Origin of the sequence: Bradyrhizobium sp. 40 (assembly GCF_023100925.1) — a bacterium.
Taxonomy (GTDB): domain Bacteria; phylum Pseudomonadota; class Alphaproteobacteria; order Rhizobiales; family Xanthobacteraceae; genus Bradyrhizobium.
On record NZ_CP064688.1, the window covers coordinates 5,201,902 to 5,432,587 of the forward strand.

The following is a 230,686-nucleotide window of genomic DNA, read 5'->3' on the forward strand; positions in this document are numbered from 1 at the left end:
GAACGCGATGAGCACGTCGAGCGCGTGGCGCGGCGCCATGCCACGTTCGGCCAGTGCGTGCCGCAATCTGACGGCCTCGGCCTGGGTGTCGCCCGTGCCGAGCAATTCCGCCTCGAGCAGGTCGAGATAAGCGAGCTTCTTATCCGGCGGCAGCGTGGCGTGGTCGGCGATGTCGTCGGCGGTGCGGACGAAATTGTAATACGCCAGGATCAGCGCGCGATGACGCGGATGAATGATCCAGGACGCGACGGGAAAATTCTCGTCGCGCTCACCCTTGCCGGATCGCAATTCGCTCGCAGAGGTCATCGAGGGCTGGTCTACAATCGTTTGGACAGGAAGGGCTTTTTCGCTCGCGCTAGCCCGTGCCGGCGATGCCGCCGCGGCCCCCATATAGGGGAATACGGCCGCAAAACCAATCCTGTCTCTCGATGGCTGCCCTTCGCGGATCAGGTCCGAAAAGGCGGCCCAAAAGGCCGCCTTTTTGTGGGCCAGTGGCCGAGCTTACTGGTTATGGTTCTTCAGGACCTGGTCGCAGGCCTGCGAGATCTTGGCCCGGTTCTCCTTGAGGCAGGCCAGGATGGTGAAATCGCCCTGGTCGATGACCGGACGGCAGAGCTTCTGCACATCGCGCGAGCAGGCCTTCTGCTCGGCGTCGGTGCCGCGCCCTTGCTGGGCGAACGCTGCAGTCGAGAGGGAGGCCGACAGCAAGGTGAGAGCGACGAGAAGCTTACGCATTGTATTCCTTCATTCTGACGGCAGAATCGCACCTATCCCGGGCAGCACTGGGCGACGACCGGAACGGATTGTTCTGATGGCAAGTCGCCGCGGGAGTAGCGGCCTCGGAGAAGGCACAAGCACTGGCAAATGCGGCCAAATTGGCGCCACGTCCACCAAATCAGGTCTTCCCTGCGCCTTCTCTGGCAAATGTAAGAGACTGATACTACGTCATAATCCAGGTGTGCCGCGTTTTGCTGCGCACCTGTTGCAGAGCTGCATCTCTCCATCCCGCCTTGGGCGCCAGAAACATGCCGAAACGCAGAGAATACGGAGGCTACCCATGGCATACGCGCTTCGCGATGCCGACATGTGGGCGGCCGTCCATTGAACCTGACACAGGCTCGGAACACTAAACCTTCGATGTGGCGAGACGTCCTTCGTGACAAGCGGACGTCGTTCGAAAACGGGATATTTTGAGATGAAATTCTTTGGGCGATCTGAACTGGCAATCAAGGCGGCCGGCATCGGCGCTGTGCTGCTCTTCTCGGTTTCGACAAGTCAGGCTCAGTCGTCCGGACCGTTTGCAGGTTTCGAGGGCGCGTGGACCGGCACGGGTACGGTGTCGCTGTCCGACGGCTCCACCGAGCGCATCCGCTGCAAGGCCGACTACAAGGTTGCCGGCACCGGTCTCAGCCTCAAGCAGGCGCTGCACTGCGCGTCCGACAGCTACAAATTCGACCTCACCAGCGACGTGACCAGCCAGGGCGAGCGCATCTCCGGCAATTGGAGCGAGACCAACCGCAACATCTTCGGCAATCTCCAGGGCACTGCCGGTGGCGGCCAGATCGAGGTGTTCGTCGAGGCCAACGGCTTTGCCGCCAATCTGTCGCTGCGCACCAATGGCACCAAGCAAACGGTGCAGATCTCGTCCAAGGGCGAGATTCGCGGCGTCAACATCACGATGACAAAGGGCTGACAGGTCTTACCGCTTCGAAAGCAGCAAGCCCCGGTTCTCGCGAACCGGGGCTTTGTTGTTTTTCGGAGACGCGGCGCAATCGCCCGGACCGCACCGATTTCATGTCTGATGAATGAAACCGCTCAGATCGCCGGTTTGTCGGTGCCCTGAAGCTTGGCGTGCAGATTGATCAGCCACATCGCCGTCGGCCGCAGGATGAAGAGATCGGCGACGAGCGCCATGACCATCGAGAAAGCGCTGAGCCAGCCGAACAGCCGTAGCGACGGCAGGTCGGAGAACACCGTGACGACGAGACCGCAGGCGAGCACCAGCGTGGTCAGGATCAATGCCGGGCCCACCAGCACGGTCGCGCGCTCCACCGCGAGCGCCGAGCCGACGCCCGGCTTGCTCTCGAGCCTGAGGCGGTTGAGGAAGTGGATGGTGGCGCTTAAGCCGAGGCCGAACGAAACGGTCAGAGCCACGACACTGGCGAATTGCAGTCCCTCACCCATCGCCCACAGCACCGTTCCCGACATCACGACGGGGAAGATGCCCGGCAGGATGCAGGCGAACATCACCACCCAGGACCGGAAGGCCAGGCCGATGAAAATCGCGACCAGCGCGAATTCGACGGTGAGCCCGCGGTTGAGCTTCTCGATCATGCCGGCCGAGTTGCGCGCGGCAATCGCGGCAAGACCCGTGACCGCTACTTCATAGCCGGGATGCTTCTTGCGGACGGCGTCGAGCTCGGAATCGAGCTTGTCGACGATCGGCAGGAGCTGGCTGGAATCCTTGTCCGGCACGCGACCTGCGACCACGACGGCGTCCTGCTCGGCATCGATGAACCGGCGCACCAGATGCTCCGGAATGACACTGACATATTCCTTCAGGGTCGCGACGTCGGCGCTGCCGGCCTTGTCCGCGAGCCAGCGGCGCAGGGTCTCGACCGACCAGACATTGCCGACACCGGCTGCCTTCTCCACCGTCGCGTGCACGTCGGCGATGGTCTGCAGCGTCTCCGGCGAATAGAGCGATTCACCCTTGGGGAACTGGATCAGAACGTTGACCGGGTTGGCGCCGGTGAGCTTGGCGTCGAGCCGGTCGCTGGCGGCGACCGCCTGGCGCTTGTCCGGCACCTGGTCGGCGAGCCGGTAGCGCGGCTCCAGATTGGCGTAGATGACGCCGAGGCCCGCCACGAACACCACGGCGATCAGGCTGAACAGGCCGGGACGGCCCACCATGCGCACCGCGATCCAGTAGCAGAAATTACGCAGCGCCTGCACGCCGGCATCCGCAGTCTGGAACTTGGACGCAAAGACCTTCTCGTTGCGCACCAACAGCACGCCGAACACCGGCACCAGCGACAACACCGCGACCAGCGCGATGATGGTGGCGGCGAGACCCGCCTCGCCGAACTTGCGGATCAGATCGGAGTCGGAGAACTGGAGCGCGATAAAGGAAATGCCGGCGGTGCCGTGCGTCAGCACGCAGGCCGGTCCCACCACCAGCACCGCGTTCTTGAATGCGGTGAACTTGTCCTGGCCCGCGATCAGCCGGTCGCGCGCGGCGAAGGTGAGCTGCATCGAGTCCGAGAAGCTGATGACCATGATGAGCGGCGTCATCACGTTCAGGAACATGTTGAGATTGAAATTGGCCCAGCCGAGCGCGCCGAGCGCCAGCAGGATCGCGATCATCGGCGGGAACGCGGCCGCCACCATGAATGAGATCTTGCGGAAGAAGATGATGGCAATGACACAGCCGGCGAGAATGCCGAGGATGTTGTAGGTGAGCCCGTCGCGCTCGACCGCGTTGCGGATCTCGAGCTGCATCACCGGCACGCCGGACAGCTGCACGTTGAGCCCGGTGTCGCCGAGGTCTTCCTTCATCAGCGCGCGGATGTCGGCGACGGTCTTGGTCAGCTTATTGGAGGCGACCACCTCCGGATCGAGCGACAGCACGATCAGCGCCAGCGTACCGTCCTCAGACAACAGCTTGCCGCGGATGATCTCGTTGGCTTTGACGCCCTCGATAAACTTGTCATAGGCCGCGCCCTCGGGCAGCTCGGGCGGGAACAGCGCGGCGGGAAGCTTGCCCGGCGCCGGCGCCTGACGCGCGGAGAACAGCGAGACCAGTCCGCGCGTCCCCTCGACCAGCTGCATGTCGGTGACGAAGTCGCGCAGCTTCTCGAGGTTGTTCCGCGCCAGCAGGGTCTTGCCCTCGACTACGACGAGAACGTCGAATTCCTCGGCCGGGAACTTCTTGGTCACCGCTTCGTACTGGCGGAATTCCGGCGTGTTGGACCGGAACAGCTGCGACAGCGAATCGTCGATCTTGATCCGGTGGATGCCGAATACAGCGCCGACGATCAGGACGAGCAGGACGATGCAGGAGACGATGGGCGCCCGGACGGCGAACAGCCCGATGCGCTCCAGCCCGAAGGCGATCGAGGACGCAGGCCCCTGCTCGACCTTGTCGACATGAACCTCACTCTCGCTGTGCTTTTCGAGCATGCCTTGTCCAGTTCCTAAATCGGCTCGGGTCTGTGAGCTTGTCGCGCCCCGCGAACGGCTTGAAAATGCCATACCAATGGGAGGCTTGCCCTTTGAAAATGCGCAGAAAATCGCCGCGAGGGGTTTAGCAGGTCAATCACCCTTCTCGCAAGCAGGCGGAGTGTGGCCGAATCGATCAAGATGTGGCGATTTTGCCTTAATGCCCTTCATTCGGGCAAAGCCGTGCCAATTCGACGCGGCGCGCGGTCCGCGCTCTCGTCCTTCAGCGCCACACCGCTCACTCCCCGCGCGAGCCCCTCGCGGACCAGCCAGGCGATCTTGAAGGCCGCCTCGTCATAGCTCAACCCGGCCTTGTGGATGTTCGACACGCAGTTGCGCTCGGCATCGGTGCGGCCCGGCTTCGGGGCGAACGTCAGATAGGCGCCAAGACTGTCGGGCGCCGACAGGCCCGGCCGCTCGCCGATCAGCGTCACGACCATGCGCGCGCCGAGAATGGCGCCGATCTCGTCACCGAGCGCGACGCGCGCGCCTGAGGCGACGACGACATGGCCGATCGCGACACCATCGTCGGCTGCGAACAACGGCAGCAGACGCATCAGCAGCGCGGCCGCGTGGGCGTGGACCGCCGCCGCCGATAAGCCATCGCCAATCACGACCGCGAGTTGGCACGGCTCCGAGGCGCTCCGCGCCAGGGCCTCGATTGATCCGGCATCGAGCCGTCTGCCCAGGTCGGGCCGCCGCAGATAGTCCCTGCGATCGACCGCCCGGCTGTTCGCCTCGGTGACGACGAGGCCAAGCGCGCGGAGATCCGCAACCAGCCGCGGCGCATCGAAGACGGCATGCACGGCATCGCGGGCGCGGGCATGGTCCAGCGTGAAATCGAGCAGTGCCCGCGTCGGCAGGCTCGCGCCGCTGCGCCCGAGCGCGACGCGCGCAGGCGTGAGCGACCGCAGATCGAGGGTCGGGCGACGCGGGGTGGCCGGATCAGACATGTCGCATCATTCGGCGGGGACGGAAGCCTCGCGTAGCCGGATCGAATAGTTCGAGGCATTTTGCTGGCCGGTCGAGGCCGCCCGCGCAAAGGTGATGAGATGGTGCGCGATCAGGGTGCAGCCAATCAGGCCTTCGAGATCGCCGCGCTTGATGCGGCCCAGCGCGAACTTCCAGAACACGCGCTTGTAGTCGCCGAGCACGCCGACCTTCCAGAAGATGTTTCGCAGCATGACGAGGCCGCGCCTGATGTTGGGCCAAGTCTTCATCTCATCCGGCGTCGGCATCTTCAGGCGGTGCACGTAAACGTGGTCGCATTGATACTGGAAGCGCGCGTAGACCTTCTCGGGCTCGTAGGCGACGGCCATGGCGTGCTTCCAGGACGCGACGACGTCGTCGTAGGGCAGCAGGAAGTTGACATTGGAATCGCGGCCGTCGTCCTCGACCAGGCGTCCCTCGCGCTCAAGACGGTCCCACAGCGGCGTCTTCGGCAGGGCTTGAAGCAGGTTGATCGTGAGCAGCGGAATTCGGGAGTCCTCGACGAAGGCGAGCAGCGCCTCCGAAGTGTTCGGCTTGTCGGTGTCGAGCCCCATGATGATGCCGGACACGACCTCCATGCCGTAGGAGTTGATGGTTTGCACGCCCTCGAGGATCGGGACCATCATATTGTGGTCCTTGTGCATCGCCTTCAGCGCATCGGGGTCGGGCGTCTCGATGCCGCAGAAGATGGTGACGAAATAGGCCTCGCGCATCTTCTCGAGGATTTCCGGCCGCTTGGCGATGTTGAGCGTCGCCTCGCAGGCGAGCCGCACCATGTAGCCGGTCCTCTTCTGCCATTCGATCAGATGCGGCAGGAGGTCCAGCGCCGCCTTGCGGTTGCCGATGAAATTGTCGTCGACGAAATAGACCGTGTCGGTCATGCCGCATTCGCGCAGGCGGTCGAGCTCGGCGATGATCTGCTCCGGCGATTTGAGGCGCGGATTGCGGCCGTAGAGGCCGGGGATGTCGCAGAACTCGCACTGATAGGGACAGCCGCTGGAATACTGGATGCTGCCGAGGAAGTACTTCTTCACGTCGGCGAGCTCGTAGGCCGGGATCGGAAACTCCGTCATCGGCACGCGGTCTTTGGTGGTCAGCACCACCTGCGCTTCCGGACGCGAGGTATCGCGCGACAAGATTTCGAGCAGCTGATTGGTGGCGTCGCCGAGTTCGCCGACATGGAGATAATCGAAGGACGGATAGTAATCCGGGCAGGCGCTGACGGAGGGACCGCCGAGCGCGACGGGCAGATCGAACTCGTGGGCGCGGCGGCAGATATCGTTCATCTGCTGGCGCTGGATGTGCATGCCGCTGACGAAGACCGCCTCGGCCCACTCGAACTCTTCCCTTGTCGTGCGGCGAAGGTTCTCGTCGACGAATTTGACCTGCCACTCCTCGGGCAGATAGGCCGCGAGCAGCAAAAGTCCCTGCGGCGGCATGAAGGCGCGGACGCCATCGGTCAGGGGGTAAGAATGCTCGAACGTCCCGAACGACGATGTGTATCGCGGAAACACGCAGAGAATCCGCCGGGACGTCCCGTTACTTTCAGCTCGCATCAAAGCTCCCCCGCCACGCTCGACTTAGCCGCGGAAATTGCCAGACAAGCACATAGCGTAGTGCTGCCGCCGGAATTTCTCAATATTGTGGCATGAGCCTAATTCCCTAGGGCACCAATGGTTTCCTCCGGCCGCCGGGCGCCTCCGCCGCGTCACGCGATCAGCCGTGACGCAAAATCGGGCAGCAGGCCTGCATCGCCGGCGAGACGGAAATCTGGGCTCGCAATGCCGGACCCCACCAGCCAGTCGTCGAATTCCGGTGCGCGGCGCAGTCCGAAGACGTCGCGGACGTAGAGCGCGTCGTGAAAAGACGTGGACTGATAGTTCAGCATGACGTCATCGGCGCCGGGAACGCCCATGATGAAGGTGACGCCGGCGGCCGCCAGCAGCGTCAGCAGATTGTCCATGTCGTCCTGGTCCGCCTCGGCGTGATTGGTGTAGCAGATGTCGATGCCGAGCGGCAGGCCGAGCAGCTTGCCGCAAAAGTGATCCTCCAGCCCGGCCCGGATGATTTCCTTGCCGTCGTAGAGATATTCCGGGCCGATGAAGCCGACCACGCTGTTGACCAGGAGGGGCGCAAAGGCGCGGGCGACCGCATAGGCGCGCGCCTCGCAGGTCTGCTGGTCGACGCCGTGATGGGCGTTGGCCGACAGTGCCGAGCCCTGGCCGGTCTCGAAATACATCACGTTCTGGCCAACCGTACCGCGCTTCTGCGACAGCCCGGCCTCCTGCGCCTCCTTCAGAAGCGCAAGGTCGATGCCAAAACTGCGGTTGGCAGCCTCGGTGCCGGCGACCGACTGGAACACGAGGTCGACCGGCGCCCCCTGCCCGATCAGCGAAAGCGTCGTGGTGACATGGGTCAGCACGCAGCCCTGGGTCGGGATCTTCAGCCGCGCGATGACCTCGTCGAGCAGCCGCAGCAATTGGCCGATCACGGCCGGGTCGTCGCTCGCCGGGTTGATGCCGATGCAGGCATCGCCGGCGCCGAGCAGGATGCCGTCGAGGATGGATGCGGTGATGCCCCTGGCGTCGTCGAAGGGATGGTTGGGCTGGAGCCGGGTGCTCATCCGGCTCTTCAGGCCGATGGTGTTGCGGAAAGCGGTGGTGACCTGGCATTTCCGCGCCGCCAGGATCAGATCCTGGTTGCGCATCAGCTTCGAGACCGCGGCGGCCATCTCCGGGGTGATGCCGCCTCCTAGCTTCCGCAAGATTTCGGGTGTCGCTGCGTCCGACAGCAGCCAGTCGCGAAAGGCACCGACCGTCAGCGAAACCACCGGCGCGAAGGCCTTGGCGTCGTGGCTGTCGATGACGAGGCGGGTGACCTCGTCCGTCTCATAGGGGATGACGGCTTCCTGCAAGAACTGCCCGAGCGGGACGTCGGCCAGCGCCATCCGCGCCGCGATCATCTGTTCGGCGCTGGCGGCGACGATCCCGGCCAGTCGGTCGCCGGAGCGCGGCGGCGTCGCCTTGGCGAGCAGGTCGCGCAAATCCGGGAACGTGTAGGTCGTGGCGTCGATGGTGTGGCGGTAGACCAAAGGTCTCTCCGGGGTTCGTCGGCCAGAGGCCGACTCCAGGGCGATCCCAAGACTATACCTTCAGATCAAGACGCTGAAATATCTACCTTTCTTTCGGCCGAGGGCAAAGGGGGCCAAACCCGGCGTTAACGCCGCGTCCATCTTCATTCTGCATAGTTTTGCAATCATTTGCACGACCGCGCTCTCCGGCCGCTCCCGGCCATTCGGGCCCCTGAAAACCATGACAACTGACCGACCTGGGAATGCCACCGGCCTCGCCGGCCGCTTCACGCTTGCCAACAAGCTCTACGCCATCTTCGCGCTGTTCGCGCTGCTCACGGCGGCGATCGCGATGCTGTCCGACTACAACAGCCGCCGCGGTGCCGACCTGACGGGCGCGATCGAGACTGCGAACGCCGCCGCGCTGAACGTCGAGCGGGTCAACTCGCTGGTCTATGCGGTCGTGATGGAATCGCGCGGCGTCTACATGTCGACCGAGCCCGCCGTGGTGAAGAAATACGGCGACGGCCTGCTCAAGTTCAACGCCCAGATCCTTGACGTCGTGAAGCGCTGGGAGACCATCGTCAAGGCTGACGATGCCGAGCAGTTCGCCACCTTCAAGAAGCGCATCGAGCAGTTCGTCGAGTTTCGCAAGGAGCTGGTGCGCCGCGGCGTCGAGATCAATGCGGCCGCGGGCCGCGAATGGGGCGACAACGACGCCAACCGCACCGTGCGTTCGGCGCTGAACAAGGATCTCGAGGCGCTGTCCAAGGTCTATGCCGAGCGCGCGAGGCAAATCGCGCACGAGACCGAGACCAATCGCATCCTGTCCCTCGTCCTGACCTGCCTCGCCGGCGTGGCGCTCGCGCTCGTCGTGATCGGCATCGTCATCATCGCCCGCTCGATCGCACGCCCCCTCTCCGCCATCACCGCGACCATCAAGCAGGTCGCTGACGGCGCCGAGAACGTCGTGGTGCCCCACAGCCACCGCGCCGACGAGATCGGCGCACTGGCACGCGCGATCCAGATCTTCCAGGACGCGATGGCGCGTAACCGCAACCTCGCCTCACAGGTCTCGCAGGACTCCGCCGCGCGCGAAGAGCGCGCCCGCCACATCGAACAATCCGTCGACGCGTTTCGCGAGGCGATCGGCGCGATCATGCGCGGCCTCAGCGACAACGCCTCCGTGATGCGCGAGACGGCGCAGACCATCACCCGCGTCACCGCGGACGCGAGCAGCCGCGCCGGCACGGCGGCGAACGCCACCGAGCAGGCTTCGCACAACGTCACGGCGGTGGCAGGCGCGGCCGAGGAGCTGTCGGCGTCGGTGGTGGAGATCGGCCGGCAGGTGCGGCAATCCGCCAGCGCGGTCGAGCAGACCGGCCAGCGCACCGAGAAATCCATCGCCGAGATCGAGAGCCTGGCCGCTGCCACGCAACGTATCGACGGCGTGCTCAGCCTGATCCAGGCGATCGCCGAGCAGACCAATCTGCTCGCGCTCAATGCCACCATCGAGGCGGCGCGCGCCGGCGATGCCGGTCGCGGCTTCGCCGTCGTCGCACACGAAGTCAAGGCGCTCGCGGGACAGACCGCGAAGGCGACCGCCGACATCAGCGAGAACGTCTCGATGATCCAGTCCTCCACCCGCAACGCAGTTGATGCCGTCCGCGAGATCGGCGGCGCGGTGCGCGAGATCAACGACGTCACCTCGGCGATCGCCGGCGCCATCGGCCAGCAGGATGCCGCCACGCGCGAGATCTCGTCCAACGCGCAATCGGCGGCCCAAGGCAACGAGACCCTCGTCGCCAACATCAGCTCGCTCCGCGACGCCATTGGCGAGACCGATACGGCGGCCTCCTCGGTGCTGACGGCTGCGAGCAGCGTGACCGAGACGGCGGAGACGCTGTCGCGCGAAGTGGAGAAGTTCTTCCAGAACCTGCGCTCGGGCGCAGCGGACGGCCGCATCGCCAAGGCCGGATGACGGGACGTCCACCGGCGGCGCTGGGGTCGCTCTATCAATAAAACGCGAAAACAACCCCATGCACAGTAGCCGGGGACAGCGATTTCAATGGCTTGGCCATCCGCGTTATCTTTTGCGGATTTTGCGAATCCATTTGCTCCGTCGGGCAAAACAGGGGCATGATGTCAATGTTGGAGCTTTCCGCGCTGGGGGCCGGCAGATCGTGGAAAGCCGAAGGCCGGCTGAGGCCGCCTCTCGTCGCTTGATGCCCCATAGACAATGATCCAGAACTTTTAGCGAAACTATCCAGCCGCCTCTGCGTCGGTATGCGGAGGGAATTACAGCATGTCTGCAGACGGCCAATTCGACGAACAGGAGGTCCTGATCTTGCGCTACCGGGCGTTGGAGCGAGAGGTGACCGATCCGCTTGCCGCCGTTCTGCTCCACGACATCGTCCAGGATCTCGAAGCCGATCTTCATAGAGAGCGCGCGATGGCTCTCTCCGAAATCCCATCTTCCAAGTCATAATCGCCAATCATAGCGAGTTTATCTGTCTTTCGGGCACGGGATGCCTGCGAACAGAGTGGCGGCAGCTGACGATATCTGTTCAGCCATGGAACCATTGGGTTCCCAGTCTATTGCCTCACTGACACATCACATTTTGGAGAAACACCATGAAATTTTTAACAGCTGCTCTGACGGCCGCAGCAAGTGCCCTTCTTGTGACCGCTGCTTCTGCAGCCCCGCTGTCTCCCACCCTGTATGCCGCTCCGGACAGCAACGTTCAAAACGTGCGCATGGTCTGCAATGAAGACGGTCGTTGCTGGCGCGAGCGCAGCGAGCGCCGTGTTATCATCCGCGATGGGCGCGATTCCTACGGATATGCGCCTCGCGAGCGCTACATCGAGCGGCGCGGCTATGAAGAGCGCAGCGGCATCGGCTTCCGTGCTCCCGGCGTGAGCGTCGGGATCGGCACCGACCGCTACTGAGATACGAGCCGGTGAATGCAGAAGCCGCGGAGCAATCCGCGGCTTTTTTGAACTCACTGGACGTCAACAAACTCGCCGCTTTTCCCGGCCTAGCGAGGAGCTGTGATCAGGCAGCCATTCAAAGCACGAACACCGGAAGAACTGATTTCTCTATTGAGCGCCGTGGCGATGGCCATTCTCGCCGCGATCATTATCATGGTGCTGTATTATGGTCGCGAGATCATCATTCCGATAGCGCTGGCCGTCTTGCTCAGCTTCGTGCTGGCGCCTCTGGTTCGACTGGTTCAGCGACTGCGCATTCCACGCAGTTTGGCTGTGGTGAGCGTGGTCGTGATCGCCTTCGCGTTCATATTTGCGATGGGCAGTCTGCTCGCTACCCAACTCGCCCAGCTGGCCGGCGATTTGCCGCGATATCAGTCCACAATAAGCGAGAAGATCCAATCCTTCCGTGAGACCACGGCCAGTCGGGGCACGCTCGAGCGGGCTTCCAGCATGTTGAAGGACCTCAGCAAAGAACTCGACAAGCCCAAGGAGGCCGCGAATTCGTTGGGGACCATAGCAGCTCCGAAAGCGGCCCCGCCGAAGCCCGTTCCTGTGGAAGTGCTTCAGCCCGATCCCGGCGCGCTGGAGAGCTTGCAAACGCTGATTTCACCATTGCTTCATCCGCTCGCAACGACCGGGATCATCGTCATATTCGTGATCTTCATTTTGCTTCAGCGCGAGGATCTTCGTAATCGTCTGATCAGGCTGGCCGGTTCGGATGACCTGCAGCGCACCACGGCTGCCCTTGATGACGCGGCGAGCCGCCTCAGCCGGCTTTTCCTTATCCAGCTTCTCGTGAACGGGGGCTTCGGCATCATCATAGGAATCGGTCTCTGGCTGATCGGCGTTCCAAGCGCGATCCTGTGGGGTATTCTGGCGGCAGTGCTGCGCTTCGTGCCTTACATTGGGGCGGTCATCGCCGCCGCCTTCCCTCTCGCTCTCGCGGTTGCGGTCGATCCAACCTGGACGATGCTGCTGTGGACGATCGCGCTGTTCGTGGTGGTGGAGCCCGTCGTCGGCCATGTGCTCGAGCCGATGGTCTATGGACACAGCACGGGACTGTCGCCGGTGGCCGTTGTCGCTTCCGCGACGTTCTGGACGGCGCTCTGGGGTCCGATCGGCCTCGTTCTGGCAACACCCCTTACGGTGTGTCTGGTCGTCCTGGGCCGCCATGTCGAGCGCCTGGAGTTCCTGGACGTCATGTTTGGAGACCGACCAGCGCTCTCTCCGCCCGAGATATTCTATCAGCGGATGCTCGCCGGCGATCCGACCGAAGCATCTGCAAAAGCCGAGGAGTTCTTGAAGGAGCGATCTCTCAGCTCTTATTACGACGAAGTCGCCCTGCGAGGACTGCAGCTGGCTCAAGCGGATGCCGAGCGCGGCGCTCTGGATCCCGACCGGCTGGCTAAAATCAGGGATGCGGTCCAGGAATTTGCCAATAACATTTCGGAGCAGGATGAGCGTCCGCCGCCGAAGGTCGGCCCGACCACAGATGTCGAAGCTACATCTGCCATAGAAGGCGTGGCTGAGGATGCGCCTTATGAGGGTCTGCGGGTGCTGCGCAAGGAGGACTTGCCCACTGAATGGCAAGGCGAACATCCCGTGCTCTGCGTGGCCGGGCGAAATCCGATCGACGAAGCCGCTGCGATCATGCTGGCTCAACTGACCGGAGCGCATGGCTTGTCGGCCAGAGTCGAGGCAGCGGAAGCGTTGTCGACGGCGAATATCTTCCGCCTGGAGACCGATGGGGTCGCCATTGTCTGCCTCGTCTATATGGATGCAAGCAGCCCGGCCCATATGCGTTACTCGGTGCGACGGCTTCGCCGTAAATTGCCGAAGGCTACAATCATTCTGGGTTGCTGGATGAAGGACATCGACCCATCGGCGCTGGAAAATCTGCGGGAAGGCGCCAAGGCGGATCTGGCTGCTGCAACTCTGGGCGGGGCGCTTAAACTCTGCATAGAGGCGACGGGTGTGGACTCCCTTGGCACAGTCGCTGAAGGCCGGATTTCGAAGATCACGGCCGGCTAGCAGTTTATACGCGGAGACATGGCTGCTGCAGGCGCGCAGCAAACCCGAAAGGCCTTCGTTCCTGCCGACATCGGATCCGGCTCGAGGCCGGTGTGTCTTGGCACTCCCTCAGTCACATACAAAGGACCGTGCTGCGCGACCTTCTGGTGCGACGGTTCAGCCGACCGGCCCGGGGGTCCAATCGCCGCCGGCAAGCGGCCGCACCTTTACATCGGGAATGACCCCGCGCTGCAGGCCCGGATCAAAATGGCGCATCGTCCGCTCGTTGAGGTCGATGATGCGGCCAGGCCTTAGCGGTCCCACGTCATTTATCTTGACGATGACCTTCTTGCCGACGGCCTCTACGAGGGCGTATTTCGGCTTCGCGCCAAACTGGACTCCACCGAATTTCTTACGCAAACTCGTTTTGATGGCGGCCGACCAGACTGAGGGATCATAGCGCTCGCCGGAGGCTGTCTTCGGGCCGCCCTCCTCTTTGCCCGGCTTGAACGGATTGTACGTGGACGCCGCGCCGACGATCGCTTCCCCGGAAGCGACATTGACGACAGCGCTTGAGTGAACTCCAGCGGCTTCGCATCGAGCAACAGTAACGGAAACGGCAAGCGCAACCACGGCGCCGCAAATTGCGGCGCTGGATCGGAACACCATCATATCTCCTGTGATTTTCGATTGTGCGGTTCCGATGCCTCAAAACATCATCAAGCAAACGCGGAGGCGTTCGGGTTCGCGATGTTTACAGGTCGAGCCAACCCCGGCTGCGGAACCATTGCAGGAACCAGAATGGTTCCAAACGGTGTTTTTAGTTGTCGCCGTCTAAGACGGACATTGCGTCAACAGCGTGACAAGAAGAGGCCATGGCGAAATGGCGCGGCCACATGAGTCCCGCGGTGCTCACAATTAGATTGATTGTTCCACTCGCCTGTCCGACCTTCTCTTCTTTCCGATCGACCGTCCTTTCCGCAGAAGCGATCAACGCAGATACACTGCTGCACAGGCGTGCACCCTCTCGAACGAAGAAGAGATCGCCCCTACTCCATCACCCGCTCCGCTTGATCGTAATCCTTGCCTCGGCAAATCTGCTACGCGCTGTCGCGCGAATGCGGCAAGCGATCATCCGACCTATCTTGCAGGCCGGGAACGCAGCTATCAGGGAGTGGGATCGCGGCCTTGCCCCGCAACGGGCGCGGCTAGAGCGTCCGCGGTTTCTCGTCCGATTGATCGATCGAGAACAGTCCGCTGAGCGCCTTGATGTTAACCGGCTTTTCGACACGTGGCACGGCTGCATAAGCATCCGGAATCGCCCAAGCGTCATAACCGGTGGTGAACACGAACCGCACCCCGCGCGTCCGAAGTGCGTCGGCAACCGGATAGGAGCGTTCGCCGCGAAGATTGATGTCCAGGACGGCGCCATCTATCCGCTGTTCGGCCGCGACCAGATTCAGGGCGTCCTCGACCGACCCCGCCGGCCCAATGACCTCAGCGCCGCGATCTTCCAGCGCACGGGCCAGGTCGGCGGCGATCATGTACTCGTCTTCGACGACGAGGAGCCGCCGGCCTAGTAGTGATTGCGACTCAGTCATCACGCTTCTCCTCGCTCGCGAGCGGCACGGCGATTTCGCAGTGGACGCCGTCAGGTTCGAACCGAAGCTTCGTTTTGGCGCCGAGCTGATAAGGAAGTGCTCGCTCGATCAATTCGCTTCCGTAGCCTTTTCTCGCCGGCCCGCCCTCAGGCATGGCAACCCCGCTTTCGGACCATACCACGGTTGCTTGCCGCCTGGATTGATCGTTCTTGACCTCCCATCGCACCGTCAGCCGGCCTGAGGGTTGGCCGAGGGCGCCGTATTTTACCGCATTCGTGGCGAGCTCATGCAGCGCGAGAGCCATCGATTGCGCCGACATCGCCGGCAACGGTGCCGCCGGCCCCTCGGTCGTCACCTTCTCCACGTCGGCACTGGCGTGCGCCTCCAATTCGGCCCTGACCAGATCACCGAGTTCAATCGGCCGATTGTCGCTTTGCGCGAGCAAACCCTGAGCCCTGGAGAGGGCGCCCAACCTGCTTTCAAAGTCGTCTGCAAAGTCGTCCAGGGACGGGCTCGATCTGATCGTCTGCCGGGCAAGTGATTGGACGACCCCGAGCAGATTGCGCCTGCGGTGCTGCAGTTCGGCCAAGAGAACCTTCTGCCGATCTTGAAGCACGCGCAGTTCGTGGATGTCCGTCATCGTGCCTACCCAATCGACAGCGTCTGCATCCGAACTGACTTTCATCGGTACCGCGCGGGTCTGATGCCACCTGAACTCTCTGTCGGCGGAACGCCTGACGCGGTGCTCGACGTAATACTCGCCCTTGGCGCGCGCTTCGAGCCAGGCCGCCTGGGTCTCTTCGCGATCATCCGGATGGATCGCGTCAAGCCAACCGAAACCGATGCTATCAGCGAAGCTCAGACCGCTGAAGATGGTCCATTGCGGGCTGGCCCAAGTGCGCTCACCATCACTTTTTGAGCGGAAAACCAGCTGGGGTATATTGGTGGCGAGAACGCGGAACAGCTCCTCGCTTTGCGCGAGCTGCTCCGCAGCACGGTGCTGGCTGGTGCGATCGCGCAGCATCTTCACGAAACCCGCGTCGCGCTCCGCCAGCGGCATCAACAGGCCCGAAGCCCAGAGCCGGGTGCCGTCCTTGCGCATCTGCCAGCGTTCGTCCTCGGCGCGGCCCTGAGCTAACGCGCTGCGTCGTTCTTCGGCTGCCGCCTCAAAACCACCCTCCTCGGCGGGAAAGATCACGTCCGCCGATTTTCCGATGATTTCGTCGGTCTTGTACCCGAGTAACCGCTCGGCGCCGGGGTTCCAGCTGGTGGTGATGCCGTTCGGGTCTATCGTGAAGATAGCAAAGTCCGTCGCGCTCTCGAATACGAGACGCAGCAGCTCATTGTCCGCGGGGACGGCCGGACCGTTTGTCGGATGATTGCTCTCCTGCACGCGGACGATCTCCAGCGCTCGCGCTGGGCAGCGCGCCAACTGCCAGCGACAATCGCGACAGTCCAAGGACGTTCCTAAGCTGGTTCACGACCCAGGTTCCCGCAGCAACGGGTGACGTCCGGTAACGGTCCTACCCGGCCATCACCCCGCCGCGCTTGATCAGCTCCTTCCCTACCGCGGCCAGATGCACCTGATCCGGTCCGTCGCCGATGCGGATGAAGCGGGCGTAGACGTAGGCACGCGCGAGGAATGTGTCCTGCGAGACGCCGGCGGCGCCGTGGATCTGGATGGCGCGGTCGATCACGCGGGCGGCCATGCTTGGCACCACGATCTTGGCGGCCGCGATCAGGTCGCGCGCGGCCTTGTTGCCTTCGCGGTCCATCCTGTCGGCGGCTTGCAGCGTCAAGAGCCGCGCCTGCGCGATCTCGCAGAATGAGTGCGCGATGTCCTCGCGCACCGAGCCCTGCTCTGCGAGCGGCTTGCCAAAGGCTGTGCGGGAGACGGCGCGCTGGCACATCAATTCCAGCGCGCGCTGGGCACAGCCGATCAGCCGCATGCAATGATGGATGCGGCCGGGACCGAGCCTGCCTTGCGCGATCTCGAAACCGCGGCCCTCGCCGAGCAGGATGTTCTCGGCGGGCACGCGAACGTTCTCGTAGACGATCTCGGGATGGCCGACCGGCGCGTCGTCATAGCCGTAAGTGAGCATGTCGCGGACGATGCGCACGCCGGGCGTCGCTCTCGGCACCAGGATCATGGATTGCTGGCGGTGGCGGTCGGGATCGTCGGGCGCCGTCTTGCCCATCACGATCAGGATCTCGCAATCCTCGTTCATCGCGCCGGAGGTGAACCATTTGCGGCCGTTGATGACGTAGTCACCTCCGTCGCGCTTGATCTCGCATTGAATGTTGGTGGCATCGCTGGAGGCGACCTGCGGCTCCGTCATCGAGAAGCCGGAGCGGATGCGCCCCTCCAGTAGCGGCTTCAGCCAGCGCTCCTGCTGTGCCGGCGTGCCGTAATTGGCCAGCACCTCCATGTTGCCGACATCGGGCGCCGAGCAATTGAACACCTCCGGCGCCCAGAGGATGCGGCCCATGATTTCCTTCACCGGCGCGTATTCGAGATTGGTCAAGCCAGTGTTAGGGTCTTGGCCGTGCTCGCCGGAGAGGAACAGGTTCCAGAGCCCCTGCTCGCGCGCCAGCCGTTTCAGGTCCTGAAGGACCTGCGGCGTCTTGTAGCGTGTCGCTTCCGGCTTCACCTGCTCGTAGTAGAGCTCCTCGACCGGCTCGACATGCGTCCGCATGAACCGGCGGACACGCTCCTGCAGCTCGAGCGAACGTTCGGAGTGGTGAAAATCCATGGCGGTCTCCTCTTCCTTCTCCCCTTGTGGGAGAAGGTGGCATAGGCGGCCTTCGGCCGGCGGTCTTAAGAACGCCGAAGCAAAGCTTCGGCTATGGCGCCGGATGAGGGGTTGTATCCGCGAGTTCAAATGTAGAGACGACTCGCGGAGAGAGACCCCTCACCCGGCTCGCCGCTTCGCGGCGATCCACCCTCTCCCACAAGGGGAGAGGGTGCACCGTCTCTGCAGCCGCTCGCTTCGCAGTCCCTCACGTGCCGCGCAACAGCTCGCTTGCCACGATCCAGTCGTTGCCGTTGAACTGAAGCATATAGCCGTCCTTGATCGGGCGGAAATCCTGCGGCGTGGTGTTGAGCGTGATGCCAGGCATCAGCAGCGATAGCGGCACGTTCTTCAAATTGGCCGCCTGCGCCATGATGTTCTCACGCGTCAGATTGTCCTTGCACTGCTTCAGCAAGACCACCAATGCCTCGGCGACGGTGTAGCCGTAGAGACCCGCGACGTTGTTGACGTCGGCATTGGGCAGGCGCTTCTTCATGAAGTCGATATAGGCCGTCATCGCCGGATCGTCCTTTGGCGCCTCGACGAACGGCTTGAGCGAGCCGAGCGAGAGCACGCCCTTGCCGGCATCGAGGCCAGCCGGGACCATCACGGTTGCCTTGTTGGCGCAGCCCGAGGCGAGGAAGCGCGTTGCCTGCCAGCCGACCTCATGCGCTTTCCGGATCGCCTGGGCGCAGGCGCGCGGCGTCACCGAATAGATCATGAACACGTCGGCCTTGGTGTTCGCGAGAGTCAGCACCTGGGAATCGACGGTGGGGTCGGCGACCTCGAAGCTCGACGCCATCGCGATCGCCTTGTTGGCGTCGGCACCAAGCGCTTCCTTGACGCCGCGCAGATATTCCTTGCCGGCGTCGTCGTTCTGATAGAGCACCGCGAAGCGCGCATTCGGGTTCTTGGCGCGGGCATAGGCGACGTCGATGGCCGCCTCGCTGGTGTAGTTCGGCGCCCACGGCAGCGCCATCGACCAGGGCATGTTGGCCGGGTCGTTCCACTTCGAGGCCGAGCTGATCAGAAACAGCTGCGGCACCTTGTTGCTGTTGAGATATTTCGCAATCGCCGAGCTCGGCGCGGTGCCCATGGTCGCGAAGATGAAGGCGACGCCATCGCCCTCGACCAGCCGGCGCGCCGCTTCCATGGTCTTCGGCGGCGAGAAGGCGTCGTCGAGCGACAGGAGATTGAGCTTGCGGCCGTTGATCCCGTCCTTCTCGTTGACCTCGTCGAAATAGGCCGAGATCACCCTGCCGGTGATGCCGAGCGGCGATGCGGGGCCGCTATAGGGCATGGTGTTGCCGATCTTGATCTCGGTGTCGCTGACGCCCGGACCGTAGGATTTTTGCGCGGCTACAGGCGTGGACAGGCAGGCAGCCAGCGCTGCAGCCAGGACCAAAGCGGCTTTCATGGTTTCTCCCCGGTGATGATCGCCGCGCGACTCGGAAGGCGCGGCGTGCTGCTCTTGCCAGCACGTCAGATCAGCGGAGTTCCACAAGGCGGTCTTGCGTCGAGTTGCTGATCAGCCGGTGCACAGCCGCCGTCGCGGGCAGCAACATTGACGCCAATCAAGATCGGATGCGGCGCCTCAGCCGCGCGTCCGCTCCATCTCCAGCTCGGCCTTGAGGTTGTCGAGATCCCGATAAATTGAAGCAATCGCAAGGACACGGCCGCCCTTGCGATACTTCAGCAGGCAGTCCTTGCCGGAAATGCTGCCGTCGATTGCGATATCGTCAAAACTATCGGCGTGGCCGACATAGTTGATCGGCACGTCATAGTGCTGCGACCAGAAGAACGGCACGGCCTCGAAGCGCTCGCGCTTGCCGAGCATGTTGCGGGCCGCGGTCTGGCCCTGCCGCTCCGCCACCACCCAGTGCTCGACGCGGATAGTTTGCCGCGAATGCGGATCGGGCCAGCGCGCGATGTCCCCGGCCGCAAAGATACCGGCTATGCTGGTCTCCAGATATTCGCTCACGCTGACGCCCCGGTCGGCCGCAAGCCCTGCCTGCTCGGCGAGCGCGAGGCGCGGCTTGACGCCGATGCCGACCGCGACCAGGTCGGCCTCGATCACGCCGCCGCTTTTCAACGTGGCGCGCGTGCCGTCCAGCTTCTCCACCGTGTCCTCGAGGTGGAAGTTGACGCCATTCTCCTCATGCAGCGCGCGCACGAAGTCGCCCATCTGGGGACCGAGCACCCTCTGCATCGGCCGTTCGTCCGGTGCGACCACGTGCACCTCGATCTTGCGTGCCCGCAAGGAGGCCGCAACTTCCAGGCCGATGAAGCTGGCCCCGATCACCAGCGCACGCTTGGCGCTGCCGGCCGCCTTAATGATGGCGCGGCTGTCGGCGACGGAGCGCAGGGTGTGGACATGAGGCTGGTCGGCCCCCGGAATCTGCAATCTGACCGGCTCGGCGCCGGTCGCGAGCAGCAGCCGGTCGAACGGCAGCCTGTCGCCGTTGCCCAGCGTCACGCTGCGCGTCTTCGCCTCGATCGCGGCGACATTCGTGTTGAGCCTGAGATCGATGCCGGCGTCCCGATAATAGTCCTCGCCCCGCAGCGGCAGCCAATCCTCCGGCGCGTTGCCCGCGAGGTAATCCTTGGAAAGATTGGGCCGGTCGACCGGCACCGCGCTGTCATTGCTGAGCATGGTGATGGCGCCGGCGAAGCCCTCGCGACGGAGCGTCTGCGCCGCCGCGAAACCCGCCGCGCCGCCGCCGATGATGACGAATTTTTCCGGCGTTGGCGCCGTCCGGTGAGGCGCCGGAGGCTTCGGCATCTCGCGCTTGCGCGGAACGACGATCTTGTCTTGATCGCGCGAGACCTCCCACACCGCCAGCGCATTCAGCGCCGGCGGACGGGTCGCCTCGCCTGACCGCAAGGAGAAGCAGGCATGATGCCAGGGACAGCGGATGGTGTCGCCAACCACCAGTCCTTCTGCAAGCGGTCCGTGATAGTGGCTGCAGGTCGGCTCGATCGCAAAGATCTCGCTGCCGGCCTGCACCAGCAGGACGTCTTCCTCGCCGACATGGCCGAGCAATTTGCTGTCCTTGAACGCGGCGAGCGTCACGCCTCGGCTCAAGTCGGGTCCGCTTGGCTTCTTGTCCTCGGTCATGGCGTTGCCTCCTTGAGCCGTCGCGGATCAATCGTCCGAATTGGCCAGCCCCAGCAGCTCCTGGCGCGTCAACGCATTGTCGCGGAACACGCCGAGCATGCGGCTGGTGACGAGATCTGTCCCGGGCTTGTGCGCGCCGCGCGTGGTCATGCAGTGATGCGTTGCCTTGATGATGACCCCGACGCCTTCGGGCCTCAGCACATCGTTAATCGTGTTGGCGATCTGCGCGGTCATCTTCTCCTGGATCTGAAGCCGCTTGGCGTAGATGTCGACGAGACGCGCCAGCTTGGAAATGCCCACGACGCGTCCTTGCGGGATATAAGCGACCCAGGCGCGGCCGACGATCGGTGCCATGTGGTGCTCGCAATGGCTTTCGAAGCGAACGCCGCGCAGAACGATCATCTCGTCATAGCCTTCGATCTCCTCAAAGGTCTTTTGCAGGATTTCGGTCGGATCCTGCGCATAGCCGGAGAAATACTCCTCGAAGGCGCGCGCGACCCGGTCCGGCGTATCGCGCAGACCGTCGCGCGCGGGATCGTCGCCGGCCCAGCGGATCATGGTCCGGATCGCTTGCTCGACCTCCGCCCTCTCAGGCCGCTCGCTTGGCGCCTGCGCGACCGCGACACGTTCCAGCCTGCGCGTTTGCGTCTTCATCTAAAACTCCCCTGCAACGAACCGCATACAGAAGGCGGCCCACAGCTTGGACGGCTGCGATCGGAAAAGGTTCCCGGGATCAGGAAAAATTGGAAGCTGTGAGAGCGGCAAGACAGCGGGACGAGAAATCCGGCGCTATGAGGCCGCTTTCCGTACATCGAGCACGGCCTGGGCCCATTCGGCCGGCCGCTCCTGCGGCAAATTGTGGCCGGCCCCTGCAAAGACGCGCCGCTCGAAAAAGCCCGCGAATTTGCCTGCGTGGTGAGCGGTGCCGGAATTGACCCCGTCGCTGTCACCGTCGATCGCGATGGTCGGGACACGGACCGGCGGCTGGGCGGCGAGCTTCGCCTCGATCGCGGCATAGGCGGGATCGCCGGCGACCAGCGCGTAACGATGTCGATAGGAGTGGATCACAACATCGACGAAATCAGGATTGTCGAACGACATGGCGCTGGTCTCGAACGTCGCGTCGTCGAAGTCCCATGTCGGCGACCACATCGACCAGAGCTGGCGCGCAAAACCGCGCCGGTTGCGCTCCAGCGCGCGGCGGCCGCGTTCGTTGTGGAAGAGATATTGATACCAGAGCGCCGCCTCCTCGGTTGGCGAAGCCGGCTCCATCGAACGCGCGATGTTCTGGATGTTGTAGGAATTGCCCGAGACGAGGCCGATTACGCGCTCCGGATGCAGAACCGAGACCACGCAGGCCGCGCGCCCGCCCCAGTCGTAACCGCCGACCACCGCGTGCGAGATTCCAAGCGCATCCATGAAGGCCAGGAGATCGGCGCCAAGCGCCGCCTGCTCGCCGGAGCGCAACGTCGCAGCGGAGCGAAACCGCGTCGGCCCGTAGCCGCGCAGCCAGGGCACCAGCACCCGCGCGCCCGCTTGCGCAATGATCGGCGCGGTCTCGGCATAGGCGTTCACGTCGTAGGGAAAGCCGTGGCCCATGATGCAGGGCCAGCCGTCCGGCGCGCCGTATTCGCGATAGGCGATGTCGAGGATATCGGTGGCGACAGTTTTTTGTTGCATTACAAGGCGAAGCTATTTTTGCGGCCCGGACAACGTGATGTCACGCTCGGCGCGGAACACGTTGCTGTAGAGGTTGGCGATCCACTGCCGACCGATCTCGGTCTTGTTGAGATAGCCGATCTCTGTCTGGATGTGCGGTGCGACGCTATTCCAATAGAACTGCGGATAGCGGTTCACGATGTCGGCCGGCGAATCGTAGCCGAGCTGGCGGTTCATGCCGACTTCTTCGAATTCGTAATAGAGCGCGTTGGCCTTGCGCAGATAGTTGGGGTCGCCGAGCTGGCCGATGAAATCGGCGGCGCGCAGGATCGAGGCCTCGTCGTCATAGTCTTGCCCCTCGCGGGCCGGGAAGCGGGTTCCTTCGATGGCGCGGGCGACGCGCTCACTGTCCACGCCCCGGATCTGCGGCAGCCGCCGCCGCACAAACAGTTTCGAGCGATCGACGTGATACATCATCAGACTGGCATCCGAAGCGCCACGCGGCAGCGACACCTTGGTGCCGGAATCATCGATGATAAAGCCGTCGTCGTCGTCCTCCGGAAACAGACCGCGGACATAGCCGATGTCGTGCGCGAGGCAGGCAATCAGGACGTTGATGTAGTCCTCAGCCGCAAGATGCGTGTGGAGATTACGTCCCATCAGGATCGCCTGAGCGGCCAGCGTCACCAACATCGTATGTTCGATGTTGTGATAGAGTGCGTCGCTATTGCCGATGCATTCCATTGCCGTGCGGGTCGAGCCTTCCAGCACCCTGGCGTAGGACTCGTCGTACCGACGACGCATGAACGATCCCAGCAACTTCTCCAGGGTCTCCGCCGCCAGTTTCGGTAACGTGATCATGGATGCAGCCCCGCTTGTCGGTGGTGTTCCACGCCAACTCCCGACGTATCATTCATGTCCTCGACGCAAAGGCCAGCTTAGCCCATCTTGGGCCGACTGGCCAAACCCGGGAACGAAAATCCGGAAATATGTTGCGGTTTGTGCCCCGCGATATCGCGGTTGCGGTGCCGGCCCGACACACCTGGGGCCGGGCTCGCCAGCACGGCAAAAACGGCAATCATTCCACCAGCAGCACGTCGACGGCGACGTCGAGCTTCTGCTTCGGCGAGCCGACAATGATGCCGTCGAGCGGCGAAACGTCGGAAAAGTCGCGGCCGACCGCGAGCACGATATGGTCGCCAGCGACCATAAGGTCGTTGGTCGGATCGAAATCAACCCAGCCAAGCTCCTCCCCGCACCACAGCGACACCCAGGCATGGGTGGCGTCGGCGCCCTGCAGGCGCGGCTGGCCCGCCGGCGGAATGGTGCGCAGATATCCGCTGACATAGGCCGCGGGCAGGCCCAGCCCGCGCAGGCCCGCAATCATCACATGGGCAAAATCCTGACAGACGCCATGGCGCTTGACGAAGACCTCGTTGAGCGGCGTCGAGATCACCGTCGCCTTGGGGTCGTAGCGAAATTCGGTCCGGATGCGATGCATCAGATCGACCGCCCCGGCGAGGATGCCCGCGCCGACCGCAAAGCTTTCCGCCGCATAGGCGCTGACCGGTCCCAGCACCGGCACCAGCGGGCTCGCAAAGACATAGCCGACCGGCGAGGACGGCCCGAGGCTCGTCGCCTCGAAGGCGATGTCGCGAATGCTCTCCCAGCCCGGGCTGTCAGCGTCACGCGCCGGCGGCTGGCGCGACACCTTCACGCGAGAGCGGGAATCGATGCGCAGAGTGCGATGCGCGGCCTCGATCACCACACTCTCGGTCAGGGTGCCGAAGAAATCGTGCCGGACGCTACGCTCCGCGGGGCGCGGACGGATCTCGACCTTATGCGAGATCAGCTCCTGGCCATTGCCGCTCCTCGGCTCCAGCCGCAGCGTGCAGCGGGCGAAGCTGACCGGGCTCTCATATTCGTAGGTGGTGACGTGACGGATATCGTAGATCACGCCAGCCCCGTCAGCTTTTCCGGCCGGCTGGCATTGGGGCCGTGCGGGAAGTAGTGCTGCCCGACTGCCTCGGCGAGGCTGAGCAGATCCTGCTCCAATGCGAACAGCGTCTTGACCTCGATCCTCTCGGCCTCTGCGGTCGCGAGCATCGCTTGCAGCGCGACCGCAAGCCGCTGCGGCTTCTCGATCAGGCCGTGCTCCTTCAGGCTTGGCAGCGCGGCGATATGCTCGTTCAGCGCCGTCACCTGGAACGCCACCGAACGCGGATTGTAACTGTCGAGCACGGCGAGGTCGCGCACCGGCGCAAGGATCGGCGCCAGCAGATAGCGCGAGCGGTAGGTGATCTGGCAATCCACCAGCGTCAGCAGGATATCGAGATCCTCGTCGCCGGCTTCGTCATAGGCGAACTGCCGGGCAAAACGCGTGGTGTTGATGGCGCGCTCGGTGCGGCGGCCGATATCGAGGAAGCGCCAGCCGGCGGCGCGGTTCATGTTCTCATGCGCAAGGCCGGCAAAGCTCGCGAGCTCCTGCAAGGTCAGCTCGGCCGCGCTCAGCACGCTGTCGTCGTCCTCGACCTCGACGGCCAGCCGCTCGACCATCTCGGTGATGACTTGCCAGGCATCGGGCGACAGCCGCTCGCGCAAGGAGGTCGCCGTGCGCTGGGCCGCGCGGACAAGCGACAGAGCGGAGCCGAAACGCTCCGGGCTCTGCAGCGCCTCGGCGACGATGCGGCCGGGCGCCGCACGCGACGTCTGTGAGATCGCGCCCCAGGTCACCAGCAGGCGCTGGATACGCTCGGCCGATTGCAGCGAGGCAGCGGTGCCCTTGTTGGGCCCGCTCGGCGAGCCCAGCGCCCGCACCAGCCGCAGCGTCGCCTCGGCGCGTTCGAGATAGCGGCCGAGCCAGAACAGATTGTCGGCGGCGCGACTCGGCAGCACTCCGGCGATACGGCGGATGCGCACCTTGTCAACCGCAGGCAGCAGCGTCGCGGTCGAGACCTGCTTGTCCGAGACCACCCAGACGTCGGCGGAGCGCGCGCCGTCGCCCATCGACACCGCGCGCGCATCCGGCTGCTCGGCGATCCGGCAGAAGCCGCCGGGCATGATGGCCCAGCCGTCCGGCGTCGCGGCTGCGAACACGCGCAGCACGAAGGGACGGGACGTGATCTGCCCCTGCTCCCATACCGGCATGGTCGAGAGCCGAACCACCTCCTGGCCGACATAGTCCATGCCGCGCGCAGCGATCGCGTCGCTCAGGCGCCGGCGGCCGGCGGCATCGAGCTCGCTCGCGAGCACCGGACCGTTGCTGTCGAAACCGGGAACGCCGCGCCGATAGGCGCCTTCGATCGCGACCTCGTCGAGCCGCGACAGCACCTCGTCGCGCGCCGAGCGCTGGCCGCACCACCAGGTCGCGATGTGCGGCATCTTCAACTCTTCACCGAGCAGGCGGCGGCTCAGCGCCGGCAGGAAGCCGAGCATCGCGCGCGCCTCCAGCACGCCCGAGCCCGGCATGTTGGCGACGACGACGCCGTCCTTGCGCAGCACGTCGATCAGCCCGGGGACGCCAAGCCGCGAGGAGGCTTCGAGCTCGAGCGGGTCGAGCGAATTGGAATCGACACGGCGCAGCAGCACGTCGAGCCGCTTGAGGCCCGCAACCGTGCGGATGTGGATATGGTTGTCGCTGACGGCGAGATCGTCGCCTTCGACCAGCAGGAACCCGAGATAGCGCGCCAGCGTCGCGTGCTCGAAATAGGTCTCGCTGAAGCTGCCCGGCGTGAGCACGCCGATCCGCGGCTCGTCGCGGTCGGCGCGCGCCCGAAGACTGTCGCGAAACGCCTCGAAGAACGGCGCGACGCGCGGCACGTTCATCGACTTGTAGAGATCGGAGAAGGCGCGCGAGAGCACCAGGCGGTTCTCCAGCGCATAACCCGCGCCGGAAGGTGCCTGCGTGCGGTCGCCGAGCACCCACCAGCGGCCGTCGGGCCCGCGGCCGACATCGGCGGCATAGAGCGAGAGATAGCGCCCGCCCGGCGGCGGCACGCCGCAGACGGGGCGGAGATATTCGGGGCTGCCCGCGATCGCGGCCGCCGGCAGCGCGCCTTCGGCGACGAGGCGGCCCTCGCCATAGATGTCGCGCAGCACGAGCTCGAGCAGCTCGGCGCGCTGGGTGATGCCATCGGACAGCTGCTTCCAGTCGGCCTCGTCGATCAGCAGCGGCAGATGGCTGATCGACCAGGGGCGGTCCGCGCTCTCGCCGGGCGCGCGATAGGTGACGCCGGCCTCGCGGAGATGACGGTCGGCCATGCCGAACCGCCGCTCGACCTCGTCGGGCGCGAGCGCGCCGAAGGCATCGAAGAAGCGGCTCCAGACCGCGCGGGGTTTGCCGTCCGGGCCGAGAAACTCGTCGGGGATGCCGGGCAGGCGCCTGTAGTCGCGGACCCATTGCGCGAAACGGCGCTGGCCTTCGCGCTGGCCATTGCGTTGACCTTGCGCCTTACCCGCCTTGTCGTCCTCTTCGGCTGCGCCCTCGGCCATGCGCCTCTCCCTGCCCCCGCATCATACTCATTGCAGGAGCGGGGTCCGCAAGTCGAGGGTCAGCGGAAACTCATTTGTGCGTTCCTCGGGCGGCGGCTGCATCGGGCCCGGCGTATGGCCGTGGTCCTGGAAGCGCGCCAGCCGCCGCGCCTCGGCCTCGTAGGTGTTGACCGGCTTGGTGTCGTAGCTGCGGCCGCCGGGATGGGCGACATGATAGACGCAGCCGCCGAGCGAGCGGCCGTTCCAGGTGTCAATAAGATCGAAGGTCAGGGGCGCGTGAACGGGAATGGTCGGATGCAGACCGGAGGCCGGCTGCCAGGCCTTGAAGCGGACGCCGGCCACGGCTTCGCCGGAGCGGCCGGTGGCGGTCATCGGCAGGCGCCGGCCGTTGCAGGTGACGATATGGCGGCCCTCGACGAACCCCTCCGCCTTGACCTGGAGCCGCTCGACCGATGAGTCGACATAGCGCACGGTACCGCCGGCCGAGCCCTCCTCGCCGAGCACGTGCCAGGGCTCCAGCGCCTGCCGCAGCTCCAGCGTCACGCCGCCATGATGGATGCGGCCGAAAGCGGGGAAGCGGAATTCGAGCTGGGCCAGATACCATTCAGGCTCGAACGGATAGCCGGACTGCTTCAACTCGGTGAGCACTTCGAGGAAATCCTCCCAGATGAAGTGCGGCAGCATGAAGCGATCATGCAGCGCGGTGCCCCAGCGCACGAACTTGCCTTGTTGCGGCTCGCGCCAGAATTTTGCGATCAGCGCGCGGATCAGCAGCTGCTGCGCCAGCGACATGCGCGGATCCGGCGGCATTTCGAGCGCGCGGAATTCGACCAGGCCGAGGCGGCCGGTCGTGCCGTCCGGTGAATAGAGCTTGTCGATGCAGATCTCGGCGCGATGGGTGTTGCCGGTGATGTCGACGAGGAGATGCCGGAACAAGCGATCCACCAGCCACAGCGGCGCCTGAACGCGCGGCGGCGGCACGTGCGTGAGCGCAACCTCGAGCTCGTAAATGCTGTCGTGGCGGGCTTCGTCGATGCGCGGTGCCTGACTGGTCGGGCCGATGAACAGGCCGGAGAAGAAATAGGACAGCGCCGGATGGCGCTGCCAGTGCAGCACCAGGCTCTTCAACAGATCAGGCCGGCGCAGGAACGGCGAGTCCTGCGGACTCGAGCCGCCGACCACGACGTGATTGCCGCCGCCGGTGCCGGTGTGGCGGCCGTCGACCAGAAAGCGGTTGGCGCCGAGGCGTGTCTTGCCCGCATCTTCATAGAGCCCGACGGTGATATCGACCGCCTCGCGCCAGTTCTTTGCCGGCTGGACGTTGACCTCGATCACGCCGGGATCGGGCGTCACCTTGATGACGTCGACACGCGGATCGAACGGCGGCGGATAACCCTCGACATGGACCTGGAGCTGCATCTCCTCGGCCGTCGCTTCGAGCGCCGCGATCATCTCCAGATAATCCTCGATCTGCTCGACCGGCGGCATGAAGGCGCAGAGCACGCCGTCGCGGACCTCGACCGACATCGCGGTGCGGACCGGCACGGAGGTGTTGAGCTCTTCGGGCTCGAGCCGCTCCGGCGAGTCCGGACGCGCCGGAAGGCTGAACACGGGCAGCTTGCCGCGGGCCTCCATCGGATCCCGCTCGACGATGTAGGGGTATTGATCGGGCGGGACATAGCCGAGCGAGTCCAGCGGCAGGCGCAGGCCAAGCGGCGAGTCGCCCGGCATCAGGAACAGATGACTGCGCCGGAGCTGCCAGCGCTCGCTGCGCCAGCGTGGCGCCGCATTCCAGCGCTGCACGGGCAGCACGAAGCCGCGAGGGTTGTTGAGCCCCTGCCCGAACACCCGCGCCATCCGCGCGCGGGCCTCCGGATCGGATAATTTGGAATCGGAGGGATCGACGTTGACGGGAAGCTCGGATTCCTTCTGCAGCCAGTACGCGGTGTCCTCATAGGCCGGCATGATGTAGCCGGGATCGAGCCCAAGCCGCAGCGCCGTGCCCTCCACGAACGCCTTGACGTCCTTGGCCTGCGCCGGCCGCGGATTTTCGATGCTGGCGATGAGGTCGGCATTCTTCCAGATCGGCACGCCGTCCTTGCGCCAGTACAGGCCAAACGCCCAGCGCGGCAGGCTTTCGCCGGGATACCATTTGCCCTGACCGAAGTGCAGCAGGCCCCCGGGTCCGAAACGCGCGCGCATGCGGCGGATCAGATCGTCGGCGAGCCCGCGCTTGGTTGGGCCGACCGCGTCCGTGTTCCACTCGGCGCCTTCGAGATCATCGACGGAGACGAAGGTCGGCTCGCCGCCCATGGTCAGACGCACGTCCTGCGCCGCAAGATCGCCGTCGACCTGCTCGCCGAGATCGTTGAGCCGTATCCAGGATTCGTCCGAGAATGGTTTTGTGATGCGCGGCGCCTCGCGAATGCGCTTGACGCTCATGTCGAAGGCGAATTCGACCTCGGCAAAGCCCGCGCCGCCGGAGATCGGCGCGGCCGAGCGGTAGTGCGGTGTCGCGGCGACCGGGATGTGGCCCTCGCCCGCAAGCATGCCCGAGGTCGCGTCGAAGCCGATCCAGCCCGCGCCCGGCAGGTAGACCTCGGCCCAGGCGTGCAGATCGGTGAAATCGTTCTCGACCTCCGGCGGCCCCTCGATCGGATCGATGTCGGGACGGACCTGGATCAGATAGCCCGAGACGAAACGGGCGGCGAGACCGAGGTGCCGGAAGGTCTGGATCAGAAGCCAGGCGGAGTCGCGGCACGAGCCGGCCGCGGAGGAGAGCGTCTCCTCCGGCGTCTGCACGCCCGCCTCCATGCGGATGACGTAGCCGATCCTTTTCTGCAGCTCCCTGTTGAGATCGACCAGGAAGTTGACGGTGTTCGGGGCTTCGTGCGGGATCGTGTCGAGATATTTCGCGAACAGCCGATCGGGCTTGACGGTCTCGAGATAAGGCGCGAGTTCGGTCTTAAGATCCTGCGTATATTCGAACGGAAAGCTGTCGGCATAGGGTTCGACGAAGAAGTCGAACGGATTGACCGTGGTCATCTGCGCCGTGAAATCGACCTCGATCTTGAGCTCGGTCGTCTTCTCCGGGAAGACGTAACGCGCGATCCAATTGCCCAGCGGATCCTGCTGCCAGTTCACGAAATGATTGGCCGGACTGACCTTGAGCGAATAGCTCAGGATCGGCGTGCGGGTATGCGGCGCCGGCCGCAGACGGATGGTCTGCGGGCCGAGATCGATCGGGCGGTCGTATTTGTAGTGCGTGACGTGGTGTAATGCGACGTAGATCGACACGGGGTGCGGTACTCCAGCAGCTTTTTTGAGCAGAACACCGCTGGTGACCTCGATCAAGCACTAACAACGGGCAAAGGGTGCCTAGGAAGTATCCCCGCTCTCCCCGGGGCAATCGCAGCGTCATGGCCGGGCTTGTCCCGGCCATCAACGACCTTCTTTCACTGCCCCCAAGAACGTGGATGCCCGGGACGTCTAGCGCGAAGACGCGCTTCGCGCTTCTGCCCGGGCATGACGACCTCATGTGGGCAACGTTACGCCGCTGACGTCAGCCGCTGCAAAAACTGCGTCACCTCGCGCCGGAGCGTCTCGACCTCGCCATGGACGCGTTCGGAGGCGCTGTTGACGCGGCTCGCCACACGGCCGGTGTCGGCGGCGGCTTCGCTGATGCCGGTGACGTTGGAGGACATTTGCGAGGTGCCGGCCGAGGCTTCCTGGACGTTGCGGGCGATCTCCCGGGTGGCGAGCCCCTGCTGCTCGATCGAGGTCGCGATCGAGGCGGTGATGCCGTTGATCTCGGCAATGGTCTGCGCAATCGCCTCGACGGCGGCGACCGAATTGGTGGTCGATTGCTGCATCTCGCCGACCTTGGCGCTGATCTCCTCGGTCGCCTTCGCGGTCTGGTTGGCAAGGCTCTTGACCTCGGATGCGACCACGGCGAAGCCGCGGCCGGCCTCGCCTGCCCGCGCGGCCTCGATGGTGGCGTTTAGCGCCAGGAGGTTGGTCTGCTCGGCGATCGCGCTGATCAGCTTGACCACGTCGCCGATCCGCATCGCCGCGTCCGCAAGGGTGCGGATCTCGCTGCCGGCACGATTGGCTTCGTTCACCGCCCGCCCCGTGCTGGTGGTCGAGCCCGCCACCTGGCGGCCGATCTCGGCGATCGATGATGCGAGCTGCTCCGCGGCGCCGGCGACGGTGGCGACGTTGCGCGAGGCCTGGTCGGACGCACTGAGCACGCCGGAGGTCTGCCGGCTGGTCTTCTCGGCCGCCGCCGCCATCTGGCCGGCGTCGGATTCGAGATCGGTCGCCGCGCCCATCAGAGTGCCGGCGACCTGGTCGAGATGCGTGCCGAACTGCTTTGCCACGTCCGCGATCTCGACCACACGACGGCCGAGGCTGTCGGTGCCGGAATTGATGACGGTGGCTGAACGGCGGAACGAGCCGGGCAATCCGCGCGCGAGAATCTTGCGGAAATATTTGCCGCGGCTCGCATAGTCCATCGACGCCGAGGCTTCCCGCAAATAGGCATCGGTGATGTCGAGCATGTCGTTGGCCGACTTCTGAATGGCGCCGATCCGTCCGGGCTGGCGGATGCTGAGGATGCGCGCCTCAAGATCGCCACGTGCGGCCTTGCGGCATACGTCTGCCATCTCGTCGACGGCCACCCCCGTGCGATGCTGGCACCAGACGGCATAGCCGAGCAGCACGACCGTCGCGCCAAGCAACGCCGCACCGGAAATTCCGCTCGCACCGGCGAGCGAGAGCACGAACGCAACGACGGCGAGAACGGATGCGAGCGCGGTCGCTCCCTGCGCCTTAGAGAGAGAGCACAAATTCATCGTAGCCGACACCCTGTTGCTTGAGCAGCCCGACCATCGCCTCGAAGCTCGCATGCATGCCGTCCTTGGCATTGGCATGCCGCGCCTCTTCCGCGCACAGCGCCTTGTAGATTGGCTTGATGCGCTCGATCTGCGCCGGATCGGGTCTGCGACGGTTGGAGTGATAGCCGACGATATTGCCACGCTCGTCGAATGTCGGCGTGACGTGGGCGAACACCCAGTAGTGACTGCCGTCCTTCGCGAGGTTGACGACGTAGGCGAAGATCTCCTGCCTGGACTGAAGCGTGTCCCACAGCAGCTTGAAGACGGAGCGTGGCATCTCAGGGTGGCGGATCAGGCTATGGGGGGCGCCCATCAGCTCCTTCCAGGAGTACTTCGCCATGCGGATGAAGACATCGTTGGCGTAGGTGATGCGCCCCTTGAGATCGGTCTTCGACACGATCAGCTCCTCCTCACCGAGGAGATGTTCCACGCCTGTCGGCCGTATCACACGCGTCATCGTCGACGAATCCTCACGAAGGGCGAACGTTCCACATGAGTGGAGCTCGCATCGTCCCAAGGGATTACGGCAGAAGATGTTAATCAGGTGTGACCGCGGGAACCCCCGTGTTCACTTGACGGCTCCGTATCATTACTTAGGAGCGTCGCTTGCAGTGTGTTGTTACCGCCGACGCGCAACGAGGAATTACATCGTCGCGCCCAGCACCCAGGGCGCGAACTCGGCGCCGCCGAAATCAAAACTCTCGCTCTTGGTCGGCTGTCCGGACGCGGTCTTGAGGATGAGATCGAAAATGCGCTGGCCGCACTGCTGGACGCTCTCCTCGCCTTCGAGGATGGTGCCGCAATTGACGTCCATGTCCTCTTCCATGCGCTTGTACATGGGCGTGTTGGTGGCGAGCTTGATCGAGGGCGCCGGCTTGCAGCCGAACACGCTGCCGCGGCCCGTGGTGAAGCAGACCAGATTGGCGCCGCCGGCGACCTGCCCGGTCGCGGCAACGGGATCGTAGCCAGGCGTGTCCATGAAGACGAAACCCTTCTTGGTGATGGGTTCGGCGTAGCGCAGCACCTCGACGAGATTGGTGGTGCCGGCCTTCGCCATCGCGCCGAGCGACTTCTCCAAAATGGTGGTGAGACCGCCGGCCTTGTTGCCCGGGCTCGGATTGGCGTTCATCTCGGCGCCTTCGCGCGTCGTGTATTCGTCCCACCAGCGCATGAGATCGACCAGCTTCTCGCCGACTTCGCGGCTGACGGCGCGGCGCGTGAGCAGATGCTCGGCGCCATAAGTCTCCGGCGTCTCCGACAGGATCACGGTGCCGCCGTGACGTACGATGAGATCGCTGGCCGCACCCAGCGCCGGATTGGCGGAAACGCCGGAGTAGCCATCCGAGCCGCCGCATTGCAGCGCCACGGTCAATTCGCTGACCGGAACGGACTCGCGCCTGACCTTGTCGGACTCCGCGAGTGCCTCGCGCACGAAGGCGATGCCGGCTTCCACCGTCTTGCGGGTGCCGCCGACCTCCTGGATGTCCATCGCGCGCAGGCGGCCGGCGAGCTTCTGCTCCTCCATCAAGCCGCCGATCTGGTTCACCTCGCAGCCGAGGCCGAGCACGATGACGTGGGAGAAGTTCACGTGCCGCGCATAGCCACCGAGCGTGCGGCGGAGCAGCGCCAGCGGCTCGTTCTGCGTCATGCCGCAGCCGGTCTTGTGGGTCAGCGCAACCACGCCGTCGACATTGGGGAAGTCGGCCAGCGGATTATCGCCGGTGAACGGATTTTTCTTGAAGACGTCGGCGACGAGGCTTGCGACATGCGCGCTGCAATTCACCGAGGTCAGGATGCCGATGTAGTTGCGCGTCGCGACGCGGCCGTCCGGACGGCGGATGCCTTCGAAGCTCGCCGGCAGATCGAAATTCGGCGTCGGCTTGACGTCGGCGCAATAGGCGTAGTCCTTGGCGAAATCGCCCATGCCGCAGTTCTGCACGTGCACGTGCTGGCCCGGCGCGATCGGCACCGTGGCAAAGCCGATGATCTGGCCGTAACGGATCACCGGCTCGCCGACAGCGATCGGCTTGATCGCGACCTTGTGGCCGGAAGGAATGCGCTCGACCGTGGTCACGCCGTCGGCGACTACCGTTCCCGGCGGCAAACTCGCGCGCGCGATCAGCACGCCATCATCGGGATGCAGACGAATGACGGGGCTGATGGTCATGGGAGTCTCCTTAGGGCGGATAGTGAGTAGCGAGTGGCGAATGGAAAAAGGGAGCAGCTCATTCGCTACTCCCCATTCGCCATTCGCGAGTTCTCAGGCCTTGCCGCCGGAATCCTTCCGCGTGGCATTGACCTGCATCTTGGCGTAGGTCGTCATCAGGCCGACCTCGTTCGAGAGCGTCACCAGCTTGAAGCCCATGTTGATGGCGCGCGCGGCACCTTCGGCGCCGCTGCAATGGATACCCGGGTTGAGGCCGCGCTTGCCGCACTCCTTGATGATCTTCTCGTAGATCGCCAGGATTTCGGGCTCGGTGCGATCGAGCTTCGGTTCGAGGCCGTAGGAGAAGCCGAGGTCGGACGGGCCGATATAGACGCCGTCGATGCCTTCGACGTCGAAGATCGCTTCCATGTTCTCGACCGCGGTTTTGGTCTCCATCATCGGCAGCAGCACGATGTCGTCGTTGGCCGTCTTCTGGTAGGAGCCCGCGGTGCCGTACATGCCGGCGCGGATCGGGCCGTTGGAGCGGACGCCCTTTGGCGGGTACTTGGCATAGGAAACGAGGTTCCTGGCTTCCTGCGGGGTGTTGACCATCGGGCAGATCACGCCATAGGCACCGCCATCGAGCACCTTGCCGATGATGCCGGGCTCGTTCCAGGGCACGCGGACCATCGGCGTGATCGGATGCTTGTCCATCGCCTGGAAGCACTGCACCATCGACAGATAATCCTGCACGCCGTGCTGCATATCGACGGTGACGCTGTCGAAGCCGCACTGCGCGATCATCTCGGCCGAGAAGCCGGAGGGAATCGCGAGCCACGCGTTGACCACGGCCTTGCCCGACTTCCAGATTTCCTTGACCTTGTTCGCCACGTTGCCTTCCTTCTTGTTTTGGACCGTTATTGTTTAAGTCGTCGTTATTTGGACCTTCGTCACCATGACGAGCGTCGCGACAGCACAGCCCCGCTGTTACCGCGAACTGGCGCGCCGCGCTACGCTCGCAATGACGCAAGACCTATGCGGTCGCCCTCTGGATGCTCACTTCGCTGACGCCGACCTCGCGGGCCGTATTCACTATTGCCGCCCAGGTGTCATCCGGCAAGGGGACGCCGTTCTGGCTCCGCTCAGCCCCGGTTTTCCGCTCGGGATCGCCGGGAATCAGCACCTGATCGACCCCGGCCACCGGCTTGGTGGCACGGATGAAGTCCGCATAGCGCGACACCTCTGCGTCGAAGACATGGGAGGTATCGACCACTTTCGGATCGATGTAGAAGGCCAGCATGCCGTTGGCGAAGCGCCGACCGCCGGACGTGGCCCCGGTTCCGGTCAACGCCCCGCCGAGCAGCTCGCACATGAAGGCAAGGCCCGAGCCCTTGTGCTCGCCGAACGCTCGGATCGCGCCCGTTCCCTTGGTGTGGTCGCGCGGCCCGTCCGGCGTGTAGGGGCCGTAGAGCACGGCCGGCTCCTCGCTCAGTCTGCCGTCGGCATCGACCAGCGCGCCCTTCGGCAGCTTCTTGCCGCCGCGGCTCGCGACCAGCACCTTGCCCTCGGCCACGACCGAGGTTGCGAAGTCCAGCACGATCGGGTTTTGGCCCTCGCGCGGAATGCCGACGCAATAGGGCGCGGTGGAGAGCCGCTTCTCGACGCCGCCGAACGGCGCCACCAGCAGCGAGCCCGCGGCATTGACGAAATGCACCGAGATCAGCCCTTCTGCGGCGGCCATCTCGGCCCAATCGCCGACGCGGCCGATATGGCCCGCATTGCGTAGCGCGACTGCGGCAAGTCCCGCCTTCCTGCACTTCTCGATGCCGATCCGGACCGCTTGCGGCGTCACGGTCTGGCCGTAGCCGAACTTGCCGTCGATCACCGCGAGCGAAGGCGTGTCGAGCACCAATTCGGCGTTCTGGTTGGGCACGACCGCGCCGGACTTCTGCCAGCGAATATAGACGGGGACGCGGATCACGCCGTGGCTGTCATGGCCGGTCAGATTCGCCGTGGTCAGGTAGGTGGCGATGCGCCGGGCTTCGTCGGGCGACGACTGCGCATGCGCGAAGACCTCGGTGACGAAGTCGATCAGCTTCTGAACCTGGATGGTGACCATGAGGGTCTGTTTGCCTCTACCTCGGCGCCGATTTTGCAGTGATCGGCTTGAGCGGCACTTGAGCGAAAAACTGCGGCGATGTCCATGATTGTTGACGCGCGCTTGCGCATATCTGCTTTCACTCCTCGGCACTTGCCTCCTCGCCCGCGCCGAGCCCTGCGAGACTTTGTTCGAGCTCGCCGAGCATCTCCTGCAACTCGACGAGCTTGCGTGCGCCAAAGCGTCGCGTGATCTCCGCATAGATCGCTTCGGATGACGGCGCCACGGAGGCCATCAGCTTCACGCCCTTTTCCGAGATCGAGACCATGCTGCGGCGCTGGTCCGCCTTGGCGGTCTTGCGCTCGATCAAATTGCGCGCCTCCAGATCACGCAGGATGCGCGACAGGCTTGGTCCGAGCAGGAACGCGGTGCGCGCCAGTTCCGTGACCTCGACCGTATCGATCGCCGCGAGCGCGCGCAGAATGCGCCATTGCTGCTCTGTCAGGCCATGCTCACGCAGCGAGGGACGGAATTGCCGCATCACCGCTTCGCGCGCCCGCAGAAGCGACATCGGTAGCGAGCGCGAGAAGTCGCGCATCGGCACCTGCCGGACGGCGGGCTCGCTTCCGTTCGCAGGATCAGCCGGTCTCTTCACCATGACGCCCCTTCAAGCCGCGAAACGTTTGCAGTGCAGCAAGCCAATTTGCGATTGACGCATTCACTTAACATGTTAAGTATCTTCCCGCACCACGATTTGTAAGATCACAAATGGCGCTTTCCAACGACGATATCCGAGCTTGCGCGAACCGTCTGCACCAGGCGGAAAAGACCCGTACACAGATCCGGCAGCTCTCGCAGGACTTTCCCGACATCAGCATCGCTGACGCCTACGCGATTCAGAAGGCCTGGGTCGACATCAAGATTGCCGAGGGGCGCATCGTCAGGGGACACAAGATCGGCCTGACCTCGAAGGCGATGCAGAGCGCGCTCGGCATCAACGAGCCGGATTCCGGCGTGTTGCTCGACGACATGTTCTTCGCCGATGGTGGCCTCGTCCCGACGGAGCGCTTCATAGCCACGCGCGTGGAAGCCGAGCTCGCCTTCGTCATGAGCAAGCGCCTCGCGGGCCCCGACTGCACGCTATTCGACGTGCTCAACGCCACCGACTTCGTGGTGCCGGCGCTGGAGATTCTGGACACGCGGATCGAGCGCGTCGATCCCCAGACCAAGGCGACGCGAAAGATTTTCGATACCATCGCCGATAACGCGGCGAATGCCGGGATCGTGCTCGGCGGACGGCCGATCCGCCCGCTTGACGCCGATCTGCGATGGATCGGTGCGTTGTGTTTCAAGAACGGCCAGCTCGAAGAGACCGGCCTTGCCGCCGGCGTGCTCAATCATCCTGCCACGGCCGTTGCCTGGCTCGCCAACAAGATCGCACCGCTCGGCCTTGCGCTCGAGCCCGGACAAATCGTGCTCGCCGGCTCTTTCATCCGTCCGATCGAGACCCGCAAGGGCGACACAATCCAGGCCGATTATGGCGCCTACGGCTCGGTGAGCTGCTACTTCGCTTAGACGAACAAGAAAACAGGGAGTGAAACCGCGATGCCGCATTTCACGATCGAATATTCGGCCAATCTCGACGACCGCCTCGACATCGGCGCGGCGTGCGAGGTGGTGCGCAAGGCGGCGGTCGAGACCGGCATCTTCCCGCTCGGCGGCATCCGCGTCCGCGCCGTCAGATGCGAGCATTATGCGATTGCGGACGCGCGGCAAGACTACGGCTTTCTCGACATGGTGCTGCGCATCGGCGAAGGCCGCGATCTGCCAACCCGCAAGACGGCCGGCGAGCATGTCTTCCAGGCGCTCTCCCGGCATCTCGATCCCGTCTTCGCAAGCTCGAAATTCGCTCTCTCGTTCGACATGCAGATCAACGACAAGGACACGAGCTGGAAGCGCAACAACATCCACGACGCCCTGAAAGCGGAGGCCGCCCATGGATAAGCCCACGCCGAAAACCGATGTGTTCCAGGCCAATCGCGACCGCGTTGCACCGCTGCTGAAGACGCTACGTGCCGACGGTATCGGGCACATGATCGACGGCAAGATCGTGCCGTCGATCTCTGGCGAGACGTTCGAGACCAAGTCGCCGGTCGACGGCGCGACACTCGCAAGCGTCGCCCGCGGCAATGCCGAGGACGTCGATCGCGCCGCCACCGCTGCCGCCCTCGCCTTCAAGTCCTGGCGCGACATGGCGCCGGCGATGCGGAAGAAGCTGCTGCATCGGGTCGCCGACGCCATCGAGGACAATGCCGAGGACATCGCGGTGCTCGAATGCATCGACACCGGCCAGGCCTATCGCTTCATGGCCAAGGCCGCGATCCGCGCCGCCGAAAATTTCCGCTTCTTTGCCGATCGATGCGGCGAGGCGCGCGACGGCCAGAACACGCCGAGCGACGAGCATTGGAACGTCTCGACGCGCGTGCCGATCGGCCCGGTCGGCGTGATCACGCCGTGGAATACACCGTTCATGCTCTCGACCTGGAAGATCGCCCCTGCCCTCGCCGCCGGCTGCACCGTCGTGCACAAGCCGGCGGAGTGGTCGCCGGTCACGGCGGCTATTCTGGCAAAGCTCGTCAAGGAAGCCGGCGTGCCCGACGGCGTGCTCAACACCGTGCACGGTTTTGGCGAAGAGGCCGGCAAGGCATTGACCGAGCATCCCGCCATCAAGGCGATCGGCTTCGTCGGCGAAAGCTCGACGGGATCCGCGATCATGGTTCAGGGCGCGCCGACCTTGAAGCGTGTGCATTTCGAGCTCGGCGGCAAGAACCCGGTGATCGTGTTCGACGACGCCGATCTCGACCGCGCGCTCGATGCGGTCGTGTTCATGATCTACTCGCTCAATGGCGAGCGCTGCACGTCGTCGAGCCGCCTGCTGATCCAGGCCGGCATCGCCGAGAAATTCACCGAGAAACTCACGGCGCGCGTAAAAGCCCTGAAGGTCGGCCATCCCCTCGATCCCGTAACCGAGATCGGGCCACTGATCCACGAGCGTCATCTGGCAAAGGTGTGCTCCTATTTCGACGTCGCACGCCAGGACGGCGCGACGATTGCCGTCGGCGGCAAGGCCTATGACGGCCCGGGCGGCGGACATTATGTCGAGCCGACCCTGGTGACCGGCGCACACGGCAAGATGCGCGTGGCGCAGGAAGAGGTGTTCGGCCCCTTCCTGACCGTGCTGCCCTTCAAGGACGAAGCAGACGCGATCGAGATCGCCAACGACATCCGCTATGGCCTGACCGGCTATGTCTGGACCAACGATGTCGGCCGCGCATTGCGTGTCGCCGATGCACTCGAAGCCGGCATGATCTGGCTGAACTCGGAAAACGTCCGCCATCTGCCGACGCCGTTCGGCGGCATGAAGGCATCAGGCATCGGCCGCGACGGCGGCGATTACTCGTTCGATTTCTACATGGAAACCAAGCACGTCTCGCTGGCGCGGGGCACGCACAAGATTCAGAAGCTGGGAATCTAACGCCCGCGGTTCCTCGGCGCGCGGAGCGCGGACGGGGAATGGCAGGGTCTAGAGAGGGGAAACGCAATGCCCGTACCGCAACATATCTTCGAGCCGCCGTTCAACATCATCCGCTCCAGCCACGCCGTGCTGGACGTCACCGACCTGAAGCTCAGCCGCGAGTTCTATGAAAGCGTTGTCGGCCTGCATGTCGAGGACGCCGACGACAAGGTCGTCTACTTGCGCGCCGCCGAGGAGCATCAGCATCACTCGCTGGTGTTGCGCAAGGCGGCGGCGCCTGCCTGCAACCGCCTCGGCTTCAAGGTCGGCAACGACGGTGATCTGGACAAGGCTGCGAAGTTCCTGTCCGAGAACGGCCTTGGCTACGCCTTCGTCGATCAGCCCTTCCAGGGCCGCACGCTGCAATTCACCGACCCCTTCGGCTTCCAGATCGAGCTGTATGCGTCGATGGACCGGCGGCCGCACCTGCTGCGCCGCTACGATCTCTACAGGGGCTGCCATCCGCAGCGGCTCGACCATTTCAACGTGTTCGCCGCCGAAGTGCAGGACACCGTCGAATTCTATGCCCGGCTCGGCTTTCGCCTCACCGAATACGCCGAGGAGGACGGACCGAACGGGCGAATCGCCGCCGCCTGGATGCATCGCAAGGGCAATGTCCACGATTTTGCCATCACCAACGGCAAGGGCCCGCGGCTGCACCACTTCGCGTACTGGACGCCGACGGCGATGAACATCATCCATCTCTGCGACGTCATGGCCTCGCAAGGCTTCGTCAAGAACATCGAGCGTGGTCCCGGCCGCCACGGCATCTCGAATGCGTTCTTCCTCTACGTCCGCGACCCCGATGGACACCGGCTCGAGCTCTACACCAGCGACTATTTCACCGGCGATCACGACCACGAGCCGCTGCGCTGGTCATTGCGAGATCCGCGCCGCCAGACATTGTGGGGCGCGCCCGCCCCGCGCTCCTGGTTCGAGCAGGGCTCGCCGTTCGCTGGCCAAGCCGTGCGTGAGCCGAACTTCGTGGCCGACGTGCTGGTGGCGGACTAAGCAATGACCCTCCCTCGCCTCGCCACCTATTCCGTCAAAGGTGCAACGAAGTACGGCGCCGTCGTCGATGGCGGCATCGTCGATCTCTCCGCGCGCCACGCAAAAGACTATCCGACGCTGCGCGAGGTGATCGCGGCAGGAAAGCTCGCGAGCTTCGCGGAAGAGGCCGCCGGCCGCACGCCCGATCACGCGCTCGGTGACATCATCTGGCTGCCGCCGGTGCCCGCGCCGGAAAAGATCATCTGCATCGGCGTCAACTATCCCGACCGCAATGCCGAGTACAAGGACGGCCAGGACGCGCCGAAATATCCGAGCATGTTCATGCGCTCGCCGCGCTCCTTCGTCGGCCACGACACACCGCTGGTGCGCCCGCGCGCCTCCGCGCAGCTCGACTATGAGGGAGAGATCGTGCTGGTGATCGGCAAGGCCGGCCGGCACATTGTGGAAAGCTCGGCGCTCGGTCACATCGCCGCGCTGACGCTCTGCAATGAAGGCTCAGTGCGCGACTGGCTGCGCCATGCCAAGTTCAACGTCACGCAGGGCAAGAACTTCGATTCCAGCGGCAGCCTCGGCCCGTGGCTGGTGCCCTACACACAGGAATCGCAAGTCGCCGACATCCGCCTCACCACGCACGTCAACGGCGAGCTGCGGCAGGACGACCGCACCAGCCGGCTGATGTTTCCGTTCCGCTATCTCATCAGCTATATCTCGACCTTCGCAACGCTCGTTCCCGGCGATATCATCGTCACGGGCACGCCAACCGGCGCCGGTGCGCGGTTCGACCCGCCGCGTTATCTGAAGCCCGGCGATGTTATCGAAGTCGCGGCCGAGGGCATCGGATCTTTACGCAACGGCGTCGTCGACGAAGCCTAAACAATAATCGAAATGGAATAATGCCATGACCACCCTCACCGGCGGCGAAGCCATCGTAAGCGGCCTTGTCGCCCATGGCGTCGATACTGTATTCGGCCTGCCCGGCGCGCAGGTCTACGGGCTGTTCGACGCGTTCCACCAGGCCCAGCTCAAGGTGATCGGCGCGCGGCACGAGCAGGCTTGCGGCTACATGGCGTTCGGCTATGCGCGCTCCAGCGGCAGGCCCGGCGTGTTCAGCGTGGTGCCCGGCCCCGGCGTGCTCAACGCCAGCGCCGCGCTGCTCACCGCCTTCGGCTGCAACGAGCCGGTGCTGTGCGTCACCGGTCAGGTGCCGACGCAGTTTCTGGGCAAGGGCCGCGGCCATCTGCACGAGATGCCGGACCAGCTCGCTACCTTGCGCACCTATGTGAAATGGGCGGATCGGATCGAATATCCCGGCAACGCGCCGACCACCGTCGCGCGCGCCTTCCAGGAGATGACGTCCGGACGGCGTGGCCCCGCTTCGGTCGAGATGCCCTGGGACGTCTTCACCCAGCGCGCCGACACCGCGGCTGCGCAAGTGCTGGAGCCGCTGCCCGCACCGCAGCCCGACCCTGATATGATCAAGCAGGCGGCCGCGCTGATCAAGAACAGCAAGGCGCCGATGATCTTCGTCGGCAGCGGCGCGATCGAGGCGCGCGAGGAGATTCTCGAACTCGCCGAGATGATCGACGCGCCTGTCGTCGCCTTCCGCAGCGGCCGCGGCATCGTCTCCAACGCGCATGAGCTTGGGCTGACCATGGCGGCAGCTTACAAGCTGTGGCCGACAACCGATTTGATGATCGCAATCGGCACGCGCGCCGAACTGCCGGCGTCGGGCTTCCGCTGGCCGTATCAGCCGAAGGGGCTGAAATCCATTCGTGTCGATATCGATCCGGCCGAGATGCGCCGGCTCGCCTCCGATGTCGCTATCGTCGCCGACGCCAAGGCCGGCGCGGCCGATCTGGTCACCGCCGTGACGAAGGCCGGCTATGCCAGGACCAGCGGCCGGCGGGGCGACATCCGCGGGGCTGCTGCGACGGCGCAAGCCGAGATCCAGCGCATCCAGCCGCAGATGGCATATCTCAACATCCTGCGCGAGGTGCTGCCGGCGAACGCGATCGTGACAGATGAATTGTCGCAGTTCGGTTTCGCCTCCTGGTACGGTTTTCCGATCTACGAGCCGCGCACCTTCATCACATCAGGCTATCAGGGCACACTCGGCTCGGGCTTCCCGACCGCGCTCGGCGCCAAGGTCGCCAATCCCGACAAGCCGGTGGTGGCGATCACCGGCGACGGCGGCTTCATGTTCGGCGTGCAGGAGCTCGCCACCGCCGTGCAGTTCAACATCGGCGTGGTGACGCTGGTGTTCAACAACAACGCCTACGGCAATGTCCGCCGCGACCAGCGCGAGCGCTTCGACGGCCGCGTGGTGGCCTCGGATCTGGTCAACCCGGATTTCGTCAAGCTGGCGGAGTCCTTTGGCGTCGCATCAGCGCGCGTCACCGCGCCGGACCAGTTCAAGGCGGCGATGGAGAAGGCGCTCGCCCATGGCGGGCCGTGTCTGATCTCGATCGAAGTGACCAGGGATTCGGAAGTGAGCCCCTGGGCGTTCATCCACCCGCCGAAGCCTTGAGGTGAACGCCGCCCTGTAGCCGCGCCGCCGCGATCACCAGCAGGCCCGCGCCTGCGACCGCCCAGCAGGCGACCGGGGCCCAGTGCAGCAGCGGCGCGTAGTCAGGCACTTTCTGCAAGCCGCCGGCGACCGCCGCCATTCGTGCCAAGGTCCCGAGTGCCAGCGCCGAGAAGACGAGGCCGGTCACCTTTCCCTCCGCGCCGGTCGAGCCGATGGCCAACGCAGCCGAGATCGCGCTCATCAGCATGCAGCCCCACGCTGCTCCGGCGAGAAACTGCGCGACGATCAGCGTGTTGAGGCTGCCGGCGAATTCGGCTGCAGCAATCGCGACCGCTCCAAGCAGTCCGGCCGCGCCCATCACGATCACGCCGCCACGGTGCTTGGCGACGAGGCTTGCCGGAAACATGGCAATGTTGAAACCGATCCAGAACACCGGCATCAGCCATTGCAGCTCATCCGGCTTGGCAAAGCGCAGGTAGAACGGCGCGCTGTTCAGAGCGAAGTGCAACTGATAACCGAGCGCGAGCGCCACCATCGCGACGATGAAGGCGATCGGCACGAGGCCAAGCGGCTTTGCCGCTTCGGGCGGTGTCGGCGGCGCGGTGTCGCGGGCCACCTCGTGCTCGATCCGTGACAGTCCGAGCGCGGTCAACAGCAACACTGCGCTCGATATCACGAAGGGCAGCCGCGCATCGTGCTCGCGCAGCACCACGCCGAGATAGGGCGAGACTGCGCCGGCGACGCCATAGCCGAGCATCGCGAGCGCGGCGAGGAACGGCACCTGCGGCCGGGCGCGGTATTTGCCGAGCAGGGTCAGCGGCGGCGCGCGCAGCGCGGACGAGGTGATCGACCAGACAACGATCAGGGCAATGAACCACCCCTGCGCGGCCACCCCGCGTCCTGCGACGAAGGGCAGCGCGACGAACGCGCCGCAGGAGATCGCGGCCACGAGCCCGACGAACAGGCCTAGCCTGCCGAGATGGGGAGCGATCTTGTCGGCGGCGATCCCCATCGCGGTGTCGGCGATGGTGAAGATCGCCTGGTCCAGCATCAGGATGAGGATGACGGCTGATGGCGCGACGCCGACCTCAGCCGCGAGCTTTGGCAGATAGATGACGTAGGTGGTCCAGCCAAGCGTGAACGCCAGTTGCAGCACGGCCAGATACAAGCCGGTACGGTTGGCCGCGCCAGTGCCGGCCGAGAGCTGTGTGGTCGCCATATCGCCGTCTCCCCCGCCGGAAGCTTAGACGAGCGGCGGCTGCGAGGAAACGCGTCAGCGGACCTTTCGGAACGTCAAATTGATCCGCTTCCGCCCCAGCAACGCATGTTCACCGTCGGCCAGCGGCGCGACGCCGTGATAGGCGAGCCGTGACGGCCCGCCCCAGACCACGACATCGCCATGGACCAAGCGGAAGCGGCGCGGCTTGTCGCTGCGTGCCAGGCCGCCGAACAGGAACGTCGCAGGCAGCCCGAGCGAGACCGAGACGATCGGCGCTGAATAATCCAGCTCGTCCTTGTCCTGATGCAATGACAGCCGCGTGCCGGGCTCGTAGCGGTTGACGAGGCACGCGTCGGGCGCGAAGCCGGCAAAGCCGCCCTGCTCCGCGGCGCGCGACGCCAGATCGCGGAGCACCGGCGGCATCGCCGGCCACGGCGCCCCGGTCCGCGGGTCGATGGGATCATAGCGATAGCCGGTATGATCGGTGATCCAGCCGCGCTCGCCGCAATTGGTCATGGCGACCGACATCAGATGCCCGCCGGGCGTGGTCATGCGGCGGAACGGCGACTGCGCCACGATGGCGCGCACCGCTTCGATCAACTCGCTCTCGATCGGCTTGACGAAGCCGCGCAGCAGAACGGCGCCGTCGGCGATCTCCTCGCGCGACGGCTGGGCTTCGGCAACGCTATCGAACAAATCCGCCATCAGTGGCAGCGTTTATTTCGCATCGTGAAAGATCACACCTAGTGTGTGGCGCTGACCGGACCTGACTTGGCTGACGCCATGGCGGAGATTAACGCGGTAGGTGCCGCGTGTCCCCTGCACCGGGCGGTGATGCACAGCGAAGGCCACGGCGTCGCCCTGCGCGAGCGGAACCACTTCGGCGCGGGACTGCATGCGCGGGCGCTGCTCGGTCAGCACGAACTCGCCGCCGGTGAAATCGCGGCCGGGCTCCGACAAGAGGATCGCGACCTGCAACGGGAACACGTGCTCGCCATAGAGGTCCTGATGCAGACAGTTGAAATCGCCGGCCTCGTATTGCAGCAGCAGCGGCGTCGGTCGCGCTTGGCCTGCCTCGTGGCACCGCTTCAGGAACGCCGCGTGTTCGGCCGGGTAGCGGATGTCGATCCCCATAGCCTCGTTCCAGCGGTTGGCGACACCCTGGAGATGCGCGTAGAGCGTCGGGCGCAACTGCACGATCAGGTCAGGCAGCGGGTAGGAGAAATATTTGTACTCGCCGCGACCGAAGCCATGGCGGCCCATGACGATGCGGCTGCGGAAGTTGGCGTCGTGGGGATAGAGCGCGGCGACGGCGCGGCACTGGTCCGGCGTGAGCAGGCCTTTCAGGAGCGCGCAGCCCTGGGTGTCGAGTTCGCCGGTGATCTGGGGCCAGTCGAGGGCATCGACGCGGGCGGCGGGGTCCGTGGCTGACTTATGAGGCGATTTGCGTGCTGTTGCTGTCATGGCTCTGACCTTCGCAAGACCGCCCCGTCCTCTACCACCCGATTTCCGTCTCTCTCCCCGTCATTGCGAGCGGAGCGAAGCAATCCAGAATCCCCCCGCGGAACCAGCCTGGATTGCTTCGTCGCAAGGGCTCCTCGCAATGACGGCGGAGAGAGTTCCGCTCGCAATGACGGCGGAGAGACCTTAGCCCCTCACGGGCAGCGTCACCACGTCATAGCCGTGCTTGATCGTGCGCTTCAGCACCGGGTCTTCCAGCTCGAAATCGAAACGGTCGGCGGGGCGGATACCGCCCTTCGCCGCAAACGTGCCGCCGAACATGGCGCAGCCGTCGGGAAATTTCCCTCCCTCGAAGCCACGCGCGATCAGGTCGGCGACCGGCAGCATCGCATCGAGCGTGCCCTCCTGATAGAGCACGCGCTCGCCCTTGATCGTGGCCCAGGAGCGCAGGATCATCCTGTCCCAGTGGCCGATGACGTCCTCGAGCTCCCACAGCGTGGATGCGATCGGCTTGTCGCACATCTGCTTGGACACCGTGACGTTATAGGCCTCGACCTTGCGGTCGGTGTGGTCGGAACCGCAGCCGACGAAAATGCGACCCTGCCAGCCGATCAGCACGAACTCGACCTCGCCAGAGGAATCGCCGCCGGTGCATTCGATGCTGTCTTCCATCGTCAGCCGTCGTGCCGAGGCGCGATAGTAGATCGGCGTCGAGGCCGGCGGAGCGATACCCATCTCCTGCAGCTCGGCAATGTGCTTGTCGCGCGCGACCGGATCGCGGCCGGTCCAGCCGGCGATGACCATCTGGTCGATCGCCAGCGTCAGCGGCGTGGTGGTGTCCTGGGCGTCAACGGTGAAAGTCAGGTCAAACACGAATTACGGCCTCCATGCCGGCAGCAAGCTCGAAGATACGGCGGTCCGATCCGCCCGCGCCCGCCAGCATCAGGCCGACCGGAATCTCGCCCTCGCGATGCGCAGGCAGCGAGATGGCGCAGCCGTCGATCATGTTGATCAGGGTGCAGTTGCGGAGCGCCCGCAGGTTTTCCCTTGTGAACGCCTTGTCGTCGGCAAGGTCCGAAATTTTCGGCGGCGTGTTGGCGGTGGTCGGCAGCACCAGCGCGTCATAGGGCGCGATGCGCGCATTGACGCGGGCGATCAGCGAGCGGCGCTCATGGAGAAGATCGATGTAGTCCGCCGCGCTCTGCGCCTCGCCACGCATGATGCGCACGGAGACTCGGGGATCGTAGACGTCGCCCTTGGACGTGAGGAGGTAGCGATGCCAGGCATAGCTTTCGGAAGCCGCAAAGCCGCCCTTGGCGTTCATCGGCCCGATGTCGTGGAATTCAGCCATCTCGATGCGCTCGATGATCGCACCATGATCGGCAAGGCTCTTGAGTGCACGCTCGAATGTCGCGGCCACAGCCGCGTCGAGGTCGTCGAGCGCGATCGTGGTCGGGACCGCCAGCCGCATGCCCTTGACGGGCCGGGGCTTCAGGGGGGCGATCGGCTCGTTCGCAAGCACGGCATCGAGAATGGCACAGCAACTGACCGATCGTGCCAGCGGCCCGATGCTGTCGAGCGAGAACGACAGCGGCACAGCCCCGTCGAGCGGCACGCGCCGCTGCGTCGGCTTGTAGCCGACGATGCCGTTATAGGCCGCCGGAATCCGGCAGGAGCCGCCGGTGTCGGTGCCGAGCGCGCCATGCGCCATGCCGTCGAGCACGGAAACCGCGGCGCCCGAGGACGACCCGCCGGGCACGTGGCCCTCGGCCCGGTTCCAGACGCCCTTTGGCGTGCCGTAATGCGGATTGATGCCGATGCCGGAATAGGCGAACTCGGTCATGTTGGTGCGCCCGATCACGACGAAGCCGGCCTTGCGCAGCCGCGCTACCGTGGGGGCATCCTGTTCGGCCGGCGAGGAATCGTCGAGCGCGCGGGAGCCGGCGCGCGTCACCTGGCCCTTGATGTCGAAGAGATCCTTGATCGAGACCGGGATACCGGCGTAGCGCGACGGCGCCGCCTTCACCTTGCGCAAACCGTCCATCGCATCGGCCGCCACAAGCGCGGCGTCCTTGTCGACATGGATGAAGGCACGCTGCCCCTCGCCGGCTGGATCGGCGATTTTGGCGATGCAAGCCTCGACCAGCTTGCGGGAGGTGGTCCGGCCGCTTTCGAGGTCTTCGGCGAGCTTCGTCAGTGTCGAAAAATCGGGCATGTCTGTCTCACGGAATATTTGCGCGCAATGTATAGCGCTGCCTCAGTTCGACACAAGCATTGTGCGCATGATGGCATGCATGCGCATTGCTGGACCGTTGACGCGCCATGGTCGATTGTCGCATCAAGATCGCAACAGCCGGGCTAAGCCTTGGCCTTGGGAGGACCTGCCGAGATGGCCGAACCGCAGCGCGCGCGACCGAAACCGACGCCCGAGACCCAGCATTTCTGGGACGGCACCAAGGCGGGTGAGTTGCGCCTGCAGCGCTGCGACGCCTGCGCGCATGTCTATTTTCCGCCGCGCCCGTTCTGCCCGTCCTGCGCCTCGCGCAAGGTCAGCATCTTCAAGGCGAGTGGCAAGGGCTTCCTCTACAGCTACGTGATCAACCATCGTCCCGCCGCGCCCGGCTTCACGCCGCCTTACGCGATCGCCGTGGTTGAACTTGCCGAGGGACCGCGGATGATGAGCAACATCATCGACTGCCCGCAGACGCCGGAGGCGCTCGAGCTCGACATGAAGCTCGAGGTCTCCTTCGAGACGCTCGACGACAAGATCACCCTCCCCGTATTCCGTCCGGCGAAGGGGTAAGCCCATGCGCAGCAATCAGGTTGCCGTCGTCGGCGCGGCCGAGACCACCGAGCTCGGTGTCATTCCCAACGCCTCGCAGCTCCAGCTTCACGCGGATGCGGCGCTCAATGCCATTGCCGATGCCGGCCTGAAGCTGTCGGACATCGACGGCTTCGCCACCGCCGTCGAGACACCGCAGCAGGTCTGCCACTATCTCGGCATCAAACCGACCTGGGTGGACGGCACCTCGGTCGGCGGCTGCTCCTTCATGCTGCACGTCCGCCATGCCGCCGCGGCGATCGAGGCCGGCCTGTGCAAGACCGTGCTGATCACCCATGCCGAGAGCGGCAAGTCGATGATCGGCAAGGCGCCGCGCTCGATTCCCGCCGACAGCCTGCAAGGCCAGTTCGAGGCGCCGTTCGGCGTCTACGGCCCGCCCAGCATGTTCCCGATCCCCGTGCTGCGCTTCATGAAGACCTATGGCATCACGCACGAGCAGCTCGCCGCGGTCGCGGTGGTGCAGCGGGAATGGGCGGCGAAGAATCCGCGCGCGATGATGAAGGACCCGATCACGGTCGCAGACGTCCTCAACTCGCGCATGATCGCCTATCCGTTCCGCCTGCTGCAATGCTGCCTCGTCACCGACGGCGGCGGCGCGCTGATCCTGACCTCGGCGGACCGTGCCCGGGATTTTCCGCGCAAACCGGTCTACATCATGGGCACCGGCGAGAGCGTGGAGACGCCGATGGTCAGCCAGATGGAGACTTTTAATTCCTCGCGCGCGTTCAAGACCGCGGGACCGCTGGCGTTCAGGGAGGCCGGCATTGCACATAAGGACGTCGATCATCTCATGATCTACGACGCCTTCGCGCATCTGCCGCTGTTCGGCCTCGGCGATCTCGGCTTCATGCCGCACGAGGAGACCGGCAAGTTCATCGCCGACGGCAACACGCGCCCGGGCGGCAAGCTGCCGCTCAACACCAATGGCGGCGGATTGAGCTACATGCATTCCGGCATGTACGGCATGTACGCGCTCCAGGAGAGCGTCCGCCAGATGCGCGGCATTGCGCCGGCGCAGGTCGCCAACGCGAAGATTTCGGTGTGCCACGGCGTCGGCGGCATGTTCGCCGCGTCGGGCACGATCGTGTTTACGAACGAGAGGTAATCCACATGAGCAAATCACTGCAAGACAAGGTCATCATCGTCACCGGCGCAGGCCGCGGGATCGGACGGGAGATCGCGCTGCTTTGCGCTGGCGAGGGCGCCAAGGTCGTCGTCAACGATCCCGGCGTCGCCGCGGACGGCGCCGGCACCAGCGCCGCGCCCGCCGAGGAGGTGGTCGAGGAGATCAAGAAGCGCGGCGGCACCGCCGTCGCAAATTTCGAGTCGGTGGCCGAAGCCATCCCCGCCAGCAAGATCGTGAAGACCGCGACCGATCATTTCGGCCGGCTCGACGGCGTGGTCAACAATGCCGGCATCCTGCGCGACATGATCTTCCACAAGATGAGCGTGGAAGCGTTCGAGGCCGTCATCAAGGTGCATTTGATGGGCTCGTTCTACGTCAGCCACGCCGCGGCGCGGATCTTCCGCGAGCAGGAGAGCGGCTCCTTCGTCCACTTCACCTCGACCTCGGGCCTGATCGGCAACTTTGGACAAGCCAATTACGCCGCCGCCAAGCTCGGCATCGTCGGCTTGTCGAAGTCGATTGCGCTCGACATGGGCCGCTTCAACGTCCGTTCCAACTGCGTCTCGCCGTTCGCCTGGACGCGCATGATCGGCACCATCCCGACCGAGACCGAAGCGGAGAAGGCGCGGGTCGAGAAGATCAAGCAGATGGGGCCGGAGAAGATCGCGCCGGTCTGCGCCTATCTGCTCTCCGACGCCGCCAAGGACGTCTCCGGGCAGATCTTCGGCGCACGCATGAACGAGCTGTTCCTGTTCAGCCAGAACCGTCCGCTGCGCTCGGTACATCGCAGCGAAGGCTGGACGCCGCAATCGATCGCGGAACACGGCATGCCGGCGCTGAAAGGTTCGTTCTACAAGCTCGACCGCTCCGCCGACATCTTCCCTTGGGATCCCGTGTAAGCGAATTCCACCTTTGCTGCATTGCGATCTCCGGTTGTCCAGCCGGGGATCGCCCGCTTTACGCCCGATTGCAGGCGGACAGTTTTCTCCCAAACAAAAGAATGGGAGGCGACTATGACAAACCCACTGACCATCTCCACCGACGTCAATGAGCCTGTTCTCGCGCGCCGCACCCTGCTGAAGGGCGCGGCAGCAGTCGCGGCGACGGGCGTCACCATGACCGCAGCCCTGGGGGCGTCGGTAACGCCCTTGGGCCAGACGGGTGCACCGACAAGATCGACCGCGCCGCTGCCGTTGGGACCACTGCCGGGCAGCCGTTATCCGGACGCCCATTTGGAATCCGCCAAGAAGGGGCCGCCATCGTTTGGGCCCCCCGGCTTTCCCGCCTTTGCCGGCACCATGGCCGTCGAGCGCGTCGCAACGGGCTTCCGCTGGGCCGAGGGGCCAGTATATTTCGCGGCCGGGCGATACCTGCTGTTCAGCGACATTCCGAATAATCGCATCATGCGCTTCTCGGAGGACGACGGCCACGTCAGTGTCTATCGCCAGCCCTCGATGAACTCGAACGGCAACACGATTGATCGCGAAGGACGCCTGATCACGTGCGAGCACAGCGGTCGGCGCGTGACGCGCACCGAACTCGACGGCTCGATCACCATCATCGCCGACAAGTTCAATGGCAAGCGACTGAACTCGCCCAACGATGCGGTCGTGACGGCCGATGGCGCAATCTGGTTCACCGATCCCGCCTACGGCATCGGCGGTTTCTACGAAGGAATCAAGGCCGAGCCCGAGCAGGAGAAGAAGAACGTCTACCGGGTCGATCCGAAGTCCGGAGAGGTCAAGGTCGTCGTCGACGACTTTGTCGAGCCGAACGGGCTTGCCATCTCGCCCGACGAGAAGAAGCTCTACATCTGCGACACCGGCTTCACGGATGGGCCCGACAACCCGTCGCATATCCGCGTGTTCGATCTCGACGTCGCCGGGGCAAAGGTGTCGAACAGCAAGGTGTTCGCAGAGATGCCGAAACCGAGCATCACCGATGGCGTCCGCTGTGACGCCGAAGGACGCGTCTGGTGCTCGGTGGGCTGGGGGGACGCAAACGAAGACGGCGTACGCTGCTACACGCCCTCCGGCGAGTTGCTGGGCAAGATTCATATTCCGGAAACCGTCGCTAATTTGTGCTTCGGCGGTCAGCAGCGAAACAGGCTCTATATTTGTGGCTCGACATCGCTCTATGCCGTCTACACCAGTGTGCAGGGCGCGATGAAGCCGTGAGCGATTAATAGAGTGGCGAGTAGCGAACCGTACGGTTCGCTACTCGCCTCTCAACCCGTATTCCTCAGTCCCGCCGAGATCCCGTTGATCGTCAGCTGAATCCCGCGCAGCACCTGCTCGTCCGGGTTCTGCGCGCGATGTTCTTTCAGCAGCTCGACCTGCACGTGGTTGAGCGGGTCGAGATAGGGGAAGCGGTGACGCACCGAGCGCTCCAGCAGCGGATTGCCTTGCAGCAGCCGGTCCTGGCCCATGATGTCCAAGAGCGTCTCGATGCAGGAATGCCATTCGCGGCGGATGCGGCCGAAGATTTTTTCACGCAGAGCTTCGTCGGGCACGAGTTCGGCATAGCGCGAGGCGATCGCGATCGAGCTTTTCGCCAGCACCATGTCCATGTTCGACAGCAGCATGCGGAAGAACGGCCATTCCTTGTAGAGCTCCTTGAGGAACGGCATGCCCTTGTCGGGATGCTCCGCGATCCACTGCTCGACGGCGCTGCCAAAGCCGTACCAACCGGGCAGCATCAGGCGGCATTGCGCCCAGGAGAACACCCAGGGGATGGCGCGAAGGTCCTCGATCGCGCGAGTCTTTTTGCGCGAGGCCGGGCGGCTGCCGATGTTGAGCGTCGCGATCTCGTTGATGACGGTGGACGCCCAGAAATAATCGACGAAGCCGTCGGTCTCGTAGACGAGGCCCCGGTAGGCCTTGAAGGCGAGACTTGAAAGCTCGTCCATCGCGGTCAGATATTCGCGCCGCGGCGCGCTCTGGCGCGGATGCAACAGGCTCGCCTCCAGAGTCGCGGCGGCAAGTATCTCCAGATTGTTGCGGCCAACTTCGGCGTTGGAGTATTTCGACGAGATGATCTCGCCCTGCTCGGTGATGCGGATCTGGCCGTTCACCGCGCCGCCGGGCTGGGCGATGATGGCATCGTAGCTCGGGCCGCCGCCACGGCCGACCGAACCGCCGCGGCCATGGAACAGGCGCAGGCGCACGCCGTGGCGCTCGAACACGTCGACGAGGCCGATCTCGGCCTTGTAGAGCTCCCAGCCCGAAGTGACGAAGCCGCCGTCCTTGTTCGAGTCGGAATAGCCCAGCATGACCTCCTGCACGCTGCCGCGGCTGTCGACCAGCCGGCGGTAATCATGCAGCGACAGCATGCGGTCCATGATGGTGGAAGACGCCTGCAGATCCTCGATGGTTTCGAACAGCGGCACGATGTTGATGGCGCTGCGCCCGGAGGGATGAACGAGGCCGACCTCCTTGAGCAGCACCGCGACCTCGAGCATGTCGGACATGCTCTTGCACATCGAGATGATGCATTGGGGGATGGCATCCGAGCCGAACTTCGCATGCGCTTCTGCTGCGGCATGGAAGACGTTGAGCTCGCCCATGGTCTCGTCGCTGTACTTGACGAACGGCGACACCAGCGAACGCGTCGAGCGCAGCTCGTTGGTGAGCAGCGAGATGCGGGCGTCCTCGCCGAGCGCAAGATACGACATGCCGGGATTGGCGGCATCCATCAGCTCGGCAATGGTGCGCTCGTGCACCGCCGAGTTCTGGCGGATGTCGAGCCGGGCCAGGTGGAAGCCGAAGCAGTCCACCGCACGGCGCAGCAGCCGCAGCCGGCCGCGGGCGATCACGCCGGCGTTGTTGGAGATCAGCGAGCGGTGCAGCACGTCGAGATCGGCCTTGAACTCCCCGACGCTGTCATACGGCGCACCCTTGCCGACCGGCCGCCGCGTGATCTCGACCTGAAGCATTTCGGCCGTTGCGGTCAGGCGCGCATAGATGCCGGAGACCGCAAGACGATACGGCTCGCCGCTCCGATGCGGCGAGGTATCGGGCGAGCGCTCCGCCAGCGTGCGCAGCTCCTCGGAGACGTCGGCGAGATGCGCCGCGATCGACAATTCCGAGCCGAGCACGTGCAGTTCATTGAGATAGAACTGCATCACCCGGCTCGACTGCAGCCGCAGCGTGCCGCGCATCACGTCGGCGGTGACGAAGGGATTGCCGTCGCGGTCGCCGCCGATCCAGCTGCCCATGCGCAGGAACGAGGCGAGCTCGCCGGCCGCCTGCTCGCCGCCCTCCTCCAGCCGGTCCTCCAGCGTGTTGACCAGCCGCGGCACCTCGCGCAGAAACGTGTAATCGTAGAACGACAAGCCGTTGGCGACCTCGTCGAGCACGGTGAGCTTGGTCCGGCGCAGCAGATTGGTCTGCCACAGCGTCAATACCTCGCGGCGGAGCTGCTCGTCGCTTGCGGCGGCCTCCTCCGCCGTCAGCGCGACGCGCTCGCGACGATCGAGCAGGGCTGCGACTTCCATCTCGCGGTCCATCGTGCTCTTGCGGCGGACCTCGGTCGGATGCGCGGTCAGGACCGGGCTGACCAGCGCGCTCTTGAAGAAGTTGCGCAGGGCATCGGCACCGATGCCCGCAGCCCTCGCATGAGCAAGCGTCTCGGCCAGCACGCCGGAGCCGCCGCCTTTGTTGGCGCGCATCTGACGGATGTTGTTCTGGTCCTCGGCGATGTTGGCGAGGTGGGAGAAATAGCTGAAGGCGCGGACGATCCGCACCGTCTCCGAGGTCGACATGCTGTCGAGGATCTGCTCGAGCTCGCGGCGGGCGAGCCGGTCCTCATCGCGGTGGAAGCGGATCGAGGTCTGCCGGATGCGCTCGACCAGATCGAACAATTCGGCGCCCTCCTGGTCGCGCACGGTGTCACCGAGGATGCGCCCGAGCAGGCGGATATCGTCCCGCAGCCGCGCATCTGCCTCCAGCGCCAGGACATCCTCGGGGCGGTTGGGGCGTTGGTCGGCGGTGTCGGACGATATGGTCTGGAGGGACATGGCTCGCTCCCCTTGTCGAGCTCGCTTGACTGCCCGGCTCAGCCGAGTGTGCAAGTTTTTTGCCGCAGCGCAAGATGAAGTTGGGGGCGGCGCGGCAACATCACCGATCATGGGCGGGAATGCGCCTTGGTGACGGGCGCAGACATACATTCGCGGTCTCGCGGCGGGGGGCGCCCGAGTTTGCTGTCCGTTTCGCCCTCGTCGAGAAAAAAGGGCGCAGGGAAGGCCGGGCGCCGGCTGGCACCCAGGGTCCGCATGCGAAAAACGCACGCGGGGGTGACCACAGGTGATGCCGGAACATCCGGCCTTCCCTGCGCAATGGTTTTACGGCTTATGGCGCGCTCTCCCCGGGGAGCGATGCACTATTGCCCCCGTCGCCTTGCGGATGATCGATGCGCGCACCCGGTCGGGCCGCACATCACCGCAAGCCTTGACGCACAGACCCCGGGCGTCAGGACCACACGCTTTTGCCGTCCGCGGACGTCCCTCCCCGGACATCCGGAAGCTTGCGCGTGCTCGCTCCCGAAGCCGAAAAGAAACGCTGTGACCGCGCCGGGTCGTTCGCGCAGATCGCGATGGCTCACAGGCGTAGCCCGCCCTGCCACCTCGTCACGCGCCGGCGCTGCCGCGTCCATCGCATCCCGGCTCACGTATCGTGAAGATCGCGAAACGCCCTTTTAGCGGGCCGGGATGTCTTGCGGTTTACCCGAATCTGTGAATTCGGTCAGTCAGAATATTTGTCGGTGCCGCTCCTTGACCTGCATGTAGTGTGTTTTGGCGTCGGAAGACCGTGGGCGTAGTAGTCACCATGGGAGCCGAATGTTTCCTCAGCCGACCTCTGCAGGTTCGAATGCCAACCAGAGAGCTTCAACTTCGTGACTCTGTCGTGCAGCCGGGCGAAAGAGCCGTATCTCGATCGGGATTACGGACTTGGCATCGCCGGCCGCGACCAGCGAACCCGCCTTGATGTCGTCTTCGGCCAACGTTCGCGGAAGCCAGGCGACACCGTCTCCGGACCTGACCATCGATAGCAGCGTCGCGGCGAGATGCGACGTGAAGATCTTCTTCAGGTCTCTTTTCGCTAACTGACTTGCAACGATACGGCCCAGCCCTGACTGCGGGCTGTAGGCCAAGTAGGGGATGGTCTCGTCGCTCTGCAGCGACCACCGCGGCTTCCGGCCGGTGCCCGCTGCGCTGAGCGGAAGTAGCGTGTCGGTCCCTACGACAATGCTCTTGAATTGCCTGGTATCGAGCCGGCTGCCCATGCTGCGGTGGTAGTGGCATAACAAGAACGACACGTCGCCCCGGAGCATCATCCGCTCGCACGCCAGCATGCTGTCGGAAACCAGATTAAGATTGCCTAAGGCGAGGATCTTCTCGCTGCTCCGGACCCACTTCGGAAAGAACGTGAACGACAATACATGCGTCGCCGCGATCGACAGCGGTCCCACGCCCCGGCCGGCCACTTCGAGGGTCTGGCGGCGCAGTTGGTGAAGCGCTCTGGTCAGGATCTCTGCCTGGCCGTGGAAATGCTCCCCGGCGGGCGTGAGCGTCACGCTGTGCGTCGTGCGAACGAATAGCGGCGCCCCCACCCAGTCCTCCAATGCCCGGATACGCCGGCTGAAGGCCGGCTGGGTGACGTGACGGGCTTCGGCCGCCTTGGAGAAGCTCAAGGTCTCGGAGAGAGCCAGATAGTCCTCAAACCAGATCAGCTCCATCGGTAATGCCAAATCGGCATAACTATTCTCGGCAACAGCATTAGCCTTCTCCCCGCCTGAAGCCTACGGATCACTGCAGGCTATACAACACCGCAGCAGGACGGAAGTCGTTCCGGACATCGGAGCGGCCCTTTCCAGACAGCTATAGAGGCCGATCCACGGCCCGGCACAGCGCGGCCATCAGGGGAGAAAATATTGAGAAAAGCGTCATCATTCGGACTTTTGAGCGAACTGTATGTGCAGGTCCTCCTTGCCATCCTGCTCGGCGGTTTGGTGGGCTATCTCTGGCCTCAGGTCGGGACGAGCCTTCAGCCGCTCGCCGACGGCTTCATCAAACTGATCAAGATGCTGCTGTCGCCGATCATCTTCGGTACGGTCGTCGTCGGCATAGCCAAGATGAGCGACATCAGGGAAGTCGGCCGGATCGGTGTCAAGTCGCTGATCTACTTCGAGGTCGTCTCGACACTGGCCTTGGTGATCGGCCTGGTCGTCGTCAACGTGATCAAGCCAGGCGTTGGCATGAACATCGACGCCAGCCACATCGATGCGGGATCGATCTCGGCCTACGTAAAGGCCGCTGACGGCAACCACGGTTTCGTGCAGTTCCTACTCGACATCATCCCGACCACGATCGTGGAGGCCTTCGCCAAGGGAATGATGCTGCAGGTCATCCTGGTTTCGGTGCTGATCGGCATCGCCATGGTTCAACTCGGCGATTACGGCAAGCCGCTGGTGAACGTGATCGACATCCTGCTGCACGCCCTGTTCCGGATCGTGGCCATTGTGATGCGCCTCGCCCCGCTAGGAGCCGGGGCTGGGGTCGCGTTCACGATCGGGAAGTACGGGATCGCGACGCTCTGGTCGCTCGGCTATCTGATGCTCGGTGTCTACGTCACCACCATTCTCTTCGTCGTCGTGGTGCTCGGCGGCATCGCGACGTGGGCCGGTTTTTCGCTGCCGCAATTCTTCCGTTACTTCAAGGACGAGATCCTCATCGTCCTGGGCACCTGCTCGACCGAAGCGGTGATGCCGCAGATGCTGGTCAAACTCGAACGGCTCGGTTGCGACAAGACCGTCGTCGGCATGGTGCTGCCCACGGGCTACACGTTCAATGCCGACGGAACGTCGATCTACCTTTCCATGGCCGCCATCTTCGTAGCCCAGGCGACGAACACCGATCTTTCCTTCGGCGACCAGATTGTTCTGCTGGGCGTACTTCTCCTGACGTCGAAGGGATCCGCTGGCGTCGCTGGCGCGGGATTCGTGACGCTCGCCGCGACCCTCTCTTCGATCCACACCGTTCCCGTAGCCGGGCTCGTTCTACTGCTCGGCGTCGATCGCTTCATGAACGAAGCCCGCGCCGTGACCAACCTGATCGGCAACGGGATCGCGACGATCGCGATCGCCAAGTGGGACGGCGCCTTTGACCAGAAGCAGGCAGCGGAGGCCATGCGCCTTCATGGCAAGGAGCCCATCACAGGCGAATACGAACTTCCCGAGACAACCCACTAACCCGAGTCAGCAACTCAAAACGGAGAATGCCGATGCGTATCGTAGATGTCGTCGAGGCGACCAAGCCAATCTCGTCACCGATCCGGAATGCCTACATCGATTTCTCGAAGATGACGTCCAGCCTCGTAGCCGTCGTAACCGACGTCGTCCGCGACGGGCGGCGAGTGATCGGCTACGGCTTCAATTCGAACGGCCGCTACGGTCAGGGCGGACTGATCCGGGAGCGCTTTCGCGACCGCATTCTGGAAGCCCAACCCGTCAGCCTGCTGAACGACGACGGTACCAATCTCGATCCGCATCGCATCTGGGCGAAGATGATGTCGAACGAGAAGCCCGGCGGTCACGGCGAGCGTTCCGTGGCCGTCGGAACGCTCGATATGGCAATCTGGGATGCGACCGCAAAAATCGTCGGCAAGCCACTTTTCCGCCTGCTGGCCGAAATGAAGGGCAAGGAGGCCAACCCGCGGGTCTTCGTCTACGCTGCCGGCGGCTACTACTATCCCGGCAAGGACAACTCCGCATTGCAGGCAGAAATGCGCGGCTATCTAGACCGCGGCTACAACGTCGTGAAGATGAAGATCGGTGGCGCGTCGATCGACGAGGACCGCGGCCGCATCGAGGCCGTGCTCAAGGAAATCGGGTCGCAGGCCAAGCTCGCCGTCGATGCCAACGGCCGCTTCGATCTCGAGACCGGCATCGCCTATGCCAAAATGCTGCGCCAGTACCCGCTGTTCTGGTATGAGGAGATTGGCGATCCGCTCGACTACGCCCTCCAGGCCGCCGTCGCCGAATTCTATCCCGCTCCGATGGCCACGGGCGAGAATCTGTTTTCGCATCAAGACGCTCGCAACCTGCTCCGCTACGGCGGCATGCGCCCGGACCGCGACTGGCTGCAGTTCGACTGTGCCTTGTCATACGGTCTCGTCGAGTATCTCCGGACCCTGGACGTCCTAGCCCAACACGGTTGGTCGCCGTCGCGCTGCATCCCGCACGGTGGTCACCAGATGTCGTTGAACATCGCCGCCGGTCTAGGGCTCGGCGGCAACGAGAGCTACCCGGACCTCTTCCAGCCCTACGGTGGATTCCCGGATTCGGTCCGGGTTCAGGACGGTCACATCGTCATGCCGGACATTCCGGGCATCGGCTTCGAGGGCAAGTCGGATCTCATCAAGGTCATGCGCGAACTGGCGGAATAGGCCGGCTGCAAAGAGTTGCTCCGGATTGATTGCGGCGCCCTTACCGCCCATCGCGGTGACCCTGTTGCTGTAGAGTTTGTTCCTCGTCGTCTTCCCGTCAAATCATGCTCGCCATGCCGAGCGCGCGAAGGAGGTCGTTCTGAATCGGGGCGACGGCCTCGTTCAGCCGCTGGACACCGAAATCCATGCTTTCGGGCATCACGACCGTCCGCAGAGGCCGCCGTTCCGTGGCCTCGACCAGATGCACGATCGCATTCGCGACGCGCTGGGGCTGTGGCGGATTCTGCGGATCGTTTCCATCGTTGGAGTGCTGCTTGATCTGACCCGGGATCGCCGCGACATCGCCATAGGTTTTCAGCACGACGTGGTCGGAGGGTTCGGGGCTGGATGGAAGAAGGTTGCTCGGGAACGGGCCTGGCTCGACGATGACCGAATCCACGCCGAAGCTCGAAAGCTCATAGCGGTAGGCTTCCGCGAGGGCTTCGAGCGCGAACTTGCTGGCGGAATAGACACCGAAGAACGGGAAGACCACCCGACCCATGAGCGACGTGACATGGATGAGGACGCCGCTGCCGGCGGCCCGCATGTGCGGCAGAACGGCGCGATCGGTGCGAACGGCGCCGAAGAAGTTCACGGCGAACTGCGCTTCGATATCCTTGACCGTATAGGCTTCCGTGACGCCCACGGGCATCATTCCCGCGTTGTTGACCAGGGCATCGACCCTGCCGTGCTGCCGGACGACATCCGCGATCGCGGCGTTGACGGATTGCTCGTCGGCAACGTCCATCTCCAGGACCTGGAGCGCACGCCCTTCGGCCTTTGCCGCTTCGACAAGCTCGTCGCGAACACGGCTATTTCTTCCTGCGACGTCGCGCATGGCAGCAACCACCGTGTGACCCCGCCTTGCGAGCTCCGAGGCGGTGAGTTTCCCAAAACCACTGCTCGCACCCGTCACAACCACAACTTTTCCGCTCATCTCACGATCTTTCTCGCATCCAAGGCACGACGAAAGTATAGACAGACCTGTATGTCTTTGCAATCCTTAAATTGACAGAATAGTCTGTCCAGTGACGCAAACGGCTCGGTTAAGGACGATCGATGGGCACGCTGCTTGATTTCGTGGACGTGGATATTCAACCGCTCGATGCGCTCGCCCCGCGCGAGCGCATTTTGAAGACGGCGTCAGACCTGTTTTACCGGTTCAGCATCAACTCTGTCGGAATCGACCGGATCATCGCCGAAAGCGGCGTGGCCAAGATGACGTTCTACAAGCACTTTCCCTCGAAGGCCGACCTCATCGCCACCTACCTGCGCTACAAGAGCGCCGTCTGGTTTCAGATGCTTTCGACCTCCACCGAGCGAGCCGGTCTCACGCCAGTGGAGCGCGTTCTCGCTGTTTTCGACGCACTCGAACAACCGCTCCTTGCGCCCTCATTCCGCGGCTGTCCGTTCGCGAAAGGAATGGCCGAATTCGGCCCGGAGGCAAACTCCCCGGGCGTAGAGGCGACCATCGCAGCGTATTTTACAAAGTTGCACGACTTCGTAGCGTCACTCATTGAGCCCTTGGCACTGAGCAAACCCGAAAGGGCCGTGATCCAGATCCTGTCGCTGTTCGAAGGCTCGCTCGTGATCGCACAGTCAACGCGTGATTCCGCCATCGTCCAGGCTAACCGCGAGGCAGCCAGAGTGTTGCTGGAAAACGGGATCGCCTCGTCGTCCTGATCCGTAGCCCTTGCGAAACCCATCATGCTTCGTCATCGGCGGACGGCTTGATGGGTTTCGCTGGCGCTCTACTCATCCCACGCGCTCAAGCTAAGCGCCGTCTGAATGCGCTTGGTACAGCCAAAATTTGCCATCTTGGTACTGGTTTCATGACCAGGCGCGACGCATCTAGCTGCTAGTACCGCGACCGAAGCGAACCCGATCGGCAGTCTCAATACGAGCCGGTCAATGCAGACAGCGCAGATCGCGGACACTTCCACACCGCCCGGCAGTTTGTAGATAGCCTTTGTGCTTACGCTGCCAGCAACAGTTGCATCAAGAGACAATGACCGAGGAGGTAATCCCATGAAGGCGATCGTTGTAACGGAACGGGCCGCGGGAACGGCCGGGATGAAGCTGGTGGACCGGCCCGAGCCGCAGGCATCGATAAATGACGTCATTGTTCGGGTTCATGCGTCGGGATTTGTTCCGACCGAGTTGACGTGGCCCTCGACCTGGACAGATCGCCTCGAGCGTGACCGAACGCCGTCGATCCCTGGGCATGAGTTGGCTGGAGTGGTTACCGCTCTCGGATATGGCACTACGGGGTTGTCGGTAGGACAGCGGGTGTTTGGCCTCGCGGACTGGTATCGCGACGGCACGCTTGCCGAGTATGTGGCGATCGAGGCACGCAATCTCGCGCCGCTCCCGGGCGACGTCGACTTCACGGTGGGCGCAAGCCTGCCGGTCTCGGGCCTAACCGCGTGGCAAGGGCTGTTCCAGCATGGCCGTCTCCAGGCGGGGCAGAGCGTCCTCGCACACGGCGCGGCCGGCGCAGTCGGGTCGATGGTGACGCAACTCGCACGAGAGGCCGGCGCCTACGTCATCGGCTCTGGGCGCGCCGCCGACCGTCAGACAGTGCTCGACTTCGGCGCGAAGGAGTTCGTCGACCTCGACAACGATGCCCTGGAAGACATCGGCAAAGTCGACCTGGTGTTCGATGTCATCGGCGGTGACATCCAGAAGCGGTCCGCAGGATTGATTGGAGTCGGAGGAACACTGGTCACCATCGTCGGGCCCGCAGAGGCGCGACCCTCCGACGGCCTGGCGGTCGACTTTGTCGTCGAGGCCGATCGTGCCAACTGAGTGAGATCGTCCAGCGGGTGCGGGACGGACGATTGCGGACAAACATCGGCAACATCTCGATCTTCGACGATGCGGTCACCGCCTTAAACCCGACCAGGCGACGCAAGGGGAATACGATCATTCGCGTTCGTCCCTGAGGGAGCATGCCCATTAATGCACGCAGCGTGCAGGATGGGCTGAGCCCTTGCGAAACCCATCATGTTTCGTCATTGGCGGACGGTTTGATAGGTTTCGCTGACGCTCCACCCATCCTACTAGATTAGTTGGTCCTCAAGCTCCCGGATGTGCTTCGCGGTCCGCATTAAACGTGATCACCACTCCGATCTCGGGACAATAGTGACGCTTACCAGTGGTGATGGTGCCGCCAGCCATAGTGATGGCCTCGGCCTCTGCCCCAGCCGTAATGATGACCACGGCCGCCGCGATGACCCCAGCCGTGGCCACCGCCATGTCCGTGGCCGCCCTTGACCTCGATGGTGTCAGTCTGAGACGCGCCCAGTGCGTCCGGCTTGGCAACGGGCATCGCCGAAGCAGAGGGTGAGGGTATTAGAGCAACTGACCCCGCCACAAAGCCGATCAAACAAAGCCACTTCATGCAATCGCCTCCCGATAAGAATGAACCAAGGGCCAGCCGCGGCACATTGCGGCCGCGTTCGCGCCCGCTCGTCAACAATGAAGGCGGGAAAAAGTTGCAATGAAACGTGACGCATTGCGGTTTCGCTGGCGCTCTACCCATCCCACGACCCGAGCAAGCGCCTCGTCCTTCGAGACGACCGCTTCGCGGTCTCCTCAGGATAAGGCTGAGCTGCGTCGGGATTTGTTGCAGGTGCAGCCACGTGTTCCGCCCTCATCCTGAGGGCCCGCCAACGGCGGGCGTCTCGAAGGATGTGCCGCGGGGACGCTTACGACTCCCCTAGGCCGGCACGATCACCTTGCCGATCGGCCAGAGCGCGATGCCCGCGAGCTTGAGGTGGGCCCAAGCGAAGGGAATGCCGATGATGGTGATCGCGAGGGCCAGGGCGGTGAGGAGGTGGCCGAGCGCCAGCCACCAGCCGGCCAGCACGAACCAGATGATGTTGCCGATCACCCCGAGCGGGCCGGTGCCGATATCTTCGACACCGGTGACCTCATAGCGGTTGACCGCCCGCGAGCCGAACGGCATCAGCGTGTAGACCGCAATGTTGAACGCGGCCCGCGCCCAGGGCAGGCCGACGATGGTGATCGCCATGATGACCGCGGCGACCAGCCAGCCGAGCGCCATCCAGGCGCCGCCGATGAGAATCCAGAGCAGGTTGAGCAGGATGGAAACGGGAGCCATGGGATGATCCGCGAGACGATGATCCCGTCTATATAGGCTCGGAATCCGTCCCTGCCAGGATGGTATCGACGCACGCAAAGCGTAGATCGACCGCTAGATCTTCCGCCCCACCTGCTCCCAATAGGGATCGCGCAGGCGGCGCTTGAAGATCTTGCCGGAATCTTCGCGCGGCAGCCCGGTGCGGATCTCGATGTGTTTTGGCACCTTGTAGTCGGCGAGCGACGCCTTCAGCCCCGCGCGGATATCGCCGGCGTTGAGCGCGATGCCCGGCTGTGGCTCGACCACGGCCATCAGCGCTTCTCCGAACTCGGCATCGGGGATACCGAACACCGCGCAATCATGCACGCCGGGCACCGCGTGCAGCACCGACTCGATCTCGGCCGGGTAAATGTTGACGCCGCCCGAGATCACCATGTCGCGCTTGCGGTCGCAGATGAAGACGTAACCCTCTTCGTCGATATAGCCGACGTCACCCGAGGTGATGAAGCCGTCGCGATCGATCTCGGCGCGCTTCTCCGGCTTGTTGTGGTAGGTGAAATCGGCCATCCCGGCCATGCGCGAATAGATCTCGCCGATCTCGCCTACGCCCAGCACGCGTCCGTCATCGCCGATGAAGCGCAGCTCGGCGCCGGGCGATATTTTGCCGACGGTGCCGGGCTTCCTCAGCGCGTCGTCGGAGGTCGCGAAGGTGACGGCGCTGGATTCGGTCGAGCCGTAGAATTCATAGATCACCGGCCCCCACCATTCGATCATGGCGCGCTTGACGTCCGCCGGACAGGGTGCTGCGGCATGGATGATATGGCGGAGCGAGGAGGCGTCGTATTGCTTGCGCACCTCCTCCGGCAGCTTCATCAGGCGGATGAACATGGTCGGCACCATGAAGATGGTGTCGATCTTGTAGCGCTCGATCAGCTCGAGAAATTCCTCGGGCTCGAAGCGGGGCATCAGCACCAGTGCGCCGCCGAGTTTTCCCGCGCGAATGCCGAACGAGTTCGGCGCGGAGTGATAGAGCGGGCCCGGCAGGATCGTGCGGGCGCCGGGCTTGAGCCCGTAGATCATCGCGCGCATGCGCTCGCCGGCAGCCGCCTGCTCCGGCGTCGGCGCGTTGCGCCGTACGCCCTTGGGGTGGCCTGTCGTGCCCGAGGTGTAGATCATGTTCATGGGCTGCGGCACGACCGGGCCGTCATAGGGCTGGTGCTGCGCGAGCCAGGATTCGAAATCGATCGCGAAGTCCGGCGTCTTCAGATGATCGGGATCGATCTTGTAGCTGGACAGGATCTCCGGCGGCGTCGGCACGCTGAGCACGGTGACGCCTTTCGGGATCGCGTCGCGCAGACTATGCAGCATGTCGGCATGGCCAATCAGCACGGACGTGCCGGTGTCGTTCAGGATGTAATTGATCTCCTCCGGCTTGAAGTGCCAGTTGATCGGCACGCCATAGGCGCCCAGCCGCATCGCTGCATAGGCAGCTTCGATGAAGGCGATATCGTTACGCATCAGCATGCAGACGCAATCGCCCTGCCCGACGCCGATCTGGCTGAGGCCGGCGGCGATGCGGTCGGCACGATCAGCGACCTCGGCATGGGAGCGGCTGCGCCCGCCGGAGACGATGCCGAGGAAATTTGAGGTTTCGCTCATTGTTGTTTTTCTTTGTTGTTTAGCGACGATGTCCGTTACTCGTCATCACCGGGCTTGTCCCGGTGATCCACGTTCTTGCGTTGTCGCCTTGGGCCAAGAACGTGGATGGCCGGGACAAGCCCGGCCATGACGGAGAAAGTCGCTAATCCGCAAACTTGGGCGCGCGCTTCTCCAGATTGGCACGCACCGCCTCGGTCTGGTTCGCGCTGCCGATCAACTTCTGCTGCTCGACGGATTCGGCGAGTAGCGCGGGGCCCGGATCGACCGAGAGATTGTTGAGCATGCGTTTCGCGGCGCGGATCGCATCGGGGCTTTTTCCCGCGATCTCGCGCGCGACGTCGAGCGCGGCAGCGCGCGGGTCGTCGCAGATGCGCGTGGCGAGACCGTAAGCCATCGCCTCCTGCGCGGAGAAGATGCGGCCGGTGTAGGTGAGATCGCGCAAGATGTCATCGCGCACGAGCGAGGCCAGGATCGGCGTGCCCGCCATGTCGGGCACCAAGCCCCATTTTATTTCCATCACCGACATCCGCGCATCCGGGGTGAGGAAGCGCATGTCGGCGCCGAGCGCGAGCTGGAAGCCGCCGCCGAAGGCGACGCCCTGGATTGCCGCGATCACGGGGACCGGAAGCTGGCGCCAGCCCCACACCGCCTGTTGCGCGAAATTCGCCTGGCCGTGCGTGCGCTTGGTGAGGTCGCGATTTTCGCCACCCGGAATTCCGTTGCCGCCCTTCTCTTTCATGGCGGCAAAACGCCCCATGTCGAGACCGGCGCAGAACGCGCGGCCCTCGCCGGACAGCACGACGGCGCGCACACCTTTTTCCTTCGAAAGCCGATCGGTTGCAGCGACAAGGGCCTCGAACATGGCCTGATCCAGCGCATTCATCTTGTCCGCGCGCACCAGGCGCACGTCGGCGACGCCTTCCGAGATCGAGATCGAGACGCGCTCTTCCATGGATGATTCTCCCCTGGTTCCCGGCTGTTCTTGTTCGGTGCCGCTTTACAGGACGACGGCGGCCGGATTTAGTCAATCGATCAATTAACCGACAATCACTGTGGGGGAAACAGCCATGTTCAAGGAAAATCTTCTGGCGGGACGGCGCATCCTCGTGACCGGCGGCGGCACCGGGCTCGGCAAGTCGATGGCGGCGCGCTTTCTCCAACTCGGCGCCGAAGTGCACATCTGCGGCCGGCGCAAGATCGTCTGCGACGAGACCGCGACCGAGCTGATGGCCGAGTATGGCGGCCGCGTCACGAGCCACGGCGTCGATATCCGCAACGCGCTCGCGGTCGAGGAGATGATCGAAACCATCTTTCGCGACGGCCCCCTCACCGACCTCATCAACAACGCCGCCGGGAATTTCATCTCGCGCAGCGAGGAGCTGTCGCCTCGCGGCTTCGACGCGGTCGCCAACATTGTCATGCACGGTACGTTCTACGTGACGCATGCGGTCGGCAAGCGCTGGATCGCGTTGAAGCAGCCCGGCAACGTGTCTCGATCACAACGACCTGGGTGCGCAACGGCTCGCCTTACGTGGTGCCGTCGGCGATGAGCAAGTCCGCGATCCACGCCATGACGATGTCGCTCGCCACCGAATGGGGCCGCTACGGTATCCGGCTGAACACGATCGCGCCGGGTGAGATCCCGACCGAGGGCATGAGCAAGCGCATCAAACCCGGCGATGAAGCCGGCGCGCGCACCAAGGCGATGAACCCGATGGGCCGCGTCGGCACCATGGAGGAATTGCAGAACGTCGCCGTGTTCCTGATCTCCGGCGGCTGCGACTGGATCTCCGGCGAGACCATCGCCATGGACGGCGCGCAGGCGCTCGCGATGGGCGGCAATTTCTACCAGCTCCGCGACTGGAGCGACGACGACTGGAAAACCGCGCGCGAGAGCATCATGGCGCAGAACGAGAAGGATCGTGCGAAGCGGGGGTAATTGCTGTCGTCCCGGCGAAGGCCGGGACCCATACACACCAGATCTTGTCTGGCGAAGATTGGTCATGGCCAGTCTTCGCCAAATTGCGTTTTGCGGCTATGGGTCCTGGCTTTCGCCAGGACGACAATGTTGAGAGAGCGAACGACCCTCTCCCGCCTTGTCATCGCCCGCGGATGACGCCACACTCCGCACCATAAAAACAAGACGTCACGGGAGAGACATGTCCACCACACAGCCATTGGCTGACCTCGCCGACATGGTTCGCGAGCGCGCCAAGAGCCGCGGCAACGCGATCGCCTTTGAGTTCGAAGGCCGCGTCACCAGCTTCGCCGAGTTCGACATCAAGACCAATCGCGTCGCCAATGCGCTGATCGCGATGGGCGTGAGACGCGACGAGCGCATCGCCTATCTCGGCAAGAACAGCGACATCTATTTCGAGCTGCTGATGGGCGCCATGAAGGCCGGCGTGGTGATGGCGCCGGTGAACTGGCGGCTCGCGGGCCCCGAGGTCGCCTTCATCGTCGGCGACTGCAAAGCGCCGGTGCTGTTCGTGGGACCTGAGTTCATCACCCAGGTCCGCCAGATCAAGGATCAGTTGCCGGGCGTGCGCAGCGTCGTCACCACCGAAGGCGGCGCGCCGGAATGGCCTGATTATACAGCCTGGCGCGATGCACAGAGTGGCGATGATCCCAAGGTGGGGATCGACACAAAGGACATCGCGATCCAGCTCTATACGTCGGGCACGACGGGCAAGCCGAAGGGCGCGATGCTGTCGCATGCGAACTTCCTCAATCTCGTGCAAACCGGCAATGCCGAGGACAAACCCGAGTGGAATCGGTGGTCGACCGACGACGTGTCGCTGGTCGCGATGCCGATCTTCCATATCGGCGGTTCCGGCTGGGGCGTGATGGGGCTCTATCACGGCGCCCGCGGCGTGATCGCGCGCGAGTTCGATCCGACAAAAGTGCTGGATTTTTTCGAACAGTCCGGCATCACCAAGCTGTTCATGGTGCCCGCAGCGATGCAGTTCGTGGTGCGGCAGCCGCGCGCGAAAACGGTCGATTTCTCGCGGTTGAAATACATGCTCTATGGCGCCTCGCCGATCCCGGCGGCGTTGCTGAAGGAATGCATCGAGATCTTCAAATGCGGCTTCGTGCAGATGTACGGCATGACCGAGACCACCGGCACCATCGTCGCGCTGCCGCCGGAGGATCATATCGAGGGGCTGGAGCGGATGCGCTCGGCCGGCAAGGCGCTGCCGGGCGTCGAGATCGCGATCCTTGATGTGGACGGCAAGCCGCTGCCGCCGCGCGAGGTCGGCGAGATCGCGACGCGCTCGGGCTCAAACATGGCAGGCTACTGGAACCTGCCGGAAGCGACCACCGCGACGCTGCGCGGCGACGGCTGGCTGCGCACGGGTGATGCCGGCTACATGGACGAAGACGGCTATCTCTATATCCACGACCGCATCAAGGACATGATCATCTCCGGCGGCGAGAACATCTACCCGGCCGAGGTCGAGAGCGCGCTATGCGATCATCCCGACGTCGCGGAAGCTGCCGTGATCGGCATACCCGACGACAAATGGGGCGAGGCGGTGAAGGCCGTGGTGGTGATGAAGCCCGGCAAGCAGGCGACCGCCATTGACATCATCAACTTCACCCGCGAGCGCATCGCCGGGTTCAAGACGCCCAAGAGCGTGGAGTTCCTGCCGGCATTGCCGCGAAATCCGTCGGGCAAGATCTTGCGGCGGCAGTTGAGGGAGCCGTACTGGGCGGGGAAGAACCGGCGGGTCAATTAGGCTCGCTTTGAGAAGCGATCGTGCAATCGGGAGCTCCGCCCAAGGCGACATTTCTGGATTGCTTCGCTTCGCTCGCAATGACGGTGTGGAGGCAGATGCGCGCCTCTCTCCTCCGTCATTGCGAGGAGCCCTTGCGACGAAGCAATCCAGACCGTCTCTCTGGAAAGACTTTGGATCGCTCCGCTCGCGACAATCCTCTAATGCTTCCCGGGCCCCATATAACCGAACAAAAATCCCGCCACTTTGCGGATCTGGATCTCCTCGCTGCCCTCGGTGATGCGATAGCGGCGGTGGTGGCGGTAGATGTGCTCGAACGGCTTGTGGCGTGAATAGCCCATGCCGCCGTGAACCTGCATCGCGCGGTCGGCGGATTCGCAACAGAGGCGGTTTGCCCAGTAATTGCACATCGAGACGCGGTCGGACAGCGTGCGCTCGATCTGCTCCTCGGTGAGCTTGTCCATCTCCCAGGCGGTCTTGCGGATCAACAGGCGCAGCATCTCGGCCTGGGTCGCAAGCTCGACCAGCGGGAACTGGATCGCTTGGTTCTCGGCCAGCGCCTTGCCGAACGGTTTTCGCTCACGCGCATACTTCACGCTCTCGTTGATGCAATAAACAGCCGCGCCGAGCGAACTCGCCGCCTGCCGGATGCGGTTCTGGTGGACGAAGCACTGTGCCAGCGACAGGCCGCGGCCGACCTCGCCGAACAGCGCGTCCTCCGGTACGAACACGTCGGTGAAGCTGACGCGGGGATGATCGGTCGGCATGTTGAAGGTCCACATGTACTCTTCGATCTTCACGCCATGGCTCTTGGCCGGCACCAGGAAGCAGGTGATACCGCGCGCGTCGCCGTCATTGCCTGACGTCCGCGCGAACAGCGCGCAGTGGGTGGCGACGTGCATGCCGGTGGTCCACATCTTCTCGCCGTTGATGATCCAGCCCTTGACGTTGTCGTGGGTCGCCGGCACCGCGCGCGTTTCCATGTGGGTGGCGTCGGAGCCATGATTTGGCTCGGTCAGGCCGAAGGTGATGCGGTACTTGCCCTTGATGGAGCCATCGATCATCGCCTTCTGGTCGTCGCGCCCATAGCGATCCAGCATGGTCGCGACAGGGAAATTGCCAACGATGGAGTGCTCGTTCTGGAGATCGTTGTGCAGACCGAGCCCCTTGGCTGCAAAGTGCTCGCGGATGACGGCCATCCAGAGGTTGGAGCCATCCTTGCCGCCATATTGCTTCGGCACCGGAAAGCGCAGATGGCCGGCGGCGTCCGCGAGATCCTTGGCCTTGCGCAGCAGCGCTTCCCATTCGTGGCGTGGCAGCCCGCCATTCTCGAAATCGGTGCGCGCGCATTCGCGGCGATGATCGAAGAAGCGGATGTTGTCGTCGGCTTCCTCCAGCGGCTTGATCTCGCGTTCGATGAAACGGTCGAGCTCTGCGAGATAGGCGACGAGATCGGCAGGCAATGAGAAATCCACGGCTCTCTCTCCCGGGTGTCTTTTCGTTTTGTGTTAAGGCGCTGGGCGCAGCTTTACTTCGCACGATTAAGGTGAGAAGAGCGCCGCCAAGTCAAGCAATGCGAGGCGTGTGAGAGGCGCAAGGCGCGCCCGCGCAATTCGATGGTGTTGAAACGCGCCTGCGCGCTAGTATGGCCGCAATATTCCTTCACGAGAAAATGCGGAGCGACCATGGAGCTGAAGTTCTCAAAGGTGGAATGCAAGGGGCCGATCACGATCGTCACACTGTCGCGGCCCGAGGTCTACAACGCGCTGCACACCGACGCGCATTTCGAGCTGCAAAAGGTATTTGACGATTTCTCCGCCGATCCCGAGCAGTGGATCGCGGTCGTCACCGGTAGCGGCGACAAGGCGTTCTGCGCCGGCAACGATCTGAAGTGGCAGGCGGCCGGCGGCAAGCGCGGCTGGGACAAGGGTGGCTTTGCCGGCCTCACCGCGCGCTTCGACTGCGACAAGCCGATCATTGCCGCGGTCAACGGCGTCGCCATGGGCGGCGGTTTCGAGATCGCGTTGGCCTGCGACCTCATCATTGCCTCGGAGAACGCGACCTTCGCCCTGCCCGAGCCGCGCGTTGGGCTGGCCGCGCTTGCCGGAGGCCTGCACCGGCTGCCGCGCCAGATCGGGTTGAAGCGCGCCATGGGCATGATCCTCACCGCGCGCCATGTCAGCGCCAAGGAGGGCCACGAGCTCGGCTTCGTCAACGAGGTGGTGCCGCAGGGCGAGGCGCTCACGGCCGCGCTGCGCTGGGCCGAGATGATCACCAAGAATTCGCCGATGTCGATCCGCGCCTCGAAGCAGGCGATCCAGAAGGGCCTCGGCGTGTCGCTGGAGCAGGCGATCGAGGAGCAGCGGGAATATCCGGCGGTGAAGGCGATGGTGGCCTCGCAGGACTACATCGAGGGCCCGAAGGCGTTTGCGGAGAAGCGACCTCCGAAATGGGTGGGGAAGTAGGGCGGTCTCTCTCCGCCCGTCACGACTCAACACCACCGGCGTCATGCCCCGGCTTGACCGGGGCATCCAGTACGCCGCGGCTTCTCAGCCCAATCACTGCCGTCTCTGGAATACTGGATCGCCCGCCTTCGCGGGCGATGACCGCGGAGAATTAGGCGCCGCTTACCCGTCTCGCCCCAACTCGCGCTTGTACGATGCATAACTCGGCTGGTCGACGGCAAGTTTGTCCATCGTTGTCTGCCACAGATGCTCGGCGAGGCCCGGCGTTGCCAGATCGACCTCGCCTTTGGCGATGCGCTCGGCGAGCGCGCGGTTCAGGTCCGTGACCGAGCCGTCCATGCCGAGCAACTCGCGCAGCCGCGCCACCTCCGCAGCATCGCTCCCCTCCTTCCGCGTCAACTGCCGTGTCACGAGATCGAGGATGTTGATGGCGACGCGCAGCTTGAAAGCCTGGTGGCCGGAGATCAGCGGCGTGATGTCGTTGCGGAGGAAATCGGCGACTGACCTGGTCAGCTCGATCGGGGTCGGCTCGTCCTGCATGGTCAACTCCCCCGCGGCGCGAGCAGCCGCAACAGATCGATCTCGGTCTCGGAAGCGCGACGGCCGATCATGGCGCGTTCCATCGAATGGTCCGGACTTTCGCGAAAGCGCTGCATCATGCCGCCGCACATGATGCCCCAGCGCAGCGTGCCCATCACTTCCCAGAATTTGACACGCGATGGATCGACCTTCCGCCCAGCCGCCTCATAGCCGGCGAACAGCTCCTCACGCGAGCCAAAGCCGCCGACCGGCTTGTCGATCTCGCCAAAGCGCCAGGAGTTGACGCAGACCCAGCCGAGATCCTCCATGGGATCGCCGAGATGGGCGAGCTCCCAGTCCAGCACCGCACGCACGCCGTCGGCACCGATGATGAGATTGCCGTTGCGGAAATCGCCATGCACCAGCGTCGTCTCGCCGGCGGGACCCGGGTCCTGGTCGCGCAGCCAGCGCAGCGCCAATTCGAACACCGGCTTTGGCCAGTCCAGGCTGCGATAATCGCGTTCGAACTCGCCGATCTCCTGGGTCGCGGACCGGCTGCGCAGCTTGGGCAATTTGTCGCCTGGTAGCCTGTGCAGCTTCGCGAGCACGCCGCCGATCTGCCGTGCGAGACGCGGCCGCGCCGCGGCGAACTCGTCGTCGCGCAGGATCTTGCGCGCGATGGTTTCGCCCTCGACCCGCTGCATGATGAAGCCGGTGCCGAGATCGTCGTCGGGCACCAGCACATGCATCACGCGCGGCGACGGCACGCCGGCCTCATAGGCGAGCTTCATCAGTTGCGCTTCGGCGGCAAGACCCGCCGCGCGCGTCGGCGCCGCGCCATAGCCTTTCGGCGAGCGGCGCAAGATCGCACCGATCGGCCCGTCGGGATGCACGATGTCGAAGCGCCAGGTCTCCTGGCTGGCGCCGCCGGACAGCTTGGCCGCGCCGGTCGCGCCGGTCGCCCCCTTGCACCAGCGCGCAACGCTGCGGGAGAGCTCGGGCTCGATCATTTGCCCTTGAACTGCGCAGGGCGCTTCTCCAGGAACGCGCCGACGCCTTCGCGGAAATCATCCGTGTCGCCGGCGCGGAGCTGGCATTGGAATTCGAGATTGAGCTGATCCTCGAAGGAATTTTCCGGGCTGTCCCAATAGAGCTTGCGGATCAGCGACAGCGCGACCGTCGGGCCGCTGGCGAGGTCGCGCGCGAGCTTCATCGCCTCCTCCATCAGCACGCCGTCATCATAGACGCGGTTGACGAGGCCCCATTCCAGCGCCTTCTCGGCGGGAAGCCGCTCGCCCATCAGCGACAATTCGATCGAGCGTGCCTTGCCGATCAGCCGCGGCAAGAGCCAGGTCGAGCCGCAATCCGGCACGAGGCCGATACGGCGGAAGGCTTGCAGGAAATAGGACGAGCGCGCGCACAGGATCATGTCGCCGAGCAGCGCGAAGCTCATGCCGGCGCCGGCCGCCGGGCCGTTGACCGCAGTCACGATCGGGCAATGCAGATTGCGGATGCGGCGCAGGAAGGGATGAAAGCCGGTCTCGAGCGTCAGGCCGGCCTTGGTCTTCTTCGACTGGTTATTGCGGCCCTGCAGATTGGCGCCGGTGCAGAACGCCCGTCCCGCGCCGGTGAGCACGACGCAGCGCACCTCGCCCTTCTTTTCCTCGATCGCGTCGAGCGCTTCCGCAAGACCGCCCAGCATGTCGACGGAGACCGCGTTCATCACCTCCTGATGGTCGAGCTTGAGGATCGCGACCGAACCATCGAGATCGAGCGTGACGTGTTTGAACTGCATGGTTTCCTCGTGAGTTGCGGCCTGCACCAGTTTCGCAGACCGGAATTGCTTTTGCCGGGGCGCATATTTGATTTTTGGCGCGGTCTTGTCCATGGTGATCGGAGCATAGCAAGCAATCTTGCGCGCAGCGGCTGATGCGCGCCAAGCAAAAACAGGAAACGCGCCATGAACCTTTTCGACCTTTCAGGACGGGTCGCCGTGATCACCGGCGGCAATGGCGGGATCGGACTCGGCATCGCGCAGGCGCTCGCCGGCCAGGGCTGCAACGTCTCGATCTGGGGCCGCAATCCTGACAAGAACAGCAGCGCTGCCGCGAGCCTGGCGGGCTTGCCCGGCAAGGTCGACGCGCGGGTCTGCGACGTCACCGACCCGGCCTCGGTCAATGCCGCGATGAAGGCCACGCTGGACACATTCGGCCGCGTCGACGGCTGCTTCGCCAATGCCGGCATCGGCGGCGGCGGCCGGCGCTCCTTCATCGAACGCACCGAAGAGGAATGGCGCACAATGTTTGCGACCAATCTCGACGGCGTGTTCCACGCGTTCCAGACGGCCGCAAAACACATGACCCGGCGCGCCGAAGCGGGCGATCCCTTCGGCCGGCTGGTGGCGACCTCGAGCCTCGCCTCGATCTTCGGCACCGCCCGCAACGAGCACTACGCGGCGACCAAGGCCGCGATCAACGCGCTGGTCCGCGCGCTCGGCGTCGAGTTGGCGCGCCACGGCGTCACCGCGAATGCGATCCTACCCGGCTGGATCAAGAGCGAGATGACGTCGGGCCTGATGGCTAACGAAAAATTCGTGGCCAACGTGATGCCGCGAATTCCGGTGCGCCGCTTCGGCGAGGCCAGCGATTTCGGCGGCATCGCGGTGTATCTGATGAGCAAGGCGTCGTCGTACCACACGGCGGATACGTTCGTGATCGACGGCGGTTATACGGCGTTTTGATTTTCATAATGAGGGGAACGGGCACATGTTTTCACACGTCATGATCGGCACCAACGACCTCGACAAGGCCAAGGCCTTTTACGACAATTTGCTGTCCACGCTCGAGGTGCGGCCGGCGCGCGTCGACGGCCATCGCATCTTTTACATCACCAAGACCGGCGTGTTCTCGGTCACAAAGCCGATCAACGGCGAAGCGGCGACGCCTGCGAATGGCGGCACCATCGGCTTTGCCGCCAACTCGCCGGAGCAGGTCAATGCATGGCATACGGCCGGCATCGCTGCCGGCGGCATTCCCTGCGAAGATCCTCCCGGCATCCGCCAAGGCCCCGGCGTCAATCTCTATATCGCGTATTTGCGCGACCTCGATGGCAACAAGATCTGCGCGATGCATCGGATGGCGAACTGAGCCAGCCGCAACCACCTCTGTCATGCCCCGGCTCGACCGGGGCATCCAGTACGCCGCGGCTTCTCCATAAACTACAAACGCCTCGGAGTACTGGATCGTACGATCAAGTCGGGCGATGACAGCGAGAATACAGCCCCATTCAAACAACATTTCAAACGCCCGCGATATTCCATCGCATGGCATGGCTCGCGTTGAAAAATGGGCGCTCGCACTTTGGCGACGCTGCGACTATTCTCGCGTCCAACACGATCTCAGCGCCCCCGGGAGGAACAATGACAAAACACACCTATATTCCCCGCACCACCAACTACACCCTCAATCCCGGCGACGAGCTCAACGACCTCAGGATGTCGGACCAGGTCCGGCCGCTCTATGATCACGTCAGGAAGTTCATCCGCGACACCGTCGAGCCGATGTCGATCGAGTTCGCCAAGGCCGGCGAAGGCAAGCAAGACCGCTGGAGCTTCACGCCGAAGCAGCTCGAGGTGCTGGAGAAGGCCAAGAACAAGGCCAAGCAGGAAGGCCTCTGGAACTTCTTCCTGCCCGACGACGAGACCGGCCAGGGCCTGAAGAATCTCGACTACGCCTATATCGCCTCCGAGCTCGGCAAGAGCCCGCTGGCCTCGGAGAGCATGAACTGCTCGGCGCCTGATACCGGCAACATGGAGGTGCTGGAGCGCGTCGGCACCAAGGAGCAGAAGGAGAAGTGGCTGAAGCCGCTAATGAACGGCGAGATCCGCTCGGCCTATGTCATGACCGAGCCGAACGTCGCCTCCTCCGATGCCAAGAACATCTCGACGAGTGCAAAGCTCGTCGGCGACGAATGGGTCATCAACGGCGAGAAGTATTACATCTCCGGCGTCGGCGATCCCCGTTGCAAGATCCTCATCGTGATGGTGAAGACCAATCCGGATGCGGCGCCGAGCAAGCAGCAGTCGCAGATCCTGGTGCCGCGCGACACGCCCGGCGTCGAGGTGCTCGGCCCCATGTACGTGTTCGGCCAGGACCACGCGCCGCGCGGCCACATGCATATGCGCTTCAACAATGTGCGCGTGCCCAAGGAGAACATTCTGCTCGGCGAAGGCCGCGGCTTCGAGATCTCGCAGCTTCGGCTGGGCCCGGGCCGCATCCATCACTGCATGCGCACCATCGGCAAGGCGGAGAAGGCGCTCGATTTGATGGTGCAGCGTGGCCTCACCCGCGAAGCATTCGGCAAGAAGATCGCCCATCTCGGCGGCAACATGCAGATCATCGCGCAGGCGCGCTGCGAGATCGAGGCGATGCGGCTGATGGTGCTGAAGGCCGCCAAGGCCATGGACGTGCTCGGCAACAAGGAGGCCCGCGTCTGGGTCTCCATGGTCAAGGCCATGGTGCCGGAGCGAGCTTGCAAGATCATCGACCAGTCGATCCAGATGCACGGCGCCACCGGCATCTCGCACTGGACCCCGCTCGCCGAAATGTACCAGGATGTCCGCCATCTGCGCTTCGCGGATGGTCCGGACGAGGTGCACTGGATGGTGGTGGGACGCCACGAGCTGAGCATGGCGTGAGCGCTACCTCTTCCCGCTCGGGAAGAGCCGTAGGGTGGGCAAAGGTGCGCTCTTCGCGCGCCGTGCGCACCATCCTATCGCAAGAAGTGGTGGGCACGCTTCGCTTTGCCCACCCTACGACATCTGCGAATAGCTTCACGCAGGCTTCGCTGCCTCGATCTTGTCCTGCGTCTTGGTCTCGAAATCGCCGGCATCATGCCGCTCGTGGAGCTGGCTGGCGGGATCGCCGGAGACGCGGTTGACCATGCGGCCGCGCTTGACGGCCGGGCGCTTGGCGATCTGGTCGGTCCAGCGCTGCACGTGCTTGTAGTCCTGCACCGAGAGGAATTCGCCGGCGCCATAGACCAGCCCCTTGGCGAGCGCGCCGTACCAGGGCCATACCGCCATGTCGGCGATGGTGTATTCGTTCCCGGCGAGATATTCGTTGTCGGCGAGCCGGCGGTCGAGCACGTCGAGCTGGCGCTTGGTCTCCATTGCGAAACGGTCGATGGCGTATTCGATCTTGGTCGGCGCGTAGGCGTAGAAATGGCCGAAGCCACCGCCGAGATAGGGCGCGCTGCCCATCTGCCAGAACAGCCACGACATCGCCTCGGTGCGGCTCTTGATGTCCTTCGGCAGGAACGCGCCGAACTTTTCCGCGAGGTAGAAGAGGATCGAGCCGGACTCGAACACCCGGATCGGCTCCGGGCCGGAGCGGTCCATCAGCGCCGGGATCTTGGAATTCGGATTGATGTCGACAAAGCCGCTGCCGAACTGGTCGCCGTTGCTGATCTTGATGAGCCAGGCGTCGTACTCCGCGCCCATGTGGCCGAGCGCCAGAAGCTCCTCCAGCATGACCGTGACCTTCACCCCGTTCGGCGTCGCCAGCGAATAGAGCTGGAAGGGATGCTTGCCGACCGGCAGCTCCTTGTCATGGGTGGGACCGGCAATGGGACGGTTGATGCTGGCGAACTGTCCGCCGTTTTCCTTGTTCCAGGTCCAGACATTCGGCGGCACGTAGGCGGGGGCGTCGGTCATGAGAGGGCTCCGGCGAAAAAGATGCGCCTGCATTAATTAGCCCACGGACGGCCGATGGCAAGCCCTGCCGGCCCTGCGTCCGGCGCGGGCCTCGAGGCCGCGTCATGCATCCGACGTTGCCGAGGACGGGCATCACGAGAATCCGCATCTGTCGAGCCGGGCGTACCGCTTCGCGCAATACGGCGTGTGCACGCAAGATGCGCTGCCAAATCCGGATTGGCATTGCGCAAGACGATGGTCTAGCGTCGATGAGCCTTCGCTCAAGATTGCAATGACAGCAACGCGAGGCCGCCGGAGGGAACGATGAAATCGCCGATCTGCGACATGCTGGGCATCGATTTCCCCCTGCTCGCCTTCAGCCATTGCCGCGATGTCGTCGCCGCCGTCAGCCGCGCCGGCGGATTTGGCGTGTTAGGTGCGACCGTGCACACGCCGGATACGCTGGAGCGCGAGCTGAGATGGATCGACGATCACGTCGACGGCAAGCCCTACGGCATCGATGTGCTGATCCCCGAAAACATCTCGACTGCGGGCGAGAAGGACGTCACCTGGAAGAGCCTTGAAGCACGCGTGCCGCAGGCGCATCGCGACTACACACGCGATCTCCTGAAGGGATACGACATCGAACTCACGACCACCGAGGTCGCCGACAACCAGCCGCAGCCGTTCGATGGCAGGACCGCGTTGGAGCTGCTGGAGGTCTCGTTCAAGCACCCGATCCGCCTGATCGCCAATGCCTTGGGCGTGCCGCCGAAGGCCATGATCGAGATGGGCAGGAAGCACGGCGTGCCGGTCGCTGCGCTGGTCGGGGCCAAGGAGCACGCGCTGCGCCAGGTCGCGGCCGGCGTCGATATCCTCGTGGTCCAGGGCACCGAGGCCGGCGGCCATTGCGGCGAGGTCTCGACCATGGTGCTGGTGCCGGAGGTGATCAAGGCGATCAAGAATATCCGCGACGTGCCGGTGCTGGCGGCCGGCGGCATCATGACCGGACGGCAGATGGCGGCCTGCATGGCGATGGGCGCGGCCGGCGCCTGGACCGGCTCGGTGTGGCTTGCCACCGTCGAGGCCGAGACCACGGAGATCTTTCGCGAGAAGATGATCGCGGCATCGTCGCGCGATGCGGTGCGCTCGAAGGGCCGCACCGGAAAGCCGGCACGGCAGCTTCGCTCGGTCTGGACCGACGCCTGGGACCGCGCACCTGAGAGCCCCGGCGCATTGCCGATGCCGCTGCAAAGCATCGTCAGCCGCGACGCCTTCAACGCGATCGACCGCGCGGCGGCGGGCGGCAACGCGAAGGCCCGCGATCTCGTGAGTTACTTTGTCGGCCAGGGCGTCGGGCTGATCGACAGCGTGAAATCGGCCGGCGCGGTGGTGCAGGAGTTCAAGGAAGAGTTTGCCGAAGCCGTCGAGCACATGAATGCGCTGGTGGCGGAGTGATTGCCACATACCGTCATTGCGAGCGCAGCGAAGCAATCCAGACTACCATCGCGGAAAAACCCTGGATTGCTTCGCTGCGCTCGCAATGACGAAACAACTGACATCGTGAATTGAAGCATGACAGATAAGAAACATACCCCCGAAGACCGCATTCCCGTCATCGTCGGCGTCGGCGAGATCGCCGACCGCCCCAAGGAGATCACCGAAGGCCTCGAACCGCTCGACCTGCTCGAACAGGCGCTGCTGCGCGCGGAAGCAGATGCCGGCGCAAGGCTGCTCGGCGAGGTGCAGTCGCTCGACGTCGTCAACCTCCTGAGCTGGCGATATCGCGATCCGGAAAAGCTGCTGGCGCAACGGCTCGGCATCTCGCCTTCGCATTGCTATTACGGCCCGGTCGGCGGCGAGAGCCCGATCCGCTACATCCACGAGGCAGCAAAGCGCATCGCGCGGGGTGAATGCAGTGTTGCCGCAGTTTGCGGCGCGGAGGCACAGTCGACGGCGACCAAGGCGGAGCGCGCCGGCGCGAAGCTGCCATGGACGCCGTTCGCCCATGACGTCGAGGAGCCGAAACGCGGCGCGGCGTTCCAGAAACCCTTGGCCGTGAAGCTCGGCGTGTTCCGGCCCGTGACGGTCTATCCGTTCTATGAAGCGGCATCGTCCGCCCATTGGGGCCAGACACCGCGCGAGGCGATGGCAGAGTCGGGTACACTCTGGTCACGCTATTCCGAGGCCGCTGCGCAAAATCCCAACGCCTGGCTGAAGCGGCGCTTTACGCCCGACGAAATCACGACGCCGACGGCAGACAACCGCCTGATCGCCTGGCCCTACAACAAGCTGATGGTTGCCAACCCGAGCGTCAACATGGGCGGCGCGCTACTGCTCACCAGTCTCAGCAAGGCGCGTGCGGCAGGCATCGCCGAGGACAAGCTGGTCTATCCACTCGGCGGCGCCTCGGCGGAAGAACCGCGCGACTATCTCCTCCGCGACCAGTTTTACGAGAGCCATCCGCAGAACGCCGTCTTGAAGGCTGCGATGGATCTCGCCGGCGGCGACGGCAAGAAATTCGATGCGATAGAGCTCTATAGCTGCTTCCCGTGCGTGCCCAAGATGGCGCGGCGGACGCTGGGCCTGGGTGCGGACGTGAAGCCGACCGTAACAGGCGGCCTCACCTTCTTCGGTGCGCCGCTCAACACCTACATGACCCATGCCGCCTGCGCGATGGTGCGGCGTGTGCGCGACGGCGCAACGCTCGGCCTGCTCTACGGCCAGGGCGGCTTCGTCACCAAGCATCATGCGCTGGTGGTATCGAAGGCGGCGCCGCGTGAAGCATTGGCACAGGAGACGAGCGTGCAGGCGGCGGCCGATCGCAATAAGCGCGCGGTGCCGGAGTTCGTCACGGCGGCCTCAGGCAAGGCCAAGGTCGAGAGCTTTACGGTGCTCTACGGCCGGAGCGGCGATGTCGAGCATGGCGTGGTGATGCTGCGGACCGAAGATGACAGGCGCACACTGGCGCGAATTCCCGCGAGCGACGCGGCGACGCTGGGGCATCTGCTCGACTTGAACAGGACGCCGGTGGGTTCGCTGGGCGAGATCGCGATGGCTGCGGATGGCGTGCCGGAGTGGCGGGTGGCGTAGCTCTCGTAGGGTGGGCAAAGGCGCTCTTGAGCCGTGCCCACCAATCTTTTTAGGACCGCAGAGAGATGGTGGGCACGCTTCGCTTTGCCCACCCTACGAAATCGAAGCTACCCCTTCGGAGCCTGCTTCTCCGACGCGGTCGCCGGCTTGCCCTTGGCGCCGGCGCCGGTGACGCGGACCTGGTCGCCGTCGGAAAGGCCGTCCGGTGGTGCCGTGATGACGCGGTCGTCCGCTGCAATTCCCGAGGCGAGCTCGATTTCCTTGCCAAGATCGCGCGCGATGGTCACCGGCTTGAACAGCACCTTGTCGTCCGGACCGACGGTTGCGACGCGCAGGCCGCTGCCGTTGAAGATCAGCGCGCTGGCGGGAATGCTGAGCGGCGCGGTGTCGCGCTGCAGGCTGAGCTTCACGCTGGCGTAGCCGCCGGGCATCAGCTCGCCTGAGGAATTATCGAGACCGAGCTGCATGCGTGTCGTGCCGGAGGCGACGTCAACCGCCTGTGAGGAAGCCTCCACCGTCGCCTGGAAGGTCCGGTTCGGATACTCCGGCAGCACGATGGCGGCCTTGGCGCCGATCTTGATCGCGGGCACGTAGTTCTGGGGCACGTTGATATAGACGCGCAGCTTGGTGATGTCGGAGACCACGAACATCGCCGGGCCCGAGCCGCCGCCTGAATTGATCAGCGCACCGACGTCAGTGTCTCGCGCCGTGACAACACCGTCAAACGGAGCGGTGATCTTCTTGTAACCGGCCAGCGCTTCGAGGCGCTCGACATTGGCCTGGCCCGAGCGAACCGCCGCGTTCTTGTTGGAGAGATCGGCGGTACGCTCGTCGATCTCCTGCGCGGAGACGAAATTGGAGGCGACCAGCGTCTTGCGGCGGTTGAGGGTGGCTTCCGACAGCCTGGCGCTGGACTGCTGGCTGGCGAGGTCGGCGCGGGCCTGAAGCAGTTGCTGGTCGAGGTCGGGCGCCTCGATCTCTGCGATCACCTGACCGGCCTTCACCCGCGCACCGATATCGGCGCTCCAGCTTTTGAGATAGCCGGGAACGCGGGCAAAGATCGGCGCGCGATAATAGGCTTCGAGACGGCCCGGCAAGTCGATGGTCGAATTGGGAGCCTTGGCATTGGGCAGCGTCACCGCGACGCTGGGAACGGCCTGGTCATCGGTCCATGCCTTCAGCCTGGAGCCCTGCTCCTCGCGGGCACGGATGCCGGTGCCCACGACCAGCCCCGCCGCGATCAGCGCCACCACGCCGAAAAGGCCCAGTTTCCGGTGCGACACCGGCGAGCGGGGTTCAGTGGGCGACATGCGGGGTCTCCAGGGAGGCGGCGGATTTGGCGCCTTGCTTCTTGTGTACCATGCTGAACACCACGGGAACAAACATCAGCGTGGCGAAGGTTGCAAAGATCAGGCCGCCGATCACGGCGCGGCCGAGCGGCGCATTCTGCTCGCCGCCCTCGCCGAGCCCCAGGGCCATGGGCGCCATGCCGATGATCATGGCGAGCGCGGTCATCAGCACCGGGCGGAACCGGACGAAGCCGGCTTCCAGCGCCGCGGCGATGGGATCGCCGAGCTCCTCGTAGCGCTCGCGCGCGAACGAGATCACGAGCACGCTGTTGGCGGTGGCAACGCCCATGCACATGATGGCGCCGGTCAGCGCCGGTACCGACAGCGTCGTCTCCGTGGCGAACAGCATCCAGACGATGCCGGCGAGCGCTGCGGGCAGCGCCGTGATGATCACGAAGGGATCGGACCAGGACTGGAAGTTCACGACGATCAGGAAATAGATCAGGACGACCGCCCCGAGCAGGCCGAACAACAAGCCGGTGAAGGCGCTGTTCATGGTCTGCACCTGGCCGAGCAGCACCACGGAAGAGCCTTTCGGCACCTCCTTGGCGGTGTCGGCGATCACCTGCCGGATGTCGGTCGCGACCGCACCGAGATCGCGGCCCGAGGTCGTGGCGAAAATCTGCACCATCGACTGGATGTCGTATTGCGAGACCACCGCGCTCGAGGTCGAGCGCTTGATGTCGGCGATGCCGCCGAGGATCGGCGACTGGGAATTGCCGGCGGCCGTGATCGGCAACGTCTGAAGCGCGCTGAGCGAATCCATCTGATATTGCGGCGTCTGCATCACGATCGAATAGGACACGCCATTATCCGGATTGAGGTAGTAGGTCGGCGCCACCTGCGATGAGCCGGCAAGATTGACCACGAGACTGTTGGTGACGTCGCGCTCGGTCAGGCCGACATATTGCGCGCGGGTGCGGTCGACATCGATGTTGAAGGTCGGATTGTTCGGCGACTGCTGGATGCGCGCATCGGCGACGCCGGGAATCCTGCGGACCTTGGCCAGCAGATTGTTGGCATACGCGAAGTTGGCGCTGAGATTGGCGCCGCGGATCTGCAGGTCGATCGGCGCCGGCGCGCCGAAGTTCAGGATCTGGCTGACGATGTCGGCCGGCAGGAAGGCGAAGCTGACGCCGGGGAACAGCCGCGGCAGTTGCTCACGCAGTACGCGCACATGCTCCTCGGTCGGCTTGTGGCCTTCCTTTAGCTTGATCTGGATGTCGCCATCCTGCGGGCCGATCACGCCGGTGTTGTTGTAGGTCATGTTGATGCCGGAGATCGGCATGCCGATGTTGTCGGTCAGCGTTTCGATCTCGCCCGGGATCAGCTTGCGGATCGCCTTCTGCACGTCGGCGAGCTGGTTCGCGGTCTCCTCGACGCGGGTGCCGACCTGGGTGCGGACGTGCATCAGGATGTTGCCGGCATCGACAGCGGGGAAGAAGTTGCGCCCGAGGAACGGCACCAGCGCGAAGGACGCGCCGACCACGCAGAGGAAGCCGATCACGAACACCGGACGGTGCGCGAGCGCGAGCCCGAGGAAACTGTGGTAGCCGCCGCGAATACGCTCGAAGCGAGCCTCGAAACCGCGCTGGAACCACACCAGGGGATTGCGCGACTTCGGCGGACCGTCCTCGTGCTGGACATGTGCCTGCAACAGATAGTTCGCCATGGTCGGCACCAACGTACGCGACAGCAGGAACGACCAGATCATCGCGAACATCACCGCTTCCGCCATCGGCACGAACAGGAAGCGCGCCACGCCGGTGAGGAAGAACATCGGCACGAACACGATGCAGATGCAGAGCAGCGAGACGAAGGCCGGCGTCACGATCTGGTTGGCGCCGTCGAGGATCGACTGCTCGACCGGCTTGCCCTGCTCCAGATGATAATTGATGTTCTCGATCGTGACGGTGGCGTCGTCGACGAGGATGCCGACCGCGAGAGCCAGGCCGCCGAGCGTCATGATGTTCAGCGTCTCGCCGATCGCCGACAGCATGATGATGGCGCCGAGCACGGACAGCGGGATCGAGACCGCGATGATGACGGTCGAGCGCCAGCTGCCGAGGAACAGCAGGATCATGATGCTGGTGAGCAGCGCCGCGATCACGCCTTCGAACGCGACGCCTTCGATGGCGCCGCGGACGAACACCGACTGATCACCGATGAAGCCGATCTTGAGCGCGTCCGGCAGCTGATCCTTGACGTCGATCACCTTCTGCTTGATGCCCGCGATGATGTCGAGCGTCGAGGTCGCGCCCGCCTTCAGCACCATCATGAGCACCGAGCGGTTGCCGTCGACGTGGACGATGTTGGTCTGTGGCGGGTTGCCGTCGCGCACGGTCGCGACGTCGCGCACATAGACCATCGCGCCGTTGACCGTCTTGATCGGCAGATTGCCGAGCTCCTCGATCTTCAGCGGCGAGTTGTTGAGCTGAATGATGTATTCGAACTGCCCGATCTTCTGGGTACCGACCGGCGTGATCAGGTTCTGGGCCGCGAGCGCGTTGGCGACGTCCTGGCCGGACAGGCCCCTCGCCTGGAGCGCGGTCGGGTCGAGGTCGATCTGGACCTGGCGCTGCTTGCCGCCAAACGGGTACGGGATAGCTGCGCCAGGCACGGTGACCAGCGGCGTTCGCAGCTGGTTGATGCCGATATCGGCGAGGTTCTGCTCGGTCAGCCCGTCGCCCGACAGCGCCACCTGGACGATCGGCACGGTGGAGGCGGAGTAGTTCAGGATCAGAGGCGGCGTCGCGCCCGGCGGCATCTGCTTGATCAGCGTCTGCGAGATCGCGGTGACCTGCGCATTGGCGGTGCGGATATCGACGTTCGGCTGGAAGAATATCTTGATGATGCCAAAGCCGTTATAGGAATTGGCGGTGATGTGCTCGATGTCGTTGACCGTCGTCGTCAGTGCGCGCTGGAACGGCGTGGTGATGCGGCCCGACATCTGGTCGGGCGGCAGGCCGGTGTATTGCCAGACCACCCCGATCACGGGGATGCGGATGTCCGGAAAGATGTCGGTCGGCGTCCGCAGCGCCGCCAGCGGTCCGATGATCAGAAGCAGGAGCGCGAGCACGACAAACGTGTAGGGCCGGCTCAGGGCAATACGGACCAGAGCAATCATTCGTTCGGCAATTCCAGATCAGGGACAGGAAACACCGCCCCCGCGGGTTCCTCGGCTGATTTACCTGAAGACCGCACAAATGGCCAACGACGCTGCGTCACGTGCGGTAACTTCCCTGCTATCGCAGTGCGAAATCGCATTCCAGATATGCAGCTCATGCCCGAAAGATGACAGAAGCTGCTGTCCCCCGCGTAAAAAGCGGCGCCCGAGGACGCCGCTTTCAGGAATTTCGTGCCTGCCGGCCTAGGCCGCGCGGACGTTGGTCAGGAACTTGCTGACTTCGGTCTTGAGCCGGTTCGAGTCGTTCGACAGCATCTGCGCCGCCGACAGCACCTGCGAGGAGGCCGTGCCGGTCTCGGTCGCGCCGCGCTGCACGTCGGTGATGTTGGAGGAGACCTGCTGGGTGCCCTGCGCCGCCTGCTGGACGTTGCGGGCGATCTCCTGGGTCGCCGCGCCCTGCTCTTCCACGGCCGCCGCGATCGCCGACGAGATCTCCGACAGACGCTCGATGGTCGACGAGATCTCCTTGATGGCGCCGACCGAGTCGTTGGTCGCCGCCTGGATGCCGGAAATCTGCTGGCCGATCTCACCGGTCGCCTTCGCGGTCTGCTCGGCGAGCGCCTTCACCTCGGAGGCGACGACCGCAAAGCCGCGGCCCGCTTCGCCGGCGCGTGCGGCTTCGATGGTCGCGTTCAGCGCCAGAAGGTTGGTCTGGCCGGCGATGGTGTTGATGAGCTCGACGACGTCGCCGATGCGCGAGGCTGCCTTGGAGAGCTCGCTGACGCGTTCGGTGGTGGTGCGCGCCTGACCGACGGCATCGCCCGCCATCCGCGCAGATTCCTGCACCTGGCGGCTGATCTCGCCGACCGATGAGGCCATCTCCTCGGTGGCCGAGGCCACCGACTGCACGTTGGTCGAGGCCTCCTCCGACGCTCCGGCAACCGTGGTCGCCAGCCGCTGGGAGCGGTCGGCGGTGGAGGTCAGCGTCGAGGCGGAGGCCTCCAACTGGGTCGAGGCCGACGACACGGTCTGAACGATCTCGCCGATCATCGTTTCGAATTCGCGGGTGATGTTGTCGACGCGGCGGCCGCGCTCGATCTTGGCTTCGGCATCGGCGGCGGCAGCCTGGTCGGCGGCCTTCTTGGCGATCAGCGCTTCCTTGAAGATCTGGAGCACCTCGGCCATGGCACCGATCTCGGTCTTCTCACCGCGGTGCGGCACTTCGGCGGAAAGCTCGCCCTTACCGAGTGCCTGCATCGGCTCGATGATCGAGTTGATACCGCTGGAGACGTCCCGGACGAGGTAGAAGCCGACGGCGATCCCGATGATCACGGCGGCGCCAAGAATGATCGAGACCAGCATGAAGGCGTAATTGTAGCTATCTGCGGCGTCCTGAGCTGCCTGGTCTCCACCCTTGGTGTTAAGCTCGATGTCCTTCCTCAGGACCTCGTCGGCCTGAAGCCCGATCTTGTTGACCGTCTTGGTGTTCAGCTCATGCGCCTCGTGCGGGACCTTGCCGGCCTCCTTGCGCGACAGCGCCATAACCTCCTGGGTGCCCTTCTTGTACTCCTCCCAGAACTTCGACCATTCACCGTAGAGTGCCCGTTCTTCAGGCGAGGTGATCATGCCTTCATAAGTCTTGCGAAACTTGGCGTTGGCCTCGATCACGGTCGCGAGCGTCTTTTCCATCGCGAGCTTCTCGTCCAGCGTTTCCGACAGCATATGCTCCCGGATGACGTTGCGGTAAGTGATCACGCCGGCGCGCAAATCGCCGAGCACGCGCACGCTGGGCATCCAGCTCGTGGTGATGTCGACGGTGTTGGCATTCATCGACCGCATCTTCATGACGGCGAGCAGGCCCATGCCGGCCATCGCGACCAGCAGGAACGCCACGACACTGATGATCTTGGCGCGGATGGAAATAGTGGCGAGCATATGGAGTCTCTTTGTGCTGGCGCGGCGGCGCGTCCGGAAGCTTTACGAATCAACCTAAGGGAGTAGCACCGACATCCAACACCAGAGCACCTGAGCGGACGTTAACGACGACTCCGTACGAGTACGGAAGCCTGAAACAAGTGAACACGACGCTAAAAATGTCCTGCGCTCAGCGCATGAGCCCAAGCGCGTCGGAGAAAAACTCCGGCCCGCCGAAGTTTCCGGACTTCAAGGCGAGCAGCATGTCGCCTTTTTCAGCACCGACTGCACGCAGCACCGGGACGCCGGCTGCGATCTCCACCCCCACGAGAAATCCGGGAATCTTCAGCCGGTCGACCACGGCGCCGGATGTTTCCCCGCCGGCAACGACCAGGCGCTTGACGCCGGCCCGCACCAGACCCTCGGCAATGTCGGCCATCGCCTGTTCGATGGCGTGACCGGCCGCGTCGCGGCCATGGCGCGCCTGGAGCGCGGCGACCTGATCAGGCGTCGAGCTCGATGCGATCAGGACCGGACCGTCCGCCAGTCGCGGCTTCGCCCAGGCCAGTGCGCGCTGCGCCTCGTCCTCGCCCGTAGTAATACGGTCCGGATCGAGATGCAGCACCGGCATCATTCGTTCGGCATTCGCGATCTGCTGGAGCGTCGCCTGCGAGCAGCTTCCGGCCAGGCACGCCGCCGGTCCGCCGACCGCGGCGCCCGCCGCCTCGCTGCTCGCCGCGGTCGATGTGACCTTGCCTGTAGACACCAGCGCCCGCGCCAGCCCAAGGCCCATGCCGGAGGCGCCGACCGACAACCGATGCTGGGCAGCGACGAGGCCGATGGTTTCGAGGTCGCGATCGAACACGGCGTCGATGATCGCCGCGCCAATGCCCTTGCCGGCGAGTTCGGACAGCCGCGCCCGCACGGCATCCGCGCCGCGCGTGACGGTGGCGAGGTCGACGAGGCCGATTTGCGTCTTGCTCTGGCGCGCCAGCACGCGCACCAGGTTGGAATCGTGCATCGGGTTGAGCGGATGGTCCTTCAGTGGGCTCTCGTTCAGCGGCACGGCGCCCACGAACAGATTGCCCTGGTAGACGGTGCGGCCGGTCTCCGGGAAGGCCGGCGTCACCAGCACGGCCGCCTCGCCGCAATCGGCGCGCAGCACGTCCATCACCGGGCCGATATTGCCCGCATCGGTGGAATCGAAGGTCGAGCAGATCTTGAACAGCACGTGGCTTGCGCCGCGGCCGCGCAGCCACGTCTCGGCCGCGCGCGAGCGCGACACGGCAAGGCCGGCCTCGATCGAACGGCTCTTCAAGGACACCACGACGGCGTCGACCCCAGGCAGCGCGAGATCGTCCGCGGGCACGCCGATGGTCTGCACGGTGCGCAGGCCGGCGCGCGTCAGCGTGTTGGCGAGGTCGGAGGCGCCGGTGTAGTCGTCGGCAATGCAGCCAAGGGATATTTTCGCTGCAACTGTCACGGCTTCACTCCCGCATAAGGCTTGAACCAGGCAAGGCCGTCGGTGGTCTTGCCGCGCGGATTATATTCGCAGCCGACGAAGCCGGCATAACCGAGCCGGTCGAGTTCGTCGAACAGGAACGGATAGTTCAGCTCCTCGCCATCAGGCTCGTTGCGCGAGGGGATGCTGGCGATCTGGATGTGGCCGATGACCGGCATCATCTCACGCAGCCGCATCGTGACGTCGCCATGGATGATCTGGCAGTGATAGATGTCGAACTGGAGTTTCAGGTTCGGAAGCCGCAGCTCCTGGATCAGGTCGCGCGCGAATCCGAAATCGTTGAGGAAATAGCCGGGCACGTTGCGTGCATTGATCGGCTCGAGCACGATGTCGATGCCGTGCGGCGCAAAGAACTCGGCGGCCCACGCCACCGATTTGTAGAACGCCTCGATCGCGACGCGCTCGCCACGGTTGGCGATGCCCGCCATCAAATGCAGCCGCTTGACGCCGGTCGCCTTGGCGTAGGGCAGCGCGGTCTCCAGGCTCGCCTTGAGCTCGGGGAATCGCGACGGGAGTGCCGCAAAGCCCTTCTCGCCGGCATTCCAATCGCCCGGCGGCAGGTTGAACAGCGCCTGAGTCAAGCCGTTGCGCTTGAGCCGCTCGCCGACCGCCTCGGCCGGATGCTCATAGGGAAAGAGAAACTCGACGGCGGTGAAGCCGGCTGCCGCAGCGGCATCGAAGCGGTCGAGGAACGGCACCTCGGTGAACATCATCGAGAGATTGGCGGCAAAACGGGGCATCGGAATCCTCTTATCCTTACTTGTCGCCGGGCAGCTTGACGCCGGTGACCTGCGCATACATCCGCGCCACCGACGCATCGTCGTCGCGGCCCATGCCGGCGGCGGCCGTCATCAAGAACATCTGGAGCGCTGCGGCGGACACCGGAACCGGGAATCTGGCACTGCGTGCCATGTCCTGGATGATGCCGAGGTCCTTGACGAAAATCTCGACCGCACTGCGCGGGGTGTAATCGCCGTCGAGCACGTGCGGCATGCGGTTCTCGAACATCCAGGAGTTTCCGGCGGACGCCGTGATCACCTCATAGACCTTGCGGATATCGAGCCCCTGCTTGGCCGCGAACGCGATCGCCTCGCTGGCGGCGGCGATATGCACGCCGGCGAGCAACTGGTTGATCATCTTGAAGGCGGCGCCCTGGCCTGCGGCATCGCCAAGTTCGTAGAGCTTTGCGGCCATGGCATCGAGCGCGGGCCGCGCTTTCTCAAACGCAGCCGGACTGCCGGAGGCGAGGATCGTCAGCTCGCCCTGCGCTGCGCGCTGCGCCCCGCCGGAGATCGGTGCATCCAGATAGTGCCGGCCGGTCGCCTCCAACTGCTTGGCGAGACGCCGCGCCACGTCGGGATCCATGGTCGCCGACGACAGGAAGACGCTGTCCTTGGCCATGGTTTCCGCGACGCCATCCTTGCCGAACAGGATCGTCTCGGTCTGCGCGGCATTGACGACGACGCTGACGACGATGTCGGCGCCCTTGGCAGCCTCAGCCGGCGTCTTGGCGCCCGCGCCGCCCTCCGTCACGAAGCGCGCGACCGCCTCAGCCGAGACGTCGCAGCCGGTGACGACATGACCGGCGCGCTTCAGCGAGGTCGCCATGCCAAACCCCATCGAGCCGAGCCCGATGACGGCGATGCGCTGATTCTGTGACGTGGAGGCGGACATGCAACTGATCCTTGCGACGTTTCCCGGAGGGCCACCCTTTGCGGCAGCTTGCCAACCGAATAACACGGCTTGGCCGCGCTGCCAAAGCGTGAGACAAACGGACATGACGGCCATGAGCAACGAGACATTGCTGCGCGAAGACATTTGCCGCTTCGGACGGTCCCTGTTCGAGCGTGGGCTGACGCCCGGCTCCTCCGGCAATATCAGCGTCAGGCTGGACGGCGGCGGCTGGCTGGTGACGCCGACCAATGCCTCGCTCGGCTTCCTCGATCCCGCAAAACTGTCGCGGCTGGACGATCAGGGCCGACTGGTTTCGGGCGATGCGCCGACCAAGGAAGTTCCGCTGCACAATGCACTCTATGCCACGCGCGGGAGCGCAAGGGCGATCGTGCATCTGCACTCCACTCATTCGGTTGCGCTGTCGATGCTGCCGGAGATCGACCCGCGCGCCGCGCTGCCGCCGATGACGGCCTATTATCTGATGAAATGCGGCGCCACCGCGCTCGTGCCCTATTACCGCCCCGGCGATCCCGCGGTCGCGGATGCGATCAGGGGGCTGGCGGGAAAATACTCATCCGTGCTGCTCGCCAATCACGGCCCGGTCGTCGCCGGCGATACGCTGGAAGCAGCGGTGTTCGCGACCGAGGAGTTGGAGGAGACGGCGAAGCTGTATCTGCTGCTGCGCGGGATGAACCCGCGGTATTTGTCGCCCGAGCAGGTGACGGATCTGGTGAAGGTGTTTGGGGTGGCGCTGCCGGAGCATGGGCACGAGGAATGAGCCTCGTGCAGCCGTGGGTGAACTAACACCGTCCTGCTCACCGCTGTCATTCCCCGCGAAGGCGGGGAATCCAGTACGCCGCGGCTTCTCGGCTCAATCACAACGGCCTCTGGAATACTGGATCGCCCGCCTTCGCGGGCGATGACGCCGAGTGTGTTGCGTGAGCGTGCCCAACACTTCGCGGCTACAGCCCCAAATACGCCTTGCGCACGTCGGGATTGCCCTTGATCTCGCTTGCCGCGCCCTGCATCAGCACGCGGCCGGTTTGCAGGATGTAGGCGCGGTCAGCGATTTCCAGGCACTCCGCCATGCGCTGCTCCACGATCAGCACGGTCATGCCGGCGTCGCGGATGCGCTTGACGGCCTGGAAGATCTCGTCGACGAGCTTCGGCATGATGCCCTGCGAGGGCTCGTCCAGCATCAACAGCCGCGGGCGCGTCATCAGCGCGCGGCCGATCGCGAGCATCTGCTGCTCGCCGCCGGATAGCGTCTCGGCGCGCTGCTCGAGGCGCTCGGAGAGGCGCGGAAAGAGCTGGAACACGAGATCGAGCGGGCTCTCGCGATCGGCCTCGCCGCGATAGAGATAGCTGCCGAGGCGCAGATTGTCGCGCACGGAGAGGCGCGGAAACAGGCGGCGGTTCTCCGGCACATAGGCGATGCCGGTCGCCGTGATGTGGTGCTGCGCCATGCCGTCGAGGCGCTTGCCGTCGAACGTCACCGTGCCCGATCGCGGGCGCTCGGCGCCGGCGATGGATTTCAGCAGCGTCGACTTGCCCGCGCCGTTGGCGCCGGCGACGCAGACGATCTCGCCCTTGGCGACTTCGATGCTGACCCCGGAGATCGCGACCAGGCCCTGATAGGCGGTCGTGACTTCACGCACCGACAGCATGACGATCTCCCAGATATGCGCTGATCACCTTGGGATCGCGGACGATTTCAGTGGGCTTGCCCTCGACCAGCACCTTGCCGAGGTCGAGCACGATGGCGCGATCGACCAGCGGCATCACGATCTCCATGACGTGCTCGACCATCAGCACGGTGATGCCGGCGTCACGCACCTTGCGCACCAGGGCGACGCCGGTCTGCGCCTCGGTCGGCGTAAGACCAGTGAGGACTTCGTCGAGCAGCAGCAATTTCGGTTCTGTTGCAAGCGCGCGCGCGACTTCAAGGCGGCGCTTTTCGGCCGGCACGAGGTCGCTCGCGAGCACGTTGGCGCGCGCGGCAAGGCCGGTAAATTCGAGCACCTCATGAGCCTTGCGGCGTGCCTCGCGCATTACGGTGTTGCGCACGAGAGCGCCGACGATGACGTTGTCGATAACGGTCATGGTCTCGAAGCTCTTGACGACCTGGAAGGTGCGACCGACGCCGCGCTGGCAGCGCTCGGCGGCCGGCATGCTGGTGACATCCTCGCCGTCGAACCAGATCGAGCCTTGCGTCGGCGGCAGCACGCCGGCGATGAGATTGAACAGCGTCGACTTGCCGGCTCCATTCGGGCCGATCAGGCCGACGATCTCGCCGCGGCCGACCGAGATCGAGACGTCGCTGTTGGCGACGAGGCCGCCGAAGCGCTGCCAGACGCCGCGGGTTTCAAGCAGCGGGGTCATCGCGTGGCTCCCTTCCGCTTCGCACGAGAGAACAGGCTCACCAGACCCTGTGGCAGGGCGAGCGAAATCAGCACGATCAGCGTGCCGTAGACGATGAGATCGACGCCGCGGCCGGAGCCGCCGATATAGGAGCGCGTCAGCTCCGTCATCGGGATCAGGATGGCCGCTCCTAACACGGGCCCCCAGAGGGTGCCGATGCCGCCGAGCACGGCCGGCAACGCCATCAGCAGCGAGAACTGGAAGCCCATGACGCTTTCAGGATCGATATAGGCGAGAAACTGCGCGTAGAAGGCGCCGCCGATGGCAACGAGGAAAGCGGAGACGGCAGCCGCGCCCATCTTGGAGTTGAACACGACGACACCGAGGCTCTCGGCCGCTTCCGGATTGTCCTTTACCGCGCGCCACCAGAAGCCCCATTTGGAGTCCTCCAGCCACCAGGTGACGAACCAGGCGAGGCTGCACAGCACCAGTGCGAAATAGAAGTACGGCAGCTTGCTGCGCATGAACTGGAATTTCAGCCAGCTGTCGCCGCGCACCGGAATGGTGATTCCCATCGCGGCCCCCGCCCATTCCCAGTTCTGGAACAGCAGCAGCCCGATCTCAGCGATAACGATGGTCGCGATCACGAAGTAATGGCCGCGCAGGCGGAAGAAGGGATAGCCGAGCCCCATCGCGATCGCGGCCGCGACTGCGCCGCCGGCGAGCATGCCGAACCATGGCAGCACGCCGAATTTGGTGAACAGCAGCTCGGTGGTGTAGGCGCCGATGCCGAAATAGAGCGCGTGTCCCAGCGAGATCTGCCCGCAATAGCCGGAGAGAATATTCCAGCTCTGCGACAGCGCCGCATACATCAAGGTCAGGATCAGGATGTTCTGGACGTAGACGTCCTTGATGAACAGCGGCGCGAGCGCCGCCAGGGCGGTCAACACCGCGGCGATGATGAGGTCGCGGCGGCGCCGCGCGGCAAAATCCTTGTCCATCACATCGATCCGAACAGGCCGCGCGGCCGGATGAAGACGACCAGCAGGTAGACGGCGTAAATGCCGACCGATTTCAGCGACGGCGGCAGCACCAGCGCGGTGGTTGCCTCGACGAGGCCGACGATGATCCCGCCGGCGAAAGCGCCGAACACGCTGCCGAAGCCGCCGAGCGCGACCGTGACGTAGGCGATCAGCGCAAAGGACGCGCCGACGTCGGGATAAATATAGAAGAAGCTTGCCATGATCGCTCCGGCGAGGCCTACCAGCGCGGCACCAAGCCCCCAGCCGAGTGCGAACACGCGGTTCTTGTCGATGCCGACGAGGGCCACCGCGCCGGGATCTTCACGGGTGGCCTCCAGCGCGCGACCGAAATCGGTGCGATGGATGAAGAAGTAGAGGCCGGCAAAGGCCAGGATCGAAACCAGCGCACCCATGAGCTGCGGCTCCGGCAGGAAGACGCCGGCGATCGAGATCGTCTTGCCGCCGAGCCAGGACTGCGGAACGCTGCGATAGTCCGGCGTGAAGAAGAACTGCGCGAGGCCGCGCATCACGATGGCGAGGCCGAAGGTGGAGAAGATCTGCACCATGCCGGCATTGGCCTTGGCCCGCATGGCGAAGCGTACGATCAACAAATAGACGACCGCTCCGAATACGAACAACGCGGCGGCCACCAGCGGCGCCGACAGCAAGGGGTCGATGGCGAAGAACGTGAACAGGAAGAAGCTCACATACATGGCGATCATCAGGAACTCGCCATGGGCGAAGTTCACGACGTCCATCAGGCCGAAGATCAGCGCGAGGCCGACGGCGATCAGTCCGTAGAGCAGACCCATGAGAAGGCCGCTCGCGAGACTTTGGATAATGGTTTGGGCTGTCACCGGTGGTCCCCCGCTCGAAATAACATCGTTTGCTCCGTCATTGCGAGCGAAGCGAAGCAATCCAGAATCTCGTTGCGGAGACAGTCTGGATTGCTTCGTCGCTTCGCTCCTCGCAATGACGAGGCTCTTGCGACGATCTCGATTGCTCGCCTGCTTCCCCGCTTACTTCATCGGCCAGACCGCTTCGGCGATCGCGGCCTGCGGCGGGAAGATGGTGACGAACTTGCCGCCGACATATTGCAGCAGCACCGGGTCGGCGTCGTTGTTCTGGCCCATCTCGTCGAACTTGACGCGCTTCCAAGGCATGATGGTCTGCTCGCCCGGGATGTCGGTGGCGGCCAGCGCGTCGCGGATCTTCTCGCCGTCGGTCGACTTGGCGCGGCTGATGGCATCGGCGAGGATGATCAGGCCCATGAACTGACGCGAGGTGAGATCGTTGAAATCTTTGCCCGACCGTGTCTTGAACATATCGTTGATCTTGCCGACCATCGGGCGCTTCTGCGCGAGATCGAGCGAGAAGGTGCCGCGCGAGATTACGCCTTCGAGCTTGTCGCCGACGGCGTCATAGAGCGCCTTCTCGGAGAAGCCGGCGTCCTGCGCCACGATCGCGTTCGGCTTGTAACCGAGCTCGCCCATGGTCTTCACCAGCAGGATGCCATCGGTGGTGTAGCTCGAGGGCATCAGCACGTCGGCGTTCGCGCTCTTGAGCTGCTGCACCTCGGCCGAGAGCGAGGGCGAGTTGGCGCGATACTTGATGTCGGAAACGATCTTGTAACCGCGCTCGCCGGCGATCTTGGCCTGGGCATTACCGGAATCGGTGCCGAAGATGGTGTCCTCGTGGAACAGCGACAGCGTCTCGATCTTGGTGCCCTTCTTCTTCAACGCATCGAAGAAGTCGAACATCGCGGCCGAGTACATCTCGTCATGCGGCGCGGCGCGGAAGTAATATTTCAGGCCGCGACGGTGCAGGCTCGGCGAGGAGTTGTCGGCGGAGACGAACGGGATCTGATAGCGCTCGCAGATCTGGCTGACGGTGACGGCGACCGCGCTCTGATAGGTGCCGATGATGGCGGAGACCTTCTCCTGCGTGATCAGGCGCTCGGCCTCGGCGCGGCCCTTCTGCGGATCGGCCTGGTGGTCGGCGAACACGAGGCGGACCTTTGCGCCGCCGAGACCCGGCAAGCCCTCGCCCTTCGCCAGCGGCAGGTCGAAATCGGTGTCCTTGTTGATGACCTCGAGCGCGGTCTCATAGGCCTTCTGCGCGTCGACGCCCTGCTGCGCGCTGCCGCCGGAGAACGGATAGATCACGCCGATCACGACTTCCGAAGTCTGTGCGCGGGCGGCCAGCGGCACCAGCGCGGCCGTAGCGGTGGCTCCCAACAATACGTCGCGGCGAGTGATCGTCATGGCAAAGTCCCCTGTTACTGAATTTCGGCTGATCGAATGAAGCGATTGATGGATTCGGTAAAGCTCGAAGAAGCAGCAAACGCTGCCCACTAAATCACGGCCATGGTCCTGTTCTTGAGATCCGTCACCAGCATCAGGCCGGGCGAATGCGTGATCGCGAACGGCAGCTTGGCAGCGTTGATGACCGATTGCGGTGTCACGCCGCAGGCCCAGAACACCGGGATCTCGTCGTCGGCGACCGGCACCGGATCGCCGTAATCGGGCTTGGCGATGTCCTTGATACCGATCAGGTGCGGATGGCCGAGATGCACGGGCGCGCCGTGCACGGCCGGATAGCGCGAGGTGATCTGCACCGCGCGGATCGCATCCGCCGGCTTGAACGGACGCATCGACACCACCATGGGACCGGCGAAGGGACCGGACTCGCCGCAAGCGATGTTGGTGCGATACATCGGCACGCGCACATTGTGCTCGATGTGGCGGATCGGCATGCCCTCGTCGAGCAGCGCCTCTTCGAACGAGAACGAGCAGCCGAGCACGAAGGTCACTAGATCGTCGCGCCAATGCTTTGTCACATCGGTCGGCTCGTCCACGACCTCGCCGTCGCGCCAGACGCGGTAGCGCGGCACGTCGGTGCGGATGTCGAGATCGGCGCCCAGCGCCGGGATGTGCGGACTGCCCACATCGGACATGCCGATGATGGGGCACGGCTTGGGATTGAGCTGGCAGAAGCGGTGAAAGGCGCCGGCATATTCCGCCGGCAGGATCGCCAGATTGCCTTGGACGAAGCCGGGGGCAACGCCGGCGGTGGAGGCGACCAGCCCCTCGCGGTAGGCAAGCCGCGCCTTGCGGCTCGGGAGCGTGTCGGGCGTTTCAGTTTGCTGCACTGCCACCAAAACAGTCATCGGATCGACCTGCCTATAAACTCGACAAAGACAAGCCAACACCACGCGTGCTATAAAGTCTAATCTTCCTTTCTAATCAATATCGATAAATTTCATTTATCGGACGGGAAAATCCTTCCAATGCTGGACTTCAGATCGATCGAGACGTTCCTTTGGGTTGTGAAGCTCGGCAGCTTTCGCGGCGCCGCAGCACGCCTCAACACGACCCAGCCGGCGATCTCCCAGCGCATCGCCCAGCTCGAGCGCGAGATCGGGGTGAAGCTCCTGAATCGCGACCATCGCGTGGCCTCGCCGACGCCGAGCGGCCGGCAGATGATGGTCTACGCGGAGAAGCTGATCGGCTTACGGGCCGCGATGATCGCGGAGATCGGCGATCGCTCCGCGATGCGCGGCGTGATGCGGCTCGGCGTCGCCGAGACCATCGTGCACACCTGGCTGCCGCGGCTGGTGAAGAGCATGAACGAAGTCTACCCGAACCTGTCGCTGGAGATCGAGGTCGACATCACGCCTAACCTGACCGCGCGCCTGCTTGCACAGGAGATCGAGCTCGCTTTCGTCGTCGGTCCGCTCTCGGCCTCCGGGGTGCACAATCGCGTTCTCGCCGACTATCCGATCGGATTTCTCGCCAGCCCATCGCTCGGCCTCGGCCATGGGCCGGTCACGCGGGCCGAGCTCGCGCGGTTTCCGATCATTACATTTCCGCGGAAGACGCGGCCCTACGAGGTCGTGCGCGAAGTGTTCGACCGGCCGGAGCTGCCGCCGATCCGACTACACGCCTCCGCCTCGCTTGCGACCGTGATTCACATGGCGGTCGAGGGCCTCGGCATCGCCGTGATCCCCGACGCCATCGTCGAGAGCGAGCTCGCAGACGGGCGGCTGCAACTGCTCGATACCGATCTCAAAATCGCGCCGCTGACATTCACCGCCAGCTGGCTCGCCTCGCCCGACGTCGTGGCGGTGGAGCGGGTCGCAGAGCTTGCATGTCAGATTGCGCAGGGCAGCCTTACAGTTGACGCGCCCGCGCCGGCGCGTCATTGAAACAGGCGCCGGACAATTGAGAGACTGACCGCATGAGCCGAGCCGCCACCAATTTGCAAATCGATTCCGCCCGCCTCTGGGGCTCCATCCACGAGACCGCGCAGTTCGGCGCGACGGCCAAGGGCGGCGTGCGGCGGCTGACGCTGAGCGCGGAGGACAAGCTGGTGCGCGACTGGTTCCGCAAGGCCTGCGAGGACGCCGGCTTAGAGGTGCACACCGATGCGCTCGGTTCGCAGTTCGGCCTGCGCAAGGGACGCGACATGTCGAAGCCGCCTGTCGGCATCGGCTCGCATCTCGACACGCAACCCACCGGCGGCAAGTATGACGGCATTCTGGGAACGCTCGGAGCACTGGAAGTGATCCGCACGTTGAACGACGCCGGCATTGAGACCGAGGCGCCGATCTGCGTCGTCAACTGGACCAACGAAGAGGGTTCGCGCTTCGCTCCCGCGATGATGGCCTCCGCCGCCTATGTCGGCGACTTCACCACCGACGACATCCTGTCGCGCAAGGACGCCGACGGCACCACCGTCGGCCAGGCGCTCGACAGCATCGGTTATCGCGGCGACAAGCCGGTCCGTTTCCAGAAGCTCGGCTGCTTCGTCGAACTGCACATCGAGCAGGGCCCGATCCTGGAAGCCGAAGGCAAGACCATCGGCGTCGTCGATTCCGGCCAGGGCGTACTTTGGTACGACGGCAAGATTTCCGGCTTCGAGAGCCATGCCGGGTCGACGCCGATGCCGCTGCGGCGCGATGCGCTGGCGACGCTGTCCGAGATCGTGCTGGCGATGGAGGCCATTGCGAGCAAGCACGGGCCGAAGGCAGTCGGCACCATCGGCGAGGCCGTGATCGCAAACCCGTCGCGCAACGTCATTCCCGGCGAGATCGCCTTCACGATGGATTGCCGCAGTGCGGATGGCGCGATCATGGATGCGCTCGATCGCGATCTGCGCAGCGCGATTGCCGAGATCGCCGCACGCCGCAAGGTCGAGGTGAAGATCGACCTGGTCTGGCGCAAGCCGCCGACGCATTTCGATCCCAAGTTGATTGCGGCCGTCGAGAACGCGGCGAAGACGCTCGGCTACTCCTCTCGCCGCATCACCTCCGGCGCCGGCCACGACGCCTGCAATCTCAACACAATCATGCCGGCCGCAATGGTGTTCGTACCCTGCAAGGACGGCATCAGCCACAATGAGCTGGAAGACGCCACGCAGCCCGATTGCGCCGCGGGCACCAATGTCCTCATGCACACGGTGCTGGCGATCGCCGGCGTCGCATCCTGACCGGAGAGAGAGTCATGCGCGGAGTTTTCGTCGACGCCAACGAAGCCCTGGCCGTGATCATGGAGCAGCTGGAGCAGCCCGGCGATCCCAAGGTGCGGATCCACAGGGATCCCGACATCAAGCCCGAGCAATATCCTGAAATCCTCGACGGCGCCGAGATCGCGATCGTCGACCACACCGCGCTGCCGACCGAGGTCGCAAAGAAGTGCGCGGGGCTGAAACATGTCGTGTTCCTCGGCACCGGTGCACGCAGTTACATGAACCCGGAGGAGCTCGCTGAGCTCGGCATCTCCGTGCACCTGATCAAGGGCTATGGCGACACGGCGGTCGCGGAATGCGCGATCGCGCTGATGTGGGCTTCGGCCCGCGTCATCGCGATGATGGACCGGGAGATGCGCGGCGGAAACTGGCTGCGCGAAGACGGCATGCAGCTCACCGGCAAGACGCTCGGCCTGATCGGCTTCGGCGGCATTGCCGCGGAAGTCGCGCGCATCGCCTCAGGCAGCGGCATGAAGGTGATCGCCTGGAACCGCTCGCCGAAGAGCTATCCGGGCGTGGAATTCGCCGATCTCGACACGGTGTTGGCGAGAGCCGACGTCGTATCGCTGCATCTGCTGCTCAACGACGAAACGCGCGGCATGATCACCCGCGAGATGATCGCGAAGATGAAGCCGGGCGTCATCCTCATCAACACCGCCCGCGCCGCCGTCGTCGACGAGGCCGCCATGATCGATGCGCTGAAGTCGGGCCACATCCGCCATGCCGGCCTCGACGTCTTCAACATCGAGCCCCTGCCCGGCGATCATCCGCTGACAAAACTGCCGAACGTGACGTTGTCGGCGCATTCGGCGTTCCGCACCCCGGAGGCGAGCGAGAACCTGATTGGCGCGGCGTGGGAGCACTGCCGCCGGATCGTAAAGGGATAAGAGCACCAACAATGGCCGACTATCGCACCATCAAGGCACAGCCGCTCATCGAAGCCATCAGTGCCATCGTCAAGGCCGGCGGCTCCACGGACCGCGAGGCCGAGCTCGTATCCACCAATCTGGTCGAGGCCAATCTCAAGGGACATGACTCCCACGGCGTCGGCATGATCCCGCGCTATGTCCAGAGCGTCACCACAGGCGGCCTCGCCGTGAACCAGCACGTCAAGATCGTGCTCGACACCGGTCCGCTGCTCACCCTCGACGGCCTCACCGGCTACGGCCAGGTGATCGGCCATGAAGCGATGGAGCTGGCTGCCGAGCGGGCCAAGCGCAACGGCGTGTGCCTCGTCGGCCTCTCCAACTCGCACCATATCGGCCGGATCGGCCACTGGGCCGAGCAGTGCATCGGCCACGGACTGGTCTCGATTCACTTCGTCAACGTGATCTCGCGCCCGATCGTGGCGCCGTGGGGCGGCAGCGATGGGCGCCACGGCACCAACCCGTTCTGCGTCGGCATCCCGCGCGCGGGCAAGGACCCCATCGTGCTCGACTTCGCCACCAGCAGGATCGCGCAGGGCAAAACCCGCGTCGCCCACAACAAGGGCGTCGAGCTCGAGCCCGGCACCATCATCGACAATGAGGGCAAGCCGACCACCAACCCGCGCTACACCGTGATTCCGCCGCACGGCGCCATCCTGCCGTTTGGCGAGCACAAGGGGTCGGGGCTCGCGCTGGTGTGCGAAATCCTCGGCGGCGCGCTCTCCGGCGGACAGGTGGTCAAGGGCCCGTCCGATGGCAAGTACAACGTCCTCAACGGCATGCTCTCGATCATCATCGATCCGACCAAGCTCGGCACCGCGGAGAATCTCGCGCGCGAAGTCGAGAGCTTCGTCGCCTGGCACACCGGCTCACCGCCCGCCGTCGGCGTCGACAAGGTGAAGATCGCCGGCGAGCCGGAGCGCGAGACGAAGCAGAAGCGCCTGGCTGAAGGCATTCCGGTCGATCCGACCACCTGGCAGGAGATCTTGGAGGCCGGGAAGAAGTTCGGGCTGGATCAGGCGGCGATCGAGAAGATCGCGGGGTCGTGAGGCGGAGCACGGTGCTCTTACCTTCTCCCCTTGTGGGAGAAGGTGGCGCGAAGCGCCGGATGAGGGGTTCTGTCCGCGAAGGGAAATGCACAATTGAGAGGTCTGTCTCCGCGGAGACAACCCCTCACCCGTCTTCGATGCTTCGCATCGAAGCGACCCTCCCCCACAAGGGGGGAGGGAAAAGCAGCGCTCTAATCCACCATATCCGCAACCGCCTTGCCGCAAGCCGTGGTGTCGGCGTTGCCGCCGAGATCCTTGGTGCGGAGCGTGCGCTCTGCCAGCGTGCGCTCGATCGCTTCGACGATCGACTTGCCGGCTTGCTTTACGCCGAGATGCTCGAGCATCATCGCGCCTGACCAGATTGCGCCGATCGGATTGGCGATGCCCTGCCCCGCGATATCGGGCGCCGAGCCGTGCACCGGCTCGAACACCGACGGGAAATTGCCCTCGGGGTTGATGTTGCCTGACGGCGCGATGCCGATGGTGCCGGTGCAGGCCGGGCCGAGGTCGGACAGGATGTCGCCGAACAAATTGGAGCCGACGACGACGTCGAACCAATCCGGATGCAGCACGAAGTTCGCGGTCAGGATGTCGATGTGGTACTTGTCCCACTTCACACTTGGATACTTCTTCGCCATCGCCTCCACGCGCTCGTCCCAATAGGGCATGGTGATGGAGATGCCGTTCGACTTGGTCGCTGAGGTCAGGTGCTTCTTCGGCCGCGACTGCGCGAGCTCGAACGCGAACTTCAGGATGCGATCGACGCCGATGCGGGTCATCACCGTCTGCTGCGTCACGAACTCACGGTCGGTGTCCGGGAACATGCGGCCGCCGACGGAGGAATATTCGCCCTCGGTGTTCTCGCGCACCACCCAGAAATCGATGTCGCCGGGCTTGCGGTTTGCCAGCGGCGACGGCACGCCCGGCATCAGCCGTACCGGGCGCAGATTCACATACTGATCGAACTCGCGGCGGAACTTGATCAACGAGCCCCAGAGCGAGACGTGATCCGGAATCTTGGCCGGCCAGCCGACCGCGCCGAAATAGATGGCGTCGTGCTTGCCGATCTTATCCTTCCAATCGTCCGGCATCATCTGCCCGTGCTTCTCGTAATAGTCCCAGGACGAGAAGTCGAAATGATCGAAATGAAGGGACACCCCGTGCTTCTTCGCCGCGGTCTCCAGAACGCGCAGACCTTCGGGCATCACTTCCTTGCCGATGCCGTCGCCAGGAATGACCGCGATCCGGTATTGTTTCTTGCTCATCGAGAACGTCCTTGATTGCTCCGGCAGCCGCCGCCTTTTTGACCGCACTGCAATGGACCAAACGCGGCGGCAGTGCAACGCTGCACTGCAATGTTGACCATGGCGCGGCCGACCGCCTACTGATTTTATTCCCGTTCCTCTCCTGCGAGTAACTCCCATGGATCTGCATCTGCGTGGCAAGCGCGTCCTGATCACGGGCGCGTCCAAGGGCATCGGCGCAGCTGCCGCCGAGGCCTTTGCCGAGGAAGGCTGCCATCTCCTCCTCGCCGCCCGCAACGGCGATCAGCTCAAGGCTCTGGCCGAGCGCTTGCGCTCGGCGCACCAGATCGATGCCGCCACGAGCATCGTCGATTTGCGCAAGAGCGAGGATTTGACGCGGCTCGCCAAGGAAGCCGCCGACATCGACGTCCTCGTCAACAATGCCGGCGACATTCCCGGCGGCTCCATCGACAAGATCAACGAGGCGACCTGGCGCCACGCCTGGGAATTGAAAGTGTTCGGCTACATCAACCTCACGCGCATGATCTATGCGCAGATGAAGGCGAAGGGCGGCGGCGTGATCGTCAGCGACATCGGTGCCGCCGGCGAAAAATTCGACGCCAACTACATTTGCGGCAGCGCCGGCAATGCCGCGCTGATGGCCTTCACCCGCGCGCTCGGGGGCAAGAGCCTCGCCGACAACATCCGCGTGGTCGGAATCAATCCCGGTCCTGTGGGCACCGACCGTCACGTCACCTTGCTGAAGACCCGGGCAAAGCACCAGTTCGGCGACGAAAGCCGCTACAGGGAGTTCCAGAAGAGCTTGCCTTTAGGCAGGCCTGCGCATGCGCGCGAGATCGGAGATCTTATGGCGTTCCTGGCGTCGGATCGCGCGGGCTACACGTCCGGCGTGATTTACACGGTGGACGGCGGCATCAGCGCGGGATGGGGTTAACTCTATCCTCGCCATTGCGAGCGAAGCGACTTGTCCGCCGAAGCTTTAACGAAGGCGGATGCAATCCAGAAATGTATCTGCGGCAAAAGTCTGGATTGCTTCGTCGCTTCGTTCCTCGCAATGACGGAGCCTAGAACAAGCACAGGAGTAAAATAGTTGTCTCAGGACCTGATCCGCGAAACCGCGTGCACCGTCGTCGACAAGCTGCGGTCCGGCGACGTGTCGCCGCTGGAGCTCCTGGATGTGCTGGAGAAGCGCATCGGTGAAGTCGATGGCAAGGTCAACGCGCTGCCGACGCTGTGCTTCGATCGCGCGCGGGATAGCGCAAAGGCGCTGATGCGGAAGCCGGCCGGCGCGCGCGGACTGCTCGCAGCCCTGCCGGTGCCGATCAAGGACCTGACCGATGTTGCAGGCGTGTTGAACACCCAGGGCTCGCCGATCTTCAAGGACAACATCCCGGCGACGTCCGACATCCTGGTCGAAAATCTCGAGGCCAACGGCGCCGTCATCTATGCCAAGTCGAACACGCCGGAATTCGGCGCGGGCGCCAACACCTTCAACGAGGTGTTCGGCGCAACTCTCAATCCGTGGGATACGTCCAAGTCGGCAGCCGGCTCGTCAGGCGGCGCGGCCGTTGCGCTCGCCACCGGCATGGCCTGGGTTGCGCAAGGCTCCGACATGGGCGGCAGTCTGCGCAGCCCGGCAGCTTTCTGCGGCGTCGTGGGCATGCGGCCGAGCATCGGCCGGGTTGCACATACTCCAAAATCAGCCATCGATCGTAACCTTGGCGTCGTCGGTCCGATGGCACGCAACGTCGAGGATCTCGCGCTGCTGCTCGATGCCATGAGTGGCGACTATGCAGCCGATCCATTGTCGCTTCCCGCGCCTGCGACCTCATTCCTGTCAGCGGCACAATCAGGCAAGAAACCGAAGCGCATCGCCTACTCGCCCGATCTCGGCATTACGCCGGTCGATCCCGAAGTCAAAGCGATCACACGCAAGGCGGCTGAACGCTTTGCCGAAGCCGGCGCCATCGTCGAGGAGGCGCACCCGGACTGGCGCGAGGCGCACGAGTGCTTCCACACGTTGCGCGCCTTCGATTTTGCGATCAGCAAGGCCAATCTGTTGCGCACCAAGCGCGATCTGCTCAAGCCCGAAGTGATCTGGAACATCGAGGAAGGCCTCAAGCTCACGATCGAGCAGCTCGAACGCGCCGAGGCGCAGCGCGTCGGCATGACCGCGCGTGCGGTCGAGTTCTTCAAGAGCTACGATCTGCTGCTGGTACCGACCACGATCGTGCCGCCCTTCCCGATCGAGCATCGCTATGTCGCCGAATGCGCCGGCAAGAAGTTCGACAATTACGTCGAGTGGCTCGGCATCGTCTATGCGATAACGCTCGCCTGCTGTCCCGCGCTGTCGCTGCCGTGCGGCTTCACCGCATCGGGACTTCCGGTCGGTCTGCAGGTCGTCGGGGCTCCGCGCGCGGATGCGCATGTGATCGCCGGCGCCAAGGTGCTGGAGGATATTTTGGGCGTGCGCGGCACGACGCCGATTGATCCGCGCGTGAAGAACTAGCCTCTCGTGTCCCGGACGCGGCGCAGCGCTTCTTCAGCGGTGTGCTGCAGAGCCGGGACAAGAGAGATAGTCACCTTCCGCTCGTCGCCTCCAGGCTGCGGCTATACCGCGACATCGCGAAGCAGAAGACAAAATAGATCCCGGCGACGAAGATGTAGACCTCGACGGAGAATTGCTGCCACGCCGGATCGATGATCGCGGTCTTGGCCGTCGTCAGCAAGTCGAAGATACCGATGATCAAGACGAGGCTGGTGTCCTTGAAGAAGGCGATGAAGGTGTTGACCAGCGGCGGGATGACGTGGCGGATCGCCTGCGGCAGGACGATCAGCCGGTTCTTGCGCCAGTAGGACAGGCCGAGCGCGTCGGCGGCCTCGTATTGCCCGCGCGGCACGGCCTGGAGGCCGCCGCGAATGACTTCGGCAAGATAGGCACCCGCGAACAGGATGATCGCGACCTGCGCGCGCAGGAGCTTGTCGATGTTGAATCCGTTCGGCATGAACAGCGGAAACATCACGCTGGCCATAAACAGCAGACTGACCAGCGGCACGCCGCGGATCAGTTCGACATAGAGCACGCTGAGCGAGCGGATCGCCGGCAGCTTTGAGCGCCGGCCGAGTGCGACCAGGATGCCGAGCGGGAAGCCAAAAGCCAGACCAAAGGTCGCCAGGATCAGCGTCACGGGCAAACCGCCCCAGCGGTCCTGCGAGACGAACGACAGGCCGAGTATGCCGCCCCACATCAACATGCTGATCAGCGCGAGAGCGGCGATCCAGAGATAGGCCAGCTCGCGCCGCCATAGGGCGCGGCGGGTGGAGAGATAGAACAGGGCGATGAACAGCAATACTGCCAGCGCCGGCCGCCACTGCTCGTCGAACGGATAGGTGCCGAACAGGATGAAGCGGTATTTTTCGGGGATGATCGCCCAGCATGCACCGACGCCGCGTACCGCGCGGCAGGCGCTGGAATCGTTCGCCGGGGTGAGCCAGACCGCATTGGCGATGCCCCATTGCACGAAGCTGAAAAGGCCCTTTGCGAGCACTGCCAGCAACACGACCGAAAGGATGCCGTTGGAAATCGACGAGAACAAATTGGCGCGCAGCCAGCGCAGCACCGGATTGCCAATTTGCGGGCGGGCGGTGCGCGGTACTTCTGGAATGTCGGCGATCGCCGTCATGGTCAGCGCTCCACCAGCGCGATGCGCGAATTGTACCAGTTCATGAAAAAGCTGATGCCGAGGCTGATGGTCAGAAACACCGCCATGATCAAGGCAATGGCCTCGATCGCCTGCCCGGTCTGGTTCAACGTCGTGTTGGCAATCGAGACCACGTCCTGATATCCGATCGCCACCGCGAGCGAAGAGTTCTTGGTCAGGTTGAGGTATTGGCTCGTCATTGGCGGCACGATCACGCGTAGCGCCTGTGGCAGGATGATCTGCCGCAGCATGAAGCTGCGGCGCAGTCCGAGCGCATTGGCGGCATCCCACTGGCCGCGCGGCACCGACTGGATGCCGCTGCGCACGATCTCGGCGATGAAGGCCGAGGTGTAGGTGACGAGCGCGATCAGCAGCGCGAAATATTCCGGCGCGAGCGTCAGCCCGCCGACGAAGTTGAAGCCGCGCAACCCAGGCCATTCGATCGTCCAGGGCACGCCGAGCAGCACGGACACCGCCGCAGGCAGCCCAACGAGCAGCCCGAGTCCAAACGGCCAGGCCGGCCGCGGCTTGCCGTCGCGCATTTGCTGCGCGATGAGCCGTCGCTGGATGACATAGAACACCACAAGCCCGAGCACTGCCGTGCCGAGCACCCAAAGCTGCGGCGTCCCGATCGGAATCGCCGGCAGGATCAGCCCGCGATTAGACAGGAACACGCCCTCGATCGGCCGCCATGCCGCGCGCGCGGCCGGCAGCGCTTGCATCAGCACGTACCAGAACAGGAGCTGGAGCAGCAGCGGGATGTCGCGGAGCGTTTCGACATACACCGCGGCGAGCCGCGACAGCAGCCAGTTGGCCGACAGCCGCGAGATGCCGATCACCGTGCCCAGGATGGTTGCAAGCACGATTCCGATCACGGCGACGCGCAGGGTGTTGGCGATGCCGACGACGAACGCCCAGAGATATGAGTCTCTCGGATTATAGGCGAGCAGGCTGTCGGCGATGGGCATGCCGGCCTCTCGGCCCAGGAAGGCAAAACCGGTCGTGATGCGGCGCGCGGAGAGATTGGTGACCGTGTTGGACCAGAGGAAGGCGATGACCGCGACTGCGATCCCCACCACCAGGGCCTGCCAGAACAGGCCTTTCAGCTCGCGTTGTCCGAAAGCGGCGAAGAAGCGACGGCGCGGCGGCGGTCTCGGAGCGTCTGACGTCACAGCACAAAAATCCTTCTCAAGGCGGCGATTTCCGGCAGCGTACGTCAACTGTTGCACCGAACTCTACTTCGTGCAACAAATGTTTCATGGCCGAGCCCGCCAAATCCTCGCCTCTGAGCGAACTGCGCATTGCATTGCCATCGCTTCCGATGCGGTTGCAGGAGGTCGGGCGTTTCGTCGCGGCCAACGATTACGACGCCACCACGCGTTCGATGCGCGATCTCGCAGCGGTTGCCGGCGCCGATCCCGCCGCCTTCACGCGGCTTGCCAAGGCGATCGGCTATTCGGGCTGGGACGAATTGCGCGCGGCACTGACGGAGGCGCGACGGCCCTCGCAGACAGCGCCCTTCTCCGGCCGCGCCAGGAGCCGCCGCCACGGCCCGAATGCCGATGTCGCGCTCGTCACCGACAAGCTGGAAGCCGAGGCCGCCGGCCTTCCGCGCATCCCGGCCCAGCCGATTGCGGAGGCGGCACGCGCGCTCCACGATGCCAAGCGGGTCTGGATCACCGGCTACCGAAGCTGCCGCAGCGTCGCGGAACTGCTCAACTACGAGCTCCGGCTGTTTCGCCCCGAACAGGTGCAACTCGTCGGCACGTCCGGCCCCGACGATCTCGACCTCGGCGCGTTCCGGCCCGGCGAAGCCGTCATCGTCATCGGCTTCATGCCCTACACCCATGCGAGCGTCCGGGTGGCGCAGGCCGCCTATCGTGCCGGCGCCACCCTGATCGCAATCGCCGATAGCCCTTCGGCGCCAATGGCCGAAGGCGCCGACCACGTGCTGCTGTTCGAGGCGGCCTCCTCTCCCGGCTTTTTCCCCAGCCTCACCGGCGCCATTGCGATCGCGCAATCGCTCGCCGCCGTGACGTTTTCGCTCGGCGGCACGGCCGCGAAGAAGCGCCTGGAGAATACGGAGGCGCGGCTGGCCGCGGCCTCAACTTACGTTTCAGAGAAAGGTTGACCCATGGTCGCTCGCACCAGCCGCGTGCTGCATCGCTCGCTGCGCGAAACGCCGCCCAAGGCGATCGGCGGCGAAGGCGTCTACCTCTTCGCCGAGGACGGGCGGCGCATTATCGACGCCTCCGGCGGAGCTGCGGTCTCCTGTCTCGGCCACCAGCATCCGCGCGTGATCGCAGCGATCACGAAGCAGGCTTCGACCCTCGCTTATGCCCATACCGCGTTCTTCTCGTCCGAGCCGGCGGAGGCGCTGGCCGAGAGGCTGGTCGGCCATGAGCCCGGCGGCCTCGCCTACGCCTATTTCGTCAGCGGCGGATCGGAAGCGGTTGAAGCCAGCATCAAGCTCGCGCGGCAATTTTTCATCGAGCGCGGCGAGCCGGAGCGGCAACACTTCATCGCGCGGCGGCAGAGCTATCACGGCAATACGCTCGGCGCGCTCGCGGCGGGCGGCAATGCCTGGCGCCGCGCGCCCTACGCGCCGCTGCTCTCCGACGCCTTCAGCCATGTGACCCCGGCCTTCGCCTATCACGAGAAGCACGAGAGCGAACCCGACGCGCAATTCGTCGCCCGGCTCGCGGCCGAACTCGAAGCCGAGTTTCACCGCCTCGGTCCCAATACGGTCGCGGCGTTCCTCGCAGAGCCCGTCGTCGGCGCCACCGCAGGTGCCGTGACGGCGCCGGACGGCTACTTCAAGGCGGTGCGCGAGATCTGCGACCGCCACGGCGCGCTGCTCATTCTCGACGAGGTCATGAGCGGCATGGGCCGCACCGGCACCACGCACGCCTGGGAGCAGGAAGGCGTGGCGCCCGACATCCAGGCGATCGCCAAGGGTCTCGGCGGCGGCTACCAGCCGATCGGCGCGATGCTGGCCAGTGGCAGGATCATCGATACAGTCCGCTCAGGTTCGGGCGCCTTCCTGCACGGCCACACTTATCTCGCGCATCCCCTCGCCTGCGCTGCTGCGCTCGCGGTGCAGGACGTGATCCGCGAGGACGGCCTGCTCGACCGGGTCAAGGAGCGCGGCAAGCAGCTCGAGCAGCGGCTCATCGAGCGATTCGGCAATCACCGTCATGTCGGCGATATCAGGGGCCGCGGCCTGTTCTGGGCGATCGAACTCGTCGCCGATCGCGCCAGCCGGACCTCGTTCGATCCCGCGCTGAAGCTGAACCAGAAGATCAAGGCGGAGGCCTTCGCCAACGGTCTCGGCTGCTATCCCGGAGGCGGCACCGTGGACGGCGTCCGTGGCGACCACGTACTGCTGGCGCCGCCCTATATCGCTTCGCCGGAGGAGATCGACCTGATCGTCGACAAGCTCGGCACCGCCGTCGACAACGTATTGCGTCGTGTCAATCACTGAGGAGAGAATAGCATGATGAGGAAAGTGGTTATCGTAGCCGGCGTGCTCGCGGCATCGACGGTGGTCGCGTCGGCGGCAACGCTCGACACGGTGAAGAGCCGCGGCACGCTGATATGCGGCGTTAGCGCCGGTTTTGCCGGCTTCTCCGCGCCGGATTCGCAAGGCAACTACAAGGGTCTCGACGTCGATTATTGCCGCGCGCTCGCCGCCGGCGTGCTCGGCGATGCCAGCAAGGTGCGTTACGTCTCGCTGACCGCGCAGAACCGCTTCACCGCGCTCCAGTCCGGCGAGATCGACGTGCTCTACCGCAACTCGACGCAGACCTATCTGCGCGGTGTCACGCTGGGCCTGCGGCAGGGACCGGTCAACTTCTACGACGGCCAGGGCTTTGTCGTGAAGAAGGACCTCGGCGTGAAGGAGATTAAGGATCTCAAGGGCGCCACCGTCTGCGTCGCGCAGGGCACCACGCATGAGGTCACGCTCGGCGATTACGGCCGCGCCAACGGCATCGACTGGAAGCCGCTGGTGTTCGACCGCGTCGACACCATGTACCAGACCTTCTTCGGCGGCCGTTGCGACGCCATGACCCAGGACGCTTCCGCGCTCGCAGGCGCCGTGACGACCGCGGCGCCGAACGCGGCCGACTACGTCGTGCTGCCGCAGACCATCAGCAAGGAGCCGCTCGGCCCCTTCACCCGCAATGGCGACGAGGTCTGGAGCGACATCATCACCTGGCTGCATTACGGCTTGATCGAGGCCGAAGAGCTCGGCGTCACACAAGGCAATGTCGACGAGATGGCGAAGTCGCAGACGCCCGCGATCCAGCGCCTGCTCGGTGCCTCCGGCGATCTCGGCTCGCGGCTCGGGCTCGACAACAAATGGCTGGTCACAGCCATCAAGGCTACCGGCAATTACGGCGAGATCTATGAGCGCAATGTCGGCAAGGCGAGCCCGCTCAAGCTCGAGCGCGGCCTCAACGGCCTCTGGAGCAAGGGCGGCTTGATGTACGCGGTGCCGTTCAAGTAAACGTTTTGCGTGCCCCGGACGCGCTGCGTCCGGGGCTCGCGACCTTGCATCAGGTAACGTTCAATGCCGACGTCCCTTCGCATCGCCCTGATCCACGCCCTCAAGCATTCCATCGCCCCGATCGAAGCTGCGTTCGCGAACGCGTGGCCGGAAGCGCGGCTGATGAACCTGCTCGATGACAGCCTGTCGTCGGATCTGGCACATGATGGCAGGCTCAATGATGCCATGACCGAACGCTTTCTTGCGCTCGGCCACTACGCCGCGGTGACAGGCGCTGATGCGATCCTGTTCACCTGCTCGGCGTTCGGTCCCTGCATCGAGGCGGTTGCGCGCGCACATGCGCCGATGCCGGTGCTCAAGCCGAACGAGGCCATGATCGAACGGGCGGTGACCGTGGGCCGGCGTATCGGCCTGCTCTCGACTTTCGCGCCGACGCTGGCCTCGATGCCGCCGGAGTTTCCTTCCTCCGTCCAGGTCGTGCCGAAACTAGCCGAAGGCGCGCTGGCCGCACTCGACCGCGGCGACCGCGCTACGCATGACCGGCTGATCGTGGAAGCCTCACATGATTTGCGCGATTGCGACGTCATCGCGCTCGCGCAGTTCAGCATCGCGGCAACGGCGCCCCTCGTGGCAGAAGCTACCGGCCGCCCCGTCGTGACCACGCCTGACAGCGCCGTCGAGAAGCTGAGGAAGCTGTTGGCGGCAAAGGCTTAAGCGCCGGCCTTTTTCCGGCGCCGTGCGCCCTTGATCGCCACCGCAAGCGCTGCCTTGGTTTCGCTGACAAAGTCCTCGACCAGGTCTTCGCGCGTGGCATGAGCCGCCTCGCCGGTGAACAGTCCCTGCTCAGCCAGCATCACCACGCCGTGCACCGCCGCCCAGATCTTGAGCGCCTGCCGCTCGCGCAAGTAATCAACAGCCGGAGCTTCCAGTGCCTCGATCACGAGCGCAAACGTTTCGCGGGTCGCTTCGTGCAACTCGCTACCTTTCGCCGCACACGACACCGTGCGAGAGGCGAACATCAAGCGGTAGATGCCATTGCGGCGTAAGCCGAAATCCAGCGTCGCCTGCGCCAACAGCGACAGCTTCGACCGCTTCGACGGCTTTGCCATCGCCGCCCGCAAGATCCCGTTGAGCTGCCGGAACGCCTCCGCCGTCACCGCCGCAAGCAGCGCCTCGCGATCGGCGAAATGCCGGTAGGGCGCCGGCTGCGAGACACCCAGCTGCTTTGCCAGCGCCTTGATGCTGATCGCCTCCGTCCCGCCCTGCTCGGCTTCGCGCAGCGCGGCCTTGATCAAGGCGTCGCGGAGATCGCCATGGTGGTAGGTGTTCTCGGGCTTGCGGGAAAGTTGTGAACGCATGTTGCGCAGAGCCTATAAGTTTGCGCTTGACAGGGGAAGCCCGCCGCGAATGTAATATCCTATAACTTGAATAAGAACTCAGATGGGAGCGCGCGCCGCCTTCAGGCCGGAGCGCATACGACCGAGGAAGCCGCCATGACAGAGCGACTGAGGGTTCGCGTCGATCCGGACAAATGCCAGGGGCACGCGCGCTGCAAGGCGCTGGCGCCGGAGCTGTTCGAGCTGGACGAATACGGCAACGCCCACGAAGCCGGCGACGGCACCGTCCCATCCGGCCTCGAAGACAAGGCCTGGCTCGCCAAATCCAATTGTCCGGAAATCGCGATCGACGTGATCGAGGAGTAGCGCAGCCGCTGCCCCGCGAGCCTTCCGTGCACACGAGCCCCAAGGGATTTCGAGATGTCCGACGTCAGCCAGCCCGCCGCCCATCCGCCCGTGACCGACTGGGTCCATGATTTCGACCACACCGATCCGCAATGGACGGAAGATCCTTTCCCGATCTGGGACGAGCTGCGCGCCGCAAGCCCGGTCGTGCATACCGACCGCTTCCTCGGCTGCTACCTGCCGACGACCTATGAAGCGGTGCGCCAGATCGCCAACGACAGCGAGCATTTCTCCTCGCGCCGCATCATCGTCCGTGACGTTCGGCCGGAGATCACCAGCAGAAACTCCGCCCCGCCGATCACGTCCGATCCGCCGGTGCACAAGCCAGCCAAGCAATTGCTGCTGCCGCCGTTCACGCCGGACGCGATGAAGAAGCTGGAACCGCGGGTGCGCGCGATCTGCAACGAGTTGATCGACGGTTTCATCACTGAAGGCGGACTGGACGCGGCAGAGCGCTACACCAAGCACATTCCGGTTCGCGCGATCGCCCACATGCTCGGCATCCCCGAGACAGACAGCGATCTCTTCATCCGCTGGATCCACATGATCCTGGAACTTGGCATCAAGGACGAAAACACGCTGCTCCAGGCGGTGCAAGAGATGACCGTCTATTTCAGCGCCCATATCGAAGCGCGCAAGAACAAGCCGACCGACGACCTCATTTCCTACCTGATGAATGCCAGGGACAAGGAGGGCAATCCGCTCGAGGATTCGCACGTGCTGGGCTCGCTGCGACTGCTCCTGATCGCCGGCATCGACACCACCTGGAGCGCGATCGGCTCCTCGCTCTGGCACCTCGCCCGGACGCCGGCCGACCGCCAGCGCCTGGTCGCCGAGCCCGGACTGATCCCGACCGCGGTGGAGGAGCTGCTGCGCGCCTATTCGCCGGTGACGATGGCGCGCGAAGTGGTCAAGGAGACCACGATTTCCGGCTGCCCGGTCAAGGCAGGCAACATGGTGCTGCTGTCCTTCCCGGCCGCCAACCGTGACCCGAAAATGTTTCCGGATGCTGACAAGGTCGTGATTGACCGCCGTGAGAACCGCCACGCCGCCTTCGGCCTCGGTATCCACCGCTGCGTCGGCTCGAACCTTGCGCGCATGGAGATGCAGGTTGCGCTGGAGGAATGGCTGAAGCGAATTCCGGACTTCGCCCTCGATCCGGCGGGCACGGTGACCTGGTCACAGGGAACCGTCAGAGGTCCCCGCCAGTTGCCATTTTTGCTTGGAAAGGCGATGTAGACCTCTCCAAACAGCGATGCGGAGAGGCGGGCCGTGACTGAGCAACCAGCCAAACCGGCCTCTGAGCATTTTGATGTCGCCAGCGCCCAGCGCGGATCAACGCGACCTTCATCGGCTCGATCGGCAACCTCGGCGTAGGCCTGCCCTATGCGATCACCGTCTCGGTGTTCGGAGGCACGGCGCCGGCAATCGCGCTCTATTTCAAGAGCATCGGGCATGAGGAGTGGTTCTACTACTATCTCGCTGGTATCATCTGCCTGTCGCTGATCATCTATTCCACCATGCGCAGCACCAAGCATGCCTCCGCGATGCACCGGCACGAGTAGCTCATGACCGACGAGACGCCATCCGACAGCAAGCTGACGCGCACCAAGGAAAAATGGGCGCGCGAAGGCCGCTTTTTGACCGGCAAGATCACGCGCCCGGAAGATCAGCGCCTGCCGCCCGGCCAGCATCTGACAAAAGACTGGCCGGTGCTCGATCTCGGCGTCGTGCCGCCAGTTTCGCGCGAGCGCTGGCGGCTCGACGTCTACGGCGCAATCGAGACCCCCGTGTTCTGGACCTTTGCCGAGTTCGCCGCCCAGAAGCAGGCGCGGTTCACCTCCGACATCCACTGCGTCACGACCTGGTCGCGCTACGACAATGAGTGGGAGGGGCTCGCTACGCGCGAGCTGCTCGCGGCCTCCCAGCCGCGCGAGGACGCGCGCTTCGTCGTGCTGCATTCCCATGACGGCTACACCACCAACCTCGCGCTGGACGACTTTGCAGCCGAGGATGCATTGCTCGCCCATAGCTGGTCCGGTGAGCCATTGTCGGCCGAACATGGCGGTCCGGTGCGGCTGGTGGTGCCGCATCTGTATTTCTGGAAGAGCGCCAAATGGGTTCAGTCGATCGAATTCCTGACCGAGGACGCGCCGGGCTTCTGGGAAATCCGCGGCTATCATAATCGCGGCGATCCCTGGGCAGAGCAGCGCTATTCGGGCGATTAGATTCAAGCAAGAACGGGGGAAGCCCATGCCGACAGAGCGCTTTCAATTCACCGGCGAAGGCGGCCATCAACTTTCGGCCGCGCTGGAGCTACCCGACGGCGAGCCGGCGGCCATCGCGCTGTTCGCGCATTGCTTCACTTGCGGCAAGGACACGCTGGCCGCCAAGCGCATCTCGGTCGCGCTCGCCGCCAAGGGCATCGCGGTGCTGCGCTTCGACTTCACCGGGCTCGGCTCCAGTGAAGGAGATTTCGCCAATTCGACGTTTTCCTCCAATGTCGCCGATCTCGTGCGCGCCGCCGATCATCTGCGTAGCGTCCGCAAGGCGCCGTCGATCCTCATCGGTCACAGCCTCGGCGGCGCCGCGATCCTCGCGGCAGCCGGACGCATCCCGGAGGCCAAGGCGGTTGTGACCATCGCGGCACCATCCGATCCCGCCCACGTCACCGGCCTGTTCAAAGAGCATCTCGACGACATTCGCACCCAAGGTGAGGTCGAAGTCTCGCTTGCGGGACGCCCGTTCCGGATCAAGCGCGAATTCCTCGACGACATCGCCGAGCACGAGCTGATGAAGGACGTCACCGGCCTGCACAAGGCGCTGTTGGTCATGCATTCTCCCGCCGACGATACCGTCGGCATCGACAATGCGACGAAGCTCTTCGTCTCCGCCCGGCATCCCAAGAGCTTCGTCTCGCTCGATCATGCGGATCATCTGCTGACCAAGCCGGCCGATGCGCTCTACGCGGCCGACATGATCGCGGCCTGGGCAAGCCGGTACATCGACCCGGCGAAACCTGCGAAGGCAATGGATCTCCCGGAGGCGCCGCGCCGGGTCGTGGTGCAGGAGACCCGCAAGAGCAAGTTCAACCAGGTCATCTCTGTCGGTCCGCATCGCCTGATCGCGGATGAACCGGTCGCCGCCGGCGGCGAGGATGCCGGCCCTGGTCCTTATGATCTTCTGCTCGCTGGCCTCGGGGCCTGCACCTCCATGACCATGCGCCTCTATGCCGACCGCAAGTCGCTGCCGCTCGATCGTGTCACCGTCTCACTGAAGCATTCTAAGATCTATGCAAAAGACTGCGCGGAATGCGAGACGCGCGACGGCATGCTCGACCAGATCGAGCGCGACATCGCGATGGACGGCGCGCTCGATCCCGAGCAGCGCAAGAAATTGATGGAGATCGCCGACAAGTGCCCGGTGCACCGGACGCTGACCTCGGAAATCCGCATCGTCACAAAGGCGGTGGACTAGCGCGATTGCGCTAGAAGCACGACGCCATCGTCCGCAATGCCTCGGTGATCTCGCTTTCGCGCCAGGCCGCGAAGCCGAGCAATAGACCGTGATCGCGCGGCGTGCCCAGTGCCAAGCCGGACAGGGCACGCGTTTCAACGCCCGCTTCGACCAGCCGCTTTACCGCCTTCTGATCCGCGCGACCGCGCTTGAGGCGCGCGACGAGCTGAATGCCACCGGGGGGCACTTCGGCAGAGAGCACGTCGCCCAAATGGCGCTCTAGTCCCTCCACGAGGTGATCGCGGCGGGCATGATAGATCCGGCGCACCCGGCGCAGATGCGCCAGGAAATGCCCGTCGGCAATGAACTCGGCCAGCGCTTCCTGGACGTGGCTCGGGGCGATCAGCCCGATGTGCCGCTGTGCGATCTCCAAGGTGTTGACCAGGGCCGGCGGAACGACGAGATAGCCGAGCCGGATGTCCGAGGTCATGGCCTTGGAGAACGTACCGACATAGAACACGCGGCCATGGGCATCGAGTCCCTGCAAGGCCGGCACCGGCCGGCTGTCATAGTGGAATTCACCGTCGTAATCGTCCTCCACGATCCAGGTCTTGCCGGGCCTGCTCAGGCCAAGAAACTCCGTGCGGCGCGAGAGCGACATCAGGCGGCCGGTCGGGTGCTGGTGCGACGGCGTCATGAAGATCAATGTCGGGGTCGCTATCCCCGGAATCCGCTGCATGCCCTGCTCGTCCAACCTCATCCCGGTCACGCGCGCACCGGACGCGCGGAAGGCGGCTGCGGCGCCGGGGTAGCCGGGATCCTCGACCCAGACGTCGTCGCCGGGCGTGATGAGGGCAGCCGCAATCAAGGTGAGCGCAGCCTGCGCGCTCGGCAAAATCAGGATGTGATCCGCCGTCGCGCGCACACCCCTGCTGGTCGCGAGATAATGCGCCAGCGCCTCGCGCAGGCGCGCCCGGTTGACCGGTCCGAGCTCGCGCCTGGCCGCGCGCACGGCGCTGCGGCGCAGGCAACGCGCCCAGACCTCGTTGGGAAACTCCCTGAAATCGCCATGCCCGGGACGCAAGGGTCTCAGTCGCGCCTGATAAGACATCGGCCAGTCGGTCTGCGTGAGGCTCGAAGCCCAAGGCGAAAGCCGCGGCTTGCCAAGGCGCATGCGGGATGCGACGGCGCCCGCCTCGGCAATGCGCTCGCCGCCCTCGACCGTGACCATCGGACGGCGGCCGTGCGAAGCCTCGAGATATCCCTCGGCGGCGAGCTGCTCGAACGCATAGGTGACGGTGTTGCGCGAGACGCCGAGATCGCTCGCAAGTCGGCGGCTCGACGGCAGCGTGCGGCCTTTGACGAGACGGCCGGTCGCGATCAAGCTTCGGAGCTGGCTCGTCAGTTGAGCCACCAGCCCCTCGTCGTCGGCCCGGTTCAGGTCGATCAGGGCGGAGATCATGCTTTCCGGAACTGGCACCTTGATCCTTTCTGATCTGGCACTTTTTTAGGTGCCAGGCGGAATGCTATCCGCCTGATAGAACTGCTTCAAGGATTTTCCGATGAACTTCCTCTCGCCCCGCGCGGCCGTCGGCCTATTCCTCATCGTCGTGCTGGCCTGGGGCGTAAACTGGTCGGTGACGAAGCAACTCGTGCAATTCCTTCCGCCGCTCTGGACCTCGGCGATCCGCAGCTGGATCGCTTTGGCAGCATTGTTCGTGATCCTGGGGCTCAGCAACAATCTGGTGATCCCGAAGCGGCGCGACATTCCGGTGGTCCTGAGTGTCGCGCTGCTGCACATGACGATATTCTCTGTCCTGGTGGCGGCCGGTGTGCGCTTCCTGCCCGCGAGCAAGGCCATTGTGCTCGGCTACACCACGCCGCTCTGGGTCGCGATCGCAGCGCCCCTGCTGGGGAAGGATACGCTGACTGCGCCAAAACTGGCCGGCGCCCTGCTCGGGCTGATTGGTCTTGCCGTGATCCTGAATCCCACCTCGATCGACTGGACGAATGCCAACGTCGTGCTTGGCGCCGGCATGGTGATCCTGGCCGCGATCTCATGGGCTGCGAACATCATCTATATTCGGGCCCATCGCTGGATCGCATCGCCACTTCAGCTCCTAATCTGGCAGGTGCTCGTTGCCACGATCGTGCTGTCAGCGGCTGCGATGATCGTGGAGGGGCTGCCGCACGCGGAATGGTCATGGAAACTCGTCCTGCTGTTCCTGTACTCCGGTCTGATCGGGACAGCGCTGGCTTATTGGGCCATGTCGATGGTCAACAAGAGCATCTCGGCTCTGACGACGGCGCTCGGGACCACCGGAACGCCGCTCGTCGGGATCGCCTGCGCTGCGATCCTGCTGGGCGAGCCTATTGATATTAGTCTTGCCGTCGCGGCCGGACTGATCATCGGTGGCATTGGCTTTGCCACGCTCGGCGATCGTATGCTGCGCCGTCAGGCTACCGCGAACGGCTGAACGCGCAGCATCCCGCGCAAGCCCGCCGTCGTGCCGAGCAGGATGCCGGCGATGGCGACGAAGGAGCCCAGCGCGAGCGTCGACACCCCGGTGAGCCCTTGCCCGATCGAGCAGCCGAACGCCATCACGCCGCCGATACCCATCAGCGCAGCGCCGCTGGTCGAACGCAGCATATGGCGTGGCGAGGAATAGCCTTCGAGATGGAAACGGCCCGTAGCTAGCGCGGTGGCCAGACTGCCAGCGAAGACGCCGGCAACTGTTGCAATGCCGAAATTCGGCGTCAGACCAGTCGAGAGCATGGCATATTGCAGACTGTCCGCAATCGGCGCGACGAAGGTGAGCGAGGTCACCGGCACCGGGTTGAAGTCATCCGCGCCGAGATAGCCAGTGACGAACCAGCCGCCGGCGACGAGGAGACCGACGATGACACCGGCTGCAATCTGGCCGGGCGAACGCCGAAACGCCGGGTGCGCGAAAGCGAACAGGATCAGCACGACGACGATGACAGCAGCAGCCATCGCGCGCGAAACCGCTTCTGCCGGACCGAGCATCGCCAACAGCGACGGCAGCGATTTCACGTTGACCGTGGTTTGCGAGGCCTGGACCAGCGCGATGCGCGCCGGCGCGATCAGGCCCTTGAGCGTCATCTGCGTGGCGATGGCGAGCACGACCACCACGACGAAGGAGCGGAGATTGCCGCGACCGAGCAGCACCAGCGCGCGCGAACCGCAGCCGTTCGACAGCACCATGCCGTATCCAAACAGAAGTCCGCCGAGAAACAGCACTGGCACCGAAAAGGACTGTTGCAGGTAGATCGACTTGCCGAGATCGATCATGCCGTTGCCGGCGAGGAATTGGCTCGCGGCGGTCGCAACCGCGATCGCCAACGCGTAGGTGCGTACCAGCCGCCCATCCCCCTTCGCCAGCCAGCCGCGCATGCTGCTCATCAGGCAGAAGCCGCTGAGCAGGCCGACGGCGCCGTAAACCAGGCCGATGCCGAGGCCGGCGAGGATGACGAGCTGGGTGGTCGATTCCATGATCAAGCCTTCAGGATCACACGGTCCCGCGACGAGCCGGCAACGGCGACATAGGCCTCCTTCGCGCGTTCGAGCGGATAGACGGCGTTCGCCTTGATCGGGAATGGTTTCAGGTGCCCGCTCGCGAAGCCCGGGCTGAGGTCACGCAGCACTGCGCCTGTCGCGATCGACGAGAGGCCGAGCGTGTCGATGCCGACATAGGTGTGTTGCCCGCGGTAGAATTCGAGGATGTTGAACTGCACGATGCGGTCGATCGCGGCGATCAGGATCTGGCGGCCGCGAAGCGCGAGCGACTTGTGCGCCGCCTGGAAATAGGGATCGCCGACCGTGTTGAAGACGATGTCGGCGCCTTTACCTCCGGTCAACTCGCGCACGCGTGTGGCGACGTCGGTCGCGGAAGCGTCGATCACCTCGATGGCCGCGTTGGTATGGCCCTCATAAGCTTCCGCTTTGCGCACCACGCCGATGACACGCGCGCCCTGCCAGGTCGCGATCTGCACCGCCGCCTGACCGACCTTGCCGTTGACGCCGAATACCAGCACCGCTTCCCCCGGCTTTGGAACGCCGGCGCGGCGAAAGCCCTCCATGGCGGTGACAAAGGGCACCCCGATGCCGGCGGCCTCCTCCCAGGACACGGTCTTGGGCTTCTCCACCACCGCGTCGGATTCAACGACGAGATGGCTGGCGTGGGTGCCGTCGCGACGGATGCCGAGATAGCCGGAGGAGCCGAACACCTCGCGGCCGATCATACCGGCCGGCCCGTCGATCACCACGCCGGCGTAATCGCGACCCGGCGTGCGCGGAAACACGGCGTAGGGCATCAGCCCGGTCGCGGCCTTGACGTCGGACGGATTGACGGCGGCGGCCCTCACCTCGATCAGGAGATCGCTAGGACCGCGAGCGAACGTCCGACGCTCAACCACCGGCGCAACCGCAGCCGCGTTCTCGGCCTTCGCGTTGAGGCGCACACAGCGCGCGTCGACGGCTTTGGGATCGGCTGTTGACATGGAAAGACCCGCGATTTCTCGCGGGCCTTGTCGCCCTTGGGGACGGTCGAGTCAATCCGTCAAGTCAATCCTTGGGCCGCTTGTCATAGAGGCGCTTGGCCTTGCCGAGCGAGCGTTCCAGCGTGGCCGGCGCAACCACGCTCACCCTGGAGCTGATGCCGATGGTGTTCTTGATGTGCGTCGAGATCCGGCTCGCATGGTCGAGGAGGCCCCGGCCGTCCCAGCTCTCCGGCCGCGCCTCGGCAATGATGGTCAACTCGTCCATGCGGCCTTCGCGGGTCAGTTCCAGAATGAAATGCCCTCCGCACCAGTCGGTGGCGAGCAGAACCTCCTCGATCTGGGTCGGGAACAGATTGACGCCGCGCAGGATGATCATGTCGTCGGAACGGCCCGTGACCTTCTCCATCCGCCGCATGCCCGGCCGCGCCGTCCCCGGCAACAGCCGCGTCAGGTCACGGGTGCGATAGCGGACCACCGGAAATGCTTCCTTGGTGAGCGAGGTAAAGACAAGTTCGCCCTTCTCACCGTCGGGCAGCACTGCACCGGTGTCGGGGTCGATGACTTCGGGATAGAAATGATCCTCCCAGATGTGCAGACCGTCCTTGGTCTCGATACATTCCTGCGCAACGCCGGGCCCGATCACCTCGGAAAGACCGTAGATGTCGGTCGCGTCCATGTCGAAGGCGTCTTCGATCTCGCCGCGCATGGCATTGGTCCAGGGCTCGGCACCGAAGATGCCGACCTTGAGCGAGCACTGGCGCGGATCGAGCTTCTGGCGCTTGAACTCGTCGAGGATCGCCAGCATGTAGCTCGGCGTCACCGTGATGATGTCGGGCCGGAAGTCGTTGATGAGCTGCACCTGCCGCTCGGTCATGCCCCCGGAGATCGGCACCACGGTGCAGCCGAGTTTTTCGGCGCCATAGTGCACCCCTAACCCGCCGGTGAAGAGACCGTAGCCATAGGCATTGTGGATGATCATGCCAGTGCGGCCGCCGGCGGCGCGGATCGAGCGCGCCATCACGTCCGACCATGTGTCGATGTCGCGTTGCGTATAGCCGACCACGATCGGCTTGCCCGTCGTGCCGGAGGACGCATGCACGCGCACCAGCTTTTCACGGGGCACGGCAAACATGTTGAAGGGATAATTGTCGCGCAGGTCCGTCTTCACCGTGAACGGAAATTTCGCAAGATCCGAGAGCTCTCGAAAGTCGGACGGATGCACGCCGGCCGCGTCGAAGGCCTTGCGATAATGCGGGACGTTGTCGTAGGCGTGCTTCAGCGACCAGGCCAGTCGCTCCGTCTGGAGTGCCATGATCTCGTCGCGCGATGCGCGCTCATGCGCATCCATTTCGGCGCGATAGGTGTTACCACCTTCCTTGAGCCTCGTCAGAGCCATCCTCGTTTCCCCGCATCATTGCTTTTCTTTATTGATCCTGCGCCGGCAGCCAATTGCCGGGAATGACCCGCGAATGCCCGCGAAATTCGGCGATGACTGTATCGCCGGCGGTGACGCGCACGTCATAGATGCCCGAGCGGCCGCCGCGCGTGACCTCGCGCGCTCTTGCGACCAGCCGATCGCCGAGCCTGCCCGGCTTGATGAAGGTGATCTGGCCCTGCGCCGCCACGACGCGGTCGTTGTGCGAGTTACACGCGAAAGCGAAGGCAGAATCGGCCAGCGTGAAAATGAAACCGCCATGGGCGATGCGCTGGCCGTTGACCATGTCCGGCCGTACAGTCATCGCCAGCGTCGCATAGCCCGGCCCGATCTCGACGATCTCCATGCCGAGTCCTTTGGAGGCATCGTCCTGCGCCCACATCGCATCGGCGCAGGCGCGGGCTACATCCTCGGGCGACAAGGCGGCCTTGACGTTCACGCGCTTCTCCCCTCCGAGTGTTTGGACACGATGTTCTGCTGCCTGGCTAAAACTGTCAAACGTGGTCGTAATCGACCACGATCCGCTCCGATGATGGCTTCGCCTGACAGGTCAGGACAAAGCCGGCCTTCAGCTCCCAGGGTTCCAGCGAGTAGTTGATATCCATCGGCGCCTCACCCTCCACCAGTTTTGCACGGCAGGTCGAGCACATGCCGCCCTTGCAGGCGAAGGGCAGATCGACACCGGCGCGTAGTGCGGCATCGAGGATCGCCTCGTCCTCGGCCACCGGCACGTCGCGGCGCTTGCCGTCGATGATCAGCGACGCGATCGCTTTCGGCGGCGCGTCCGGCGCAACGATCTTCTTCGGTCGCGGCTTGCCGCCGAATTCGGAGACGAAGCGCTCGACATGGATACGCTCGTCCGCGATGCCGAGCCCTCGGCAGGTCGCCTCGATGTCCTCGCTCATGCCGGACGGACCGCAGATGAAGACGTGATCGACGCTTTCCGCCGGCACCAGCGAACGCAGCAGCACTCGCACCTTGTCGCCGTCGAGCCGGCCATGCAGGATCGGGATGTCCTGCTCCTCGCCGGAGATGACGTGGAAGATCGAGAGCCGGTCGATGAAGCGATCCTTGAGCTCTTCGAGCGCCTCGAGGAACATGATGTTGTCGGTCGTGCGATTGCCGTAGAACAGGAAGAACTGACTGTTTGGCTCGCGCGCAAGCGTGCCCTTGACGATCGACAGGATCGGTGTGATGCCGGAGCCGGCGGCAAAGCCGACATGGATGCGGCCGGCGCCGGCCGGCGGGATCACGCCGAAGCGTCCCGTGGGCGTCATCACGTCCAGCGCGTCGCCACACTTCAAATCGTCCGCTGCCCAGCTCGAAAACGCGCCACCATCGATCTTCTTTACGGCGATGCGTATCTCGCCGTCGTCGGGGCCGGAGCAGATCGAATAGGAGCGGCGCACTTCCTCGCCATCCAGCATGGTGCGGAGCGTGAGGTATTGGCCGGGTGTGAAGGCGTAGTCGGTCGCAAGCTCCGCCGGGATGGCGAATGTCAGCGATACGGCGTCCGACGCCTCGCGGCGGAGGTCGTTGACGGCCAGGCGATGGAAGCGTGGTGCGGCTGCTGACATGGTCAATGACACTTGAAATAATCGAAGGGTTCGCGGCAGGCCCTGCAGCGCCAGAGCGCCTTGCAGGAGGTGGAGCCGAATTCGGATAGCAACTCGGTATTCGCCGAGCCGCATTGCGGGCACGTAACAGCTTGCTCGCCGAACAGCGCGCGGCGTGAATTCGAATCCTGCGGCGGCGCGATGCCGTAGGCGTGAAGCTTCCGGCGGCCCTCTTCGCTCATCCAGTCGGTGGTCCAGGCCGGCGAGAGCACAGTGCGGACTTTTGGACTGCAAAAACCGGCGCGCTCCAGCGCGACTTCGATTTCCAGCGCGATCATGTTCATGGCTGGGCAGCCCGAATAGGTCGGGGTGATCGCGACCTCGACGTGATCGCCGTCGAGGACGACATCACGGAGCACGCCAAGATCGGCGATGGTCAAGACCGGAATTTCGGGATCGACCACGCTCGCCGCGGCATCCCAGGCCCGTTGGCGCAGTTCGCTATGGGGCTCCAGCACCGTCACCATGTCTGCCCCGGGAAAGTGCGCTGCATCGACTGCAGCTCGGACAGAAGATGGCCAAGATGCTCGCTGTGCCGCCCGGAACGACCGCCTTGCTGCATCCAGTCGGTCTGCGGCAGCTCTAGCGTGGCTTCACTGACGACACCCGAGAGTGTCGTCATCCAGCGACCCCGCAAGCTTCCGGGATCGACGGCGATATCGGCATGGATCAGGGCGCGCTCGCCTTCATCGACGGCAAACATCTCACCGGTGAAAGCCCAGAGATGATTGATCGCGGCCTGCGCGCGGGCATGGCTTTCAGCCGTGCCGTCACCGAGCCGGATGATCCACTCCGAGGCATGGCGAAGGTGATAGGCGCTCTCCTTCTCCGACTTGGCGGCAATGGCCGCTAGCGCCGCATCGCGCGAAGTCATCATCGCACGCCAGTAGAGATCAGCAAAGGCGGAATAGTAGAACTGCCGCACCAGCGTCTGGGCAAAATCGCCATTGGGCTGCTCGACCAGCAGCAAATTGCGGTACTGCCTGACGTCGCGCAGGTATGCGAAGCTGTCCTCGTCGTTGTCCTTGCCCTCGACCTTGGCGGCGTAAGAGTAGAGTTCGCGGGCCTGGCCAAGGAGGTCGAGCGCGATGTTGGAGAGCGCCATGTCCTCTTCCAGCATCGGCGCATGTCCGCACCATTCCGACAGCCTGTGCCCAAGGATCAGCGCGTCGTCGGCCCGGCGCAGCGCGTAGAGCACCAGTGGTGTTTCTGAGACCTCGATGTTCGCGACGGGCATCACATGTGTCCCACTTCCTCGGGCACTTCGTAAAACGTCGGGTGCCGGTAGATCTTCGACTCCGCCGGCTCGAACATCATGCCCTTGTCGGCGGGATCGCTTGCGGTGATCGCCGTCGACGGCACGACCCAGATCGAAAGACCTTCGCCGCGACGGGTGTAGATATCGCGGGCGGCCTGCAAGGCCATCGTGGCGTCGCTCGCATGCAGCGAGCCGACATGCTTGTGCGCGAGCCCGTTGCGGCTGCGAATGAAGACTTCCCACAGCGGCGTGTTTGGCGTGGCCATTGCGATCTCCCTACTCTGCCGCTTGTGCAGTTCGACGCTGCGCGCGCTTTGCGGCATAGCTAGCTGCCGCCTCGCGCACCCAGGCGCCTTCGTCGTGCGCCTTGCGGCGCGCGGCCATTCGGTCACGATTGCACGGGCCGTTGCCGGCGAGCACCTGCTTGAATTCTGTCCAGTCGATCTCGCTGTAACGCCAGTGCCCGTCCGCATCCTGAATCATGCCGGGATCGGGAATGGTGAGGCCGAGATATTGCGCCTGCGGCACGGTGGCGTCGACGAACTTCTGTCGCAGCTCGTCATTGGAGAAGCGCTTGATCTTCCACTTCGTCGAGATGTCGCTGTGCTGGCTGGTGGCATCGGGCGGGCCGAACATCATCAGCACCGGCCACCACCAGCGGTTCAAGGCATCCTGCGCCATCGCCTTCTGCTCGTCGGAGCCACGGCACAGCGTCAGCATGATTTCATAGCCCTGACGCTGGTGGAACGACTCCTCCTTGCAGACGCGGATCATCGCGCGCGCGTAAGGACCATAGGAGCAGCGACACAGCGGGATCTGGTTCATGATCGCGGCGCCGTCGACCAGCCAGCCGATGGTGCCGATGTCGGCCCAGGTCAGCGTCGGATAGTTGAAGATCGATGAATATTTAGCCTTGCCCGCGAGCATGGCGTCGACCAGCTCTTCGCGCGAAGTGCCGAGCGTCTCGGCCGCGGCATAGAGATAAAGCCCGTGGCCGCACTCGTCCTGCACCTTGGCGAGCAGCGCCGCCTTGCGGCGCAAGGACGGCGCACGCGTGATCCAGTTGCCTTCGGGCAGCATGCCGACGATTTCGGAATGAGCGTGCTGGGAGATCTGGCGCGTCAGCGTCTTGCGATAGGCCGCTGGCATCCAGTCGTTTGGCTCGATGCGCTCCTCGGCATCGATGCGGGCCTGGAACTGCGCAGCCTTGGCCGCGTCCTCAAGACCGCGATCATCGGTCTCGGTCGTGTTCAGCGCCTGGGTATACATGCGCACCCTCCCATTTTATTGAGAGACAATATATAACAAGAATTATCTCATGCAAGATATTTCTGTAACATAACGATCAAGCCTCGAATCTCCGTTCCAAGAGTTTTCGCGCCGGCGGCAATGGGCCCTTTTCATTGGTTCCGTTGCCATCAAGCCATTGTTCTGATGGGACAAGCAGCGCGCGATAAATGTCGCCGCACAGCGCGCGGGCGGCCTTGCCCGGCCAGTTCGCCGGAAGCAGGCTTTCGGGCAGCAGCGGATCGCGCAGCACGACGCGACGGTAATGGTGGATCAGGAGGATGCGCGCCGTGAAGGCGTCGGCTTCGGACAAGCCCGTGCCGCGCGCGATCGCGGCGCGCAGCGGCTCGAACGTCTTCATGAACTTGAGATAGGCGTCTGCGGTGCGATCCAACGGCCAGCTCGCGCTGAGCAGCCGTCGGCCGCTGTCATCCTCGGCCGAGACTTCCAGACGGATGGCGCCCGCGGCTTCGTCCGGCACTGGCACGCCCGACGGCGCGACCCACACGCCCGGCAGCGGACTGCCGAAGCCGGCATTGCGGAGCGCCTCGCGCGAGGCGTCGCGATCCTCGCCATTGCCGATCAGCAGCAGCTCGAAGCGCCCGGTCCAGCCGGATGGCGGCGGATCGTAGATATGGCGTGTCGCGGCCTCGAAGATCTGGCGGCCCTTGTCGGCCAGGCGGTAAAAACTGTTACGGCCGACCTTTTCGCGCGTCAGCCAGCCATCGGCGGCAAGCCGCGACATCGCGGTACGCACCACGCCGCTGTCGATGTCCAGACTTTCGAAGAATTCCAGCAGCGTGCCGAGCCATACCGAGCCACCACGCGGCACGATGGCATCGCCGAACACCGTGATGACGATGGAGCCGGTGCGCGACGGTTCGCGTTTGAGCTGCTCGATGATGCGGGACAAGGGATGCGCCATGCGCGAGGCATAGCGCGTTTGGTGCGGGCGCGACAATGGACGGGTGCGACGGTCTTGTTTCTCCATCTCCCCGTTCTTACGGGGAGAGGCAAAGAACTACCGATGCGGATCGGGATAGACCACGCTGCGCCAGCCGCTGCGGTCGAAGGGCCGCCAGCTGCCTTCCTTCTGCGCAAGGCGATCAGCCACCGCGAAGACAGCAGCCGGATGATGGCCCATGCCGCAATGGCTGCTCTCGATCTCGATGCTCTCGGTCTGCGCGCCCGACTTCTCCATGCAGCCCTGCCAGGCGCAGACACCGTCGGTGCGGCTGAAGATCGCCGTGGTCGGCACCGGCGGCGGAACGGCGAGATCGCCGCCGAACTGCGGATCGACCTCGTCGGATTTCCGCCCGCTCGCCCATTCATAGACGCGCCAAGCATTGGTCGAATGCGGATCGCCGGCAAAGGGGCTGCCGAGCGTGATCACCTGGCGCACGCGGTCGGGCATCATTTTGGCGAGCTGGCGCGCATAGAGACCGCCGAGGCTCCAGCCGACCAGGCTGATCTTGCGGCCGTGCCTGTCGCTGAGCTCCTGAACCAGATCCACCATCGCGTGCTGCACGCCCTCGCGCAGGCCGTAATTGCGGCCCTGGCGCCAGCCGCTCACCGCATAGCCCTTGCCCGACAAAAATGTGCGCAACGCGCGCGTGGACCCGTCGGAGGCCACGAGGCCCGGCAGAACCAGCACCGGATGCCCATCGCCCCGCGGCGCAAGGCTGAGCAGCGGCAGCGCGCCGAGGAATGCGCCAAACTCGTGGATCGCTCGCCCTTCCAGGAACATCAGGGTGCGAGACGGCGGGCTCAGCGTCTGGGCAGAAGCGGTCATCAATGGATCCCTCGGAAGAAATGCTGAAAAGACCACCGGCTGCGAGGCCGGCAAACAGGTATGAATTCCAACACGCCAGCTTTTCGAACGTTCCGCAGCGCACCATGAATCAGCTAGGACGCCGGTTCCCTACATTCAAGCTGGTGAGACCCGAGGCCACAATAGGCCGGCGCGTGAATGCCAGCGTCCGTGACGCAAAAGTCACAACAATCGAAGCAGGAATTCTACGGAGTAAAGCGCCAGGCCCGCCAGCCCACCGATCAGCGAGCCGTTAAAGCGGATGTATTGCAGGTCGCGGCCAATGTTGATTTCGATCAGCGAAATCAGCTGCGCCATGTCCCACGATTTCACCTGGTCGGAGATGAAGGTCGAAACGCCGCTCTTCTGGTCCGCGACGAAACTGCGCAGCACCGCGACCAGACCCTTGTTGATCTCGCCGCGCAGCTCGCCATCGCCGGCAAGCGCTTCGCCCGCCGCGACACACATACCGGCGAGATGATGCTGCAGGACCTGGGTCTCGCCGCTTGCACTACGCTCGATGAAGGACCGCGTGTTGGCCCACACGGTGCGGGCGAGATCGGCGAGCTCGGGACGCGCGAGCAGATCGCGCTTCAAACCGTCGATGCGGTCGATATAGGCCTGGTCGGTGCCGAGCCGGTCGACGAAGCTCAGCACCATGCGATCGAACTCGCCGCGGAACGGATGTTTGGGATCGCTGCGCACTTCATTGAAGAAAGCGGTGGCGGAGGCCACGATCTTGTTCACCAAAAACTTGTCGGCGCGATAGAGCCTGAGCAGGGTCGGCAATTCCGCCCGCACCTTCTCACGGATCATCGCCATCGTCTCGGTCTGGTTCAGCGTCTCGTGCATCACGCGCAGGAGATCGTCGAACAGGATCTGGTGACGTCCCTCGGCAACGAAGCCCCGCAGCGTGCCGGCCGCGAGCGGCGCGAGGTCGATCGCCTGGAGCTGCGAGGACATGCGGCGGATGATGAAGGTCATCAGGCCCGAGGTTTCCGTCGCAGAGACAGCCTCCGGCAGCAGGCGCAGCGCAAAGCGCGCAAGGTCGTCACTACGCTTGCGATCACGCAGCCAGTCGGCGACGAACGAGCCGAAATCGATCTCGTTCAGCTTGGCCTCGACGGGAGCAGCCTCTAGGAAATGCACCTGAATGAACTCGCCGAGCTTATCGGCGATACGGGCCTGGTTGCTCTGGATGATCGCGGTGTGCGGAATCGGCAGGCCGAGTGGACGCTTGAACAGCGCGACCACCGCATACCAATCGGCGAGTCCGCCGATCGTCGCGGCTTCCGCGAAGGCCGCGATGAATCCGAACACGGGATGCACAGGCAGCAGCCATTTCGCAAAGACGAACAGGACAAGCGTCGAAACCAGCACCAGCGTCGCCAGCGCTTTCACGCGGCGTAATTCGGCCGCGCGTTCTGCGTCGCCGGGGGAGTCGAAAGAGAAGGTGCCTGATGTATTCATCACAGCATCACACTATCCGTCATTGCGAACGAAGCGAAGCAATCCAGAGCAAGGAGGCAGACTGGATTGCTTCGCTTCGCTCGCAATGACACCTACGGCGGAATAACAAAAGGCCCGCCGAAGCGGGCCTTAAATTCAGTTTTTACTCAGGGGCCGTATCAGGCGGTCTTGTTGTAGACCTTGGCAAAATTGTCCTGAGCGGACTTCGCACCGTTGGCGGCGAGCTTGCCGAAATAGTCGGTGGTCGCCTTGGCGCGCGAGACGAACGCTTCGCCGCGGGCGCGGAGCAGGCCGGACTGGATCTCGACAGCTTCGCTGAACGACTTGGCGGACGCGAGCTTGTCGATGCCCGCGAAGAATGCCTCGGCGTCCTCGTAGATCGCCTGCTGGATGTTGCGGCTGATCTTGCCGGCTTCGGTGACGGACTCGGTCACCGCGTTCTCGACGGCGGCGGTCACGCGCTCGGAGCCAGCGAACACTTCGGCAGCACGGTCCTTGGCGGTATTGGCGGACTTCTTGACGAACTCGCGGGCGGCCTCGGGAACTTCCAGGTTCTGGATGTTCTTGAACGCGTCCTTGAAGCCTTCGAAAGCGGTGTTGGTTTCGGTGGTCATTGGGGTCTCTCCATCCTCATTGGTTGAGCTATGGGCTCACCCCGTCCGGTTTTGGCCCGGGGCACGGCTTATATGGCAAAGTTAATTGTGCGATGCAATATCGATGTTGCAGTGCGATATCACGAAACCGTGAATAGCCTTAATAGGAGGCAATCTGGCGCCTCCCTGACCATCCGGGTTCCCGACCACCCGTCCACCGGTTCTCAATGCTGGACGGCGCCGGGCAGCCCATAGGCCTCCATCTGGGCCTGGACCTGCGCGATGTTGTGCCCGAGCACAACGATATCGTGGGTCTTGCCGTCAACGTCGCGGACATGATCGCGCAACAGTGCCTCGGCCTTGAAGCCGAGGCTCTCAAACAGCGTGATCGCGGCCTGCTGATCGACCGTCATCTGGACCGAGAGCTTTTCGAGGCCGGCGCCGAGCGCGAGTGCGAAGGTCTCCTGCGACAGCGTCCGACCCACCCCCTTTCCGCGCACATCGAGCGAAACCACCATCCGGATCTCGCCGACATGGGGCGACCAGGAGTGCGGATCGCGCACCAGCGTGCCGCAGCCGACGACCGTGCCGCCCCTGACCGCGAGCAGGCTCGTGATCGCGCCGCGCTCGATCTCCTTGACCCAGGCGGAGAGCACCTTCGGCTCACTGATGTTGCGCGGCAGGAACAACAGGTCGTGGGTCGGCAGGCCCTTGCCGAAGGCGAGCACCGCGGCCTCGTCCGCAGGCGACATCAGGCGGATCTCGATATCGCCCGCGTCCGTCTTCACATGACGCGGATAGGAACGCTGCTCACTCATGTCGATCTCTTCCCCAGCCAGGAATCCAATTTCGGCCATAGCCGCTTCACCGCATTGGCGCCGGCGACGAGCGAGACGTGACCGCCCTTCAGCATCACCTCCTCCTTGTCCTCCGATCCGATCTTGGCGATCAGGTGCTTTGCAGCCTCATACGGCACGATGTGGTCATGCTCCGCCACCGCATGCAGGAACGGCACCTTGATGTCCTCGAGCTTCGCAGCACGGCCGCCGACCGACATGGTATCGTTGAACAGCTTGTTGTCCCACATCAGGTCCTTGGTGATGGTGCGGAAATATTCGCCGGCCAGCGGCAGCGTGTCGGTCGCCCAGCGGTCGAACATCCGGTAGGATTTGACGAACTCGTCATTCCAGATGTTTTCCCAGAGCTGGATCTGGCTGACGGTGCGCGAGGCCGGGCGCAGCATCTCGAACGACGACAGGATCATCTCGGGCGGCACGTTGCCGACGCTGTCGACGAGGCGATCGACATCGAAATAGCGACGGTCGGAGAAGTTCGAAAACAATTTCATCTCGCGAAAGTCGATCGGCGTGGTGAAGCAGACCAAATTCTTCATCGGCCCGTCACTGTGGATCGAGCCGTAGAGCAGCGACAGCACGCCGCCGAAACAATAGCCGATGACGGAGACGTCCTGTTCGCCGGAATTCTGCTGCACGCGGCGGATGCAATCCGGGATGAAGTCGAGGACATAGTCCTCCATGCGGAGGCTCTTCTCCTCCGGTCGTGGCGCGCTCCAGTCGAGCATGTAGACGTCGTAGCCGCGCTTCAACAGGAACTCGATGAAACTCTGGCCGGGCACGAGGTCGAGAATGTAACCGCGGTTGGTGGTCGCCATCACGATCAAGATCGGAATTCGATAGATCTCGTCGGACATCGGACGATAGTGGTAGAGGCTCATCGTGCCGCGCGAATGCAGCACGTCCTTCGGGGTCGAGCCGAGCGTGGGACCGGACGTCGAGAAATATTCGACGCCCTTGATGCTGCGCTGGATGGCGCGCTGCACCTCGGACTGGATGCGCTCCGGGATCCCTGCGAAGTCTAGTCCGGCGGGTGCATTCATGTCTGCTCTCCGCCTTCAGATGGCGGGCGCTTGGTGCGCGGCGGGCGCAATGCAGTGTCGGAGCCCTGAGAAATGCCGGAACTCGCCGCCATCTGGCTCAGCATCGACTTGATCTCACCGATCTGTCCTTCGATGGACTGCAGCCGTTCCGCAAGGCCCGTGACCTGGTCCCGGCTCGGCAGATTCATGGAGACCAGATATTTTTCCATGAGGTCGCCGAGCTGCTTCTGAGCACCTGCAGCAACGCCGCCGGCCCGGTTCACGGCTTGCGAAAACTCGGGCGACGACATGGCCTGATTGGCGAAGGAGTTGAACCCCTTTTCCATCTCGCCAACCATCTTCTGCCACATGGCAATGGGGTCGTTGCTCTTGTCGGTCATCGGCGTCCTCCTGAACTCGAGAGCTTCGATGCCCTTCCTTTTTCGCCATACCACACCGTTGCGCGGTGCCGGTCAACCGGCAAGCAGCGGGTCTGATGTCGCGGACGCGGCTTCATTGCGAGACGAAACCATGCGATACAGCATTGATCAAAAGCCGAGGGAACGCGCCCGTGAACGCCTATCAGCCGCCGCAAACCGTCCACGCCAACGGCATCGACATCTGTTACGAGACTTTCGGCAACGACAGTGCCGAGCCGCTGCTGCTGATCATGGGGTTAGGCGCCCAGATGATCCACTGGGACGATGCGTTCTGCGAGCAGCTCGCCGCGCAGGGCTTTCGCGTCGTTCGGTTCGACAATCGCGACATCGGAAAGTCGAGCCATCTCACCGGCGGCAAGCGTCTGACGCCGCTTGAGTTGTTGAAGCTACGGTTTCTCAGGATTCCCGTGGCCGCAACCTACAAGCTGATCGACATGGCGAAAGACACGGTCGGGCTGATGGACGCACTCGGCATCAAGTCGGCGCATCTGGTCGGGGCGTCCATGGGCGGCATGATTGCGCAGGAAGTGACGTTGTCGTTTCCCGAGCGCGTGCGCTCACTCACCTCGATCATGTCGACGACCGGCAATCCGCGCGTGCCGCCGCCGACACGTGAGGCCGCCGCGATGCTGATGGCGGCGCCGCCACGCAGCAAGGAGGAGTTCATCGTCCGCTACGGCCAGACCTGGAACGTGTTGCGGGCCGGGTCCTTTCCGGAGGAAGAGGCGCTCGATCCCGGCCGTGCCGAGCGCGTGTTCGCGCGCGGGCTCAATCCGGCCGGCGTCGGCCGGCAGCTCCGGGCGGTGCTCGCCTCCGGCAGCCGTAAGGAGCGACTGTACGGCGTCAAGACACCGACGCTGGTCATCCATGGCACCGTCGATCCGCTGGTCCGCCCCGAGGGCGGCAAGGACACGGCAGAGTCAATTCCTGGCGCAAAGCTGCTGATGATCGAAGGCATGGGCCACGCGCTGCCGATGCGGTTCTGGCCGGAGATCATCGGCGCCATCGCCCAGCACGCACATGGCGCAGCGGCGCGTGCGGCGTAAACCGACGCAGAAGGTCTCCTCACGGTGACCATGTGAGCTGCCGGTTACTCTCTTAACGCAAGCCGGCACGAAAGCTATACAGCCTTTCCTCAATCGCCAAGAACCTCAATCCGCAAGAAAGAGGCTGCGGCCTCTCGGAGTTCACATGCATCTCATCGTCCGGTCAGCCGCAATCATCGCCGCTTCAGTCGTCACGCTGTCCCTCGCGAGCGGCGCCGCGATGGCGGGTAGCGCGCAAGAAGAAGCCAATCGCAAAACTGTGCTTGCGTTCTATGAGAAGGGGCTCAACCAAAAGGACGCCGATGCAGCCCTCGCCCATGTCGGCGACCGCTACGTCCAGCACAATCCAAACGCGGCCGATGGTCCGGACGGCTTCCGAAAATTCATCGGCTTCCTGCGCGAGAAATTCCCGAACTCGCACAGCGAGATCAAGCGCAGCTTCGTGGGTGGCGACTACGTCATCCTGCACGTTCACGCGGTTCGCGAGCCCGGCAGCAGGGGCAACGCGATCGTCGACATCTTCAAGCTGGAGAACGGCAAGGTGGTCGAACACTGGGACGTCGTGCAACCGATCCCGGAAAATCCGGCGAACAACAACACGATGTTCTGACGGATTGAACCGGTTGCTGCGCAGACGGCCTAACTCTTCCTGGCCAACCAGATCACGTGACGCGCGCCACCGCCTCTTCCGGTGGCGCGAATGTTGACTTCGTTGACGTCGAAGCCGGCACTCCCGAGCCGCTTGGTGAAGGCCGGGTTGGGTCCCGAGGACCAGACCGCGAGCACGCCTCCCGGCCGCAGCGCCGTCTTCGCCGCCTTCAACCCGCTCGCATTGTAGAGCGCATCGTTGCCCTTCCGGGTCAGCCCTTCCGGCCCGTTGTCGACATCCAGGAGAATGGCGTCGAAGGCCGACCGCTGTGCCCGGATGGTTTCGCCGACGTCGGTTTCCCGGATTCTCACCCTGACGTCATCGAGACTGTCACCGAACACCTGCGCCATCGGGCCTCGCGCCCAGGCGACGACCGCCGGCACGAGCTCGCAAACCACGATCTTGGCCTTGCCTCCCAGCACGGTAAGCGCCGCACGCAGCGTAAAACCCATGCCAAGGCCGCCGATGAGGACGACAGGTTTTGCCACCGTCTCGATCTGCTTCGCCGCGAGTGTGGCGAGCGCGGCCTCCGAGCCTGACAGGCGGTTGTTCATCAGCTCGTTGGTGCCGAGCTTGATGGAAAACTCCTTGCCTCGCCGCATCAGGCGAAGCTCTTCATCGGAGCCGGGGATTTTGGCGGTATCGATCTTTTCCCAGGGAATCATGCGAGAGCTTTAGCACGATCGGCCGCCGGATTATCCACCTGCCCACACGTCCAGCACATACCGGTTCTTCGTGCCCATCTCCTCGATCCAGCGGGCAGCCGTGGCGGCATCGCTGCCGCTCTTCTCGCGATGGATCGCGACCAGCGCCGCCTTCACGTCGGGCTCCATCTTGCTGCCGTCGCCACAGACATAGACGATCGCGCCCTGCTCGATCAGCGGCCAGACCTTGTCTTTCTGCGCGGCGAGGACGTGCTGCACATAGGTCTTCGGGCCTTCCGCTCGTGAGAACGCCGTGAACAGCTCGGTGATGCCGCTTGCCGCCAGCGCCTTCAGCTCGTCCGCGTAGAGAAAATCCTGATCGGGATGCCGGCAGCCGAAAAACAGCATGGCCGGACCGAGCGCGGCGCCCTTGACCTTGCGCTCGGCGCGTTCCTGGAGGAAGCCGCGGAACGGCGCCAATCCCGTGCCCGGGCCGATCATGACGATCGGCACGGATGGATCGTCCGGGAGCCGGAAGCCGGCCTTGGTCTCACGCACGGTGGCATGGATCACGTCGCCCGCGCGTCGATTGGCGAGATAGTTCGAGCAGATACCCTTGTAGGTGCCGCGGCCCGAGGCGGCCGGCCCTTCAACCACTCCGACCGTGACGCTGCAACGAACCGGATCGACCGACGGCGAAGACGAGATCGAATAATAACGCGGCGCCAGCAGCGAGAGCGTTTCCAGATAGACGTGGAACGGCAGTTCGCAGGCCGGATATTCGAGCAGCAGATCGAACACCGATTTCCGCCGGGCCAGAATCTCGCTGCGATAGCGCTCGAGCGGCTCGGGCTCCTCGCCGACGAAGGCCAGCAGTTTTGGTTTCGTGACCGGACAACGCGTGTGCTCGGCCATGATCTGGATCTGCTTCCGTGTCGCCAGTTGCTGGAGCTCGACGAACTCGCTGAGCAGGCGGCCGACCGACACGGCATCGCCGACCGGCAATTGCGCGCGGCGGCCTTCGGCGACCTGAAGCCTGATCTGGTCGGCCGGCAGGAAGCCAAAGCGACGGGCGACCGAATCCACCAGCGTCGGATCGTTGCGCGGGACCACGCTCAGATGATCGCCTACGCGGTAATTGATGTTGGACGGCAACTGCACCTCGATGTGGCGCGTCGAACGCTCTGACGGATTGGAACCGGCCTTGTTCTGAAGCTCGTCATTGACCAGCACCTTCATTGCCACCGCGCCGCCCTGGGCGACGATGGTGTTGACGGCGGTCACCGCGACCGGCTCGATCGCGTAGAGCGGATCATCCTCCGCGGTACGGGTGAAATTCCAGTCGATGCCGAATTCCTTGGTCGCGACCTGGGCGGCCGCCGGGAACCATTTCTGGAACTGGCCGTCAAGATCGCTGCGCGCATCGCCTTCGCCGCGCGGATAGACCGCGCGCGCGCCATGCTTCGACAACTGCTCATCGATGAAGCGCGGCACCGACTGGTAGGTCGCGGCCCAGTCGCTGTTGCCGCAGCCGAACACGGCGTAACGCACATTGGCAAACGCATCCTTCGGCAGCTCGTCACCGAGCCATTTGACGAATTGCGTCGCATTGTCCGGCGGCGCGCCGTTATAGGAAGCGCAGATGATCAGCACGCCACCCTCCCGTGGCAGCTTGCCGACGTAATCGTCGAGCGGCCCCAGATGCACGGCAAAGCCGTTGATCTCGGCAAGATCGGCCATCCGAGTCGCCAGCTCCTCGGCGGTGCCGAGATTGGAGCCGTAGAGCACCAGCATCGGCGTGTTGTGGCCGGGACGCGCGGTGGGCTGACGCGGGGCCTTCGGCGCCGACGACACCGCCACAGGTCCGCCATAGGCACCGCGCTCGCGATCGGCGCGCGGACGGACCTTGATCTTGAAGCCTTCCGGCTTCATCGTCAGCGTTTCCTTCAGATGCATCTGGTAGCGCTGGTGGTCGATCAGCTTGAATCGCTGGAGGATCATGCCGAGCGCGAGCGCGGCCTCGTGCATGGCGAAGCCGCGGCCGATGCAGGCGCGCTGGCCGTTGCCGAACGGCTTCCAGGCATTGATCGGCCGTTTGGCTTCCGCCTCCCGGCTGAAATTCTCCGGATCGAACGCGTCCGGATTCGGACCCCAGACCGAGGGATCACGATGCAGCGCGGTCACCAGGATGGTGGTGAACGTACCCTTCCTGAGCTTGTACTTGCCGCCGCCGATGGTCTCGTCGTTCAGCGGCGAGATGCCATAGGCCGGCGCTGGCGGCCATAGCCGCAGCGCCTCCTTCAGGATCTGCGTGATGTAGGTGAGCTGCGTCACCTGCTGATAGGTCGGCCGTACATTGACGTCGGGACCGAAGACGCGGTCGACCTCGTCATAGGCCTTCTTGAGAATCTCGGGATGCTTGAGCAGCGCATAGAGCGTGCAGGACAACAGGCCGCTGGTGGTCTCGTGGCCTGCGATCAGGAACGTGTTGATCTGATAGCGGATGTTGACGTCGTCGAGCTGTTCGCCGGTCGAGCGATCGACGCCCGTCATCATCGCCGCAAGCATATCCTTCTTGTCGTCGGTCGCCTCTCCTCCCTTGCGGCGCTCCGCAATGATCTCGTCGACCATCTTGTTCATGAAGTCGACGTCTTCGGCCATCGTCTTGCGCCGCTTCTGCATCCAGAGCTGCTCGAACGGCAAGCCGCGCGTCATCATGATGGTTTCGAGCGAGCGCACCAGCGACTCGACGAAAGGATGGTAGTCGCGCCGGTAGAACGAATTGAAGCGGTAGTCGAAGCCGCACAGGCCGATCGTATCCAGCGTCAACGCCGTCATGTCGTGGACGACGTCGATCTCGTCGTCAGCGTTGAGCCGCTCCCATTTGCCGACGAGCTGCTCGGCGATGTCGACCATGCTCGGGTGATAGGACTGCATGGCGCGGTTGCCGAAGGGCTGGAGCAGGATGTTGTGCGCCTTGCTCCAGTTTGGCTCCCTGGTGTCGGCCGTGAACAGGCCGTCGCCGCCGACTGCGCGCACCCGCCGCAATGCACCACGCACCGTCTTGTCGAAACGCTTCTCGTCCGAGAGCTCGTCGACGAGATCGTGGCCGGAGACGACCACGATCGGCGAGCCCATCATGTCGAGCCAGAAGATCGGCCCCAGCTCCTTGGCAAGCCGGGTCAGATGCTGCACTGGCGCGGCCGAATCCAGTGACAGCATGTTGCCGACCACCGGCTTGGTCGGCGGCTGCGGGATCGGGTCCAGACGATTCTTGGATGACATCGAAATGTAGTCCCCCTGCTTCAATGTCGTCATTGCGAGCGAAGCGAAGCAATCCAGAAATATGTCGGCGGAGGCAGCCTGGATTGCTTCGTCGCTTCGCTCCTCGCAATGACGAGTTCGCAATGATCAGCTAGCCGAACCGCCTTCTACGCCATTCGATCAGCTTGGCGCTGACCTCCTCCGGCTTCTCTTGTTGCGTCCAATGGCCGCTGTCCTTGACAAGATGTTTCTCCAGATCAGATATCAGCGTCTCCATGCCGTCGGCCGCCGACGGCGGCAGCACGGCATCGTTCTCGGCCATGATCATCAATGACGGCACGTGCACCTGATGGTCCAGGCCTTTCGCGCGCTCCCAATTGCGAGTGAAGTTGCGATACCAGTTGATGCCGCCGGTGAAGCCGGTTTTCGTGAACGTATCGACGAACACCTTCTTCTCGTCGGCCGACAGGATCGGAATCCGGGGATCGTGCTTTGCATCGTAGGCCGCGATCATCTGCGGGAACGCCAGATTGGTCTTTGACGAGGCGCCGACACCCGCGATCGGCGGCTCCTCCGGTTTCGCCGCCGGCCGCGCCAGCGGCTTGCGCATGAACGCGTCGAACGTCTGCTCGACGCGGCTGCCGAATATCCTGTCCGGCTCACGCGCGGGATCCTGAAACTGGACGATGTACATCTGATCGCCGAAGCGCTGGCGGAACAGCGTGATCGGATCGATCGGCGCGCGGTCCCAATGCGGCGTGTTGACGCCGACCACACCAGCGACGCGCGCAGGATGCCGCAGCGGCATCTGCCAGACGACGAATCCGCCCCAGTCGTGGCCGACGAAGATTGCCTTGTCGATCCCGAGATGATCGAGCAGCCCGACCAGATCGCCGGTCAAATGCTCCATGTCGTAGTCCTCGACCGGCTCGGGCCGGTCGGTCGCGCCGTAGCCGCGCTGATCCGGCGCGATCACGCGGATACCGGCCTCGCTGAGCGCCTTGATTTGGTGGCGCCAGGAAAATGCGAGTTCGGGCCAGCCATGGCACAGCACCATCGGTGGCTTGTCTGTGACCGGGCCCGCCTCATAGTAGCCCATGCGGATTCCGTTCGTCTGCACGAACTTGAGCGGCGGCATTTCAATCATCGGAACATTCCTACTCAGCGGCGCCCTTGATGTCCGCAGCGGGCAAAGCATAGGACGCCTCCAGCGCGGCGAATTCTTCCGGCAACATGTCGCACATCACCTGCACGTGCGGAATGATGTTGGCGCCGACGATGAAGCCGAAATCGAGCTGGTCGCGATAGCTCTGCACGGTGATGTTGAGCGCCTGTCCGTGTGTCGAGATCGACACCGGGAAGATGTGCAACAGCTCCGCGCCCGCGGCGTACAGCGTCTGCCGCGGCCCCGGCACGTTGGACACCGTGATGTTCGCAGCCGGCGGCAGCACATTCGACAAATCGGAGCGGCTGTAGAGCAGCGCCATGATCTGCACGACGATCGGCGCGCCCAGCATCGAGATATTGGAGATCTGCGGCATCAGTGCCCGCAGCGGATGCGACATCTCCTTGGACTTGGTCGATTGCGCGATAATGGCTTCCAGGCGCGCCTTGGGATCGTCGATGTTGGTCCCGATCGAGCAGATCATGCCGAACACCTGGTTGTTGGCTTCGGTGTTGCCTTCCTCACGCAGCGAGATCGGCACGGCAGCGGTCAGGGACTTCGCCGGCAGCGTTCCGTGTTGCTGGAGGTAGCGCCGGACCACGCCGGAGGCGAGCGCCAGCACGACGTCGTTGAGCTTGCCGCCGGCCTGCTTGGCCAGCGCCTTGGATCGCGACAGCGAAATCGAGACGCCGGCGAAGCTGCGCTCGGACGAGATCGATTTGTTGAGCATGGTCGGCGGCGACACCATGCTGGCAAGGCTCTCGCGCGATTTTGGATCGGATATCTTGCCGAGCACGTCCGAGACGCTCTTGACCATGGTCGGGATGTTACCGGCAAAGCGCACCGCGCTCTCGATCTGGTACATCGCATTGTCGAACAGGATCGAGCCGATGTCGCTCTTGCCGGTGCGCGGCAGTTGCAGGTTCTTCGCGGCGGCCGATGCATCGAGCGGCTGGGTGAAGAGCTGCTGGTAGGAATCGACCAGGTTCGCTGCGATGTCGCGCGGCTCCTGCCCGGGCTTCGCTCCCGCGGTCGGCGGATCGACCTTCCGCGGGATCGGCGAGATATCGTAGATCATGTTGGTCAGCGCCGCACCGGCACCGCCGTCGATGGCGGCATGATGCATCTTCGAATAAAGCCCGACCTCATTGTCCTTCATGCCCTCGAACACGTAGAACTCCCAGAGCGGGCGGGCACGGTTCAAGAGCTTGGCGTGCATCCAGCCCACGATGCGTTCGAGCGTGGCGCGGTCGCGCGGCTGCGGCAGGCTGGCGCGGAAGATGTGACGGTCGATGTCGAACTGGTCGTCCTCCACCCAGGAGGGATGATCGATGTCGAGCGGCGCCTTCTCCAGCCGCGCTTTGAGGATCGGCGCGATGTGCAGGCGCGAGACGATCATCGCCTTGAAATCTTCGAAGAAGTCGCCCTTGTAGTCGTCCGGCAGGCGAAAGATCGCCATGCTCCCGACATGCATCGGCATTTCCGGCGTTTCCAGATAGAGAAACGACGCATCCAGCGACGACAGTTTCTTACCGTCAGCCATAGTTCCCTCCCGAGTATTTGACTGGCGCCTTAGGCGGCGCTTCTCGTCAGGCCGATACTGCCTGTTCCGGCGGGGCATATGCAATGGCAAACGGCCCTGCCCTGTCAAATGGCCAGAACTCCCCTTCCGGTTGCGCAAGGCGGTCCGCCACGGCCCATAGCGCTGCGGGATTCACCCCAAGCCCGATATGGCTCGCCAAGTGCACCTCGATGTTCTCGGCGCGGTCGAAGGGACGCAGCAGGCAGGTCCGCCAGTTCACGATGCCGTCGGCGCGCGAATAGATCGACGTCGCCGGCACCGGAAGATCGCCGGCGATCGCCTCACGCAGCTCGGCGAAATCCTCGACACGCTCGCCGGACATCATTTCGTAGAGCCGCGTCGCATTGGTCGCTCTTATGTCATTGGCAAAAGGGCTGCCGAGCGTGATGACATTGCGGACCAAGTCGGGCGCCTGCAGCGCGAGATCGCGCGCATAGACGCCGCCGAGACTCCAGCCGACCAGGCTGACCTTGCGTCCGCTCGCAGCATGGATTTCGGCGAGACGGGCGCGTAATGAATCCCGCATCCGTCCGAACCCGCCGAAATTGCGGCCCATCCGCCAGGCATGTGCCTCGTAGCCGAGCTCGCTGAGATAGCGCCGCATCGGCGCCATCGAGAGGTCGCTGGCGAGGAAGCCAGGCAGCGCCAGCACCGGATGGCTATCGCCTTTGGGCGCCCGCATCAGGACCGGCGACAGCAGCAGGCTGGCGTTGAGTTCGAGCAGCCCTCGGGCTTCGGCGAGCAGCAAAGCAAGGCCGGGCGGACGAAGCCGGCCTGGGGTCTGCGGCCCGTCCGGACCGGGCGGCATTATTTCTTCTTGTCGCCGCTGCGCGTGCCGCCGAGGCCGGCCATGGTGACGAACATGTCCTGAAACCGCTCGGCAAGCTTGGGATCGAAGGTGAACCAGCTCTGGATCAGCGACTCCGGCGAGACCTTGTCGATGTTGCTCAAGACTTGCTGTTGCAGCTTGTCCATCACCGCCGTCTGCATCGGTGCCAGATCGGGCAATCCGATGAACTGACGGGCTTCGAGGGGGGTGCAGTCGATTTCGATATTAACCTTCATGTCCCCTCCAGATGAGATTCGAGCGCCCGGCCGCAGTATCGCCGCGAGACGGTGTGCAACGCAAGCGACCTGAGGCCGGTCGCGGCGCTCCGGCTTCCGCGATCGGCGGATATGGTCAATCAAAAACGCTGGCGTCCTCGCCCATCGGCCCGTCAATGTCGGTCAGCATTGCTGCAAAGCGGTGCAACTTGGCGCGTTCCTTGCTGGAATGGCGCTTGCACGGGTCGAGAACTCTGGGCAACATGGTTCGATCAGCCCCGCCGAACAATCAAAAATGACGGTGCGGGCGAGTGGAGAGGTCAAGAATGTCAGTCGGACGAAGTCTGTTTGCGGCGACGCTCGCCAGTATGCTTGCGTTGGCGGTCTCGCCGGCGTCGAGCCAGACGCTGCGCTATGCCAACCAGGGTGAGCTCAAGTCGCTCGACCCGTACACGCTGAACGAGTCGACCACCAGCGCGCATCTCGGTCATGTCTATGAGGGCCTGGTTGCCCGCGGCAAGGACCTGAAGATCGTCCCGGCACTCGCCGAAAGCTGGGAGACGCCGGAGCCGACACGCTGGCGCTTTCACCTGCGCAAGGACGTCAAATTCCACAACGGCGACCCGTTCACTGCGGACGACGTGGTGTTCTCGGCCGAACGCGTGCGGGCGAAAGGTTCGAATTTCCAGAGCCGCGTTCCCGCCGATGCCAAGGTGGTCAAGATCGACGATTACACCGTCGATTTCATCCTGACCTCGCCCAATCCCATTCTGACGGCGCTGTGGGCCACCTGGTACATCATGGACAAGAAATGGGCAGAGGCGAACGATGCGGTGGCACCGACGCCCGCCGCCGCGACGACCCCGAGCTACGCCTCGCTCCATGAGAACGGCACCGGCGCCTTCACGATCGACAGCCATCAGCCGGGCGTGAAGACCGTCTTCAAGGCCAATCCGAACTGGTGGCGCAAGCCGGAACATAATCTGAAGGAGATCATCTTCACGCCGATCGCCAACCCCGCCACGCGTGTTGCGGCGCTGTTGTCCGGCGAGGTCGACGTGATCGAGCCGGTTCCGGTCCAGGACATCGAGCGCGTGAAAGCGAGTCCGAACGCCACCGTGCTGACGGGACCTGAACTCCGCACCATCTTTGTCGGCATGGATCAGGCGCGTGACGAGCTCTTGTACTCCAACGTCAAGGGCAAGAACCCATTCAAGGACGTTCGCGTCCGCGAAGCCGTCTACAGGGCAATCGACATCGACCTGATCAAGAATCGCGTCATGCGCGGACTGTCTACGCCGTCCGCATTGATGGTCGCACCAGAGATCTTTGCCTCGAAGGATTTCACCCGGCCGAAGCTCGATCCCGACGCCGCCAAGAAGCTCCTGGCTGACGCCGGCTATCCCGAGGGTTTCGAAGTCACGATGGACTGCCCCAACGATCGCTACGTCAATGACGCCGCGATATGTCAGGCGGTCGTCGGCATGCTCGCCCGCATCGGCCTCAAAGTGGAGCTGCTGGCGCAACCCAAGGCCCTGTATTTCGCCAAGGTGCTGAAGCCCGGCGGCTACAAGACTTCGCTGTTCATGCTGGGCTGGACCCCGGATACCCTCGACTCCCATAACGTGCTGCACGACATCATGGGCTGCCGGGACGATCCCAAGGATCCGAACCGCGGCGAAGCCAATCTCGCCGGCTATTGCAACAAGCAGTTCGATGAACTCGCCGACAAGGTTCTCGTGGAACCCGATACGGGCAAGCGCGATCTCCTGATCAAGCAGGCCTTCGAGGTCTCGATCAAGGACTGGGCCTACGTCCCGCTGCACCAGCAGGCGCTCGCCTGGGGCGTCTCGAAGAAGGTGAAGTTGACCCAGCGTGCGGACAACATGGTCATGCTCTACTGGGCGACCAAGCAGGACGAGTAGGCGTCGACAAGTTGTGAAGTCCCGGAAGCCATCGTTTTCAAGATCTGGCTTCCGGGACTTGCTGTTTCGGGCTAACGCAATGATGCGTGCCACTGAAGATATGTGAAAGGAACAGATGCTCGCTTTCACACTGCGCCGGGCCATTCAGGCCATTGGTGTCATGATCGCCGTCGGGATCATCTCCTTCTCGATGTTTCGTTTCGCCGGCGATCCCGTGAACCAGATGGTCGGGATGGACACGTCCGGCGCCGAACGCGCCGCTATCCGCAAATCGCTCGGCCTCGATGATCCCGTGATCGTGCAGTTCGGCCGCTATATCGGCAACGCTGCGCAGTTCAAATTCGGCGTCTCCTACCAGTTCCGCCTGCCTGTCTCCAATCTTCTGATGGAGCGGATGCCCGCGACCCTGGAGCTCGCGATCTGCGCCACCATCTTCGCGATGCTCTGTGGCATCCTGATGGGCGTCTATTCGGCGCTTCGCCGCGACAGCTGGCTCACACACGCGTTCCAGGCTATCTCGCTGATCGGCATCTCGCTGCCGACCTTCTTGATCGGCATTCTCATGATCTACCTGTTCTCGGTGACGCTGGGTTGGCTGCCCTCGTTCGGGCGCGGCGACGTCGTGCATATCGGCTGGTGGACGACGGGTCTGCTGACGCTGTCAGGACTGAAGGCGCTGATCATGCCCTCGATCACGCTGGGTTTGTTCCAGATGACGCTGATCATGCGGCTGGTCCGCACCGAGATGCTCGAAGTCATGCGCACCGACTACATCCGCTTCGCCCGTGCCCGCGGCCTCACCACCCGCGCCATCCATTACGGTCATGCGCTGCGCAACACGATGATCCCGGTCATCACGGTGGCCGGCCTGCAATTTGGCTCGGTAATTGCATTTGCGATCATCACCGAGACCGTGTTCCAGTGGCCCGGCATGGGGTTGCTGTTCGTGCAGGCCGTGCAGAATGTCGATATCCCGATCATGGCCGCCTATCTGATGATGGTGTCCCTGATCTTCGTCACCATCAATCTCGTGGTTGATATCCTCTACACCATCGTCGATCCGCGGCTGCGCTCGACGATCAGCCGGGCACATTGAATGAGCGAAGCCGTCGTCCCGCACAAGGTCGAAGAACGCGGCCCGCGCGCCGACGCGCCGGGTTGGATTAAACGCGCGCTCGACAGCGACCTGTTCTATTCATTTCGCCGCTCCAAAATCACCATGGTCGCAGCGGCGGTGACGCTGCTGTTCTTCCTGCTCGCGATCCTCGCCTCGGTGCTATCGGTCCAAAATCCCTTCGACCCGGCGCAGCTCCAGCTGATGAACTCGCGCATCTCGCCATTATGGACCTCAGACGGCCAGAGCCCGTTCCTGCTCGGCACCGACGAACAAGGCCGGGACGTATTGTCCGCGATTCTTTACGGCATGCGCATCTCGCTTCTCGTCGGCGTGCTCGGCGTCGTCTTCTCCGGCGCGATCGGCATCCTGCTCGGGCTGACGGCCGGTTATTTCGGCGGTGCCGTCGACGGGCTGATCATGCGCATCGCCGACGTGCAGCTTTCATTCCCGGCGATCCTGATCGCGCTGCTGATCAACGGCATCGCCAAATCGGTTTTCGGCAACAAGCTCGACGAGATGAGCATGCTGGCTGTCCTGGTCTTCGCGATCGGGTTGAGCTTCTGGGTGCAATATGCCCGCACCGTGCGCGGCTCCGTCATGGTCGAGAAGAACAAGGACTATGTCGCCGCCGCCCAGCTCATTGGCCTGCCCGCCCCGGTGATCATGTTGCGCCACGTGCTGCCGAACACGATGGGGCCGATTCTCGTCATCGCCACCATCAATCTCGCGCTCGCTATCATCACCGAAGCGACGCTGTCGTTCCTCGGCTCGGGGATGCCCGAGACCATGCCATCGCTGGGCACGCTGATCCGCATCGGCAACAACTATCTGTTCGCGGGCGAATGGTGGATCGTCGCCTTCCCTGGAATCGCACTCGCGGCGCTGATCCTGTCGATCAATCTGCTCGGCGACTGGCTGCGCGATGCGCTTAACCCGAAACTCCGATGAGTATGCAGCGTTCATGACCGAGCCCGTTCTCTCCGTTCGTAATCTTCAGGTCGAGTTCGCCTCCCGCCGGGGCACGCTGCGCGCGATCGATAATGTCTCCTTCGACATCGCCAAAGGCGAGGTGCTCGGCGTTGTCGGCGAATCCGGCGCCGGTAAATCGGTCACCGGACTCGCGGTCATTGGCCTGATCGATTCCCCGGGCCGCATCTCGGGCGGCGAGATCCGCCTCTCCGGCCTGCGCATCGACAATCTGCCGCCGGAAGAGATGCGCCGCGTGCGTGGAAAACGTATCGGCATGATCTTCCAGGACCCCCTCACCTCGCTCAATCCGCTGTACAAGATCGGCGACCAGCTCATCGAGACGATCAGAACGCATCTGAACCTGTCCGAGACCGCCGCCCGTCGCCGCGCCATCGACCTGCTCGCCGAAGTCGGGATCCCGGCTCCGGAAAAGCGCATCGACGGTTATCCGCATGAATTCTCCGGCGGCATGCGCCAGCGCGTGGTGATTGCGCTCGCGATCTGCGCCGAACCGGAGCTGATCATCGCCGACGAGCCGACCACCGCGCTCGACGTTTCCGTGCAGGCGCAAATCATCTCGCTCATCAAGCGTCTCGGCCGCGACCACGGCACTGCGGTGATGCTGGTGACCCACGACATGGGCGTGATCGCCGAGACCTCCGACCGGGTCGCGGTGATGTATGCCGGCCGCGTTGCCGAGATCGGTCCGGTGCAGGATGTCGTGCAGAACGCGCTGCATCCTTACGCCAAGGGCTTGATGGGCGCGATCCCGACGCTCGCGGGCGACGACAAGCGCCTGGTGCAAATTCCCGGCTCGATGCCGCGATTGTCGGCGATTCCGCGCGGGTGCTCGTTCAACCCGCGCTGCGCGTTGGCGTTCGATCGCTGCCGTGTCGAGCGGCCGGAGCCGCTGCCACGGGGCGCGCAATCGGTCGCCTGCCATCTCTATGACAGCGTGCCGGCGGAGAGCGCGGCATGAGCACTCCCTTCGTCCAGGCCACGAATCTGCGCCGCGTCTTCGACGTCTCGAAACCCTGGCTCAACCGTATGCTTGAAGGCGGGCAGCTCGAATATCTCAAGGCCGTCGATGGCGTCACCTTCGACATCAGGAAGGGCGAGACCTTTGCACTGGTCGGCGAATCCGGCTCGGGCAAGACCACGGTGGCGCGGATGGTCGTCGGCTTGCTGCCGCCAAGCTCCGGCAACGTCTTGATCGACGGCATCTCGATGACCGATCCGCGGCAGGCCCAGGCGCGGCGGAAACTGCGCCGCCGCATCCAGATGATCTTTCAGGATCCCTATGCGAGCCTGAACCCACGCTTCCGGGTCGACGCCATCATCTCCGAGCCGATCCGCGCGTTCGACCTGATCGAGGGCGAGCGCGACATCCAGGCCCGGGTCGGCGAGTTGCTCAGCCTTGTCGGCCTGCATCCCGACGACAGGTTGAAATTTCCGCACGAATTCTCGGGCGGCCAGCGCCAGCGAATCGCGATCGCTCGCGCGCTCGCCTCCGACGCGGAGTTCATTGTCTGCGACGAGCCAACCTCCGCGCTTGACGTCTCCGTGCAAGCGCAGATCCTGAACCTGATGCGCGACCTCCAGGACAAGTTCGGCCTGACCTACATGTTCATCAGCCACAACCTCGCCGTCGTTCGCCACATGGCGAGCCGCGTCGGCGTGATGTATCTCGGCCGCATCGTCGAGATCGCGGAAGGACGTGAGCTGTTTGCTCGTCCTCGCATGCCCTACACCAAGATGCTGCTCGGCGCCGTGCCCGATCTCGCCATGAGCGGCCGCCAGCGCATTCCCGTGAAGGGCGAGATCCCGAACCCGATCAATCCGCCGCCCGGGTGCGCCTTCAATCCGCGCTGCCCGCTGGCGTTCGATCTCTGCCGCAAGAAAGCACCTGAATTGGTCGACGGCGTCGCCTGCCATGCGGTCAACACCGCGCCGGTGCCGGCGTGACGCGCGCGTGCCATGCAGCCTGCGCATTTGGCGGCGGCCTGGCCCTGTGATCAATTGCGCGCGCCGCAAATGAGGTAGTCCATGGCCAGCATCGTCAATCCCGATCCCTTCACGACACGCCCCGAGATCGAAGGCACCTTCGGGGTCGTCGCGACCACGCACTGGATCGCGACCGCCATCGGCATGGCCATCCTGGAAAAGGGCGGCAACGCGTTCGACGCCGGCGTCGCCACCGCTTTCACGCTCCAGGTGGTCGAGCCGCATCTGAACGGCCCCGGCGGCGACGTTCCGATCATCGTGCACGACGTGAAGCGCGGCCGCACCGAGGTGATCTGCGGTCAGGGTCCGGCACCGGCTCGCGCCACCATCGCGCATTACAAGAGCGAAGGCCTCGACATGGTGCCCGGCACCGGCCTGCTCGCAGCCTGCGTCCCCGGCACCTTCGAATCCTGGATGATGCTGCTGCGTGACTACGGCACGATGCGCGTGCGCGACGTGCTGGAGCCCGCGATCTCCTATGCGCGCGACGGCTATCCGCTGGTCGAGCGCGCCTGCGCCACGATCCAGACTGTCGAGCAATTATTCCGCAAGCACTGGCCGACGTCAGCCGCCGTCTATCTCCCGAACGGCGAAGTGCCAAAGCCCGGCACGCTCTTCACCAACAAGACACTTGCGGCGACCTATGCGCGAATCCTGAGCGAAGCCGAAAGTGGCGGCGGCGGCCGCGACGCCGAGATCGAGCGCGCACGCAAGGCGTGGTCGCAGGGTTTCGTCGCGGAAGCCATCGACAAATTCTGCCGGACGCAGGACGTGATGGACGTCAGCGGCTCGCCACATCGCGGTGTGCTGACCGCCGATGACATGGCGCGCTGGCAGCCGAAGGTCGAGGCCCCGCTCACCTACGATTATGGCCGCTACACTGTCTGCAAGGCCGGGGTCTGGAGCCAGGGTCCGGTGACGCTGCAGCAGCTCGCGCTGCTGAAGGGCTTTGCGCTCGATGGGCTGGACCCGACCGGGCCGGAATTCATCCATCTCCAGATCGAATGCGCCAAGCTCGCCTTCGCCGACCGCGAGAAATTCTACGGCGATCCCGAGTTCAGCGAGATCCCGATCGGAACGCTGCTGTCGGATGCCTACAACAACGAGCGCCGCAAGCTCGTCACCGACAACGCCTCGCTCGATCTCCGGCCCGGTGCGATCGAGGGCTTTGGCGGCGTGGTCAAGCTGCGCCGCGCCGAGGGCCAGCGCGAGGCTGTCGGCGCGCTCGGCGCCGGTGAACCGACGGTGGGCCGCTTCGGCGAGGTGCGCGGCGACACCGTGCATTTCGACATCATCGACAAGGCCGGCAACATGGTGTCGTCGACGCCGTCCGGCGGCTGGCTGCAATCATCGCCGATCATTCCCGAGCTCGGCTTCTGCCTCGGCAGCCGCGCGCAGATGTTCGATCTGGAGGAGAACCAACCGAGTTCGCTCGCGCCCGGCAAGCGGCCGCGCACCACGCTGTCCCCCACCATGGCATTGCGCGACGGCGAGCCTTATCTCGCCTGGGGCTCGCCCGGCGGCGACCAGCAGGATCAGTGGATCACGCAGTTCTTCCTGCGGCACGTCCATTGCAACCTCAATCTCCAGGAAGCGATCGACGCCCCGGCCTGGCACTCCGAGCATTTCCCGATCTCGTTCTGGCCCCGCACCGCGCGCCCCGGCGTGCTCGTGGTCGAGAACCGCGTGCCGAAGGCGACGATCGAAAATCTTCGCGAACGCGGACATATCGTCGAGGTCGGACCGGACTGGTCGGAAGGCCGTCTCACCGCGGCCTCGCGCGTCGGTCCGCGTCGCCGCGCCGCCGCCAATCCACGCGGCATGCAGGGCTACGCCGCAGGGCGCTAAAGGCAGCACATGACCTGGTCGATCATCGCGCGCGATTCTGCTACCGGCCAGTTTGGCATCGCCGTTGCCACGCGCTTCTTCGCCGTCGGCGCGCGAGTGCCTTACATCGCTGCGGGCCTTGGCGCCATCGCGACGCAGGCCTTCGTCAATCCTTATTACGGGATCGACGGCGTCAAGCTGCTGCGTCAGGGTCTCAACGCGCACGACGCGCTGGCCGCCGTGCTCGCGACCGACGACGGCCGCGAAAGCCGCCAGATCCACATCATGGACGCCAGTGGCGCGATTGCCGCGCATACCGGGCGCAACTGCGTCGATTGGTGCGGGCACATCGCGGGCAGCGGCTTCTCGATCGCCGGCAACATGCTCGCGGGCGCCGATGTGCTCGACGAGACCGCAAAAACCTATATCGCCAATGACAGCCTGCCGTTTCCGCGCCGCCTGCTCGCCGCGATGCGCGCGGGTGAAGCCGCTGGCGGCGACAAGCGCGGCAAGCAGTCCGCCGCGCTCCTGATCCACGGCGAGGAGGAATGGCCGGCATTGGACCTGCGCGCCGACGATCATCCCGATCCGCTCGGTGAGCTCGAGCGGCTCGAACGGGTCAGCCACGAGCTCTGGGTCCACTTCCGCGCCTCCATGCCGACGCGGCAGAACCCGGCCGGCAACACCGATCGCAGCGTCATCGACGCCAGCATTGCCGCAGCGCGCGCAAAACGCTCATGAACCCGAGCCCCCTCATCGAGATCAGCGATCTGCGCATTCGTTTTCACGGCGACGACGGCCGCGTTACCCATGCGGTCGACGGCGTCGATCTCAGCGTCGCCAATGGCGCGACGCTGGGCCTCGTCGGCGAATCCGGCTGCGGCAAGAGCGTGACGTCGCTGGCGATCATGGGCCTGCTGCCGAAGCAGAGCGCGGAGATCTCCGGCGCGATCCGCTTCGACGGTTTCGACCTCCTTAAGACGTCGGACCAGACGCTGCGCGACCTTCGCGGCAACCGGCTCGCGATGATCTTTCAGGAGCCGATGACCTCGCTCAATCCGAGCTTCACGATCGGCGACCAGATCGTCGAGACGATTTTGCGCCACCGCGGCGGTTCGCGGAGGAGTGCGCGCGAGCGGGCGATCGATCTGTTGCGTCGCGTCCACATCCCCTCGCCCGAGCGGCGGATCGACGAATATCCGCACAAGCTCTCGGGCGGGATGCGCCAGCGCGTCATGATCGCGATGGCGCTTGCCTGCGACCCGCGGCTGCTGATCGCGGACGAGCCGACCACCGCCCTCGATGTCACCCTGCAGGCGCAGATCCTGGAGCTGATGCGCGAGTTGAAGGCGGCGAGCGGCGCCGCCATTATCCTGATCACCCATGATCTCGGCGTCGTCGCGGAAGTCTGCGACGAGGTCGCGGTGATGTATGCCGGCGAGATCGTCGAGCGCGCGGCGGTGGACGAGCTGTTCTCGGCGCCGCAACATCCCTACACCGTCGGCCTGCTCGGCTCGATCCCGCGGCTCGACCATCGCGCCGAACAGCTTGCCACGATCGAAGGCATGGTTCCGAACATGGCGCAGCCGCCCGCCGGCTGTCGCTTCGCCGCGCGCTGCCCCTTCGTGCTGGCTGCCTGCACCAAGGCGCCGCCGCCGCTCGTCGAGGTCAGTCCCGGCCACCTCTCGCGCTGCATCCGCGCGCCGCTCGAACGTCTGGTGTCGTGATGGCGCTGCTCGAGGTCGATGGCCTGGTCAAGCATTTCGTCGCCGAGCGTTCGCTGTTCGGCCGCGCGCTGGCGCATGTCAAAGCCGTCGATGGCGTTTCCTTCTCGCTCGATGCCGGTAGGACGCTGGCGCTGGTCGGCGAATCCGGCTGCGGCAAATCCACCGTCAGCCGCCTGGTGCTGCGGCTGATCGAGCCGGATGCAGGCACGATCCGGTTCGAAGGCCGCGATCTGCTCTCGCTCGACGCCGGCGCGCTGCGCGCCTTTCGCCGCGAGGCGCAGATCATCTTCCAGGATCCCTACGCCTCGCTCAATCCGCGCATGACCGTCGGCCAGATCCTGACCGAGCCGCTGGCGCTGCACAACCTGGTGCCGCCCGCCCGGCGGCGCGAACGCGTCGAGGAGATCTTGCGGCTGGTCGGACTGGAGCCGCGGCTGGCGCGGCGTTACCCGCACGAGTTTTCCGGCGGCCAGCGCCAGCGCATCGCCATCGCCCGCGCGCTCGCGGTCGAGCCGAAACTGATCATCTGCGATGAGCCGGTCTCGGCGCTCGACGTCTCGATCCGCTCGCAGATCCTCAATCTGCTGCGCGAGCTCCAGGACCGGCTTGGGCTGGCCTACATTTTCGTCTCGCACGACCTCGCGGTGGTCAAGCACATCGCCGACCACGTGGCGGTGATGAATCTCGGCCAGATCGTCGAGACGGCGGCGGCGGACGCGCTGTTTGCCGCACCCCGCCATCCCTATAGCCGGGCCCTGCTATCCGCGATCCCGGTGCCTAAACCGCGGGCAAAGCGCAGCCGGATTGTGCTGCAGGGAGAGATCCCCAGCGCGCTCAATCCGCCGCCGGGATGCCGCTTCCACACCCGCTGCCCCTACGTGGTCGACCGTTGCCGCAGCGAAATGCCTCAGCTCGTGCCGGATGGCATCGGACATGCAACGGCATGCCACCGTACGTCGGAGTTGCCGTCGTCCGAGGCGATAGTCCCAACGGACGGCGGCTTCTCCCCGGTTCTCGAAAAATTGGTCGCCGCCTTCAGCGGCGGCCCGGAAGCAGTCCGCGGCAGCGGGGTTAGTTCATTGGTGACGAACCCGGCATAGCCGCAAAACAGAGGTTGAGAGCGATGAGTCCTATGCGTTTGGCACTCCTGGCGTCGGCATTGCTGACGTCGCTCGTGAGCGCGGCCCAAACCCAGGCCCAAGCCCAGACCACGCTTCGCATCGGCATCGCCGAGGATCCTGACATCCTCGATCCCAGCATCGGCCGCACCTATGTCGGCCGCATCGTGTTCTCCGCCTTCTGCGACAAGCTGTTCGACATCGACGAGAAGCTCAACATCGTGCCGCAGCTCGCGCTGTCCCATGAGACGTCGGCCGACGGCAAGGAGATGATCATCAAGCTGCGGCCTAACGTGAAATTCCACGATGGCGAACCGCTCGACGCGGAAGCGGCAAAGTTCTCGATCGAGCGTCACATGACGTTGCCGACCTCGTTCCGGAAGTCCGAGCTCGCCAGCGTCGACCATGTCGAGGTCGTCGATCCCCTGACCATCAAGCTGGTGCTCAAGACGCCTTACTCCCCGTTGATCGCCCAGCTGACCGACCGCTCCGGCATGATGGTGTCGCCGAAGGCCGCCAAGGAAGCCGGCGACAAGTTCGGCCTGCATCCGGTCTGCGCCGGTCCCTACAAATTCGTCGAGCGCGTGCAGCAGGACCGCATGGTGTTCGAGAGATTCGCCGACTACTGGAACAAGGACAACATCCATATCGACCGGGTGGTATTCCTGCCAATCGTCGATGCCACGGTGCGCCTTGCCAACCTGAAGTCCGGCGGACTCGATCTGATCGAGCGCGTGCTCGCGACCGACATCAAGGACGTCCGCGCCGATTCGCGGCTCGTGCTGTCGACGGCACCGGAACTCGGCTATCTCGGCCTCACGGTCAATATCGGCAACGACAAGAGCAAGGGGCCGCTGAGCCAATCGGCGAAAGTCCGGCAGGCGCTCGATCTGTCGATCGATCGCGAGGCTCTCAACCAGGTCGTGTTCAACGGCGAATTCACCCCGGGCAATCAATGGGTCAGCCCTACCCATCCCTACTACCAGAAGGCATTTCCGGTTCGTGGCCGCGACATCGCGAAGGCCAAGGCGCTTCTGAAGGAAGCCGGAATCACTTCGCCGGTGACCGTCGATTACATGATTCCCAAAGGCGCGGAGAACGAAGCGGTTGCCCAGGTGATCCAGTCGATGGCCGCGGAAGCGGGCTTCGACATCAAGATCCGCGCGGTCGAATTCGCGACCACCTTCAAGCAGGCCCAGGCCGGCGAGTTCCAGATCTTCCAGATCAACTGGAGCGGCCGCATCGACCCAGACGGCAACTCCTACATCTTCATGCGCAGCAAGGCACCGCAGAACGATGGCGTCTATTCGAATCCGGAGGCCGATAAGCTGCTGGAAGAAGGAAGGGCGACGTCCAACGTCGAGGAGCGCAAGGCGATCTACGCCAAGCTGAACAAGATCCTGCTCGACGACCTGCCGATCATATACATCTATCACCGCACGCTCCTGATCGCGCATACGACCAAGCTCCAGGGCTATAAGCAGATGCCAGATGGCCTCGTGCGCGTGGTCGGGCTTAAGTTTAAGTGACGGCGACATCGTCCGGAACAGGCGTGCGACTATGCTGAACTTCCTCGCCCGCCGCATTGTGCAGATCGTTCCGACACTGTTCTTCGTGTCGGTACTGATCTTCTCGCTCCAGCAATTGTTGCCGGGTGATCCGGCGCTGGTGATGGCAGGCGAGGAGCGCGATCCCGCCGTGATCGAGCAGATTCGCCAGCAATACCGGCTCGATCAGCCGATTCCCGTGCAGTACGTCTACTGGCTCAAGGGAGTCCTGATCGGCAATTTCGGAGAGTCGCTACGCAACAAGATGCCGGTGCGCGAGCTGATCGCGCAGAAGCTGCCGGTGACGCTCCAGCTCGGCTCGATGGCGATGTTGATCGCTCTCCTGATCGGAATTCCCGCCGGCATTGTCTCCGCCGTGAAGAAGGGCACCGTTTGGGACTATTGCGCCAATTTGTTCGCGCTGTGGGGCATCTCGACGCCAAATTTCTGGCTCGGCATCATGCTCATCTTCCTGTTCTCGATCGAACTCGGCTGGCTGCCGGCGTCCGGCTACGTGCCGCTGACCGAGAACTGGCGTGCGAGCCTCGCCGCCACCATCATGCCGGCCTTCGTGCTCGGCAACGCGATTTCCGCAGTCCTGATGCGGCACACCCGGAGCGCCATGCTCCAGGTGCTGGAAAGCGACTACGTCCGCACCGCGCGCGCCAAGGGATTGTCAGAGCGCTCGGTCATCCTCAAGCACGCCATGCGTAACGCACTCACGCCGATCATCACGCTCGGCGCGCTCGAGCTCGGCACGCTGTTGTCGGGGGCAGTTCTGACCGAGCAGATCTTCTCCATTCCCGGCTTCGGCAAACTGATCGTGGATGCCGTGTTCAACCGCGACTACGCCGTCGTACAGGGCGTCGTGCTGGTGACGGCGACGGTCTACATCGCGCTGAACCTGGTTGCCGATGTCGCCTACATCCTCGTCAATCCGCGGCTGCGGGGCTAGACTCATGACCGATGCCGCCCTGCCCGCCGCTCCCATCGCGCAGGCTGACGAGCTGGACAGCCCGGCGCGTCGCGCCCGGCGCCGCTTGTTCAAACGCAAGGCCGCAGTGTTCGGACTTGTGATGATCACGTTGTTCGTTGGGATCGCGCTGCTCGCGCCGTTCGTCGTGCCCTACGATCCCATCGCGACGAGCTGGAGCCTGGTCCGCAAGCCGCCCACTGCGGCGCACTGGTTCGGCACCGACGAGCTCGGTCGCGACATCCTGAGCCGCGTCGTCTACGGCGCCCGCGCGTCGCTGCTCGCGGGCCTCATCTCGGTCGCGATCGCGCTGGGCGTCGGCGTTCCGCTTGGCCTGCTCGCCGGCTATCGCGGCGGCTTCGTCGATGCGCTGATCAGCCGGATGACCGACGCGATGCTGGCCTGCCCATTCCTGATCCTGGCGATCGCGCTCGCCGCATTCCTCGGTCCGAGCCTCGGCAACGCCATGATCGCGATCGGCATCTCGGCAACCCCGATCTTCATCCGCCTGACCCGCGGCCAGGTGTTGAACGTCAAGGCTGAGGACTATGTCGAGGCGGCGCGCGCACTCGGCAATCCGCCGTGGCGGATCGCGTTCTCGCACATCCTGCCGAACATCCTGCCGGCGCTGCTGGTGCAGGCGACGCTGTCGATTGCGGCTGCCATCATCGCCGAAGCCGCGCTGTCCTTCCTGGGTCTCGGCCAGCAGCCGCCGGCGCCATCCTGGGGCAGCATGCTCAACGCAGCGCAGCGCTTCCTGACCCAGGCGCCCTGGATGGCGATCTGGCCGGGGCTAGCGATCTTCCTCGTGGTGCTGTCGCTGAACCTGCTCGGCGACGGCCTGCGCGACGCGCTCGATCCGCGCCAGCGCTAGATCACGGTCTCGCGCATCACGCGGCGGCAATCCATCTCGTATTCGAGATCGACCACCGGCGGCCGGGCATAGTGCCAAGTCAGGCCGGACCGCAACGCCCCGCGGCGGACGAGCTCGTCGACCAGCGCGTGGTGGAAATCGTGCACGGAATAGGCCTGCACGCCGGTCGTGTCCTTCCAGCCGAAGCCGAAGGCCGTCATCCTGTTCTCCATCTGGGACGTCGTCGTGAAGCGCACCTTCTCGCGAAGGCCCTCCGGGCTGAGGTCGCGGTAGCGCACGGTGCGCTCGACATAGGTCCCACCGCCCTCGCGCGCCTCGGCGCCGCCTGATATCACGAAGCTCGGCGTCTTCGAGCTAGTCGGCCGCGTGAAGGAGAACGCATAGAACGACGGCTCGGCCGGCGGATCGACCTCGGGACAGACATTGCTGCGCGCCACCGGATTGGTGCTGCCGTCGAAGATGCCCCATTCGGACAGCGTCTTTACATAGTGCAGGTTGAACGCGCGAAAGCCTTCCTCGCTGAAGGCCGCGGGCGAGCGCAGTTCGCAGGCGCAGAACGCCGTCAGCGGCCGCCCCGCCTCCCGAATATACTTCGCGGCAAGCGCAAACCCTTCCGCGAGCGGCACCAGCCGGTCGAAGCGGACGCGCTCGATCTCGTAGCCATCGTCCGCGGCCGCACCGGCCGAATATTGGAATACTGACGGAATGAAACGGTAGTTGCCGGCGGAGAATTCACCAATCATGTCGGACTCCTATTCCAGTTGCATGCGAATGCCCTTGTCGCCGTTAAGCAGGCGCTTCAGGTGAAAGCCGGCCAGGGAATCGCCGGCATGCATGCCGACCAGCGCGGCGAAGGCCGGCATCGCGGCGGCATCGCCGGCCTCCATCTTGGCAAACGCCTCGGAGTACAGCGCCGTTTCCGGCGCAGCGAATTGGGCTGGCGTCAGTGGCTCGAAAGCGCGCAACGGCTCGCTGCGTCCACGCAGCATCAGCTCCCCGACGGGACGACCCCGAAAATTCTCAGCCGCCTCGGCAATGCTGCCACTGACGCAAATCCGCGTGCCCAGATGCTTGTTCGCGGCTTCCAGTCGCGCCGCGATGTTGATGGAGTCGCCATACGCGGTGTAGTCGAAAAACCGGTTGCCGCCGAAATTTCCGACCAGAGCCGGCCCGGCGTGAATGCCGATGCGGGTGGTGCCGAAATTCACGCCTCTCACCTTCCAGCGCGCGGAAAAATCCTCCGCCCAGGCGTCGAGATCGTGGGCGCAGGCGACAGCGCGCGTCGCGTAATCGGGCTGATCGCCGGGTGCGTTGAAGAGCACCTGGATCGCATCGCCGATGATCTTGGCGACAGTCCCCTCGTGCGCGAAGACGATCTCGGTCATGCCGCCGACATACTCGTTGAGAAGCGCGCCCAGCGTCTCCGGCGGCGCACTCTCGACCAGCGAGGTGAAGCCGGTAATATCCGTGAAGATGGTCGCGACATCGCGCCACTGCACTTCGATTCCCTCGCTCTCACCGCTGGCCGCCAGACGCTTGGCGAGTTCGGGCGAGAAATGACGCGAGAGCGCGGCATGGGCGCGCTCTGCTTCCGCCTGGCGACCTCGCACCTCACGCAGCATTTCGATGTGGCGAATGGTCTTCTGGATGGTCATCTCCAGGTCGGCGAAGTCGATCGGTTTGGTCAGGAAGTCGAACGCACCGCGGTTCATCGCAGTGCGGATATTGCTCATGTCGCCATAGGCCGACACGATGATGGTGGACTTCTTGTCTTCGGCTTCCTGGAGCTTCGCCAGAAGCGACAACCCATCCATCCGGGGCATGTTGATGTCGGAGACCACCATATCCACATGCGGGTTTTGCTCGAGCGACTGCAGCGCCTCGAGGCCGTCGCGCGCAAACATGATGGTCACAGACCCATCGCGAATCTGCCGGCGGAATTTTTGCAGGACCAACGCCTCGAGATCCGGCTCGTCGTCGACGAAAAGGATGGTCGCGGTCATGCGGCTTGCCCGAGCCTCGTGTCGATTTCCTGCCGCAGAAGCGCGAAATCGATCGGCTTGGTGAGAAGCCCGACTGCACCGCGCTCGATCGCCTTCCGGCGCGTCTCGGCGTCGCCATAGGCGGTGATCATGATGACGGGAACATCCGGATGCGCGGCGCGTACTTTCGGTAGCATGTCGAGCCCGCTCATGCCGGGCATGTTGATGTCGGACAAAATCAGGATCAACGAGGGATCGCGAACCTCGGCGGCCAGTTTCAGCGCATCGGGTGCCGACGACGCGAATTCCATCTGGAAGCGGCCGGCGCGCAAATCGCGCCGAAACTGTTGCCGGAACAGCGCCTCGACGTCAGGCTCGTCATCGACGACCAGGATGTAAACGTTCAAGACTTGCCTCCGGAAGTGCCGCCCGCCGCCATCATGCGCGGCAGGGTGATGATGAATTCGGTGAATACGCCGGGTGCGGTGTTCACGTTGATCGTGCCGCCGTGCTGTTTCACCACGATGTCATGGCTCATGGAAAGGCCGAGCCCGGTGCCCTCGCCGGCCGGCTTGGTGGTGAAGAAGGGATTGAACATCTTCTCCTTCACCTCGGACGGGATGCCGGTGCCGTTGTCGTGAATGCGGATTTCGACCCTGTCGCCGAGAGTTTTTGTGGCCGCGCGCAGGGTGGGCTCGAAGGCATCTGCCGCGCTCTCCTTGCGCTTGGCCGCGGCGTAGAAGCCGTTCGAGATCAGATTGAGGAAGACTCGCGTAATCTCCTGCGGATAGATATCGACCATGCCTGCGGCGGGGTCGAAGCCGCGCTCGATCGTGACGTTGAAGCCGGGCTTCTCGGCGCGCGCGCCATGATAGGCGAGGTTGAGGCTTTCCTCGACGATGGCATTGATGTCGGCCGGACGGTGCTCGCCCGAGCCTTCGCGCGAATGCAAGAGCATGTTCCTGACGATGGAGTCGGCGCGCTTGCCGTGCTGCACCACCTTTTCGAGGTTGCTCCTGAGCATCCCGGTCAGCTCTTCGACCTCCTCCTTAGTCTTGCCGTCGAGCGGGGCCGCTTGCAGGGCCTCGTTGAGCTCGTCGATCAGCTCGGTCGACACCGCCGAGAAATTGTTGACGAAATTGAGCGGGTTCTTGATCTCGTGCGCGATCCCCGCCGTGAGCTGGCCGAGCGACGCCAACTTCTCGGTCTGGACCAGGCGGTCCTGCGCGCTGCGAAGATCGTCGAGGGATTGCGACAGCTCCGTCGTACGCTTGCGCAACTCGTTCAGAAGTCGCGTGTTCTCGATCGCGATGACGGCTTGTTTCGTGAAGTTCTCAACCAACGCGATTTGCTTGTCGGTGAAAGGCCGGACCTCCTTGCGATAAACCGCAACGGTTCCGATCAGCTCGCTTTCCCTCATCATGGGCACGATGACGATCGTCCGGGCGCCGGCGACGTCGGAGATTCCACGAATGGTCGGACCTCCGGCGAGATAGGCCGGAGTTTGCTGCACATCGTCAACGTGGACAACTTGACGTGTCCTGACAACCGCAGCAAGCGCGCTGTCCGGATGAGGACGGATCGCGATATCTTTTCGCGAGGCCGCGAACGCAGGTGGCACATTGTAGTCCGCAGCAATCGTGAAACTCTCACCATCCCACAGATTCATTACGCCGAAACTCGCACCACAGACGCGTGTGGCATTCTCGAGCATCTTGTGGAACACTGGTGTGAGTTCGCCAGGAGACGAACTGATGACCTGCAACACTTCCGACGTAGCCGTCTGTTGCTCGAGCGACTCGGTCAACTCAGCCGTTCTCACCTCGATCTTTTTCTCAAGGTCCGCATAGGATTCCTGCAGGCGCTCGCCCATCTGGTTGAACTGGTCCGCGAGACCCTCGAGCTCGTCACCGGTTCTGATCGAGATGCGTTGCGAGAAATCGCCGCCGCCGATCCGCTCGGCGCCGCTGCGCAACGCCTGGATCGGACCGACCATGCGGCGCGCCAGGAAAACCCCCGCAAGCACCGCGAAGATCGACGCGGCAAGCAGCACGATCGCGAGCCGCTGCAGCGAGGCGTAGAGGGAGGCGTAGGCTTCCTCTACCGGCAATTCCACGAACATGGTCCAGCCGAGCGGTGGAATCGGGGCGGACGCCGTCAGAACCTTCTGCCCCTGGATGTTGGTCGCCTCCTGTAGCGCGTCCGGCATGGTGCCGCCGCCGGCTTGCGCGGCCTTCACCTGCGCGAGCCTGGACATGTCGGTGTTGCGCAGGACCAGGCTGATATCGGGGTGCGCAATCAGGCGTCCCTCCGGACCGACCACGTAGGCATGTCCGTGCTCGCCGACCTTGATCTGGGACACGACGTCCCAGATCAGCTTGAGATTGACCTCTGCGATGCTGACGCCGGCATCCTTGCGCGCCCCGGCCTGCGCCAGGGTCATGTACGGCTCGGACTCCCTGCGGAAATAGATCGGACCGTAAAAGATCTTGTGAGCGACCGCCTCGGTAAACTTCGGATCCGCCGACAGGTCGATCCCGCTGTCGATCGCGTCCATGGCAAGCCGCGAGACCCGCAGCCGTTCCTTGCCGGTCGCATCGACCTGGGCGAGTTCGGTGATCGCGGGCACCTGACGCAGCAGCCGCAGCGCATCGAACCGGCGCTGCTCGATCGAGCCGGCCGACCAGGGCAGCTGCGTGGTCCAGCCGAGCTGGCTCTCGATCTCCTTGACGAACTGACCGATCTTGGCCGCGGCCGCCTCGGCCTGTTCATGCTGAACCCGGATCAGCGCGGCCTTGTGCTCGCGATAATAGAAGAGGACCTCGAACAGCCCGTTGGCCAGCAGCGCGATCGCGACGACGGCCACGAACAACGCGACATATTTGGTGAACAGCCGCGTCCTGATTCCCTGCCCCGGCGTCGTACCGGACGCGACGCCATCCGGCGTTGCGCTCGGCAGCGTTCGTGCTTGCGGGGTGTCGGGATGGAGGGAAAGGCTCATCCCGCCGAACCTAGCAAGAAGACCGGACCTTGTCTCTCGCGAGCGCAGGAAAGCCTGATGGCAGCCAGCCCCCGAGGCAAATAGAAAAGGCCGGCAGCGGATTGGCCGCTGCCGCCCTCGTGTTCGCTTTATCCGTGGCCTCAGGTCGGCCGCAGCGCCTTGGCGTTGAGGTCGAGGTCGTTGACCTGCTTGTTCCGCTCGGAATCGGCCGCCGCGCGATGGTCGGTCGCCAGCACCACGTAGACCGCCGGCAGCACAAACAGCGTGAACAACGTGCCGATCGACATGCCGGCCACGACCACCAGACCGATCGAGAAGCGGCTGGCCGCACCAGCGCCGGTCGCGGTCAGCAGCGGGATCAGGCCCGTCACCATCGCGGCCGTGGTCATCAGGATCGGCCGCAGACGAATACGGGCCGACATTTCGATGGCGGAGCGGCGATCGAGCCGCTCGTTGATCTGGAGCTCGTTGGCGAACTCCACCATCAGGATGCCGTGCTTGGTGATCAGGCCCACCAAGGTCAGCAGGCCGACCTGGGTGTAGATGTTCATGGTCGCCACGCCGAAGAACAGCGGGATCAGCGCACCAACGATCGCCATCGGCACCGAGATCATGATGACCAGCGGATCGCGCAAGCTCTCGAACTGCGCCGCCAGCACCAGGAAGATGATGATCAGCGCGAAGCCGAAGGTGATCGCGAGCTGGTTGCCTTCCTGGACATATTGCCTGCTGTCAGCAAGATAATCATGGCTGAAGCCTTGCGGCAGGTTTTTGGCCTCGCTCTCGAGGAAGTCGACCGCCGCACCGACGGTCACGCCGGGCATCGGCACTGCCGAGAAGGTCGCCGAATTGAGCTGATTGTAATGGGTCAGCGAATTCGGCTCGGTCTTGGTCTCGATCGAGACCACCGTCGACAGCGGAAGCTGCTGCCCGGTGTTGGTCGTCACGTAGTAGCCGGCGAGCGATTCCGGCGAGAGCCGCTGGCCGCGCGGCACCTGCGGGATGACCTGATAGGAACGGCCCTCGAGGTTGAAGCGGTTAATGTAGTTGCCGCCGAGCAGCACCGCGAGCGTGCTGCCGAGGTTCTGCATGCTGATGCCGAGATCCTGCGCCTTGGTGCGGTTGATCGTCACCTTCACGTTCGGCTGGTTGTAGGCAAGATCGCTGTCGGAGACGATGAACATTCCGCTCTTTCGGGCGGCAGCCTTCAGCTTCTCCATCTGCTCATAGACAGTCTGGAAACTGGCGGTGGAGTTGATCACCATCTGGACCGGCAGGCCGCCCGGACCGCCCGGCAGCGGCGGCAGGTTGAACGCGAACGCCTGCACGCCCTCGATCTTGGAAAGCTCGGCCTGCACCAGCGATTTCAGCTGGATCGACGAGCGCTTGCGCTCCTCCCATGGCTTCAGCAGCATGCCGGCGATACCGCCCTGCGGGCCGTTGATGCCGTTCAGCACGAAGCGCAGATCGGTCTCGGGGAATTTCTGGAATTCCTTGTCGAGCTTCTCGCCGTAAAAGTCGACGTAGTCGATGTTGGCGTATTTCGGCGCCTTGGTCACCGCGAACACGATGCCCTGGTCCTCCTCAGGCGCCAGCTCCTTCGACGTGTGCATGTAGAGGAAGCCGACGAGCCCGAGGATGGTCACCGCAAACAGGCCGGTGATGGCCTTGTAGTCGAGTGAGCGGTCGAGCCTGCGCCCGTACCACCGCGTCAGCGCGCCAAACACCTTGTTGACGAGCTTGGCGAAGCGCCCCTCTTCAGTGTTCTTCAGCAGCACCGAGCACATCATCGGCGACAGCGTCAGCGCGATCACGCCGGACACGATCACCGAGCCCGCAAGCGTGAAGGCGAATTCACGGAACAGCGAGCCGGTCAGGCCGCCGAGGAAACCGATCGGCGCGTACACGGCCGCGAGCGTGATGGTCATCGAGACGACGGGACCCACGATTTCACGCGCGCCTTCCAGCGACGCCTGGACCGGCGTTTTCCCTTCCTCCAGATGCCGATGGATGTTTTCCACCACGACGATGGCGTCGTCGACCACGAGGCCGATCGCGAGCACCATCGCGAGCAGGGTCAACAGGTTGAAGCTGAAGCCCAGCGCCAGCATCAGCGTGCAGACGCCGATCATCGACAGCGGGATGGTGACGACGGGAATGATGACCGAACGGAACGACGCCAGGAACAGGAAGATCACCACGATCACGATGATCACGGCTTCACCCAGTGTCTTCTCGACCTCGTCGATCGAGGATTGGATGAACTTGGTCGAATCGTAGGCGACCTTCATCTTCATCGACGGCGGCAGATTGCGCTCCAGCTCGGGGAACAGCGCCCGCACGCCCTTGACCAGCGTCAGCGGGTTGCCCTGCGGCGTTGCCTGCACACCGATGAAGATTGCGTGCTCGCCGTTGAAGGCGACGCTCGCGTCCGTGCTTTGGGCCGCAAGTTCGACGGTGGCGATGTCCTCCATCCGCACGAAGCCGCCGTCCTTCGCCTTGACGATCATCTTCTTGAACTGGTTGACGTCGGTTAGGCCCGTATTCGTCGATACGTTCGAGACGATGAGATAGCCCTTGGTCTGCCCCGCCGCAGACTGGAAGTTGTTGGCGGTGATCGCGGTCGCGACATCCGCAGGCGACACGTTGCGGCCGGCCATCTTCAGGGGATCAAGCCACAGCCGCATCGCAAAGGTCTGGCCGCCGAGAATGTCGGCGGAGGCGACGCCGTCGACGGTCGACAGCACCGGTTGCACAACGCGCGTCAGATAGTCCGAGATGGCCGAGCCCGACAGCTCTTCGGACGAGAATCCGAGATACATCACGGCCGTGGTCTGGCCCGTGGTCTTGGTGACAATCGGGTCGTTGGATTCCTTCGGGATCAGGTATTTGACCGAGTTCGTCTTGGCCAGAACCTCGGTCAGCGCCTGGTTCGGATCGAAGTTCAGCTTGATGTAGACCTGGATCGTCGAGGTGCCGAGCACCGAGGACGAGGTAATGTAGTCGACGCCTTCGGCGGAAGCGACCGCCTGCTCGATCGGAGTGGTGATGAAGCCCTGGATCAGGTCCGCGGATGCGCCCGGATAGACGGTCGTGATGTTGATGACCGTGTTCGACAGCTTCGGATATTGCCGGATCGGCAGCGTCGTCGCCGCGCGCAGGCCGATCAGCAGGATCAGCAGGCTGACGACGACCGACAGGACCGGGCGTTTGATGAAGATATCAGTAAAGCGCATCGCGGCGATCTCGATTTCTTTGACTTGCAATGCGCATGACCCGGCCGTGCCGGATCATGCTGCAACGTGTACGATGTCAGTAGCGCGGCGGCTGCGCCGGGAGCTGCGGAGCCGGGTCGGTCGAAATCGACACCGCCGCGCCCGATTGCAGCTTGAGTTGGCCGACCGCGACGACCTTGTCGCCTGGCTTCACGCCCTTGACGATTTCGACGCGACCTTCGACCCGGTTGCCGGTCTGCACGAAAGTGCGCACCGCGCTCAGGCTGGTCTTGCCGTCGGCTTCCTTCTTCTCGGTGATCACGAACACCGAGTCGCCGTACAGCGTGTAGTCGACTGCCGTCTCCGGCACGGTGACCACGGCCGGCTTGTCCGGGAGCACCACCGTGGTGGTCACGAACATACCGGGCTTCAGGATCTTCTCCGGATTGGAGATGGTCGCCTGCACGCGGATGTTGCGGGTGTCGGCCGAGATCTGCGGCTCGATCGTGGTGATCTTGGCGTCGAAGGTGCGGCCCGGATAGGCGTCGACCTTCAACCGGACTGGCTGACCGACCTTGAGGTTGCCCGAGTCCTTTTCCGTCACCGTGAAGTTGGCCCACAACTCCGACAGATCCGTCAGCGAAACGATGGCCGTGCCGGCGGTCAGATACTGGCCGACCTCGACCTTGCGGACGCCGAGATCACCGGCGAACGGCGCGCGGACCAGCTTCTGCGAGATCAATGCTTCGGTCTTGGCGATACCCGCCAGCGCCTGATCGTACGCGGCCTGCGCGGTATCGACGGTTGCCTGCGGGCCGAACTGGCGCGACGCCAGTTGCTTGGCGCGGTCCAGCGACAGCTGCGCGACGGTGGACTGCGCCTTGTAATTGGCGAGGTCGCCCTGCTCCGGCGCGTCGAACATCTGCACCAGCGGCGTGCCGGCCTCGACATGCGTGCCCGGCTCGAACTTGATCTCGGTGACGCGGCCGTTGACGTCGGCGCTGACGTCGACCTGGTGCACGGCAGACAGCCCGCCGACGGCCGTCAGCAGGTTCGGCACCACCTCGGACTTCGCCTCGGCGGCGCTGACCGCGACCGGCGGCGGCTTGTTGTTGGCGAAGAACTGCTTGATCATCTGGCCGCGGAAATAATTGAACCAGACGAGGCCACCGACGAGCACGGCCAAAAGCGCGCCGACGATGATGAACCAGAGCACCGGCCGGACCGGACGCTTGGGAGCCTTGTTGTCGATCGGTTCGCCCGAAATCTTGTGTTCGGTGACGATGTTCATGTCATGCACTCTCTGCAATCGCCGTCTTGTCCGCACACGCGGCCTGATCGCGGCCCAAATGCGAAGCAATTACGGCGTCGTTAAGTCCGATACCCCTCAGGAGAAACTCACAGAGCTGCCGCTCGAGGTCGTTCGCCTTGCCATAAGCGAGACACGGCGTGGCCGGCAGCCTGGTCAGCGCAGCGGTCATCACGGTGTGATGCGCAAACCAGAACAGGTTGAGCGGTTCGCCGTTGTATGGCCGCGCGTCCCTCGCGGCAACCGCACGCTCGAGCGAGGCGACGAAGGCCGCCCCGATCAGCGTCTCGATCTTGGCATATAGCAAACGGGCAAATTCGCCATCATCCAAATGACTCGTGGTCATCAATCGCAGGCGCTGGGCCTCTTCCTGGTCGGGCCCGTCGGCGATGTGCATGAAATGCCCGACCATGCCGCGGATCACTTCGACCAGCGTAGCGGTCGAAGGCTGACGTTCGAGCAGCTCCATGAGCGCCGGGTCCGCCTCGCATTCGTCGCTGAGGATTTCGGCGTACAGCGCGGCCTTGGACGGGAAATGCTTGAACAGCAGCGCCTCGGAAATGGCAGCGGCGGCCGCCACGCTCTTGGTCGTGGTGCCGGTATAGCCATGTCGGGCAAAGCAACGCTTTGCGGCGCCGAGGATCAATTGACGCCTCAGGTCGCTCGTCATACGCAATGAGCTCATGCTAGTGAGTAAGCACTCACCCACGCAAAAGTCAAGCACTATGCTGCATCGCAACCTGAGTGCGTTGTAATTTCAGTGGAAATTGACCTCGCCCACACGGTCCCCGTGCAGGACGGGACGCCGGAACGCCCGCCTAGATCGGTCGGAAGCCGAGGTCGCCGCGAATCCGGTTGAGAATGTAAGTCCCGTCCCGGCTCGGCAAAATCCGCTCCAGATTGGCACTGTCGATCTTCACATTGGCAAAGCGCGGCCCGGCGGTGACGTCGTGGACGGCTCTGGCGAAGGCCTCGACCTCGGCCATTGTCGTCACAGACCGGCTATCCCCGATGCCGCAGGCCTTGGCGACGCCGACGAGGTCGGCCGCCGCGGCCGTGTGGCTGGTCTGGCCCCCGGTCTCGCCATAGGCCTCATTGTCGAGCACCGCGATCGAGAGATTGGACGGCTTCTGGAGGCCGATGGTGGCAAGGCTGCCCATGCCCATCAGCATCTCGCCGTCGCCGGTGATCACCAGCACCGGCAATTTTGGCTGCGCCAGAGCGAGGCCCAACCCGATCATCGCCGCCCCGCCCATGCCGCCCCAGAGGTAGAAATTCCGGGCATGATCACCGGCCGCGCACATGTCGTTGGTGGAGGCGCCGAGGCCGCCGATCGCAACCACGTCCCTGCGGTTCGCGAGAAGCGTGGACACCACCTGACGGCGGTCGAGGAGATTGGCCTTGCTCATTTGGTGAAAACCTTGGCGCCGATCAGGCGTTGCGACAGCAGGACGGCGGTGGGCGTGAGCGCGTTGTAGGCTTGCGCGGCCGCCGCCTCGAGCACGGCCGGCACCTCGGCTGGGTTCGAAGCCCGCAGCACCTTGACACCCGAGAGCTCGAACACGCCCTGCGTGGTAGATCCCATCGGGACCTGCCACGGATTGAACTCGCCCCACTCCCCTCGCATGGTCACCAACGTGAGGAAAGGAAAGCGCAGGATCGGGATCAGCGACAGCATGTTGATGCAATTGCCGACCCCGCTCGACTGCATCAACAGCACGCCGCGCTGGCCGCCCGTCCAGGCGCCGGCGAGCAGCGCGACGCCCTCCTCCTCCGTCGTCAGCGGAATGCCGCGCATGGTGGACGAGGCCAGCACGCGCTGGATCAGCCTCGAATGGCCGGCGTCGGGCACGTAGGGCACCTGCCGGACGTCGAAGCGTTGCAGGGCCGCGAAGATATCGTCTGGCCATGAAGGAGCCGTGTCGGCAGCGTCAGAGCGGGCGTGCATTTTCCTGTCCGGTCGGCTTGCAAATCGCGGCTCGACTGTAGACGGTGAACCGAGCCGCTCAAAAGAGCGAATACAGCATATCGGACTCAACCGGCGAGTATGGCGGCATGAACGCAAGTGCGAATGAACTGGCGGCCAGTTTCGATCTGGAGAAGCTGACGCCGGAATTCTACGACGATCCCTACCCGACCTATCGTGCACTGCGGGAGAACGAGCCGGTCAAGCGCCTGCGCAACGGCACCGTGTTCCTGACCCGCTATGACGATCTCGTCACGACCTACAAGAACACAAAGTCGTTCAGCTCGGACAAGAAGCGCGAGTTCGCGCCGAAATACGGCGACACCCTGCTCTACGAGCACCACACCACGAGCCTCGTCTTCAACGATCCGCCGGCGCATACGCGCGTGCGGCGCCTGATCATGGGCGCGCTGTCGCCGCGCGCGATCGCGGGGATGGAGCCTGACATCATCAAGCTGGTCGACGGCCTGCTCGACGCCATCGCCGTCAAAGGCAGCTGCGAGCTGATCGAGGACTTCGCCGCCTCGATCCCGATCGAGGTGATCGGCAATCTGCTCGACGTGCCCCATGACGAGCGCGCGCCGCTGCGCGAGTGGTCGCTGGCGATCCTGGGCGCCCTCGAACCGGTCGTGTCGCCTGAGGTCGCTGCCCGCGGCAACAAGGCCGTGGCGGATTTTCTCGCCTATCTCGAAACGCTGGTCGCACGCCGACGAGCGAAGCCTGGCAACCCCGAACGCGACGTGCTGACGCGCCTGATCCAGGGCGAGGACAACGGCGAGCGGCTGACAGAGAAGGAGCTGCTGCACAATTGCATCTTCCTGCTCAACGCCGGCCACGAGACCACCACCAACCTGATCGGCAACGGCCTCGTGGCGCTAGACCGGAACCCGGATCAGAAGCAGCGGCTGATCGACAATCCCGAGCTGATCAAGACTGCGGTCGAAGAGATGCTGCGCTACGAGAGTTCGAACCAACTCGGCAACCGCATGACCACGGAGCGGGTCGAGCTCGGCGGCGTCATGCTGGATGCCGGCACGTCGATCACGCTGTGCATCGGCGCGGCCAACCGCGATCCGGCGCAGTTTCCGGACCCCGAGAGCTTCGACATCGCGCGCACGCCGAACCGGCATCTCGCCTTCGCCACCGGTGCGCATCAATGCGCCGGCATGGCGCTGGCGCGGCTGGAAGGCGCCATCGCGGTCTCACGCTTCCTGGCGCGCTTCCCGAACTATGCCGTGAGCGGACAGCCGGTCAGGGGCGGACGGGTGCGGTTCCGCGGCTTTTTGAGCGTGCCCTGCGCGATCGGTTGAGGCCTCAAAACAAAAAAACGCGAAAACAACCCCATGCACAGTAGAAGGTTACCGGCGCGCGATGTGCCGGTGATCCCGCGCAACCAATTGACATCTCAGGCCATCGGCGCCGCCGCGCGCAACAAATTCCGGAAGGCCTAAACCACCGTCTTGTGCCGCGAGATGCAGGTTTGCAGCACCTCGTCCATCGGTTTACTCCACCACTCGTTGGAGAAGATTTCGATCTCCGAATAGCCGGCAAAGCCCTGCGCTTCGACCGCTTCGCGCACCGATTTGATGTCGATCACGCCGTCGCCCATCATGCCGCGGTCGTTGAGAATGTCCCTGGTCGGCACCAGCCAGTCGCAGACATGGAAGGCAAGCAGGCGATCTCGGCCCGCGCGCGCGATCTGCCCCATCAGTTCGGGATCCCACCAGATGTGATAGACGTCGAGCGCGACGCCGAGCATGCCGCTGCGATCAGGGTCGAGCCGGTCGCAGATGTCGAGCGCCTGCTTCGTCGTGTTGACGCAGGCGCGGTCCGCCGCATAGGCCGGATGCAGCGGCTCGATCGCCAGCGGCAGCTTGGCCTGTTTGGCGTAGTCGAGCATTTCGGCGAGCGCCTCCTCGACCTGCGTCCGCGCGCCGGCAATGTCCTTCGACGCCTCGCTGCCAGGCCGCGAATATTGCGGCAGGCCGCCGACGACGAGCACGACGCAGGGCGCGCCAAGCGCCTTGGCTTCATCGACGCAGCGCCGGTTATCGTCGCGCACCTCGACCCGCCGCGATGCGTCAGAGGTGAACATACCGCCACGGCAATAGCCCGACAGGTCGAGACCGGCATCGCGCACCGCACGCGCGGCACGCTCGAGGCCGACGGCTGCGACCTGGTCGCGCCAGGGATCGATGGCGCGGATGCCGTGCCTGGCACAGGCCTCGACGATCTCCACGAGGTCACCCTGTTTGCGGATTGTCGCCGTGTTGAGCGATAGCCAGCGATGGTCGGACGAGAAATCACGCATCAGGATTCGATTCCGTGCGTTGAGAGCACCGCCTTCATCCGCAGCGTCGCCAGCTCCGGATCGGCGAGCAGCCCGCCCTTGTCGGCCAACCGGAACAGCTCGGCCAGATGCAGCGTCGAGCGCGTGCTCTCCTGCCCGCCGACCATGGTAAAATGGTCCTGGTGACCATTGAGGTATGCCATGAACACCACGCCGGTCTTGTAGAACCGCGTCGGCGCCTTGAAGATGTGGCGCGACAGCGGGACCGTCGGCCCCAGCACGTCGTGGAAGCCCGCTTCGTCACCCGCTGCCAACCGCGACAACGCGTAGGACGCCGCCGGCGCGATCGCGTCAAAAATGCCGAGCAGCGCGTGCGAAAAGCCCTGTTCGTCGCCGGCGATCAGCTCCGCATAATTGAAGTCGTCGCCGGTGTACATCTTGATGCGCTTGTCGAGACGACGGCGCATGTCGATCTCGCGCTGCTTGTCGAGCAGCGAAACCTTGACGCCGTCGACCTTGGCAGCATTGCCGTTGATGATGGCGACCGCAATATCCATCGCCTTGTCGAGATCGCTGGTGCCCCAATATCCCGTCAGCGCCGGATCGAACATGTCGCCGAGCCAGTGGATGATCACGGGCTCGCGAACCTGCGACAGCACGCGGTCATAGACCTTTGCGTAATCGTCGGCGTTACGGCCAAGCTTCGCCAGCGCGCGCGACGCCATCAAGATGATGCGGCCGCCGACCTTCTCGACCGCCGATACCTGCTCCTCATAGGCGCGGATCACGTCGTCGAGATTTTTGGCGTCCTCGACCGGGAGATGGTCCGTGCCCGCGCCGGAAAACACCAGGCCGTTGCGTCGCTTCGCGGCAGACACCGAGCGCGTGATCAGCTCCAGCGAGGTCGGCCAATCCAGCCCCATGCCGCGCTGCGCGGTGTCCATGGCTTCCGCGACGCCGAGCCCGAGGTCCCAGACGTGCTCGCGAAAGGCGATGGTCTTGTCCCAGTCGACGGCAGCGGAGAGCCACGGGTCGTTGTCGGCGAAGGGATCGACCACGGTATGGACGGCCGAGAACGCGATGCGGTTCAGCGGGCCCTCGAGCTTTGCGGGAAACGTTCGCGAGGCCGCGAGCTGGTAGGTTTCGATCGAGCGATCGGCCTTCGGCAATTTGAGCGACAATGACGACGTTGAAGGGACGGGCTCGGGCTGGACGGGCTTGTTCATTGTTCCCTCCTCAGACCTTGATCGGAGCGACGTCGATCCAGCGCCGCTCCTTCCAGCTCTTGAGCGCGCATTCGGCGAGCTGCACGCCCTTGACGCCTTCGAGCAGCGTGAACTTGTAGGGCGCATCTTCATAGACGTGGCGGATGAACATCTCCCACTGCTCCTTAAAGCCGTTGTCGTAGGTGACGTTGTCAGGCAGCTTCTGCCAGTCGCCGTAGAAATCGTGCAGCCGCTTCTCGTCGGGATTCCACACCGGTCGGGGCGTCGCCTGCCGTGCCTGGATCATGCAGTCGGAAAGGCCGGCGACGGCCGAGCCGAGCGTGCCGTCGACCTGGAAGGTGACGAGATCGTCGCGATAGACGCGCGTCACCCAGGACATGTTGATGTGGGCGATGGCGCCGCCCTTGAGCTGGAACGTGGCATAGGCGGAGTCGTCGGCGGTCGCCTTGTACTTCTTGCCCTGCTCGTCGAAACGCTCCGGGATGTCGGTGTTGCCGATGCAGCTCACGCTCTCGACCTCGCCGAAGAGATTGTCGAGCACGTAGCGCCAGTGGCAAACCATGTCGAGGATGATGCCGCCGCCGTCCTCGTCGCGATAATTCCATGACGGCCGCTGCGCCTCCTGCCAGCCACCTTCGAACACCCAATAGCCGAACTCGCCGCGCACCGAGAGGATGCGGCCGAAGAAGCCGGAGTCGCGCAGGAAGGCAATCTTCTTCAGGCCGGGCAGGAACAGCTTGTCCTGCACCGTGCCGTGCTTGACGCCCTTGGAATTGGCGAGCTTGACGACCTCGAGCGCCGCCTCGAAGTTCGTCGCGATCGGCTTCTCGCAATAAACGTGCTTGCCGGCATTGATGGCCTGGGTCAGAAGGCCCGGCCGTGCCTGTGTGGTCGCGGCATCGAAGAACATGGTGTCGTTCTTGTCGGCGAGGGCGGCATCGAGATCGGTGGTCCAGCGCGTGATGTTGTAGCGCTTGGCGAGCCCCTCGACCTTCTCGGCGCTGCGGCCGACCAGGATCGGGTCCGGCATCACGCGGTCGCCGTTCTTCAAGCGGACGCCGCCCTGCTCGCGGATCGCGACGATCGAACGGATCAGATGCTGATTGAGCCCCATGCGGCCCGTGACGCCGTTCATGATGAGGCCGAGGCGTTGCGTGGTCATGCCGATTGCTCCCAGAGTGATTTTGGCTGTTCGAGCGGGCGTAGCGCCGACCAGTCCGGATGAACCGACGTCGCAAAGCCCGTTGCATTGAGCGATCCCGTGGGGAGATCGCCGTTGTGAATGGAGAGGCGGATGCCCTGCCCGGCATCCGCGTAAAGATCGGGATGCGCGACGGCGAAAGCCTGGGCCTCCGCGGCGGGCGTATCAACGAAGCCATCGACGTAGTGGTGGCCGTTACGTTCGGCATGGGTGATGCCGATGAAGGCACCGAGCGCAAGGTCCTGCTGCAGGGCGAGGCCCGCCTGGCAGGTCAGGTCCTCGCCGGTCACGAAGAATCTTTCGCCGGCCACGCTCCATTTCGCCGCGCGCGTCGCGTTGACGATGGACTTGTAAAGCCCTTTGCAGGATTTCGACGAGATGCCGTGATAGCCAAGCGCCCGTGCCGCAGGAAACGCGTCGTAGGAATCGTCGGCTTCGTCGATGATGAAGCCACGCGCAGCGAGCGAGCCGAGCGGTGACAGCCTCATAACATCGCGCGGCATTGGCTGCTCGATATAGAGCAGCCTGGATGAAATCGATCGCAGCGCAGTGTCATGGTCGAGCCGGCCGATGAGTTCATGCAAGGCTGCGAGATCGGCATATTGCTCGTTGGCATCGAGCGTCACTTTGTAGTCACGGTCCAGCGCATCGAGTTCCTTGCCAATGCGCGCCAGCCGCGCTGCATCGCCGACGGGGTCCCCCGACAGCTTCAGCTTGAAGTATCTTGCACCGGAGTTCTCGTGGGGATCTGCAACTCCGCCCTCGCCTTCAACGTTGTCGTCGAGACCGACGGTATGCCTGATGGCAACGCGCGCCAGCGGCTTCCGGCCGGATAGAAACGTCTTGAGATCCGTGTCCTTCAGGTCGGGCGAAAGCCGCGCATCGATGCCGGCGATGTTGCCGGCCATGCCGTCGAAAAAATTGGTCTCGGCCGCACGGAGCAGCGCGTCGAGGATCGCTTTGTCGATTTCCGCAGGGCCGTAGGCCGCGGCAAGCGCCGGAATGTTCTTTTTCGCACAGGTTGCGACCTGGGCACCGACGCACGATGCATGCAGATCGAATGCCGTGAGAAATCCGGTTCGCGCAAGATAAAGCCCCCGCGCGATCTCCAGCGAGCGGCGCAAATCATCGACGGTCTGCGCCGGCGACAGTTCCGGCCGCTTATCGAACCATTTCGGCACCAGCAGCTCGGCGCTGGCACCAAATGCACTTCCCCTGCCCTCGATCTCGATCTCGACCCGCACGAACAGCTGCGGCGTCGCATTGATGGTGATCGCGCCAAAGCGGAACGGCCGCGCGAACTGCACGGGACGTTCGAAGAACGCGATATCTCGCAGCTTCAGACGCGGCGCCATGGCTTTAGTCCAGCGAACCTTGCGAAAAGAAATGCTTGCGGATGCGCTGTACGAGTTCGGTGAACACAGGATCGGCCATCACGTCCAGCGAACGGGGCCGCGGCAGCGGCACGTCGTAGATCGCGGCGACCGCGCCGGGCCGCTCCGTCATGACCAGCACGCGATCGGCGAGGAACACGGCCTCGGGGATCGAATGCGTGATCAGCAGGACCGTCTTCCTGGTCTCGCGCTGGATCCGCATCAGCTCGACATTCATGCGCTCGCGCGTCAACGCGTCGAGCGCGCCGAACGGCTCGTCCATCAGCATGATCCGGGGATCATGCACTAGGGCGCGGCAAATCGAGGCGCGCTGCTGCATACCGCCGGAGAGCTGCCACGGCAGCTTCTTCTCGAAACCTTCGAGCCCGACCAGCTTCAACAGTGCCTTGGCGCGGTCGAGATATGTCTGCCGCGGCAGCCGCTTCATGTCGATCGGCAGCATCACGTTGGACAGGATGTTGCGCCATGGCAGCAGCAGCGCGTTCTGGAACACGATGCCGACATTGCCATGCGGCGCCGTCACCTTCTCGCCCTCGACCAGGATCTCGCCCGTGGTCGGCGGCAGCAGTCCCGAGATCAGCTTGAGCAGCGTGGACTTGCCGCAGCCGGATGGGCCGACCACGACGAAGAACTCGCCGTCATTGATGTGAAAGTCGAGCGGCCGCAACGACGGCACATCGCCGTCGCGCGTCCGGTAGGTCTTCGACACGCCTGACAGCTTGATGCCCGACGCATCGCCGGCAGCCCGGTCGCTCACCAGTCTCAGATGCGCGGCCGGTTGCAGGGTTTCACTCATGGCTGTCGCGGGTTTCACGAACCGCTCTTCGGCAGATAGTCGTTGGTATAGAACGCCTTCGGGTTCTCCTTGGCCTTGGCGTCGAGCCCGCCATATTCGACCATCAGATTGACCGAGTCCGTCATGTTCTGGTCGGTGACCTGGAACGGCCGCTTGCTCTTGGTCTCGGGCGTCCGGTAGAGCGGAATGGTCAGCTCAAAACCTTGCGTCAGCGTGTCGATCTTGCCGCCCTTGGGGTTGGCGTCGAGGATCGACTGCGCTGCCGCCTTCGGCTCCTTCTCAGCGGCCTCGACCGCCTTGGTCGTGGCCGACATGAAGCGGCGGACGAGATCGGCATTGGCCTTCACATAATCAGTATTGGCAATGATGCCGGAGGAGACCATGTTGATGCCGTAATCGGCGAACTTGATCGGATAGACGTCCTTGCCGGTGGCGTCCTTGATCTTCATCGACTGGTCCATGACGTAGCCAAGCAATAGGTCAGCCTGGCCGTTGATGACCGCGTTGAGCTTGGTCTGGCCATCGCCCGCCACCGTCTGGAAGTCGCTTTCCTTGAGGCCGGTCTTCTTCAGGAACAGCGGCCAGATCTGGGTCATGGAATCGGCCGGCGTGATCGCGACCGTCTTGCCCTTGATATCCTCGGGCTTCCTGATGTTCTTGTCGACGAAACCCATGGCGGACATCGGGCTGGTCTGGAGCAGCACGCCGGTCGCAACCACCGGCGCACCCTTGATCGCCGCGCGCATCATGGTGGGCACGTCGACATAGCCGAAATCGGCGGTCTTGGCGGCCACCGCCTGGGTGGTCGCAGCCGAGCCACGGCCTTCCTGAATTTCGAGGTCGATGCCCTCTGCCGCATAAATGCCCTTGGCCTTGCCGTAATAGAACGGCGCGTGCTCGCCATAGACGTACCAGTTGAGCATCAGCACGACCTTGTCGGCCGCTTGCGCCGGCATGGCCGCGAACACCATCAGCGCCGCCGAGACAGCTCCTATCCACCGCTTCATCGTCACTCTCCCTTGTCGTTGTTGCGTCGGCCGTTGGCGGCCGTTCGTTGCTTTGGTTGTTGTTAAGAGGCGAAAATCACGTCCTCGCGCTGGCTGACATGCCAGGGAATGACCAGCTTCTCGATCCGGTCCACGATCCAGAACAGGATGACGCCGAGCAGCGCGAGGATCACGAGGGCCGCAAACATCGTCGGCAGGTCGAAGGTTCCGATCGAGCGCTGCATCACATAGCCGATCCCGGAATTGGAGCCGACGAACTCGCCGACGACGGCGCCGACCACGGCGAGCGTCACCGACACTTTGAGGCCGGAGAAGATCGCGGGCAGCGCATGCGGCAGGTTCACCGCGCAAAACACCTGGAAGCGGCTGCCCTGCATGGCGCGGGCGAGATCGACCATATCCGGATCGACGGATTTGAAGCCTTGCACAGCTGAGACCACCACCGGGAAAAACCCAAGCAGGAACGCCGAGATAACTTTCGGAATGATGCCGAAGCCGAACCACACCACGAACAGCGGAGCGATCGCGATCTTCGGCACGGATTGCGAGAACACCAGCAGCGGATAGACGTAGCTCTCCACGGTCTTGGAGCCCGCGATCAGCATCGCGATGGGGATCCCAAAAAGCGCCGAGAGCGCGAAGCCGCAGACGGTCGCATAAGTCGTCGGCCAGGACTGGCGCAGCAGTTCCGGCCAATCGGTGCGCAGCACCGCAATGACATCGCCCGGCGACGGAATCTGGTAGGCGGGAATCTTGAACAGCCGGATCGCGAGATCCCAGGCCACGACGATGAACACCAGGAACAAAAACGGCCGGATCCAGGCCGCATTCAGCATTTTGGACACCGCACTCTGCGGCTTCAGCTCAGCCACGTCTCACTCCCGGCAGTCTTGTTCGTTGGGCGAGAAATTAACCCGTTGGGTAAATACTGTCCAGCGGTTTTCCTGCGACGTTTTGGGCGGGGTTCCGCAAAGGTCGTGCCGTCCCGGCGAAGGCCGGGACCCATACCCACAGGGCAAAATTTGGCGAAGGCTGGTTGGCGGGGACGGCCACCGCGCACTATCGATAGATAACGCGGTATGGGTCCCGGCCTTCGCCGGGACGACGATGGACTACGCCGTCTGCGCCACCGCGGCGTGCGACTTCGGCGCCTTCGTAGCATCTAGCAATGCTGCGGAGCGCCCCGTCAGCGCTGCCAGCACGAGGCCGACCATGTGGTCCAGCCGCTCGTCCTTGGCATCCTTGGCCAGCAAATCGCGACCGAAGATCACGCTGAGCGTCGCCGAGTTCGACAGATAGAAGAAGCAGAGTCCTGCGATCGAGATGTAGAGCTGGACAGGATCGACCGCGACCTTGAAGTTGCCGCCGGACACACCGCGCCGCACCACGGTGCCGATCATCTCGACGAAGGGCGAGTGCATCGACTTGACCTTGGTCGATTTCTTCAGATGCTTTGCGCGCGCGAGATTCTCGGTCTGGAGCAGCGACAGGAATTCGGGATTGCGCAGGAAGTAATTCCAGGTGAACTCGATCAGGCGCCTGATCGCCTCGGGCGGGTCGAGATGTTCGAGATCGAGCCCGCGCTCCTCGCTGCGGATCTTGTCGTAGGCGCCTTCGAGCACCGCGAGATAAAGCTCGTCCTTGTTGCCGACGTGATAATACAGCATCCGCTTGTTGGCGCCGGCGTTGGCCGCGATGCGGTCGACGCGCGCACCGGCAAGCCCGTGCGCCGAGAATTCCTGCTTGGCGGCTTCGAGAATGCGCAGCCGCATCCCCTCGGGATCGCGCTGCCATTTCAGAGTTCGCTTTGCCGCTGCTTTCGCCAAACCGGGTGCTCGCTGGGTGCTATCAGGATGCCATGTAACACGCGCTCGGCCCGCCGCATAGTTTCGTCATTGCGAGCGTAGCGACGCAATCCAGACTGCCACCACGGAGACAGTCTGGATTGCTTCGTCGCAAGAGCTCCTCGCAATGACGAGGGGAGGACTGAACCTCAATCCACCGGCTTCGGCGAGCGCTCCAGCAGGACCGTCTGGATGCCGCAGGTGCCGGTCCGCACCGTCATTACCCGCGTGCCCGGCTTGCGGCCGTTGCGCACATCGCTGACGTCGAGGCCGCCGGCAATCAGGCGGGCGCGCGTGGCGTCGATGTCGGCCACCCGCCAGCTCAGGCCCCAGAGGCGGTCATGCAGGGAATCGCCGCCCGCAACGGGGCGGCGCACCACCTCGACGACGAGATCGCCGCAGCGGAAGAACATCAGCTGGCCCCAATCCTGATGCGAGCGGTCGAGCGCCAGATCGAGCCCGAGTCGCGCGCCATAGAGCGCGGCAGCGCGATCGGAATCCTCGGTGGTGATCACGACGTGGTCGAGCGCATCGATCGGCCCGATATCAGTCGTCTTCGAAAGCGGGCGCTCATCAGCCAGTTCGAGGAAGAACATGCGCACGCCGCGCGTGAGCTCCGTGGCGGCGCGCGTTCGCTTCCAGTGCAGGACCGCGCCGCTCTCCGCGTCGCTGCTTTCGACCTCGGCAACCGGATCCGGCATGAGTGCCACCCGCTCCAGCCGCGGGTGCGTTTTGCTCATGTCCGCGACACGAAAGCACAGGCTGGCGAGCACGCCTTCCTGGTCGCCAAGCAGCGCGCGCATGCGATCGGCGGTCACGCTGAAGCCGTTCGGCGCCATCAATTCGATCGTCATGTTCGCGAGAGTGAACAGCACACGGTCGGCGCCCTCGCCCGAATTTTGCCAGGCCGACGCGCGCCCGAGCAGTGTCTGATAGGCCGCCCTGGCCGCACCGATATCCCTGACCAGAGCGACGACGTGATCGAGGCCGGTGATCATGTTTCCCCCTGTTGACCGGCCCGGAACCATGGACCGAGAGACGGCGTTTGTCCGGGCTTGGCATTACCCGGTGATGGTCGTATTCCGGCCGCATGCCGACCTCAAGCACTCCGAGCGGCGGTTTTGCGAATAATTTCAGCGGTCCCGCGGCGGAACCGGTGTTACAGTAACCGCGCCGGCCGGGACCACAAAGCGTATCACGGACAAGCAATGCAGGCTCTCTTCATCGGACAGACCTATATCGACGTCGTCTTCATCACCGACCACATGCCGACCGGCGACGAGAAGCACGTGGCCTCCGACTACGCGGTTTCCTTTGGCGGCAATGCGGTGACGGCAGCGTTCTGCTGCGCCAAGCTCGGCATCGTGCCCGATCTGATCGCCACCGCAGCCAATGACTGGCTCGGCCGCATGTTCATGGACATGTGCGCGAAATACGCGATCTCGCTGCATGGGCGGAAGGTCAACCAGTCCTCGCTGTCCTTCATCATGCCAAAGGACGGCAAGCGCGCCATCGTCCGCTGCCGCGACGACGACCACATCCATCCGTTCCCGATGCTCAATCTCGGCGGCTGCCGCGCGCTGCATGTCGACGGCCATCAACCCGATGCCGCGATCCACTACGCGAAAGTCTGCCGCGAGGCCGGCATCTTGACCTCGCTCGACGGTGGCGGCCTTCGCACCAACACGCATGAGCTATTGGAATTCATCGACGTCGCCATCGTTGCCGAGCGCCTGTGCGAGCAGATGGATCTGACGCCGGAGAAGATGCTGGATTACCTCAAGAGCCGCGGCTGCAAGATCGGCGGCATCACCATGGGCGAGAAGGGCCTGCTCTGGTACGACGAGACCGGAACGGTGCAGGTGATGCCGGCGATGCCGATCCCACGCGAGCGCGTGATCGACACCAACGGCGCAGGCGACGTCTTCCACGGCGCCTATGTCTATTCCTATCTTGCCCATCCCGGCAAAAGCTGGCGCGAGCATTTTGATTTTGCCCGGGCAGCCTCGACCTTCAAGATCCAACGCCTTGGCAACGAAGCCGGCCTGCCGACGCTGGTCGACATCGCCAAGGTCAGGCACGAGTTCGAGGTCAGGGTCTAGCGTTCGCAGGGGTCATGATGGGGCGCGTCTTCGTCGCCGGCAGCATCAACATGGATGTGGTGGCGACAGCCGATCGCCATCCGAAGATCGGCGAGACCGTCGCCGGCAAGCAGGTGCTCTATTTTCCGGGTGGCAAGGGCGCCAACCAGGCGGTGGCGGCGTCGCGGCTTGGCGCGGGGACCACGTTGATCGGCCGGCTCGGCAAGGATTCGTTCGGCGGTGAGCTGAGGACGTTCCTCGGCGCGCAAGGCATCGATCTCGGCGCGATCCGCGAGACGGCCGAGGCGCACACCGGCACGGCCATCATCACGGTGGCGGAGGCCGACAACACCATCGTCGTCATTCCCGGCAGCAATGCGCTCGTCGGCATCGACGACGTCGCGACCGTCCCGCTGACGAAAGGCGATGTCGCGGTCAGTCAATTCGAGATCCCGCTGCCGACGATCGCCGCGTTCTTCCAGCGGGCTCGCGACATTGGCGCCACGACGCTGCTCAATCCGGCCCCGGCACAAACCATGTCGGGCGAATTGCTCGCGCTGGTCGACATCCTCGTGCTGAACGAGACCGAGCTCGGCCTCCTCGCCGGCGTCGAGTTGTCCGACAGGGACGAGGCTTCGCGGATCCTCGACGTCGCGCGAAAACTTCAGGCGCGCGAGGACCAGACCATCTGTGTGACCCTCGGCAAGCGCGGCGTGCTGGCGCTCGCGGGACGCGAGGAGATTTCGGTGTCCGGCCGCGTGGTGAAGGCGCTCGACACCACAGGCGCGGGCGATTGTTTTGTGGGAGCGCTCGCGGCGCAACTGGCCGACGGCGTCGACTTGCGCGCGGCACTCGCCTTCGCCAATGCCGCCGCCTCGATCTCCGTGCAGCGCATGGGCGCGGGGCCGTCAATGCCGACGGCCGCGGAAGTCGCCGCCGTCCTCAACGCCGGCTGATCACGCCAGCGCGCCCTTCAGGTCAAAGCTTTCATCGGCGGCCTGCTCCGGCGTGATCGAGCGATCCAGGCCGAACAGGCGGCGGCCGAACATGTGGTCGCCGGCACGGTTGATCGATTCGATGCCGAGCAGGCTGTCGCCCTTGTAGCAGAACGCCGAGAACGCCTTCTTGGCGGGATCGCCGCGTAGCACGACGCGGTCGTAGCCGGTGGTGAGGCCTGCGATCTGGAGCTTGTCCTCGCCCTGGTCGCTCCAGAACCAGGGATGGCTGTCATAGGCCTTGCGGTCGCCGGTCAGCCGCGCCGCGAGGCAGCGCGCGTGATCAGTGGCATTCTGCACCGATTCCAGCCGCTGCGATCCGCCGAAGCGCGGGCTTTTGAACAGCGCGCAATCGCCGATCGCCGAGATATCGGGATCGGCGGTCGAGAGATATTCGTCGACGATGATACCGGCCGCGACCGGCAGCCCCGCCTCCGCCGCGAGCTCGATATTCGGCAGCACGCCGACGCCGACCACGACGAGGTCGGCCGGCAGGTGCCTTCCGTCGCTCAAGGAGACGCCGGTGACCTTGCCGCCCTCTGCCTCGATGGATGTTGCCTGCACGCCGAGGTGAATGCGGATGCCGGCCTCGCGATGCCGCGCCTGAAAATACTCCGAGACCTCCGCCGTCACCGCGCGCGCCATCACGCGCGGGGCGAGTTCGAGCACGTCGACCTCCAGCCCCTTGATGCGCGCGGTGGCCGCGAATTCGAGGCCGATGAAGCCGGCGCCGATCACCACCACCCGCGTCTTCGACGGGATGATCTCTCGCAGAGCCTCGCTCTCGTCGAGGATGCGCAAATATTTCACGTCGGGGAGATTGGCATTGGGCAGATCGAGCAGCCGGTTGCGCGCGCCGGTCGCCAGCACGAGGTGGCCATAGGGCAGCGTCCTGCCCGAGGCGAGCAGCACCTTGCGCCCCGCGCGTTCGATCGACACCGCGCGGCCCGCAACCAGCTCGATGGTCTGGTCCTGGTAGAATTTCTCCGGCCGGAACATCAGGCTCTCCGGCCCGGACGAACCCTTGATGTAGGCCTTGGACAGCGGCGGCCGCTGATAGGGCAGATGCGCCTCGTCATTGACCAGGCAGATGGGCGCGGAAAATCCTGCCTGGCGCAGCGATGCCGCGACCTGGTAGCCGCCATGGCCGGCACCGATAACGACCACCGGACCATCCGTCATTGGACAGCCCATTTCCGCAAGACACGAGCGTCACCCATGTCGTCTCCTCTCTCTGATTTTGGCTTGCTAGCCTAGGAGGAGCCGGCGCTCGTGTCCGTCCCTAAACGAAGGCCTGCCCATTTGAGCCTATCGTTCCCGCTTGCGCAAGAGCGCCAGGCGGGGATTGTCACCCCTCGCCTTCTGCGATTTAGTTCGTGCATCGACCTCATGCCGGGGATTTCCGATGACCGCTCCCGTCTCACGACCCGACGATCCCGCCTTGCTCCGAATCGATGGCCCGATTGCGACCATCACGCTCAACCGGCCCGCCGCGTTCAATTCGATCAACCTGGCGATTGCACAGAAGCTCGAACAGCTCGCGGCCTACATTGAGGGCGCCGACGATATCCGGGTCGTGGTCCTCGAAGGCGAAGGCCGCGCCTTCTCGGCTGGCGGCGATTTGCAGACGATCGGCGCCGCGGCTGAAGCCAATACGGTGACGCCTGTCGTCGGCGAGCTGTTGAAGCATTATCATGCCTTCATCGAGATCATCCGGCGCATGCCGAAGATCTCGCTGTCCAGCGTGCACGGCTCGGCGGCCGGCGCCGGCATGGGCCTCGCCTTCGTCACCGACCTCTGCATCGCCGCGGAGGATGCCAAATTCACGCCGGCCTACGCCAAGATCGGCGTGTCGCCGGATGGCGGATCCACGGTCGGCATCGTCAACACGGTCGGCCCGCGCCGCGCGCTCCAGATTTTCCTCTCCGAGGACAATTTCACCGCGCAGCAGGCCCATGAATGGGGCCTGGTTGCGAAGGTCGTTCCCGCCGCCGAGCTGAAGGCGGCAACGCGAACTCTCGCCGTGCGGCTCGCGCAGAACCCGCCGGCCGCGATTGCCGGCACCAAGTCGCTGATCTACCAGGCCGCCACGACGCCGGTGAAGCAGCAGCTCGACGCCGAGGAGCACAGGATCATCATGGCGATGAACACGGAGGAGTTCCGCGCCGCCGTGAAGAAATTCACGAGCAAGAGCAAGTAGCTCTCACTGCGGACAGATGTACCCCGTCCCCGCGGGGGACTTGAAGCAGCCGACCGACTCGGGGAGCACCTGCCGCGGCAGCCACAGCACCACGCTCGGGAAGTAGATCGCGAACGCGATCGTCCCGAGGAAGACCAGATAGATCGGCAACGCGGCGCGTAGCGCCTTTGCGAAACTGACGCCGACGAATTTCGACGCCATCAGCAGCACCAGGCCATAAGGCGGCGTGATCAGTCCGAAGGCGAGCGTCGCGATCAGCACCACGCCCATGTGCACGGCGTTGATGTCGCCGGCTTCCGTCAGCGTGTTGACCAGCGGCATGAAGATGATGATGGTCGGTACCGGTTCGATGAAATCGCCGACGACCGTGAACAGCAGTACCATCAGCAACATGATCAGATGCGGATCGTTGCCGGCGAGCGAGGTGATGACTTCGGCGATGTAGCTTGCACCGCGCAAATAGGCGAGCATCCAGCCGAACGCATTGGCGGCGCCGATCGTGATCAGCGGCAGCGAGAAGATCAGGCCCGCAAGACAGAAATCGTACGGAATCTTCCTGATATGCCCGCGGTTGAGCGCGGGGATCACGACCACGACAATCCAGACCACGGCGACGACGCCGGCTTCCGTCGGCGTGAACCAGCCGGTCAGGATGCCGCCCAACAGGATCACCGGGATCATCAGCGGTAGCGCCGCATCGCCGGCCGCGAACACCACCTGCCGCAGCGGCGCGCGCGGCTTGCGCAGGCCGGACGGACCGAAGAAATAGCAGTAGATCATCAAGCCGAAGCCGATCATCAGGCCCGGCACGACGCCTGCCATGAACAGGCCGGCGATCGAGACGTTGCCGACCGCGCCATAGACCACCGCGGTGATGCTCGGCGGCACCAGCGCCGCAATCGTCGAGGCGGATGCGATGATGGCGGCGATGAAGGCGGGCTCGTAGCCCTCGCGTTTCATCGGGCCGCCCAGCGCGCGGCTCATCACCGCGACGTCGGCGGTGGTCGAGCCCGACATTTCCGAGAAGAACATGCTGAAGACGACCACGACCTGCGACAGGCCGCCTCTGATGTGGCCAACGAGCGACACCGAGAGGTTGGCTATTCGAACCACCACATTGGCCGAGCTCATGAGCTCGCCGACCAGCAGGAAAAAGGGGATCGCCAGCAGCGCCTCGGAATCGACGCCGTCGAAGACTTTCTGGATGATCGCGGCGAGCGAGACGTCCGACAGGAGCGCGCCGATGAAGACGCCGGCCATCAGCGAGAACGGCACTGGCACGCCGAGATAGCCGAACGACAGGAAGCAGACCGTCATCAACGCCAGAACGATGGGTGCGCTCACGGCTGCGCCCTCATCTGTACGTCGGTGATGACAGGCGCCCCGCCATCCTCTTCGGGCGGCTCGGGGTGGTCAAAGCCGTTGCGCAGACCGTTGACGAGCTGCTCGATGGTGAACAGGCCGACCAGCACGCCGGAGAGCGGAATAATCGCGTAGAGCGAGGCGATCGGCGTGCCCGATGGCAGGCGAAAACTGCCGAAGCCGCGAAGATAGTTCTGATAACCGTACAAGATCAGGCAGAAGGCGACGCCGAGCACCACGATGCGGATGATGATCTCGACGATCAGACGCGGCGTGCCGTGCATCGCCTCGGAGATTGCGGTGAGATAGAGGTGGTCGTTGCGCCGGGTCGCAGCCGCGGTGCCGACGAAGATCGCGTAGATGAACAGCGTCGACGTGACTTCCTGGAGCCATAGCCAGGGATGGCCGATGGTGCGGGTGACGATGTCGGCGGTCACCGACAGCGAGAAGCCGAAGCAGAGCACGCCGCAGAGGATCATCAAGGCGAGCTCGAGCCAGTCGAGCCCGCGCCATTTGAGGTGACGCTGGCGTTGCACCAGCAGTTTGTCGGCGATGGTCATCACTATCCCCGTCGTCCCGGCGAAAGCCGGGACCCATACCCCCAGCTGCGTGTGGTCAAAGCAAGCTGGCGGCTATCCTGCCCCAAGCTCCGCCGCGGCGTATGGGTCCCGGTTTTCGCCGGGACGACGCGGAGGCAACGCTACGCGGCCTAATTGATCGAGCGGATCAAATCCTTGATCTTCTCGGCGTGCGGGCCGAGCTCCTTGGCGAGCTTGCCGAGATAGGGATCGGCGACCGCCGTGAAGGTCTTCTTGTCGACGTTGTCGACGATCTTCACGCCCATCTTCTTCAGCTTCTCTGCGGCGGTGCGTTCGAGGTCGAAGGCCTTCTGCGGCTCCTTGGAGCTGACCTCGTTCCCCGCTGCCTGCACCCAGCCCTTCTGCTCGGCCGACAGGCTCTGCCAGAGCTTGTCGGAGATAAATACCAGCGCGTTGTTGGCCTCGTGCTCGGTGATGTTCAGGACCGGAGCGACCTCGTAGTGCTTGTTGACGAGGTAGACGTTGATGCTGTTCTCGGCGACGTCGACGACGCCGGTCTGCAGGCTCGTGTAGACGCTGCCGAACGGCATGTGCACGGTCTGGGCGCCGTAGGCCGGGAACATGGTGTCCTCGGTCGCGGTCGCCTGCACCCGGATCTTCAGGCCCTTGATGTCGCCGACATTGTGGATCTCCTTCTTGGAGTACATGTGGCGCACGCCCTGCGAGCCGGTCGCGATCACATGCAGGCCCTGTGTGGTCTCGTCGATCATGGTCTTGAGCGCCTCGAACACTTTTGGATCGGCCAGACCCTTGACCACGTGGTTCTCGTCGCGGAACAGGAAGTGCAACGACATCACGCCCGCTTGCGGCGAGATCGTCGCGGTGTTCGCCGAGGAGATGATCGCAAATTCGACGTCGCCCGCCTTCACGAGCTGGAGCACCTGCGGTTCCTGCCCGAGCTGCGCACCCGGATATTGATCGATGATCATGGTGCCTTTGCTCAATTCCTTGAGCTTTTCGGCAAAGAGGTCGCCCGCGATGGAATAGCCGGTATTGCGCGGCTGGTCGTAGGCAAAGCGATAATGCTTCACCTCCTGCGCCGATGCGCCCGTGACGAAAAGAACAGCGGCCGTTGCCGCCAGCCCAAGCATGGATCGTGCAATCATCGTTTCCCCCTTGTTTTATCGCTCGCCGCTTTAGCGGTCTGAGCGTTCGTTCGGGTGGTTGGTCACCCCTTATCCGTCTTCTTCCCAGTCCTCTGCATGAAATCGAAATCGCAGCCCTCGTCGGCCTGCATGATGGTCTCGTTGAATAGCCAGGCATAGCCGCGCCGCGCCTCGTCCGGCGTAGCCGCGGGTTTCAACGCGCCGCGCCGCCGTTCGAGCTCGGTAGCATCGACGAGAAGCTCGATGCTGCGCTTGGCGACGTCGAGGCGGATCATGTCGCCGTTCTGCACCAGCGCCAGCGGCCCGCCCACGGCGGATTCCGGCGTGATGTGCAGCACGATGGTGCCGAACGCGGTGCCGCTCATGCGCGCATCCGAAATGCGCACCATGTCCTTGGTACCGCCACGCGCGAGCTTCTTCGGGATAGGCAGATAGCCCGCCTCGGGCATGCCGGGCGCCCCCTTGGGGCCGGCGTTGCGCAGCACCAGCACGTCATCGGCGGTGACGTCGAGATCGGGATCGTCAACCCGGAGCGTCATGTCCCCGACGGATTCGAACACCACCGCACGCCCGGTGTGCTGCAACAGTTTCGGGCTTGCAGCCGACTGCTTGATGACCGCGCCGCGCGGGGCGAGATTACCGTGCAGGACGGCGAGGCCGCCTTCCTTCTTGATCGGATTGTCGCGCGGACGGATCGCGTCCTGCCCTGGCACGTCTTCCGCGTTTGCCGCGATATCTCGCAGCGTCTGGCCGGTGATCGTCTTCGCATCGAGATCGACGAGGTCACCAAGCTGCGCCAACAGTTTCGGCACGCCGCCGGCGTGATGAAAATGCTCCATATAATGCTCGCCGGACGGCTTCAGATCGATCAGCACCGGAACCTCGCGGCCGATTTGATCGAACACTTCGAGATCGAGCCGGTGCGGCGAGCGATGCGCCATCGCGGTCAGATGGATCAGGCCGTTGGTCGAGCCGCCGATCGCCTGGAGCACGACCTGGGCATTCTTGAAAGACGCCGGCGTCAGCACCTCGCTCGGCTTTGGACCCTTCGTCTTGGCCATCTCGGCGGCCACCCTGCCGCTCGCCTCGGCAAGCCGAAAGCGCTCCGCATGCGGCGCGGGAATCGTCGCGCTCATAGGCAGCGACAGGCCCATGGCCTCGATCATGCAAGCCATGGTGGAGGCCGTGCCCATCACCATGCAGGTGCCGACCGATGGTGCGAGGCGGCCGTTGACCGCCTCGATCTCGACATCGTCCATTTCGCCGGCGCGATACTTGCCCCAGAGACGGCGGCAATCAGTGCAGGCGCCCAGCACCTCGCCCTTGTGATGACCAACCACCATGGGGCCAACGGGAATGACCACCGTCGGCAGATCGGCGCTGATCGCGGCCATCACCTGCGCCGGCAGTGTCTTGTCGCAGCCGCCAATGACGATCACCGAATCCATCGGCTGGGCCCGGATCATCTCCTCGGTGTCCATCGCCATCAGATTGCGCAGATACATCGAGGTCGGATGCGCAAAGCTCTCGGCGATCGAGATAGTCGGGAATACGAACGGCATCGCGCCCGACAGCATCACGCCGCGCTTGGCGGCCTCGATGATCTGCGGGACGTTGCCGTGGCAGGGATTGTAGTCGCTGTAGGTGTTGGTGATGCCGACGATCGGGCGCTCGAGCGCGTCGTCGGAATAGCCCATGGCCTTGATGAACGCCTTGCGCAGAAACAGCGAGAAGCCGGCATCGCCATAGCTCGTCAGCCCTTTGCGCAACCCACTCGTCATCATACCACTCCCATCATCGGGTCATTGTCGTACAGCCTGCCCCTTGATTGTCAATAAGGCAGACGTCAAACTTGGCATTTTCGCCATTGGCGGCCTGGTGACGACCAAATTATTGACAATCTGACCCTTGCCTGCTCCACAGTACGGACCGGCCAAGCGCCGGGAGGCCGAGGGCATGTCCGACACTCACACCGCAGAAGCCATGACGGTCCGGCGCGACGATCCGGACGACATCGTCGCGCGGCTCGAGGAGGACATCATCTTCGGCCGGCTCGCGCCAGGCGCGCGCCTCACGGAAGACGCGCTGATGTCGGCTTACGGCACCTCGCGCCACTTCGTGCGCCAGGCGCTGGTGGATGCGGAGCGCCGCGGCATCGTCCGCCGCGAGAAGAATGTCGGCGCCACCGTGCGGTTCTACTCGGCCGAAGAGGTCGGGCAGATCTACGAGGTCCGGGAGATGCTGACCCGGCAGGCGGCGTTGATGATCCCCCTGCCCGCTCCGCAAGCCCTGATCGACGAGCTCTCCGCATTGCAGCGGCAATATTGCGCGAGAGCGGATTTGCAGGACCTGCGCGGCATCCACGAGGCCAACGACGCCTTCCACCTCGCGCTGTTCTCGGCCTGCGGCAATCCCTATCTGGTGCGCTCGCTGCAGGACTACATGAACCTGACGTTGCCGATGCGCGCCAAGAACCTCGCCGACCGAGACGGCCTCGCGCAATCACAGCGCCAGCACGAGCTGATGATCGAGCTGTTGAAGGGCCGTGACAGCTGGGCGCTGGCGCAGCTGTGTGTGGATCACATGCAGTTCAGCAAGAAGGATTACCTGGCGCGGATTGCGGGTGAGCAAGCCGAACAGCAGGGCCCGCGTTCATAGATGGGAGACGTTCGCTTCTCGCGGTGCTGCAGTTTACGCGGTAAGGGCGCGCTGGATTGCCCGCAATTGCAGGCCGCACGAGCCCATTCGGGCAATAACGCCCGCAGTCCATGACTTCTGGGGAACCTATGGTCGGCTTGGTACTTGGTCTTGCACCAATCCCCCACCATAGGAGCTGCCATGATTTGCCGTTTAGTCGGAGCCGCCGCTGTTGCCGTCGCCGTCCTGCTTCCCGTAACGACCCAGGCCCAGGGCGTTCCCGGAGGCGTCGAACGCGGTGCGCGGGATGGTGAGCGAGCGGCAGGGCCTGTCGGTGCAGTTGTGGGTGGCGTCGTCGGCGGCGTCGTTGGCGGCGTGGCGGGAGTCCTTGGCGTCGATCAACGTCCTCGCTTTCACTCCTACGTCGTCGAACAGCGGCGGCCCTCATATCAGTACCGCGAGGATGTGAGAGTCGGGGCGGTTCTTCCGGAGGAGGGCGTGACCTATTACGAGGTGCCACCCGAGTACGGCGCCCGTGAGTATCGTTACACGGTGGTGAACGGTCGCACGGTTCTGGTCGAACCGCGAACCCACCGGATCGTCGAGATTGTCGAATAACAACCAAGGGCCGTCTTTCGAGACGGCCCTTTCGTTTGCGCAGATCTAAATCCCTCAAGTCCCGGTTCAGTACCGCCTCAGCAGACCGCGATCCACGCTGGCATCGCCATAGTCGACGCAGGCTCTCTTCGGGTTTCTGATCAGATCGGTCCGGACGCGCCTGAACGTTTTGGCGGCCGCGTCGGACACTTCGGGGCGAAATTTACCGGGATCGGAGGTCTCGCCATCGCGGGCCTTGATAGCCGCAGAATAGGCCTCGATCATCGCCATCGCGGCATCCGTGCTGCCGAGAAGTCGGGCGCCGAGCTGGACACTGCCGGCACCATTGACTTCGTAGCCGACACATCGTTGTTCGAGCACCGCGGACGCGGTGACGAGCTGGTCGAGGAACGTCGCCTCGGCGTCGCTGAGCATCGCGGCTCGCGCCGGTCCCGACATGATCAGCGCGAGCAGTACGACGGCTGCCAATTTGATTTTCATTGTGATCAAGGCACCGAATGCCGAATTGCGATCGCGCAGATCGAGAGCCAGATAACCAGAGCAACGTTGATCTAGATCAATGGGCCGGGACGGCCAAAGCGAAGGCTCGGGACCTTGTATGCGCTCGCCCTGTGGGGAAAACGATTCAGCCGCCGTTTGGCTTGACCAACCGCACCACAGCAAGCGGCGTCGCCAGCTCGCAGGCGCGAGACATCGAAGCGGATCAATGCATGGCGATCATTGGCGAGATCACACACACCACGACCTACTGCTACGCAAAGCCGGTTACGTTCGGCACGCACCGAGCGATGTTCCTGCCGCGGCGCGGCTCCTCGACCCGACTGCTTCGTTGGTCCGCTCGGACCAGCCTGCCATCAAAGGTGCATTGGGTCACCGACTCCCGCTCCAATGCCGTGACGGTGATGGAATTCAGCGAACCCGGCAGCGAACTGACATTCACGTTCAAGGTTCGCGGCATCTATTTCGGCATCAAGGGTCTGGAGACGTTTCCGCTGGAGCCCCGGGCCGAAGAGGTTCCCGTGCAGTATACCCCGGACGAATGGACCGACCTTGCAGGTTACCTGCGTCCGCATGCCGACGATGCAGACGGCAGCCATGCGAGCTGGACCAAGAGCTTTGTCGCCGGCGATCAGGACCGGACCGTCGACGTGCTGCGCCGTATGCTGGGCATGTTCCGCAGCGAGTTCAGCTATCGCGGAAGAGAGGCCGAAGGCACCCAACCCCCGAGCGAAACACTGCGCACGAGATCAGGTACATGCCGGGACTTCGCCTGGTTGATGATCGAGACCTTGCGTCGGCTCGGCTTCGCATCCCGCTTCGTCAGCGGCTATCTCTACGACGCGGCGCTCGATGGCGGCGCCGTCGGCATGACCGGCTCCGGCGCGACCCACGCGTGGGTGCAGGTGTTCCTGCCCGGTGCCGGCTGGCTGGATTACGACCCAACCAACAGCCTGAGCGCCGGCTTCGACCTGATCCCTGTGGCCATTGCGCGGCATCCGGGCCAGGCCGTGCCGCTGGCCGGCTCGTGGTTTGGCGACCCCGGCGACTACCTCGGCATGTCGATCAACGTCGCCGTTAACAAGATCGGCGAAATGCTCGATCCTTCGGAGGGATAGGATGCCGAGAGATAGGCGCGGCGGTCACTTCCTCTCCTGACGCTGCTTGACCACCTCATTTTCTCGGCGGGCAGACAGCCCGAGCAAGACAATCGGCAATCGCTGACCATGGTGCTTGATCGCAACAACACGAGGGAACGTGCGGCGCTCGACTCTGCCTCCGCCCCATTTGAGCTCCTGAAGAGCAGGATCCGACAACTTTATGAAGGCGACACTTTCGGCTGCATAAGATTCCGATATGGCTTGCTCCTGCTTGATATCGTCACGGTTCTATTCATCATTGCGACGTCGTTCCTGCCTCGCAACAGGGCTATTGAGTCGCTCGATGTTGTGTTCGGTGTCTTGATCCTTGCAGACTTCTCCGCACGGATGATCATCAGCCGTCAGCCGCTGCGTGACCTTGCGCGACTTTCGACCTGGACCGACATCATCGTCATTGTTTCGTTCCTTGCACCACTCACAGGAGAAGCCGGCGGCTTCCTGCGCGCATTTCGAACATTGCGACTGCTGCGCGACTACCAAATGGTGGCACGTCTGCGGGTCGACAGCCCCTTCTTTCGGCGAAATGAGGAAGTCGTCTTTGCGGTCGCCAACCTCGGGGTGTTCATTTTTGTGATGACGGGGATCGTCTACGAGACCCAGAGGTCTCACAACAATCAGATCGCCCACTATGCCGACGCGCTCTACTTCACGGTCACGGCGCTAACGACGACCGGCTTCGGTGACATCACCCTGCCCGGAACTGTCGGACGCCTGATAACCGTCGTCATCATGATCTTTGGCGTGACCCTTTTCCTGAATCTCGCCAAGGCATTGCTCGCGCCCTCCAAGGTACGCTTCCCCTGCGCTGTCTGCGGTCTGCAGCGCCACGATGTCGACGCGGTGCATTGCAAGGCCTGCGGGACCGTGTTGAACATTCCCGATGAAGGCGCGGACTAGGCCCATGCCGGCCCGAGTGCCGGGACAGGCATTAAAACTGTTTGTCAAGCCATCGAAATTTCGCAAAGCCGGAAATAGATAGGGGCCGGGCTCCGGCGCCACGTCCCGCGTCCCCATCCATCTCCCTCCCGAACGAAATGCCATGACGGAACAAACTCTGACGGAGCCGATCGCCGAGCGGCAAGCGCCACCTCGCGGCTTCTCGCGCTACCAAGCGGTCCTCGTCGCGCTGCTGGCGCTGGTCCAGTTCACGATCATCATCGATTTCATGATCATGTCGCCGCTCGGCGCCATCATGATGCCGGCGCTCGATATTTCCGCCGCCCAGTTCGGCGTGGCGGTCTCGGCCTATGCGTTCAGCGCGGGGATTTCCGGCATCCTGGCGGCCGGCTTTGCCGACCGGTTCGACCGCAAGCGGCTGCTGTTGTTCTTCTACGCCGGCTTCACGCTTGGCACGGCGCTTTGCGCGATCGCGCCCAACTATCACCTGTTGCTGCTGGGGCGGATCGTGACCGGCCTGTTCGGCGGCGTGATCGGCTCGGTCGTGCTCGCCATCGTCACCGATCTGTTTACGCTGCAATTGCGCGGCCGCGTCATGGGTTTCGTGCAAACCGCCTTCGCTGCAAGCCAGGTGCTGGGCATCCCGGCCGGTCTTTTCCTCGCCAACCAGTGGAACTGGCACATCGCGTTCGGCGCATTGGTCGGCCTGTCGGTGATCGGGATGGCCGCCGTGATGTTCCTGATGAAGCCGGTGAACGGCCATCTCGCGCTGAAGCAGGATCGAAACCCGTTTCGGCATCTGATCGCAACGGTCTCGCAGCCGCGTTATTGGATGGCGTTCTCGGTGACGACCCTGCTGGCGACCGGCGGCTACATGCTGATGCCGTTCGGCAGCGCCTACACCGTGCACAATCTCGGCATCGACATCGTGCATCTGCCGACGATCTATCTCGTCTCCGGCCTGTTCAGCATTGTCATCGGCCCCTTGGTGGGACGCGCGAGCGATGCCTTCGGCAAATACCCGACCTTCGTCTTCGGCAGCGCCATGTCCATCGTCATGGTGCTGATCTACACCCATCTCGGCGAGGTGAGTCTGACGGTCGCGATCCTGGTCAACGTCCTGATGTTCGTCGGCATCTTCTCGCGCATGATCCCGTCGCAGGCGCTGATTTCCGCAATCCCCGAGCCGGCGCAACGCGGCTCCTTCAGCGCGGTCGGCGCGTCGCTGCAACAGCTCTCCGGCGGGCTCGGCTCCGTGCTCGCCGCCGCGCTGATCGCGCAGGACGCCGACGGCACGCTGCGGCATTTCGACCGGCTGGGATACGTCGTCGTGACGACTGCGTTGATTTCCCTGATCCTGATGTACTTTGTGCAGCGGCCCATCGCAGCCCAGGCCGGCAAGCGCGTTGTCTAGGGCATCGATTCCGACGCCCTGGATTTGCGAATGCGCTCCTACCGCTTATTCCAATCAATGATCCGACTTGTGTCGCCGTCGAACTCGTTGCTGCAGAACGCGCCGCCCTGATAGTGATCGCCGACCGGATCGGGCTTCAGCTTGGCCTGCTCGGCCATCGCATGCGCCACGTGGTCCTCGGAGCGCCCCGTGGGGCGGTAGCCGAACTCGTAGGCGCGGTGGTTGTCCCACCACGCGCGCTCGTTCAGGGACACGCCGTAGAAGATCTCGAAATGAATGTCGGGATGCTCGAGCCCGATCCGGCAGAGCTGCACCAGATCTTCCGGCTTCAGCCAGATCGAGATCCGGCGGAGGTCCAGCGGTACGTCGCCGAAATTGCCAATGCGAAGGCAAGTCACCTTCAGGCCATGCTTGTCGGCATAGAGCGCGCCGACCGCTTCGCCGAACACCTTGCTGACGCCATAGCGGCCGTCGGGGCGTGGGGTCACGTCGGTGCCGATCTTGTGGTGACGGGGATAGAATCCGACGGCATGGTTCGAGGAGGCGAACACCACGCGCTTGACGCCCTTGCGATACGCCGCCTCGAACAGATTGTAGCCGCCGATGATGTTGGCCTGGAGGATGTCGTCCCAGGGGCCTTCGACCGAATAGCCGCCGAAATGGATGATGCCGTCGACGCCCTCGCAGATCGCCTCGCACTGCGCCAGGTCAGAGAGGTCCGCCGCCTTGAATTGCTCGTTGGGGCCGAGATCGGCCGGCGGGCGGATGTCGCTGAGCAGAAGGTCCGGATAGATCGGCGGCAGCAATGTCCGCAGCCGCGTGCCGATTCCACCCGAAGCTCCCGTCATCAAGATGCGCATGTCATTCCTCGTCTTTGGCGACCGATTTGCCGTCACGTGTCTCTAATGATAGCTGGATTGTCCAGAGGGAACGAAACGAGAGAACCAACATGAATGAGGCATCGTCCCACACTCAAGGCTGGCGGCCGGCGACGTATTACCCCGATCCGGCGATAAAAGCACTGGACCCCCGCTTCGAAAAATACTGGTTGAAGCTCTCGGCGGTGGAGCGGCTGACGACCGGCATGCGCTGGGCCGAGGGTCCGGTGTGGTTCGGCGATGGTCGTTATCTCCTGTGCAGCGACATCCCGAACCAGCGCATTATCAAATGGGAGGAGGAGACCGGTGCGGTCTCAGTGTTCCGCAAGCCCTCCAATTTCGCGAACGGCAACACCAGGGATCGCCAGGGCCGGCTCGTCACCTGCGAGCATGGCGGCAGGCGCGTCACCCGCACCGAATATGACGGCGATATCACCGTGTTGATGGATCAATTCAACGGCAGGCGGTTAAACTCACCGAACGATGTCATTGTTAAATCGGACGGCTCGATCTGGTTCACCGATCCGACCTTCGGTCTGCTAGGCAATTACGAGGGCTACAAGGCCGAGCCGGAAATTGATCCGAACGTCTATCGGCTCGATCCCGCGACCGGCAAGGCGACCATCGTTGCCGAAGGCGTGCTCGGGCCGAACGGGCTGTGCTTCTCGCCGGACGAGAAAATCCTCTACGTCGTGGAATCACGCGGCGTGCCGAACCGCAAGATCCTCGCCTATGACGTCTCGGCGGATGGCACCACGATCTCGAACAAGCGCGTCTTCATCGACGCAGGTCCAGGCACGCCGGACGGCATGCGCTGCGACATCGACGGCAATCTCTGGTGCGGTTGGGGCATGGGCGATCCCGAGCTCGATGGCGTCGTGGTGTTCGCGCCCGACGGCGTCATGATCGGCCGCATCGCGCTGCCCGAACGCTGCGCCAATCTCTGCTTCGGCGGCGTCAAGCGCAATCGCCTGTTCATGGCCGCGAGCCAGTCGATCTACGCGTTGTATGTGAACACGCAGGGCGCGGTCGGGGGATAGGCTTCCCAACTCTCTCTTCGTCATTGCGAGGAGCTTGCGACGAAGCAATCCAGACTGCACCCCCGGAAGGATTCTGGATTGCTTCGCTTCGCTCGCAATGACGGAACGAAAAACGCCGGAGCGGTTGCCCGCTCCGGCGTTTTGTTCACCCAGGCGCTAGAGATTACGCCGCGTTGAAGCCCGCAACGGCCTTCACTTCGAGGAAGTCCTCGAGGCCGTATTTGCCCCATTCGCGGCCGTTGCCGGACTGCTTGTAGCCGCCGAACGGCGCGGTGCGATCGTTGGGCACGCCCTGCAGATTGACGTTGCCGGCGCGGATCTGGCGGCCGACGCGCTTGGCATCCTCGACGGACGCACCCGTGACGTAGCCGGCAAGCCCATAGGGCGTGTCGTTGGCGATGTGCACCGCCTCGGCTTCGTCCTTGGCGCCGATGATGGTCAGCACCGGTCCGAAGATCTCTTCGCGGGCGATCGTCATGTCGGGGGTGACGTCGGCGAAGATGGTCGGACGGACATAGAAGCCCTTGTTGACGCCCTCGGGCAGGCCCGGGCCGCCCGACACGAGCGTTGCGCCCTCGTCGATGCCCTTCTTGATCAGCCCCTGGATCTTGTCCCACTGGCCGCGGTTGACGACCGGGCCGATGGTGGTGCCTTCGGCGCGCGGGTCGCCCGCCTTGGTCTTGTCGGCGACGGCCTTCGCGATCGCCGCGACTTCCTTCATCTTCGAGGACGGCACGATCATGCGCGAGGGCGCGTTGCAGGACTGGCCGGAGTTGTTGAACATGTGCATCACGCCGCCGGTCACCGCCTTGGTGAGGTCGGCGCCTTCGAGGATGACGTTCGGCGACTTGCCGCCGAGCTCCTGGCTGACGCGCTTCACGGTCGGTGCCGCACGCTTGGCCACGTCGATGCCGGCGCGGGTCGAGCCGGTGAACGAGATCATGTCGATATCGGGGTGCTCGCTCATGGCGGCGCCGACCTCGGGGCCGAGACCGTTGACGAGGTTGAACACGCCCTTCGGCACGCCGGCTTCATGGAGGATTTCCGCAAAGATCAAGGCCGAGGTCGGGGTGAACTCCGATGGCTTCAGGATCATGGTGCAGCCGGCGGCGAGCGCGGGCGCGACCTTGCAGGCGATCTGGTTGAGCGGCCAGTTCCAGGGCGTGATCATGCCGACCACGCCGACCGGCTCGCGCAGCACCATGGCGGTGCCGACCGGTTCCTCGAAATGATAGTTCTTGAGCACGTCGAGCGTGGTCATGAGGTGGCCGAGGCCGGCGCCGGCCTGGAGCTTTTCGGCCATCGGCAGCGGCGCGCCCATCTCGTCGGAGACGGCGGCACCGATCTCCTTGAGGCGGCCCTTATAAATCTCGATGACTTTCGTCAGCAGCGCGACGCGCTCGTCACGGCTGGTCTGGGAGAACGTCACGAACGCGCGCTTGGCGGCGGCGACGGCTTTGTCAACGTCGGCCTTGGAGCCCAGCGCAACCTCGTACATCGCCTCTTCCGTCGCCGGATTGACCACGGCGGTGGACTTCTTGACAGCGGGATCGACCCAGGCGCCGTCGATGTAGAACTGCATGCGATTGACCATAGTGAACCTCTTCTTGGGGGCTTGGAGGGGGCGTTTCGGCAGGCATCCTTGCACGAAAGCGCCGGCAATTGAACCCGCCATATGCGGGGCCAGCATTGCGGCGGACGGAGGTTATATGAGCCGATGGCGGAAGGGTGGCAAGGTCTCGCCTCACTCACGATGTCGCCCCGGCCTAGTGCGCAATTGCGCACTAGGCTGGGGCGACGAATTAAACCGCCATCTTCCGATGCAGCACCGGCGCGCCCGTGGTGAGGCTCTCGGCCGCATCGATGATGGCGTTGGCGTCGATGCCGTGGTGGCGGTAGAGGTCGGCGATGGTGCCGGTTTGGCCGAACTGCTCGACGCCGAGCGCCTCGACGCGGTGGCCACGGACGCTGCCGAGCCAGCCCAGCGCCGCCGGATGGCCGTCGATCACGGTCACGATGCCGCAGTCGCGCGGCAGCGGCGCGAGCAGTTTTTCGATGTGACTGAGATGCTGAACGCCGCGCCGATCACGGCGCAATTTCCGTGCGGCGGTCCACCCCGCATGCAGACGATCCGCGGACGTGATCGCGAGCAGGCCGATGTCGCGCCGGCTCTCGCCGATGAAGCCGGTCGCCTCGATCGCTTCCGGCGCAACGGCGCCGGTATAGGCGATGACGGCTTCGGCGTTGGGGCCCGGCTTGCGTAGCCAATAGGCGCCGTCGGTGATGCCCTCTGCAAGCTCGGGTGTCATGATCCGCTGCGCCTGCTCGATGCTGCGCGTCGACAGCCGCAAATAGACCGAGCCGCCCTCGCCCGGATCGCGCTGCATGTGGTTGAAACCCCAACCCATGATCACGGCGAGCTCGTCGACGAAGGCCGGCTCGAACGAGGCAAGCCCGTCCTGCGCCATGCCGATCAAAGGCGTTGCGATCGACTGGTGCGCGCCGCCTTCGGGTGCCAGCGTGATGCCCGACGGCGTTGCCGCCACCATGAAGCGGGCATCCTGGTAGCAGGCATAGTTCAGCGCATCGAGACCGCGCTCGATGAAGGGATCGTAGAGCGTGCCGACCGGCAGCAGCCGCTCGCCGTTGATCTGGTGCGACAGGCCGAGCGCCGAGAGCATGATGAACAGGTTCATCTCGGCGATGCCGAGCTCGAGATGCTGGCCCTTGGGCGAGAAGTCCCAGTTGAAGGTGGATGGAATTTTCTCGCTGCGGAATAAGTCCGCCTTCTCGCCGCGCGCGAACAGGCCACGTCGGTTCACCCACGGACCAAGATTTGTTGAGACGGTGACGTCGGGCGATGTCGTGACGATGCGCCTGGCAAGCTCGCTGTCGCCGCGCGCGATCTCGTTCAACACCAGCCCAAACCCCTGCTGGGTCGACATCTGCGGCGCCGGCTTGAAGGCGAGCTGCGACGGCACCTCGATCACAGGCGCGGTGAGCCGGCGGCCATCCTGGTTGAACGGCACGCGCGCGAGGAAGGCGTCGAGCTCGGCGGCACTTTGCGCGAGACCCTCGTATTTGTCCCATTCGTGTCCGGGCCGGATGTTCTGGCTGTCGCGATATTTCTCCATCTGCGCGACCGTCATCAGGCCGGCGTGATTGTCCTTGTGGCCCTGGAACGGTAGGCCGACGCCCTTGATGGTGTAGGCGATGAAGCAGACCGGGCGATCGTGATCGATGGATTCGAAGGCGTCCAGCATGCTCGCCATGTCATGGCCGCCGAGGTTCGACATCAGCGCCAGCAATTCGTCGTCGCTGCGCTTGTCGATCAGCTTGGTGATCGGGCCCTGATCGCCGATCTCGTCGTGAAGATGTTTGCGGAACGCCGCGCCGCCCTGGAAACACAACGCGGCGTAGAGCGCGTTCGGGCAATTGTCGATCCAGCGCTTCAGCGCCTCGCCGCCGGGCTCGGCAAAGGCCTCGCGCATCAGCCGGCCGTATTTCACGATCATCACGTCCCAGCCGAAATTGCGGAATACGGTCTCGAACTTTTCCCAGAGACCTTCGCGGACGACGGCGTCGAGCGACTGCCTGTTGTAGTCGACCACCCACCAGGTGTTGCGCAGGCCGTGCTTCCAGCCCTCCGCGAGCGCCTCGAAAATGTTGCCCTCGTCCATCTCGGCGTCGCCGACGAGCGCAATCATCCGCCCTTCGCGGCGATCCTTCATCCAGCCATGTGCCTTGACGTAGTCCTGCACCAGCGAGGCGAACAGCGTCTGCGCAACGCCGAGGCCGACCGATCCGGTGGAGAAATCGACGTCGTCGACGTCCTTGGTGCGCGAGGGATAGGACTGCGCGCCCTTGAAGCCACGAAAATTCTCCAGCTTCTCGCGGCTCTGCCGGCCGAACAGATACTGGATGGCGTGGAACACCGGGCTCGCATGCGGCTTCACCGCGACGCGATCTTCGGGTTTCAGCACGTGGAAATACAGCGCCGACATGATGGTGGCGAGCGAGGCCGACGAGGCCTGATGTCCCCCGACCTTCAGGCCGTCCGCATTCGGGCGGATGTGGTTGGCGTGATGGATGGTCCATGACGACAGCCACAGCGCCTTGCGGGCGAGCGCGGTCAACGTGTCGAGGCGGGCGGTATCAACGGGCATGGCAATGCTCCCGGAAAACAGGTGCCCGATGATACCCCTGCGGGACGCGCCAAACTTCTCAATTTTTCGCGCAATACCGGCCAATATCGGGATAGATTACCAATCAGTCGATAAAAACGACAGGTTTATCCCAATGCCCGCCCTCGACGCCATCGACCGAAAAATCCTCAGCTACCTCCAGAACGACAGCCGGATAACCATGCAGGAACTGGCCGACAAGGTCGGGCTGTCGGTGTCGCCCTGCCACCGCCGCGTCAAGCTGCTGGAGGAGCGCGGCGTCATCTCGCGCTACATCGCGACCGTGGACCAGAAGGCGCTGGGGCTGCATGTCAGCGTCTTCATCTCGATCAAGCTGGCGCGGCAGAAGGAGGAGGATCTCAACCGCTTCGCGCGGGCGATCTCGAAATGGGACGAGGTGCTGGAGTGCTATCTGATGACCGGCAACCGCGACTATCTCTTGCGCGTGGTCGCGGCCGACCTCGCTTCCTACGAGACTTTCCTGAAGACCAAGCTGACCCGGCTCGACGGCATCGCCTCGATCGAGTCCAGCTTTGCGCTCAGCCAGGTGAAGTATTCGATCGCGCTGCCGGTGTAAGGCATCACCGCCACGGCTGCACGATGATCTTGGTGTGCGCCTCAGGATTGGCGAGGTCGGCGAAAGCCTTTGCGACGCCGTCGATGCCGACTTCCGCCGTCACCATCGCCGCCGCATCCACCTGCCCTTCGGCGATCAGGCGCAGTGAGGCTGCGAATTCGTCGGGCGTGTAGCCGAGCACATACTGAACGTTGAGCTCCTTCATGATGCCGAGCATGGGCTCGCTCCTGTCGGTCTCCATGCACACACCGACCACGACGATCCTGGCATCGCGCGGCGCGCCTTCGAACACCTGCTGCAACAGGCCGGGCACGCCGACGCATTCGAAGATGATCGCGGGCTTCAGCGCGGGCAGCATCGCCTGCAAAGGCGGCCGCGCCGCCTTCTCCGCCTCCGACATTTGCGCATGCTCGGCCCAGGTCGCATAGGGCTGCGACACCCTTGGATCCACGACGATATCGGCGCCGAGTTTTGCCGCAAGCGCGCGCCGCGCCGGCGAATAGTCAGCGGCGACGATCGGATGCAGGCCCTTGAGCTTCAGCGCCGCAATCACCGCGAGCCCGACCGGTCCGCAGCCGATCACGAGCGGGACCTCGCCGCCACGGATGTTGGCCTTGGCGACGGCGTGAACGCCGACCGCGAGCGGCTCGGTGAGCGCGGCATGCTCCGGCGCGAGACCGTTGGGCACCTCGAGCAGCAGCGCTTCGCTCAGCAGCATCGCCTCGGCGTAGCCGCCAATATTGTCGTTGGAATAGCCGATGCCTTCAATGCCCTGCGGCGTCACCAGGGCCGGCAGCGAGCAGACGCGCGTGCCCGGCTTGAGCTTGCGCACAGTCCCCGGGCCGAAGTCGACGATCTCGCAGCAGAACTCATGGCCGAACACGACGTCGCGGGCGAGGTCCATCGGCTTGCGGCCGCTCTTTCGCGCCATCTCCACCATGCGATGGGCGTGTTGGCGCGCGTGCAGGTCCGAGCCGCAGATGCCGCAGGCGAGCGTCTTGACCAGCACCTGGCCGGGGCCGGGCTTTGGCTCGGCCATCCGGTCGACGACAATCTCACCGTTCCTGAAAATCGCAGCGCGCATTCGGCTCCTCCCGGCTTGTTGGAGCCATTGATAGCACGAAGCGGACGCGTGAACTTGCGTCAGGGGTTCGGGGAACGCTCTTCCATGATCAGGAGCTGGGCGCGACGGATGCGCTCGCGATGAGCAATGTAGAGGCCGCTGGCGACGATGAAGGCGGCACCGGTGACGGTCCAGACATCAGGCACTTCGCCGAACAGGAAGAAGCCCAGAATGCTGACCCAGAGCAACTGCGTGTAGGAGAACGGCGCAAGCACCGAGGCATCGCCGTAGCGATAGGCCAGCACGATGATCCACTGGCCGACGGTGGAGGCAACGCCGATCACGATGCCAAGCCCGATCGCGGTCCAGGTCGGCGTGACCCAGACGAATGGTACCATCAGGGAGAGGATCGCAACGCCCGTCAGCGCCGAATAGGCCATGGTGGTGAGGACGGCTTCGCGTCCGCTCATCATGCGCGTCAGGATCAGCGCCGCAGCCCAGCAGAACGCCGAGACGATCGGGAAGAACGCGGCGGCGTGAAACGCGCTGGAGCCCGGGCGCAGGATGATCATCACGCCCGTCAAGCCGATCGCGGTGGCGATCCAGCGGCGCATGCCCACCTTCTCGCTCAGGAACACGATCGAGAGCGCGGTGACGAACAGCGGCGAGACGAAGCCGGTCGCGGACGCTTCCGCGATCGGCAGGAAGCTCAGGCCGGTGATGAAGAACAGCGAAGAGCCGAGCAATGCCGCGCCGCGCATCAGCTGCAGGCCGAGGCGCTCGGTGCGCATGGCATGCAGCGGCGAGCCCGGCAGCATCACCGGCGTGAACATCAGCGCGAACGTCACGAAGCGGATCCAGGTGATCTCGATCGACGGCAGGCTCGACGACAAATATTTCGCGGTGACATCGGAGCAACCGAGAAAGATCGTCGACAGCAGCACCAGCGCGATGCCTTTGAAGGGATGATCGACGCGCGCGGGCGCGCCGCGCGCCTGCGGCTTCTTTTCCGGCATAGGCATGGGAATACTGTCGAGCCTTGCGGCTGCGGCGGGCGGCGGGGTCACGGCTGGAACCTAGAAAATGCGAATCGGGAATGATCGTAAAAAACGATAATTGCGCCGCTTTCACAACTTCCGAAAACAGGATGCCGATATGCGCTCACGTCCGCGCGCGTCAAGACTCCATTAAGAATAGGCATTTGTGCACTACAGCATAGGCAGTCCGCGCGGCTTCGGACCGCGCGGAAACGCCGCATCGAGCGCCGCAATCTCGTCTTTCGTCAGCACGAGATCGCCAGCCGCGGCATTTTCGCCGGCATGTTCCGCGGACGACGCCTTCGGAATCGCGAACACCGTAGTCGCACGGGTGAGGAAGCTCAGCGCGACCTGGCGCGGCGTCGCGCGACGCGCCTCCGCGATGCGCGCCAGCACCGCGCCGCCCTTGCTGCTGCTTGCAGGGAAATCGTCGTGGCCGAATGGCGAATAGGCGACCACGGCGACACCATGCTGTTCGCACCACGGGATCACGGCATGCTCGATCGCGCGTTCCTTCAGATGATAGAGCACCTGATTGCAGGCGATGCGGTCTTCGCCGGCGGCGCCGAGCATCTCGTCGAGATCATCGGCATCGAAATTGGAAACGCCCCAGGATTTGATCTTGCCGGCCCCCACCAGTTCCTCGAATGCGGCCACGGTGTCCTCCAGCGGATACGAACCGCGCCAATGCAGCAGATAGCAATCGAGCCGATCGGTCTTCAGCCGCTTCAGCGAGCGCTCACAGGCGGTGATGGTTCCGCGGCGGGAGGCGTTGCTCGGCAGCACCTTCGACACCAGGAACACCTCGTCGCGTCGGCCTGCGATCGCATCTGCAATGACGAGCTCGGCATCGCCATACATCTCGGCGGTGTCGATGTGGGTCATGCCGAGATCGAGCCCGCGCTGAAGCGCCGCGATGGCGCGCTTGCGATCGCCATGGTCGAGATACCAGGTGCCCTGCCCGATGACGGCGACGCTGGCGCCGGTTTTGCCGAAGGGTTTCGTGTTCATATTTGCTCCGATACCGCTCGTTCGTTCAGCCAACCGCCATCAAGCTCAAGAGTTCAATACGCCGATGTCGGCGACCAATACGCTACCGGTGGCAGACTCCGTGATATAGAGCCGATCTTTGTTCGCGCCACCGATCGCGACATTGGTGCAATTCGGCCCCGCGCACGACTTGACCCGCGCAATCAATTCGCCGTTGGGCGCGAACACACGAAGACATGGCCGAGCGAGGCGTGACCGACGAACAGGCGACCCTTGGCATCCATGGTCAAGCCATCAGGGCCACTGGTACCGAACAGCGAGCAGAAGCGGCCGACCTTCGAGACGCTGCCGTCCTTCATGAACGGCAGCCGCCACACCGCGTTGTCGCGCGTCATCGCGACGAACAGCACGGTCTCCGTTGGATCGAGCACCAGACCATTTGGGCTGATACCGGTGTTAACAAGGCAATCCAGCCGGCCGCCTGGCGTCAGGCGATAGACACGGCCGCTGGGGTCATGCAGGCCGGTCTGACCCTGGTCGGTAAAATAGATGTCGCCGTTGGAAGCGAGATGCAAATCGTTGCAGCCGCGGAAGGACTCCGAGTTGCGCGAGGTCAGCACCGGCGCAATGCGGCCTGCCTCGGCGTCAAACGCCATGATGCCGTGCCTGTAATCGGCGACCAGGATGCGACCGTCGGCCGCGATCTTCAGCCCGTTCGGCCAGCCCTCATACACGATCGCCAACGACCACTCGCCGTCGGGCGCGATGCGGAAGATCCGGACGAAGGGAATGTCGACGATGTAGAGATTGCCATCTTTGTCGAACGACGGGCCCTCGATGAAGGAGTCCGTCGGCACGCCCGGCCGATTGGCATCGGCCCAATCCGTCCGCTCGCCCTTGCGGCGAAATTTGTCGGGCATGGCGGAGAAGAGCCTGGTCTCGATCAGGCGTGGCGGCGTTTCCAGGTACATCATTGTTGTTTTGCGCGTTGAGGGCGAGAGCGCGGCACCATCGGGCACAATGGGGCGTGCGTCGATTGGGCTGGGGCGTAGCGCCCCGCCCCCGCTGTCATTCCCCGCGAAAGCGGAGAATTCAGACGCCGTGGCCTTACCGCTTGATCACAGGCGTCTCGGCGTACTGGATCGCCCGGTCAAGCCGGGCGATGACGGCGGAGTATGCAGCGACGACCGAGAAAGTCGCCTCTACCCCGCAGCGCCCGCGACCTTAGCCTGCTTCACTGGTGCGACCTCCGTCGTCGCAATCAGGCGCTTCAGCTCGGGAATGCAGGAGCCGCAATTGGTGCCGGCCTTGAGCTTTACGCCGATCTCGGCGGCCGTGCGCGCGCCTGCGACGATGGTGTCGCAGATGGTGCCGCGGCCGACACCAAAGCAGGCGCAGACGACCGGACCGGTCGAAGCCGCGCCCTCGCTCGACTTACCGGACAACAGCATGCGCCGCTGCTCGTCGGTGACATGGTCGGCGACGAACAGGCTCTTCACCACCTCCCAATCGCCGGCATCATGCGCGGGGCCGACGAACAGGCAGGTTTCGATGCGGTCGCCGGCAAACGACGCCGCGCGATAAACGCCGCCGCCAAAGTCGCGATAGTCGGCGACGTCCTCGCCGGCAACGCCACCGAGCCAGGCCGGCCAGCGCGACAGGTCCGCATTGTCGGCGAAGAGATAGCCGAAGCCGCCGGCAACAGCGACGCGCGTCCACATCAGGTTTGGCGGCAGGTCCAGCTGCTTGCGCGACAACGCAAAGCCCCGGAAGACGTATTCATAAGGCCCGATCGCGGCTGGTGTCGCCTTGGACTCCGGCTGCCCCGAGAACGGATCGGTGAACGGTGCGACCAACGCCCCGACGCGACCGTGCGAGGCGTTCATCGCACTCCAGTGGATCGGCGCGAACAGCGTGCCGCGCTGCTGGCGGTCGCTGACGACGACCTTGAGGGTGCACTGGCCGTAGTCGGTGGTGATCCGGGCATAGCCGTCATGGACGATGTTGTATCTGCCGGCGTCATCGGGATGAATCTCGACGAACGGCTCGGGCAGATGCGCGCCGAGCCGCTGGCTGAGGCCCGTGCGCGTCATGGTATGCCACTGGTCGCGGATGCGCCCGGTATTGAGCCGCAGCGGCCGCGAAGGCCCGGTCTCGCCACGCAGCGCCGGCACTTCCGGCGCGACGAAGCGGCCCTTGCCGTCATTGGTGAAGAAGCCGCCGGCCGCGAAGAAGCGCTCGCCGGGCGCCCCGCCTTCACGCGCCGGCCACTGCACGGGCTTCAAGGCGTCGAAGCCCTCGTCGGACAGCGAGGTCAGCGCGCCGATATCGAAGTCGCGGCTGCCATCGTTCTCGAACGCCGAGAGCGCGGCGTGCTCGCGAAAGATGTCGGCTGCGGATTTGTAACTGAAACTGTCGCCGAAGCCGAGGCGTTTTGCGGTTTCGCTCAGGATCCACCAGTCCGGCCGCGCCTCGCCGGGCGCCGGCAGGAACGAACGCTGGCGCGAGATGCGGCGCTCGGAATTGGTCACGGTGCCCGACTTCTCGCCCCAGGCGAGCGCGGGCAGCAGCACGTGCGGGCCGGCATCGACCGTGTCGTTGGAGAGCACGTTCTCGGAGACCACGAACAGCTCGAGCTTCTTCAGCGCCTCGCGCACGAAGTCCGCGTCGGGCAGCGACACTGCGGGGTTGGTGCCCATCACCCACAGGGCCTTGACCTCGCCGCGGTTGATGGCTTCGAACAGCTGCACCGCTTTCAACCCTTCATGGGTGGCGATGCGCGGCGCCTTCCAGAACCGCCTGACACGGTCGATGTCCGGCGGCGTGAAGTTCATGTGTGCGGCGAGCTGGTTGGCGAGGCCGCCGACCTCGCGGCCGCCCATCGCGTTGGGCTGGCCGGTGAGCGAGAACGGCGAGGCGCCGGGCTTGCCGATGCGACCCGTGGCAAGATGGCAGTTCAGGATCGCATTGACCTTGTCGGTGCCCTGCGCCGACTGATTGACGCCTTGCGAGTACAGCGTGACGACGCGGGGCGTGTCACGGAACATCTTGAAGAAGGTGGCAACGTCCTGCTCGGAGAGGCCGGTGGCCAGTGCGGTCGCGGTGACGCTGCCGGCGATGCTGCGTGCGCGCGCCAGCGCGTCGTCAAAGCCCGACGTGTTTTGCGCGATGTAGTCCTGATCCAGTGCACCATTGTCGGCGAGGTGAACGAACAGGCCGCAGAACAGCGCCGTGTCGGTGCCGGGCTTGAGGCCCAGGAACAGATCGACATCGGTCGCGGTGTCGGTGCGGCGCGGATCGATCACGATCATGCGGGCGCCGCGCTCCCCACGGTTCTTCAACATGCGCTGGAACAGGACCGGGTGGCACCAGGCGGCATTCGAGCCGACGAACACCAGCAGATCGGCCTGGTCGAGATCCTCGTAGCAGCCGGGCACGGTGTCGGCGCCGAAGGCGCGGCGGTGACCGGCGACCGAGGACGACATGCACAGCCGCGAATTGGTGTCGACGTTGGCCGTGCCGACAAAGCCCTTCATCAGCTTGTTGGCAACGTAATAATCCTCGGTCAGCAGTTGGCCCGAGAGATAGAATGCGACCGCGTCGGCGCCGTCGCGCGCGACGATGTGCTGCATGCGGTGGGCGACGTGATCGAGCGCATCGCTCCAGGCGACGCGTTCGAGCACGCCCTTGCAGCGGATCATCGGATAGAGCAGCCGGCTTTCCAGCCCGACGGTCTCGCCGAGCGCCGAGCCCTTGGAGCACAGCCGGCCGAAATTGGCAGGATGATCGGGATCGCCCGCGATCGCCGCGCCGCCCTTGCCGTCCGGCGTCGCCAACACGCCGCAGCCGACGCCGCAATACGGACAGGTCGTCTTGGTGGCACGGAGCGTGGGATCGATCGCCGTCATTTCAAGCCGCCTCTATCAAGCCGCTTTGGAGGGACGCGCGAGCACGCGGCCAAACATCATGTCGGCGCGGATCGCCGCCACCTTTTCGCGGTTGCGGATCAGTTCGAGATACCAGAGCGCATCGACGGTATCGCCGATCAGCAGGGCGCCGGTAAGCCGGCCCTCGGCGATGACGAGCTTCTTGTAGGTGCCGCGCCTGCGGTCTGACAGCACGAGGCTCTCGCTGCCCTCCCCGCCCATGAAGTCGCCGGCGGAGAATACGCTGACCCCCGACACCTTCAGATTGGTCGAGACCACGCTGCCTTGATAGGCCGCGGGACGACCGGAGAGATGCCGCGCCAGCACGCGCGCCTGCTCGTAGGCAGGCTCGACGAGCCCGTAGCAGGTGCCGCGATGCTCGGCGCACTCGCCGAGCGCGTAGATATCGGGTGACGCCGTCTGCATCTCGTCGTTGACGACGATGCCGCGGTTGACTGCGATGCCGGCGTCCTTTGCCAGCGCGATGTTGGGCCTGATGCCGGCGGCGAAGATCACCGCATCGGCCTCGATGCGGCTGCCGTCGGCAAGCTCGACCGCTTCGACACGGCCCTCGCCGTGGATGCGCGCTGTGGATGCATTGAGCAGGATGCGAATGCCCTTGCGCTCGACCAGCGTCTTGAGCAGGTCGGCAGCGGGCGCATCGAGCTGGCGCTCCATCAGCCGATCCATCAGATGCAGCAATGTCACGGGCGCTCCGGCCTTGGCGAGGCCGTAAGCCGCTTCGAGTCCGAGCAGACCGCCGCCGACCACGACGACGCGCTTCGTTGCGGCAGCGAGCGTCAACAGCAGATCGACGTCGCGGGTGTCGCGGAAGGTGTGCACGCCAGAAAGGTCGGCGCCCGGCACGTTGAGCCGCAGCGGCGTCGAGCCGACGGCGAGCACGAGCTTGGAATATTCCATGCTCTCTTCGCCTTCGATCTTGAGCTCGCGTCGGCCGGTGTCGATCTCGCTAACGCGATAGCCGTAGCGCACCGTGACGCCGCGATGGCGCCACCAGTCGGCGGGACGAAGCTCGATCTCGTGCGAGCCGGTTTCGCCGGCCAGCACGGAGGAGAGCAGAACGCGGTTGTAAGCGAGCCGCGGCTCTTCGCCGATCACGGCGACCGCGTAGCGGCCGAGCGAAGTCTTGGCGAGCTCGTCGACCAGACGCGCGGCCGCCATACCGTTACCGACGATGACCAGCGGTTCACTCACAACGCATCTCCTATTCAGCGGCCTGCGACTGTGCGCCGTAGGCCTCGGATATCATGTAGCCGGACAACACGCCGTAGGCGTCGGTCCAGGCGGCAGCGAGTTCGGGCGTCCAGGCTTCGCCGAGGCCCTTCTCCAGGGTCCATAGCAAGGTCGCGCCGACCACGGGGTAGTGCTCGGCCTTGGCGCCATAGCCGACGTGACGCTTCGCAAGCGCCGAGGCCGCGGGAAGAATCGAGTCCAGGTTCGACAGGCCGCCGACGACGGCAGCGAGCATGCCCATTAGCTTCTTGCGCTGCTCGGTCATGTCCTCGGGAAACATCGCGCGCACGGACGGCGCGACCTCGAACAGGCGATCGTAGAACAGCACCGCGGCTTGCGCGGAAATCGGCGCGACCTTGGCAAAGCTCTGTTGCACGAGGCTGATCTGTTCTGGCGTCATGATGTTCTCCTGCCTGTTGGGTTTGCCTTGGTGCGCGCCATTGCGAACCAGGTTCATTGTCAAACTGTCGGGCAATGCTTCTCCCCGCGTACGGGGAGAAGCGAGATTCGTACCAAGTATTAGACACGTGCTCCGGCGAGGCTTGACGCGCCTTCACCCTGCGGGCTGCGACGCAGATAGAACCACCAGGTCAGCGCGAGGCAGGAGGCGTAGAAGCCGAGATAGATCGCGAGCGCGAGCTGCGGCCCGCCGGTCAGCGCGATCGACTTGCCGAAGCCGGTCGGGATCAGATAGCCCCCGACGGCGCCGACCGCGCCGATGAAGCCAACCGCAGCACCGCTCTCGATGCTCGCCGTCTTCAAGGCGAGCGCGCGCTCCGCATCGCCCTTGCCGCGCACCCTGAACAGATTCTGCTCGCGGAAGATCGAGGGGATCATGCGGTAGGTCGAACCGTTGCCGATGCCCGTCGTCACGAACAGGACCAGGAACATCGACAGGAAGCCGATGAAATCCTTGTGCCCGACGAAGTAGAGCACGCCGATCGTCGCGCCTGCCATCACGATGAAATTCCAGAACGTGATGACCGAGCCGCCGATCCTGTCGGCAAGCCAGCCGCCGAGCGGCCGCGACAGCGAACCGACCAGCGGTCCCAGGAATGCGATCGCAATCGTGACTTGCGGGAACTGGGTCTTGATCAGCAGCGGAAATGCAGCCGAGTAGCCGATGAAGGAGCCGAACGTGCCGATATAGAGATACGCCATGATCCAGGTGTGCTTGCGCTTGACCACGGCGAGCTGATTCTTGATCGACGACTTGGCTGTGGTCAGGTTGTTCATGAAGAACACTGCGCCGAACACCGCGATCGCGATCGGCAGCACCCACATCAGGCCGGCGTTTTGAAGGAAGACGCCGTCGACGGGCGTTGCCTGGAACAGGTTGATGACGGCGAGCGTCATCAGGATCGGGGTCAACAGCTGCACGCTCGAGACGCCGATATTGCCACCGGCCGCGTTCAGTCCGAGCGCCCACCCCTTCATCCGGTCGGGGAAGAAGAACGAGATGTTGGTCATGCTGGAGGCAAAATTGCCGCCGCCGAGACCGGCGGTCGAGGCAATCAGCAGCATCAGCCAGAATGGCGTGTCGGGCTGGCCGACGAAATAGGCGAGCGAGAGCGTCGGAATGAACAGGATCGCCGCACTGAAGATGGTCCAGTTGCGACCGCCGAAGGTCGTCACCGCGAAGGTGTAGGGAAAGCGCATCAACGCGCCGATCAGCCCGGGCACCGCGACGAGCTGGAACAGCTGGTCGGTGGTGTAGTGGAAGCCCGCCTGCGGCAGCTTGGTGGTGACGATGCTCCAGATCAGCCAGACCGAGAAGCCGATATGTTCGGCCACGATCGACCAGATCAGGTTGCGGCGCGCGATAGTCTTGCCAGTCGCATTCCAGAACGCCTCATCTTCGGGGCGCCAGTCTGAGATCCAAGTCTGATTACCAGTCGGACTCTTGGTCATTGCAAAATCCCTTCCAGGCTCACCGCTGCGTCGTTGCAGGCTCTGCCTCCGGCCACGGAGGCGCGCTCCGAGGCTTCACCCCGGTGGCGAGTTACGATGCTGATTGATGATGTTGAGGGACGTCGTCGTTGGCGTCGCAGTTGGTGTTTCAATTTCCGTGCCAACTGCGCGCATTCCGGAAACGCAGGAAATTCAGAAACTTGTTCGAAGTGCTCCGAATCTTTGCAAGACTATTTCGCACGCAAATTTTGCGATTCGCTCAATCCCTGTGCGGCGCACAAGGATTGAGCTTGATGATTCAAAAATAGGCGTTACGTGAGCACCTGTTGGTGACGCGTTTACGCGGCTTCGACGAAACGATGACGCTCATAGAGGAATTCGAGCACGCGCTGCCGGCACTTCAGGTAAGTGGCGTTGGTCGCGAGCTCGAGCCGCTTGCGCGGGCGCGCCAGCGGCACCTCCAGCACCTCGCCGATGCGCGCGCTCGGCCCGTTCGTCATCATGACGATGCGATCGGACAGCAGCACCGCCTCGTCGACGTCGTGGGTGATCATCAAAATGGTGTTGCCGAGCTTCTGATGCAGCGCCATCACCGAATCCTGCAAATGCGCGCGGGTCAGTGCGTCGAGCGCGCCGAAAGGCTCGTCGAGCAGCAACACTTTCGGCTCCATGGCAAGCGCGCGGGCAATGCCGACGCGCTGCTTCATGCCGCCGGATATCTCCGAGGGACGCTTGTCCTTGGCATGAGCCATCTGCACGAGGTTGAGATTGTGCATGACCCAGGCGTCGCGTTCGGCGCGCTTCTTGGTCTTGGCGAAGACCTTGTCGACGCCGAGCCTGACGTTCTCATACACGGTCAGCCACGGCAACAGGCTGTGGTTCTGGAACACCACCGCACGGTCGGGTCCCGGCGAGTTCACCTCGCGGTTCTCGAGCAGCACGCCGCCGGTGGTGGCGTTGGTCAGGCCTGCGATGATGTTGAGCAGGGTCGACTTGCCGCAACCGGAATGGCCGATGATCGAGACGTATTCGCCCTTCTCGATAGTGAGATTGATATCCTTCAGCACCTCCGTGGAGGCTGCGCCGCGGGTAAAAATCTTGTCGATGTGATCGAGCTTCAAATAAGCGGTCATGTGCTTGTCCCTTAGTTCAGCGCGGTGCCGCGGGTGACGATCTTGCCGGCGCCCGCGATCAGGCGGTCGAGCACGAAGCCGATGATGCCGACATAGAACAGTGCCAGGATGATCTCGCTGATATGCGAGGAATTCCAGGCGTCCCAGATGAAGAAGCCGATGCCGACGCCGCCGATCAGCATCTCGGCCGCTACGATGGCGAGCCAGGACAGACCGATGCCGATGCGAAGCCCCGTGAAGATGTAGGGCGCGGCGGCCGGAATCATGATCTTGGCGAAGAATTCGAGCGGGTTGAGCTGCACCACCGCGGCGACGTTGCGATAATCCTGCGGGATGTTGCGGATGCCGACCGCGGTGTTGATGATGATCGGCCAGATCGAGGTGATGAAGATGACGAAGATCGCCGAGGGCTGGCCGTCGCGGAACGCGGCGAGCGACAGCGGCAGCCAGGCGAGCGGCGGAATCGTGCGCAAGACCTGGAACAGCGGATCGAGCCCACGCATCGCCCAGACCGACTGCCCGACCAGCACGCCGAGCGCGATGCCGGCAATCGCCGAGAGCGAATAGCCGAAGGCAACGCGCTGGAGGCTGGCGGACAGGTGCCAGAACAGCCCCTTGTCGATGCCGCCATGATCGAAGAACGGATCGAGGATCAGCTCCTTCGTGTCCTTGAACACCTTCGACGGCGGCGGCAGTGCCGAGCCGGCACGGCGGCAGACCAACTCCCACACCAGAAGCAAGAGCGCGATCACGACCAGCGGCGGGATCACGCGCACGGCGGTCTCCCGCGCCATCCGCGCGTAAGTCTCCGAACGCGGTGGCCGCTTCGGTGTCATCGCGACGACCGGCGCGGCAGCGCTCGCGGGCTTCGCGGTCTCAACCTCGATCTTCGTGGCGGGCATGTTCATCGCAATATCTCTCCGGCTGCAAAAGGCGATGCGGCCGCCCGGAGGCGGCCGCTGGCTCCATCAGACTTCGACGCGCTTGATCGCGAGCGACTTCAGATAGGCAGCCGGATTGTCCGGATCGAACACCTTGCCGTCGAAGAAGGTCTCCTTGCCCCGCGAGGTGGAGGTCGGGATCTCCGCGCTTGCGATGCCGAGCGTCTTGGCCGCGTCGCGCCACATGTCTTCGCGGTTGACCTTGGCAATCAGCGCCTTGGTGTCGAAATTCGCCTCGTACTTGCCCCAGCGAATGTCCTCGGTGAGGAACCAGAGGTCGTGGCTCTGGAAGGGATAAGAGGCGAAGTCGCGCCAGTACTTCATGATGTGCGGCGAATTCTCGACCACCTTGCCGGGAAGGCCGTAGTCGAACTTGCCGGCGGTGCGGTCGAGCACGTCTTCGACCGGGCAGTTCATCCACTGCCGCTTGCCCATGATGGCGGCGAGCTCGGCCTTGTTCTCGGCCTTGTCCGACCATTGCTGCGCTTCCATCACCGCCATCAGCAGCGCCTTCGCGGCCTTCGGATATTTGTCGACGAAGGCGGCGCGCATGCCGAAGGATTTTTCCGGGTGCTTGTTCCAGAGCTCGCCGGTCGTGATCGCGGTGTAGCCGATGTTCTGGTGGATCAGCTGCAGGTTCCAGGGCTCGCCGACGCAGAAGCAGTCCATCGTGCCGACCTTCATGTTGGCCACCATCTGCGCCGGCGGCACCACGATGGTTTCGATGTCCTTGTCCGGATCGATGCCGCCGGCGGCAAGCCAGTAGCGGATCCAGAGGTCATGGGTGCCGCCGGGGAAGGTCATCGCGGCCTTCACGGCCTTGCCCGAGGCCTTCTTCTTCTCGAGCGCCGCCTTGAAGGGCGTGGCGTCGACGCCGAGCTTCAGGTCGGCATATTCGTTGGCGACGGAGATGCACTGGCTATCGAGATTGAGCCGCGCCAGGATGTACATCGGCGTCGGCTGGTTGTTCTGCGTCACCTTGCCCGCCGAGATAAGGTACGGCATCGGGGTCAGGATGTGCGCCCCGTCGATGCCGTTGCCTTCTGAGCCGAGCACGAGATTGTCCCGCGTGGTGCCCCAAGAGGCCTGCTTCTGCACGTCGGTGTCCGGCATGCCGTATTTGGCGAACAGGCCCTTGTCCTTGGCGACGAACAAGGGGCCGGCATCGCTCAGCGCGATGAAGCCGAGCTTGGCGCCCTTGACCTCGGGGCCTGCGTCCTGCGCGAAGGCGCCGGCGGGGAAATTCAGTTTTACAGCGGCCAGGAGGGCGGCGGTCGAGCCGGTGGCCTTCAACAATTGACGGCGGCTGAGGCCAGTGTCCGACGGCCGGCGGGTGCGCTTGGTCATAGGCGGTATCGTCCTTTGCGTCGTTGCAGAATGATTGCGTCAGTGCACACGAGCAGCCCGTCCGTCCGGCGACGCCTGAAGCAGCGCATGCGAACGCGCGACGGGGAGACCCCCGTCTGGTGGCGTCGGCAATTCGGATGAGAAGTCTCGCGGGACGGCTTCAATGGCGTCGGCCTGGAACTATTCAAGCTTCGTGCCAAGCGTCACAACGCAGAAAGCAACCCGATATCAATGTGTTATTGGGGACGCGCCAGTCTGTCGCAGGCCCGTTCCGCTCGCGAAATTTGCGGCTTGCCCAATAATTGTGCGGCGCACAACAATTGTGCAGCAGCTCAAGCAAAAGGCCGCATCAAGCGCAAAAGCCGATGCAGTCCAAGATCTATCTGATTGATATTACTTGCTTTTTATGAGCCTTGCACACGGCACGCAACTTGCTTCTCCATTTACGTCAACGAAGACTGCGGCTTTGCCGCATTGATGCAGGCGCTGGCGGCTGCATCCCGGGAGCTCAACTGCTTCGCGGCCCTCCTGACTCGGTCGTCGTGACGCAATCCCAAGGCTTCCAAACCTCCCCGGCCCACGCGCGGCAGACACCCCGCACGGCCAATAACTTTCAGCGGCGCACTCAGGGCGTCTCGATCTCTCTTACGAAGTAAAAGGAACCATCGATGTCGTATCTCGCGCCTTCGGAATTCGTCACCAAGATGGTGGATGCGGGCGAGTCCAAAGTCTTCATGTCCACCCGGGATACTATCATCCGGGCCTTCATGGCCGGCGCCATCCTGGCGCTCGCGGCATGGTTCGCCGTCACGATCAACGTGAACACGGGGCAGCCGCTGGTCGGCGCGCTGCTGTTCCCGGTCGGCTTCGTCATGCTGTATCTGCTGGGCTTCGACCTCCTGACCGGCGTGTTCGTGCTCTCCCCGCTCGCCCTGATCGACAAGCGCCCTGGCGTCACCTTCGGCGGCGTGCTGCGTAACTGGGGCCTCGTCTTCGTTGGCAATTTCGCTGGCGCCTTCACCGTGGCCTTCATGATGGCCTTCGTCACGACCTTCGGCTTCACGCAGGATCCCGACAAGGTCGGCGCCGCCATCGGTAACATCGGCGAAGGCCGAACGCTGGGCTACGCCGCGCATGGCGCGGCCGGCATGGCGACGCTGTTCCTGCGCGGGATGCTCTGCAACTGGATGGTCTCGACCGGCGTGGTCGGCGCCATGATCTCGACATCGGTCCCCGGCAAGGTCATCGCGATGTGGATGCCGATCCTGGTGTTCTTCTACATGGTGTTCGAGCACTCCGTCGTGAACATGTTCCTGTTCCCCTCCGGCCTGATGCTGCACGCGAAGTTCTCGATCATGGACTATCTGATCTGGAACGAGATCCCGACCGTGCTCGGCAACCTCGTCGGTGGCCTCGCCTTCACCGGCATGACCCTCTACACCACGCACGTCATGACCAAGCCGAAGCGCCAGGCCGGCAAGGCCACCTCGCCCCGCGTCGCGGCCTGATACGTCTCGACAGGAGAGCCTCGCCCGATCAGGGTGAGGCTCCTCTTTGCCGGTGATGACGATGACCCGCGGACTTCAGATCTCGGTCGGCCAGCATTCCGACAAGGGTCGCAAGCCCATCAATCAGGATTTTCACGGCGTCCTCGTTCCGGACGAGCCGATGCTCAGCCTGAAGGGTATTGCGGCCGTCCTCGCCGACGGCATCTCCAGCAGCACGGTGAGCCAGATCGCCAGCGAGTCGGCGGTCAAGAGCTTCCTGATGGACTATTACTGCACGTCGGAATCCTGGACGGTGAAGACCTCCGCCCGCCGCGTGCTGGACGCGACCAATTCCTGGCTCCACGCGCAGACGCGCAAGAGCCAATATGCCTATGACCGCGACAAGGGTTATGTCTGCACGCTGAGCGCCATGGTCATCAAGGCGACCACCGCGCACATCTTCCACGTCGGCGACTGTCGCGTCTACCGCGTAGCGGGCAAGGCGCTCGAGCAGCTGACCGACGATCACCGGATCATCGTGTCCTCGGAACAGACCTATCTCGGCCGTGCGCTCGGCATCAATCCGCAGCTCGAGATCGACTATCAGAGTTTCGAGATCGAGACTGGAGACACTTTCCTGCTGGCGACCGACGGCGCCTATGAATTCGTCGACGCGCGTTTCATCACCAGTGCGCTCAGCGAGCATGCAGCCGAGCTCGACGGGGCGGCGAAGGCGATCGTCGAGGAAGCCTATCGGCGCGGCAGTGACGACAACATCACGGTCCAGATCCTCCGCATCGATGCGGTGCCGCAGCGCGAGCCAGCCGGCATCTTCAACCAGACCTCCCAGCTGCCGCTTCCCCCGCTGCCAGAGCCGCGGGCGATCTTTGACGGCTACAGGATCGTCCGCGAAATCCACGCCAGCAGCCGCAGCCATATCTACCTTGCCGTCGACGCGGTGACCGAGGAGCCGGTCGCGCTGAAGCTCCCGTCGATCGATCTGCGCGACAATGCCGCATACCTCAAGCGCTTCCTGATGGAGGAGTGGATCGCGCGCCGGATCGATAGCCCGCACGTGCTGAAGCCGTTGTCGCAGTCGAAACGGCGCGGCTATCTCTATGTCGCGACCGAATTCGTCGAAGGTCAGACCTTGCGGCAATGGATGACGGACAATCCACGCCCCGATCTCGAAACCGTCCGCGGACTGGTCGAGCAGATCGCCGCGGGCCTGCGCGCCTTCCACCGCATGGAAATGCTGCATCAGGACCTCAGGCCCGACAACATCCTGATCGACAAGACCGGCACCGCGAAAATCATCGACTTCGGATCGGTGAAGGTGGCAGGCGTCGCGGAGGCGGCCCCGCAGGACGAGACCGACGAAATTCTGGGAACGGTCCAGTACACGGCGCCGGAATATTTTCTTGGGAAGGGCGGCTCGCCACGCTCCGACATGTTTTCGCTCGCCGTGATCTGCTACCAGATGCTGACGGGAAAGCTTCCCTACGGCACCCAAATCGCCAGGATCCGACGCAGGGCGGACGTGCGGAGGCTCAAATATCGCCCAGCCGACGACGACAGCAACGTGCCCGCCTGGGTCGACGGAGCGCTCAGACGTGCGCTCCATCCGGATCCCTACAAGCGGCACGAGGATCTGTCCGAATTCGTGTTCGAGCTTCGCACGCCCAATCCGGCCTATCTCGACACGCGGATCACACCGCTTTTGGAGCGCAGCCCTCTGATGTTCTGGAAATTGACCACGGCGGCGCTCGCCTGCGTCGTCATGGTCCTGCTTGCGATGTTGCACGCGCGCTGATCAGGGGTGTCGCCACGCAAAGCATCACCACGTGATCAGCGGAGACCGATGCAGCCAGGTATCGGCGCGCACCTGATCGAGCACGAATGTCGCAACGTCTTCGCGCGCAATGCTGCCGCCATGGAAGCCCGAAAGATCCGTCAGGGCCCGGACCGAGCCGCGGCCGGGCTTGTTGTTCAGGATCGAGGGGCGAACCAGGACCCAGTCCAGCCCGCTATCGCTGACGATCGCTTCCTGTCGGTTCTTGTCGGCGTACACCTTCTTCAGGAGAAGCGGAAAGATCACATTGTCGGCGATAAAGCCGCCGTGCCCGGCACTGTCGCCGGCGCCCATCCCCGTGATGCAAACCAGCCGAGAGACCTGCTCGGCCTTCATCGCGCTCACGAGCGCGCGCGTCGCGGTCGAGAGAAGCGTCACCTCGCGGAACGGGCTTACCGGTGTACCCAGCGCGCTGACCACGGCGTCACGGCCTTTGAGGGCTTCGCGCAGGGCTGCTTCATCGCGGGCATCTCCAACGATGAGCTTCGCCCCCGTGATGTCACTTGCCTTGTCGGCGGAACGCGCCAGCACGGTGACTTCGTAGCCCCGCGCCGCCGCCTGGTTGACGATCAGGCGACCGGTGGCACCGGTCGCTCCAAGCACCAGTATCTTCGTTGCGCCTTCCGGATTCACCGGAACAGTGGCGATTGAAGAGGTCATGATAGGAGTCCTTGTTGTCGTGATGGGGACGTGCCCATGCCGTCAGGCAGTGGCCGTGATCTCGGAGACGAAGTCGCGATAGGAGCGCAGCGGACGGCCCAACAGCGCGGTCAACCGCTCGACGTCGCCGGACTCGGGGACCATTCCCTCGGTGAGGAAACGCTCGCTCATCAACCGCATGTCGAAAGCCATCCAGCTCGGCATGAACTGCCTTAGGTTCTTCTCGAAGCCGGCGGTATCGTCACCGGGATAGGCGATCGTGCGGCCCAGCACCTCCGACCAGACGGCGGCGGCTTTCGCGCCGGTCAGCGCATCTGGACCGACGAGATTGATGCGCGTGAGCGGAAGCGGGGTTGCGGCGCGCTCACGACGGATCAGCTCGATGGCCGCGATCTCGCCGATGTCGCGTGCATCGATCATGGCGAGCCCCTTGCTCCCGATCGGCATCGGGTAGATGCCGTATCCGGTCACCACGTCCTTGATCGTGACGTCGTTGTTCATGAAGTACGCCGGGCGCAGGATGGTAGCGTTGAAGCCCATCTGCTCGATCATCCGCTCGACGCCGAACTTGCCGGCAAAGTGCGGGACGTTCACGTAGCGATCGCTGTGGATCACCGAGAGGTAGACGACCCGCTCGACGCCCGCCTCGCGGGCCACGTTGAGCGCAATCAGTGCCTGCGTGAATTCATCCGGCACCACTGCGTTGAGCAGGAACAAAGTCGAGACGCCCTTGAATGCGCTACGGATCGAGTCGACGTCGAGCAGGTCGCCCTGCACGACTGTGACGCCTGCCGGGAGGTTTGCCTTGGCAGGTTCGCGGGCGAGAGCACGGACATCGGCACCGCGCTTGACGAGCTGTTCGACGACATGGCGGCCGATGGTGCCGGTTGCACCGGTAACGAGGATGGTCATGGGGATCACTCCGGGTTGGGTCAGAAGACATCCGGGAAATTAGTGATCCACAAAAGAACAGATAGCCGCTATATCTGGACAGACTGTCTCACTGGTGGAACAATGGACCTGCTCGCACTCGCCGATTTCAATCTCGTTGCCCGACACGGCGGGTTCGGACGGGCCGCACGGGCCGCCGGCCGCCCGAAAGCCACCCTGTCCCGGCGGGTCGCGGAGCTGGAAGCCGCGCTCGACCTGCGCCTGTTCGAACGGGGAGCGCGCACCCTGAAACTCACGCAGGAAGGACGCGCCCTTTACGAGCGGACGGGAGCCTTGCTCACCGAGCTCGACGAGACGGCGACAGCGATCGCGTCGGGTGGGGACAGGCCGCGGGGGCGCCTGCGGATCAGCGCGCCTATGCTGTTCTCGCAGACTGCGATGGGAAACCTCGCGGCCGGGTTCGCGCTCAGATACCCGGAGGTCCGTCTCGAGGTCACGACGGAAGATCGCTCCGTCGACATGGTGGAGGAAGGGTATGACCTCGTCATTCGGGTCAATCCCGATCCGGATGACAGCCTTGTCGGACGAATCTTTCTGCGCGATCGGCTGGTGGTGGTGGCGAGCCCGGACCTGAAACGACCGCGAGACGGTATCGCTGTGCCGGCTGTCATGCGCGGACCGGGCGACCAGCTGACCAGCTGGGAAGTCACGGTGCCAAGTGGACAATCGCGCATCGCGATTGATCCGGTCCTTCGCCTGTCATCGCTCGTCATGGTCCGCGATGCGGTCCGGGCGGGCGTCGGCGCCGCACGCCTTCCGGTATCACTGGTCAGTCACGACCTGGCTGCCGGCACGCTGGTGCATTGGGGCGACATCGACGGACCAGAGATCGCGTTGTGGACGCTCTATCCATCGCGCCGGCTGTTGAGCGCGCGCGTCTCCGCCTTCCTCGACTTCATGAAAGAAGCCTTTCCGATGGGGACGCCTGACGAGCTGGCGGCCTTTATCGGGAGATAAGAGGGCGGCGCGCGCTGCTCGCGCCTGACGGTCAGGCGTGCTCCTCCGCCTTCGTCCCCAGCGGTTTCGGCGCCATGCCGCCGCCCGGCTTGAGGTGGAATTCGTAGCTCATCAGGTGCCACTGCCCGTTCGCCTTAGTACCGTCGGGCATCGCCGCATCGTTGCGCGGCTCGACCTTGGCGACGAGGTCGTCCTTCACGCCGAACACCACGTCGGAATCCAGATATTTGTCGCCGTCCATGAAGACGTGGGTGATCAGCGGCTCGTAGCCCTTGGCATTGACCAAGAAGTGCACATGCGCCGGGCGCATCGGGTGGCGGTTGGTCTGCACGATCATCTCGCCGACCGGGCCGTCGGTCGGAATCGGATAGCTGCACGGCAGGATGGTGCGGAAGAAGAAGCGGCCATCGCTATCGGTGATGAAGCGCGCCCGCGCCGAGGCGCCGACCTCGTCATAGTTTGGCTTCTGCGAGTCGTAGAAGCCGTCATCGTCAGCGTGCCAGACGTCGACGGGGACATTCGCGAGCGGCTTGCCCTTGAGATCGGTGACACGGCTCTGCACGAACATCCGTTCGCCGGTTTGATTGTTCGGAGAGATGTCGGTGCCGTGCACCGTCACCTTGTGCTCGCCGACATAGAACGGCCCGAGCACGGTGGTCTGGGTGGCGCCCTCGCGCTCGCGATGGTTGACCGCGTCGACCAGCATGGAGACGCCGAGCACGTCGGACAGGAGAATGAATTCCTGCCGGGTGTCCGTGCACTTCTGGCCGGTGCGGGTCAGGAAATCGATAGCGTATTCCCATTCCGCGAAGGTGAGGCCGGTCTTGCTCACGTAATCGTGCAGCGACTTCACCAATTCCTGGAGCAGGAATTTCGCGCGCGGGTCAGGTGTCTGGTCAAAGCTCCGGACGACTGCTTCGGTGAGTTCGGTTTCGTTGAACTGGGTCATGGTGCGTTTGCCTGCGTTTTCTCATTGGCCCGTTGGGGATCTTTTGGGCTGCTTGGAGGCGTTCCAAAGTGAAGCCTACACCAAACAGCCGGCCGGCGTTAAGCGCGACCGGCTTGGAATGAGACCGCCTTTTCGGCTATCAACGCCGGACAAAACTGCTCGGAGGAACTGATGCTCGCCCCCACCCCCGCCTCGCCCGAATCCGTGGGCATGTCCAAGGCCGCGCTCGACCGTGTCGATGCGCATCTGAAGAGCCGGTACATCGATGCCGGCCGCTTCCCGGGCACGCATCTCCTGGTCTATCGCCGTGGCAAGATCGCCCACAGCTCGGTGCAGGGTTTTGCCGACGTCGAACGCAAGCTGCCCGTCAAGGACGACACCATCTACCGCATCTATTCCATGACCAAGCCGCTCACCAGCGTCGCCTTCATGATGCTGGTAGAGCAAGGCCTCGTCGCGATCGATGAGCCGGTCGCCAAGTACATTCCGGAATGGAAGGATCTCGGCGTGTTCGTCGCCGGCACCGCGCCTTCCTTCCTGACCCGTCCGCCGTCGCGGCCGATGCTGATCGTCGACCTCCTGCGCCACACCTCCGGCCTCACCTACGGCTTCCAGCAGCGCTCGAACGTCGATGCCGCCTACCGCGCTGAAAAGATCGGCGAGGTCGAGAAGTCCGGCACGCTCCAGACCATGATCGAGAGCCTTGCAAAAATCCCGCTGGAGTTCTCACCGGGCGAGGCCTGGAATTACTCGGTCTCGACCGACGTGCTCGGCTACCTCGTCGGCAAGATCTCCGGGATTCCCTTCGAGCAGTTCCTGAAACAACGCATTCTCGATCCACTCGGCATGACCGACACTGATTTCCACGTGCCGGCTTCCAAGGCCCACCGGTTCGCTGCCTGTTACTCGGCCGATCCGGGTGGCGGCATGACCTTCCATGCCGGCCAGCGCCGCGAGGGCCTGACGTTGCAGGATGATCCAACCAAGAGCTCGTTCCTGTCGCCGCCGTCCTTGATCTCGGGTGGCGGCGGGCTGTGCTCGACGACGGCCGACTATCTTACCTTCTGCCGTGCGCTGCTCAATGGCGGCGAACTCGGCGGCGTCAGATTGATCGGGCCGAAGACGCTGGCGCTGATGACGACCAACCACATTCCGGGCGGACGCTCGCTGCCGGAAGTGTCGCGCTCGCTGTTTGCGGAAGCCGCCTACAACGGCATCGGCTTCGGCCTCGGCTTCGCCGTGACCATGCGCCCGGCCGAGACGCTGGTCGCCGGCAGCCCCGGTGAATACAATTGGGGCGGCGCGGCCACGACGTCGTTCTGGATCGATCCGGCCGAGGAGCTGATCACCATCTTCATGACGCAGGTGCTGCCATCCAGCGCCTACCCGCTCCGGCGCGAGCTGCGCAGCATGGTCTACGCTGCGATCACCGAGAGCAATCTCTGAGCAAAATGCACCGATCCCGCGGCATCAGAGCCGTGGGATCAAGCTTCGCTCATTTCAGCATCTCCGGCACGATCAGGCGCGGCAGGAACAGGGAAACGCTGGGCCAAATGATGAGCGCCGCCAGCACGAGCAGCATGGGGATCAGCATGATCACCGTGTCCTTCAGCGCATAGCGCAGCCGCACCCCTGCGATCGAACAGGCGATCATCAAGCACAAGCCATAAGGCGGCGTCACCAATCCGAAGGCGAGCGAGACGATCGAGATGATCGCAAACTGCACCGGATGAAGATCCACCGATTTCGCCAGCGGTTCGAGAACGGTGCCGACGATGATGATCGCCGGAATGGCGTCGAGGAAGCAGCCCACCACCAGAAAGCAGAACGCGATGAAGAAGCCGGCCCCGATCGCGCCCATGCCCCAGGTCGAGACGTTGGCCAGCAGCTCCTGCGGGATCCTGTAATAAGCCAGCAGCCAGCCGAACGCGCTGGCGGTGCCCACGCAGAACAGCGCGACACCAGCGAGACGGCCGGTGTCGAGCAAGGCCTTGTAGAGTTCGCGCGCGCCGGTTTCACGGTAAAAGAATGTCGATAGCGCTACGGAATAAAGCACCGCGACGCAGGCGGATTCGGTCGCGGTGAACCACCCCAGCAGAATGCCGCCGACAATGATGAACGGCGTCAGCAGCGCCGGTATCGAGCGCCAGATGGCGCAGCACATTTCCCTCCAGGTGTCCTTCGGATAGGTCGGGTAACCTCGTCGCACGGCATAGATATGCACTGTCGCCATCTGCGCTCCGGCGATCAGCAATCCCGGCACGATGCCCGCGAGATACATCGCCGCGATCGAGGTCGAGATCAGTCCACCCCACACGATCATCAGGATCGAGGGCGGGATGATGACCGCGAGCACGGCCGAAACCGCGGTGATCGCGATGGAGAACGAGAGGTCGTAGCCCTCCTTGGTCTGGGCATCGATGAAGATCTTGGACTGGCTCGCCGCGTCCGCGGTGGAGGAGCCGGAGATGCCGGCAAAGAACACCGACAGCACGACGTTGATCTGCGCCAGCGACCCTGGCCAGTGCCCGACCATCGAGCGCGACAGCGCCACCAGCCGGTCGGTGATGCCGCCGATGCTCATCAAATTGGCGGTGAGCAGGAAGAACGGCACCGCCAGCAGGATGAAAGAATTGTAGGCGTTGAAGGTTTCCTGCGCGAGCGTCATCAGCGACAGATGCGGCTCGATCAGCAGGATCGGCACGCAGGCAAGGCCAAGCGCGAAGGCGACCGGCACGCGTATGATGAGCAGGCCAACGAAAGTCCCGAACAGGACCATCGCGGCCTGTCCGGCAGAAAGAACATTGCCGCTCATTGATTTGCCCCAACTAGAATCCGCATCTCGTCGACAATCTGTTCACCGGCGAACACGATCCAGGTCACGCCGGCAACCGGCCAGGCGACGTGGATCAGCCAAAGCGGCAGATCGGCCAGTTCCGAAGTTCTGTTCCAGGCAAAGCGGGTGAACTCGATGCCGGCGGATACGAACACCACCGCCAACGCCAGCACGCCGAGCCGCGCGAGGATCCGCACCAGGGCTTCGCTTCGGCGTGACAGGTCAGGCCAGACGTCGACTTCAAAATGCTGCGACTCTCTGATGCCGACCATGGCACCGATCATGATCGTCCAGATGAACATGAACCGTGCCATTTCCTCGGTCCAGATGTAGGACGGAATCAAGGGCGTGTAGCGCGAGATGATCTGCAACGTGACGGGAATGACCAGAAGGCCGACAGAGGCGGCGAGCAGGATTTCCAGCAGTTTTGCATAGGCCGCCGTTGCTCGGCGCCATAGCGACGGGTTCGGTGGCATCGATATTTCGGTCATTACGACTCCGGGGGATCACAATCACGCAATGGGGCAAGCCGTCCGGCTTGCCCCGACGTCCTGTCGCGTGGGCGGCGACAGTTCTCAGACGACGTTGATCTTCTCGAAAATGCCTTCCGCGCCGATTTCCTTGGCGTAGGTGGCCATCACGGGGTCGGCGAGCTTCTTCATGGCGTCCCGCTCCTCGAAGGGAACGCGCTTGAGCTTGCCGGCCTTTTCCAGCGTGTCGAGCTTGACGACCTCCTCGCTCGACTCCAGTTGTCGGCCATAGTCGCCGGCCTCCTTGCCCGCCTTCATGATCGCGTCCTGCAACTCCTTCGGCAGGGTCTTCAACGTCTTCACGGAGAAGCAGATCGGCCGGATCGACACGGCGTGCTGGGTCAGGTTGAGATGCGGGGCCACTTCGTAGAACTTCATCGCCTCGACGCCGGCCGCCTCGTTCTCGCCGGCCGATATCACGCCGTTCTGGATCGCGTTGTAGATTTCGTTATAGGCGATCACCGTCGGGCTCATGCCCACGGCCGCAAAGGTCTTCGACCAGATCGGCGCGCCCTGTACGCGCACCTTGAGGCTCTTGAGGTCGGCGAGAGTCTTGAGCGGCTTGTTGGCGAAAATGTTGCGGATGCCACCGCCGGAATAGCCGATCAGAACGACCTCGGCCTTGGCCGCGACTTCGTCGGCGATCGGCGCCAGGATGTTGGCTTCGACGACCTTGTTCATGTGCTCGATGCCCTTGAACACGAAGGGCGCGTCGATGAACGGGGCCGCCTTGGCGAAGGTCGACATGTGAGCCGGCGAGACGATGCCGTAATCGACGGCTTTGCCCTGCGACATGTACTCGAAATACTGCTTTTCGAGGCCGAGCGAGGAATTCCTGTGCAGCGTGAAGTTGACGGGCTTGCCGTAGTACTTCTTCACCAGCTCTTCGAACCGGAGCAGGGCCCGGTTGAAGGCGTGGTCGTCGTTGAACTGGACCGCGCCGTTCAGCGTGATCGGCGACTGCGCCCGGATGATCGACGGCATGCCAATCGCAGCCGCCGCAGTGGTCGCGCCGAGCCCCGCGAGAAATGACCTTCGCTTCATCGTCTCCCCTCCCTTTTGATGCTCCGGCCCTGTCGCCGGGCCGTGAGCGCAGCCGGTATGCGGCTTGCGAGAGGGAAGCGTATGGAAAACGTCGGCGGGACGAAAGTCATTTCGCGTGCGTGGGAGGCCCTCTTCGTCGCAGGGCCACCCTTTTTCGCGAACTGCTGCACTGCAACTTGCGCTCCTGCCGATGCGTGGCAGGCCGAGGGGCGGCTTTCCACAGGCGACAGACGGCTTGCGGACCTGTGCGCTGCACGCACAGATCCGCTCGCCTTCCACTCCCGTTTAGTGCATGTGGCCGATCAGATAGATGCCGCCGCCGATCACCAGCACGGCCGGCACGGCCCAGAGAATCAGAACTGGCATTTGTCATCCTCCTCAGTTCGACGTGCAGACCTTGACGGTCTTCATGCCGGTTTCAGCTTCGGTGCGCGACTTGTAGATCGTGCCCGAGGGGCTGACGACGGTCATAGACGTGTCCGTCGGCTTCTTGTCGACGATCGTGCACTTCTTGGTCTTGACGTCCTGCACGACGTAAAACTCGTCGGCCGCGAACGCCGGCAGGGATATTGCGGCAAGCATCAGTGCTGCAGTTACGATTTTCAACTTCATTTGTCGTCCTCCTCCAGAGCCCGAGCCGTTCAGCCCGGTCAGCTACAAACGGGAAAAAGCGGCAATTTGTTCCCTGAACCGGGAACGCAGTCGGTGATGAGGGGTTGTTGCGGCGCATATTCAAACGAGGAGAACGAGATGAAGAGATTGTTCCTGCTTTCCGCCGCGGCGGTCCTGATGTCGACCGGCGCTTTCGCGCAATCGACTGTCGTGACGACGACCGGGACGGGCCACGCGGCGGCGGTTCAGATCGAGCCGCAGTACCGAACCAAGATCAAATCCTACGTCACCGAGCACCGCATTCGCCCGGTGACGACGAAGGAAAAGATCGTTGTCGGCGCGGCCGTGCCGAGCGATGTCGAACTCGAGGCCGTTCCCGCAGACTGGGGTCCGTCGCTGACCAAGTATCGCTACGTCTACTCCGGCGATCGCGTGATGCTCGTCGATCCCGGCTCGCGCACGGTCGTTCAGGAAATTGATTGATCCAGATGTAAGGGGGGCCGCCTCGAAGGCGGCCTCCCTCTCTGGGAGTTGACGTTATGAAATCTTATCGAGAGGCCCGGATCGCCGGGCTCAGCCTGGCTGCCGTCTACGCCATGTGCCTGCTGCTGACCGCAATCAGCATGAGCTGAGGCGCTGCCGCGGACTGCGCTGCAAAAATCTTGTCCCTGGGCGGCTCGTCCGGACGCGAAAAATTATGGCGCGCCGCAAATCCCGCCCCTATGGTCTCCCAAAATCATAAATCCGGCGCCCTTGCGCTGGAACCGGGACGCCTGCGTTTGTCAAAGCTCACTTTGCCGGTCCGGCTCGCTCTTCTGGTCACGGGAACGATGTTGCCGCTGATCGTCTTCGCGGTCGGTATTGCCGTCTACAATTACAAGCAGGACCGCAACGACGCGACCCGCCGCGTGCTGGAGAACGTGCGCAGCATGCGCCTCGTGCTGGACTCCGAGGTGCAGCGGATGACCGGCGGCCTGCAAGTGCTTGCGCTGACGAATTCGCTGCGCGACGACGACTTCCAGAATTTTCGCCGCATCGCCCTCGGCTTCGTCGATCAGTATGGCAAAGGCGGTCTGGTGCTGATCTCTGATCGCAAGGGCCGACTGCTGTTCTCCTCGGCGACGGAGGACACCGCAAGCCTGCTGTCACGCGGCCACCTGGAGATCATCGAAAAGGTGTTTGCGACCAGATCGCCGCAATATTCCGACCTGTTCACCGACGCGATCAACGGCCGGCAGGTGCTTACGGTCGAGGTTCCGGTGCTCCGCGACGGCGAAGTGATCTACGACCTCTGCTTCAGCCCGCCGGTCAGCATCTTTCAGGACCTGGTCGAAAAGCAACGGCCCGACCGGGATTGGACGGTCTCCCTGCTCGACACCAAGGCCATCGTGTTCGCGCGCACGCCGAACCCTACGGAGATCTTCGGCAAGCGGGCTACCGGCACGCTGTACGAAAGTATGTTGCGCACGCCGGAAGCCGCACTCTCGACGGTTTCGCTCGACGGTGTTGCGTTGTCCACCGTCTATACGAGGTCACGGCTGACCGGCTGGACCATCGTGGCCGGCGTCGCCGAGAGCTCGCTGATCGCTCCGCTCTGGCGCAACATCGCGATCACCAGTTTTATCGGCGGCATCCTGCTGCTGACCGGCCTGACCTTCGCGGTCAGGATGGCAACCACGATCGCGCGCGGCGAGATGTTGCACGATCTCCTGATCGACGAGCTCAACCATCGCGTCAAGAACACGCTCGCGTTGATGCAGGCGATCGCGGTGCAGACCTTCCGCAGCGCCAGCCGGGACGAGCGGGCAAAATTCGAGGGCCGGCTCGGCGCGCTGGCCGAGGCGCATAATTTGCTGAGCCAGGAGAAATGGGCGGGCTCCGAGCTGCGGGACGTGATCACCCGCGCGCTCCAGCCGTTCCTGCTGAACAATCCAGCGCGCATCGGCATGGCCGGCCCCGCGGTGCCGCTGTCGCCGCGGCTCGCCGTGGTGCTGTCGATGATCGTGCACGAGATCGCCACCAACGCCGCGAAATACGGCGCGCTGTCAAACGAGACCGGCCGGGTGACGCTGGAGTGGGAGGTCCTTGCCGAGGCGCCGAAGCCGCGGCTGCGCCTGATCTGGACCGAGAGCGGCGGACCGCCGGTGACGGCGCCGGTGCAGCGCGGCTTCGGCTCGCGCCTGATCGAGCGCAGCGCACGCGACCAGCTCGGCGGCGAGGCAACGGTCGACTTCCTGCCGCGCGGCGTGGTCTGCACGGTCATTTGCACGCTGAACGAGGCGCGGTGAACGGAGACTTCGGCGATGAAGATTACAAGGGTTCGCACGCACATTCTCGAAGCAAAGCTGTCGCAGCCTTTTGCGTATTCACGCGCCTGGTACGACACGCGCACCGCGATGCTGGTCGAGATCGAGACCGACAATGGTCTTGTCGGATGGGGTGAATGCTACGGCCCGGCGCGCATCACGGCGGCGGTGGTGCAAAGTATCGCTCCGTGGCTGATCGGCGAGGATCCGTTGGGTACCGACGTGCTGTGGCAGATGGTCTACGCGCGCTTGCGCGATCACGGCCAGAAGGGCGTCGTGATCCAGGGGATGAGCGGCATCGACATCGCGCTATGGGACATCAAGGGCAAGCATTTTGGCGTACCCGTGCATCAGCTTCTCGGCGGCGCCGCGCGCAAGCAGCTTCCAGCCTATGCGACCGGTCTTTACCGGCGCAAGTCAGGCGATCCGCTGACCTATCTGGCGGAGGAAGCGGCGGGTTATGCCGCCGAAGGATTCCGCGCCGTGAAGCTGAAGGTCGGTTTCGGCATCGCGGAGGATGCCGCAGTCACCCGCGCGGTGCGCGAGGCGATCGGCCCCGATGTCGCGCTGATGATCGATGCGAACCACGCCTATGACGCGGTCGCGGCGATCCGGCTCGGCCGCCTGATCGAGCGCCATGACATCGAATGGTTCGAGGAGCCGGTGCCGCCGGAGGACATCGCGGGCTATCGCGCGGTGAAATCCGCGCTCACAATTCCGGTCGCCGGCGGCGAGTGCGAATTCACGCGCTTCGGCTTCCGTGAGCTGTTCGTCTCGCATGCGCTCGACATCGCCCAGCCCGACACCTGCGCGGCAGGTGGTCTTTCCGAATGCAAGAAGATCGCCGACATGAGCGAGGCGTTCGGCATCCGCTACAATCCGCACGTCTGGGGCACCGGGATAGCGATCGCCGCCTCGCTTCAGCTCCTCGCCGTGCTGCCGTCGCACACGCCGACCTCGCTGGCTCCGCTCGAACCGATGCTTGAGTTCGACCGCACCGAGCATCCGATCCGGCAGGCGGTCCTCAAACAACCGATCGAGCACAAGAACGGCATCGTGCAGGTGCCAGATGGTCCAGGCCTCGGTATCGACATCGACCGCGAGGCGCTGGCGCGCTTTGCGGCGGAGGCCTAACCGATCGTCTGCAACGCCGGGAACGTCTCAAGCAGCCAGATGCTCACATTCGACACCGCGCCGGTGAGGAAGCCGACGCCGGTGATCACCATCAGGACGCCCATGGCGCGCTCGACATTGACGAGATGGCCCTTCATGCGCGCGAACAGGGTGGAAAACTGCTCGATCATCAGGGCGGCGATCAGGAAGGGAATGCCGAGACCGGCCGAATAGACCGCGAGCAGGCCGGCGCCCTTCGTGACCGTCGCCTCGGCCGCGGCGACCGAGAGGATCGCGGCAAGGATCGGGCCGATGCAGGGCGTCCAGCCAAAGGCAAAGGCGAGCCCCATCACATAAGCACCCCAGAGGCCGACGGGCTTGGGCGCGGTCAAGCGTCCCTCGCGCATCAACAGGCCGATGCGCGTCAGGCCGAGGAAATGCAGGCCCATGACGATGATGACGATGCCGGCGAGGATCGAGAGTTCGGCCGACCAGGCGCGGATCAGCCCGCCGATCAGCGAGGCACTGGCGCCGAGCGCCACGAACACGGTGGAGAAGCCGAGCACGAACAGGAGCGCCGACATCATGATCGCGCGTTTGGAGACTGATGCGGGCTCGTTGCTTTCGACATGCTCGATCGTCGCGCCCGTCAGATAGATCAGGTAGGGCGGGACCAGCGGCAGGACGCAAGGGGAGAGGAAGCTGACGAGGCCGGCAATCAGCGCCGCCGGGATCGAAACATTTTGCATGATGCAGTCGAAGCCATCTCAGGCGCCGGCGCGGCGCGCGGGGAGTGCGCGCGGCCCGGAGCCGAACCGGCTCTGGTGTAGCCGATGCCAGCGAATGCGCAACAGAGGCGCACAAAACCAGGGCTCCTCCCGATGCCGTCTGTGATCACAGATGCGGCATCGGGACACGCACAAATCTCGCCAAAAAGCGAGACTTGGCGGCGCGGCTACTTCACCACGCGGAGCAGCGGACGCCGGGGCTGGTCCTGCGTCTGCTTGGAGGGGGGCTGCGGTTCGTTGGTCGCGGTCCGCAGCATTTCGTCGCACAGTGCCTTGAGGTCGGCACTGTCAATTCCTTTGAGTTTCATCCGCACGTCCAGGATGACAATGGACAGCAGCTCGGCCGACTCGCGGCTGTTGCTCTCGTTGAGCACCCTGCGGCACTCTTCGAGCGTTTCCAGCACCGACTGCAACTGTTCGTGTGAATGCGACACCGGCGTTCTTCCCGCTAATTCGGCCTGTGAGTGGTTGTGACGACCTCTTTGGCCCCCATGGAGCGTCGAGGATAACACGAGGCCGCTGCGCCCCCGAATATGATTTCAGTGTGTTGCTGCCATGAAACCGCGGTTCCGGCGAGTACTGCTTCGCGCCGGCCAGCGTCGACTCGCTCAGTCGCAAAGCGCTCGATCTTAAAACGCCTGGCGTGCTGCAATTGATCCATCGCGGAAGGCGGCACCGGCTCTTGCGCAAGGACATTCATTGCGGACAGCGCCGACGATCCCGCAGCCATGTCACGGCCCACAACGGAACTCACGCCACACCCCTCATACGGGCGAATGGTTTGCCCGATTCCCAGCCCTTGTTCCCGCCCTGGCAGCACCCGAATACCACCTGCGGCGTAGTAAGGATGACGTTCAAAACTCGTCGTTCCCCAACCCGCCGTGGTTGTGGTTTGCGCCAGATTCTGCCAGTTTAGCGACCCGAAGGGACTTGTATGCACTCCTTGGCGGAAAGGGGCGTTCCTCTGGAGGAACGCCCAAAGACAAACATCAGCGGCCTGTCGGACTGGGATGCGGCGCGCATTTTCCTGGAAGTCGTCCGATGCGGAAGTTTCCGCTCGGCGGCTGAGCGCCTGTCACTGTCGATCAACGCCGTCCGCCGTCGGATCGATGATTTCGAACGCCAGACCGGCACCACCCTGTTCACCCGCGACGTCCACGGCACCCGCCTGACCGACGAAGGCGCGCTGGTGGTCTCCGCCGTCGAGCAAATGGAGGCGGCCGCGTTCGACGTGCTGCGCACCAGCGATTCGACGACGAACGCCCTGGCCGGCGAGGTCCGCGTCGCCATTACCGAGGGACTTGGCACATTCTGGCTCGCCCCGCGACTGGTCGAATTCCAGCAGGCGTATCCGAAGATCCTGGTCGACCTGCATTGCGCGATGCGTTCGGCCGACGTCTCTCGCCACGAGGCCGACGTCGCCATTCACTTGTCGCGGCCTGCGGCGCTCGACGTCAAGCTGGTGCGGCTCGGCCGCATGCATCTGATGTTCTGGGCCTCCGAGAAATACATTTCGAAACATGGCGCGCCGCGTTCGGCGATGGAGTTGATCAAGCACCGCCTGGTGCTGCAGTTCGCCGACCAGCTCGATGCCAAGCAAACTTTCGAGAGCTTCTTCCCCGGCGTTCCGGAGCGTGACCTTCTGGTCATGAAGACCAACGTCTCGAGCGCCAATTACTGGGCGGTCGCGAATGGCGCCGGAATCGGCGTATTCCCGAGCTACGCCGTGGCGCTTGGCGGGAAGTTGATTCCACTGGAAGTCGAGCTGAACAGATCGCTGGATATCTGGTTGTCCTACCATCCTGGTAGCGGCCGGATTCCGCGCGTGCGGCACATGATTGACTGGCTGATCGAAGCCTTCAATCCGGCGCGTTTCCCGTGGTTTAAGGAAGAGTTCGTGCACCCGCATGAATTCAAGGACGAGTATATGGGCGAACCCCTGACCCAGCTCTTCGGGGGGTTTTCAACCGAAGACCGATGAGAAAAAAGATGAAGACAGC

At 64.0% G+C, this 230,686-nt stretch carries 200 protein-coding genes and 4 pseudogenes (1 of these 204 cut by a window edge); 77 read left to right on the forward strand and 127 right to left on the reverse strand.

All coding sequences use genetic code 11. From position 1 onward, the window contains the following. Positions 1-306, reverse strand: the 5' end (the start) of a protein-coding gene (gene hpnC / locus IVB40_RS25120; RefSeq protein WP_247816633.1) for a squalene synthase HpnC. It extends 579 nt beyond the left edge of the window; the window shows 306 of its 885 coding nt (coding positions 1-306); its start codon is at positions 304-306; the stop codon falls past the left edge of the window. A gap of 195 nt (positions 307-501) precedes the next feature. Beyond that, complete coding sequence (locus IVB40_RS25125) at positions 502-735, reverse strand: hypothetical protein (RefSeq protein WP_007593627.1); 234 nt, start codon at positions 733-735, stop codon at positions 502-504. A 460-nt stretch (positions 736-1,195) separates the two neighbouring features. Between IVB40_RS25125 and IVB40_RS25130 the strand changes: the two genes are divergently transcribed. Continuing rightward, positions 1,196-1,693, forward strand: a complete 498-nt coding sequence (locus IVB40_RS25130; RefSeq protein WP_027516853.1) for a hypothetical protein — start codon at positions 1,196-1,198, stop codon at positions 1,691-1,693. A 122-nt stretch (positions 1,694-1,815) separates the two neighbouring features. Here IVB40_RS25130 and IVB40_RS25135 read toward each other — a convergent pair whose 3' ends face one another. The 4 genes from IVB40_RS25135 to IVB40_RS25150 form a co-directional block, all read right to left on the reverse strand. After that, positions 1,816-4,182, reverse strand: a complete 2,367-nt coding sequence (locus IVB40_RS25135; protein ID WP_247816634.1) for an MMPL family transporter — start codon at positions 4,180-4,182, stop codon at positions 1,816-1,818. Between the two features lie 206 nt (positions 4,183-4,388). After that, entirely contained in the window at positions 4,389-5,174 is a 786-nt protein-coding gene (gene eutC, locus IVB40_RS25140; protein ID WP_247816635.1) for an ethanolamine ammonia-lyase subunit EutC, read from the reverse strand. Between the two features lie 6 nt (positions 5,175-5,180). Then, positions 5,181-6,767, reverse strand: coding sequence for a B12-binding domain-containing radical SAM protein (locus IVB40_RS25145; protein ID WP_247816636.1), 1,587 nt, complete (start codon positions 6,765-6,767; stop codon positions 5,181-5,183). 152 nt (positions 6,768-6,919) lie between these two features. Next, on the reverse strand, positions 6,920-8,302 hold the full coding sequence (locus IVB40_RS25150; protein ID WP_247816637.1) for an ethanolamine ammonia-lyase subunit EutB: 1,383 nt from the start codon (positions 8,300-8,302) through the stop codon (positions 6,920-6,922). 220 nt (positions 8,303-8,522) lie between these two features. Between IVB40_RS25150 and IVB40_RS25155 the strand changes: the two genes are divergently transcribed. The 4 genes from IVB40_RS25155 to IVB40_RS25170 all read left to right on the forward strand — a co-directional run bounded on the left by IVB40_RS25155 (position 8,523) and on the right by IVB40_RS25170 (position 13,303). After that, positions 8,523-10,262: a HAMP domain-containing methyl-accepting chemotaxis protein gene (locus tag IVB40_RS25155; protein ID WP_247816638.1), complete on the forward strand. Its 1,740-nt coding sequence runs from the start codon at positions 8,523-8,525 to the stop codon at positions 10,260-10,262. 324 nt (positions 10,263-10,586) lie between these two features. After that, a complete protein-coding gene (locus tag IVB40_RS25160) occupies positions 10,587-10,769 on the forward strand; it encodes a hypothetical protein (RefSeq protein WP_247816639.1) in 183 nt (60 codons plus the stop codon). A gap of 146 nt (positions 10,770-10,915) precedes the next feature. Then, positions 10,916-11,230, forward strand: coding sequence for a hypothetical protein (locus IVB40_RS25165; protein WP_247288689.1), 315 nt, complete (start codon positions 10,916-10,918; stop codon positions 11,228-11,230). 168 nt (positions 11,231-11,398) lie between these two features. Beyond that, positions 11,399-13,303, forward strand: a complete 1,905-nt coding sequence (locus IVB40_RS25170) for an AI-2E family transporter (protein WP_247819590.1) — start codon at positions 11,399-11,401, stop codon at positions 13,301-13,303. 156 nt (positions 13,304-13,459) lie between these two features. Here the strand turns inward: IVB40_RS25170 and IVB40_RS25175 are convergent, their stop codons facing one another. The 18 genes from IVB40_RS25175 to hpaR form a co-directional block, all read right to left on the reverse strand. Then, positions 13,460-13,951 (reverse strand): septal ring lytic transglycosylase RlpA family protein, encoded by a 492-nt coding sequence (locus tag IVB40_RS25175; protein WP_027568999.1) that lies wholly within the window; start codon positions 13,949-13,951, stop codon positions 13,460-13,462. Between the two features lie 539 nt (positions 13,952-14,490). Then, positions 14,491-14,883: a response regulator gene (locus IVB40_RS25180; RefSeq protein WP_197031184.1), complete on the reverse strand. Its 393-nt coding sequence runs from the start codon at positions 14,881-14,883 to the stop codon at positions 14,491-14,493. Next, a complete protein-coding gene (locus tag IVB40_RS25185) occupies positions 14,876-16,276 on the reverse strand; it encodes a PAS domain S-box protein (protein WP_247816640.1) in 1,401 nt (466 codons plus the stop codon). Before IVB40_RS25185 ends, IVB40_RS25180 begins: the two co-directional genes overlap by 8 nt. A gap of 130 nt (positions 16,277-16,406) precedes the next feature. Further along, positions 16,407-17,636, reverse strand: a complete 1,230-nt coding sequence (locus IVB40_RS25190) for an acyl-CoA dehydrogenase family protein (protein ID WP_247816641.1) — start codon at positions 17,634-17,636, stop codon at positions 16,407-16,409. 247 nt (positions 17,637-17,883) lie between these two features. Beyond that, on the reverse strand, positions 17,884-19,092 hold the full coding sequence (locus tag IVB40_RS25195; protein ID WP_247816642.1) for an ABC transporter substrate-binding protein: 1,209 nt from the start codon (positions 19,090-19,092) through the stop codon (positions 17,884-17,886). A 177-nt stretch (positions 19,093-19,269) separates the two neighbouring features. Then, positions 19,270-20,793 (reverse strand): FAD-dependent oxidoreductase, encoded by a 1,524-nt coding sequence (locus IVB40_RS25200; protein ID WP_247816643.1) that lies wholly within the window; start codon positions 20,791-20,793, stop codon positions 19,270-19,272. 27 nt (positions 20,794-20,820) lie between these two features. Further along, the gene (folE, locus tag IVB40_RS25205; protein WP_018456940.1) at positions 20,821-21,447 is read right to left on the reverse strand and encodes a GTP cyclohydrolase I FolE; all 627 of its coding nucleotides are present in this window, start codon (positions 21,445-21,447) and stop codon (positions 20,821-20,823) included. 135 nt (positions 21,448-21,582) lie between these two features. Further along, complete coding sequence (locus tag IVB40_RS25210; RefSeq protein WP_247816644.1) at positions 21,583-22,473, reverse strand: alpha/beta hydrolase; 891 nt, start codon at positions 22,471-22,473, stop codon at positions 21,583-21,585. A 12-nt stretch (positions 22,474-22,485) separates the two neighbouring features. Then, positions 22,486-23,313 (reverse strand): HD domain-containing protein, encoded by an 828-nt coding sequence (locus IVB40_RS25215; RefSeq protein WP_247816645.1) that lies wholly within the window; start codon positions 23,311-23,313, stop codon positions 22,486-22,488. A gap of 217 nt (positions 23,314-23,530) precedes the next feature. Continuing rightward, positions 23,531-24,409, reverse strand: coding sequence for a transglutaminase family protein (locus tag IVB40_RS25220; RefSeq protein ID WP_247816646.1), 879 nt, complete (start codon positions 24,407-24,409; stop codon positions 23,531-23,533). Continuing rightward, positions 24,406-26,943, reverse strand: coding sequence for a circularly permuted type 2 ATP-grasp protein (locus IVB40_RS25225; protein ID WP_247288679.1), 2,538 nt, complete (start codon positions 26,941-26,943; stop codon positions 24,406-24,408). Before IVB40_RS25225 ends, IVB40_RS25220 begins: the two co-directional genes overlap by 4 nt. Positions 26,944-26,970: 27 nt before the next feature. Beyond that, positions 26,971-30,240 (reverse strand): transglutaminase family protein, encoded by a 3,270-nt coding sequence (locus tag IVB40_RS25230; protein WP_247816647.1) that lies wholly within the window; start codon positions 30,238-30,240, stop codon positions 26,971-26,973. Positions 30,241-30,491: 251 nt separating this feature from the next. Then, the gene (locus IVB40_RS25235; protein WP_247816648.1) at positions 30,492-31,796 is read right to left on the reverse strand and encodes a methyl-accepting chemotaxis protein; all 1,305 of its coding nucleotides are present in this window, start codon (positions 31,794-31,796) and stop codon (positions 30,492-30,494) included. Next, the gene (locus tag IVB40_RS25240; RefSeq protein ID WP_247816649.1) at positions 31,774-32,295 is read right to left on the reverse strand and encodes a PAS domain-containing protein; all 522 of its coding nucleotides are present in this window, start codon (positions 32,293-32,295) and stop codon (positions 31,774-31,776) included. The genes IVB40_RS25235 and IVB40_RS25240 overlap by 23 nt, the downstream gene beginning before the upstream one ends. A gap of 186 nt (positions 32,296-32,481) precedes the next feature. Then, positions 32,482-34,005, reverse strand: coding sequence for an altronate dehydratase family protein (locus IVB40_RS25245; protein ID WP_247816650.1), 1,524 nt, complete (start codon positions 34,003-34,005; stop codon positions 32,482-32,484). 93 nt (positions 34,006-34,098) lie between these two features. Then, positions 34,099-34,875 (reverse strand): aldolase/citrate lyase family protein, encoded by a 777-nt coding sequence (locus IVB40_RS25250; RefSeq protein ID WP_018456947.1) that lies wholly within the window; start codon positions 34,873-34,875, stop codon positions 34,099-34,101. Between the two features lie 142 nt (positions 34,876-35,017). After that, on the reverse strand, positions 35,018-36,103 hold the full coding sequence (locus tag IVB40_RS25255) for a malate/lactate/ureidoglycolate dehydrogenase (RefSeq protein ID WP_247816651.1): 1,086 nt from the start codon (positions 36,101-36,103) through the stop codon (positions 35,018-35,020). A 118-nt stretch (positions 36,104-36,221) separates the two neighbouring features. Further along, entirely contained in the window at positions 36,222-36,740 is a 519-nt protein-coding gene (gene hpaR / locus IVB40_RS25260; protein WP_247288667.1) for a homoprotocatechuate degradation operon regulator HpaR, read from the reverse strand. Between the two features lie 110 nt (positions 36,741-36,850). Between hpaR and hpaH the strand changes: the two genes are divergently transcribed. The 6 genes from hpaH to IVB40_RS25290 all read left to right on the forward strand — a co-directional run bounded on the left by hpaH (position 36,851) and on the right by IVB40_RS25290 (position 43,194). Then, complete coding sequence (gene hpaH / locus IVB40_RS25265) at positions 36,851-37,657, forward strand: 2-oxo-hept-4-ene-1,7-dioate hydratase (protein ID WP_247467339.1); 807 nt, start codon at positions 36,851-36,853, stop codon at positions 37,655-37,657. Positions 37,658-37,687: 30 nt separating this feature from the next. After that, positions 37,688-38,086 (forward strand): 5-carboxymethyl-2-hydroxymuconate Delta-isomerase, encoded by a 399-nt coding sequence (locus IVB40_RS25270; RefSeq protein ID WP_247359939.1) that lies wholly within the window; start codon positions 37,688-37,690, stop codon positions 38,084-38,086. Beyond that, a complete protein-coding gene (gene hpaE, locus IVB40_RS25275; RefSeq protein WP_247816652.1) occupies positions 38,079-39,617 on the forward strand; it encodes a 5-carboxymethyl-2-hydroxymuconate semialdehyde dehydrogenase in 1,539 nt (512 codons plus the stop codon). Before IVB40_RS25270 ends, hpaE begins: the two co-directional genes overlap by 8 nt. Positions 39,618-39,683: 66 nt before the next feature. Beyond that, entirely contained in the window at positions 39,684-40,667 is a 984-nt protein-coding gene (gene hpaD, locus IVB40_RS25280; protein ID WP_027568982.1) for a 3,4-dihydroxyphenylacetate 2,3-dioxygenase, read from the forward strand. Positions 40,668-40,670: 3 nt separating this feature from the next. Beyond that, positions 40,671-41,540, forward strand: coding sequence for a fumarylacetoacetate hydrolase family protein (locus IVB40_RS25285; RefSeq protein ID WP_247816653.1), 870 nt, complete (start codon positions 40,671-40,673; stop codon positions 41,538-41,540). A gap of 25 nt (positions 41,541-41,565) precedes the next feature. Next, on the forward strand, positions 41,566-43,194 hold the full coding sequence (locus tag IVB40_RS25290) for a thiamine pyrophosphate-dependent enzyme (protein WP_247816654.1): 1,629 nt from the start codon (positions 41,566-41,568) through the stop codon (positions 43,192-43,194). Here IVB40_RS25290 and IVB40_RS25295 read toward each other — a convergent pair. From IVB40_RS25295 to IVB40_RS25315, 5 genes are all read right to left on the reverse strand, one after another. Continuing rightward, entirely contained in the window at positions 43,172-44,413 is a 1,242-nt protein-coding gene (locus IVB40_RS25295; protein WP_027568979.1) for an MFS transporter, read from the reverse strand. The two genes, IVB40_RS25290 and IVB40_RS25295, sit on opposite strands and share 23 nt — an antisense overlap. A gap of 54 nt (positions 44,414-44,467) precedes the next feature. Next, positions 44,468-45,121 carry a DNA oxidative demethylase AlkB gene (gene alkB, locus IVB40_RS25300; protein WP_247819591.1) on the reverse strand — a complete coding sequence of 218 codons (654 nt, stop codon included), beginning with the start codon at positions 45,119-45,121 and terminating at the stop codon, positions 44,468-44,470. A gap of 9 nt (positions 45,122-45,130) precedes the next feature. Continuing rightward, the gene (locus IVB40_RS25305) at positions 45,131-45,877 is read right to left on the reverse strand and encodes a 2OG-Fe(II) oxygenase (protein ID WP_247816655.1); all 747 of its coding nucleotides are present in this window, start codon (positions 45,875-45,877) and stop codon (positions 45,131-45,133) included. 183 nt (positions 45,878-46,060) lie between these two features. Further along, positions 46,061-46,747, reverse strand: a complete 687-nt coding sequence (locus IVB40_RS25310; RefSeq protein WP_247359944.1) for a DUF2848 domain-containing protein — start codon at positions 46,745-46,747, stop codon at positions 46,061-46,063. Beyond that, positions 46,740-48,089: an amidase gene (locus tag IVB40_RS25315; RefSeq protein ID WP_247359945.1), complete on the reverse strand. Its 1,350-nt coding sequence runs from the start codon at positions 48,087-48,089 to the stop codon at positions 46,740-46,742. Before IVB40_RS25315 ends, IVB40_RS25310 begins: the two co-directional genes overlap by 8 nt. Before the next feature lie 174 nt (positions 48,090-48,263). Between IVB40_RS25315 and IVB40_RS25320 the strand changes: the two genes are divergently transcribed. The 4 genes from IVB40_RS25320 (at position 48,264) to IVB40_RS25335 (ending at position 52,019) form a co-directional block, all read left to right on the forward strand. Next, on the forward strand, positions 48,264-48,677 hold the full coding sequence (locus tag IVB40_RS25320) for an OB-fold domain-containing protein (protein WP_247359946.1): 414 nt from the start codon (positions 48,264-48,266) through the stop codon (positions 48,675-48,677). Positions 48,678-48,681: 4 nt separating this feature from the next. Further along, the gene (locus IVB40_RS25325) at positions 48,682-49,821 is read left to right on the forward strand and encodes a thiolase (protein ID WP_247816656.1); all 1,140 of its coding nucleotides are present in this window, start codon (positions 48,682-48,684) and stop codon (positions 49,819-49,821) included. A gap of 5 nt (positions 49,822-49,826) precedes the next feature. Continuing rightward, a complete protein-coding gene (locus tag IVB40_RS25330) occupies positions 49,827-50,741 on the forward strand; it encodes an SDR family oxidoreductase (RefSeq protein ID WP_247288650.1) in 915 nt (304 codons plus the stop codon). A 114-nt stretch (positions 50,742-50,855) separates the two neighbouring features. Further along, entirely contained in the window at positions 50,856-52,019 is a 1,164-nt protein-coding gene (locus IVB40_RS25335; RefSeq protein ID WP_247288649.1) for an SMP-30/gluconolactonase/LRE family protein, read from the forward strand. Between the two features lie 50 nt (positions 52,020-52,069). On the opposite strand, the gene ppc is transcribed toward IVB40_RS25335, so the two are convergent. Both ppc and IVB40_RS25345 read right to left on the reverse strand, forming a co-directional pair. Then, the gene (gene ppc / locus IVB40_RS25340) at positions 52,070-54,859 is read right to left on the reverse strand and encodes a phosphoenolpyruvate carboxylase (RefSeq protein WP_247816657.1); all 2,790 of its coding nucleotides are present in this window, start codon (positions 54,857-54,859) and stop codon (positions 52,070-52,072) included. Positions 54,860-55,686: 827 nt separating this feature from the next. Beyond that, the gene (locus tag IVB40_RS25345) at positions 55,687-56,577 is read right to left on the reverse strand and encodes a LysR family transcriptional regulator (protein WP_027568969.1); all 891 of its coding nucleotides are present in this window, start codon (positions 56,575-56,577) and stop codon (positions 55,687-55,689) included. Between the two features lie 222 nt (positions 56,578-56,799). Between IVB40_RS25345 and dctA the strand changes: the two genes are divergently transcribed. Beyond that, a complete protein-coding gene (dctA, locus tag IVB40_RS25350; RefSeq protein WP_256468230.1) occupies positions 56,800-58,089 on the forward strand; it encodes a C4-dicarboxylate transporter DctA in 1,290 nt (429 codons plus the stop codon). 32 nt (positions 58,090-58,121) lie between these two features. Then, positions 58,122-59,285, forward strand: a complete 1,164-nt coding sequence (locus tag IVB40_RS25355; protein ID WP_275992805.1) for a mandelate racemase/muconate lactonizing enzyme family protein — start codon at positions 58,122-58,124, stop codon at positions 59,283-59,285. A gap of 97 nt (positions 59,286-59,382) precedes the next feature. Here IVB40_RS25355 and IVB40_RS25360 read toward each other — a convergent pair whose 3' ends face one another. After that, positions 59,383-60,261, reverse strand: a complete 879-nt coding sequence (locus IVB40_RS25360) for an SDR family oxidoreductase (protein ID WP_247816659.1) — start codon at positions 60,259-60,261, stop codon at positions 59,383-59,385. Positions 60,262-60,383: 122 nt separating this feature from the next. Between IVB40_RS25360 and IVB40_RS25365 the strand changes: the two genes are divergently transcribed. Both IVB40_RS25365 and IVB40_RS25370 read left to right on the forward strand, forming a co-directional pair. Next, the gene (locus IVB40_RS25365) at positions 60,384-61,007 is read left to right on the forward strand and encodes a TetR/AcrR family transcriptional regulator (RefSeq protein WP_247816660.1); all 624 of its coding nucleotides are present in this window, start codon (positions 60,384-60,386) and stop codon (positions 61,005-61,007) included. Between the two features lie 345 nt (positions 61,008-61,352). Next, a pseudogene (locus tag IVB40_RS25370) lies at positions 61,353-62,269 on the forward strand (NADP-dependent oxidoreductase). 133 nt (positions 62,270-62,402) lie between these two features. Here IVB40_RS25370 and IVB40_RS25375 read toward each other — a convergent pair. From IVB40_RS25375 to IVB40_RS25390, 4 genes are all read right to left on the reverse strand, one after another. After that, positions 62,403-62,582 (reverse strand): hypothetical protein, encoded by a 180-nt coding sequence (locus IVB40_RS25375; protein WP_027568964.1) that lies wholly within the window; start codon positions 62,580-62,582, stop codon positions 62,403-62,405. Between the two features lie 463 nt (positions 62,583-63,045). Next, entirely contained in the window at positions 63,046-63,450 is a 405-nt protein-coding gene (locus IVB40_RS25380; protein ID WP_027568963.1) for a YccF domain-containing protein, read from the reverse strand. 93 nt (positions 63,451-63,543) lie between these two features. Then, the gene (locus IVB40_RS25385; RefSeq protein WP_247816661.1) at positions 63,544-65,088 is read right to left on the reverse strand and encodes an acyl-CoA synthetase; all 1,545 of its coding nucleotides are present in this window, start codon (positions 65,086-65,088) and stop codon (positions 63,544-63,546) included. 142 nt (positions 65,089-65,230) lie between these two features. Next, positions 65,231-66,040 carry a crotonase/enoyl-CoA hydratase family protein gene (locus tag IVB40_RS25390; RefSeq protein WP_247288634.1) on the reverse strand — a complete coding sequence of 270 codons (810 nt, stop codon included), beginning with the start codon at positions 66,038-66,040 and terminating at the stop codon, positions 65,231-65,233. 115 nt (positions 66,041-66,155) lie between these two features. Between IVB40_RS25390 and IVB40_RS25395 the strand changes: the two are divergent. Both IVB40_RS25395 and IVB40_RS25400 read left to right on the forward strand, forming a co-directional pair. After that, positions 66,156-67,027, forward strand: a pseudogene (locus tag IVB40_RS25395) (SDR family oxidoreductase). Between the two features lie 220 nt (positions 67,028-67,247). After that, positions 67,248-68,828 (forward strand): fatty acid--CoA ligase, encoded by a 1,581-nt coding sequence (locus IVB40_RS25400; RefSeq protein WP_247816662.1) that lies wholly within the window; start codon positions 67,248-67,250, stop codon positions 68,826-68,828. 197 nt (positions 68,829-69,025) lie between these two features. Here the strand turns inward: IVB40_RS25400 and IVB40_RS25405 are convergent, their stop codons facing one another. Beyond that, positions 69,026-70,300 (reverse strand): acyl-CoA dehydrogenase family protein, encoded by a 1,275-nt coding sequence (locus IVB40_RS25405; RefSeq protein ID WP_247816663.1) that lies wholly within the window; start codon positions 70,298-70,300, stop codon positions 69,026-69,028. Between the two features lie 210 nt (positions 70,301-70,510). Here IVB40_RS25405 and IVB40_RS25410 point away from each other — a divergent pair, with 210 nt between their 5' ends. Beyond that, complete coding sequence (locus IVB40_RS25410) at positions 70,511-71,290, forward strand: enoyl-CoA hydratase-related protein (protein ID WP_247425972.1); 780 nt, start codon at positions 70,511-70,513, stop codon at positions 71,288-71,290. 162 nt (positions 71,291-71,452) lie between these two features. On the opposite strand, the gene IVB40_RS25415 is transcribed toward IVB40_RS25410, so the two are convergent. From IVB40_RS25415 to IVB40_RS25425, 3 genes are read right to left on the reverse strand one after another with little or no spacing between them, the layout of a single operon-like run. After that, on the reverse strand, positions 71,453-71,830 hold the full coding sequence (locus IVB40_RS25415) for a DUF6285 domain-containing protein (RefSeq protein ID WP_247816664.1): 378 nt from the start codon (positions 71,828-71,830) through the stop codon (positions 71,453-71,455). A 2-nt stretch (positions 71,831-71,832) separates the two neighbouring features. Then, a complete protein-coding gene (locus tag IVB40_RS25420; RefSeq protein ID WP_247816665.1) occupies positions 71,833-72,819 on the reverse strand; it encodes a phosphotransferase family protein in 987 nt (328 codons plus the stop codon). Beyond that, positions 72,816-73,604 (reverse strand): enoyl-CoA hydratase/isomerase, encoded by a 789-nt coding sequence (locus IVB40_RS25425; RefSeq protein WP_247816666.1) that lies wholly within the window; start codon positions 73,602-73,604, stop codon positions 72,816-72,818. Before IVB40_RS25425 ends, IVB40_RS25420 begins: the two co-directional genes overlap by 4 nt. A 165-nt stretch (positions 73,605-73,769) precedes the next feature. Here IVB40_RS25425 and IVB40_RS25430 point away from each other — a divergent pair, with 165 nt between their 5' ends. From IVB40_RS25430 to IVB40_RS25440, 3 genes are all read left to right on the forward strand, one after another. Further along, positions 73,770-74,549, forward strand: a complete 780-nt coding sequence (locus tag IVB40_RS25430) for an SDR family oxidoreductase (RefSeq protein ID WP_247816667.1) — start codon at positions 73,770-73,772, stop codon at positions 74,547-74,549. A gap of 25 nt (positions 74,550-74,574) precedes the next feature. Continuing rightward, positions 74,575-74,955: a VOC family protein gene (locus tag IVB40_RS25435; protein WP_027568952.1), complete on the forward strand. Its 381-nt coding sequence runs from the start codon at positions 74,575-74,577 to the stop codon at positions 74,953-74,955. A 272-nt stretch (positions 74,956-75,227) separates the two neighbouring features. Then, positions 75,228-76,505, forward strand: a complete 1,278-nt coding sequence (locus IVB40_RS25440; protein WP_027568951.1) for an acyl-CoA dehydrogenase family protein — start codon at positions 75,228-75,230, stop codon at positions 76,503-76,505. 135 nt (positions 76,506-76,640) lie between these two features. Here IVB40_RS25440 and yghU read toward each other — a convergent pair whose 3' ends face one another. Continuing rightward, positions 76,641-77,522: a glutathione-dependent disulfide-bond oxidoreductase gene (gene yghU, locus IVB40_RS25445; RefSeq protein WP_247816668.1), complete on the reverse strand. Its 882-nt coding sequence runs from the start codon at positions 77,520-77,522 to the stop codon at positions 76,641-76,643. Between the two features lie 303 nt (positions 77,523-77,825). On the opposite strand from yghU, the gene IVB40_RS25450 reads away from it, so the two are divergent. Then, positions 77,826-78,959 carry a nitronate monooxygenase gene (locus IVB40_RS25450; protein ID WP_247816669.1) on the forward strand — a complete coding sequence of 378 codons (1,134 nt, stop codon included), beginning with the start codon at positions 77,826-77,828 and terminating at the stop codon, positions 78,957-78,959. Between the two features lie 117 nt (positions 78,960-79,076). Next, on the forward strand, positions 79,077-80,594 hold the full coding sequence (locus tag IVB40_RS25455) for an acetyl-CoA acetyltransferase (RefSeq protein WP_247816670.1): 1,518 nt from the start codon (positions 79,077-79,079) through the stop codon (positions 80,592-80,594). A gap of 107 nt (positions 80,595-80,701) precedes the next feature. Here IVB40_RS25455 and IVB40_RS25460 read toward each other — a convergent pair whose 3' ends face one another. From IVB40_RS25460 to ltnD, 6 genes are all read right to left on the reverse strand, one after another. Beyond that, entirely contained in the window at positions 80,702-81,904 is a 1,203-nt protein-coding gene (locus IVB40_RS25460; protein ID WP_247399435.1) for an efflux RND transporter periplasmic adaptor subunit, read from the reverse strand. Beyond that, complete coding sequence (locus tag IVB40_RS25465; protein WP_247816671.1) at positions 81,891-85,070, reverse strand: efflux RND transporter permease subunit; 3,180 nt, start codon at positions 85,068-85,070, stop codon at positions 81,891-81,893. The genes IVB40_RS25460 and IVB40_RS25465 overlap by 14 nt, the downstream gene beginning before the upstream one ends. A gap of 243 nt (positions 85,071-85,313) precedes the next feature. Then, positions 85,314-87,005, reverse strand: coding sequence for a methyl-accepting chemotaxis protein (locus IVB40_RS25470; protein WP_247359965.1), 1,692 nt, complete (start codon positions 87,003-87,005; stop codon positions 85,314-85,316). Positions 87,006-87,174: 169 nt separating this feature from the next. Continuing rightward, entirely contained in the window at positions 87,175-88,467 is a 1,293-nt protein-coding gene (gene otnK / locus IVB40_RS25475) for a 3-oxo-tetronate kinase (protein WP_247816672.1), read from the reverse strand. Continuing rightward, positions 88,464-89,246, reverse strand: a complete 783-nt coding sequence (gene otnI, locus IVB40_RS25480; RefSeq protein ID WP_027516788.1) for a 2-oxo-tetronate isomerase — start codon at positions 89,244-89,246, stop codon at positions 88,464-88,466. The genes otnK and otnI overlap by 4 nt, the downstream gene beginning before the upstream one ends. 16 nt (positions 89,247-89,262) lie before the next feature. After that, complete coding sequence (gene ltnD, locus IVB40_RS25485) at positions 89,263-90,180, reverse strand: L-threonate dehydrogenase (protein WP_247816673.1); 918 nt, start codon at positions 90,178-90,180, stop codon at positions 89,263-89,265. A gap of 103 nt (positions 90,181-90,283) precedes the next feature. Here ltnD and IVB40_RS25490 point away from each other — a divergent pair, with 103 nt between their 5' ends. Next, complete coding sequence (locus IVB40_RS25490) at positions 90,284-90,958, forward strand: aldolase (RefSeq protein ID WP_247399449.1); 675 nt, start codon at positions 90,284-90,286, stop codon at positions 90,956-90,958. A 184-nt stretch (positions 90,959-91,142) separates the two neighbouring features. On the opposite strand, the gene IVB40_RS25495 is transcribed toward IVB40_RS25490, so the two are convergent. The 6 genes from IVB40_RS25495 to IVB40_RS25520 form a co-directional block, all read right to left on the reverse strand. Further along, entirely contained in the window at positions 91,143-91,847 is a 705-nt protein-coding gene (locus tag IVB40_RS25495; RefSeq protein ID WP_027568941.1) for an ABC transporter ATP-binding protein, read from the reverse strand. After that, positions 91,831-92,562 (reverse strand): ABC transporter ATP-binding protein, encoded by a 732-nt coding sequence (locus tag IVB40_RS25500; RefSeq protein WP_007593737.1) that lies wholly within the window; start codon positions 92,560-92,562, stop codon positions 91,831-91,833. The genes IVB40_RS25495 and IVB40_RS25500 overlap by 17 nt, the downstream gene beginning before the upstream one ends. Further along, positions 92,559-93,542, reverse strand: a complete 984-nt coding sequence (locus IVB40_RS25505; RefSeq protein ID WP_007593738.1) for a branched-chain amino acid ABC transporter permease — start codon at positions 93,540-93,542, stop codon at positions 92,559-92,561. Before IVB40_RS25505 ends, IVB40_RS25500 begins: the two co-directional genes overlap by 4 nt. Beyond that, positions 93,542-94,420, reverse strand: a complete 879-nt coding sequence (locus IVB40_RS25510) for a branched-chain amino acid ABC transporter permease (protein WP_026233279.1) — start codon at positions 94,418-94,420, stop codon at positions 93,542-93,544. The genes IVB40_RS25505 and IVB40_RS25510 overlap by 1 nt, the downstream gene beginning before the upstream one ends. A 162-nt stretch (positions 94,421-94,582) precedes the next feature. Continuing rightward, on the reverse strand, positions 94,583-95,827 hold the full coding sequence (locus IVB40_RS25515) for an ABC transporter substrate-binding protein (RefSeq protein ID WP_247425951.1): 1,245 nt from the start codon (positions 95,825-95,827) through the stop codon (positions 94,583-94,585). Between the two features lie 89 nt (positions 95,828-95,916). Beyond that, on the reverse strand, positions 95,917-96,732 hold the full coding sequence (locus tag IVB40_RS25520) for a putative hydro-lyase (protein WP_247359970.1): 816 nt from the start codon (positions 96,730-96,732) through the stop codon (positions 95,917-95,919). Between the two features lie 120 nt (positions 96,733-96,852). Here IVB40_RS25520 and IVB40_RS25525 point away from each other — a divergent pair, with 120 nt between their 5' ends. From IVB40_RS25525 to IVB40_RS25540, 4 genes are read left to right on the forward strand one after another with little or no spacing between them, the layout of a single operon-like run. After that, a complete protein-coding gene (locus IVB40_RS25525) occupies positions 96,853-97,770 on the forward strand; it encodes a LysR family transcriptional regulator (protein WP_247816674.1) in 918 nt (305 codons plus the stop codon). Between the two features lie 32 nt (positions 97,771-97,802). Then, the gene (locus IVB40_RS25530) at positions 97,803-99,053 is read left to right on the forward strand and encodes a Zn-dependent hydrolase (protein ID WP_247816675.1); all 1,251 of its coding nucleotides are present in this window, start codon (positions 97,803-97,805) and stop codon (positions 99,051-99,053) included. A gap of 14 nt (positions 99,054-99,067) precedes the next feature. Next, positions 99,068-99,979, forward strand: a complete 912-nt coding sequence (locus IVB40_RS25535) for an NAD(P)-dependent oxidoreductase (protein ID WP_247816676.1) — start codon at positions 99,068-99,070, stop codon at positions 99,977-99,979. A gap of 11 nt (positions 99,980-99,990) precedes the next feature. Beyond that, positions 99,991-101,067, forward strand: coding sequence for a malate/lactate/ureidoglycolate dehydrogenase (locus IVB40_RS25540; RefSeq protein ID WP_247816677.1), 1,077 nt, complete (start codon positions 99,991-99,993; stop codon positions 101,065-101,067). 191 nt (positions 101,068-101,258) lie between these two features. On the opposite strand, the gene IVB40_RS25545 is transcribed toward IVB40_RS25540, so the two are convergent. Further along, on the reverse strand, positions 101,259-102,332 hold the full coding sequence (locus IVB40_RS25545; RefSeq protein ID WP_247816678.1) for a tartrate dehydrogenase: 1,074 nt from the start codon (positions 102,330-102,332) through the stop codon (positions 101,259-101,261). A gap of 157 nt (positions 102,333-102,489) precedes the next feature. On the opposite strand from IVB40_RS25545, the gene IVB40_RS25550 reads away from it, so the two are divergent. Together IVB40_RS25550 and IVB40_RS25555 are read left to right on the forward strand one after the other, a co-directional pair. After that, positions 102,490-103,266: an SDR family oxidoreductase gene (locus IVB40_RS25550; RefSeq protein WP_247816679.1), complete on the forward strand. Its 777-nt coding sequence runs from the start codon at positions 102,490-102,492 to the stop codon at positions 103,264-103,266. A 156-nt stretch (positions 103,267-103,422) separates the two neighbouring features. After that, positions 103,423-104,841: an amidase family protein gene (locus IVB40_RS25555; protein WP_247425937.1), complete on the forward strand. Its 1,419-nt coding sequence runs from the start codon at positions 103,423-103,425 to the stop codon at positions 104,839-104,841. A 70-nt stretch (positions 104,842-104,911) separates the two neighbouring features. Here the strand turns inward: IVB40_RS25555 and IVB40_RS25560 are convergent, their stop codons facing one another. Together IVB40_RS25560 and IVB40_RS25565 are read right to left on the reverse strand one after the other, a co-directional pair. Continuing rightward, positions 104,912-106,015: an amino acid ABC transporter permease gene (locus tag IVB40_RS25560; protein WP_247816680.1), complete on the reverse strand. Its 1,104-nt coding sequence runs from the start codon at positions 106,013-106,015 to the stop codon at positions 104,912-104,914. Positions 106,016-106,017: 2 nt separating this feature from the next. Continuing rightward, the gene (locus tag IVB40_RS25565; protein WP_247816681.1) at positions 106,018-107,205 is read right to left on the reverse strand and encodes an ABC transporter permease subunit; all 1,188 of its coding nucleotides are present in this window, start codon (positions 107,203-107,205) and stop codon (positions 106,018-106,020) included. Positions 107,206-107,291: 86 nt separating this feature from the next. On the opposite strand from IVB40_RS25565, the gene IVB40_RS25570 reads away from it, so the two are divergent. The 4 genes from IVB40_RS25570 (at position 107,292) to IVB40_RS25585 (ending at position 111,257) form a co-directional block, all read left to right on the forward strand. Beyond that, entirely contained in the window at positions 107,292-108,164 is an 873-nt protein-coding gene (locus IVB40_RS25570) for a MurR/RpiR family transcriptional regulator (protein WP_247467239.1), read from the forward strand. Positions 108,165-108,167: 3 nt separating this feature from the next. Continuing rightward, the gene (locus IVB40_RS25575; RefSeq protein ID WP_247816682.1) at positions 108,168-109,517 is read left to right on the forward strand and encodes an aspartate aminotransferase family protein; all 1,350 of its coding nucleotides are present in this window, start codon (positions 108,168-108,170) and stop codon (positions 109,515-109,517) included. Positions 109,518-109,529: 12 nt separating this feature from the next. Beyond that, on the forward strand, positions 109,530-110,543 hold the full coding sequence (locus IVB40_RS25580; protein WP_027568927.1) for an amino acid ABC transporter substrate-binding protein: 1,014 nt from the start codon (positions 109,530-109,532) through the stop codon (positions 110,541-110,543). Positions 110,544-110,606: 63 nt separating this feature from the next. Beyond that, positions 110,607-111,257 (forward strand): aspartate/glutamate racemase family protein, encoded by a 651-nt coding sequence (locus IVB40_RS25585; protein WP_247359980.1) that lies wholly within the window; start codon positions 110,607-110,609, stop codon positions 111,255-111,257. Here the strand turns inward: IVB40_RS25585 and IVB40_RS25590 are convergent. Continuing rightward, positions 111,254-111,901 carry a TetR/AcrR family transcriptional regulator gene (locus tag IVB40_RS25590; protein ID WP_247359981.1) on the reverse strand — a complete coding sequence of 216 codons (648 nt, stop codon included), beginning with the start codon at positions 111,899-111,901 and terminating at the stop codon, positions 111,254-111,256. The two genes, IVB40_RS25585 and IVB40_RS25590, sit on opposite strands and share 4 nt — an antisense overlap. A 135-nt stretch (positions 111,902-112,036) precedes the next feature. On the opposite strand from IVB40_RS25590, the gene IVB40_RS25595 reads away from it, so the two are divergent. The 5 genes and pseudogenes from IVB40_RS25595 (at position 112,037) to IVB40_RS25615 (ending at position 115,762) form a co-directional block, all read left to right on the forward strand. Next, the gene (locus IVB40_RS25595; protein ID WP_027516766.1) at positions 112,037-112,246 is read left to right on the forward strand and encodes a ferredoxin; all 210 of its coding nucleotides are present in this window, start codon (positions 112,037-112,039) and stop codon (positions 112,244-112,246) included. Between the two features lie 54 nt (positions 112,247-112,300). Then, a complete protein-coding gene (locus IVB40_RS25600; RefSeq protein WP_027568924.1) occupies positions 112,301-113,524 on the forward strand; it encodes a cytochrome P450 in 1,224 nt (407 codons plus the stop codon). A gap of 128 nt (positions 113,525-113,652) precedes the next feature. Then, positions 113,653-113,850 (forward strand): annotated as a pseudogene (locus IVB40_RS25605) (alpha-ketoglutarate permease); the annotation flags it as partial. A 3-nt stretch (positions 113,851-113,853) separates the two neighbouring features. Beyond that, positions 113,854-114,513: a sulfite oxidase-like oxidoreductase gene (locus IVB40_RS25610; protein WP_247816683.1), complete on the forward strand. Its 660-nt coding sequence runs from the start codon at positions 113,854-113,856 to the stop codon at positions 114,511-114,513. A 25-nt stretch (positions 114,514-114,538) separates the two neighbouring features. Further along, complete coding sequence (locus IVB40_RS25615; RefSeq protein WP_247816684.1) at positions 114,539-115,762, forward strand: bifunctional alpha/beta hydrolase/OsmC family protein; 1,224 nt, start codon at positions 114,539-114,541, stop codon at positions 115,760-115,762. Between the two features lie 10 nt (positions 115,763-115,772). Here the strand turns inward: IVB40_RS25615 and IVB40_RS25620 are convergent, their stop codons facing one another. Then, positions 115,773-117,203: a PLP-dependent aminotransferase family protein gene (locus IVB40_RS25620; RefSeq protein ID WP_247816685.1), complete on the reverse strand. Its 1,431-nt coding sequence runs from the start codon at positions 117,201-117,203 to the stop codon at positions 115,773-115,775. 100 nt (positions 117,204-117,303) lie between these two features. On the opposite strand from IVB40_RS25620, the gene IVB40_RS25625 reads away from it, so the two are divergent. Next, a complete protein-coding gene (locus IVB40_RS25625; protein WP_247816686.1) occupies positions 117,304-118,218 on the forward strand; it encodes a DMT family transporter in 915 nt (304 codons plus the stop codon). Here IVB40_RS25625 and IVB40_RS25630 read toward each other — a convergent pair. The 16 genes from IVB40_RS25630 to IVB40_RS25705 form a co-directional block, all read right to left on the reverse strand. Further along, positions 118,197-119,255, reverse strand: coding sequence for a YeeE/YedE family protein (locus IVB40_RS25630; RefSeq protein ID WP_247816687.1), 1,059 nt, complete (start codon positions 119,253-119,255; stop codon positions 118,197-118,199). The two genes, IVB40_RS25625 and IVB40_RS25630, sit on opposite strands and share 22 nt — an antisense overlap. Before the next feature lie 2 nt (positions 119,256-119,257). Next, entirely contained in the window at positions 119,258-120,262 is a 1,005-nt protein-coding gene (locus IVB40_RS25635) for a zinc-binding alcohol dehydrogenase family protein (RefSeq protein WP_247816688.1), read from the reverse strand. A 64-nt stretch (positions 120,263-120,326) separates the two neighbouring features. After that, positions 120,327-121,658: a phenylacetate--CoA ligase PaaK gene (gene paaK, locus IVB40_RS25640; protein ID WP_247288579.1), complete on the reverse strand. Its 1,332-nt coding sequence runs from the start codon at positions 121,656-121,658 to the stop codon at positions 120,327-120,329. 28 nt (positions 121,659-121,686) lie between these two features. Then, positions 121,687-122,136, reverse strand: a complete 450-nt coding sequence (gene paaI, locus IVB40_RS25645) for a hydroxyphenylacetyl-CoA thioesterase PaaI (RefSeq protein ID WP_247359987.1) — start codon at positions 122,134-122,136, stop codon at positions 121,687-121,689. A 55-nt stretch (positions 122,137-122,191) separates the two neighbouring features. Continuing rightward, entirely contained in the window at positions 122,192-123,274 is a 1,083-nt protein-coding gene (paaE, locus tag IVB40_RS25650; RefSeq protein WP_247816689.1) for a 1,2-phenylacetyl-CoA epoxidase subunit PaaE, read from the reverse strand. A gap of 2 nt (positions 123,275-123,276) precedes the next feature. After that, complete coding sequence (gene paaD, locus IVB40_RS25655) at positions 123,277-123,780, reverse strand: 1,2-phenylacetyl-CoA epoxidase subunit PaaD (protein WP_027568914.1); 504 nt, start codon at positions 123,778-123,780, stop codon at positions 123,277-123,279. Further along, positions 123,774-124,550 (reverse strand): 1,2-phenylacetyl-CoA epoxidase subunit PaaC, encoded by a 777-nt coding sequence (paaC, locus tag IVB40_RS25660; protein WP_247816690.1) that lies wholly within the window; start codon positions 124,548-124,550, stop codon positions 123,774-123,776. Before paaC ends, paaD begins: the two co-directional genes overlap by 7 nt. Then, a complete protein-coding gene (gene paaB, locus IVB40_RS25665; RefSeq protein WP_106942621.1) occupies positions 124,550-124,837 on the reverse strand; it encodes a 1,2-phenylacetyl-CoA epoxidase subunit PaaB in 288 nt (95 codons plus the stop codon). The genes paaC and paaB overlap by 1 nt, the downstream gene beginning before the upstream one ends. Before the next feature lie 10 nt (positions 124,838-124,847). Further along, positions 124,848-125,840 carry a 1,2-phenylacetyl-CoA epoxidase subunit PaaA gene (gene paaA, locus IVB40_RS25670; RefSeq protein WP_247425909.1) on the reverse strand — a complete coding sequence of 331 codons (993 nt, stop codon included), beginning with the start codon at positions 125,838-125,840 and terminating at the stop codon, positions 124,848-124,850. 76 nt (positions 125,841-125,916) lie between these two features. Beyond that, on the reverse strand, positions 125,917-126,783 hold the full coding sequence (gene paaX, locus IVB40_RS25675) for a phenylacetic acid degradation operon negative regulatory protein PaaX (protein ID WP_247288567.1): 867 nt from the start codon (positions 126,781-126,783) through the stop codon (positions 125,917-125,919). 96 nt (positions 126,784-126,879) lie between these two features. Then, entirely contained in the window at positions 126,880-127,650 is a 771-nt protein-coding gene (locus tag IVB40_RS25680; RefSeq protein WP_247816691.1) for an alpha/beta hydrolase, read from the reverse strand. Between the two features lie 201 nt (positions 127,651-127,851). Continuing rightward, positions 127,852-129,138 carry a DUF445 domain-containing protein gene (locus tag IVB40_RS25685; protein ID WP_247816692.1) on the reverse strand — a complete coding sequence of 429 codons (1,287 nt, stop codon included), beginning with the start codon at positions 129,136-129,138 and terminating at the stop codon, positions 127,852-127,854. A 158-nt stretch (positions 129,139-129,296) separates the two neighbouring features. Continuing rightward, positions 129,297-129,752, reverse strand: coding sequence for a phasin (locus tag IVB40_RS25690; protein ID WP_027568907.1), 456 nt, complete (start codon positions 129,750-129,752; stop codon positions 129,297-129,299). A gap of 203 nt (positions 129,753-129,955) precedes the next feature. Next, complete coding sequence (locus IVB40_RS25695; protein WP_007593821.1) at positions 129,956-130,549, reverse strand: GNAT family N-acetyltransferase; 594 nt, start codon at positions 130,547-130,549, stop codon at positions 129,956-129,958. Next, on the reverse strand, positions 130,546-131,628 hold the full coding sequence (locus IVB40_RS25700) for an alpha/beta fold hydrolase (RefSeq protein WP_247816693.1): 1,083 nt from the start codon (positions 131,626-131,628) through the stop codon (positions 130,546-130,548). Before IVB40_RS25700 ends, IVB40_RS25695 begins: the two co-directional genes overlap by 4 nt. Next, the gene (locus IVB40_RS25705) at positions 131,625-132,008 is read right to left on the reverse strand and encodes a hypothetical protein (protein WP_247425902.1); all 384 of its coding nucleotides are present in this window, start codon (positions 132,006-132,008) and stop codon (positions 131,625-131,627) included. Before IVB40_RS25705 ends, IVB40_RS25700 begins: the two co-directional genes overlap by 4 nt. Positions 132,009-132,178: 170 nt before the next feature. Between IVB40_RS25705 and IVB40_RS25710 the strand changes: the two genes are divergently transcribed. Continuing rightward, a complete protein-coding gene (locus IVB40_RS25710; RefSeq protein ID WP_247816694.1) occupies positions 132,179-133,093 on the forward strand; it encodes an alpha/beta hydrolase in 915 nt (304 codons plus the stop codon). 145 nt (positions 133,094-133,238) lie between these two features. Then, a complete protein-coding gene (locus tag IVB40_RS25715) occupies positions 133,239-133,703 on the forward strand; it encodes a nuclear transport factor 2 family protein (RefSeq protein WP_027568903.1) in 465 nt (154 codons plus the stop codon). A gap of 29 nt (positions 133,704-133,732) precedes the next feature. On the opposite strand, the gene IVB40_RS25720 is transcribed toward IVB40_RS25715, so the two are convergent. The 6 genes from IVB40_RS25720 to IVB40_RS25745 form a co-directional block, all read right to left on the reverse strand. Continuing rightward, positions 133,733-134,407 (reverse strand): spermidine synthase, encoded by a 675-nt coding sequence (locus IVB40_RS25720; RefSeq protein WP_027568902.1) that lies wholly within the window; start codon positions 134,405-134,407, stop codon positions 133,733-133,735. Between the two features lie 30 nt (positions 134,408-134,437). Beyond that, a complete protein-coding gene (locus IVB40_RS25725; protein ID WP_247816695.1) occupies positions 134,438-137,671 on the reverse strand; it encodes a cytochrome P450 in 3,234 nt (1,077 codons plus the stop codon). 130 nt (positions 137,672-137,801) lie between these two features. Continuing rightward, positions 137,802-138,797, reverse strand: a complete 996-nt coding sequence (locus tag IVB40_RS25730) for an alpha/beta hydrolase (RefSeq protein WP_247816696.1) — start codon at positions 138,795-138,797, stop codon at positions 137,802-137,804. Between the two features lie 10 nt (positions 138,798-138,807). Continuing rightward, positions 138,808-140,358 (reverse strand): wax ester/triacylglycerol synthase family O-acyltransferase, encoded by a 1,551-nt coding sequence (locus tag IVB40_RS25735; RefSeq protein WP_247816697.1) that lies wholly within the window; start codon positions 140,356-140,358, stop codon positions 138,808-138,810. A 46-nt stretch (positions 140,359-140,404) separates the two neighbouring features. Further along, positions 140,405-141,205, reverse strand: coding sequence for an alpha/beta hydrolase (locus IVB40_RS25740; RefSeq protein ID WP_247816698.1), 801 nt, complete (start codon positions 141,203-141,205; stop codon positions 140,405-140,407). After that, positions 141,205-141,462 carry a DUF6489 family protein gene (locus tag IVB40_RS25745; protein WP_007593837.1) on the reverse strand — a complete coding sequence of 86 codons (258 nt, stop codon included), beginning with the start codon at positions 141,460-141,462 and terminating at the stop codon, positions 141,205-141,207. Before IVB40_RS25745 ends, IVB40_RS25740 begins: the two co-directional genes overlap by 1 nt. A 305-nt stretch (positions 141,463-141,767) precedes the next feature. Here IVB40_RS25745 and IVB40_RS25750 point away from each other — a divergent pair, with 305 nt between their 5' ends. From IVB40_RS25750 to IVB40_RS25805, 12 genes are all read left to right on the forward strand, one after another. Continuing rightward, a complete protein-coding gene (locus IVB40_RS25750; protein ID WP_247816699.1) occupies positions 141,768-143,366 on the forward strand; it encodes an ABC transporter substrate-binding protein in 1,599 nt (532 codons plus the stop codon). Positions 143,367-143,481: 115 nt separating this feature from the next. Then, positions 143,482-144,462: an ABC transporter permease gene (locus tag IVB40_RS25755; RefSeq protein WP_027568896.1), complete on the forward strand. Its 981-nt coding sequence runs from the start codon at positions 143,482-143,484 to the stop codon at positions 144,460-144,462. Beyond that, complete coding sequence (locus tag IVB40_RS25760) at positions 144,463-145,431, forward strand: ABC transporter permease (RefSeq protein WP_027568895.1); 969 nt, start codon at positions 144,463-144,465, stop codon at positions 145,429-145,431. 13 nt (positions 145,432-145,444) lie between these two features. Then, positions 145,445-146,431: an ABC transporter ATP-binding protein gene (locus IVB40_RS25765; protein WP_027568894.1), complete on the forward strand. Its 987-nt coding sequence runs from the start codon at positions 145,445-145,447 to the stop codon at positions 146,429-146,431. Continuing rightward, complete coding sequence (locus IVB40_RS25770) at positions 146,428-147,417, forward strand: oligopeptide/dipeptide ABC transporter ATP-binding protein (protein WP_027568893.1); 990 nt, start codon at positions 146,428-146,430, stop codon at positions 147,415-147,417. Before IVB40_RS25765 ends, IVB40_RS25770 begins: the two co-directional genes overlap by 4 nt. Positions 147,418-147,498: 81 nt before the next feature. Further along, the gene (locus IVB40_RS25775) at positions 147,499-149,304 is read left to right on the forward strand and encodes a gamma-glutamyltransferase family protein (RefSeq protein ID WP_247360000.1); all 1,806 of its coding nucleotides are present in this window, start codon (positions 147,499-147,501) and stop codon (positions 149,302-149,304) included. A 9-nt stretch (positions 149,305-149,313) separates the two neighbouring features. Beyond that, the gene (locus tag IVB40_RS25780) at positions 149,314-150,024 is read left to right on the forward strand and encodes a DUF1028 domain-containing protein (RefSeq protein WP_247360001.1); all 711 of its coding nucleotides are present in this window, start codon (positions 149,314-149,316) and stop codon (positions 150,022-150,024) included. Beyond that, a complete protein-coding gene (locus tag IVB40_RS25785) occupies positions 150,021-151,010 on the forward strand; it encodes an ABC transporter ATP-binding protein (RefSeq protein WP_247467159.1) in 990 nt (329 codons plus the stop codon). The genes IVB40_RS25780 and IVB40_RS25785 overlap by 4 nt, the downstream gene beginning before the upstream one ends. After that, positions 151,010-152,110: a dipeptide ABC transporter ATP-binding protein gene (locus IVB40_RS25790; protein ID WP_247360003.1), complete on the forward strand. Its 1,101-nt coding sequence runs from the start codon at positions 151,010-151,012 to the stop codon at positions 152,108-152,110. Before IVB40_RS25785 ends, IVB40_RS25790 begins: the two co-directional genes overlap by 1 nt. A 23-nt stretch (positions 152,111-152,133) precedes the next feature. After that, a complete protein-coding gene (locus tag IVB40_RS25795; RefSeq protein ID WP_247360004.1) occupies positions 152,134-153,657 on the forward strand; it encodes an ABC transporter substrate-binding protein in 1,524 nt (507 codons plus the stop codon). A 31-nt stretch (positions 153,658-153,688) separates the two neighbouring features. Further along, positions 153,689-154,630: an ABC transporter permease gene (locus IVB40_RS25800; protein ID WP_247360005.1), complete on the forward strand. Its 942-nt coding sequence runs from the start codon at positions 153,689-153,691 to the stop codon at positions 154,628-154,630. A 4-nt stretch (positions 154,631-154,634) separates the two neighbouring features. Further along, positions 154,635-155,522, forward strand: a complete 888-nt coding sequence (locus IVB40_RS25805; RefSeq protein ID WP_247360006.1) for an ABC transporter permease — start codon at positions 154,635-154,637, stop codon at positions 155,520-155,522. On the opposite strand, the gene IVB40_RS25810 is transcribed toward IVB40_RS25805, so the two are convergent. The 9 genes from IVB40_RS25810 to IVB40_RS25850 all read right to left on the reverse strand — a co-directional run bounded on the left by IVB40_RS25810 (position 155,519) and on the right by IVB40_RS25850 (position 166,977). Next, positions 155,519-156,265, reverse strand: a complete 747-nt coding sequence (locus tag IVB40_RS25810; protein ID WP_247360007.1) for a hypothetical protein — start codon at positions 156,263-156,265, stop codon at positions 155,519-155,521. The genes IVB40_RS25805 and IVB40_RS25810 overlap by 4 nt on opposite strands. Before the next feature lie 9 nt (positions 156,266-156,274). After that, positions 156,275-157,525 carry an adenylate/guanylate cyclase domain-containing protein gene (locus tag IVB40_RS25815; RefSeq protein WP_247360008.1) on the reverse strand — a complete coding sequence of 417 codons (1,251 nt, stop codon included), beginning with the start codon at positions 157,523-157,525 and terminating at the stop codon, positions 156,275-156,277. Beyond that, entirely contained in the window at positions 157,522-157,911 is a 390-nt protein-coding gene (locus IVB40_RS25820; protein ID WP_247360009.1) for a response regulator, read from the reverse strand. The genes IVB40_RS25815 and IVB40_RS25820 overlap by 4 nt, the downstream gene beginning before the upstream one ends. Continuing rightward, positions 157,908-160,505, reverse strand: coding sequence for a cache domain-containing protein (locus tag IVB40_RS25825; RefSeq protein WP_247816700.1), 2,598 nt, complete (start codon positions 160,503-160,505; stop codon positions 157,908-157,910). Before IVB40_RS25825 ends, IVB40_RS25820 begins: the two co-directional genes overlap by 4 nt. 140 nt (positions 160,506-160,645) lie before the next feature. Then, positions 160,646-163,741: a MexW/MexI family multidrug efflux RND transporter permease subunit gene (locus tag IVB40_RS25830; protein WP_247289093.1), complete on the reverse strand. Its 3,096-nt coding sequence runs from the start codon at positions 163,739-163,741 to the stop codon at positions 160,646-160,648. Positions 163,742-163,817: 76 nt separating this feature from the next. After that, positions 163,818-165,011: an efflux RND transporter periplasmic adaptor subunit gene (locus tag IVB40_RS25835; protein WP_027568880.1), complete on the reverse strand. Its 1,194-nt coding sequence runs from the start codon at positions 165,009-165,011 to the stop codon at positions 163,818-163,820. A 1-nt stretch (position 165,012) separates the two neighbouring features. Further along, positions 165,013-165,714 (reverse strand): TetR/AcrR family transcriptional regulator, encoded by a 702-nt coding sequence (locus tag IVB40_RS25840; RefSeq protein ID WP_247819593.1) that lies wholly within the window; start codon positions 165,712-165,714, stop codon positions 165,013-165,015. 133 nt (positions 165,715-165,847) lie between these two features. Further along, the gene (locus IVB40_RS25845; RefSeq protein WP_247816701.1) at positions 165,848-166,438 is read right to left on the reverse strand and encodes a thiamine pyrophosphate-dependent enzyme; all 591 of its coding nucleotides are present in this window, start codon (positions 166,436-166,438) and stop codon (positions 165,848-165,850) included. Continuing rightward, a complete protein-coding gene (locus IVB40_RS25850; RefSeq protein WP_247360013.1) occupies positions 166,435-166,977 on the reverse strand; it encodes a phosphonopyruvate decarboxylase in 543 nt (180 codons plus the stop codon). The genes IVB40_RS25845 and IVB40_RS25850 overlap by 4 nt, the downstream gene beginning before the upstream one ends. Before the next feature lie 107 nt (positions 166,978-167,084). On the opposite strand from IVB40_RS25850, the gene IVB40_RS25855 reads away from it, so the two are divergent. Beyond that, on the forward strand, positions 167,085-168,305 hold the full coding sequence (locus IVB40_RS25855) for a cytochrome P450 (RefSeq protein WP_247816702.1): 1,221 nt from the start codon (positions 167,085-167,087) through the stop codon (positions 168,303-168,305). A gap of 137 nt (positions 168,306-168,442) precedes the next feature. Here IVB40_RS25855 and IVB40_RS25860 read toward each other — a convergent pair whose 3' ends face one another. The 9 genes from IVB40_RS25860 to IVB40_RS25900 form a co-directional block, all read right to left on the reverse strand. Further along, entirely contained in the window at positions 168,443-169,306 is an 864-nt protein-coding gene (locus tag IVB40_RS25860; RefSeq protein ID WP_247816703.1) for a sugar phosphate isomerase/epimerase family protein, read from the reverse strand. Then, on the reverse strand, positions 169,306-170,511 hold the full coding sequence (locus tag IVB40_RS25865; RefSeq protein ID WP_247816704.1) for a dihydrodipicolinate synthase family protein: 1,206 nt from the start codon (positions 170,509-170,511) through the stop codon (positions 169,306-169,308). The genes IVB40_RS25860 and IVB40_RS25865 overlap by 1 nt, the downstream gene beginning before the upstream one ends. A gap of 10 nt (positions 170,512-170,521) precedes the next feature. Further along, positions 170,522-171,673 carry a Gfo/Idh/MocA family oxidoreductase gene (locus IVB40_RS25870; RefSeq protein ID WP_247288534.1) on the reverse strand — a complete coding sequence of 384 codons (1,152 nt, stop codon included), beginning with the start codon at positions 171,671-171,673 and terminating at the stop codon, positions 170,522-170,524. Beyond that, positions 171,670-173,067, reverse strand: a complete 1,398-nt coding sequence (locus tag IVB40_RS25875) for a hypothetical protein (RefSeq protein ID WP_247816705.1) — start codon at positions 173,065-173,067, stop codon at positions 171,670-171,672. Before IVB40_RS25875 ends, IVB40_RS25870 begins: the two co-directional genes overlap by 4 nt. 4 nt (positions 173,068-173,071) lie before the next feature. After that, positions 173,072-173,920, reverse strand: coding sequence for an ABC transporter ATP-binding protein (locus tag IVB40_RS25880; protein ID WP_247816706.1), 849 nt, complete (start codon positions 173,918-173,920; stop codon positions 173,072-173,074). Further along, entirely contained in the window at positions 173,917-174,909 is a 993-nt protein-coding gene (locus IVB40_RS25885) for an ABC transporter substrate-binding protein (protein WP_026233291.1), read from the reverse strand. The genes IVB40_RS25880 and IVB40_RS25885 overlap by 4 nt, the downstream gene beginning before the upstream one ends. A gap of 62 nt (positions 174,910-174,971) precedes the next feature. Continuing rightward, positions 174,972-175,781, reverse strand: a complete 810-nt coding sequence (locus tag IVB40_RS25890; protein WP_007593901.1) for an ABC transporter permease — start codon at positions 175,779-175,781, stop codon at positions 174,972-174,974. Positions 175,782-176,021: 240 nt separating this feature from the next. After that, on the reverse strand, positions 176,022-176,681 hold the full coding sequence (locus IVB40_RS25895; RefSeq protein ID WP_247819594.1) for a TetR/AcrR family transcriptional regulator: 660 nt from the start codon (positions 176,679-176,681) through the stop codon (positions 176,022-176,024). A 221-nt stretch (positions 176,682-176,902) separates the two neighbouring features. Next, positions 176,903-177,751, reverse strand: coding sequence for a VOC family protein (locus IVB40_RS25900; RefSeq protein ID WP_247816707.1), 849 nt, complete (start codon positions 177,749-177,751; stop codon positions 176,903-176,905). A gap of 210 nt (positions 177,752-177,961) precedes the next feature. Here IVB40_RS25900 and IVB40_RS25905 point away from each other — a divergent pair, with 210 nt between their 5' ends. Continuing rightward, a complete protein-coding gene (locus IVB40_RS25905; protein ID WP_007593904.1) occupies positions 177,962-178,855 on the forward strand; it encodes a sugar kinase in 894 nt (297 codons plus the stop codon). 17 nt (positions 178,856-178,872) lie between these two features. After that, positions 178,873-179,790 carry a ribokinase gene (locus IVB40_RS25910; protein ID WP_247289089.1) on the forward strand — a complete coding sequence of 306 codons (918 nt, stop codon included), beginning with the start codon at positions 178,873-178,875 and terminating at the stop codon, positions 179,788-179,790. Here IVB40_RS25910 and IVB40_RS25915 read toward each other — a convergent pair whose 3' ends face one another. Then, on the reverse strand, positions 179,791-181,011 hold the full coding sequence (locus tag IVB40_RS25915; protein WP_247288530.1) for an FAD-dependent oxidoreductase: 1,221 nt from the start codon (positions 181,009-181,011) through the stop codon (positions 179,791-179,793). A gap of 223 nt (positions 181,012-181,234) precedes the next feature. Between IVB40_RS25915 and IVB40_RS25920 the strand changes: the two genes are divergently transcribed. Then, on the forward strand, positions 181,235-182,029 hold the full coding sequence (locus tag IVB40_RS25920; protein ID WP_247816708.1) for an enoyl-CoA hydratase-related protein: 795 nt from the start codon (positions 181,235-181,237) through the stop codon (positions 182,027-182,029). A 3-nt stretch (positions 182,030-182,032) separates the two neighbouring features. Here the strand turns inward: IVB40_RS25920 and IVB40_RS25925 are convergent, their stop codons facing one another. The 4 genes from IVB40_RS25925 to IVB40_RS25940 form a co-directional block, all read right to left on the reverse strand. Next, positions 182,033-183,373 (reverse strand): TRAP transporter large permease, encoded by a 1,341-nt coding sequence (locus tag IVB40_RS25925; protein ID WP_027568862.1) that lies wholly within the window; start codon positions 183,371-183,373, stop codon positions 182,033-182,035. Next, entirely contained in the window at positions 183,370-183,951 is a 582-nt protein-coding gene (locus IVB40_RS25930) for a TRAP transporter small permease subunit (protein ID WP_027568861.1), read from the reverse strand. Before IVB40_RS25930 ends, IVB40_RS25925 begins: the two co-directional genes overlap by 4 nt. A 149-nt stretch (positions 183,952-184,100) precedes the next feature. Beyond that, on the reverse strand, positions 184,101-185,096 hold the full coding sequence (locus IVB40_RS25935; protein ID WP_247360023.1) for a TRAP transporter substrate-binding protein: 996 nt from the start codon (positions 185,094-185,096) through the stop codon (positions 184,101-184,103). 62 nt (positions 185,097-185,158) lie between these two features. Then, positions 185,159-186,877 carry an IlvD/Edd family dehydratase gene (locus IVB40_RS25940; protein WP_247819595.1) on the reverse strand — a complete coding sequence of 573 codons (1,719 nt, stop codon included), beginning with the start codon at positions 186,875-186,877 and terminating at the stop codon, positions 185,159-185,161. A gap of 175 nt (positions 186,878-187,052) precedes the next feature. Here IVB40_RS25940 and IVB40_RS25945 point away from each other — a divergent pair, with 175 nt between their 5' ends. Further along, positions 187,053-187,754 (forward strand): GntR family transcriptional regulator, encoded by a 702-nt coding sequence (locus IVB40_RS25945; RefSeq protein ID WP_247816709.1) that lies wholly within the window; start codon positions 187,053-187,055, stop codon positions 187,752-187,754. 180 nt (positions 187,755-187,934) lie between these two features. Beyond that, the gene (locus tag IVB40_RS25950) at positions 187,935-188,351 is read left to right on the forward strand and encodes a DUF1236 domain-containing protein (RefSeq protein ID WP_026233295.1); all 417 of its coding nucleotides are present in this window, start codon (positions 187,935-187,937) and stop codon (positions 188,349-188,351) included. A gap of 66 nt (positions 188,352-188,417) precedes the next feature. Here the strand turns inward: IVB40_RS25950 and IVB40_RS25955 are convergent, their stop codons facing one another. Next, the gene (locus IVB40_RS25955) at positions 188,418-188,831 is read right to left on the reverse strand and encodes a hypothetical protein (protein WP_027568856.1); all 414 of its coding nucleotides are present in this window, start codon (positions 188,829-188,831) and stop codon (positions 188,418-188,420) included. Between the two features lie 230 nt (positions 188,832-189,061). On the opposite strand from IVB40_RS25955, the gene IVB40_RS25960 reads away from it, so the two are divergent. The 3 genes from IVB40_RS25960 to IVB40_RS25970 all read left to right on the forward strand — a co-directional run bounded on the left by IVB40_RS25960 (position 189,062) and on the right by IVB40_RS25970 (position 192,320). Next, positions 189,062-189,967, forward strand: coding sequence for a transglutaminase family protein (locus IVB40_RS25960; protein WP_247816711.1), 906 nt, complete (start codon positions 189,062-189,064; stop codon positions 189,965-189,967). 108 nt (positions 189,968-190,075) lie between these two features. Further along, positions 190,076-190,906, forward strand: a complete 831-nt coding sequence (locus IVB40_RS25965; RefSeq protein ID WP_247816712.1) for a potassium channel family protein — start codon at positions 190,076-190,078, stop codon at positions 190,904-190,906. Between the two features lie 142 nt (positions 190,907-191,048). Beyond that, positions 191,049-192,320 carry an MFS transporter gene (locus IVB40_RS25970; protein ID WP_247816713.1) on the forward strand — a complete coding sequence of 424 codons (1,272 nt, stop codon included), beginning with the start codon at positions 191,049-191,051 and terminating at the stop codon, positions 192,318-192,320. A gap of 38 nt (positions 192,321-192,358) precedes the next feature. Here the strand turns inward: IVB40_RS25970 and IVB40_RS25975 are convergent, their stop codons facing one another. Continuing rightward, positions 192,359-193,180 carry an NAD(P)-dependent oxidoreductase gene (locus IVB40_RS25975; protein WP_247816714.1) on the reverse strand — a complete coding sequence of 274 codons (822 nt, stop codon included), beginning with the start codon at positions 193,178-193,180 and terminating at the stop codon, positions 192,359-192,361. An 89-nt stretch (positions 193,181-193,269) separates the two neighbouring features. On the opposite strand from IVB40_RS25975, the gene IVB40_RS25980 reads away from it, so the two are divergent. Next, on the forward strand, positions 193,270-194,238 hold the full coding sequence (locus IVB40_RS25980; RefSeq protein ID WP_247816715.1) for an SMP-30/gluconolactonase/LRE family protein: 969 nt from the start codon (positions 193,270-193,272) through the stop codon (positions 194,236-194,238). 163 nt (positions 194,239-194,401) lie between these two features. Here IVB40_RS25980 and IVB40_RS25985 read toward each other — a convergent pair whose 3' ends face one another. Together IVB40_RS25985 and IVB40_RS25990 are read right to left on the reverse strand one after the other, a co-directional pair. After that, the gene (locus IVB40_RS25985) at positions 194,402-195,832 is read right to left on the reverse strand and encodes an aldehyde dehydrogenase family protein (protein WP_247816716.1); all 1,431 of its coding nucleotides are present in this window, start codon (positions 195,830-195,832) and stop codon (positions 194,402-194,404) included. A 208-nt stretch (positions 195,833-196,040) separates the two neighbouring features. Further along, a complete protein-coding gene (locus IVB40_RS25990) occupies positions 196,041-198,404 on the reverse strand; it encodes a transketolase (RefSeq protein WP_247816717.1) in 2,364 nt (787 codons plus the stop codon). Positions 198,405-198,537: 133 nt separating this feature from the next. Here IVB40_RS25990 and IVB40_RS25995 point away from each other — a divergent pair, with 133 nt between their 5' ends. Beyond that, positions 198,538-198,999 carry an Lrp/AsnC family transcriptional regulator gene (locus tag IVB40_RS25995; protein ID WP_247816718.1) on the forward strand — a complete coding sequence of 154 codons (462 nt, stop codon included), beginning with the start codon at positions 198,538-198,540 and terminating at the stop codon, positions 198,997-198,999. Positions 199,000-199,003: 4 nt separating this feature from the next. On the opposite strand, the gene IVB40_RS26000 is transcribed toward IVB40_RS25995, so the two are convergent. The 11 genes and pseudogenes from IVB40_RS26000 to IVB40_RS26050 all read right to left on the reverse strand — a co-directional run bounded on the left by IVB40_RS26000 (position 199,004) and on the right by IVB40_RS26050 (position 212,601). After that, complete coding sequence (locus IVB40_RS26000) at positions 199,004-200,083, reverse strand: zinc-binding dehydrogenase (RefSeq protein ID WP_247816719.1); 1,080 nt, start codon at positions 200,081-200,083, stop codon at positions 199,004-199,006. A gap of 59 nt (positions 200,084-200,142) precedes the next feature. Continuing rightward, positions 200,143-201,084, reverse strand: coding sequence for a DMT family transporter (locus IVB40_RS26005; protein ID WP_247816720.1), 942 nt, complete (start codon positions 201,082-201,084; stop codon positions 200,143-200,145). A gap of 186 nt (positions 201,085-201,270) precedes the next feature. Continuing rightward, positions 201,271-202,110: an aldo/keto reductase gene (locus IVB40_RS26010; RefSeq protein WP_247816721.1), complete on the reverse strand. Its 840-nt coding sequence runs from the start codon at positions 202,108-202,110 to the stop codon at positions 201,271-201,273. A 45-nt stretch (positions 202,111-202,155) separates the two neighbouring features. Beyond that, positions 202,156-203,060 (reverse strand): annotated as a pseudogene (locus tag IVB40_RS26015) (SMP-30/gluconolactonase/LRE family protein). Between the two features lie 231 nt (positions 203,061-203,291). Further along, a complete protein-coding gene (locus IVB40_RS26020) occupies positions 203,292-205,997 on the reverse strand; it encodes a nitrate reductase (RefSeq protein ID WP_247816722.1) in 2,706 nt (901 codons plus the stop codon). 15 nt (positions 205,998-206,012) lie between these two features. Continuing rightward, a complete protein-coding gene (locus IVB40_RS26025; protein WP_256468203.1) occupies positions 206,013-207,230 on the reverse strand; it encodes an FAD-dependent oxidoreductase in 1,218 nt (405 codons plus the stop codon). A gap of 10 nt (positions 207,231-207,240) precedes the next feature. After that, on the reverse strand, positions 207,241-207,669 hold the full coding sequence (locus IVB40_RS26030) for a globin family protein (RefSeq protein ID WP_247816723.1): 429 nt from the start codon (positions 207,667-207,669) through the stop codon (positions 207,241-207,243). Between the two features lie 119 nt (positions 207,670-207,788). Further along, positions 207,789-209,180 (reverse strand): MFS transporter, encoded by a 1,392-nt coding sequence (locus IVB40_RS26035; RefSeq protein WP_247360036.1) that lies wholly within the window; start codon positions 209,178-209,180, stop codon positions 207,789-207,791. A 338-nt stretch (positions 209,181-209,518) separates the two neighbouring features. Further along, positions 209,519-210,313 (reverse strand): ABC transporter ATP-binding protein, encoded by a 795-nt coding sequence (locus tag IVB40_RS26040; RefSeq protein WP_027568839.1) that lies wholly within the window; start codon positions 210,311-210,313, stop codon positions 209,519-209,521. Positions 210,314-210,324: 11 nt separating this feature from the next. Continuing rightward, positions 210,325-211,221, reverse strand: coding sequence for a nitrate ABC transporter permease (ntrB, locus tag IVB40_RS26045; protein WP_007593954.1), 897 nt, complete (start codon positions 211,219-211,221; stop codon positions 210,325-210,327). Positions 211,222-211,281: 60 nt separating this feature from the next. Further along, a complete protein-coding gene (locus IVB40_RS26050) occupies positions 211,282-212,601 on the reverse strand; it encodes a CmpA/NrtA family ABC transporter substrate-binding protein (protein WP_247816724.1) in 1,320 nt (439 codons plus the stop codon). Between the two features lie 668 nt (positions 212,602-213,269). Between IVB40_RS26050 and IVB40_RS26055 the strand changes: the two genes are divergently transcribed. Together IVB40_RS26055 and IVB40_RS26060 are read left to right on the forward strand one after the other, a co-directional pair. Further along, entirely contained in the window at positions 213,270-214,109 is an 840-nt protein-coding gene (locus tag IVB40_RS26055) for a formate/nitrite transporter family protein (protein ID WP_247816725.1), read from the forward strand. A 55-nt stretch (positions 214,110-214,164) separates the two neighbouring features. Then, positions 214,165-215,901, forward strand: a complete 1,737-nt coding sequence (locus IVB40_RS26060) for a bifunctional protein-serine/threonine kinase/phosphatase (RefSeq protein WP_247816726.1) — start codon at positions 214,165-214,167, stop codon at positions 215,899-215,901. 24 nt (positions 215,902-215,925) lie between these two features. Here the strand turns inward: IVB40_RS26060 and IVB40_RS26065 are convergent, their stop codons facing one another. Further along, complete coding sequence (locus tag IVB40_RS26065; RefSeq protein ID WP_247816727.1) at positions 215,926-216,600, reverse strand: SDR family oxidoreductase; 675 nt, start codon at positions 216,598-216,600, stop codon at positions 215,926-215,928. A gap of 42 nt (positions 216,601-216,642) precedes the next feature. Next, entirely contained in the window at positions 216,643-217,512 is an 870-nt protein-coding gene (locus IVB40_RS26070; protein WP_027568833.1) for an NmrA/HSCARG family protein, read from the reverse strand. Between the two features lie 102 nt (positions 217,513-217,614). On the opposite strand from IVB40_RS26070, the gene IVB40_RS26075 reads away from it, so the two are divergent. After that, complete coding sequence (locus tag IVB40_RS26075) at positions 217,615-218,508, forward strand: LysR family transcriptional regulator (protein ID WP_247288504.1); 894 nt, start codon at positions 217,615-217,617, stop codon at positions 218,506-218,508. Positions 218,509-218,539: 31 nt separating this feature from the next. Here IVB40_RS26075 and IVB40_RS26080 read toward each other — a convergent pair whose 3' ends face one another. Then, positions 218,540-219,457 carry an intradiol ring-cleavage dioxygenase gene (locus tag IVB40_RS26080; protein ID WP_247816728.1) on the reverse strand — a complete coding sequence of 306 codons (918 nt, stop codon included), beginning with the start codon at positions 219,455-219,457 and terminating at the stop codon, positions 218,540-218,542. 171 nt (positions 219,458-219,628) lie between these two features. Between IVB40_RS26080 and IVB40_RS26085 the strand changes: the two genes are divergently transcribed. Continuing rightward, complete coding sequence (locus tag IVB40_RS26085; RefSeq protein WP_247816729.1) at positions 219,629-220,903, forward strand: serine hydrolase domain-containing protein; 1,275 nt, start codon at positions 219,629-219,631, stop codon at positions 220,901-220,903. A 49-nt stretch (positions 220,904-220,952) separates the two neighbouring features. On the opposite strand, the gene IVB40_RS26090 is transcribed toward IVB40_RS26085, so the two are convergent. From IVB40_RS26090 to IVB40_RS26105, 4 genes are all read right to left on the reverse strand, one after another. Further along, the gene (locus tag IVB40_RS26090) at positions 220,953-222,272 is read right to left on the reverse strand and encodes a TRAP transporter large permease (protein ID WP_027568829.1); all 1,320 of its coding nucleotides are present in this window, start codon (positions 222,270-222,272) and stop codon (positions 220,953-220,955) included. Next, the gene (locus IVB40_RS26095) at positions 222,269-222,784 is read right to left on the reverse strand and encodes a TRAP transporter small permease (protein ID WP_027568828.1); all 516 of its coding nucleotides are present in this window, start codon (positions 222,782-222,784) and stop codon (positions 222,269-222,271) included. The genes IVB40_RS26090 and IVB40_RS26095 overlap by 4 nt, the downstream gene beginning before the upstream one ends. A gap of 84 nt (positions 222,785-222,868) precedes the next feature. After that, the gene (locus IVB40_RS26100; protein ID WP_247288498.1) at positions 222,869-223,867 is read right to left on the reverse strand and encodes a TRAP transporter substrate-binding protein; all 999 of its coding nucleotides are present in this window, start codon (positions 223,865-223,867) and stop codon (positions 222,869-222,871) included. Positions 223,868-224,245: 378 nt separating this feature from the next. After that, positions 224,246-224,479, reverse strand: a complete 234-nt coding sequence (locus IVB40_RS26105) for a hypothetical protein (RefSeq protein WP_247360044.1) — start codon at positions 224,477-224,479, stop codon at positions 224,246-224,248. A 138-nt stretch (positions 224,480-224,617) separates the two neighbouring features. On the opposite strand from IVB40_RS26105, the gene IVB40_RS26110 reads away from it, so the two are divergent. The 3 genes from IVB40_RS26110 (at position 224,618) to IVB40_RS26120 (ending at position 227,919) form a co-directional block, all read left to right on the forward strand. Beyond that, positions 224,618-224,962, forward strand: a complete 345-nt coding sequence (locus IVB40_RS26110; RefSeq protein WP_247360045.1) for a DUF1236 domain-containing protein — start codon at positions 224,618-224,620, stop codon at positions 224,960-224,962. Between the two features lie 347 nt (positions 224,963-225,309). Then, positions 225,310-226,767 carry a sensor histidine kinase gene (locus IVB40_RS26115; protein WP_247819597.1) on the forward strand — a complete coding sequence of 486 codons (1,458 nt, stop codon included), beginning with the start codon at positions 225,310-225,312 and terminating at the stop codon, positions 226,765-226,767. A gap of 15 nt (positions 226,768-226,782) precedes the next feature. Further along, the gene (locus IVB40_RS26120) at positions 226,783-227,919 is read left to right on the forward strand and encodes a mandelate racemase/muconate lactonizing enzyme family protein (RefSeq protein ID WP_247816730.1); all 1,137 of its coding nucleotides are present in this window, start codon (positions 226,783-226,785) and stop codon (positions 227,917-227,919) included. On the opposite strand, the gene IVB40_RS26125 is transcribed toward IVB40_RS26120, so the two are convergent. Continuing rightward, positions 227,916-228,647 (reverse strand): cytochrome c biogenesis protein CcdA, encoded by a 732-nt coding sequence (locus tag IVB40_RS26125; RefSeq protein ID WP_081747935.1) that lies wholly within the window; start codon positions 228,645-228,647, stop codon positions 227,916-227,918. The genes IVB40_RS26120 and IVB40_RS26125 overlap by 4 nt on opposite strands. 206 nt (positions 228,648-228,853) lie before the next feature. After that, positions 228,854-229,120, reverse strand: a complete 267-nt coding sequence (locus IVB40_RS26130) for a hypothetical protein (protein WP_027568821.1) — start codon at positions 229,118-229,120, stop codon at positions 228,854-228,856. Positions 229,121-229,620: 500 nt separating this feature from the next. On the opposite strand from IVB40_RS26130, the gene IVB40_RS26135 reads away from it, so the two are divergent. Beyond that, positions 229,621-230,667 carry a LysR family transcriptional regulator gene (locus tag IVB40_RS26135; RefSeq protein WP_027568820.1) on the forward strand — a complete coding sequence of 349 codons (1,047 nt, stop codon included), beginning with the start codon at positions 229,621-229,623 and terminating at the stop codon, positions 230,665-230,667. Positions 230,668-230,686: the final 19 nt, after the last annotated feature.

Excerpts from the sequence above, each read along its gene's own strand:
- IVB40_RS26080 (WP_247816728.1), bottom strand. The coding sequence starts at position 219,457 with ATGACCCAGTTCAACGAAACCGAACTCACCGAAGCAGTCGTCCGGAGC.
- IVB40_RS25465 (WP_247816671.1), bottom strand. The coding sequence starts at position 85,070 with ATGATTGCTCTGGTCCGTATTGCCCTGAGCCGGCCCTACACGTTTGTC.
- IVB40_RS26095 (WP_027568828.1), bottom strand. The coding sequence starts at position 222,784 with ATGACCGAAATATCGATGCCACCGAACCCGTCGCTATGGCGCCGAGCA.
- IVB40_RS25315 (WP_247359945.1), bottom strand. The coding sequence starts at position 48,089 with ATGCCCGATTTTTCGACACTGACGAAGCTCGCCGAAGACCTCGAAAGC.
- IVB40_RS25625 (WP_247816686.1), top strand. The coding sequence starts at position 117,304 with ATGAACTTCCTCTCGCCCCGCGCGGCCGTCGGCCTATTCCTCATCGTC.
- IVB40_RS25580 (WP_027568927.1), top strand. The coding sequence starts at position 109,530 with ATGATGAGGAAAGTGGTTATCGTAGCCGGCGTGCTCGCGGCATCGACG.
- IVB40_RS25390 (WP_247288634.1), bottom strand. The coding sequence starts at position 66,040 with ATGGAAGAGCGCGTCTCGATCTCGATCTCGGAAGGCGTCGCCGACGTG.
- IVB40_RS25505 (WP_007593738.1), bottom strand. The coding sequence starts at position 93,542 with ATGGACAAGGATTTTGCCGCGCGGCGCCGCCGCGACCTCATCATCGCC.
- paaA (WP_247425909.1), bottom strand. The coding sequence starts at position 125,840 with ATGTATACCCAGGCGCTGAACACGACCGAGACCGATGATCGCGGTCTT.
- IVB40_RS25420 (WP_247816665.1), bottom strand. The coding sequence starts at position 72,819 with ATGATCGAGCCCGAGCTCTCCCGCAGCGTTGCGCGCTGGTGCAAGGGG.
- IVB40_RS25585 (WP_247359980.1), top strand. The coding sequence starts at position 110,607 with ATGCCGACGTCCCTTCGCATCGCCCTGATCCACGCCCTCAAGCATTCC.
- IVB40_RS25870 (WP_247288534.1), bottom strand. The coding sequence starts at position 171,673 with ATGACCACGCAACGCCTCGGCCTCATCATGAACGGCGTCACGGGCCGC.
- IVB40_RS25525 (WP_247816674.1), top strand. The coding sequence starts at position 96,853 with ATGCTGGACTTCAGATCGATCGAGACGTTCCTTTGGGTTGTGAAGCTC.
- IVB40_RS25845 (WP_247816701.1), bottom strand. The coding sequence starts at position 166,438 with ATGAGCAAGGCCAATCTCCTCGACCGCCGTCAGGTGGTGTCCACGCTT.
- IVB40_RS25305 (WP_247816655.1), bottom strand. The coding sequence starts at position 45,877 with ATGACAGCAACAGCACGCAAATCGCCTCATAAGTCAGCCACGGACCCC.
- IVB40_RS25415 (WP_247816664.1), bottom strand. The coding sequence starts at position 71,830 with ATGCAGGACGAGCCGACCCCGATCGAGCTGACCAGGTCAGTCGCCGAT.
- IVB40_RS25930 (WP_027568861.1), bottom strand. The coding sequence starts at position 183,951 with ATGACCATCGCCGACAAACTGCTGGTGCAACGCCAGCGTCACCTCAAA.
- IVB40_RS26020 (WP_247816722.1), bottom strand. The coding sequence starts at position 205,997 with ATGACGGCGATCGATCCCACGCTCCGTGCCACCAAGACGACCTGTCCG.
- IVB40_RS25410 (WP_247425972.1), top strand. The coding sequence starts at position 70,511 with ATGGAGCTGAAGTTCTCAAAGGTGGAATGCAAGGGGCCGATCACGATC.
- IVB40_RS25235 (WP_247816648.1), bottom strand. The coding sequence starts at position 31,796 with ATGAATTTGTGCTCTCTCTCTAAGGCGCAGGGAGCGACCGCGCTCGCA.
- hpaD (WP_027568982.1), top strand. The coding sequence starts at position 39,684 with ATGCCCGTACCGCAACATATCTTCGAGCCGCCGTTCAACATCATCCGC.
- IVB40_RS25865 (WP_247816704.1), bottom strand. The coding sequence starts at position 170,511 with ATGAACAAGCCCGTCCAGCCCGAGCCCGTCCCTTCAACGTCGTCATTG.
- IVB40_RS25780 (WP_247360001.1), top strand. The coding sequence starts at position 149,314 with ATGACCTGGTCGATCATCGCGCGCGATTCTGCTACCGGCCAGTTTGGC.
- IVB40_RS26030 (WP_247816723.1), bottom strand. The coding sequence starts at position 207,669 with ATGACGCCAGAACAGATCAGCCTCGTGCAACAGAGCTTTGCCAAGGTC.
- IVB40_RS26085 (WP_247816729.1), top strand. The coding sequence starts at position 219,629 with ATGCTCGCCCCCACCCCCGCCTCGCCCGAATCCGTGGGCATGTCCAAG.
- IVB40_RS25620 (WP_247816685.1), bottom strand. The coding sequence starts at position 117,203 with ATGATCTCCGCCCTGATCGACCTGAACCGGGCCGACGACGAGGGGCTG.
- IVB40_RS25990 (WP_247816717.1), bottom strand. The coding sequence starts at position 198,404 with ATGCCCGTTGATACCGCCCGCCTCGACACGTTGACCGCGCTCGCCCGC.
- IVB40_RS26120 (WP_247816730.1), top strand. The coding sequence starts at position 226,783 with ATGAAGATTACAAGGGTTCGCACGCACATTCTCGAAGCAAAGCTGTCG.
- IVB40_RS25790 (WP_247360003.1), top strand. The coding sequence starts at position 151,010 with ATGGCGCTGCTCGAGGTCGATGGCCTGGTCAAGCATTTCGTCGCCGAG.
- IVB40_RS25960 (WP_247816711.1), top strand. The coding sequence starts at position 189,062 with ATGGCGATCATTGGCGAGATCACACACACCACGACCTACTGCTACGCA.
- IVB40_RS25860 (WP_247816703.1), bottom strand. The coding sequence starts at position 169,306 with ATGCGTGATTTCTCGTCCGACCATCGCTGGCTATCGCTCAACACGGCG.
- IVB40_RS25910 (WP_247289089.1), top strand. The coding sequence starts at position 178,873 with ATGGGGCGCGTCTTCGTCGCCGGCAGCATCAACATGGATGTGGTGGCG.
- IVB40_RS25690 (WP_027568907.1), bottom strand. The coding sequence starts at position 129,752 with ATGACCACCGAAACCAACACCGCTTTCGAAGGCTTCAAGGACGCGTTC.
- IVB40_RS25550 (WP_247816679.1), top strand. The coding sequence starts at position 102,490 with ATGGATCTGCATCTGCGTGGCAAGCGCGTCCTGATCACGGGCGCGTCC.
- IVB40_RS25225 (WP_247288679.1), bottom strand. The coding sequence starts at position 26,943 with ATGGCCGAGGGCGCAGCCGAAGAGGACGACAAGGCGGGTAAGGCGCAA.
- IVB40_RS25320 (WP_247359946.1), top strand. The coding sequence starts at position 48,264 with ATGGCCGAACCGCAGCGCGCGCGACCGAAACCGACGCCCGAGACCCAG.
- IVB40_RS25165 (WP_247288689.1), top strand. The coding sequence starts at position 10,916 with ATGAAATTTTTAACAGCTGCTCTGACGGCCGCAGCAAGTGCCCTTCTT.
- IVB40_RS25180 (WP_197031184.1), bottom strand. The coding sequence starts at position 14,883 with ATGACTGAGTCGCAATCACTACTAGGCCGGCGGCTCCTCGTCGTCGAA.
- IVB40_RS25955 (WP_027568856.1), bottom strand. The coding sequence starts at position 188,831 with ATGAAAATCAAATTGGCAGCCGTCGTACTGCTCGCGCTGATCATGTCG.
- IVB40_RS25175 (WP_027568999.1), bottom strand. The coding sequence starts at position 13,951 with ATGGTGTTCCGATCCAGCGCCGCAATTTGCGGCGCCGTGGTTGCGCTT.
- IVB40_RS25975 (WP_247816714.1), bottom strand. The coding sequence starts at position 193,180 with ATGCGCATCTTGATGACGGGAGCTTCGGGTGGAATCGGCACGCGGCTG.
- ltnD (WP_247816673.1), bottom strand. The coding sequence starts at position 90,180 with ATGTCCGCCTCCACGTCACAGAATCAGCGCATCGCCGTCATCGGGCTC.
- IVB40_RS25915 (WP_247288530.1), bottom strand. The coding sequence starts at position 181,011 with ATGACGGATGGTCCGGTGGTCGTTATCGGTGCCGGCCATGGCGGCTAC.
- IVB40_RS25965 (WP_247816712.1), top strand. The coding sequence starts at position 190,076 with ATGGTGCTTGATCGCAACAACACGAGGGAACGTGCGGCGCTCGACTCT.
- IVB40_RS25760 (WP_027568895.1), top strand. The coding sequence starts at position 144,463 with ATGAGCGAAGCCGTCGTCCCGCACAAGGTCGAAGAACGCGGCCCGCGC.
- IVB40_RS25270 (WP_247359939.1), top strand. The coding sequence starts at position 37,688 with ATGCCGCATTTCACGATCGAATATTCGGCCAATCTCGACGACCGCCTC.
- IVB40_RS25440 (WP_027568951.1), top strand. The coding sequence starts at position 75,228 with ATGACAAAACACACCTATATTCCCCGCACCACCAACTACACCCTCAAT.
- IVB40_RS25850 (WP_247360013.1), bottom strand. The coding sequence starts at position 166,977 with ATGCACGCCCGCTCTGACGCTGCCGACACGGCTCCTTCATGGCCAGAC.
- IVB40_RS25530 (WP_247816675.1), top strand. The coding sequence starts at position 97,803 with ATGAGCCGAGCCGCCACCAATTTGCAAATCGATTCCGCCCGCCTCTGG.
- IVB40_RS25590 (WP_247359981.1), bottom strand. The coding sequence starts at position 111,901 with ATGCGTTCACAACTTTCCCGCAAGCCCGAGAACACCTACCACCATGGC.
- IVB40_RS26060 (WP_247816726.1), top strand. The coding sequence starts at position 214,165 with ATGACGATGACCCGCGGACTTCAGATCTCGGTCGGCCAGCATTCCGAC.
- paaC (WP_247816690.1), bottom strand. The coding sequence starts at position 124,550 with ATGCCCGTCGCGAACATCGAGGTCTCAGAAACACCACTGGTGCTCTAC.
- IVB40_RS25765 (WP_027568894.1), top strand. The coding sequence starts at position 145,445 with ATGACCGAGCCCGTTCTCTCCGTTCGTAATCTTCAGGTCGAGTTCGCC.
- IVB40_RS25980 (WP_247816715.1), top strand. The coding sequence starts at position 193,270 with ATGAATGAGGCATCGTCCCACACTCAAGGCTGGCGGCCGGCGACGTAT.
- IVB40_RS25495 (WP_027568941.1), bottom strand. The coding sequence starts at position 91,847 with ATGCTGTCGGTGCGTGAAGTCACGACCGCCTATCAGGGCCTGGTCGCG.
- IVB40_RS26125 (WP_081747935.1), bottom strand. The coding sequence starts at position 228,647 with ATGCAAAATGTTTCGATCCCGGCGGCGCTGATTGCCGGCCTCGTCAGC.
- IVB40_RS25985 (WP_247816716.1), bottom strand. The coding sequence starts at position 195,832 with ATGGTCAATCGCATGCAGTTCTACATCGACGGCGCCTGGGTCGATCCC.
- IVB40_RS25700 (WP_247816693.1), bottom strand. The coding sequence starts at position 131,628 with ATGAATGCACCCGCCGGACTAGACTTCGCAGGGATCCCGGAGCGCATC.
- IVB40_RS25290 (WP_247816654.1), top strand. The coding sequence starts at position 41,566 with ATGACCACCCTCACCGGCGGCGAAGCCATCGTAAGCGGCCTTGTCGCC.
- IVB40_RS26010 (WP_247816721.1), bottom strand. The coding sequence starts at position 202,110 with ATGAACACGAAACCCTTCGGCAAAACCGGCGCCAGCGTCGCCGTCATC.
- IVB40_RS25750 (WP_247816699.1), top strand. The coding sequence starts at position 141,768 with ATGTCAGTCGGACGAAGTCTGTTTGCGGCGACGCTCGCCAGTATGCTT.
- IVB40_RS25215 (WP_247816645.1), bottom strand. The coding sequence starts at position 23,313 with ATGATCACGTTACCGAAACTGGCGGCGGAGACCCTGGAGAAGTTGCTG.
- IVB40_RS25335 (WP_247288649.1), top strand. The coding sequence starts at position 50,856 with ATGACAAACCCACTGACCATCTCCACCGACGTCAATGAGCCTGTTCTC.
- IVB40_RS25240 (WP_247816649.1), bottom strand. The coding sequence starts at position 32,295 with ATGACGCGTGTGATACGGCCGACAGGCGTGGAACATCTCCTCGGTGAG.
- IVB40_RS25840 (WP_247819593.1), bottom strand. The coding sequence starts at position 165,714 with ATGAGCTCATTGCGTATGACGAGCGACCTGAGGCGTCAATTGATCCTC.
- IVB40_RS25885 (WP_026233291.1), bottom strand. The coding sequence starts at position 174,909 with ATGAAGCGGTGGATAGGAGCTGTCTCGGCGGCGCTGATGGTGTTCGCG.
- IVB40_RS25900 (WP_247816707.1), bottom strand. The coding sequence starts at position 177,751 with ATGATCACCGGCCTCGATCACGTCGTCGCTCTGGTCAGGGATATCGGT.
- IVB40_RS25895 (WP_247819594.1), bottom strand. The coding sequence starts at position 176,681 with ATGCGGCTGCGCATTCTCGAAGCCGCCAAGCAGGAATTCTCGGCGCAC.
- IVB40_RS25610 (WP_247816683.1), top strand. The coding sequence starts at position 113,854 with ATGACCGACGAGACGCCATCCGACAGCAAGCTGACGCGCACCAAGGAA.
- IVB40_RS25190 (WP_247816641.1), bottom strand. The coding sequence starts at position 17,636 with ATGGATTTTCACCACTCCGAACGTTCGCTCGAGCTGCAGGAGCGTGTC.
- paaK (WP_247288579.1), bottom strand. The coding sequence starts at position 121,658 with ATGGCTCTGACGAGGCTCAAGGAAGGTGGTAACACCTATCGCGCCGAA.
- IVB40_RS25600 (WP_027568924.1), top strand. The coding sequence starts at position 112,301 with ATGTCCGACGTCAGCCAGCCCGCCGCCCATCCGCCCGTGACCGACTGG.
- IVB40_RS25795 (WP_247360004.1), top strand. The coding sequence starts at position 152,134 with ATGAGTCCTATGCGTTTGGCACTCCTGGCGTCGGCATTGCTGACGTCG.
- IVB40_RS25160 (WP_247816639.1), top strand. The coding sequence starts at position 10,587 with ATGTCTGCAGACGGCCAATTCGACGAACAGGAGGTCCTGATCTTGCGC.
- IVB40_RS25355 (WP_275992805.1), top strand. The coding sequence starts at position 58,122 with ATGCGTATCGTAGATGTCGTCGAGGCGACCAAGCCAATCTCGTCACCG.
- IVB40_RS25680 (WP_247816691.1), bottom strand. The coding sequence starts at position 127,650 with ATGACCGCTTCTGCCCAGACGCTGAGCCCGCCGTCTCGCACCCTGATG.
- IVB40_RS25125 (WP_007593627.1), bottom strand. The coding sequence starts at position 735 with ATGCGTAAGCTTCTCGTCGCTCTCACCTTGCTGTCGGCCTCCCTCTCG.
- paaE (WP_247816689.1), bottom strand. The coding sequence starts at position 123,274 with ATGTCAGCAGCCGCACCACGCTTCCATCGCCTGGCCGTCAACGACCTC.
- IVB40_RS25830 (WP_247289093.1), bottom strand. The coding sequence starts at position 163,741 with ATGCGCTTTACTGATATCTTCATCAAACGCCCGGTCCTGTCGGTCGTC.
- IVB40_RS25490 (WP_247399449.1), top strand. The coding sequence starts at position 90,284 with ATGACGGCCATGAGCAACGAGACATTGCTGCGCGAAGACATTTGCCGC.
- IVB40_RS26065 (WP_247816727.1), bottom strand. The coding sequence starts at position 216,600 with ATGACCTCTTCAATCGCCACTGTTCCGGTGAATCCGGAAGGCGCAACG.
- IVB40_RS26110 (WP_247360045.1), top strand. The coding sequence starts at position 224,618 with ATGAAGAGATTGTTCCTGCTTTCCGCCGCGGCGGTCCTGATGTCGACC.
- IVB40_RS26005 (WP_247816720.1), bottom strand. The coding sequence starts at position 201,084 with ATGCCTATGCCGGAAAAGAAGCCGCAGGCGCGCGGCGCGCCCGCGCGC.
- IVB40_RS25500 (WP_007593737.1), bottom strand. The coding sequence starts at position 92,562 with ATGACCCCGCTGCTTGAAACCCGCGGCGTCTGGCAGCGCTTCGGCGGC.
- IVB40_RS25200 (WP_247816643.1), bottom strand. The coding sequence starts at position 20,793 with ATGACCGAGGACAAGAAGCCAAGCGGACCCGACTTGAGCCGAGGCGTG.
- IVB40_RS25570 (WP_247467239.1), top strand. The coding sequence starts at position 107,292 with ATGGCCGAGCCCGCCAAATCCTCGCCTCTGAGCGAACTGCGCATTGCA.
- ntrB (WP_007593954.1), bottom strand. The coding sequence starts at position 211,221 with ATGAACATGCCCGCCACGAAGATCGAGGTTGAGACCGCGAAGCCCGCG.
- paaB (WP_106942621.1), bottom strand. The coding sequence starts at position 124,837 with ATGGCCACGCCAAACACGCCGCTGTGGGAAGTCTTCATTCGCAGCCGC.
- IVB40_RS25995 (WP_247816718.1), top strand. The coding sequence starts at position 198,538 with ATGCCCGCCCTCGACGCCATCGACCGAAAAATCCTCAGCTACCTCCAG.
- IVB40_RS25635 (WP_247816688.1), bottom strand. The coding sequence starts at position 120,262 with ATGTCAACAGCCGATCCCAAAGCCGTCGACGCGCGCTGTGTGCGCCTC.
- IVB40_RS25135 (WP_247816634.1), bottom strand. The coding sequence starts at position 4,182 with ATGCTCGAAAAGCACAGCGAGAGTGAGGTTCATGTCGACAAGGTCGAG.
- otnI (WP_027516788.1), bottom strand. The coding sequence starts at position 89,246 with ATGCCCCGTTTTGCCGCCAATCTCTCGATGATGTTCACCGAGGTGCCG.
- IVB40_RS25345 (WP_027568969.1), bottom strand. The coding sequence starts at position 56,577 with ATGGAGCTGATCTGGTTTGAGGACTATCTGGCTCTCTCCGAGACCTTG.
- IVB40_RS25800 (WP_247360005.1), top strand. The coding sequence starts at position 153,689 with ATGCTGAACTTCCTCGCCCGCCGCATTGTGCAGATCGTTCCGACACTG.
- IVB40_RS25360 (WP_247816659.1), bottom strand. The coding sequence starts at position 60,261 with ATGAGCGGAAAAGTTGTGGTTGTGACGGGTGCGAGCAGTGGTTTTGGG.
- IVB40_RS25460 (WP_247399435.1), bottom strand. The coding sequence starts at position 81,904 with ATGTCGCCCACTGAACCCCGCTCGCCGGTGTCGCACCGGAAACTGGGC.
- IVB40_RS25720 (WP_027568902.1), bottom strand. The coding sequence starts at position 134,407 with ATGATTCCCTGGGAAAAGATCGATACCGCCAAAATCCCCGGCTCCGAT.
- IVB40_RS25755 (WP_027568896.1), top strand. The coding sequence starts at position 143,482 with ATGCTCGCTTTCACACTGCGCCGGGCCATTCAGGCCATTGGTGTCATG.
- IVB40_RS25195 (WP_247816642.1), bottom strand. The coding sequence starts at position 19,092 with ATGAAAGCCGCTTTGGTCCTGGCTGCAGCGCTGGCTGCCTGCCTGTCC.
- IVB40_RS25835 (WP_027568880.1), bottom strand. The coding sequence starts at position 165,011 with ATGAACATCGTCACCGAACACAAGATTTCGGGCGAACCGATCGACAAC.
- IVB40_RS25810 (WP_247360007.1), bottom strand. The coding sequence starts at position 156,265 with ATGATTGGTGAATTCTCCGCCGGCAACTACCGTTTCATTCCGTCAGTA.
- IVB40_RS25560 (WP_247816680.1), bottom strand. The coding sequence starts at position 106,015 with ATGACGGCGATCGCCGACATTCCAGAAGTACCGCGCACCGCCCGCCCG.
- IVB40_RS25430 (WP_247816667.1), top strand. The coding sequence starts at position 73,770 with ATGAACCTTTTCGACCTTTCAGGACGGGTCGCCGTGATCACCGGCGGC.
- paaD (WP_027568914.1), bottom strand. The coding sequence starts at position 123,780 with ATGGTGACGGTGCTGGAGCCCCATAGCGAACTGCGCCAACGGGCCTGG.
- IVB40_RS25170 (WP_247819590.1), top strand. The coding sequence starts at position 11,399 with ATGGCCATTCTCGCCGCGATCATTATCATGGTGCTGTATTATGGTCGC.
- IVB40_RS25575 (WP_247816682.1), top strand. The coding sequence starts at position 108,168 with ATGGTCGCTCGCACCAGCCGCGTGCTGCATCGCTCGCTGCGCGAAACG.
- IVB40_RS26100 (WP_247288498.1), bottom strand. The coding sequence starts at position 223,867 with ATGAAGCGAAGGTCATTTCTCGCGGGGCTCGGCGCGACCACTGCGGCG.
- IVB40_RS25535 (WP_247816676.1), top strand. The coding sequence starts at position 99,068 with ATGCGCGGAGTTTTCGTCGACGCCAACGAAGCCCTGGCCGTGATCATG.
- IVB40_RS25595 (WP_027516766.1), top strand. The coding sequence starts at position 112,037 with ATGACAGAGCGACTGAGGGTTCGCGTCGATCCGGACAAATGCCAGGGG.
- IVB40_RS25855 (WP_247816702.1), top strand. The coding sequence starts at position 167,085 with ATGAACGCAAGTGCGAATGAACTGGCGGCCAGTTTCGATCTGGAGAAG.
- IVB40_RS25375 (WP_027568964.1), bottom strand. The coding sequence starts at position 62,582 with ATGGCGGTGGCCACGGCTGGGGTCATCGCGGCGGCCGTGGTCATCATT.
- IVB40_RS25940 (WP_247819595.1), bottom strand. The coding sequence starts at position 186,877 with ATGACGAGTGGGTTGCGCAAAGGGCTGACGAGCTATGGCGATGCCGGC.
- IVB40_RS25970 (WP_247816713.1), top strand. The coding sequence starts at position 191,049 with ATGACGGAACAAACTCTGACGGAGCCGATCGCCGAGCGGCAAGCGCCA.
- IVB40_RS25425 (WP_247816666.1), bottom strand. The coding sequence starts at position 73,604 with ATGCAGTTCAAACACGTCACGCTCGATCTCGATGGTTCGGTCGCGATC.
- IVB40_RS25450 (WP_247816669.1), top strand. The coding sequence starts at position 77,826 with ATGAAATCGCCGATCTGCGACATGCTGGGCATCGATTTCCCCCTGCTC.
- IVB40_RS26090 (WP_027568829.1), bottom strand. The coding sequence starts at position 222,272 with ATGAGCGGCAATGTTCTTTCTGCCGGACAGGCCGCGATGGTCCTGTTC.
- IVB40_RS25385 (WP_247816661.1), bottom strand. The coding sequence starts at position 65,088 with ATGAGCGAAACCTCAAATTTCCTCGGCATCGTCTCCGGCGGGCGCAGC.
- IVB40_RS25935 (WP_247360023.1), bottom strand. The coding sequence starts at position 185,096 with ATGATTGCACGATCCATGCTTGGGCTGGCGGCAACGGCCGCTGTTCTT.
- IVB40_RS26105 (WP_247360044.1), bottom strand. The coding sequence starts at position 224,479 with ATGAAGTTGAAAATCGTAACTGCAGCACTGATGCTTGCCGCAATATCC.
- IVB40_RS25155 (WP_247816638.1), top strand. The coding sequence starts at position 8,523 with ATGACAACTGACCGACCTGGGAATGCCACCGGCCTCGCCGGCCGCTTC.
- IVB40_RS25815 (WP_247360008.1), bottom strand. The coding sequence starts at position 157,525 with ATGACCGCGACCATCCTTTTCGTCGACGACGAGCCGGATCTCGAGGCG.
- IVB40_RS25515 (WP_247425951.1), bottom strand. The coding sequence starts at position 95,827 with ATGACGATCACTCGCCGCGACGTATTGTTGGGAGCCACCGCTACGGCC.
- IVB40_RS26075 (WP_247288504.1), top strand. The coding sequence starts at position 217,615 with ATGGACCTGCTCGCACTCGCCGATTTCAATCTCGTTGCCCGACACGGC.
- IVB40_RS25365 (WP_247816660.1), top strand. The coding sequence starts at position 60,384 with ATGGGCACGCTGCTTGATTTCGTGGACGTGGATATTCAACCGCTCGAT.
- ppc (WP_247816657.1), bottom strand. The coding sequence starts at position 54,859 with ATGTCCCTCCAGACCATATCGTCCGACACCGCCGACCAACGCCCCAAC.
- hpaR (WP_247288667.1), bottom strand. The coding sequence starts at position 36,740 with ATGGTGAAGAGACCGGCTGATCCTGCGAACGGAAGCGAGCCCGCCGTC.
- IVB40_RS25920 (WP_247816708.1), top strand. The coding sequence starts at position 181,235 with ATGACCGCTCCCGTCTCACGACCCGACGATCCCGCCTTGCTCCGAATC.
- hpaH (WP_247467339.1), top strand. The coding sequence starts at position 36,851 with ATGGCGCTTTCCAACGACGATATCCGAGCTTGCGCGAACCGTCTGCAC.
- IVB40_RS25130 (WP_027516853.1), top strand. The coding sequence starts at position 1,196 with ATGAAATTCTTTGGGCGATCTGAACTGGCAATCAAGGCGGCCGGCATC.
- IVB40_RS25725 (WP_247816695.1), bottom strand. The coding sequence starts at position 137,671 with ATGTCATCCAAGAATCGTCTGGACCCGATCCCGCAGCCGCCGACCAAG.
- IVB40_RS25455 (WP_247816670.1), top strand. The coding sequence starts at position 79,077 with ATGACAGATAAGAAACATACCCCCGAAGACCGCATTCCCGTCATCGTC.
- IVB40_RS25210 (WP_247816644.1), bottom strand. The coding sequence starts at position 22,473 with ATGCAACAAAAAACTGTCGCCACCGATATCCTCGACATCGCCTATCGC.
- IVB40_RS26070 (WP_027568833.1), bottom strand. The coding sequence starts at position 217,512 with ATGACCATCCTCGTTACCGGTGCAACCGGCACCATCGGCCGCCATGTC.
- IVB40_RS25255 (WP_247816651.1), bottom strand. The coding sequence starts at position 36,103 with ATGGTCACCATCCAGGTTCAGAAGCTGATCGACTTCGTCACCGAGGTC.
- IVB40_RS26055 (WP_247816725.1), top strand. The coding sequence starts at position 213,270 with ATGTCGTATCTCGCGCCTTCGGAATTCGTCACCAAGATGGTGGATGCG.
- IVB40_RS25245 (WP_247816650.1), bottom strand. The coding sequence starts at position 34,005 with ATGACCATCAGCCCCGTCATTCGTCTGCATCCCGATGATGGCGTGCTG.
- IVB40_RS25380 (WP_027568963.1), bottom strand. The coding sequence starts at position 63,450 with ATGGCTCCCGTTTCCATCCTGCTCAACCTGCTCTGGATTCTCATCGGC.
- IVB40_RS25295 (WP_027568979.1), bottom strand. The coding sequence starts at position 44,413 with ATGGCGACCACACAGCTCTCGGCCGGCACTGGCGCGGCCAACCGTACC.
- IVB40_RS25945 (WP_247816709.1), top strand. The coding sequence starts at position 187,053 with ATGTCCGACACTCACACCGCAGAAGCCATGACGGTCCGGCGCGACGAT.
- eutC (WP_247816635.1), bottom strand. The coding sequence starts at position 5,174 with ATGTCTGATCCGGCCACCCCGCGTCGCCCGACCCTCGATCTGCGGTCG.
- IVB40_RS25330 (WP_247288650.1), top strand. The coding sequence starts at position 49,827 with ATGAGCAAATCACTGCAAGACAAGGTCATCATCGTCACCGGCGCAGGC.
- IVB40_RS25950 (WP_026233295.1), top strand. The coding sequence starts at position 187,935 with ATGATTTGCCGTTTAGTCGGAGCCGCCGCTGTTGCCGTCGCCGTCCTG.
- IVB40_RS25805 (WP_247360006.1), top strand. The coding sequence starts at position 154,635 with ATGACCGATGCCGCCCTGCCCGCCGCTCCCATCGCGCAGGCTGACGAG.
- IVB40_RS26000 (WP_247816719.1), bottom strand. The coding sequence starts at position 200,083 with ATGCGCGCTGCGATTTTCAGGAACGGTGAGATTGTCGTCGACCGGATG.
- IVB40_RS25740 (WP_247816698.1), bottom strand. The coding sequence starts at position 141,205 with ATGCCGCCCGGTCCGGACGGGCCGCAGACCCCAGGCCGGCTTCGTCCG.
- IVB40_RS25630 (WP_247816687.1), bottom strand. The coding sequence starts at position 119,255 with ATGGAATCGACCACCCAGCTCGTCATCCTCGCCGGCCTCGGCATCGGC.
- IVB40_RS25905 (WP_007593904.1), top strand. The coding sequence starts at position 177,962 with ATGCAGGCTCTCTTCATCGGACAGACCTATATCGACGTCGTCTTCATC.
- IVB40_RS25545 (WP_247816678.1), bottom strand. The coding sequence starts at position 102,332 with ATGAGCAAGAAACAATACCGGATCGCGGTCATTCCTGGCGACGGCATC.
- paaX (WP_247288567.1), bottom strand. The coding sequence starts at position 126,783 with ATGGCGCATCCCTTGTCCCGCATCATCGAGCAGCTCAAACGCGAACCG.
- IVB40_RS26035 (WP_247360036.1), bottom strand. The coding sequence starts at position 209,180 with ATGACCAAGAGTCCGACTGGTAATCAGACTTGGATCTCAGACTGGCGC.
- IVB40_RS25875 (WP_247816705.1), bottom strand. The coding sequence starts at position 173,067 with ATGGCGCCGCGTCTGAAGCTGCGAGATATCGCGTTCTTCGAACGTCCC.
- folE (WP_018456940.1), bottom strand. The coding sequence starts at position 21,447 with ATGAAGACGCAAACGCGCAGGCTGGAACGTGTCGCGGTCGCGCAGGCG.
- IVB40_RS25785 (WP_247467159.1), top strand. The coding sequence starts at position 150,021 with ATGAACCCGAGCCCCCTCATCGAGATCAGCGATCTGCGCATTCGTTTT.
- IVB40_RS25540 (WP_247816677.1), top strand. The coding sequence starts at position 99,991 with ATGGCCGACTATCGCACCATCAAGGCACAGCCGCTCATCGAAGCCATC.
- IVB40_RS25145 (WP_247816636.1), bottom strand. The coding sequence starts at position 6,767 with ATGCGAGCTGAAAGTAACGGGACGTCCCGGCGGATTCTCTGCGTGTTT.
- IVB40_RS26135 (WP_027568820.1), top strand. The coding sequence starts at position 229,621 with ATGCACTCCTTGGCGGAAAGGGGCGTTCCTCTGGAGGAACGCCCAAAG.
- IVB40_RS25730 (WP_247816696.1), bottom strand. The coding sequence starts at position 138,797 with ATGATTGAAATGCCGCCGCTCAAGTTCGTGCAGACGAACGGAATCCGC.
- IVB40_RS25695 (WP_007593821.1), bottom strand. The coding sequence starts at position 130,549 with ATGAGTGAGCAGCGTTCCTATCCGCGTCATGTGAAGACGGACGCGGGC.
- IVB40_RS25400 (WP_247816662.1), top strand. The coding sequence starts at position 67,248 with ATGTCCACCACACAGCCATTGGCTGACCTCGCCGACATGGTTCGCGAG.
- yghU (WP_247816668.1), bottom strand. The coding sequence starts at position 77,522 with ATGACCGACGCCCCCGCCTACGTGCCGCCGAATGTCTGGACCTGGAAC.
- IVB40_RS25825 (WP_247816700.1), bottom strand. The coding sequence starts at position 160,505 with ATGAGCCTTTCCCTCCATCCCGACACCCCGCAAGCACGAACGCTGCCG.
- hpaE (WP_247816652.1), top strand. The coding sequence starts at position 38,079 with ATGGATAAGCCCACGCCGAAAACCGATGTGTTCCAGGCCAATCGCGAC.
- IVB40_RS25705 (WP_247425902.1), bottom strand. The coding sequence starts at position 132,008 with ATGACCGACAAGAGCAACGACCCCATTGCCATGTGGCAGAAGATGGTT.
- IVB40_RS25285 (WP_247816653.1), top strand. The coding sequence starts at position 40,671 with ATGACCCTCCCTCGCCTCGCCACCTATTCCGTCAAAGGTGCAACGAAG.
- IVB40_RS25325 (WP_247816656.1), top strand. The coding sequence starts at position 48,682 with ATGCGCAGCAATCAGGTTGCCGTCGTCGGCGCGGCCGAGACCACCGAG.
- IVB40_RS25775 (WP_247360000.1), top strand. The coding sequence starts at position 147,499 with ATGGCCAGCATCGTCAATCCCGATCCCTTCACGACACGCCCCGAGATC.
- IVB40_RS26115 (WP_247819597.1), top strand. The coding sequence starts at position 225,310 with ATGTTGCCGCTGATCGTCTTCGCGGTCGGTATTGCCGTCTACAATTAC.
- IVB40_RS25745 (WP_007593837.1), bottom strand. The coding sequence starts at position 141,462 with ATGAAGGTTAATATCGAAATCGACTGCACCCCCCTCGAAGCCCGTCAG.
- IVB40_RS25685 (WP_247816692.1), bottom strand. The coding sequence starts at position 129,138 with ATGAATACATCAGGCACCTTCTCTTTCGACTCCCCCGGCGACGCAGAA.
- IVB40_RS25770 (WP_027568893.1), top strand. The coding sequence starts at position 146,428 with ATGAGCACTCCCTTCGTCCAGGCCACGAATCTGCGCCGCGTCTTCGAC.
- IVB40_RS25735 (WP_247816697.1), bottom strand. The coding sequence starts at position 140,358 with ATGGCTGACGGTAAGAAACTGTCGTCGCTGGATGCGTCGTTTCTCTAT.
- IVB40_RS25470 (WP_247359965.1), bottom strand. The coding sequence starts at position 87,005 with ATGCTCGCCACTATTTCCATCCGCGCCAAGATCATCAGTGTCGTGGCG.
- IVB40_RS26040 (WP_027568839.1), bottom strand. The coding sequence starts at position 210,313 with ATGACCGCTTATTTGAAGCTCGATCACATCGACAAGATTTTTACCCGC.
- IVB40_RS25435 (WP_027568952.1), top strand. The coding sequence starts at position 74,575 with ATGTTTTCACACGTCATGATCGGCACCAACGACCTCGACAAGGCCAAG.
- IVB40_RS25615 (WP_247816684.1), top strand. The coding sequence starts at position 114,539 with ATGCCGACAGAGCGCTTTCAATTCACCGGCGAAGGCGGCCATCAACTT.
- IVB40_RS25520 (WP_247359970.1), bottom strand. The coding sequence starts at position 96,732 with ATGACTGTTTTGGTGGCAGTGCAGCAAACTGAAACGCCCGACACGCTC.
- IVB40_RS25715 (WP_027568903.1), top strand. The coding sequence starts at position 133,239 with ATGCATCTCATCGTCCGGTCAGCCGCAATCATCGCCGCTTCAGTCGTC.
- IVB40_RS26050 (WP_247816724.1), bottom strand. The coding sequence starts at position 212,601 with ATGACCAAGCGCACCCGCCGGCCGTCGGACACTGGCCTCAGCCGCCGT.